This is a genomic window from Xenorhabdus cabanillasii (assembly GCF_003386665.1).
Lineage (GTDB): Bacteria > Pseudomonadota > Gammaproteobacteria > Enterobacterales > Enterobacteriaceae > Xenorhabdus > Xenorhabdus cabanillasii.
Window position 1 is genome coordinate 748,984 of sequence record NZ_QTUB01000001.1, and the last position, 230,686, is coordinate 979,669.

General features: G+C 41.8%; 192 protein-coding genes, 3 tRNA genes, 3 rRNA genes, 17 pseudogenes and 1 other annotated feature (2 of these 216 running past the window's edge). Of the genes and pseudogenes, 129 read left to right on the top strand and 86 right to left on the bottom strand.

The genetic code is table 11. The features are described from left to right. Positions 1-1,838: the 5' portion of a bifunctional aspartate kinase/homoserine dehydrogenase I gene (gene thrA / locus BDD26_RS03810; RefSeq protein ID WP_115825591.1), read on the bottom strand. It extends 622 nt beyond the left edge of the window; 1,838 of the gene's 2,460 nt are visible here — the first part of the coding sequence; its start codon is at positions 1,836-1,838; the stop codon falls past the left edge of the window. A gap of 36 nt (positions 1,839-1,874) precedes the next feature. Further along, positions 1,875-1,991: a sequence feature (Thr leader region), on the bottom strand. Between the two features lie 701 nt (positions 1,992-2,692). On the opposite strand from thrA, the gene arcA reads away from it, so the two are divergent. Continuing rightward, positions 2,693-3,409 (top strand): two-component system response regulator ArcA, encoded by a 717-nt coding sequence (arcA, locus tag BDD26_RS03815; RefSeq protein WP_038269680.1) that lies wholly within the window; start codon positions 2,693-2,695, stop codon positions 3,407-3,409. Between the two features lie 174 nt (positions 3,410-3,583). Here the strand turns inward: arcA and creA are convergent, their stop codons facing one another. After that, on the bottom strand, positions 3,584-4,060 hold the full coding sequence (creA, locus tag BDD26_RS03820; RefSeq protein ID WP_038269678.1) for a protein CreA: 477 nt from the start codon (positions 4,058-4,060) through the stop codon (positions 3,584-3,586). 727 nt (positions 4,061-4,787) lie between these two features. Here creA and robA point away from each other — a divergent pair. After that, the gene (gene robA / locus BDD26_RS03825) at positions 4,788-5,669 is read left to right on the top strand and encodes an MDR efflux pump AcrAB transcriptional activator RobA (protein WP_038269676.1); all 882 of its coding nucleotides are present in this window, start codon (positions 4,788-4,790) and stop codon (positions 5,667-5,669) included. On the opposite strand, the gene gpmB is transcribed toward robA, so the two are convergent. Continuing rightward, complete coding sequence (gene gpmB, locus BDD26_RS03830; protein ID WP_115825592.1) at positions 5,666-6,313, bottom strand: 2,3-diphosphoglycerate-dependent phosphoglycerate mutase GpmB; 648 nt, start codon at positions 6,311-6,313, stop codon at positions 5,666-5,668. The genes robA and gpmB overlap by 4 nt on opposite strands. Before the next feature lie 55 nt (positions 6,314-6,368). On the opposite strand from gpmB, the gene yjjX reads away from it, so the two are divergent. After that, complete coding sequence (gene yjjX, locus BDD26_RS03835) at positions 6,369-6,902, top strand: inosine/xanthosine triphosphatase (protein ID WP_038184016.1); 534 nt, start codon at positions 6,369-6,371, stop codon at positions 6,900-6,902. A gap of 116 nt (positions 6,903-7,018) precedes the next feature. Here yjjX and trpR read toward each other — a convergent pair whose 3' ends face one another. Next, positions 7,019-7,339, bottom strand: coding sequence for a trp operon repressor (gene trpR, locus BDD26_RS03840; RefSeq protein WP_038269670.1), 321 nt, complete (start codon positions 7,337-7,339; stop codon positions 7,019-7,021). Between the two features lie 56 nt (positions 7,340-7,395). Then, on the bottom strand, positions 7,396-9,312 hold the full coding sequence (gene sltY / locus BDD26_RS03845; protein WP_115827486.1) for a murein transglycosylase: 1,917 nt from the start codon (positions 9,310-9,312) through the stop codon (positions 7,396-7,398). A 223-nt stretch (positions 9,313-9,535) separates the two neighbouring features. On the opposite strand from sltY, the gene ettA reads away from it, so the two are divergent. Continuing rightward, entirely contained in the window at positions 9,536-11,203 is a 1,668-nt protein-coding gene (ettA, locus tag BDD26_RS03850; RefSeq protein WP_038269668.1) for an energy-dependent translational throttle protein EttA, read from the top strand. A 69-nt stretch (positions 11,204-11,272) separates the two neighbouring features. Here the strand turns inward: ettA and BDD26_RS03855 are convergent, their stop codons facing one another. Both BDD26_RS03855 and nadR read right to left on the bottom strand, forming a co-directional pair. Next, positions 11,273-12,001 (bottom strand): ATP-binding cassette domain-containing protein, encoded by a 729-nt coding sequence (locus BDD26_RS03855; RefSeq protein ID WP_038269667.1) that lies wholly within the window; start codon positions 11,999-12,001, stop codon positions 11,273-11,275. Between the two features lie 751 nt (positions 12,002-12,752). Beyond that, positions 12,753-13,979: a multifunctional transcriptional regulator/nicotinamide-nucleotide adenylyltransferase/ribosylnicotinamide kinase NadR gene (gene nadR, locus BDD26_RS03860; protein ID WP_038269665.1), complete on the bottom strand. Its 1,227-nt coding sequence runs from the start codon at positions 13,977-13,979 to the stop codon at positions 12,753-12,755. A gap of 429 nt (positions 13,980-14,408) precedes the next feature. On the opposite strand from nadR, the pseudogene BDD26_RS03865 reads away from it, so the two are divergent. The 15 genes and pseudogenes from BDD26_RS03865 to BDD26_RS03920 all read left to right on the top strand — a co-directional run bounded on the left by BDD26_RS03865 (position 14,409) and on the right by BDD26_RS03920 (position 28,275). After that, positions 14,409-15,550: pseudogene (locus BDD26_RS03865) on the top strand (ISAs1 family transposase). 615 nt (positions 15,551-16,165) lie between these two features. Then, entirely contained in the window at positions 16,166-17,149 is a 984-nt protein-coding gene (locus tag BDD26_RS03870; protein WP_115825593.1) for an IS30 family transposase, read from the top strand. Positions 17,150-17,361: 212 nt separating this feature from the next. Further along, positions 17,362-17,709, top strand: coding sequence for a hypothetical protein (locus BDD26_RS19930; RefSeq protein WP_244922642.1), 348 nt, complete (start codon positions 17,362-17,364; stop codon positions 17,707-17,709). 7 nt (positions 17,710-17,716) lie between these two features. After that, the gene (locus tag BDD26_RS19935; protein ID WP_244922793.1) at positions 17,717-17,785 is read left to right on the top strand and encodes a ShlB/FhaC/HecB family protein; all 69 of its coding nucleotides are present in this window, start codon (positions 17,717-17,719) and stop codon (positions 17,783-17,785) included. 90 nt (positions 17,786-17,875) lie between these two features. Continuing rightward, positions 17,876-19,050 (top strand): annotated as a pseudogene (locus BDD26_RS03875) (ShlB/FhaC/HecB family hemolysin secretion/activation protein). Between the two features lie 55 nt (positions 19,051-19,105). Continuing rightward, positions 19,106-20,248, top strand: coding sequence for a filamentous hemagglutinin N-terminal domain-containing protein (locus BDD26_RS03880; RefSeq protein ID WP_115825594.1), 1,143 nt, complete (start codon positions 19,106-19,108; stop codon positions 20,246-20,248). Continuing rightward, positions 20,227-20,721, top strand: a complete 495-nt coding sequence (locus BDD26_RS03885) for a hypothetical protein (protein WP_115825595.1) — start codon at positions 20,227-20,229, stop codon at positions 20,719-20,721. Before BDD26_RS03880 ends, BDD26_RS03885 begins: the two co-directional genes overlap by 22 nt. Then, positions 20,675-21,283 (top strand): hypothetical protein, encoded by a 609-nt coding sequence (locus tag BDD26_RS03890; RefSeq protein WP_115825596.1) that lies wholly within the window; start codon positions 20,675-20,677, stop codon positions 21,281-21,283. Before BDD26_RS03885 ends, BDD26_RS03890 begins: the two co-directional genes overlap by 47 nt. 197 nt (positions 21,284-21,480) lie before the next feature. Continuing rightward, positions 21,481-23,946, top strand: a complete 2,466-nt coding sequence (locus BDD26_RS20740; protein ID WP_115825597.1) for a DUF637 domain-containing protein — start codon at positions 21,481-21,483, stop codon at positions 23,944-23,946. A 114-nt stretch (positions 23,947-24,060) separates the two neighbouring features. Beyond that, the gene (locus tag BDD26_RS03905) at positions 24,061-24,333 is read left to right on the top strand and encodes a colicin immunity domain-containing protein (protein ID WP_115825598.1); all 273 of its coding nucleotides are present in this window, start codon (positions 24,061-24,063) and stop codon (positions 24,331-24,333) included. A 188-nt stretch (positions 24,334-24,521) separates the two neighbouring features. Further along, positions 24,522-25,016 (top strand): hypothetical protein, encoded by a 495-nt coding sequence (locus BDD26_RS03910; RefSeq protein WP_115825599.1) that lies wholly within the window; start codon positions 24,522-24,524, stop codon positions 25,014-25,016. A gap of 364 nt (positions 25,017-25,380) precedes the next feature. After that, a complete protein-coding gene (locus BDD26_RS20745) occupies positions 25,381-25,512 on the top strand; it encodes a hypothetical protein (RefSeq protein ID WP_422645841.1) in 132 nt (43 codons plus the stop codon). Continuing rightward, positions 25,509-26,066, top strand: coding sequence for an IS256 family transposase (locus BDD26_RS20750; protein WP_425330419.1), 558 nt, complete (start codon positions 25,509-25,511; stop codon positions 26,064-26,066). The genes BDD26_RS20745 and BDD26_RS20750 overlap by 4 nt, the downstream gene beginning before the upstream one ends. Continuing rightward, complete coding sequence (locus BDD26_RS20755; protein ID WP_425330420.1) at positions 26,026-26,364, top strand: transposase; 339 nt, start codon at positions 26,026-26,028, stop codon at positions 26,362-26,364. The genes BDD26_RS20750 and BDD26_RS20755 overlap by 41 nt, the downstream gene beginning before the upstream one ends. Before the next feature lie 777 nt (positions 26,365-27,141). Then, positions 27,142-28,275, top strand: coding sequence for a PfkB family carbohydrate kinase (locus BDD26_RS03920; protein ID WP_115825600.1), 1,134 nt, complete (start codon positions 27,142-27,144; stop codon positions 28,273-28,275). Between the two features lie 206 nt (positions 28,276-28,481). Here BDD26_RS03920 and BDD26_RS03925 read toward each other — a convergent pair whose 3' ends face one another. Continuing rightward, positions 28,482-29,219: a class I SAM-dependent DNA methyltransferase gene (locus BDD26_RS03925; RefSeq protein WP_115825601.1), complete on the bottom strand. Its 738-nt coding sequence runs from the start codon at positions 29,217-29,219 to the stop codon at positions 28,482-28,484. A 576-nt stretch (positions 29,220-29,795) separates the two neighbouring features. On the opposite strand from BDD26_RS03925, the gene BDD26_RS20460 reads away from it, so the two are divergent. Both BDD26_RS20460 and BDD26_RS03935 read left to right on the top strand, forming a co-directional pair. Further along, positions 29,796-29,927, top strand: coding sequence for a hypothetical protein (locus tag BDD26_RS20460; protein WP_280524509.1), 132 nt, complete (start codon positions 29,796-29,798; stop codon positions 29,925-29,927). 10 nt (positions 29,928-29,937) lie between these two features. Next, a complete protein-coding gene (locus tag BDD26_RS03935) occupies positions 29,938-31,272 on the top strand; it encodes a reverse transcriptase domain-containing protein (RefSeq protein ID WP_115827487.1) in 1,335 nt (444 codons plus the stop codon). A gap of 88 nt (positions 31,273-31,360) precedes the next feature. Here the strand turns inward: BDD26_RS03935 and BDD26_RS03940 are convergent, their stop codons facing one another. Next, positions 31,361-32,329, bottom strand: a complete 969-nt coding sequence (locus BDD26_RS03940) for an IS110 family RNA-guided transposase (RefSeq protein ID WP_115825602.1) — start codon at positions 32,327-32,329, stop codon at positions 31,361-31,363. Positions 32,330-32,515: 186 nt separating this feature from the next. On the opposite strand from BDD26_RS03940, the gene BDD26_RS03945 reads away from it, so the two are divergent. Together BDD26_RS03945 and BDD26_RS03950 are read left to right on the top strand one after the other, a co-directional pair. Further along, positions 32,516-33,010 (top strand): DUF6453 family protein, encoded by a 495-nt coding sequence (locus tag BDD26_RS03945; protein ID WP_099119460.1) that lies wholly within the window; start codon positions 32,516-32,518, stop codon positions 33,008-33,010. A gap of 87 nt (positions 33,011-33,097) precedes the next feature. Next, positions 33,098-34,236 (top strand): annotated as a pseudogene (locus BDD26_RS03950) (ISAs1 family transposase). A 63-nt stretch (positions 34,237-34,299) separates the two neighbouring features. Here the strand turns inward: BDD26_RS03950 and radA are convergent. Then, positions 34,300-35,688 (bottom strand): DNA repair protein RadA, encoded by a 1,389-nt coding sequence (gene radA, locus BDD26_RS03955; protein WP_115825603.1) that lies wholly within the window; start codon positions 35,686-35,688, stop codon positions 34,300-34,302. 45 nt (positions 35,689-35,733) lie between these two features. Beyond that, the gene (serB, locus tag BDD26_RS03960; protein ID WP_115825604.1) at positions 35,734-36,711 is read right to left on the bottom strand and encodes a phosphoserine phosphatase; all 978 of its coding nucleotides are present in this window, start codon (positions 36,709-36,711) and stop codon (positions 35,734-35,736) included. A 117-nt stretch (positions 36,712-36,828) separates the two neighbouring features. Between serB and BDD26_RS03965 the strand changes: the two genes are divergently transcribed. Then, positions 36,829-37,485, top strand: coding sequence for a YtjB family periplasmic protein (locus BDD26_RS03965; protein WP_038267998.1), 657 nt, complete (start codon positions 36,829-36,831; stop codon positions 37,483-37,485). Between the two features lie 642 nt (positions 37,486-38,127). Here BDD26_RS03965 and BDD26_RS03975 read toward each other — a convergent pair. From BDD26_RS03975 to metC, 5 genes and pseudogenes are all read right to left on the bottom strand, one after another. Beyond that, positions 38,128-38,481 (bottom strand): putative signal transducing protein, encoded by a 354-nt coding sequence (locus BDD26_RS03975; protein ID WP_244922643.1) that lies wholly within the window; start codon positions 38,479-38,481, stop codon positions 38,128-38,130. A gap of 296 nt (positions 38,482-38,777) precedes the next feature. Then, positions 38,778-39,623 carry a 2,5-didehydrogluconate reductase DkgA gene (dkgA, locus tag BDD26_RS03980; protein WP_038268004.1) on the bottom strand — a complete coding sequence of 282 codons (846 nt, stop codon included), beginning with the start codon at positions 39,621-39,623 and terminating at the stop codon, positions 38,778-38,780. A gap of 25 nt (positions 39,624-39,648) precedes the next feature. Continuing rightward, positions 39,649-39,819 (bottom strand): annotated as a pseudogene (locus BDD26_RS19945) (NADH-dependent alcohol dehydrogenase); the annotation flags it as partial. Positions 39,820-40,020: 201 nt separating this feature from the next. Then, positions 40,021-40,692, bottom strand: coding sequence for a DedA family protein (locus BDD26_RS03985; protein WP_115825606.1), 672 nt, complete (start codon positions 40,690-40,692; stop codon positions 40,021-40,023). Between the two features lie 233 nt (positions 40,693-40,925). Then, positions 40,926-42,122 (bottom strand): cystathionine beta-lyase, encoded by a 1,197-nt coding sequence (gene metC / locus BDD26_RS03990; protein WP_115825607.1) that lies wholly within the window; start codon positions 42,120-42,122, stop codon positions 40,926-40,928. A 407-nt stretch (positions 42,123-42,529) separates the two neighbouring features. Between metC and exbB the strand changes: the two genes are divergently transcribed. The 4 genes from exbB (at position 42,530) to BDD26_RS04010 (ending at position 46,348) form a co-directional block, all read left to right on the top strand. Then, positions 42,530-43,567 carry a tonB-system energizer ExbB gene (gene exbB, locus BDD26_RS03995; RefSeq protein WP_038268012.1) on the top strand — a complete coding sequence of 346 codons (1,038 nt, stop codon included), beginning with the start codon at positions 42,530-42,532 and terminating at the stop codon, positions 43,565-43,567. A 6-nt stretch (positions 43,568-43,573) separates the two neighbouring features. Then, complete coding sequence (gene exbD, locus BDD26_RS04000) at positions 43,574-43,999, top strand: TonB system transport protein ExbD (RefSeq protein ID WP_038268016.1); 426 nt, start codon at positions 43,574-43,576, stop codon at positions 43,997-43,999. A gap of 267 nt (positions 44,000-44,266) precedes the next feature. After that, a complete protein-coding gene (locus tag BDD26_RS04005) occupies positions 44,267-44,899 on the top strand; it encodes a hypothetical protein (RefSeq protein WP_425330435.1) in 633 nt (210 codons plus the stop codon). 855 nt (positions 44,900-45,754) lie between these two features. Further along, positions 45,755-46,348 carry a gp53-like domain-containing protein gene (locus BDD26_RS04010; protein ID WP_115825609.1) on the top strand — a complete coding sequence of 198 codons (594 nt, stop codon included), beginning with the start codon at positions 45,755-45,757 and terminating at the stop codon, positions 46,346-46,348. A 128-nt stretch (positions 46,349-46,476) separates the two neighbouring features. Here BDD26_RS04010 and BDD26_RS04015 read toward each other — a convergent pair whose 3' ends face one another. The 6 genes from BDD26_RS04015 to BDD26_RS04040 all read right to left on the bottom strand — a co-directional run bounded on the left by BDD26_RS04015 (position 46,477) and on the right by BDD26_RS04040 (position 50,624). Then, the gene (locus BDD26_RS04015; RefSeq protein WP_038268022.1) at positions 46,477-46,863 is read right to left on the bottom strand and encodes a cytidine deaminase family protein; all 387 of its coding nucleotides are present in this window, start codon (positions 46,861-46,863) and stop codon (positions 46,477-46,479) included. 33 nt (positions 46,864-46,896) lie between these two features. After that, complete coding sequence (locus BDD26_RS04020; protein ID WP_115825610.1) at positions 46,897-47,157, bottom strand: HPr family phosphocarrier protein; 261 nt, start codon at positions 47,155-47,157, stop codon at positions 46,897-46,899. 20 nt (positions 47,158-47,177) lie between these two features. Beyond that, the gene (locus tag BDD26_RS04025; protein WP_115825611.1) at positions 47,178-48,617 is read right to left on the bottom strand and encodes a glycoside hydrolase family 1 protein; all 1,440 of its coding nucleotides are present in this window, start codon (positions 48,615-48,617) and stop codon (positions 47,178-47,180) included. Then, entirely contained in the window at positions 48,604-48,966 is a 363-nt protein-coding gene (locus BDD26_RS04030) for a PTS lactose/cellobiose transporter subunit IIA (protein WP_038268031.1), read from the bottom strand. Before BDD26_RS04030 ends, BDD26_RS04025 begins: the two co-directional genes overlap by 14 nt. Before the next feature lie 35 nt (positions 48,967-49,001). Beyond that, positions 49,002-50,225: a PTS transporter subunit EIIC gene (locus BDD26_RS04035; protein ID WP_211305450.1), complete on the bottom strand. Its 1,224-nt coding sequence runs from the start codon at positions 50,223-50,225 to the stop codon at positions 49,002-49,004. A gap of 84 nt (positions 50,226-50,309) precedes the next feature. Beyond that, complete coding sequence (locus BDD26_RS04040; RefSeq protein ID WP_038268037.1) at positions 50,310-50,624, bottom strand: PTS sugar transporter subunit IIB; 315 nt, start codon at positions 50,622-50,624, stop codon at positions 50,310-50,312. Positions 50,625-50,806: 182 nt separating this feature from the next. On the opposite strand from BDD26_RS04040, the gene BDD26_RS04045 reads away from it, so the two are divergent. Beyond that, entirely contained in the window at positions 50,807-52,729 is a 1,923-nt protein-coding gene (locus tag BDD26_RS04045) for a BglG family transcription antiterminator (protein WP_115825613.1), read from the top strand. A gap of 88 nt (positions 52,730-52,817) precedes the next feature. Here the strand turns inward: BDD26_RS04045 and BDD26_RS04050 are convergent, their stop codons facing one another. After that, complete coding sequence (locus tag BDD26_RS04050; protein WP_038268042.1) at positions 52,818-53,456, bottom strand: TetR/AcrR family transcriptional regulator; 639 nt, start codon at positions 53,454-53,456, stop codon at positions 52,818-52,820. Positions 53,457-54,004: 548 nt separating this feature from the next. Here BDD26_RS04050 and BDD26_RS04055 point away from each other — a divergent pair. After that, the gene (locus BDD26_RS04055; protein ID WP_038268044.1) at positions 54,005-55,156 is read left to right on the top strand and encodes a porin; all 1,152 of its coding nucleotides are present in this window, start codon (positions 54,005-54,007) and stop codon (positions 55,154-55,156) included. Between the two features lie 128 nt (positions 55,157-55,284). Here BDD26_RS04055 and rdgC read toward each other — a convergent pair whose 3' ends face one another. Further along, positions 55,285-56,196, bottom strand: a complete 912-nt coding sequence (gene rdgC / locus BDD26_RS04060; RefSeq protein WP_115825614.1) for a recombination-associated protein RdgC — start codon at positions 56,194-56,196, stop codon at positions 55,285-55,287. A gap of 278 nt (positions 56,197-56,474) precedes the next feature. On the opposite strand from rdgC, the gene mak reads away from it, so the two are divergent. From mak to BDD26_RS19955, 9 genes and pseudogenes are all read left to right on the top strand, one after another. Further along, complete coding sequence (gene mak / locus BDD26_RS04065) at positions 56,475-57,383, top strand: fructokinase (RefSeq protein ID WP_115825615.1); 909 nt, start codon at positions 56,475-56,477, stop codon at positions 57,381-57,383. A gap of 289 nt (positions 57,384-57,672) precedes the next feature. Then, on the top strand, positions 57,673-59,628 hold the full coding sequence (locus BDD26_RS04070; RefSeq protein ID WP_115825616.1) for a bifunctional 2',3'-cyclic-nucleotide 2'-phosphodiesterase/3'-nucleotidase: 1,956 nt from the start codon (positions 57,673-57,675) through the stop codon (positions 59,626-59,628). Between the two features lie 38 nt (positions 59,629-59,666). After that, positions 59,667-59,801 (top strand): annotated as a pseudogene (locus BDD26_RS04075) (type II toxin-antitoxin system ParD family antitoxin); the annotation flags it as partial. A gap of 41 nt (positions 59,802-59,842) precedes the next feature. Next, the gene (locus BDD26_RS04080; RefSeq protein WP_211305451.1) at positions 59,843-60,037 is read left to right on the top strand and encodes a peptide ABC transporter substrate-binding protein; all 195 of its coding nucleotides are present in this window, start codon (positions 59,843-59,845) and stop codon (positions 60,035-60,037) included. A gap of 125 nt (positions 60,038-60,162) precedes the next feature. Beyond that, positions 60,163-61,798: pseudogene (locus BDD26_RS04085) on the top strand (ABC transporter substrate-binding protein). Positions 61,799-61,878: 80 nt separating this feature from the next. Beyond that, on the top strand, positions 61,879-63,489 hold the full coding sequence (locus BDD26_RS04090) for an ABC transporter substrate-binding protein (RefSeq protein WP_244922644.1): 1,611 nt from the start codon (positions 61,879-61,881) through the stop codon (positions 63,487-63,489). A gap of 278 nt (positions 63,490-63,767) precedes the next feature. Further along, entirely contained in the window at positions 63,768-65,390 is a 1,623-nt protein-coding gene (locus BDD26_RS04095; RefSeq protein WP_115825618.1) for an ABC transporter substrate-binding protein, read from the top strand. Between the two features lie 153 nt (positions 65,391-65,543). After that, positions 65,544-65,618, top strand: a complete 75-nt coding sequence (locus BDD26_RS19950; protein ID WP_244922794.1) for a hypothetical protein — start codon at positions 65,544-65,546, stop codon at positions 65,616-65,618. After that, positions 65,584-65,750, top strand: a pseudogene (locus BDD26_RS19955) (SDR family oxidoreductase); the annotation flags it as partial. The gene BDD26_RS19950 and the pseudogene BDD26_RS19955, both read left to right, overlap by 35 nt. A 104-nt stretch (positions 65,751-65,854) precedes the next feature. Here BDD26_RS19955 and BDD26_RS04105 read toward each other — a convergent pair. From BDD26_RS04105 to BDD26_RS04130, 6 genes are all read right to left on the bottom strand, one after another. Continuing rightward, complete coding sequence (locus BDD26_RS04105) at positions 65,855-66,202, bottom strand: type I addiction module toxin, SymE family (protein ID WP_038268055.1); 348 nt, start codon at positions 66,200-66,202, stop codon at positions 65,855-65,857. Between the two features lie 239 nt (positions 66,203-66,441). Further along, positions 66,442-67,020: a TerD family protein gene (locus tag BDD26_RS04110; RefSeq protein WP_038268057.1), complete on the bottom strand. Its 579-nt coding sequence runs from the start codon at positions 67,018-67,020 to the stop codon at positions 66,442-66,444. Between the two features lie 97 nt (positions 67,021-67,117). Then, positions 67,118-68,176 (bottom strand): TerC/Alx family metal homeostasis membrane protein, encoded by a 1,059-nt coding sequence (locus BDD26_RS04115; protein WP_038268059.1) that lies wholly within the window; start codon positions 68,174-68,176, stop codon positions 67,118-67,120. A 27-nt stretch (positions 68,177-68,203) separates the two neighbouring features. Beyond that, a complete protein-coding gene (locus tag BDD26_RS04120) occupies positions 68,204-68,659 on the bottom strand; it encodes a tellurite resistance TerB family protein (protein ID WP_038268061.1) in 456 nt (151 codons plus the stop codon). A 61-nt stretch (positions 68,660-68,720) separates the two neighbouring features. Further along, the gene (locus BDD26_RS04125; protein WP_115825619.1) at positions 68,721-69,869 is read right to left on the bottom strand and encodes a TerD family protein; all 1,149 of its coding nucleotides are present in this window, start codon (positions 69,867-69,869) and stop codon (positions 68,721-68,723) included. Beyond that, the gene (locus BDD26_RS04130; protein WP_115825620.1) at positions 69,869-70,456 is read right to left on the bottom strand and encodes a TerD family protein; all 588 of its coding nucleotides are present in this window, start codon (positions 70,454-70,456) and stop codon (positions 69,869-69,871) included. Before BDD26_RS04130 ends, BDD26_RS04125 begins: the two co-directional genes overlap by 1 nt. A 489-nt stretch (positions 70,457-70,945) precedes the next feature. On the opposite strand from BDD26_RS04130, the gene BDD26_RS04135 reads away from it, so the two are divergent. The 4 genes from BDD26_RS04135 to BDD26_RS04150 all read left to right on the top strand — a co-directional run bounded on the left by BDD26_RS04135 (position 70,946) and on the right by BDD26_RS04150 (position 74,790). Continuing rightward, a complete protein-coding gene (locus BDD26_RS04135; RefSeq protein WP_115825621.1) occupies positions 70,946-72,115 on the top strand; it encodes a phosphoribosyltransferase domain-containing protein in 1,170 nt (389 codons plus the stop codon). A gap of 36 nt (positions 72,116-72,151) precedes the next feature. Next, positions 72,152-73,231, top strand: a complete 1,080-nt coding sequence (locus tag BDD26_RS04140; protein WP_115825622.1) for a cysteine protease StiP family protein — start codon at positions 72,152-72,154, stop codon at positions 73,229-73,231. Between the two features lie 14 nt (positions 73,232-73,245). Further along, positions 73,246-74,196, top strand: coding sequence for an HpcH/HpaI aldolase/citrate lyase family protein (locus BDD26_RS04145; RefSeq protein ID WP_115825623.1), 951 nt, complete (start codon positions 73,246-73,248; stop codon positions 74,194-74,196). 90 nt (positions 74,197-74,286) lie between these two features. After that, positions 74,287-74,790, top strand: a complete 504-nt coding sequence (locus BDD26_RS04150; RefSeq protein ID WP_038268072.1) for a hypothetical protein — start codon at positions 74,287-74,289, stop codon at positions 74,788-74,790. Between the two features lie 46 nt (positions 74,791-74,836). Here BDD26_RS04150 and BDD26_RS04155 read toward each other — a convergent pair whose 3' ends face one another. Beyond that, positions 74,837-75,331 (bottom strand): TIGR00645 family protein, encoded by a 495-nt coding sequence (locus BDD26_RS04155; RefSeq protein WP_038268074.1) that lies wholly within the window; start codon positions 75,329-75,331, stop codon positions 74,837-74,839. A 381-nt stretch (positions 75,332-75,712) separates the two neighbouring features. Here BDD26_RS04155 and BDD26_RS04160 point away from each other — a divergent pair, with 381 nt between their 5' ends. Next, on the top strand, positions 75,713-78,880 hold the full coding sequence (locus BDD26_RS04160; protein WP_115827488.1) for an autotransporter domain-containing protein: 3,168 nt from the start codon (positions 75,713-75,715) through the stop codon (positions 78,878-78,880). Here BDD26_RS04160 and BDD26_RS04165 read toward each other — a convergent pair. Beyond that, positions 78,838-79,188 (bottom strand): antirestriction protein, encoded by a 351-nt coding sequence (locus BDD26_RS04165; RefSeq protein WP_244922645.1) that lies wholly within the window; start codon positions 79,186-79,188, stop codon positions 78,838-78,840. The genes BDD26_RS04160 and BDD26_RS04165 overlap by 43 nt on opposite strands. Before the next feature lie 381 nt (positions 79,189-79,569). On the opposite strand from BDD26_RS04165, the pseudogene BDD26_RS04170 reads away from it, so the two are divergent. The 9 genes and pseudogenes from BDD26_RS04170 to BDD26_RS19965 form a co-directional block, all read left to right on the top strand. Then, positions 79,570-79,845: pseudogene (locus BDD26_RS04170) on the top strand (helix-turn-helix domain-containing protein); the annotation flags it as partial. 92 nt (positions 79,846-79,937) lie between these two features. Further along, positions 79,938-80,777: pseudogene (locus tag BDD26_RS04175) on the top strand (DMT family transporter); the annotation flags it as partial. 154 nt (positions 80,778-80,931) lie between these two features. After that, entirely contained in the window at positions 80,932-81,120 is a 189-nt protein-coding gene (locus BDD26_RS04180) for a hypothetical protein (RefSeq protein WP_115825625.1), read from the top strand. Positions 81,121-81,399: 279 nt separating this feature from the next. Continuing rightward, a complete protein-coding gene (locus tag BDD26_RS20465) occupies positions 81,400-81,531 on the top strand; it encodes a hypothetical protein (RefSeq protein ID WP_280524510.1) in 132 nt (43 codons plus the stop codon). 90 nt (positions 81,532-81,621) lie between these two features. Then, the gene (locus BDD26_RS04185) at positions 81,622-82,311 is read left to right on the top strand and encodes a hypothetical protein (protein WP_244922646.1); all 690 of its coding nucleotides are present in this window, start codon (positions 81,622-81,624) and stop codon (positions 82,309-82,311) included. Between the two features lie 58 nt (positions 82,312-82,369). After that, positions 82,370-82,843: a helix-turn-helix domain-containing protein gene (locus BDD26_RS04190; RefSeq protein ID WP_051502334.1), complete on the top strand. Its 474-nt coding sequence runs from the start codon at positions 82,370-82,372 to the stop codon at positions 82,841-82,843. After that, positions 82,837-83,373 (top strand): IS630 family transposase, encoded by a 537-nt coding sequence (locus BDD26_RS04195; RefSeq protein ID WP_084766466.1) that lies wholly within the window; start codon positions 82,837-82,839, stop codon positions 83,371-83,373. The genes BDD26_RS04190 and BDD26_RS04195 overlap by 7 nt, the downstream gene beginning before the upstream one ends. Before the next feature lie 392 nt (positions 83,374-83,765). Beyond that, complete coding sequence (locus BDD26_RS19960; RefSeq protein WP_244922618.1) at positions 83,766-84,137, top strand: fatty acid desaturase family protein; 372 nt, start codon at positions 83,766-83,768, stop codon at positions 84,135-84,137. Between the two features lie 36 nt (positions 84,138-84,173). Continuing rightward, entirely contained in the window at positions 84,174-84,713 is a 540-nt protein-coding gene (locus BDD26_RS19965; protein WP_244922617.1) for a fatty acid desaturase, read from the top strand. Between the two features lie 62 nt (positions 84,714-84,775). Here the strand turns inward: BDD26_RS19965 and BDD26_RS04210 are convergent, their stop codons facing one another. Both BDD26_RS04210 and BDD26_RS04215 read right to left on the bottom strand, forming a co-directional pair. Beyond that, positions 84,776-85,312 (bottom strand): IS630 family transposase, encoded by a 537-nt coding sequence (locus BDD26_RS04210; RefSeq protein WP_084766466.1) that lies wholly within the window; start codon positions 85,310-85,312, stop codon positions 84,776-84,778. Then, complete coding sequence (locus BDD26_RS04215) at positions 85,306-85,779, bottom strand: helix-turn-helix domain-containing protein (protein ID WP_051502334.1); 474 nt, start codon at positions 85,777-85,779, stop codon at positions 85,306-85,308. The genes BDD26_RS04210 and BDD26_RS04215 overlap by 7 nt, the downstream gene beginning before the upstream one ends. Positions 85,780-86,355: 576 nt before the next feature. Between BDD26_RS04215 and BDD26_RS19970 the strand changes: the two genes are divergently transcribed. Next, the gene (locus BDD26_RS19970; protein ID WP_425330436.1) at positions 86,356-86,664 is read left to right on the top strand and encodes a 2OG-Fe(II)-dependent halogenase WelO5 family protein; all 309 of its coding nucleotides are present in this window, start codon (positions 86,356-86,358) and stop codon (positions 86,662-86,664) included. 317 nt (positions 86,665-86,981) lie between these two features. Here the strand turns inward: BDD26_RS19970 and BDD26_RS04225 are convergent, their stop codons facing one another. After that, positions 86,982-87,227, bottom strand: a complete 246-nt coding sequence (locus BDD26_RS04225) for a hypothetical protein (RefSeq protein WP_115825626.1) — start codon at positions 87,225-87,227, stop codon at positions 86,982-86,984. A gap of 338 nt (positions 87,228-87,565) precedes the next feature. On the opposite strand from BDD26_RS04225, the gene BDD26_RS04230 reads away from it, so the two are divergent. The 4 genes and pseudogenes from BDD26_RS04230 to BDD26_RS04245 form a co-directional block, all read left to right on the top strand. Then, on the top strand, positions 87,566-88,060 hold the full coding sequence (locus tag BDD26_RS04230) for a hypothetical protein (RefSeq protein WP_115827489.1): 495 nt from the start codon (positions 87,566-87,568) through the stop codon (positions 88,058-88,060). A gap of 60 nt (positions 88,061-88,120) precedes the next feature. Beyond that, positions 88,121-93,955 carry an RHS repeat-associated core domain-containing protein gene (locus BDD26_RS04235; RefSeq protein ID WP_244922648.1) on the top strand — a complete coding sequence of 1,945 codons (5,835 nt, stop codon included), beginning with the start codon at positions 88,121-88,123 and terminating at the stop codon, positions 93,953-93,955. After that, on the top strand, positions 93,952-94,812 hold the full coding sequence (locus BDD26_RS04240) for a leucine-rich repeat domain-containing protein (RefSeq protein ID WP_115825627.1): 861 nt from the start codon (positions 93,952-93,954) through the stop codon (positions 94,810-94,812). The genes BDD26_RS04235 and BDD26_RS04240 overlap by 4 nt, the downstream gene beginning before the upstream one ends. Before the next feature lie 131 nt (positions 94,813-94,943). Next, a pseudogene (locus BDD26_RS04245) lies at positions 94,944-95,093 on the top strand (IS3 family transposase); the annotation flags it as partial. Between the two features lie 107 nt (positions 95,094-95,200). On the opposite strand, the gene BDD26_RS04250 reads toward BDD26_RS04245, so the two are convergent. Together BDD26_RS04250 and sbcD are read right to left on the bottom strand one after the other, a co-directional pair. Continuing rightward, positions 95,201-98,926: an AAA family ATPase gene (locus BDD26_RS04250; RefSeq protein WP_115825628.1), complete on the bottom strand. Its 3,726-nt coding sequence runs from the start codon at positions 98,924-98,926 to the stop codon at positions 95,201-95,203. Positions 98,927-98,940: 14 nt separating this feature from the next. Then, positions 98,941-100,212, bottom strand: a complete 1,272-nt coding sequence (gene sbcD / locus BDD26_RS04255) for an exonuclease subunit SbcD (protein WP_115825629.1) — start codon at positions 100,210-100,212, stop codon at positions 98,941-98,943. A gap of 314 nt (positions 100,213-100,526) precedes the next feature. On the opposite strand from sbcD, the gene phoB reads away from it, so the two are divergent. The 5 genes from phoB to BDD26_RS04290 all read left to right on the top strand — a co-directional run bounded on the left by phoB (position 100,527) and on the right by BDD26_RS04290 (position 106,746). Continuing rightward, the gene (gene phoB, locus BDD26_RS04260; RefSeq protein WP_115825630.1) at positions 100,527-101,216 is read left to right on the top strand and encodes a phosphate regulon transcriptional regulator PhoB; all 690 of its coding nucleotides are present in this window, start codon (positions 100,527-100,529) and stop codon (positions 101,214-101,216) included. A gap of 179 nt (positions 101,217-101,395) precedes the next feature. Further along, the gene (phoR, locus tag BDD26_RS04265; RefSeq protein WP_115825631.1) at positions 101,396-102,709 is read left to right on the top strand and encodes a phosphate regulon sensor histidine kinase PhoR; all 1,314 of its coding nucleotides are present in this window, start codon (positions 101,396-101,398) and stop codon (positions 102,707-102,709) included. 380 nt (positions 102,710-103,089) lie between these two features. Further along, a complete protein-coding gene (gene brnQ, locus BDD26_RS04275) occupies positions 103,090-104,424 on the top strand; it encodes a branched-chain amino acid transport system II carrier protein (RefSeq protein WP_038265171.1) in 1,335 nt (444 codons plus the stop codon). A gap of 565 nt (positions 104,425-104,989) precedes the next feature. Then, positions 104,990-106,330: a branched-chain amino acid transport system II carrier protein gene (gene brnQ / locus BDD26_RS04285; RefSeq protein WP_099119452.1), complete on the top strand. Its 1,341-nt coding sequence runs from the start codon at positions 104,990-104,992 to the stop codon at positions 106,328-106,330. Between the two features lie 215 nt (positions 106,331-106,545). Next, on the top strand, positions 106,546-106,746 hold the full coding sequence (locus tag BDD26_RS04290) for a type II toxin-antitoxin system Phd/YefM family antitoxin (protein WP_244922649.1): 201 nt from the start codon (positions 106,546-106,548) through the stop codon (positions 106,744-106,746). 365 nt (positions 106,747-107,111) lie between these two features. Here BDD26_RS04290 and ggt read toward each other — a convergent pair whose 3' ends face one another. The 3 genes from ggt to BDD26_RS04315 all read right to left on the bottom strand — a co-directional run bounded on the left by ggt (position 107,112) and on the right by BDD26_RS04315 (position 110,529). Further along, positions 107,112-108,875, bottom strand: coding sequence for a gamma-glutamyltransferase (ggt, locus tag BDD26_RS04300; protein ID WP_115825633.1), 1,764 nt, complete (start codon positions 108,873-108,875; stop codon positions 107,112-107,114). Between the two features lie 259 nt (positions 108,876-109,134). Next, a complete protein-coding gene (locus tag BDD26_RS04305) occupies positions 109,135-109,737 on the bottom strand; it encodes a peroxiredoxin C (RefSeq protein WP_038262893.1) in 603 nt (200 codons plus the stop codon). Between the two features lie 204 nt (positions 109,738-109,941). Continuing rightward, complete coding sequence (locus tag BDD26_RS04315; protein ID WP_038262896.1) at positions 109,942-110,529, bottom strand: acyl carrier protein phosphodiesterase; 588 nt, start codon at positions 110,527-110,529, stop codon at positions 109,942-109,944. 106 nt (positions 110,530-110,635) lie between these two features. Here BDD26_RS04315 and queA point away from each other — a divergent pair, with 106 nt between their 5' ends. From queA to BDD26_RS04380, 13 genes are all read left to right on the top strand, one after another. Further along, positions 110,636-111,745: a tRNA preQ1(34) S-adenosylmethionine ribosyltransferase-isomerase QueA gene (queA, locus tag BDD26_RS04320; protein WP_115825635.1), complete on the top strand. Its 1,110-nt coding sequence runs from the start codon at positions 110,636-110,638 to the stop codon at positions 111,743-111,745. Between the two features lie 90 nt (positions 111,746-111,835). Further along, the gene (gene tgt / locus BDD26_RS04325; RefSeq protein ID WP_038262904.1) at positions 111,836-112,960 is read left to right on the top strand and encodes a tRNA guanosine(34) transglycosylase Tgt; all 1,125 of its coding nucleotides are present in this window, start codon (positions 111,836-111,838) and stop codon (positions 112,958-112,960) included. A 208-nt stretch (positions 112,961-113,168) separates the two neighbouring features. Beyond that, entirely contained in the window at positions 113,169-113,504 is a 336-nt protein-coding gene (yajC, locus tag BDD26_RS04330) for a preprotein translocase subunit YajC (protein ID WP_038262906.1), read from the top strand. A gap of 28 nt (positions 113,505-113,532) precedes the next feature. Then, a complete protein-coding gene (gene secD / locus BDD26_RS04335; RefSeq protein ID WP_072022004.1) occupies positions 113,533-115,380 on the top strand; it encodes a protein translocase subunit SecD in 1,848 nt (615 codons plus the stop codon). A gap of 10 nt (positions 115,381-115,390) precedes the next feature. Beyond that, on the top strand, positions 115,391-116,359 hold the full coding sequence (gene secF, locus BDD26_RS04340) for a protein translocase subunit SecF (protein WP_038262908.1): 969 nt from the start codon (positions 115,391-115,393) through the stop codon (positions 116,357-116,359). A gap of 141 nt (positions 116,360-116,500) precedes the next feature. After that, a complete protein-coding gene (gene nrdR, locus BDD26_RS04345) occupies positions 116,501-116,950 on the top strand; it encodes a transcriptional regulator NrdR (RefSeq protein ID WP_038262912.1) in 450 nt (149 codons plus the stop codon). An 11-nt stretch (positions 116,951-116,961) separates the two neighbouring features. Then, entirely contained in the window at positions 116,962-118,083 is a 1,122-nt protein-coding gene (gene ribD / locus BDD26_RS04350) for a bifunctional diaminohydroxyphosphoribosylaminopyrimidine deaminase/5-amino-6-(5-phosphoribosylamino)uracil reductase RibD (RefSeq protein ID WP_115825636.1), read from the top strand. A 98-nt stretch (positions 118,084-118,181) separates the two neighbouring features. Next, complete coding sequence (gene ribH / locus BDD26_RS04355; RefSeq protein ID WP_115825637.1) at positions 118,182-118,652, top strand: 6,7-dimethyl-8-ribityllumazine synthase; 471 nt, start codon at positions 118,182-118,184, stop codon at positions 118,650-118,652. Positions 118,653-118,681: 29 nt separating this feature from the next. Further along, the gene (nusB, locus tag BDD26_RS04360; protein ID WP_047678391.1) at positions 118,682-119,098 is read left to right on the top strand and encodes a transcription antitermination factor NusB; all 417 of its coding nucleotides are present in this window, start codon (positions 118,682-118,684) and stop codon (positions 119,096-119,098) included. A gap of 100 nt (positions 119,099-119,198) precedes the next feature. Continuing rightward, entirely contained in the window at positions 119,199-120,245 is a 1,047-nt protein-coding gene (gene thiL / locus BDD26_RS04365) for a thiamine-phosphate kinase (protein WP_038262925.1), read from the top strand. Further along, on the top strand, positions 120,238-120,729 hold the full coding sequence (gene pgpA / locus BDD26_RS04370; RefSeq protein ID WP_038262927.1) for a phosphatidylglycerophosphatase A: 492 nt from the start codon (positions 120,238-120,240) through the stop codon (positions 120,727-120,729). Before thiL ends, pgpA begins: the two co-directional genes overlap by 8 nt. A gap of 454 nt (positions 120,730-121,183) precedes the next feature. Next, entirely contained in the window at positions 121,184-123,991 is a 2,808-nt protein-coding gene (locus BDD26_RS04375) for an aldehyde dehydrogenase family protein (RefSeq protein WP_115825638.1), read from the top strand. Further along, positions 123,930-125,150: an MFS transporter gene (locus tag BDD26_RS04380; protein WP_342353457.1), complete on the top strand. Its 1,221-nt coding sequence runs from the start codon at positions 123,930-123,932 to the stop codon at positions 125,148-125,150. The genes BDD26_RS04375 and BDD26_RS04380 overlap by 62 nt, the downstream gene beginning before the upstream one ends. A 71-nt stretch (positions 125,151-125,221) precedes the next feature. Here BDD26_RS04380 and pcp read toward each other — a convergent pair whose 3' ends face one another. The 6 genes and pseudogenes from pcp to rfaH all read right to left on the bottom strand — a co-directional run bounded on the left by pcp (position 125,222) and on the right by rfaH (position 129,365). Beyond that, positions 125,222-125,869, bottom strand: coding sequence for a pyroglutamyl-peptidase I (pcp, locus tag BDD26_RS04385; protein ID WP_115825640.1), 648 nt, complete (start codon positions 125,867-125,869; stop codon positions 125,222-125,224). 64 nt (positions 125,870-125,933) lie between these two features. Next, entirely contained in the window at positions 125,934-126,953 is a 1,020-nt protein-coding gene (locus BDD26_RS04390; protein ID WP_211305506.1) for a DUF979 domain-containing protein, read from the bottom strand. Next, entirely contained in the window at positions 126,950-127,693 is a 744-nt protein-coding gene (locus tag BDD26_RS04395) for a DUF969 domain-containing protein (protein ID WP_038265816.1), read from the bottom strand. The genes BDD26_RS04390 and BDD26_RS04395 overlap by 4 nt, the downstream gene beginning before the upstream one ends. Positions 127,694-127,889: 196 nt before the next feature. Beyond that, positions 127,890-128,198, bottom strand: a pseudogene (locus tag BDD26_RS04400) (helix-turn-helix transcriptional regulator); the annotation flags it as partial. A gap of 29 nt (positions 128,199-128,227) precedes the next feature. Further along, on the bottom strand, positions 128,228-128,695 hold the full coding sequence (locus tag BDD26_RS04405; protein WP_115825642.1) for an IS1 family transposase: 468 nt from the start codon (positions 128,693-128,695) through the stop codon (positions 128,228-128,230). A gap of 181 nt (positions 128,696-128,876) precedes the next feature. Further along, complete coding sequence (gene rfaH, locus BDD26_RS04410; protein WP_038262939.1) at positions 128,877-129,365, bottom strand: transcription/translation regulatory transformer protein RfaH; 489 nt, start codon at positions 129,363-129,365, stop codon at positions 128,877-128,879. A gap of 567 nt (positions 129,366-129,932) precedes the next feature. Here rfaH and ubiD point away from each other — a divergent pair. Together ubiD and fre are read left to right on the top strand one after the other, a co-directional pair. Beyond that, positions 129,933-131,405: a 4-hydroxy-3-polyprenylbenzoate decarboxylase gene (gene ubiD / locus BDD26_RS04415; protein ID WP_115827490.1), complete on the top strand. Its 1,473-nt coding sequence runs from the start codon at positions 129,933-129,935 to the stop codon at positions 131,403-131,405. A gap of 10 nt (positions 131,406-131,415) precedes the next feature. Further along, the gene (gene fre / locus BDD26_RS04420) at positions 131,416-132,117 is read left to right on the top strand and encodes an NAD(P)H-flavin reductase (RefSeq protein ID WP_115825643.1); all 702 of its coding nucleotides are present in this window, start codon (positions 131,416-131,418) and stop codon (positions 132,115-132,117) included. 258 nt (positions 132,118-132,375) lie between these two features. Here fre and fadA read toward each other — a convergent pair whose 3' ends face one another. Both fadA and fadB read right to left on the bottom strand, forming a co-directional pair. Beyond that, entirely contained in the window at positions 132,376-133,539 is a 1,164-nt protein-coding gene (fadA, locus tag BDD26_RS04425; protein WP_115825644.1) for an acetyl-CoA C-acyltransferase FadA, read from the bottom strand. Positions 133,540-133,550: 11 nt separating this feature from the next. Then, positions 133,551-135,737 carry a fatty acid oxidation complex subunit alpha FadB gene (gene fadB / locus BDD26_RS04430; RefSeq protein ID WP_115825645.1) on the bottom strand — a complete coding sequence of 729 codons (2,187 nt, stop codon included), beginning with the start codon at positions 135,735-135,737 and terminating at the stop codon, positions 133,551-133,553. A gap of 271 nt (positions 135,738-136,008) precedes the next feature. On the opposite strand from fadB, the gene pepQ reads away from it, so the two are divergent. The 14 genes from pepQ (at position 136,009) to BDD26_RS04500 (ending at position 152,728) form a co-directional block, all read left to right on the top strand. Further along, a complete protein-coding gene (gene pepQ / locus BDD26_RS04435) occupies positions 136,009-137,343 on the top strand; it encodes a Xaa-Pro dipeptidase (RefSeq protein WP_038262947.1) in 1,335 nt (444 codons plus the stop codon). Then, a complete protein-coding gene (locus BDD26_RS04440; protein WP_038262949.1) occupies positions 137,343-137,954 on the top strand; it encodes an IMPACT family protein in 612 nt (203 codons plus the stop codon). Before pepQ ends, BDD26_RS04440 begins: the two co-directional genes overlap by 1 nt. Positions 137,955-137,991: 37 nt before the next feature. After that, a complete protein-coding gene (trkH, locus tag BDD26_RS04445; RefSeq protein ID WP_115825646.1) occupies positions 137,992-139,443 on the top strand; it encodes a Trk system potassium transporter TrkH in 1,452 nt (483 codons plus the stop codon). Positions 139,444-139,478: 35 nt separating this feature from the next. Continuing rightward, on the top strand, positions 139,479-140,006 hold the full coding sequence (gene hemG / locus BDD26_RS04450; RefSeq protein ID WP_115825647.1) for a menaquinone-dependent protoporphyrinogen IX dehydrogenase: 528 nt from the start codon (positions 139,479-139,481) through the stop codon (positions 140,004-140,006). A gap of 412 nt (positions 140,007-140,418) precedes the next feature. Continuing rightward, a 16S ribosomal RNA gene (locus BDD26_RS04455) occupies positions 140,419-141,963 on the top strand. Positions 141,964-142,031: 68 nt separating this feature from the next. Continuing rightward, positions 142,032-142,108 (top strand) — tRNA-Ile (locus BDD26_RS04460). 131 nt (positions 142,109-142,239) lie between these two features. Then, positions 142,240-142,315 (top strand) — tRNA-Ala (locus BDD26_RS04465). A gap of 174 nt (positions 142,316-142,489) precedes the next feature. After that, positions 142,490-145,499: ribosomal RNA gene (locus tag BDD26_RS04470) — 23S ribosomal RNA — on the top strand. A gap of 96 nt (positions 145,500-145,595) precedes the next feature. Beyond that, positions 145,596-145,711 (top strand): 5S ribosomal RNA (gene rrf / locus BDD26_RS04475). Together the 16S, 23S and 5S rRNA genes with 2 tRNA genes alongside form the textbook arrangement of a ribosomal RNA operon. A 190-nt stretch (positions 145,712-145,901) precedes the next feature. After that, positions 145,902-146,831 (top strand): homoserine O-acetyltransferase MetA, encoded by a 930-nt coding sequence (gene metA, locus BDD26_RS04480; RefSeq protein ID WP_115825648.1) that lies wholly within the window; start codon positions 145,902-145,904, stop codon positions 146,829-146,831. A 303-nt stretch (positions 146,832-147,134) separates the two neighbouring features. Beyond that, positions 147,135-148,733, top strand: coding sequence for a malate synthase A (aceB, locus tag BDD26_RS04485; RefSeq protein ID WP_038260239.1), 1,599 nt, complete (start codon positions 147,135-147,137; stop codon positions 148,731-148,733). Positions 148,734-148,799: 66 nt separating this feature from the next. Next, entirely contained in the window at positions 148,800-150,107 is a 1,308-nt protein-coding gene (aceA, locus tag BDD26_RS04490; protein ID WP_115825649.1) for an isocitrate lyase, read from the top strand. 78 nt (positions 150,108-150,185) lie between these two features. Then, complete coding sequence (gene aceK / locus BDD26_RS04495; RefSeq protein WP_038260241.1) at positions 150,186-151,922, top strand: bifunctional isocitrate dehydrogenase kinase/phosphatase; 1,737 nt, start codon at positions 150,186-150,188, stop codon at positions 151,920-151,922. Between the two features lie 245 nt (positions 151,923-152,167). Next, entirely contained in the window at positions 152,168-152,728 is a 561-nt protein-coding gene (locus tag BDD26_RS04500; protein ID WP_115825650.1) for a hypothetical protein, read from the top strand. A gap of 139 nt (positions 152,729-152,867) precedes the next feature. On the opposite strand, the gene BDD26_RS04505 is transcribed toward BDD26_RS04500, so the two are convergent. The 4 genes and pseudogenes from BDD26_RS04505 to lysC all read right to left on the bottom strand — a co-directional run bounded on the left by BDD26_RS04505 (position 152,868) and on the right by lysC (position 156,130). Continuing rightward, complete coding sequence (locus tag BDD26_RS04505) at positions 152,868-153,509, bottom strand: bifunctional 4-hydroxy-2-oxoglutarate aldolase/2-dehydro-3-deoxy-phosphogluconate aldolase (RefSeq protein WP_115825651.1); 642 nt, start codon at positions 153,507-153,509, stop codon at positions 152,868-152,870. Between the two features lie 79 nt (positions 153,510-153,588). Beyond that, positions 153,589-153,690: pseudogene (locus tag BDD26_RS20760) on the bottom strand (hypothetical protein); the annotation flags it as partial. A gap of 16 nt (positions 153,691-153,706) precedes the next feature. Then, positions 153,707-154,537 carry a glyoxylate bypass operon transcriptional repressor IclR gene (gene iclR / locus BDD26_RS04515; RefSeq protein ID WP_038260246.1) on the bottom strand — a complete coding sequence of 277 codons (831 nt, stop codon included), beginning with the start codon at positions 154,535-154,537 and terminating at the stop codon, positions 153,707-153,709. 219 nt (positions 154,538-154,756) lie between these two features. Beyond that, complete coding sequence (lysC, locus tag BDD26_RS04520; protein WP_115825653.1) at positions 154,757-156,130, bottom strand: lysine-sensitive aspartokinase 3; 1,374 nt, start codon at positions 156,128-156,130, stop codon at positions 154,757-154,759. Between the two features lie 314 nt (positions 156,131-156,444). Between lysC and pgi the strand changes: the two genes are divergently transcribed. The 3 genes from pgi to ubiA all read left to right on the top strand — a co-directional run bounded on the left by pgi (position 156,445) and on the right by ubiA (position 159,672). After that, positions 156,445-158,091, top strand: coding sequence for a glucose-6-phosphate isomerase (pgi, locus tag BDD26_RS04525; protein WP_038260249.1), 1,647 nt, complete (start codon positions 156,445-156,447; stop codon positions 158,089-158,091). A gap of 182 nt (positions 158,092-158,273) precedes the next feature. After that, complete coding sequence (gene ubiC / locus BDD26_RS04530) at positions 158,274-158,801, top strand: chorismate lyase (protein WP_038260250.1); 528 nt, start codon at positions 158,274-158,276, stop codon at positions 158,799-158,801. A 13-nt stretch (positions 158,802-158,814) separates the two neighbouring features. After that, the gene (gene ubiA, locus BDD26_RS04535; protein ID WP_170140368.1) at positions 158,815-159,672 is read left to right on the top strand and encodes a 4-hydroxybenzoate octaprenyltransferase; all 858 of its coding nucleotides are present in this window, start codon (positions 158,815-158,817) and stop codon (positions 159,670-159,672) included. An 85-nt stretch (positions 159,673-159,757) separates the two neighbouring features. Here ubiA and plsB read toward each other — a convergent pair whose 3' ends face one another. Continuing rightward, positions 159,758-162,226 (bottom strand): glycerol-3-phosphate 1-O-acyltransferase PlsB, encoded by a 2,469-nt coding sequence (gene plsB, locus BDD26_RS04540; RefSeq protein WP_115825655.1) that lies wholly within the window; start codon positions 162,224-162,226, stop codon positions 159,758-159,760. Positions 162,227-162,363: 137 nt separating this feature from the next. Between plsB and BDD26_RS04545 the strand changes: the two genes are divergently transcribed. After that, on the top strand, positions 162,364-162,735 hold the full coding sequence (locus tag BDD26_RS04545) for a diacylglycerol kinase (protein WP_038260254.1): 372 nt from the start codon (positions 162,364-162,366) through the stop codon (positions 162,733-162,735). A 118-nt stretch (positions 162,736-162,853) separates the two neighbouring features. After that, complete coding sequence (gene lexA, locus BDD26_RS04550) at positions 162,854-163,471, top strand: transcriptional repressor LexA (RefSeq protein ID WP_038260255.1); 618 nt, start codon at positions 162,854-162,856, stop codon at positions 163,469-163,471. A 137-nt stretch (positions 163,472-163,608) separates the two neighbouring features. Here lexA and zur read toward each other — a convergent pair whose 3' ends face one another. The 3 genes from zur to BDD26_RS04565 form a co-directional block, all read right to left on the bottom strand. Further along, on the bottom strand, positions 163,609-164,073 hold the full coding sequence (gene zur, locus BDD26_RS04555) for a zinc uptake transcriptional repressor Zur (protein WP_038260259.1): 465 nt from the start codon (positions 164,071-164,073) through the stop codon (positions 163,609-163,611). 241 nt (positions 164,074-164,314) lie between these two features. Beyond that, on the bottom strand, positions 164,315-164,728 hold the full coding sequence (locus BDD26_RS04560; RefSeq protein WP_038260256.1) for a DUF2628 domain-containing protein: 414 nt from the start codon (positions 164,726-164,728) through the stop codon (positions 164,315-164,317). Positions 164,729-164,819: 91 nt separating this feature from the next. Further along, positions 164,820-165,005 (bottom strand): hypothetical protein, encoded by a 186-nt coding sequence (locus tag BDD26_RS04565; RefSeq protein ID WP_115825656.1) that lies wholly within the window; start codon positions 165,003-165,005, stop codon positions 164,820-164,822. A gap of 87 nt (positions 165,006-165,092) precedes the next feature. On the opposite strand from BDD26_RS04565, the gene dusA reads away from it, so the two are divergent. Continuing rightward, positions 165,093-166,130 carry a tRNA dihydrouridine(20/20a) synthase DusA gene (dusA, locus tag BDD26_RS04570; protein ID WP_072021984.1) on the top strand — a complete coding sequence of 346 codons (1,038 nt, stop codon included), beginning with the start codon at positions 165,093-165,095 and terminating at the stop codon, positions 166,128-166,130. Between the two features lie 29 nt (positions 166,131-166,159). On the opposite strand, the gene BDD26_RS04575 is transcribed toward dusA, so the two are convergent. Beyond that, on the bottom strand, positions 166,160-167,143 hold the full coding sequence (locus tag BDD26_RS04575) for a quinone oxidoreductase (RefSeq protein ID WP_115825657.1): 984 nt from the start codon (positions 167,141-167,143) through the stop codon (positions 166,160-166,162). Positions 167,144-167,410: 267 nt separating this feature from the next. Between BDD26_RS04575 and BDD26_RS04580 the strand changes: the two genes are divergently transcribed. The 7 genes and pseudogenes from BDD26_RS04580 to BDD26_RS04605 form a co-directional block, all read left to right on the top strand. Then, a complete protein-coding gene (locus BDD26_RS04580; RefSeq protein WP_115827491.1) occupies positions 167,411-168,628 on the top strand; it encodes a tyrosine-type recombinase/integrase in 1,218 nt (405 codons plus the stop codon). 27 nt (positions 168,629-168,655) lie between these two features. Continuing rightward, positions 168,656-168,859 (top strand): annotated as a pseudogene (locus BDD26_RS20765) (helix-turn-helix transcriptional regulator); the annotation flags it as partial. A 6-nt stretch (positions 168,860-168,865) separates the two neighbouring features. Then, a pseudogene (locus BDD26_RS04585) lies at positions 168,866-170,083 on the top strand (DNA primase family protein); the annotation flags it as partial. A 437-nt stretch (positions 170,084-170,520) separates the two neighbouring features. Further along, the gene (locus BDD26_RS04590) at positions 170,521-171,486 is read left to right on the top strand and encodes a hypothetical protein (protein WP_115825658.1); all 966 of its coding nucleotides are present in this window, start codon (positions 170,521-170,523) and stop codon (positions 171,484-171,486) included. Continuing rightward, positions 171,483-171,878 carry a DUF1240 domain-containing protein gene (locus BDD26_RS04595; protein WP_115825659.1) on the top strand — a complete coding sequence of 132 codons (396 nt, stop codon included), beginning with the start codon at positions 171,483-171,485 and terminating at the stop codon, positions 171,876-171,878. Before BDD26_RS04590 ends, BDD26_RS04595 begins: the two co-directional genes overlap by 4 nt. Before the next feature lie 227 nt (positions 171,879-172,105). Continuing rightward, positions 172,106-173,194, top strand: a pseudogene (locus BDD26_RS04600) (phage major capsid protein); the annotation flags it as partial. Positions 173,195-173,236: 42 nt separating this feature from the next. Next, positions 173,237-173,542: pseudogene (locus BDD26_RS04605) on the top strand (transposase); the annotation flags it as partial. A gap of 9 nt (positions 173,543-173,551) precedes the next feature. Here the strand turns inward: BDD26_RS04605 and BDD26_RS04610 are convergent. Both BDD26_RS04610 and BDD26_RS04615 read right to left on the bottom strand, forming a co-directional pair. After that, positions 173,552-173,839, bottom strand: coding sequence for an antirestriction protein (locus tag BDD26_RS04610; RefSeq protein WP_244922650.1), 288 nt, complete (start codon positions 173,837-173,839; stop codon positions 173,552-173,554). A 60-nt stretch (positions 173,840-173,899) separates the two neighbouring features. Continuing rightward, positions 173,900-174,331: an antirestriction protein gene (locus BDD26_RS04615; protein WP_115825660.1), complete on the bottom strand. Its 432-nt coding sequence runs from the start codon at positions 174,329-174,331 to the stop codon at positions 173,900-173,902. Between the two features lie 721 nt (positions 174,332-175,052). On the opposite strand from BDD26_RS04615, the gene BDD26_RS04620 reads away from it, so the two are divergent. The 8 genes from BDD26_RS04620 to BDD26_RS04655 all read left to right on the top strand — a co-directional run bounded on the left by BDD26_RS04620 (position 175,053) and on the right by BDD26_RS04655 (position 185,236). After that, on the top strand, positions 175,053-177,278 hold the full coding sequence (locus tag BDD26_RS04620) for a cytochrome P450 (protein WP_115825661.1): 2,226 nt from the start codon (positions 175,053-175,055) through the stop codon (positions 177,276-177,278). After that, positions 177,275-178,072 carry a class I SAM-dependent methyltransferase gene (locus BDD26_RS04625; RefSeq protein ID WP_115825662.1) on the top strand — a complete coding sequence of 266 codons (798 nt, stop codon included), beginning with the start codon at positions 177,275-177,277 and terminating at the stop codon, positions 178,070-178,072. Before BDD26_RS04620 ends, BDD26_RS04625 begins: the two co-directional genes overlap by 4 nt. Positions 178,073-178,144: 72 nt before the next feature. Next, a complete protein-coding gene (gene idi, locus BDD26_RS04630) occupies positions 178,145-178,690 on the top strand; it encodes an isopentenyl-diphosphate Delta-isomerase (RefSeq protein WP_115825663.1) in 546 nt (181 codons plus the stop codon). Between the two features lie 401 nt (positions 178,691-179,091). After that, a complete protein-coding gene (dnaB, locus tag BDD26_RS04635) occupies positions 179,092-180,501 on the top strand; it encodes a replicative DNA helicase (protein ID WP_038264114.1) in 1,410 nt (469 codons plus the stop codon). A 62-nt stretch (positions 180,502-180,563) separates the two neighbouring features. Next, positions 180,564-181,643, top strand: coding sequence for an alanine racemase (alr, locus tag BDD26_RS04640; protein ID WP_115825664.1), 1,080 nt, complete (start codon positions 180,564-180,566; stop codon positions 181,641-181,643). Between the two features lie 96 nt (positions 181,644-181,739). Further along, the gene (locus tag BDD26_RS04645; protein ID WP_115825665.1) at positions 181,740-182,936 is read left to right on the top strand and encodes an amino acid aminotransferase; all 1,197 of its coding nucleotides are present in this window, start codon (positions 181,740-181,742) and stop codon (positions 182,934-182,936) included. Positions 182,937-183,356: 420 nt separating this feature from the next. Then, on the top strand, positions 183,357-184,067 hold the full coding sequence (locus BDD26_RS04650) for an RNA ligase family protein (protein WP_115825666.1): 711 nt from the start codon (positions 183,357-183,359) through the stop codon (positions 184,065-184,067). After that, positions 184,064-185,236: an AAA family ATPase gene (locus BDD26_RS04655; RefSeq protein WP_115825667.1), complete on the top strand. Its 1,173-nt coding sequence runs from the start codon at positions 184,064-184,066 to the stop codon at positions 185,234-185,236. Before BDD26_RS04650 ends, BDD26_RS04655 begins: the two co-directional genes overlap by 4 nt. Positions 185,237-185,279: 43 nt before the next feature. Here the strand turns inward: BDD26_RS04655 and BDD26_RS04660 are convergent, their stop codons facing one another. From BDD26_RS04660 to uvrA, 3 genes are all read right to left on the bottom strand, one after another. After that, entirely contained in the window at positions 185,280-185,843 is a 564-nt protein-coding gene (locus BDD26_RS04660; RefSeq protein ID WP_038264123.1) for a disulfide bond formation protein B, read from the bottom strand. Positions 185,844-185,855: 12 nt separating this feature from the next. Then, positions 185,856-186,014 carry a DUF5993 family protein gene (locus tag BDD26_RS19460; RefSeq protein WP_170140369.1) on the bottom strand — a complete coding sequence of 53 codons (159 nt, stop codon included), beginning with the start codon at positions 186,012-186,014 and terminating at the stop codon, positions 185,856-185,858. 260 nt (positions 186,015-186,274) lie between these two features. Beyond that, positions 186,275-189,106 carry an excinuclease ABC subunit UvrA gene (gene uvrA, locus BDD26_RS04665; protein ID WP_038264126.1) on the bottom strand — a complete coding sequence of 944 codons (2,832 nt, stop codon included), beginning with the start codon at positions 189,104-189,106 and terminating at the stop codon, positions 186,275-186,277. A 323-nt stretch (positions 189,107-189,429) separates the two neighbouring features. On the opposite strand from uvrA, the gene BDD26_RS04675 reads away from it, so the two are divergent. The 4 genes from BDD26_RS04675 (at position 189,430) to BDD26_RS04690 (ending at position 193,333) form a co-directional block, all read left to right on the top strand. After that, complete coding sequence (locus tag BDD26_RS04675) at positions 189,430-189,948, top strand: single-stranded DNA-binding protein (protein WP_115825668.1); 519 nt, start codon at positions 189,430-189,432, stop codon at positions 189,946-189,948. A 434-nt stretch (positions 189,949-190,382) separates the two neighbouring features. Beyond that, positions 190,383-190,631, top strand: coding sequence for a hypothetical protein (locus BDD26_RS04680; RefSeq protein WP_115825669.1), 249 nt, complete (start codon positions 190,383-190,385; stop codon positions 190,629-190,631). A gap of 115 nt (positions 190,632-190,746) precedes the next feature. Continuing rightward, positions 190,747-191,223: an MFS transporter gene (locus tag BDD26_RS04685; RefSeq protein WP_147298997.1), complete on the top strand. Its 477-nt coding sequence runs from the start codon at positions 190,747-190,749 to the stop codon at positions 191,221-191,223. Positions 191,224-191,620: 397 nt separating this feature from the next. Then, a complete protein-coding gene (locus BDD26_RS04690) occupies positions 191,621-193,333 on the top strand; it encodes an ABC-F family ATP-binding cassette domain-containing protein (RefSeq protein WP_115825671.1) in 1,713 nt (570 codons plus the stop codon). Positions 193,334-193,446: 113 nt separating this feature from the next. Here the strand turns inward: BDD26_RS04690 and BDD26_RS04695 are convergent, their stop codons facing one another. Further along, entirely contained in the window at positions 193,447-195,192 is a 1,746-nt protein-coding gene (locus BDD26_RS04695) for a beta-ketoacyl synthase (RefSeq protein ID WP_115825672.1), read from the bottom strand. A 226-nt stretch (positions 195,193-195,418) separates the two neighbouring features. Between BDD26_RS04695 and BDD26_RS04700 the strand changes: the two genes are divergently transcribed. Next, the gene (locus BDD26_RS04700; protein ID WP_115825673.1) at positions 195,419-196,396 is read left to right on the top strand and encodes a GlxA family transcriptional regulator; all 978 of its coding nucleotides are present in this window, start codon (positions 195,419-195,421) and stop codon (positions 196,394-196,396) included. A gap of 32 nt (positions 196,397-196,428) precedes the next feature. Here BDD26_RS04700 and BDD26_RS04705 read toward each other — a convergent pair whose 3' ends face one another. The 8 genes from BDD26_RS04705 to BDD26_RS04735 all read right to left on the bottom strand — a co-directional run bounded on the left by BDD26_RS04705 (position 196,429) and on the right by BDD26_RS04735 (position 204,656). Next, positions 196,429-197,697, bottom strand: a complete 1,269-nt coding sequence (locus BDD26_RS04705) for a DUF1479 domain-containing protein (protein ID WP_115825674.1) — start codon at positions 197,695-197,697, stop codon at positions 196,429-196,431. A gap of 139 nt (positions 197,698-197,836) precedes the next feature. After that, complete coding sequence (locus BDD26_RS19465; protein ID WP_170140370.1) at positions 197,837-197,983, bottom strand: hypothetical protein; 147 nt, start codon at positions 197,981-197,983, stop codon at positions 197,837-197,839. A 223-nt stretch (positions 197,984-198,206) separates the two neighbouring features. Then, positions 198,207-199,502 (bottom strand): MFS transporter family glucose-6-phosphate receptor UhpC, encoded by a 1,296-nt coding sequence (gene uhpC, locus BDD26_RS04710; RefSeq protein WP_115825675.1) that lies wholly within the window; start codon positions 199,500-199,502, stop codon positions 198,207-198,209. Between the two features lie 199 nt (positions 199,503-199,701). Then, on the bottom strand, positions 199,702-201,279 hold the full coding sequence (locus tag BDD26_RS04715; RefSeq protein ID WP_115825676.1) for an MASE1 domain-containing sensor histidine kinase: 1,578 nt from the start codon (positions 201,277-201,279) through the stop codon (positions 199,702-199,704). Between the two features lie 3 nt (positions 201,280-201,282). After that, entirely contained in the window at positions 201,283-201,912 is a 630-nt protein-coding gene (locus BDD26_RS04720) for a response regulator transcription factor (protein ID WP_038261912.1), read from the bottom strand. A gap of 608 nt (positions 201,913-202,520) precedes the next feature. Further along, positions 202,521-203,315, bottom strand: coding sequence for an adenosylmethionine decarboxylase (gene speD, locus BDD26_RS04725; protein ID WP_038261915.1), 795 nt, complete (start codon positions 203,313-203,315; stop codon positions 202,521-202,523). Positions 203,316-203,341: 26 nt separating this feature from the next. Further along, a complete protein-coding gene (gene speE / locus BDD26_RS04730; RefSeq protein WP_115825677.1) occupies positions 203,342-204,205 on the bottom strand; it encodes a polyamine aminopropyltransferase in 864 nt (287 codons plus the stop codon). 103 nt (positions 204,206-204,308) lie between these two features. Continuing rightward, the gene (locus BDD26_RS04735) at positions 204,309-204,656 is read right to left on the bottom strand and encodes a YacC family pilotin-like protein (RefSeq protein WP_038261920.1); all 348 of its coding nucleotides are present in this window, start codon (positions 204,654-204,656) and stop codon (positions 204,309-204,311) included. Between the two features lie 273 nt (positions 204,657-204,929). Between BDD26_RS04735 and hpt the strand changes: the two genes are divergently transcribed. Further along, positions 204,930-205,466: a hypoxanthine phosphoribosyltransferase gene (hpt, locus tag BDD26_RS04740; protein ID WP_038261922.1), complete on the top strand. Its 537-nt coding sequence runs from the start codon at positions 204,930-204,932 to the stop codon at positions 205,464-205,466. 80 nt (positions 205,467-205,546) lie between these two features. Here hpt and can read toward each other — a convergent pair whose 3' ends face one another. Beyond that, positions 205,547-206,200, bottom strand: a complete 654-nt coding sequence (can, locus tag BDD26_RS04745) for a carbonate dehydratase (protein ID WP_038261924.1) — start codon at positions 206,198-206,200, stop codon at positions 205,547-205,549. Positions 206,201-206,381: 181 nt separating this feature from the next. Between can and BDD26_RS04750 the strand changes: the two genes are divergently transcribed. Together BDD26_RS04750 and BDD26_RS04755 are read left to right on the top strand one after the other, a co-directional pair. Beyond that, positions 206,382-207,308, top strand: coding sequence for an ABC transporter ATP-binding protein (locus BDD26_RS04750; RefSeq protein WP_038261925.1), 927 nt, complete (start codon positions 206,382-206,384; stop codon positions 207,306-207,308). Beyond that, on the top strand, positions 207,305-208,075 hold the full coding sequence (locus tag BDD26_RS04755; RefSeq protein ID WP_115825678.1) for an ABC transporter permease: 771 nt from the start codon (positions 207,305-207,307) through the stop codon (positions 208,073-208,075). The genes BDD26_RS04750 and BDD26_RS04755 overlap by 4 nt, the downstream gene beginning before the upstream one ends. Positions 208,076-208,701: 626 nt before the next feature. Here the strand turns inward: BDD26_RS04755 and BDD26_RS20615 are convergent. The 4 genes and pseudogenes from BDD26_RS20615 to gloB all read right to left on the bottom strand — a co-directional run bounded on the left by BDD26_RS20615 (position 208,702) and on the right by gloB (position 212,211). After that, positions 208,702-209,238 (bottom strand): annotated as a pseudogene (locus BDD26_RS20615) (IS630 family transposase). Beyond that, positions 209,232-209,705, bottom strand: a complete 474-nt coding sequence (locus BDD26_RS04765; RefSeq protein WP_115825679.1) for a helix-turn-helix domain-containing protein — start codon at positions 209,703-209,705, stop codon at positions 209,232-209,234. Before BDD26_RS04765 ends, BDD26_RS20615 begins: the two are co-directional and overlap by 7 nt. A 346-nt stretch (positions 209,706-210,051) precedes the next feature. Beyond that, entirely contained in the window at positions 210,052-211,383 is a 1,332-nt protein-coding gene (mltD, locus tag BDD26_RS04770) for a murein transglycosylase D (protein WP_115825680.1), read from the bottom strand. 72 nt (positions 211,384-211,455) lie between these two features. Continuing rightward, entirely contained in the window at positions 211,456-212,211 is a 756-nt protein-coding gene (gene gloB, locus BDD26_RS04775) for a hydroxyacylglutathione hydrolase (RefSeq protein WP_038261932.1), read from the bottom strand. Between the two features lie 48 nt (positions 212,212-212,259). Between gloB and BDD26_RS04780 the strand changes: the two genes are divergently transcribed. Then, a complete protein-coding gene (locus tag BDD26_RS04780) occupies positions 212,260-212,976 on the top strand; it encodes a class I SAM-dependent methyltransferase (RefSeq protein ID WP_115825681.1) in 717 nt (238 codons plus the stop codon). 11 nt (positions 212,977-212,987) lie between these two features. Here BDD26_RS04780 and rnhA read toward each other — a convergent pair whose 3' ends face one another. After that, the gene (rnhA, locus tag BDD26_RS04785) at positions 212,988-213,458 is read right to left on the bottom strand and encodes a ribonuclease HI (protein ID WP_038261936.1); all 471 of its coding nucleotides are present in this window, start codon (positions 213,456-213,458) and stop codon (positions 212,988-212,990) included. A 64-nt stretch (positions 213,459-213,522) separates the two neighbouring features. Between rnhA and dnaQ the strand changes: the two genes are divergently transcribed. Continuing rightward, complete coding sequence (gene dnaQ / locus BDD26_RS04790) at positions 213,523-214,272, top strand: DNA polymerase III subunit epsilon (protein WP_038261939.1); 750 nt, start codon at positions 213,523-213,525, stop codon at positions 214,270-214,272. 138 nt (positions 214,273-214,410) lie between these two features. After that, a tRNA-Asp gene (locus BDD26_RS04795) sits at positions 214,411-214,487 on the top strand. Positions 214,488-214,544: 57 nt separating this feature from the next. On the opposite strand, the gene BDD26_RS04800 is transcribed toward BDD26_RS04795, so the two are convergent. Continuing rightward, positions 214,545-215,090: a GNAT family N-acetyltransferase gene (locus BDD26_RS04800; RefSeq protein WP_115825682.1), complete on the bottom strand. Its 546-nt coding sequence runs from the start codon at positions 215,088-215,090 to the stop codon at positions 214,545-214,547. A gap of 89 nt (positions 215,091-215,179) precedes the next feature. Here BDD26_RS04800 and BDD26_RS04805 point away from each other — a divergent pair, with 89 nt between their 5' ends. From BDD26_RS04805 to fbaA, 5 genes are all read left to right on the top strand, one after another. Continuing rightward, a complete protein-coding gene (locus BDD26_RS04805) occupies positions 215,180-215,710 on the top strand; it encodes an O-acetyl-ADP-ribose deacetylase (protein ID WP_115827493.1) in 531 nt (176 codons plus the stop codon). 373 nt (positions 215,711-216,083) lie between these two features. Beyond that, positions 216,084-218,078 (top strand): transketolase, encoded by a 1,995-nt coding sequence (gene tkt / locus BDD26_RS04810; RefSeq protein WP_115825683.1) that lies wholly within the window; start codon positions 216,084-216,086, stop codon positions 218,076-218,078. Positions 218,079-218,404: 326 nt separating this feature from the next. Beyond that, positions 218,405-219,424 carry an erythrose-4-phosphate dehydrogenase gene (epd, locus tag BDD26_RS04815; RefSeq protein ID WP_038261944.1) on the top strand — a complete coding sequence of 340 codons (1,020 nt, stop codon included), beginning with the start codon at positions 218,405-218,407 and terminating at the stop codon, positions 219,422-219,424. Between the two features lie 51 nt (positions 219,425-219,475). Next, positions 219,476-220,642, top strand: coding sequence for a phosphoglycerate kinase (pgk, locus tag BDD26_RS04820; RefSeq protein ID WP_038261949.1), 1,167 nt, complete (start codon positions 219,476-219,478; stop codon positions 220,640-220,642). Between the two features lie 57 nt (positions 220,643-220,699). Next, positions 220,700-221,776, top strand: coding sequence for a class II fructose-bisphosphate aldolase (gene fbaA / locus BDD26_RS04825; RefSeq protein ID WP_038261953.1), 1,077 nt, complete (start codon positions 220,700-220,702; stop codon positions 221,774-221,776). A 104-nt stretch (positions 221,777-221,880) separates the two neighbouring features. Here the strand turns inward: fbaA and dtpB are convergent, their stop codons facing one another. The 8 genes from dtpB to BDD26_RS04865 form a co-directional block, all read right to left on the bottom strand. Beyond that, positions 221,881-223,347 carry a dipeptide/tripeptide permease DtpB gene (gene dtpB, locus BDD26_RS04830; RefSeq protein WP_038261956.1) on the bottom strand — a complete coding sequence of 489 codons (1,467 nt, stop codon included), beginning with the start codon at positions 223,345-223,347 and terminating at the stop codon, positions 221,881-221,883. 662 nt (positions 223,348-224,009) lie between these two features. Then, positions 224,010-224,528, bottom strand: a complete 519-nt coding sequence (gene hpaC / locus BDD26_RS04835) for a 4-hydroxyphenylacetate 3-monooxygenase, reductase component (protein WP_038261958.1) — start codon at positions 224,526-224,528, stop codon at positions 224,010-224,012. Positions 224,529-224,549: 21 nt separating this feature from the next. Then, the gene (gene hpaB, locus BDD26_RS04840) at positions 224,550-226,112 is read right to left on the bottom strand and encodes a 4-hydroxyphenylacetate 3-monooxygenase, oxygenase component (protein WP_038261961.1); all 1,563 of its coding nucleotides are present in this window, start codon (positions 226,110-226,112) and stop codon (positions 224,550-224,552) included. A 277-nt stretch (positions 226,113-226,389) separates the two neighbouring features. Next, entirely contained in the window at positions 226,390-227,280 is an 891-nt protein-coding gene (gene hpaA / locus BDD26_RS04845; protein WP_370700170.1) for a 4-hydroxyphenylacetate catabolism regulatory protein HpaA, read from the bottom strand. 42 nt (positions 227,281-227,322) lie between these two features. After that, a complete protein-coding gene (gene hpaX / locus BDD26_RS04850; RefSeq protein ID WP_115825684.1) occupies positions 227,323-228,705 on the bottom strand; it encodes a 4-hydroxyphenylacetate permease in 1,383 nt (460 codons plus the stop codon). A 242-nt stretch (positions 228,706-228,947) separates the two neighbouring features. Beyond that, positions 228,948-229,754, bottom strand: coding sequence for a 4-hydroxy-2-oxoheptanedioate aldolase (hpaI, locus tag BDD26_RS04855; RefSeq protein ID WP_115825685.1), 807 nt, complete (start codon positions 229,752-229,754; stop codon positions 228,948-228,950). 17 nt (positions 229,755-229,771) lie between these two features. Continuing rightward, the gene (gene hpaH / locus BDD26_RS04860) at positions 229,772-230,575 is read right to left on the bottom strand and encodes a 2-oxo-hept-4-ene-1,7-dioate hydratase (protein WP_115825686.1); all 804 of its coding nucleotides are present in this window, start codon (positions 230,573-230,575) and stop codon (positions 229,772-229,774) included. A 21-nt stretch (positions 230,576-230,596) separates the two neighbouring features. Then, on the bottom strand, positions 230,597-230,686 hold the 3' portion of the coding sequence (locus BDD26_RS04865; RefSeq protein WP_115825687.1) for an NAD-dependent succinate-semialdehyde dehydrogenase. 1,383 nt of this gene lie beyond the right edge of the window; 90 of the gene's 1,473 nt are visible here — the last part of the coding sequence; the start codon falls outside the window, past its right edge; it ends in the stop codon at positions 230,597-230,599.

The window sequence follows — 230,686 nt, forward strand, 5'->3', positions numbered from 1 at the left end:
AATCCTGCGCCTACGTTGGTGTCATACAGGAACTTGCGTTTCGACTTTTCCGCAGCCTGACGGATTTCTCGGTAATAGGCCATTGAAAGTGTATTGGCTTTTTTATTCGGTGTGACAACGTTGAAGCCATCGCTCAGGAAGCTGGCATATTGTTCGGCAATGGATTGATTTGATGTACAGTCCACAATCACCGGGTTCAGGAGATGATACTCTTTTTCAAGCCGGATCAACCGGCTCAGGCTGAAAGGCTCACTGGCTTCTGACAGAGTCTGTTGCCAGTTATCTAAACTGATTCCCTGCATATCTGTCAGCATAGCCCGCGAGTTGGCAATACCGCATACGCGTAGATCAATATGTTTTTGTTTCAGCCATGATTGCTGGCGGCGGATTTGCTCAATTAACGCGCTGCCCACACCACCCACACCGACAACAAACACTTCAACCACTTGAGCGGTATTAAACAGCATTTGGTGACAGAGACGAACCGCCGTTGTCGCAGCATCATTGTCAATGACTGCGGAGATGGAGCGTTCCGATGAACCCTGAGCAAGAGCGATGATGTTAATATTGGCACGGGTCAATGCTGAGAAGAAACGGGCAGAGATGCCGCGTTGTGTACGCATTCCATCACCAACCACAGAAATGATGGCGAGGTTATCTATCACATCAATGGGATCAAACACACCATCTTTTAATTCCAGATAAAATTCTTCTGTCAGTGCTTTTTGTGCTCTGTTCAACTCTTTTTGTGGTACGCAGAAACTGATGCTGTATTCCGATGAAGACTGTGTAATCAGTACAACAGAAATGCCTGAGCGGGACATAACGGCAAATACTCTTGCTGCCATGCCGACCATACCTTTCATGCCGGGGCCTGAAACGTTGATCATTGCCATATGATTCAGGTTAGTAATGCCCTTGATAAGCATACTTTCGTCTTTTTGCCCTTCACCAATGAACGTTCCAGCTGCATCAGGGTTGGCGGTATTTTTAATCAGGCAAGGGATTTGGAATTGAGCGATAGGCGCAATAGTGCGGGGATGAAGGACTTTAGCACCAAAATAGGAAAGTTCCATTGCTTCCTGATAGGACAGGCTTTTCAATAGACGGGCATCAGAGACAGACCGCGGGTCACAGGTATAAACACCATCTACGTCAGTCCAGATTTCACAGCAATCCGCACGTAAGCATGCTGCCAGCACTGCGGCCGAATAATCGGAACCATTACGCCCAAGAACAACCAGTTCACCATTATCATTACCCGCAGTGAAGCCTGCCATCAGGATAATATGGTCAGCAGGAATGTTCAGTGCTGCAATACGTTTGGTGGATTCGTGGATATCAACAGTGGACTCGAGATAGTGTCCGTGAGCAAGAAGGTTTTTAACCGGATCGATAACAAATACTTTATGTCCACGAGCTTGTAGTACGGCAGACATAATAGCAATGGATAATTTTTCACCACAGCAAATCAGGGCTGCATTAATGCTGTCCGGGCACTGTTTTAACAGAGAAATACCATGCAGGATTTGCTTTAGATTAGCAAGCTCACGCTCCATAACACCTTTCAGATGTCCATAATAGAAATTTGGCTGATGTTCTTTTAATCCCGACAACAAATCAGTAAAGATTTGGGTGGTATCGCTCATATTAGAAACAATGTCTTGTCCTGCAACCGTTTTGGCTATCATTGCTACCAAATGGTTTGTAATTTTAGCGGGTGCAGAAAGAACTAGGGCGACTTGCCCAAGGGATAGTTCACTTTCAGCGATATCGGCCACACTCAGTACGCGTTGGTAGTTTGCGACTGAAGTGCCCCCAAATTTTAGTACTCGCATTGGTATTTCTCTCCTGACTTTCTGTTAAAAAAGCGTCAAAAAAAAGCCCGTATCTTGTGGGATACGGGCTTTTTACTATTTTATTTGTACGCGTCAGCCCGCACCGTAACTCGTGGTTCCGGTGGTAATCGTAGTGATTGTTTTAGCCGTAACTGTGTTTGCAGTAATTGTATTTTTCGGGCTGATGTAGCGCATGGTTTCCTGTCTGTCTTTTTATTCTGTTCGCCCCCTATTGGTTAAAGGAAACTGTGGTTGAAGTCAAATAATTTTTAAAATCATCGTGGAAAAAGGCATCATTTTCTGTGTTGTAATCGTTCAAAATATGATTCGAAAATTGAGCCATTATCTGGTTTGAAATATTTTTATTAGCATTTAATTTTATGAAAAACATATTTTGTAATTATTTAATCTTTATGATAAAACACGCTAATTTTAACATTTAAGTGTTGGGTTGATCTCTCTAAGCATTAGAGGCAATATAGCAAATTGTTAACATAAATTTTCCAATGCAATAACAAATTGGTTAATTTTAAATTAACAATTACAAATAATGTTGACGTGCTACAATTGATTTTGATATGTATCAACAAAAGTTGGTTTTTTTAGAGGGCAAATGCATTACTAGCTGTTATATTGCTGTTAATAGACTAATATAGCCCCTGCTGAGATGGGTTTTTCGGGTATGTACCCTCAGAGAGAAGCAACAAATGCTTTTAGCGTAAAACATATCAACAACATTTTTTAGACATGAGCTGCGTTTTCTGTGATCTAGAGCGAGAATAGGGTTTTTTCTTTTAATAATAGCAGCTTATGTCATACAGGTTCTGTTTTTTTAGCGATTTTAGGTAGCAACCATGCAAACCCCGCACATTTTGATTGTTGAAGACGAAATTGTCACACGCAATACCTTAAAGAGTATTTTTGAAGCTGAAGGGTATATTGTTTATGAAGCCAATGATGGCTTAGAAATGCACAATATTTTGTCAGATAACGATATCAACTTAGTGATTATGGATATCAATCTGCCAGGCAAAAATGGGCTGCTTCTTGCCCGTGAATTACGTGAGCAGGCAAATGTTGCCCTGATGTTCTTAACTGGGCGTGATAATGAGGTGGATAAGATACTTGGGCTTGAAATTGGTGCTGATGACTACATCACCAAACCTTTCAATCCGCGGGAGTTAACTATTCGTGCGCGGAACCTGCTTTCCCGTACTATGAATCTGAGCCATTCAGGTGAAGAACGCCGTCAAGTTGAAAGTTATAAGTTCAATGGCTGGGAATTGGATATCAATAGTCGCTCACTGGTCAATCCAATGGGAGATCACTATAAGCTGCCACGCAGTGAGTTTCGTGCGATGCTCCACTTCTGTGAGAATCCGGGAAAAATTCAGACTCGTGCAGATCTGTTGAAAAAAATGACCGGGCGTGAACTGAAGCCACATGATCGTACTGTGGATGTCACTATTCGTCGAATTCGTAAACACTTCGAATCGACACCGGATACCCCAGAAATTATTGCCACCATTCATGGTGAAGGCTATCGTTTCTGTGGCGATCTGGAAGACTAATCAATTTGTTCCTGCTGGTTATTGTTTTTTGATTTATTATATTTTTAATTTATTGTATTTGTAAAAATCTTTATCTTAAAAATACAATATCAATAAAAAAGCCCTGAATACTTAAGGGAGTTCAGGGCTTTTTAATAACTATTCTTTTTTTAGGCTGCGGTTTTGTCGGTTGTTCTACTCTTTCCACGGCATAATTGGTACGGCACTGATAGCATTTTTAGGTGAACCATCGATGACTTTGTCGGAATAGGTTAAGTAGATCAAAGTATTACGTTTTTGATCGTAAAAACGGACAACCTGAAGTTTTTTAAATACCAAAGATGTTCTTTTCTGGAAAACGATTTGCCCTTTTTTCGGTGAATTAAGGATCTTATCTGCCAGTTCGATTGGCCCGACCTGCTGACAGGAGATCGCGGCATCAGAAGTATCTTCTGCTAATCCTAAACCGCCTTTAATTCCACCTGTTTTAGCTCTGCTTAAATAGCAAGTTACATTTTTAACATCGGGATCATCAAAGGCCTCTATCACTATTTTGTTATCTGGCCCAAAAAGTTTGAACACCGTATCAACAGATCCGATCTCTTCGGCGTGCAGGATCACCGGAGAACAGAGTAGGGCAACAGCAAACACTATTTTCTTAATTGTTACCATATTTAGTCCACTTTAATTAAATAAACACGGTGAAAATATCTATCATTGACATATAATGCGAATCAATGGTTTTTGTAAAGGCATTTTCAAAGTTAATGTATCTATGAAGAAAAACATGGCATTATAGCTAAATATACATTTAAAACGAGTAAAGAGCGGGTTTTAAATCTGCTTTTACGGATGCTCATACTTTCTCAAAGATATACAAAACATGCATTCTTTATAGAAAACTTCATGGTGTATAACTGTTGGTTATCATCCATCAATATAAATTGATAGAGGCAAATTGTTTAATAATTTTTCCAACCATTATTGGTAATGGAACCTAAAGGTAAGCTTGACAAATGATCAGATTTGCCATTAGCTTATTCCAAGATTTGTCTTGTTTTATTTGGTGTTAGGTTTTATCTGTTGTGATTGTGTCACAATATCCTGTTTTTACTATGTCAGAAAGAATGTTTGTCAATTTAGGAATTGCAATGAAAGTAGCTGCTGTGGGTAGTCACAATAGGTGTTGCTGTCATGACAGAGCAAAGGACTGTGTTGTGAAAGCTACAGTATGCCTGGTGAATTAAAAAAATTAGGTAGTTTAAGCCATCTTAGAGTTTTGGAATGATAGATGCTAATTATCAATCTATATAATATTTTCATTCTGAAAATTTATTAAACATTTAGTTATCTTAAGATTGTATGGTTTTCTTTTTGTCTTGATGAATTAGGGAGATGTATGGATCAAACCAACATCATTCGGGATCTGCTGCATTGGTTGGATAATAATCTGGATCGTCCACTATCCCTCGATAATGTTGCAGCAAAAGCAGGTTATTCCAAGTGGCACTTACAGCGCATGTTTAAAGATGTTACGGGACAGGCTATTGGTTCCTACATTCGTGCCAGGCGGTTGTCCAAGGCTGCCGTTGCATTGCGTGTAACCGGTCGCCCCATTCTGGACATCGCTCTGCAATATCGTTTTGATTCTCAACAAACTTTTACCAGAGCTTTCAAAAAGCAGTTCAACCGGACACCAGCCTCTTATCGCCGAAGTGAAGAGTGGTGTGCTACCGGGATTTGTCCTCCGATTATGTTGAATAACAAACCGTTACCTGAACATAAGTTTGTGACGTTGGAAGATAAGTTACTTATCGGTACTGAACATACCTGCTCCTATACACTGGAACAATGGTCGAAAGCCTGTACAGAGATGCGCAATAACTTTTGGGTTTTCTATCTGCAACATGCTGAAATTTTACCTCCTAAATTGTATGGATTGTATCATTCCACTATCAGTACAGATCATGAAGATGAGCAGACCGTTTTTTATACCACTGCAATAGAGCCGGAATATGCGACTTTTGACACCAAAGATAGTCAGCCGGTTGTTTTGCCTGGAGGGGAGTACATTTCATTCAGTTATTTTGGTAAAGAAGATCATCTCGATGAGTTTCTCTTCAATATCTATACTGTTTGTTTACCCCAACTGAATATCACTCGCAGGAAGGGATACGATGTCGAGCGATACTATCTTACTAATCTTGAAAGGAAGAAGCTGGAGGATGAGTCTCAAAGCCATGTTGTGGAGTTTGAGTACCTCATCCCAATTCAGCGTTAGCCTTGTAGTTCATCTAATGCGGGCATATTCAGATGTGTGATATCGCCCGCAGTTTCAACAATCCAACCAGAAGCCAGCCATGGGCTATCCTGATAATCCACCCTTGAGATAGAGCAGTTTCTCAGCCGCAGCCGACGTTCAGAATTGGCTGGTAATCCCAAAATAGAGAAAATCAGACTGACTAACGCCATGCCATGACTCACCAGCAAAGGGCGACTTCCAGTTGGCAGGTCAAGGCAGCTTTCCAGTGCTGCACGCATACGACTGCATACCTCGTTCATTGATTCACCTTCTGGTATCCGTCCGTTTGGTGTTCCATCAACAAGACTTTTGCGCCAGGACTCTTCTTCCTGTGTCAGGGAACTCAGTTCACGGTTTTCCAGAATGCCCATGTTTATTTCCCGCAAGCGCGGCTCTAATATCACCTCACAACCACAGGCTTTTGCAATAATTTCTGCGGTTTCGCGTGTTCGACCAAGGTCACTAGTGATAACATGTGTAATGTTCTCTGACTGTATTCTTTGTGCTACCAAGAGTGCCTGACGCCGCCCAATTTCAGTCAATGGGCTGTCAGATTGCCCTTGAATACGACGAGCCACGTTCCATTCTGTTTCGCCATGACGGACAAGATATACCTGTAACATAGTTATTTTCCGTTATACTGCATCATGAAATAGTTCAAAGGATTACTTATTTATTATGTATCATGTTATTGCTGCAACAACTAACCCTGCGAAAATAAAAGCGATTAGCCTTGCATTTGATGATGTTTTTGGACCGGGAACATACCGTATAGAAGATGTCAATGTAGACAGTAGTGTCCCTCAACAGCCAATTGGTAATACCGAAACTCGTACTGGCGCTCGTCATCGGGTTATGGCAGCTCGTCAGGTTCGGCCGGAAGCCGATTTCTGGGTCGGTGTTGAAGCCGGAATCGAAGATGACATGACTTTTGCCTGGATGGTTATCGAGTATAAGCAAATCCGGGGTGAATCGCGTTCTGCCAGTCTGATGCTGCCTGAAAAGGTACTGGAAGGCATTCGTGAGGGACGTGAGCTTGGTCACGAAATGGCTTATCTGACCGGTGTTGATAACATCAAACAGAAAGGTGGGGCAATTGGCTTTTTTACCAATGGCATCCTGACTCGCACTAGTGTTTACCATCAGGCACTGATATTGGCTCTCGTTCCTATCCATCATGAAATTTATAAAGAATTGAACAATCAACCTTAATGGCGTAATGACAATAGCATAACTGCGGGAGGCCATAATGATATGGCCTCTGTTATTGATTATTTAACCGCCATTGCCAAAACAGATATCGTCAGAACAGCTATTATCATAACTGTTTACTTCAGTAACTGCGTTTCCAACCACTCTTTGACGTGGGCTGGTGCTGATTTCAAGCTATTTGAGCCACGAGTGATTGTTGCAATCCCAACACTAAGTTCGTTTTTGAGTTCGCGTTGACTCATTTGCCCACGCATTAATTCTTGAATAATCCGAACTCTGGTTGATAACGCCGTACGTTCATCGGGTGTCAATAATAACTGTAAAATTTGATGTTGCAAATTTTGTTTAAATGCCGTTTGTAATAACTCGACAAAAGCAAGCCAGTCATCGCCATCTTCCGGGGAAAGTGCCGGGTCAATCAAATGATTTTGTGTCATAATCTATAGCCATACTATTTAACTAGTACAAAATCATATCACAATTAGATCTGAAATTAGTAACGTCTTTGCCATTCAGCATCAGTCAACACATTAGATAATTTCCCCATAAAATTATGATAGAACACATCATAAGCCAGCACATTTTTGACATAAGAGCGTGTTTCAGAAAAAGGAATACTTTCAATAAAAGCGATAGCGTCAATGTTTCCCGCACTACTGGTTAACCAACGTTCGACATTTCTGGGGCCTGCATTATAAGCAGCACTGGCGAGAATACGGTTATTACCAAAACTCTGATATATCGATTCCAGATATGCGGTTCCAATTTTGATATTTATGGTCGGGTTCATTAATTGGCTGCTGCTGACATAGCCATCAATTTTTTGGCTCTTTGCCGTATGTTCTGCCGTGTTGGGCATCAGTTGCATTAATCCGCTCGCTCCTTTTGAAGAGCGGGCTTGTGGATACCATGCGCTTTCCTGTCGCGCAATAGCCATTGCATAACTTTGTGAAATACTTTTATCTGAAGTGAAGTGAGCAAATTCATTTTGCCACGCTAAAGGAAAACGTTCTTCAAGATGATCCCACATCTTGCCGGCGATAGTCGCCTGAACACTCAGCGCAGGCCAATTCTGCTCAAAAGCATAACGAGCCAGTTGTTCTTGTTTGGCGCTGTCTCGTGAAGAAACTAAATTAATCCATTCTGAGCGGGCCAGATCATCCATATGCCAATACATCAATTCACGGATCCGCTTAATCTGCGGTAACTCCGCAATGGAAGCATCAGGTCTTTCTGACTTATTGATCATCAAAGGATAGGACAGATGTAATTTCTGCGCTGCTACCATGGGGTAGAAACCACGATGTTCCATCAAATTACGTAATATGGCATCTCCTTCCTTTTTTTTACCCGTATTCAACAGGACAATCGCACGCCAATATTGCCATTCATCTTTTTGCAGGACATTTTTAGGTAACAAGCTTAACCATTCCGCCAGCCCTTTTTCATCAGCATCCTGTAGCGCCAAACGAATACGGCGTTCAATCAGGGCGCTGGAGTGTGAGCCTTGTATTGCATTATCCCGCCATTTTGCTTGCTCTGGAGTAATATCACTCATTAATTGCCATGCCACTATGTCTTTTAATCTCTGTCTTTCCTGGTCATTCATTTTTTGTGCCCGTGCAATGGAGGAGAGACTGAGTCTGGCTTGCTCAGCATTTTTACGGGCAAAATGGGAAAAGGCATTGATGATCATAGAACGGGTGAAGTCAGTCGGCCTTATTGTTCTGGCAAGGTGTTCAACAGATGCAGGATCACTTTGCAATTTCAGTAAATGAGTTCTCAAGCTGCGATAATTTAAGGGCAGGCGCTTGATAAGATAACTAGCGAGGGTTGTATTATTCTCCTCTACTGCTAACTCGATACGCTGCAATATTAAATTTACGGATAAGTGCCCGGAGCGTTCCCAGACATTGAACAAATTATCGCAATCATCGGGCAATGAGTTGCCACGTAACCAAATTTCCTTAGCGCCTTTCCAGGCAGCTTGCTGCTTTCCTACTGCCCATTTAGCAAAGTAATAATTACAACGTGCTGCCATGGTATTGGGTGCATTAGGACTGAATGCCAGAATGCCATACCAATCTCCGTCACTTGCCAGAGAGTTGATGTATAGGGATGACAGGGAATGAGTGGGTGGCAGGGTCGGGTAAGTAGTCATGAAGTGACGAACTTGCCGGGGAGAAGCAATTTTCAGGTTACGAACTAATTGGCGATACTCCAGATAAGGATACAGAGGGTAATCCTTTAATGTTGGCATCAACCGATCAACTTCTGCTATATTTTTCGCATCCCACGCGAGTTTTATTGCCTGATAGCGCTCCCGTTGAGCGTCCAGAGAGTCTGCATGCGCCATTCCGACAACAGAAGCCAGACTAACAGTCATTATAAAATGCTGCCATTTACTTATAGTCACATACTCCTCCAGAAGATTGACCGGTAGTGAACGAAATATAAATTGTTTTAATTATAATAATATTGATGTGATTTATCACAACGATGAACGTAATTGAACATAATGCTAAACAGGTAGCAACACGATCAGCTAAATTTAGGGTAAAATACCCCATCCAAGCCCCACAAGCGTAAATCAATATTAAATATTTCCTTAATTATCAAAAAGGTACATTACTTTGGCTCAATATGTTTATAGTATGCACCGGGTTGGAAAAATTGTTCCCCCGAAAAGGCATATTCTGAAAAATATTTCCTTGAGTTTTTTCCCTGGAGCAAAAATCGGTGTTCTTGGCCTGAATGGTGCCGGTAAATCGACCTTACTGCGTATCATGGCAGGGATCGATAAAGATATTGAGGGGGAAGCGCGTCCACAACCGGGTATCAAAATTGGCTATTTGCCGCAGGAGCCTAAACTCAATCCTGAACATACCGTTCGTGAAGCGGTGGAAGAAGCCGTCAGCGAAGTTAAAAATGCACTGACACGCCTTGATGAAGTTTACGCCGCGTATGCTGATCCAGATGCGGATTTTGACAAACTGGCTAAAGAACAAGGTGAACTGGAAGCGATTATCCAGTCTCATGACGGTCATAATCTGGATAACCAACTTGAACGAGCGGCTGACGCCCTGCGTTTGCCAGCATGGGATGCTAAAATTGAGCACCTGTCCGGGGGGGAACGTCGCCGTGTTGCGATTTGCCGCCTGTTGCTGGAAAAACCGGACATGCTGTTGCTTGATGAACCGACTAACCACCTTGATGCTGAATCTGTAGCATGGCTGGAGCGCTTCCTGCACGATTATGAAGGTACTGTCGTTGCTATTACCCACGACCGTTACTTCCTCGATAACGTTGCCGGCTGGATCCTGGAGCTTGACCGTGGCGAAGGTATTCCATGGGAAGGTAATTATTCTTCGTGGCTGGAGCAGAAAGATGCTCGTCTGGCACAAGAAGCCGCAACCGAAGCTGCTCGTCGTAAATCCATTGAGAAAGAGCTGGAATGGGTTCGTCAGAATCCGAAAGGACGTCAGGCCAAAGGTAAGGCTCGTCTGGCTCGCTTTGAAGAACTCAATAACGTTGAGTACCAGAAACGTAACGAAACCAGTGAATTGTTCATTCCGCCTGGGCCAAGGATGGGGGACAAGGTACTGGAAGTGAGTAATCTGACTAAATCTTATGGTGATCGGGTTCTGATTGATAACCTGAATTTCTCTCTGCCAAAAGGTGCTATTGTCGGGATTATCGGCCCGAACGGTGCGGGTAAATCAACTCTGTTCCGTATGTTGTCTGGTCAGGAACAACCGGATTCCGGCTCAATCACTTTGGGTGAGACCGTGAAACTGGCTTCCGTTGATCAGTTCCGCGATAACATGGATGACAAGAAGACAGTATGGGAAGAAGTGTCCGGCGGGCAGGATATTATGCGCATCGGTAGCTTTGAGATCCCAAGCCGTGCCTATGTAGGCCGCTTTAACTTTAAAGGCGTGGATCAAGGCAAGCGTGTTGGTGAATTGTCCGGTGGTGAACGTGGCCGTCTGCATCTGGCGAAACTTCTGCAAGTGGGCGGTAATATGTTGTTGCTGGACGAACCAACCAATGACCTGGATATCGAAACTCTGCGCGCACTGGAAAATGCTCTGTTGGAATTCCCGGGTTGTGCAATGGTTATTTCCCATGACCGTTGGTTCCTTGACCGTATTGCAACACACATCATTGATTATCAAGATGAAGGTAAAGTGAGTTTCTTTGAAGGAAACTTCAGCGAATACGAAGATTATAAGAAGCGGACACTGGGCGCTGAAGCGTTGGAGCCTCATCGCATTAAGTATAAGAAAATCAGTAAATAAGATTTATTCAGTTAAGATAAGAAACGGCCTGATATCAGGCCGTTTTCGTTCTTTTAAGAAAACATACGGTTATGACACCATAACCCTTTGCTCCTGGAAGGATTCATAAGTCTTAATGACTTTACCTCTTTCTAGAGTAATCATACTATCAGCGTACTGAATCAGGCGTTTATCTTGAGAGGCGATCACTACTGTGCCTTTCTGCTCATGTGCGATAAATTTAAAGATATCAACAAACATCTTTAATTCCTGATGGCTTAAGTGACGAGTCGGTTCATCTGCAAATAGATATTCAGGTCTTCTTACGAGTGCTTTTGCCATAGCAGCCCGCTGTCTTTCATTTTCAGAAAGCTCTCCTGGATAGTAACGGCCCTTGTCACTTAATTTCACAATATCTAACGATTTCTGTGCAATTCTTACTGCTTGTTCTTGAGAAAGAGATAACCCGTAAGAGTTGGATAATAACAAATTATCTAACAGCGTAAGCTCACTGGATAAATTAAAACCCTGAAAAATAAATCCACTATTTTTCGAATGAAACTGATCTAACTCGGAATCACTCATTAGTTTTAGCTTGTTATTATTAATTAATACATCTCCTTGATCTGGTTGTAACATACCCGAAGCAATCGATAGCAATATGCTGTTGGTTGATGTCTTCGGCCCTGTTATCAAAGTAATTTCACCTGGTATAATAGAAAATGTGATGTCTGAAATCATTTCATAATTAACTGTATTATCAGTTAGACCATATGAAATATTGATAACTTCAATCGATTTAAATTGATTTAAGTTCATATTCTCAACACAATTAGGTTAAAAAGTTAAAGCTTTTTCCTTAAATATGTTATCTAAATTTATTGGCGGCTTATTAATATCAATAAGACATTGTACAAATTTAAATAGTTCACGCATGAAATATCTCGACAATACTAAACTTATGTCAATTATTATTTACAATTATTATATAATAAATGAGATATTTCTTAGTCTTAGAATCAAATGTTAAAGATATCCGCTATTACTGAGAAGAAGATAACATAAATAAAAAGGTATAAATTATTCTGTTTTTATTCCAATTTTATAATAAGGAAAAAAGTCATTTTACTCATGTCAAAAGGCTAATATTTTTTACATCACCTCCATCCTTAATAAAAATCACACGGAAATTATGTGGTTTTTGTTGATAATAAACGAATTTTATATAGATAAATCAATAGGTCCGTTAATTAAATGACTTATTTCTCGACAATTCAAGCCTAAACAGTAAAACCTAAGCATCAAAAAATATTATTATCACAATTTATTTTGTTACTTATGAAAAAATAACACAATGAAATATTTAATTATAGAGTGTTTTAGAATAAAACATGAAATAACAAAAATTACTATAGAAAATAAATCATCTTAATTAATCATTATATAGTAAACCATTCAGGCTATTAGTATATATGTCCTAAACTTTCAAGTTGCCGCCTGTTATCTGCGCTTATTTAACTGCTTTATCTGCCATTGCGGCTACTTGAAATCTATTGATATAAAAAATGAGTTATGCCATTAACATTTCCTGAACAAGTTCAACACAGCGAAGAAAACGTTGATCATAATCAGGTGAATTAATACATACATAATCAATGTTATTTTTCTTCAACAAGCTTTTAAGCAATTGCTGAAACTCTTTACGCTCTTGTTCATTGCCCAGACTTCTCAGTCCATCCGCCACCCAGGGAGTGTTATTTTCTAAGAGAATGACCAGATCAAATCGATATTCATCAATCATTGCCTGAACAAAGGGATGTTCTTTCCCTTCGTAACGTTTGCAAAATGCCTGTGTTGTTACAAAGTCAGTATCAATAAAGGCGACTTTGTTGGCATATTTTATTGAAAAATCAATATATTGAGCGTGACCTAAAGCTATTTTATCGTAATCGGAGTATTGCAGAGCCATCTCATCTCCCCCTAAATGGGAAAATACATACTCACGCCCATACTCCCACGCACTCGTTGTGTTAAACATATTCGCCAGTTTGTTTACCAACGTAGATTTCCCACTTGATTCACCACCAAGGATAGCAACAGTACGCACAAAAAACGGCTTCACTTCTGTCGGAATATATTCCCAATAGTGGAAAGGAGCCTGTCGTATCTGACTTCCACTGATATTCATGAATGAGCGTTGTGGGTCGATAAGGATAGTTTCAATTCCAAAATGCGCTTTATAGCATGGGACATCCTGTGCTTCACTGGAATAGATATAGTCAGGACTGATACCTTTTGTGGCCATGAATCGTTTCGTACTTTGGCCCCAGGCTTCCCAACCGTGTGGATAGGGTTCCATACCTTGTTCATCAAAAGCATGGATGTGGATATTTTTTTGATATTTAAACGTTTGCAGCAGCCATCTCAGGCGGTCACTGACAGTAGGCTGTTGAGACATTGAGCTATTGATAAACAGTTCCCGATCCCGTAATTCGTCATAGCAGAGAATAACGTGCAATTCATCGACTTGGCTGGATGCTCGTTGGATCAAATAAATATGCCCAGTATGTAACGGGTAAAATTTACCAAACACGACACCGATAGTTTTCTTTTCCATAGGGTACGCCAATCCTAAATGTTGATGAAGAGATGCTAATTTCTGTGCACTTGGACTTTTTATCTTGCCGTTAATAAGTTGGCTTAAGTAGCCTTTTGTCATACCGCATACATCAGCGACTTGCTGTAGTGTGTGATTCGCTTCTTTGATTGCCTCTTTTAAATAGTCAAACTGTCCCATACATCCCCCTTTGTTTAGTATACTAAACAACATAACATGCTTATTGTGAAAGGTAAAAACAAAATTAGTGGGTTATTAGAAGCAAATCCTGCAATGTTATACATTGATAGAAGTTAAAATTTAATAGTTACAATTATTGACAGAATAAAATTAGTAATAATTAAATTTTTAGCTAAATCCCGGAATTAAGCAAATAGACGGTTATTAAATAAAAATTATATCGCCTGTTTTCTCATATGAGTGAGAGCAGGCGATAACATAGAAAGTGGTACTTCAAATAATTAAAGTATATTAAATATAAATTGCCTTGCCGTTTGCTAATCAAGGCATCAACCAGGGTGAGATCACGAACGTTATTTAATCAAGATTAATCCATTTGACCCATGAATTAAGTTGTGATCTTATACTCCTTTTTTCGGGAACCCTCTAATGGAACTTGATGCCTTTTCTCAGTATTTCGGTGATATTAACGATCCTCGCCAGTCTGCCAAAATCAGCTATCCCCTGTTTGATGTCCTTTTTTTGACAATGTGTGCCGTCCTGACGGGGGCTGAAGGTTGGGAAGATATCGAAGACTTCGGCAATATGCGCTGCAACTGGCTTCAGGAAAAGGGATTTTTTCAAACCGGCTTACCCGTACATGACACAATAGCACGTATCATTTCCCGCCTTGATCCTGCCCAGTTTCAACGCTGCTTTATTCGCTGGACTCAGGCGGTCAGTGAACACACCGACGGTGAAATCATCGCGATTGATGGCAAAGCCTTACGGAGTACCGGGAATTGGCATCAGCGATTATCGCCTATCTATATGGTGAGCGCATTTGCTACGGCCAATGGCGTTGTCATGGGGCAGTTAAAAACCGAAAAAAAATCGAATGAAATCACAGCAATTCCTAAATTAATTGATTTGCTGGACATCAATAGCTGTTTGGTCACCCTTGATGCGATGGGATGCCAGACCCAAATTGCCCAAAAAATTATCGCCCAAGGCGGGGATTACCTGCTGGCCGTAAAAGATAATCAGGCAACATTACACCGCGAGCTTAAACAAGCGCTGTCAACCCACGTCACTGCCGTCAGTCAGTCAGTCAGAAAATGTCATTATAGAACAATGACATGGTCGAATTAAATTACGTGAATATCATGTCTTACCGGCAGGGAAGCTTGCCTTGCAATTGCCGGAATGGAAAGACTTAAAAAGTATTGGCGTGGCAATACGATATCGCCTTGATAAAACGAGAAAAAAAGAATCACTGGATTATCATTATTACATCAGCTCAGCGGAACTTGACCCCGATCGTTTTAAGGCGGCAGTGCGTGGTCATTGGGGGGATTGAAAACCGCGTTCATTGGGTGCTCGATGTTTCCATGAATGAAGATGCGTGCGCCATTCGTCGCGGTAACGGTGCCGAGATATTAGCGGGTATGCGACACCTCTCACTGAATATGTTGCGTGCAGAAACCAGCATAAAAGCCAGTATCCGACGAAAAACGAATATGGCTAATATGAGCAGTGAGTATTTGGACAAGGTATTAATTGCAGGTTTTCAGGTGTTGGTCAAGAAATAAACATTCATGCTCTTGCCCTGATATCCACTACATTGTGAAGCGATATCTAACTGCCAAATAACAAAGACATTTTATCAAGGTGCCCGCCTGTTTGAAGAGTAGTTCAGTTATGATGCCAATATAAGCATGATGCCTTTTTCATTGGCATTTAATGCGAATAAAAAAGAGTGATGATTGCAAGCATGACGATTTTCGAATTCAAGCGGCTACACCTATGAGTCGGATTGGTTAATTTAGCATGCAGCAAACAGTCCTTTTATAAAAGCAAGGGGCTATTGTTGAGGTTTTTTTTAAATTGCTGCTAAATGTAGTGACCTACAATTATTTATCATCCATACGTTGACTATCCGAAGATAGTCCTTATAGTGCTTTATTTTCCTAATTCAGGAAAGAAGAAATAAAGTAATGATTCACATAATTAATTAAAACCATGATCATGATAAAGTTCCTGTATAACAAGAATAACAATTTTTCCCTGAAAACAACCTTGCAGAAGGTTATATATCTATACGGTTATTATTAATAAAATACTTGGATTCGCATAATAAGTGCAATTTCTGAGAAAGGCGGTCAGTTGCTATAGTAGGCATCTTTCTCGCCAAAGGAAAATGCGCTATGACCTATACACAACTGACCGAAACAGAAAGATATCAGATTTCTAGCCTGAAAGAAGCGGGTTTTTCACAACGGGCGATTTCAAAGTCACTCAATCGAAGCCCCTCAACGATTAGCCGGGAATTGAGACGAAATCGGGAAGCAAAGAAATATTCTCCTGAACAGGCTCAGTTTAAGGCCGTAGCACGCCGGCATTTTGCTATAAAAGCAGTCAAAGTGAATCCAGAGATAGAAATGTGGATCAAACAGTTAATTTGGCAAGATTTAAGTCCCGAACAGATTGTGGGTTATCTTAAACGGGAAGCCAAAATATCTTTACATCATGAGACGATTTATCGATTGATTTATAAAGATAAAAAGAATGGTGGTGATTTATGGCAACATCTCAGAATGGCGAAAAAACCGTATCGTAAACGCTATGGAAATTATGAGCGCAGAGGCAAAATTAAAAATAGAGTCAGCATTGATAAACGCCCAAAATTTGTTGATAAAAAGCAGCGTATTGGTGATTGGGAAGGCGATACTATCGTTGGCCAAGATCATAAAAGTGCATTATTGACACTCGTTGAACGAAAATCATTATTTACTATTATTATTAAACTTGAAGATAAAACAGCAGAAGGGGTCGCCAAAGCGGCAACAAGACACTTATCACTGATAAAACATAAAGTTAAAACAATTACCTTTGACAATGGCCTCGAATTTGCCGAACACGAGCGGATCAGTAAAAATTTAGAGGCAAGAATTTATTTTGCTCACCCGCATTCCCCTTGGGAAAGAGGGATAAATGAGAACATAAATGGATTAATTAGAGATTACTTCCCAAAAGGAACCGATTTTAATAAGGTATCAGAGCGGGAGATTAACCTTGTGGCAAACCGATTAAATAATCGTCCTCGTAAAACACGAGATTACAAAACACCGAATGAGTTATTTAAAGGAGTCCCCACTCAATTACTTCGCTCATTACGGTGTTGCGCTTAATATGTGAATCCAAGATATCAATATATTATGGTTCCATTATTATCTCTTTTAGAAATGAAATTTTATTACCAATTGAAAAAATTTGTGATTTAATCATCAAAAAACACATTAACTTGACATATTTTATAAATATTTCCATTATCCCAGATTGACCCTCCTATTTTTCTGTATTACGCTCGATTAAACTTTAATAAATAAAACTTATTCATAAAATGAAAAATAAGAAAATCATTTATTTACTCTTATATGTTGTATCTTTAATATTTTCAGATAATTTATCTGCATCTTCCACTCTTTCTTCAAATATCAGCCCGCTGGATCAAGAAGTTCTTAACCAAAAGCAAAAAAACATATTGGAAGAAGCGCAGAAACAAGAAGATATGGGCGCAGAAATTGTGATCCCTCAATCTATAGCCCCCACAGCAACTTCCGACGATGAATTATCCTGTCAGATAATTAATCATATTGATATTGAAAACGCTGAAAAGATACCAAAATCCAAACAGGAATCATTAACCCTACCTTATATTGATAAATGTTTAACAATTAATAATTTTTAATTCTTTAGTGAAAGAGATTTCAAATTATTATCTAAAGCAGGGTTATATTACTTCTGTTGCATTTATCAAACCATAAAGTTTGTCTCAAGGTCATCTCACTATCAGTGTTGTTGAGGGAAAGATAAACAGTATCACGATTGATGATGAATATTTATTAGCATTAAAATTGGCTTTTCCCAATATGACAGGAAAAGTCCTTAATCTTCGGGATATTGAGCAAGGTTTTGATCAATTAAATCGCTTGTCTTCGTACCAGGTGAATATTGATATTCATCCCGCAAAAAAAGCGGGATATTTTGATGTTGTTTTAAAACGGCTCTCGTCTAAAAAACCCATACATGCCAGTATAGGTCTGGGTAATAGTGGGCAGAAAAGTTATGGCAAAAATCAACTAAGCACGACAGTAGAAGTCGATAATCCCTTACGTATAGCCGATTTATGGACCATTTCTGTTAACAGGAACAGTGATTTTCGCAATAGTTATAAAACCTGGTATGTAACGTCTGGATTAAGTATACCTTACGGTTATTGGTTATTCAGTTATCAATATTCATGGCATAAATCCTTTCAGGATATTCTGTTCGATGATAAAAAATTGCGTTATGAGGGGAAAGGACAATCGCACAATTTAAAAGCAGTCAGAACATTATACCGTGATGGAAAACAAAAACTGGCTTTAAACATGAATTTCACCCGACGTAACACAGAAAATGGAATTGGTGATGTTAAGTTTTCTATTAATAGCCCGACATTAAGCACTCTTAACGTCGGCCTGAATTACAGTTCAACACTACTGGGAGGATATTTTACGCTTAATCCCGCCATAACAAAAGGTTTAAATATTTTAGGTGCAACTAAAGATAACCATATTCGTGATGCCCCTAAAAGTCAATTTTACAAAGTCAGTATGAGTGCTAATTATTTCAAACCGTTAACCCGTAATATCTATTATTTAACGTCTGTTTATGGACAATATAGCCCAAAAAACCTTTATGCTAGTGAGAAACTTTCATTAGGCGGTCAGTATTCCATCAGGGGATTTAAAGAGCAAATATCATCGGCAATCGTGGCGGGTATTGGCGAAATGAACTGGACTGGAAAGTGGCAACACTGCCTGTATTGGGTGAACTTTCTTTAAAAGGATCATTAGATACGGGCTGGATAAAAAATGAGGAAAACCGATTTTTAGGAGGAGGAAATATAACGGGAACATCACTTGGCATATTTTTGAACAATGATATTAGTAACCATTCATTAATTGTCGGAAAGCCATTAAATTACCCTAAAGATCTCAAACCAGATGATTGGGTTGTTTACTGGTCCACTTCTCTCAATTTTTAAATAAAGGTTGTTTTTATCTTAAAAATTGAGATTATCAGATGAAGGAAATAAAAATATGAATACATCTAATAATCCCGGCCAGTTTGTAAGAAAAACATCTTATTTATTAGTTTATTTGATAGGTATACACCCAATAAACTCAGCTCTTGCTAATACGTTAATCCCTGATAACCCCCAAATACAAATCAAAGAAGTGAACCATGTTCCTGTGATTAACATAGCATCTCCTAATGAGGCTGGTATCTCTCATAACACTTATAAAGATTTTAATATTGATAAACAAGGTGCCGTATTAAACAATTCAATAAAAGACGTAACCTCTCAACTCGCGGGTCAATTAGATAAAAACGCCAATTTTAGTGATAAATCTGCAAAAGTGATTATTAATGAAGTCATTACAGGTAATAAATCCGAACTTCAAGGAATGCTGGAAGTTGCAGGAGATAAAGCCAGTGTCATGATTGCTAATCCTAACGGAATTACTTGTGATGGGTGTGGTTTTATTAATGTGGATAATGCAGTGATTACTACAGGCCGTCCTGCTTTTGATGAAAAAGGAGCGCTAGAATCCTTAAGTGTAACACCAGGCCCAATTGTAAGTTTAGAAGATGGCCTAATCTCTATTGGCGAAAAAGGTTTAAATGGCCAGGAAGCAAATTCTGTTGATATTGTAAGCAGGAGATTAGAATTAAATGGAAAAATCAGGGCAAATAATCTTGCAATAATACAAGGACTTAATAGAATTAACTATAAAGAGGGGACTATCACTGCTGATACCAATACCAGAAATAAGGCTGTTTATATTTATAAACCTAATGGCGCTATTTATGCAGATCCATATCTTGCAATAGACACTAAGGATCTTGGTGGAATGTATGCGGGTAAAATTCGCATATTATCAACAGAAAGAGGTGCTAATATTATTGCAAGAAACTTAGAAAGCACAAAAGAGGATATTACAATAAATGGGACTTTATTTGTAGGTCTAAATGGGAATATCAAAGCCAAAACTGATCTTAATGTAACAGCAGAAAAAACCATTGCCGGCGGGCCTGAAAAAAATATAGAAGCTGGAAATAATATTGTGTTAGCAAGTAATCAGTCTATAGATTCAGCCAGCATAATAAAAGCCGGTAATGATATACGAATATTGTCGCCTAAGTTTTATAATACATTATGGGGGATAGCAGTGGGTTAATTCAAGCCGGACATAATGTATGGATTCAAAAAAATGTTCAAGGCGATAAAAGTGACTTAGTGACAAATATAAGTGGCAATATTAAAACAATTAATGGTGATTTAATAATCAGAACTAAAAACTTTAATAATGTCATTAATGGTGATGGAATTCATAAATATTTTAAACAACGCAGACCTGAAAATGATGAAAATCTAGTACAAGGAAATATTGAATCAGGTAAGAGCTTATATATTTATAGTGATGAACTTATTAATGATACGTCTAAAATAAAAGCCAAAAGTGATTTAATTCTTACCGGGCAAAAATTAGATCAGCCTTGGGATGAAAAATATAAAATTAAATTTGGCTCTATTACAGCAGAAAATAATCTGGTTGCTGATTTTAAAGATTCAATTAATATAGGAAGCAATAATTTAAAAGCTAATGAAAAAGTGGTCTGTCAGTGGCGAAAATGTTTTACTACAGGCTAATCATATTAATCTCTTTAATAAGGTAGAAGCGAAAAATGATCTTACCCTTGCTGCAAACGAATCTATTAACCTTCCCAGTAAATTAGATTTAAAGACAAAAAATAGCATTTCAATAATAGCCAAAGGTATTGACTTATATGGCAGAAAATTATCCAGTAATAACATTTCGATAATATCTCCTAATGATATCAATTTATACTGGAGTAAGTTTTCTGGTCATAACTTAAATTTGATTAGTAAAGAAGGAAATATTAGAACATATACTAATACTCAAGGGGATTCGGCTTCCAGGATTAATGAATTGTACGCCACTGATGATTTGACCATTTCTGCTGGAAAGAATATTTATATTGAAAATACAAAATTTGCCAAAGGTCAAAATGTATCGTTTATTGCAAATAAAAATATTACCGTAGAAACCAATGATAATATATTCAAAAATAACCCATTACAACACAATGTCAGAGATCTATTGCTGGAAAGTGGAGGTCAATTAGATACTTACAATTCGGTTTCCATGACCAGTGGTAATGATATCATTTTAAAACGGTGTAAGATTTAATTGTGAGTTTGGTTTTAGTCAGGAGACAGGATTAAGTTGTAATACAACCCCGTTAGCCTCTAATCACAGTATTAATTTACAGGCTGGACGAGACATTAAAATAGGTTATCGTAAAATTCGCAGAACAATACAGAAAATATATTGAGTGGGGTAAGTATGCAGAATTAGCGACCAGAATTAAATCTGGTGACTTAATAATGAATGCCGGGCGTAATCTTGAATTAGAAGCTGTCATAGCTTTGCCTAAAGGTAATGCTGCTTTATTTGCGGGAAACACACTGTTATTGCCGGCGTATTTTTTTACAGTTCACGATAAAAAAAACACTGTCCATGCCCGCAATAGAGTCTATATTGAAGGTGATAAAAATATTACATTAACATCTAATGGTGAAATTATCACTCAGGCTTCAATTTTATCAGCAAAAGGAGGTCATCTTACAATAAATGCCTTGGGAAATGTCAAATTAGATTCAGCACCCCATGTAGAAATCTCGAAAAATGGTGCCTTTGAGTTCGAAAGAAGATTACATTCTGGAAGTGAGTTATCGGCTAAAGGACTATTAACAATAATCTCTAATGGAAGCCTTTTATTTAGGGCCACGAAATTAATGGTTAATGGATTGGGGAACAGTTGGGAGCCTGCATCTAAAATAGATTCAAGATTAAAAGACGCAATGCGTATAGGCACTATGGATATTGCCGCAAAGGGGGGCTATCTGTATGCAGAAGCTCCAGAAGAATCTGCTTATTATCAGGTAACAAACACAGGGAGGAATTTTTGGGGCAGAAAAAAAGAATATAAAGATACTCACCGTCACACAACAAGCAAAATTACTGAATTTACCTCTACAGGTGATATAAACATATTAAGCCGGGATGACAGTACTTATGAAGCCAGTAAAATAAATGCGGGAAGAAATGCTAAATTAACCAGTACTCACGGTTCTGTTAACTTTAAGGCAATAAAAAACTCAGAATTTCATCAAGAAACCAGTTTATCGAAAGGGTTCTTTATCAAGCAATCCGATAAAGGTTATACCGCTGATACGTGGGTACTTCCCCGAATTTATACCGGAGGAACACTGACTATAGATTCAGCTAAAGGAGTTAATGCTGATATCAAGGTCGCGAATACTCAAGATTTACAAAATGCTATCGATATATTAGGCAATATGCCGGGCACTGCCTGGATTAAAGATCTGAACAAGCGCGATGATGTTCAGTGGAATATTGTTAAAGATGCTTATGACGACTGGGATTACAGTAGTCAGCGTCTAAGCCCGCTGGGGGCCTCTTTAATTGCGATAGTTGTTACTGCGGTTACCGCCGGAAAAGGCGCTCCGTTCGCCGCAAAAATAGCGGGCGGGAGTGCCGTTGCTCAAGGGGCTATAACTGCCGGAATGTCAGCTTTAGCTTCTCAAGCAGCGGTTTCAGTCGTTAATAATCAAGGGAATTTGTCCAGCACCCTTAAAGAATTGGGAAAAAGCGATACGGTTAAATCTATAATTACTTCAATGGCAATTGGGGGAGCCTTAGCCGGATTTGATAAGTTCATGGGTTGGAGTAAACCGGATGCCAGTGGTGCTACCGGTACTGGAATAGACCCGTCAAAAGCAGACTTACCTTTATTAAGTAATCATGACTGGGTTAAAGTTGCCCAGAGGGTTACTGGTCAATCAGTTATAAAATCCAGTTTAAATACTGCAATTAGTGGGGGCAGTTTTAAAGACAATTTCACTACAGCGTTACTTTCTACTGTTGCGAATCAAGTTCATGCAGAGGGTGCAAATTACCTGGGCGGGTATGCAAATGTTTTAAATGATCTGGGAATATCAATTGGTCATGCCGGAATATCTGCTCTTGCCGCTGAAATTGGAGGAGGAGACCCTAAAGCAGCCGCTGCTGGAGCGTTGGCTGCTTCTCTCGCATATGCGACTTTAGATGATATATTTGAAGATCCAGTTGCTCAGGAAGCAGGCGGTAAAATCATTGGAGGTTTAGCGGGAGCTTTTATATCAGGAACTTCTGAAGGTACTAACAGTGGAGCCGATGCGGGAGAAATAACGATTATATATAATCATTTATATCATGCTTTACCGGAGGAACAAAAAGAAAAATATAGAAAAATTCAAGCAGAAAATTTGAAAAAAGCCTGTACTGAAAATCCCAAAATTTGTAAATATACTCAAACTTCTCTGTCAATAATAGCAGATAATATATGGGGAATTTCAACCATTAAAGGGTATGCCGAAGCTGAAAAAACCGGTGATTATTTAATAGCAACAGCCGAACTTATCCCATTGATTAAATATGGTAAAACGGCTTTTAAAACTGCTAAAGAGGTTTCTGATGCTCTTATAAATGCTATTAATTTAGGAAAACAGGCAGCGAAAAAAGGTGATTTTGAAACAGCTTCAAAAATATTTAAGCACGTTGATAAAGAAATAAAGCATATCAATAGTACAGGCTCTCTTCCTGATATAAAGATACCTCTTAATGCAAAGCTAGACTCATTGGTAAATTTTTCTGATAAACAGCTCCAGAAAAAATTTAAACATGGTGGAGATTTTGGAATAAAAGTGACTAAGCCAAATACAGAAGCTCTTCGCCAGTTTGAAAAAGCAATTAGAGATCATGTAAAAAGATTCAAGAGTTCTCTTTAATAATAATACAAACAATGCTGTTGTCGTTGATAAATTTGGCAATTTTGTAACTGGTTTTAAGCTTAAACCAGGAACACCACAATATGAAAATTATATGAAAAATGGGGCATTACAATGAGTTTATTACTTTTAGAGTTTTCTAAATCGTTTGTTAAAGGAAAAACATGTGCGCAGGTTTTTGCAGATGCATATATAGAGCTTTGGCGTATAGAAAGGGATAATAATAACATTCTCAATTACAATGATAAGTTAAGTGAGTGTTTATCAAGTATATTTTGTCTTGCCGATATGTATAATCCAGAACAGGATGACAGGCTGAGTTATGAATTAAATGATGAGCAATTACGTGAAAAGGTTTCTGAACTAATAAAACAGTTAGATAGTTAGATAGTAAAAAGCCACCTGTTATACAGGTGGTTTTGACACAGCCTCTTATATAGGGCTAACGCATGAACATTTTTCATCCATATGATGGTGAATTAATCCGGTAAGCTGACTTATTATTTATTTTTATTGCAATTCCATGTCGCTAGTAAAGGTATATCAATTTGAGAGATTAATGGAAAGGTTTACAAATGAGTCAATCTTATTTCTATTGTGAAACGTGGTCGCTAGGCTACCAAAAAGCGCATAACTTATTGAGTGAAGAGGAGGCTTATCAAAGGCACCTGAAAGGTAAACCATATACTGTTCTTGTTGGCTCGAACAGCAGACCTTCATGTGTTATATCGATAATCAAAACCAAAGATTTCGTGAGTGTTGAGTTTTTAGATGATAATTTAAAAGAATATCTATCTTATCAGTTTCACGTATTAGAAAATGAAAAGCTGTTTCTGGCTATGGTGGTATATCGAGAGTTTGCAGAAAAAGAAGGAGAGGGAGAAGGACTCTTAAACGTCAGTAAAGGCACTTGTTTTTTTTATAAAAAAGATGGCACATATACAATCAGGGAAGAAACCTTTAAACCTCATACTGTTATAGAAAAAGAGGGCTTTTCTGATTTAAAAGAGAATTATGATACCTTTCCAGAATTTGGTTGTTATGAATCATTAATACAAAAGGAAAGATAGTCAACCCAATAGAAGCCCCCTCATTAAGTAATACCGCTCGCTTAAACGCGAGCGGCTTTTTTGTCGGGATAATGGTGTGTATTATCACGAAAAAGATCGGTCAATAACTTGAAAAACAGCGATGGATATTGCCACAAAAGGCGGCTATCTGTATGCAGACGTATTTGTCAGGCCCTTCACCATAAAAGCCTATGTGGGAGTATTAGAAATTCTGTGTCATTCCAGTAAAATACCTCAAAAAGGAATGACAAATGACTCAACCTTTCGATTTTGATAAAGCGCTAAAGGCACTTCAGGAAGGTCACGCTCTGACAGGTAAAGATAACTCCTGAACCCACTGATTAAACAACTCACCGAAGCGGCTTTGGCCGCTGAACTTGATTCCCATCTGGCTCAGGATATTGAAGTCAACCGAAAGAACGGCTCGACTAAAAAACAGATTAAAGCCTCGACCGGGGGTTTCGAACTGGCGACACCACGGGATCACAACGGGTGAAGAAGCATCAGACGACATTCTCGAATGAGATTGAACAAAAAATTATCCGCCTGTTTGCTTTGGGGATGAGCTATGCCGAACTCAGTCGAGAAATCGAAGATCTGTATGCCTTCAGTGTCTCCAGTGCCACAATCAGTGCCACCACTGACAAGGTCATTCCCGAACTTAAACAGTGGCAACAGCGTCCGCTGGAAGCCCTTTATCCCTTTATCTGGCTGGATGCGCTCCACTACAAGATCCGTGAAGAAGGCCGCTATGTGAGCAAGGCTGTCTATACCGTATTGGCCCTCAATCTTGAGGGGAAAAAGAAGTTCTCGGGTTATACTTATCTGAAAGCGAAAGCGCTAACTTCTGGCTGTCTGTACTGTCAGACTTGCAAAACCGGGGGGCTAAAAGACATCCTGATCGCCTGCGTCGATGGACTAACGGGGTTCCCTGAAGCGATAAACAGCATCTACCCACAAACAGAAGTACAGTTGTGCATCATTCACCAAATCCGCAACTCCCTCAAATATGTCGCCTCAAAACATCACCAGTCCTTCATGGCCGATTAAAACCCGTCTATCGGCGGTCTCAAAAGACGCGGCAGAAACGGCGCCTGATGAACTGGAAGCCAGATGGGGTCAACAATATTCCGTTGTCATCCAAATTTGGCGTCGTAAGTGGAATAACTTATCCGGTTACTTCCGTTATCCGGCAAGTATCCGTCAGGTTATCTATACGACTAACACCATCGAATCAGTGTACCGACAGTTCCGCAAACTGACAAAAACCAAAGGCGCGTTCCTGAATAAAAAGTGTTTGGTGCTATCAGAGGTTAGAAATCGCCCAGGTATCAGGGAAAATTTGTGAAAGCGAAGTCATTTCAGAGATAGAGCGTAACCCGGTTGAAATGTTGCATCTTAGCGTAGATGCCGGTTGTGACTCAGTTATCATTGAAAACTCTACACGAGCAGTTGTAAATCTTCAGAAAGATTTCGTGCCGATATACAGGCTGCGGCAGTTATTAATGGCAATATCAAAAAGCTAAGTATTACCAGCGACTACTGCAAACGCAGGATATTGGTTTCTACAAACTTCCTCTTCAATGGGAGAGAATGAAATAGGTTCGTTGCTTCTGGAGATGTCAAGTGACCTTGCAGTTTATTTCACTGGTAGAAGTAATATATTAACCAATTAAAAGTACTCATAGTAACGACATGACCAAACAAATTTAACAGTATAATAAAAAGTATTATTTAATATAAAAAAGTTTACACCGTAATAAAATTGTGAAGTTATATATTACATTAGTTAAAATGTGTTAAATATCACATTTTAATGTAATTAGAAATCCCCTATTTCATTTGAGATATGAAATTAAAACAGAAGAAAAGACAAATGTTAAAAATAACACAATCATAATATAACAATTTGTTTTTAATGATAAAAAATCAGAATAAAATATGGTTACTACGCTAAGTTTTTTAAAATCCCGTTAATTCGTTATTTTTCAGAACAAAATTTAAGAGTAAAATCACATTTTTAATGATAAATAATATATCATCAAGTTTACGATCTCTTTCTCACTACAGGCATAATGTATAAAAATACGCTTTACTATCATTAATCAATGGAATAAAAACAACTATGTTTAAAAACAATAAAGGGCATAATATGAGAAAAATGGATAATCTGGAGTTTAGAATATTACAACTTCTCAGAAAAAATCCTTTTCTCGCCCAACAAGAAATCGCTGATATTATTGGAGTCAGCCGTTCAAGTGTCGCAGGTCATATCCTGAATCTACAAAAAAAGGGGCATATAAGAGGTAAGGGTTACATTTTTTCCAGTGGAAATTATGCTGTAACGGTGGGTGCTTCCAACATGGATATTACCAGCTTCGCTTCGACTGAATTATTAAAGAAAGATTCCAACCCAGGGAAAACAAAATATACGTTAGGTGGTGTTGCCCGAAATGTTGCGCATAACATTGCCGCATTAAAGCATGATAGTTATTTAATTTCTGTTTTTGGTGATGATTCATATGGAAAAAGACTGTTTAGAGAAACCAAGTTAGCAGGTGTGGATCTTAGCCATTCTCATAAACTAAATGATGAAAGAACTTCGATTTATCATTCAATAGTTGATAGCAATGGTGAACCACACACATCCGTTAGTGATATGGATATTTTGAAAAAACTCACTCCTGAGCTACTAAATAAATCTAAACCTCTCATTGAGCGGGCAGGAATACTGATTATCGACTGTAATTTGACAGAAGAGGCTCTGGAATGGTTATTTAAAAACTCAGGTAATGTGCCAATATTTGTTAATCCGGTTTCTTCATATAAGGCGGGTATTGTACGTAACTGGTTATCATATATTCATACTATTAGACCCAATCGGCTGGAAGCAGAAAAAATCAGTGGCATTAAAATTAACTCAATAAATGAGGCTAAATTGGTAACATCATGGTTTCATGAACAAGGGGTTCAACGAGTAATTTTAAGTATGGGAGCAGACGGTGTGTACTACAGTGAACTAGATTATGTATCAGGCCACTCTCCGGCATTTCCTGTTAATATTGTCAATAACACGGGTTCCGGTGATGCAATGATGGCGGGATTAGTTCATTGTGCGTTAGCAGGTATGGATTTTCAGGAAAGTGTCTATTTCGCACAACGCTGTGCCGCTCTTGTACTGTCTACTGAATTGACTTATTCATTAACCCTGTCGCCCTTCGATGTTGAAAGGTTGCTGGTATTGGATTCATATAGTTAATAACCATTGTGAAATAACATGACTCATTCCACCGACATAATAAAAATAAAAAAGTTTTAGAATATTTGGCTAAAGCCGGGTTTCAACCCGGCAGTTTTTTCAGTTCTTCCCATATAAAAAATTATTCACGAATCGAATCGGAAAAATAGGAAGAGCTTATGTTCGATGAAATATAATCACAAATGCGGAGATAATGGACAGCGAACCTAAAACTGACAAATAAGTCCGGTATGAATACAATTTTGCAAATAAACATCCCAAAAACCTTGAGGATAACTTTCTAAGTCGCTTTTTAAGACAGTTGGTTTTTGCCAGCTAAAACTCTTGAATCCTGCTTTATTAATTGCATCTTCGTAGCTTTCACGGCTCCAGCGATAAAATGTGAAAGGACTTGGTGGCGTTGTCAGAAATTCTGCCTGATAACAGAAACCATTTTGCCAAGGTTCTTCGCTTAAGATTTTGAAACCATAATTATCACAGTTTCCATTTTCTAATCGATAATCAGGGGATGCCATGTAAGCTACGAGTTTACCAGAAGGTTTGAGGTGATTGGCCGCTGCTTGAAACATGGCTTCAAGTTCCTTGGTTGATTCTGAATAGTGGAATAAAAAAGCGGCAATGATGATATCAAATTTTTCATATAATTGCATTTCACATACGTTTTGTACGCAGAACTCAATATCATCACCATACAATTTAGATTTTGCTTTGGCGAGTTCAATCATTTTCTCAGAGATATCAACGCCGACCACTTTTGACGCTCCCCGGCGGTGTAATTCCCGCCCAAAATAACCATATCCGCAAGCTAAATCTAGGACTGATTTTCCCTGTATATCACCGACCATGTTGAGTATATCTCGAAGCTCAGACTGTCGTTGAGCGACAGTATTGGAGAACTTTTCATAATATTCACCAATAAAATCATAGTTTGCTTGCTCTTCCATTATTATCACTCCTGATAAAAAGACATGTTCTCATAAAAAATATCTAATGAGGGTACTATATAAAAAGATAAAATATCGCGAAATAATTAGATATAATTATTTTTATAACGTGAGTAACTTTCCACGATAAATCGTGTTTGAATTCAGTTAAAAATAACTAAATGTTGCCATATGCTGGTAATCATCACTTCCAAACAGTGATTTCGATTTAATCCGAATACTCGGCTAATGGAATGGTCAGTGCGCTGGGCAAAGCTGCCCTGTTTCTTGCGGGTGAAAGTCCAGTCGTAGAAGGTAAACCAGACCACTACGTAGCGAGTCTTGCATTTCCGGCGGTAACAAAGGATATGAAGCGTAGACAGCGAAACATTCGAGCCGAAACCAATAGGTGAACGTGATAGCGCCGAAATTCATTAAGTCGTGTGTGCCGATAGTTTTGTCCAGCTAGCAGGCAACAGCTTCTGAATGGTCATACTGGTGAATTTCCCAGCCAGAAGCACACACCGGAGCCGCAGGCGTCGGCGAGCTTGTAGAGAACAGTGTGGAACCCAGGAGATCCTGATACTTCTCAAGGAAATGAGTATTTCGGGCACAAGTGCCAAAACACAAGGCCTGAGAAATGGGTATCAGGAAGTCGGAGCCAGTCATAGTAGTGATGAAACGAGTAATGATCGCGGAGCGAAGGGCTGGCAGACAGATCGAACGTGAGAGGGCAACAATGACCGTACACAGCAACGACGGAGTATCATGGTTAACAAAACTTGAGCGTATAAGCAAGAAATCAGCAGATAACAAGCAGCGGGTGTTCAACAACTTAGGACATTTGCTGAATGTTGACATGCTGAAAGAGCAATTCTTGCGGCTTGACGGGAGTAAAGCTGTGGGTATTGATCGCATGACTAAGGCCACTTACGGTGAACACCTTGATGATAATATTAACAATCTTATCATGCGGATACGCAGAGGAACGTATCACCCGAAAGCAGCCAGAATCACGGAGATCCCGAAGGAGGATGGCAGTAAACGACCACGGGCTATTTCGTGCATAGAGGATAAACTGGTGCAAGTTGCGGTCAGTGATATTCTCAACCGAATTTATGAGCCGCTGTTTATGCCCTGCTCATACGGCTTTCGACCGGGATTAAACGGTCATGCGGCGTTGAAGGCTCTGCAACAGCAAACATACTGTAACTGGAATGGCGCGGTTGTGGAAATCGACATCCGAAAGTACTTCAACACAATACCCCATATTGAGCTGATGAGTTTACTGCGGAAGAAGATATCAGATCGCCGTTTTCTCAGACTGATTGAGCTCTTAATAACGGCCCCTGTTATCGAGGGCAAACAGGTATCCGAGAACGCGTGCGGATGCCCCCAAGGGTCAATCCTATCGCCGGTACTTGCCAATATCTACCTGCACCATGTGATAGACGAATGGTTTGATGAAATCAGCCGTTCACACATTCGCGGTCGGGCGGAGATGGTGAGATATGCGGATGATATGGTGTTTACCTTTGAGTTCAGGAGTGAGGCAGAACGCTTCTACAAGGTATTACCTAAACGACTGAGTAAATACGGACTGGAGTTGCACGATGACAAATCGCAGCTAATTCCTGCGGGACACATCGCAGCACTGAGAGCCAATCAGTCGGGCAGACGCCTGCCAACGTTTAACTTTCTGGGGTTTACCTGCTATTGGGGAAAATCGCGAAAAGGTTTATGGCGACTGAAATTAACCAGTCGCAAAGACCGTTTCGCGGCCAAATTGAAGGGACTCAGGGACTTTCTCTGGAAGAACCTGAATACACCTGACAAAAGGCTTGTCCTGACTATCGTCATCAGAGTAATCAGAGGCTGGATAAATTATCACGGTATATCTGATAACCAGAGACGAGTCGGGCAGTTTATCTACCAAAGTGCGCGAATACTCTACAGAGGGTTCAACCGTAAAGGTGGGCGTCGCCGACTGACGTGGAAAAAGCTGAATCTGATCCTGAAGATGCTGGGTTATCCATTTCGTTGGAAAACGCATTCAATGTTCATTTCTTGCTGAATATGTGTGGGGACACGGATCTGTCGGGAGCCGGATGCGGTAGTTCCGCACGTCCGGTTCTGAGGAGCAACTGTCTTGAACGCAATTTTTATGGAGTTATCTGATGATACGAATTATTCCATTCTTCATCTTTTCTAATCATCGCATTTAAGATGGTCAGCGGTTTGCGCATACAAGCCACAAGCGCCACTTTTTTGGGCTTACCCGCCGCCAACAGGCGGTTGTAAAACGTCTTGATCACCGGGTTAAAACGGGTTGCCACGAGTGTAGCCATATACAGCGCTGGCCGAACTCCAGCGTGCCCGCCAAAGATGGTTCGTCGACCCCGCAGGGTTCCCGAGTCACGGTTAACGGGGGCAACGCCAACGAGTGCACTGATTTCCCGACGCGAGAGCTTGCCAAGTTCAGGGACCTCTGCCAGCAGGGTTGTTGCTGTCATTGCACCAACGTCCTTGATGGCGCTGAGCCTGTCAGCCAGTGCCTTAAAATAAGTCTGGATGTGTTTATTCATATTCTCATCGATCCGCTCCAGCTCAACTTCCAGTGCGCTAATGATAATGTTGATGCTCTTTCTGCTCTGAGGATGCGCCGGATGCAGGCGATTACGCTCAGCAACAAGCATCGTAATCAACTGCCGCCTACGCACCACCATGGCAGAAATAACCTGACGTTCCGCATCCGGCAGCGCTCGAATAAACCGTTCACGTTCGGGATGACGGTTTATCACTTCCGCCATCTGAGCCAGGACTTTGGCGTCAATGCGGTCAGTCTTTGCCAGATATCCCATGGCCCGGGCAAAATCTCGCGCTTGCCTGGGATTAATAACAACGACATCAAACCTTTCGGCCTGAAGCGAGCAGGCAACCGCAGACTCCAGTCCACCGGTTGCTTCCATCAACACCAGGGACACGGTGTGCTGCTTCAGTACGGACACAATGGTATCAAAGCCGTTAATATCATTACTGGCTGTGAACGACTCTACACTCCTGTTGACTGCGATATCCAGTGAGGCTTTGGAAACATCAATGCCCACACAAAGTGGATTTGGCTGACTCATGATTACCCATCTTTGCAAATACGTTATGGATGACGGACAACTGTTCGGGTTTCAGATGAGTGGCTCAGTGTATGCGTCAATAGCTCCTCAACGGGCTTAAAAACCCTCAGGGGCTGGCGAGTTGCGTACACTGTGCCAAATCATTTTTATGATAGTCGAATTTCAAGATACAAGGGGTCTGCTTGGGTGACCGGGCAGATCTACTCACCCAAGAAAAATCAATTAATAAAAAATAATTTTGGCTTAGATTTTGAAGCCGCAAATCAGTTTTTAACAGTGTCTGATGAAAAAGAGATTGGCTATTGCATTTTAAGAGAAAAAATAAAAATGAATGCAGGCCAGTCATGGAGTGTACCATTAGGATTACCAAATCCTGAAAATCATGTGGTATTTGTCCGAAGTGATAATCCGAATTGCGCTGTTTCTACTGATAGAATATACAATAAAATTACGGTATCTCACGATTGTAATTTATATGTGGTTGTTTTTTCTTCTGGATTTTCTCCACAGAGGGATGATGGTGGATTACATATTTGGAATGAACGGGGAGAATTAACTTATTCCAGTAAATATATTCCTTTTTTCCAAGGTGAGAATATTACTTTCGATAACCATACTGATGTGATTACTACAAAATTACAATTCCCAATGATTAGAGCAACAGACTTATATCCAGGGTGAGATCACGAACGTTATTTAATCAAAAGTAATCCATTTGACCCATGAATTAAGTTGTGATCTTATACTCCTTTTTTCGGGAGCCCTCTAATGGAACTTGATGCCTTTTCTCAGTATTTCGGTGATATTAACGATCCTCGCCAGTCTGCCAAAATCAGCTATCCCCTGTTTGATGTCCTTTTTTTGACAATGTGTGCCGTCCTGACGGGGGCTGAAGGTTGGGAAGATATCGAAGACTTCGGCAATATGCGCTGCAAATGGCTTCAGGAAAAGGGATTTTTCAAACCGGCTTACCCGTACATGACACAATAGCACGTATCATTTCCCGCCTTGATCCTGCCCAGTTTCAACGCTGCTTTATTCGCTGGACTCAGGCGGTCAGTGAACGCACCGACGGTGAAATCATCGCGATTGATGGCAAAGCCTTACGGAGTATCGGGAATTGGCATCAGCGATTATCGCCTATCTATATGGTGAGCGCATTTGCTACGGCCAATGGGGTTGTCATGGGGCAGCTAAAAACCGAAAAAAATCGAATGAAATCAAAGAAATTCCTAAATTAATTGATTTGCTGGACATCAATAGCTGTTTGGTCACCCTTGATGCGATGGGATGCCAGACCCAAATTGCCCAAAAAATTATCGCCCAAGGCGGGGATTACCTGCTGGCCGTAAAAGATAATCAGGCAACATTACACCGCGAGCTTAAACAAGCGCTGTCAACCCACGTCACTGCCGTCAGTCAGTCAGCCAGAAAATGTCAGTATAGAACAAGGACATGGTCGAATTGAATTACGTGAATATCATGTCTTACCGGCAGGGAAGCTTGCCTTGCAATTGCCGGAATGGAAAGGCTTAAAAAGTATTGGCGTGGCAATACGATATCGCCTTGATAAAACGAGAAAAAAAGAATCACTGGATTATCATTATTACATCAGCTCAGCGGAACTTGACCCCGATCGTTTTAAGGCGGCAGTGCGTGGTCATTGGGGGATTGAAAACCGCGTTCACTGGGTGCTCAATGTTTCCATGAATGAAGATACGTGCGCCATTCGTCGCGGTAACGGTGCCGAGATATTAGCCGGTATGCGACCCCTCTCACTGAATATGTTGCGTGCAGAAACCCGCATAAAAGCCAGTATCCGACGAAAAACGAATATGGCTAATATGAGCAGTGAGTATTTGGATAAGGTCTTAATTGCAGGTTTTCAGGTGTTGGGCAAGAAATAAACATTCATGCTCTTGCCCTGAGGCATCAACCACGATACATCATCAACGATGTATCATTCATGATTAGTCATCCAATTCATCAAGAACAGATAAAGCATCTGTCAGTTTTTTGACCCCGAAGACTTTCATTCCCGGTAATGCTTTTTTCGGCATATTAGCATAAGGGACAATTGCCCGTTTAAAACCGTGTTTGGCGGCTTCTGAAATACGCTCCTGGCCACTGGGAACAGGGCGAATTTCCCCGGCCAGCCCAACTTCACCGAATACCACTAAATCACGGGGCAAAGGGCGATCACGAAAGCTGGAAACCAAAGAGAGCAGTAATGCAAGGTCAGCACTGGTTTCGGTGACTTTTACCCCGCCGACCACATTAACGAAGACATCCTGATCTGCCATTTGCAAACCACCATGCTTGTGTAATATCGCCAACAGAATTGCCAGACGGTTTTGCTCAAGCCCCACGGCTACCCGACGAGGATTCGACATCATGGAGTGATCAACCAAAGCCTGAATTTCCACCAGTAAAGGACGAGTGCCTTCCCAGACAATCATAACGGAGCTGCCTGAGGTGATCTCATCACCACGACTCAAGAAGATGGCGGAGGGATTATTCACTTCCCGCAATCCCTGTTCGGTCATAGCGAATACCCCCAATTCATTGACTGCACCGAAACGGTTTTTATGACTACGGAGAGTACGGAAACGAGAATCGGCTTCACCATCCAGCATCACCGAACAGTCTATACAGTGCTCCAATACTTTCGGGCCAGCCAGAGAACCATCTTTTGTCACATGGCCAACCATGATGATCGCAACACCGTGGGTTTTAGCAAATCGGGTTAGGTAAGCCGCCGTTTCTCTGACTTGTGCCACACTGCCGGGTGAAGATTGAATATCTGCTATATGCATAACCTGAATGGAGTCAATAACCATCAGTTTAGGTTGTTCCTGCTCGGCAATCAGACAAATCTGTTCAATGCTTGTTTCCGACAACATGTTCAGTTTATCCGTCGGCAATCCTAGCCGATGTGCTCTCATTGCCACTTGCTGTAACGATTCTTCACCCGTTACATATAAGGTTTTCATCTGCTCAGATAGTTGACACATGGTTTGCAGTAACAGGGTACTTTTGCCTGCGCCTGGGTTACCACCTATCAAAATGGCACTGCCGGGCACGACTCCACCGCCGAGTACACGGTCAAACTCTTTAAACCCAGAGGAAAAACGAGGCAGCTCTTCCAAACTGATTTCGGAAAGTTTTTGTACTTTACTGACTCCGGCATCTCCTGCATAACCGCTGAAACGATCATTGCGAGAAGAAGATGAAGTTGCGGCCAAACGCACTTCTGTAATGGTATTCCATGCCTGGCATGCAGTGCATTGCCCCTGCCAGCGGGGATAATCCGCACCACACTCGTTACAGACGAACGCCCGTTTTGCTGCTTTTGCCACTGTATACTCCCTGATATGACTGCTCTGGGCAGCTAAAAAATGACTCTAACGCTCTTCGTGTTTTAAGCCGCCGCTCAAAATACACAAAACACCCATCAAATCCGCATGGCGAATACCCACTTTAGCGTGTGTATATACTTTCGGTTTCGCATGATAGGCAATTCCCAGTCCTGCCTTGCGGATCATTTTCAAATCGTTGGCACCATCCCCGATTGCCACAGTTTGGCTGAGTGGAATATCCAACTCTTTTGCCAGCCGTAACAACGTGGTCGCTTTATATTTTGCGTCAACAATTGGCCCTTTGATTTTGCCTGTCAATTTGCCATTTTTTATTTCGAGCTGATTGGCAACTGCGGCAAAAAGGCGTAATTGCTGGCGAAGATTATCGGCAAAGAAGGTAAAACCCCCGGATGCAATAGCGACATGCCAGTCCAGAGATTGTAGTTTGCGGACAAGGCTGGTCAAACCCGGCATGAGAGGGAGTGTATCCATGACTTGCTGTAATATAGCGGCATCAGCACCAGCCAGTTGGGCAACCCGCTGGTGTAAGCTTTCTGAGAAATCTAATTCTCCCTGCATTGCCCGTTCTGTAATCTCAGCGACTTTGTCACCAACACCAGCCAGTCGTGCGATTTCATCAATACATTCAATCTGAATGGCGGTTGAGTCCATATCCATGACTAACAACCCTGGCGAACGCAAGCGTGGGATTTGTCCCAATGGAACAACATCCAGATGACATTCATCTGCTAATCGTTTTATGCGTGGAGAAAGGCTTCCTGCGATGCGAACAACTTGATAGTCATCAATGCGCCATGAGGAAACGACAACGATGGCGGCTCCCAGACGATGCTGAAAATCACTGATGCGTTGTTTATCCAGATTGCGACCATATAGTAACCAGCCACTGTCTCCGGCTCGGTAATCCAGTGGCATAACTTCATCCCCACTGAGGGATAACGGCAATCCCGGCCATTTATGGATTTCATCGGGTAAGTAACGATAGGCCAGATTGTTAGACATGAATATCGGCTCCTGTAATTCCATGTAATTTTGGCAGGTAAAAAATGCTTTTCAAACTATCCTATCATTACTGCATCTGGCAACATGGAATGTTACGAGTTTGGGGGTAGGATAATTATGAGTAAAGCAAAACTGAAATTTCGACTGCACAAGACGGCAATTATTTTAATATGTATAGCACTGCTGGTATTGCTGATGCAGGGTGTTTCCTATTTTAGCCGTTCACAGCAACAAGCTCATATGGATCAGTTTGAAAATTTAGCTAAGACGCTGGCAAAACAGGTTGCATTCAGTCTGTCTGATTATATGGATAACGGCAGCAAAGATCTTAATAATAAGAAGATCATGGACAATCTGAACTATTTGACTAACAAAAGCCGCATTCTGGATGCCAGTGTTTATCTGGAAAATGGAACACAGGTCGCACGAAGTGGTGAACTTGTCTCTGTTCGTGAGCGGTTATCTTTGGATGGTAAAAAAGCAGGCAGCTATTTTAACCAACAAATTGTTGTTCCCATACCGGGTAAAAATAAACCCAAAGGTTTTCTCCGTTTGACGTTGGATACCCACAGATTAGCAACAGAAGCCAAGCAAGTAGATAACACGACTAATTTGCTCAGGGTCATGCTGCTGTTAGCGTTGGCGATTGGGTTTATTCTTGCTCATAGCTTACTACAGCTTGCTCCCAGCCGCTGGCAGCAATCACCTTATTTGCTGACCGCTAATACCAAATCATCGGACGGCGAAGACAGAGTAGACAATTCCACCCGCTAGCCGGGTTGAATACCAAAACAGAAAATAATTCGGGGTGAAGGGAATGGGGCCATCTGAGCAAAATGACTCAGGATGGCACTGTTTTTAGTGATCATCGTAAAAATCCTTATCATCGTAATACAGCTTAAAGCAGATGGAATAGATCAGACAATGTAATAGTGCTGCTGCGATGGAGCCATAAAAAATGATGGAATGATGCGGAAGCTCCGAATGAACAAGAGGAGGATGCCCAAAACGGAAAACATACATATGAAAAGAGATAGCTAATATCGTTAGTATAATTCCGAAAACATTGTAATGGACATAGCTTGATAATAGGAACCGTTTTACTATAAAGAAAAAAGGAATCAACATTAATAGAGAAATTATTATGTAAGTCATTATCATTTATCCTGATATTATTTGGAATTTCACTATGAAAATATTTATGACGATTATCACTATAAATAACATTTTCGCTGATCAGTTTATTTTTGCTGTTATTTAAAGTAATAAAGCAAGAGTAGACCGTGATTTGTATATAGATAGTAAACATGGTTATTATTTATATTTCTTGTAAGTTTGATTAGTTTTTTAATTATTGGTGTAGCAGCGGATTATACAGGGATGTTTTATATTTAACTCAGTTTTGATAACTGGTAATTAAATTTTTAATGGTAATGCAATACCAATTATCAGAAATAATAATATAACCAAAAACGAGTTTGCTAATACAGAAAATGGACGTTTTGATAGTGTTGAAACAGGAATTTCAAGGTCAGGCTTTTTTTCATCTAATAAATATTCGTTATCGTCAATCTTGGAAAGTATTTCTTCAGCACGTTTCCGGTCAGAACGATGTACCAGTAGTTTTACCCCGCCAAGCGCATGGGAATACATATAATTATTCCATACTACGCCTTCATCGATTATTCTTGCACGGATACCCTCAGATAACATTCTGCCAAGGATAATATTAGCCTCTATAGGTGACATAAAATTAGCTAAGAATTGCATATGTCCTCTTTGCGGAGATATGTTCCACATAAGCACCTCTCAATATCATATGGTTTATCACTTAGATAACTTATCAATAAATCTACTGAGTATAGTTAAAGTATAATTTAATATCGGATACAAACACTAACTTATACAAATAGATTTAAAACCGTAGTTTAAGAAACGAAAACCTATTACAAAAAGTCATTAATAAAAAACTTTTCATTTAAACTGCCTGAACTCTGTAGGGAGTAGAATTCAGGCATGATTTTTCAGTTTATTGTGATAGATTATCATTAAGTTTTATATGAATTCTATCCTAAATTGAGCACAGTCAGATTATAAGAATCGGGATTGGGGCCGAGACGTTTACCTATATCCAACCCTGCCATGGTAGCCAGATCTTCTTTCTCTAATTTGAAATCAAAAACGGCAAAATTTTCTTTAATACGGTGAGGTGTTACTGATTTGGGAATAACAATCATGCCAGAATCAAGATGCCAGCGAATAACAATTTGAGCCGGTGTTTTTTCGTATTTAGCAGCCAGTCTTTCAACAATTGGGTGATCAAAAACGCCTTTTCCACCGCGAGACAATGGGCTCCAGGATTCAGTTGTAATATGGTGGGTAGCATTCCATGAATGAAGTTGTCGCTGTTGCATCAGTGGATGCAGTTCGATTTGATTGATTACAGGTGCGACACCTGTTTCTGATATTAATTTCTGTAAATGTTCAATGTGAAAATTACATACACCAATACTGCGCACCAGTCCCGATTCTTTCAACCCAATGAATTGTTTCCATATTTCAACATACTTATCTTGCAGGGGCACGGGCCAGTGAATTAGGTAGAGATCGACGTAATCCAGTTTTAGCCGATCCAGGCTTTCTTGCAATGCAATTTGTGCATCCTGATGGCGATCATTCCACAGTTTGGTTGTGATAAAAATCTCTTCGCGTGGAATATTGCTTTCTTGTAATGCTTTCCCTACGCCTTTTTCATTGTGATAAATTGCCGCAGTGTCAATAGAACGATAGCCTACTTCCAATGCGGTGTGGATAGCGTTAACAACCTGCTCATTACTCGCTTGCCAAACCCCAAGCCCTAATTGTGGCATGAGGTTTCCATCTGCGAGTTTAATTATTGTCTGCTGACCCATTTTTACCTCCTTCAGATTTGGCATATCAGATGGACGCTTCGTAAATTCGCTTACTGGCAGCAAGCGTAATATCCTGGTGTTCACCTAACACAATCAAACCTTGCTGTTTTAGTTTTCTGAGCATACTCGGTATTGGACTGCCATCAAGCTGAAATATCCGAATACGTTCAGCATATTGCAGGAGTTTTTTACGTTTGGCATCCTATTTTTCTTGCAGTAACAGAGTCCACTCTATTCAAGGTTACTTAATTTTTCTGTCAAAACTTGGTCAGAATTCAAATCATTGACAATCATGATACCTGTCGGAGCGGACTCTAATTGTTTAACTTTTAGGATTGATGAGTTAATAACCAGAGAAAGCAAAGAGTTTTGCAATAGCGGTGAATAACCAATATATTCATTTACGTTTTCTTGATGACGCTTGTTTGTGACGCCAATACATCAATAAAGATGCGATAAGACCGCTGATCAACAAAATGACAGGCAAGATCATCAAAATATTCATGACCAAATCCTGATGCGCTTTGATGAAGGGGATTTGATTCAAGATATAGCCAAAACTCACGATTATGATGACCCATAAGAAGCCACTTAACCAATTAAAAAATTGAAAGCGTTTATTATTCAGTCCAGAAATACCTGCAAAAGTTGGCAGGAGAGTACGGACAAAGGCGAGAAAACGCCCGATGAGCAACGCCGCCAGGCCATGTTTGGCAAATAAGGTATTGGCACGTTGGCGATACTGTAGAGGAAGTTGAGCCAACCAGTTCTTGACGATCCGGGTATGACCTAACCAACGTCCTTGCAAATAACCTAACCAACATCCGAGACTTGCTGCAATAGTCAGTAAAATGATGGTTGGAAAGAACCCCATAACACCTTTAGCTATTAACGCACCAGCAAGGACCAGAAGAGTATCACCGGGCAAAAATGCGGCGGGTAACAAACCGTTTTCTAACACCAGCGTGACAAAGATGACACCATAAATAATCCAGATGACATCGGGATTGGCGAGTTGGGTAAAATCATGCTGCCAAAGTGCATGCACGATCCCGCTTAACGTTTCCATTATTTATCCTGTAATTTTTACACGATACTTTTACACAACAGTTTTTGAACAATAGCTTTTGAACAACAACAAAAAGTATCAAATAAGCACATGTGTCCCAGTGTACCGCAAAATTGCCGCAGGCGAGTTGATTTGAAGAGAATCAATGGAAGATAAGGAAAGAAAACAGTGGCCATCTGTAGTGGGAAGATAGCCATTCAGGGGCACGATCATTATGTATTTAGTTATTTATGTTAACGCACAGCAATGCGGGTAAAAGCGGCATCCAAGTCAGCAATCAGATCCTGGGGATTTTCGAGTCCGATATGTACACGGATTAATGTTCTTGTTTTTTTAGGGAAATGATAGTTGCGTAAAGTCGCGAGTGATTCAGGTGATATGCCCAAAATTAACGATTCAAATCCTCCCCAGGAAAACGCCATTTTAAAATGTTGTAAATTATCAAGATAATCAGAAAGCTGAGTGGGAGTCAGGTTAATATTCAGGAGGAAAGAGAACAACCCGCTGGAGCCGGTGAAGTCACGTTGAAAGTAGTGATGTCCGGGACAAGAAGGTAGAGCGGGGTGATAAACCTCAGCGACTTCAGGCCGTTGGGATAGCCATTTAGCAATTTCAAGACTGCTTTCTTCATGTTGTTTTAAGCGGACAGCCAGCGTATGTAATCCACGGGTTGCGGAATAAACTGTATCGGGGTCGGCAATTTGTCCCATCAGATAAGAATTTTCCCGCAATTGATCCCAACAGCGCTTATTGGCGACAGCCGTGCCCAACATGCCATCCGAATGGCCGATGATATATTTTGTGGCGGATTGAATAGAAATATCGACGCCAAAATCCAGTGCCTTGAAGAGAATACCGGCAGCCCATGTATTATCGAGCATAATGACAATTTCAGGATTAATCTGCCGGGCAGCCTGCACGATAGCAGGGACATCCTGAACCTCCATCGTGAGGGAACCGGGGGATTCCAGAAAGATGACCTTTGTATTTGGTTGAATAAGTGTGGCAATCTCTTTTCCGATCATTGGGTCAAAGTAATTTGTGGAAATATTCAGCTTCTTGAGAACATGATTGCAAAACTCTTGTGTAGGCTCATAGGCTGTCCCTGCTACTAAAATATGATCACCTGTCTCTACAAATGACAGAATGCTGTTGGTAATAGCGGCTGTACCGGATGGATACAGGGCACACCCCACGCCACCTTCCAGCTCTGCCATTGCTTCCTGAAAAGCAAAATGCGTTAATGTGCCACGACGCCCATAGAATAGTTCACCGTTAGCACGGTGTTTTATGGCATATCTCAGATCTTCAACCGTTTTGAAAATGACGGATGAAGTTCGTTGGATAATAGGGTTGACAGCATTAAGCGTGAATTTATGCTTTCTTCCGACATCAACCAGTCTGGTCTCCAGTTTCTTTTCTTCTGCCATATAATTTTCCCCTCAATTAACGTTGATTACTCAAATAATCATTGCAAGTTAAAAGATTTGTCACGTTTTTTACAAAGGGATTCTTGCAACTTGACGAAAATTCAAGGTGATCGGTGATAGTGAAAAGGAGGGTGATAGTGAAAAGGAGGGTGGTAGTGAAATCGCGCCTTTTCATTACCACTTTTTTATTAAATAGTAATGATAATTACTATCAAATCGCTCAATGTCTGATATCATTTGGAATGGACTTTTCCCTCACGTGATGAAAAGCATGAAATAGGGTTAAACGGAACCTTATCAGTTGGAAAAGCGAGCTCTGGCTCAGGATATATTAGGATTAGCAAGATGAGTAAACGCGATTCATTGCTAAGTAACAGAATCTATAAAAAAGAGAGTAAGGCTAACTGATGCGTAATTTGACAGCTTCTATTCTATTGGCACTCGGGTTAACAGGTTCAGCGTGGGCTAATACCGCACCAGCTAATACCGTACCAGCTCATACCGTACCAACAACAGCGGCTGCTGCGCCAGAAAATCAGGCTGCCCCTCAGCCGGCAACATCGGTATCTTCTGCGGCTGCGCAAGCAGAGGCGGCGAAAGCAGATACACCGCAAGGCGAAGCTCAGAAAACGGATGCGTCAGCGACGGCTGAACAGCAAACAGTAACTACCGAGGTAACTGAAATAACAGAAACAGACGCAGCGGAATCAACGGTTGTGGAAGGTTCTGAAAACTTATCCAGTGGTTTTGCAACAGATCTGTCCGTTTGGGGGATGTATCAGAATGCGGATGTCGTGGTAAAAAGCGTCATGGTAGGTTTGGTGATTGCTTCTGTTATTACATGGGCACTTTTCTTCTCCAAAGGAAGCGAATTATTCATGGCTCGTCGCCGTTTACGCAGAGAGCAACTGGCATTGGCAGACACTGCTAATCTGGATGCAGCCGTGAAAATTGCCGCTGATTTCGGTAAGAATAGTATCAGCCGCCTGTTATTGAACGAAGCACAGTCTGAACGCAACTTATCTGCTGAAAGCATTGATAAAGATGGAACCAAAGAGCGTACCTCATTCCGCATGGAGCGTGCTGTTGCGGCAATCAGCCGTCATATGGGGCGTGGAAACGGTTATCTGGCGACTATCGGCGCGATTTCACCGTTTGTCGGCCTGTTTGGTACTGTCTGGGGGATCATGAACAGCTTCATTGGTATCGCACATTCACAAACTACTAACCTGGCGGTTGTTGCTCCGGGTATTGCAGAAGCACTCTTGGCGACAGCCTTGGGTCTGGTCGCTGCAATTCCGGCGGTAGTTATCTATAACGTTTTTGCCCGTGTGATTTCATCATACCGTGGGCAAGTGGGCGATATGGCAGCACAGGCAATTCTGTTGCTTGGCCGTGATCTTGATTTGGCTGACAGAGAAACTGAGAAAGCAGAAGCAAGGTAATCAATTATGGCAATACGTCTTAATGAGAATTTGGACGATAACGGTGAATTACACGAGATTAACGTCACACCATTTATTGATGTGATGTTGGTACTGTTGATCATCTTCATGGTGGCAGCACCACTGGCGACCGTCGATATCAAAGTCGATTTACCTGCATCATCAGCCAAACCACAACCGCGACCAGAGAAACCGGTCTTTCTGACGGTGAAAGCTGATCAGCAGCTATATGTCGGTGATCAGTTGGTTGACCATAGTACGCTCTCTTCGGTACTGGATCAAACAACCCAATCTAATAAAGAAACCACGATTTTCTTCCAGGCGGATAAAACCGTAGATTATGAAACGTTAATGAGCGTGATGGATTCTCTGCGCAAGGCTGGCTACCTGAAAGTGGGTCTGGTTGGCATGGAAGCGGTAGAGGCCAAATAATCTGATCAGTGGTTAATCCAATCTGAATAATAAAAACTGCCCGAATAGTTAACCAGAATAGTTAAATCGGGTAGTTTTAATCAAAATTGAGTCATGGCGTTCATTTATTGATAATGTTAAATGTTTAAATAATACCCAATGACTTTATCATGCATTTCAATGAATTTTAGACTCGCGCAGTGGTTAGCGGTGTCTGTGTTATTTCTGACCAAGTCTGTATATACTATGCTTATAAACTGTCCAATATGAGGGAACATTATGGAAAATATGTCATTAGCACAGGCTCACAAGAAAATGCCAAGACTAATCTCTGATGCGGATTTCAACAAAAAATTAAAAATGCCTTCTAAAAATATTGCTCATACAAAACAGTTCATTGAAGAAGGCGTGGCTGATTATGTTTTGCCGGGGTTTGCCGTTCAGCATGGCTATCGTCTGGTTAAGCCTCTAAAAAAAGACCAATACCGCCTTATCGCCACGGGTGATGAGCCTGAAACAGTTTACCTCGTTGAGTTAAGATTCCGTAAAGACATTGTTTTTAACAAAACAACCTGTACTCAAATAAAAGTCTGGCGTAGCACCTCCATTGAGCATAAAGGTGCTGTTAATGATCTGCCGAGAACATTCTTTTTCAATCTATTAGAGCAGCATAACATTGTGGTTACTGACGAGGAACAAACCGGAGACGGCAGGCGTTTTTGGGAAACCATGCTCTCATGGGCATTTGGTACAGGGTTCCATGTTTATGCCTCTGATGGTCCACAAATGGACAGTCCGCTAACCGCAATTGCAAATATGAGAGAGTTTCACGAAGAATGGGGTGATTTTTATTGGGGGGAAGATCCCGACGTTCACACTCACCGTTTAGTTGTTATTAGCAAGGCGCTGTTATCACAGTAACTTTTGTGTTTAGAAAGTTGTTTCACGAGGCCTTCACTGCTCAAAATGTACCAGCTTAGACAACGTCATCTGACAGTTTAGAACGATAATTACGGCTATAACCAACCGCGAACAAGGAAAATGCGCTTCATTTCGTCATCGTCGGGTAGTTTATATTCACCATCCACGTGGAAACTCGTGATATCCAGATTAAACAAAGACTCACATTCAGACATTCTTTGAGTATCTAATCGGTATGTTGTAAACATGCATCTTCATAGTCAAGTATTTCACTGTTTGACAGACTAGATAAATATTCATCTATGATCTTGAAAGAAATATTTGGTGCAATATCAATAGAGAAATACGTTGATGTAAATGAAGAGGACGTCACTGCACCAAATTCTTGTACTTTTCTAATAACATCATTCAGATTGCTCTTATCGTATTAATCCAGCTTCGTCCTTTATTCAAAGTATGGATTTTAAAACCACGCTCCTTACCCTGTTAAAAACTGCCAGAATAGTTAACCAGAATAATTAAACCGGTCAGTTTTAATCAAAATCGCTCTTTCTGCCTTATCAATTAATAGGTGCGTTATATTTATTAAGAGGAAGTGATTATCATATCGTTTGATATTGGTTTTATATTTTTATTCTTACACCTGTCAGGATTAATTGTAATTGTTTTGTCCGAATTTTTAATAGGATGATTTTTTATTTAGCACGTGTTTTTTATCATGATATTATTAGCGTCTCTCGTTAAATTACAGAGAGATAATAGTATAACTGTAGTTGCTCCATTTTTATTTCTTGTGTTGATATTTTAATACGAAATCTATTTAGGTCAGTATTCTTATTTATCCAAGGAGAAGATATGAGTAACCAGAATGATTTTAAAGCATTTGCTATTGGCGGAAATGCGAACGTTGTTTCTCAGGAAGATTATCAAAATAATTCTAATCTGGATATTGGGCTACCTCCCAATAAACTTGAAATTGATTTGTTAAACAAAATATTACGTCAAACGTCAACAATGTCTTCCGTTATGGCTAATTTTATGTCTACCCAATGTGAGCAGAATGTCTTAGATGACGGAGATGTTTCTGGTCTGTCTCAGAAATTTTCTGATTCGTTGAAGTGTCATGAGGAAAAGCAATTTCCTAATCAGTTAATGCAAAATGGTTATCAGGAATTCCCTAATGGACTAATGATTCAATGGGGTATGCATAAATTTGAGTTTTTTGTTGAAAACACAGTAGAATTACCAAAACCTTTTAAAAACTCTATTTTTAATATTCAGTTTATAGATACAGGTTCTTGGATAATTCCTATGGCTGGATATACCAATGGTACTTTAAACAGTTTTAGAGCCTGGATCGCTGGTAAGTTTTTTGATTATATGGGCAATGAGGATGTATTAAAGCCTGATATGGGTGTTGTTGGTCAATATGTTGTCATTGGATGTTAATGTATATTTCAGATGATATGTTTTATATTGTTATAATATTAATAATATAATTTATTCATTGATAATAAAAACTGTCCGAATGGAATAATCGGGCAGTTTTTCTATCAAATACCAGCTAATAATAAAACCTACGCGTTTTTCCAATCAAATGGCAGTAGCTCACCAAGTGATAAAATCTGCTCTTTGGTAACTTTCACTTCGGCATGGATATTTTCCTTATTTATCTGGCTGATAAATTCCCGACAACGCCCACATGGAGGAATAATGTTTCCATATTGGTTGACTGCGATAATTTTAACTATCCGGGTTTCTCTATGTTTTATCATATCGGCAATGGCACCATGTTCTGCACAAAAACCCATTGAACAGGCGGTGTCAATATTAATACCGGTATAAATATGCCCTGATCCACTCTGAATAACCGCAGCTACATGACCATATTTAATATATTTATTTAATTGTGTCGGAGAAATAAGCTGATGGGCAGTATTTTCCATTTCATCAAAAGAAAACATGATAAATATTCCTGACGAGATAACATATAGAGCTTACTCTTTAATATTACGAATAAGCTCCACAACCGATTGTGCCATTTCCTCTTCATTTTCTCCTTCAACCCGAATAGTGACTTCCATGCCACTTTTTATTCCCATCGACATAATTTTGAACATGCTTTTTAAATTAGCACTTTTATCTCCGCTGATAATTTCTATTGTGCCATTATAAGTTTTGGCTAAATTACAAAGTTGGGCAGAAGGCCGGGTATGTAGCCCCGAAGGAGCTGTGACTACTACGGAATATTCGATCATAAATTTACCTAAAAAGAAAATCAGGATTCAGTTAATGAACCACCACGTGTCTGGATAACTTTCTGATACCAATAAAACGAATCCTTCTTATAACGGCTGAGGTCTTTTAAATCGTCGTCAGTGCGATTGACATAAACAAAACCATACCGTTTCTTGTAACCATTGCTGGTGGAAAGAAGGTCAATAAAACTCCACGGATTATAGGAGAGAACTACAACACCCGAATCTATCGCCCGTTTAATGGCCTGAAGGTGTTTTTCCAGATAATCAATGCGGTAACTGTCATGAATGGTGCCGTCAGATTCCAGTACATCATCGGCACCGAAGCCATTCTCAGTGATCATCAACGGCTTCTGATAACGGGTATATAAATCGCGTAATAGATATTCAAGCCCAAGCGGGTCAATCGCCCAATCCCAGTCTGTGGTATCAAGTTGTGGGTTTTTATGGATCTGATAGTAATCGGGTTGGATCTCATAGCCGTCAATTTGTCCTTTGACACCTGTTGGATTAAAACCATCCATTCGTCTCTGAGCATTTGCCGGCGCTGCGGCAGCGGTATGGCTGCAATAATAATTGAGTGCCAGAAAATCAGAATAGCCCTCTCTGATTAATTCCATATCGCCGTCTTCAATATTGGGAGCCAGCCCATGATTTTTCAGGTAAGTTAACGCGGATTGATTATATTGCCCTTTCAGATAGATATCGGTGAAATAGTAATTGCGTAGATCATTGGCATTTTGGGCAGCCAGATTATCTTCCGGTTTACTGGTCAGTGGATAAATAGCGGAATACCCTAATGCGGCACCAACCTGACCACCAGGCACCCATTGATGAACCAACTTACAGGCAATCGCATGAGCCAGATTCATATGGTGATTGATCTGATACTTAATCTGCTCATTGTGGAGATATTGCTCAGGGATAAAGCACTTTTTCGTCCAGAATTGCACGATAATGCTTTGTTCATTGATCGTCAGCCAATATTTAACTTTCCCGCCATATTCTCTGATGACAAATTCAGCATAACAGGCAAAATCATTCACACTTTGTCTGTCGATCCAACCATGATATTTTTCCACCAATGCCATAGGCATATCATAATGATAAAGTGTCGGGATTGGCGTAATACCGTTTTCCAATAGTTCATCGATAAGATTGTGGTAAAACTGCACGCCTTTGTCATTAGGCTTGCCGATCCCGTCAGGGAAAATGCGTGACCATGCGATGGAGAAACGATAGGCTTTCAACCCCAGTTCTTTCATTAATGCAATATCTTCTTTATAGCGGTGATAATGATCACTGGTAATATGAGTATCAGCTAATCCGGGTTTATTATTGAGAATATCTTGCTGTGATAATTTTTTGCCATATTCTTCCGCTGCTCCTTCAACCTGATAGGCACTGGTTGCAGCTCCCCAAAGAAAGTTTTCAGGAAACAGAGTATTATTTTTCGTCATGCTGTTTTTCCTCTTTATTATTACTCGTAGTGTGAAGATGTTTATATAAACTAATAATTTCTTCTCTCAGAATTAACTCACTGCGTATTGTCATTAATGTATCCTGAGCATGAATAAACAGTAGGCTTAAATTAAAGTTATCTCCCTGAGTTTCTTTCTGAATAACTTCAGTCTGTGTCTGATGGGCAGACAACACCATTTTGCGTGCTTTTTCCATATATAAGCGGGCATTGTCAAAATCACCGTCACGGGCATATTTCATGGCCTTTTCACTTTTTTCTCTGGCATTACCTGCATCGAGAATTATTTCCATGGAAATAGGAATTAAGATATTTTCCTCACTGTTCATTGCTATTTTCCTTGTAATGGAGTTGGATATATAACTTATGCTGCATTGGTGCTCTCTTCCTCAATCCGTTTTTTCTCATACACCTTAAAGAAGGGATACCAGGTAATCAGGAACACGGCCATTAGTACGATGTAACAGATGATAGCCCGCCAGTCTTCCGTAATCATGACACTGGAGAACGGGGCAGGTATTTGACCGACCTGAATCATTTTAGCGGGAATATTCAGCCAGTCTGAACGCATGAATACCCAGACGATAATGGGACTGGTGATTGCGTTAATCCACATGGGGAGCATTAACAGTGGGTTGAGGACAATCGGTGTACCAAACACCAGCGGTTCGTTGATATTGAAGAAAGAAGGCCCTATGCAGATATAGCCCGTGGCTTTAAGCTCTCTGGATTTAGAAAACAGCATTAAAAGATTTAATGCGAGAGTGGCGCCGGTTCCTCCCATGGTAATCAAAGCTGCTGTATACATGGTTTCATAGGTCACAATATTGGTAGGGGACTGCCCTGCTGCCACCAGAGTCATATTGGTACTGATACCAAGCATAAAGATAGGCATTTGCAGGCCGGTAAATGTCCAGACTGAAATTCCCATCGACATTGCAATAGCAGGGATTAATGCCATGAGTATAAATCCCGGCAATGTTTGCCCGAATGCAGCAATAGGCGAAAAGAGAGAAAGTAGCCGGGAGAAGACATCAACTTCAAAGGTGAATACCAACAATGTCCCTGCCCCGATGGAAATCAGAATCGGGATAATGGCATGTATCCAGCCGACAACAAAATCAGGCAGGGAACTTTCTTTCAGCAAACCGATTTTGGTATAGAGATGAAACAGATAGGAAACAAATAAGCCGGTGACAATACCCAATAAAATGCCTGCGGGGCCGAATCGTTCAAAACTGACAATCATATTGCCGTCAGCGAACTCCGGTTTAATGAACATCATATAGACACAAATAGAAGTCAGCCCGGCAATTAGGGTATAGCGAAAATGATGAAGTTTTTCCATCATCTGATTAGCTATCATAAACGCGGTAATTAAACCGAGCATGCCAAAAGAGTATTCGGCAATCCGGCCAAGATTGGGTAAAAAAGGAAGGTAAGCACGAAATACATTATAAAAAAATATAAGTGATCCCGCTAAGATAAAAGGAATATTTTTCTGCATGGAGCCAGAAATAGCGGCTACCCACGGTCGCTTAGTAAAATTTTGCATCGCGGGTGCAAATGAGTCAGATAACCACGACATAAATGCTTTCATTTCGCATCTCTCTTTATTATTGTCTTTGTCTATTCTGAGTAAGTGAAATCCCTGGTATTGTAAAGAATAAAATTAACGATTTAATGTACTTATAGCTAATTCCAGTAATGCTTCTCCGTCTAATTTTCCATAAATATTTTGTGGTACGACAAGCACAGGAATATTGTAAATATCAGCATGTTTTTGGAACTCATCTTTTTGCGAAGCATAGTGAGGTCCAAGAAACAGGATATCGATAACTGAAAAGTATTCTGCTACCTCGCTTTCACTTCTGGCTTCAACAGTAGCTGATACCCCTTTTTGTCTGGCGGCATTTCTGGTTTTTGTTGCTAACATGCCACTGGAAATACCTGCTCCACAACACAACATAATAAAAATATTTTTCATATAAATTCCTCATTATTTTGCTGCTAATTGATTTTTGTTTTTTGATATATAAACTACTATCTTGAATTTTGATTTTATATTCAATTATGTGTTTTCACTTTAAGAGGGAAAAATTATATTTTTCTAAATTGATTATCTCAGTAAGTTTAAGTTGTTATTTGTTAATTTAACAGGGGGTTATAATGCTAAGGCCTAAGCAGAAAGAATTATTGGACTATTTACTGAATAAAAATACCCCGACGTTGGCAATAAAATTATCTCAGGTCTTAAACGTCTCCACTAGAACGATAAAAAATTATGTAGCGGAAATTAATGAATCCTATGGCGAGAAAATTATTCTTTCTGGTCGAAACGGGTATTCTTTATCACATGATACAAATATAAAATTACACCAACAACCCAGTAATCAGCCGAAAACCTATCAGGAAAGGGCTTGTTTTTTGATTAAGTCCATCCTGTTATTTAAGCAAAGTAATAATATTTATGATCTCAGTGCTGATTTGTATATCAGTGACTCAACGTTAAAATCATTGATATATAAAATGAATAGTTCATTTGAACAATTTAATGTCAGGTTTTTATGCAGGAATAACCATATTGAAATTTTGGGGGAAGAACAAAAGTTAAGGGAGTTAGTTTACTATACCATCATTGAAAAAACAGATTATCGTTTCAGTGAGTTAAAAACATTGGAAACAATATTTGGTACTCAACAGGTAGAAATGGTATCCAATCTTATTAAGAAAATATTTTATAAATGGGGCTATTCTTTTTATGATCTCTCTTATGACAATCTTGTCTTACATTTTCTGATACTGATAAATCGGTTAAAGCATGACAAGTATTTAGATACTCAGCTAACTTTTGTCGGGAATAATAAATTACACGCTATAACTGATGAGTTATGTGATAATCTGCAACATAAATTTGATGTTTCAATATCAGAGAATGAAAGGAACGCCTGTTATACTTTGTTGAAAATCAATATCAATTCTAATCATACTAAAAGTAGTGAATCAATTGATTTGGTGGATGCGGGTTTATACCAGTTTACCAAACAAATTACTGAATCTGTACAGGAACACTATCTGGTTGATTTTGGCACAGATGATTTTATCTCATTATTTTCTCAGCATATATCAGGGCTGAGAACACGGCTGGAATATAATATTTATACTAAAAACCCTATGTTGGAGGTAATAAAAAAGGAGTGTCGTATAATTTTTGATATCGCTGTTTTTATCTCTTTACAATTAAATGAATCTTTAGGTAAGAAACTGAATGAAGATGAGATCTCTTTTATTGCCCTGCATGTTGGTGCTGAATTTGAACGGCAAAAAAGTCATGATAATAAAGTACGGGCAGTGCTTTTATGCCCCGGCTACCGGGGAATTGAAAATAAAATCTATCATCAATTATTGTGTGATTTTGGTAATGAAATAAGTGTGATTAAGAGGATTTCGCAGCCTTCTGAATTGGAGACTCTGGAATTCGAATTATTGATTACAACAATAAATCTTCCTGCCAGCCATAATTATGAAACAGTGTATATTTCTCCTTTTCAATTACGGAATAAGCGTACTCAGTTGATTAGCAAAATTGATATTGCTAATGCAAACCGGAAGAAGAGAACGCTACAACGTAATTTTGATCTATTTTTTGAACAAGGTCTGTTTTGGTTTGAACCCGGCTTTCAGCACAGAGATGCACTTCTTGATGATCTTTGCCAGACAATGTTTGCCAAAGGTTATGTTGAGTCTGATTTTGTCAGATATGTTCATCAGCGTGAAAGTGCTTCCTCAACGGCTTTTGGCATTCTGGCATTACCTCATTCAGTAAAGATGGATGCGATAAAAACGGGTGTTGCTGTTGTTATCAGTCCAAAAGGGATACGTTGGGGGAAATATGAACGTGTGCATGTTATTTTTTTAATAGCAATAAACAAGATAGACAAGGTATGTTTTGCAGAGTGTTATGATGCGTTATTAGATGTTTTTAGCCATGATAAGATTATTAATCAGCTGCATAAAATAACTTGTTTTGAAAGCTTTCGGGAAATGTTGATCAGAGCGAATAAATCTCAATTTATGGATGATAATGCTTAAAATTTGGTTGTCTATTATAAAATAGAAATAAGGCGCTGAGTGGTTATCATGAACTCAACGCCTTATTTATTGCTGTGAGAAAAAATTCTTATTTCTCAGGTAATCCAGACTTAAGTAAATTTATTATTGCTGTAATGCGATGGGAAATATCAGTTTCTGGTAAAGGTGGCGTTTGCCCTAGCACCATTTGTCTGAGCGGCTCTGCAATCACCATAGAGATAGCTAATTCACTGAATATTTTATAATTAAATTCTTTTAATAATCCTTGTTTATATTGCTGTTCTAGCCAATTTGCTAAAATAATTTTGTTTTTTTCAAGACCGCCTTGTTGATATTTTTCTAAGAAGGCATCCCGGTGAGGAAAATCAGACTGTAATAATTTAAATAATCCGACTGCATCTTTAGATAAGGATTTTTCAGCGATTCCCATTAAATAATTTCCCAATGAAATTATCACTTGTTGGTAGTTATTGGCATTCTTAGTCAGGGGAAGGACTGCGTTATCTGTCCAGTTTAATATAACTTGCTCAATCAAATCTTCTCTATTTTTAACGAAACGATAGAGTGTCTTTTTGGCGATCTTGGCTTGTTGGGCAATAACATCCATGGTGGTTGCGCTATAGCCCTGATTTAACAGCAGAGAAAGAGTAATATCATGGATTTTCTCACGTATTTCTTGTTCGGGAATTGACGGGCGACCTCGTGGGCGTGGATGATTTTCTGCCATTTTAGCACCTTATAAGTTGTCGATATTTAATGTACCGCATTGGCTTTATTCCATTAAAAGGAAGAAATGTTTACTTGCAATAAATGGAAATTTATCAATTTCCACCAAATACAGAACTTACAGTCACTTGTCAATATTTACAATAAGTAATTATCACATTATCTATGGTAATTAGCAGTGAAAGATGCTGCTCAGAACACTTCGGTTATTTTTTATCAACTCTCTTATTATTTATAACTTACTGTTTTTAATAACTAATAATCATAATTGATGTTATTCAATTATTGAAAATATGCTTACTATGTGATCTGTCTCACAGGATAGCACTTTTGGTTAAATTTTGTTAGCAAAACGTTAATTTGAACCTTAGTATCGCTATTATTGATCACAAAATTAACTATAAAGTAACAAGGATTGCGGAATGTTAATCCGCCTGACTATTTCTTAGGAAATTTTTTGAATTAATGGTTTCTTAGAAAATGTATTTCCTGGCGGTGGAAAAAGGTAGGTGACAAAAGGTAATAACAACACTAGTGAGGACCATAATAATGATAAAACACAACGTAATAGCAATGACGATTCCGGTTTTCCTTATCGCTGGGGCTGCAAATGCGGCCGAAGTTTATAATAAGGATGGTAATAAGATTGATTTATATGGAAAGGCTGAAGTTCAACATTACTTTGCTAAATCAAAAAGCAAAGAAGCGGGTGATAACTCCAGCGGCCGTATCGGTGTGAGAGGGACAACCCAACTTACAGACACAATTTCAGGATTCGGGCGCTGGGAATTCAATCTGGGTGCCAACAGAACCGAAGTTGAAAGCAGCAAATTTGCAAGAACACGTCTGGCTTATGTCGGCTTTAAACTGGGTAATTATGGCACCCTGGATTATGGTCGTAACTTCGGCGTGGTATATGATGCCAACACGTTTACAGATATGCTTCCCGTGTTTGGTGGCGATAGCATGGCTGCAACTGATAATTTCATGATGGGGCGTTCGACAGGGTTATTAACTTATCGTAACACTGACTTTTTTGGCCTGGTGAACGGGTTGAATTTCGCCCTGCAATATCAGGCCAAAAATGATGGTGATACTAAAAATGCCCGTGATGATGTTTCGCGGCAGAATGGTGATGGTTTTGGCCTTTCCAGCTCTTACGATTTTGGCAATGGTGTGACTGTTGCCGCTTCTTATGGCAATTCTAATCGTACTCAGGCACAAAAACAGGGTACGGAATCAGCTAAGACACTGGCGAAAGGGAACAAAGCTGAAGCATGGTTGGTATCAGCTAAGTACGATAGAAATAATGTCTATCTGGCAGCTATATACGGTGAGGCTCGTAATTTGACCCGATTCGGCAGCGCTGTAGATAATCATGCGATGTTTGCGAATAAAACGGAAAACATTGAGTTAACTGCCCAATATCTATTTGATTTTGGCTTGCGTCCGTCTATTGGTTATGTCTATTCCAGAGGTAAAGACTTAGGTAACGATTTGGGCGAGAACAATTTATTGAGAACCAAAGGGTCTGAAGATCTGGTAAAGTATATCTCTATCGGAGCATCTTATAATTTCAATAAAAATATGGGTACTTATGCTGAATACAAAATCAACTTGCTGAAAAATAATGACTTTACTAAAACAACTAAGATTAAAACAGATAATGTAATGGGTGTTGGCTTGGTATATCGCTTCTAATTTGTATGAAGTATCAGTTTATGTGAATTAAAACAGCCTCAATGGGAATACTATTGAGGCTGTATCTTTTCTGTATTAAGCCACAGCGTTGTTAGTTGCTTTTTGAAATCGATTGGGTGGATAAAAAATTATCTTTCTGCCTCACCACCTAATGCATCAATGGTATTTTTTATCAGCGCACTTAATTCACCAGTCATCAGCGTGAAATCAGCATCGAATCGTTGAGCAACATCTTCACGATCAATATCATCATTTTGCTCACGCAATGTTTCACTGAATTTAATACGTTTGTAAGAACCATCATCTGACAGCATGAATTGGATACGCTCTTCCCAGTCCAGTGCCAGTTTGGTGACGTATTTCCCGGACTCAATGTGTGCCGCGATTTCGTCAGACACTAGCTCTTGTTTCTTGCAGCGAATAACTCCGCCTTCCTCCAGAATGGCTTTTAATTCAGCTTCATCCATCAGAGCATAACCGGCAGGTAAATTACCTGAACGTACCCACTCAGTTAATGTCAGCTCAATGGGATCTTTGAAAGTCAGGGGAACAACAGGCAATGAGCCAAGTGTTTTTCTTAATAAAGCCAGATTATCTTCGGCACGTTTGGCACTGGCTGAATCAACAATAATCAGATTGTGAACGGTATCTATCCAGATATAAGTCTGGCTGAAGCGGCTAAATGCTCTTGGTAATAAAGTGTGGATCACTTCATCTTTCAGTGAATCTTTCTCGGTTTTTTTCAGTTTCCGCTGCTGTTCTCCTTCCAGACGGGCGATTTTGGTTTGTAGTTCCTGTTTAATGACCGGAGAAGGCAGCATTTTTTCTTCCTTGCGTGCACAAATCAGGATCTGATTACCGGCAGCATGAGTTAATGCTTCACCATGTGCGCCTATTGGTGGAACCCAACCCGTTTTCATCATGTCCTGACTGCCGCATGGGGTGAATGCCAATGGGCTTAATTGTTTTTCCAGTTCATCCGCAGAAAGTGAAATTTCCCGGTTTAAACGGTAAATCATTAAATTTTTGAACCATAACATGCGGTTACCCCATATTTGTGCATTGTGACAAATGTCATATGAAACGTTATTTGAAAAGCATAGCTGCGCATGATAACGAATCATGCGGCGAAGCCCTAGAACTTCATCTATTTCCTGTCTGGAATTTCATTCATTATCTAAAACGCCCATTTCCTAAAACAAAGTGACGTTATAGTTCTTGATTGTTAATGCTGCTCAGGCAATGATCTTACGACAACACGATTCAGTTAGTCTGAAAAAATTCAGCTAACAGTAGACCACAGAGAAAAAGGTAAGCTATGCGTATAGGTATTGATCTTGGCGGAACCAAGATTGAAGTGATCGCATTGGGTGATCAGGGTGAAGAACTGTTTCGGAAACGGGTGGATACGCCCCGCAATGATTATCAACAAACACTGGCCGCCATTGCCGGTTTGATAGCGGATGCGGAACAGGCAACCGGACAGAAAGGCACAATAGGAATTGGCATTCCGGGAGCGATTTCACCTTTTACCGGAAAAGTGAAAAATGCCAATTCGGTCTGGCTGAATGGTCAGGTTTTGGATAAAGACATTTCTGCTTTTCTGGGGCGTGAAGTACGGGTTGCCAATGACGCAAACTGTCTGGCTGTCTCGGAAGCGACTGATGGTGCAGCAGCAGGTATGCCAATGGTGTTTGCCGTTATTATCGGGACTGGTTGTGGTTCAGGTCTGGCATTTGATGGCAAGGTACATGCAGGTGGTAATGGTCTGGCTGGAGAGTGGGGACATAACCCATTACCGTGGATGGATGACGAAGATCGGGCATATCAGGAAGAGGTCCGTTGTTTCTGCGGTAAACCAGGCTGTACCGAAATGTTCGTATCGGGAACCGGTTTTATGAAAGATTATTTCCGTTTGAGTGGCGTGCACAAAAAAGGCCATGAAATTATGGAGGCTGTAGCTCAGGGAGATAAAATTGCGGAACTGGCCATCCAGCGTTACGAAAGGCGTCTGGCACGGGCATTAGCACAGGTCGTTAACTTACTTGATCCTGATGTTATTGTGCTGGGTGGCGGTATGAGTAATGTTGATCGCCTTTATCAGACCTTGCCGGGCTTAGTGAGTAAGTGGGTCTTTGGTGGCGAGTGTACAACGCCGATTAGAAAAGCACTGCATGGTGATTCCAGTGGAGTGCGTGGTGCGGCGTGGTTGTGGCCTAATAAATAACGATCCTCTCCATTTTTGCCCTTCATTTTTCGAATAAAAATGAAGGGCATATCTATCTGACAGATGAACAAATATAATATATAAGCTTCTCATTTCTTAATCTTTAGCCATCTATACCCGGCGTCTTTCAAGATGCAGTTTTGTTGGATACGCTTCGCTGCATCTTGAAATCCATAGGATTTTCTTTGAGAAGATAAAAATTTTATCTTAGCCTGATTTAAGTTAATTTTCTGATTACAGAGATAAGACACAAACCATTCTGGAAACTCTATCTATAGAAGGGGATAACATGTTGAAGCATGGCTTGAAAATTTCGACGTTGGCGATGTTGGTGGCATTTAATATCAGTGCGGCAACCGTTGATTTACGGATTATGGAAACATCAGATGTTCACAGCAACCTGATTGATTTCGATTACTTTAAGGATAAACCGACTGAGCAGTTTGGTCTGGTTCGTACTGCGAGTTTAATTAAAGCAGCCAAAGCTGAAGCGACTAACGTAATTCTGGTTGATAATGGTGACCTGATCCAGGGAAGCCCGATGGCAGATTACATAGTGGCAAAAGGACTCAAACAAGGTGAAGTCCATCCGGCCCACCAACTGATGAACACAATGGGTTATACCGTGGGTAACTTCGGTAATCATGAATTTAACTTTGGTCTGAGTTATCTGAAACAGGTGATAGCAGGAGCTAAGTTCCCTTACATTAACGCCAACATTATGGATGCCAAAACCGGCAAAAACTACTTCACACCTTATATTATCGTTGATACTCCCGTTAAAGATCGTGCAGGTAAAGAGCACACAATTAAGATCGGTTATATCGGTTTTGTTCCACCGCAGATCAGTATTTGGGATAAGGTCAATCTGGATGGCAAAGTCGTTGTCAACGATATCACTGAGACAGCAAAAAAATTTGTACCTGAAATGAAGAAAGCGGGGGCTGATCTGATTATCGCTATTCCGCATTCCGGTTTCTCTCAAGAGCCTTATAAAGCGATGGCAGAAAACTCTGTTTATTATTTGAGTGAAGTTCCCGGTATTAATGCCATCATGTTTGGCCATGCGCACGGGGTTTTCCCAAGTAAGGAGTATAACGGTATTAAAGGTGTTGATGTTACTAATGGCACCGTCAATGGCATTCCTGCTGTGATGCCGGGCCAATGGGGAGACCATTTGGGGGTTGTTGATATGATTATCAACAATGGCAGCGGTGAATGGAAAGTGGAATCTGCTAAAGCTGAAGCGCGTCCTATCTATGATAAAACGCATAAGAAAGCATTGGCTGAACGTGATAACAAACTGGCAGCGATTATTGCAGAAGCCGATCAGGGAACCCGTGATTTCGTCGGCAAGTTCATTGGTAAAGCCTCTGCCAATATGTACAGTTATCTTGCTCTGATCCAGAGTGATCCAACGGTTCAGATCGTTAATGATGCCCAGGTTGATTACACCAGGCGTTTTATTCAGGGTGATCCTGATTTGGCAGATCTGCCAGTTCTGGGGGCTGCTGCACCGTTCAAAGTGGGTGGACGTAAAAATGCACCGGCTGATTTTGTGGAAGTAGAGAAAGGTGATCTGACATTCCGTAATGCGGCTGATTTGTATCTCTACCCGAACACGTTGGTTGTGGTGAAAGCGAGTGGAGCTGATGTTGTGGAGTGGCTGGAATGTTCAGCCGGCATGTATAACCAGATAGATCCTGACTCTGCCAGACCACAAGAGTTATTGAACTGGAAGGGGTTCCGAACTTATAACTTCGATACCATCAGTGGTGTCAATTATAAGATGGATCTGACTCAGCCAGCGAAATACGACACAGATTGCCAATTGATCAACAAAAGTGCGAACCGTATTAAGGACGTGACTTATCAGGGTAAACCTATCGATCCAAAAGCGACATTCCTGATCGCTACCAATAACTATCGTGGTTACGGTGGTAAATTTGCAGGAACAGGAGAAGGCCATATTGCATTCGCTTCACCGGATGAAAACCGCTCCATTCTGGTTGCCTACATTTCCAGAATGACCAAAGAGCAAGGTGTGGTATCAACACAGGCGGAAAATAACTGGTCATTTCTGCCAATCAAGACAGACAAGAAACTGGATGTCCGCTTTGAAACCTCTCCATCAGAAAAGGCCGCGGAGTTTATCAAAGAACACGCTCAATATCCGGTGAAATACCTGAAAAATGATGAGGTTGGGTTTGCAGTTTATCAAATTGATCTGACTGATAAAAAATAAACCTTAACTATATTGATGCCTGCTTGACGGAGCATGATATGAGAAAGATTGCCTCCGTCAGTATGGGCAAACAACTTGACGGTTTTGTGCAACGAATGATTGAGAGTGGTCGTTACGGTTCAGCCAGCGAAGTTATACGTTCGGCACTGCGTTTGCTGGAGCAACAGGAAACACCAACAATATAACAAAGTATAGTAATCCAGAATTTGATAAATTGGTATTAAAAGCGGATGAGACTGGTGATAAGGATCTTTATCAACAAGCAATTGATATTCTTACCCACGATTCACCAGCCATCCCAGTTTATGATTATGTCCGTATTAAATTAATTAAACCTTATGTTGGTAGTGTCTATATCAGCCCATTAGAGCGTATTTTGACAAAAGATCTTTATATTATTAGACACTGATTTTTTAATAATAATAGCTTTTTTTGACAGGCTATTATTAAATAAAAGATTTAATTAAAAACAGTAATTATGAAGAAAATAAAAATGTGAAAAATTAAATAACTATCATGATGGAGTAACTAAACATGCAGAAAGTAATATACGGGATAATAAAAAATAAAACATCTAAAGTATTAATCTGCTCGATAGGGATTATATTTGGCAGTGTCAGTTTGGCTCAGGCCGCTATTGTTCCTCCCGGTACAGAGTTGGCAGATAAACAGGAAATTGTGCGCAATAATGGTTCATTTCCGGCTTCTCTGGATGTGCATAAAGTAGAAAGTAATACTGAATTAGATATTATCCATGATTTTTTTGATGGTTTGGTTTACACCGATAGAAAAGGTAATATCGAACCGAGATTAGCAGAGCGTTGGGAAACGGCTGATAACCAGACATGGATTTTTCATTTAAGAAAAGGGATTAAATGGTCTGATGGTTCCCCCATTACTGCCCATGACGTGGTATTCAGTTGGCGGCGTTTGCTTGACCCCACTATGGGTTCCCCTTATAGCAGCTATCTTGCAACTGCTCATGTGATCAATGCAAACGATGTATTACTTGGCAAGAAAAAAGCAGAAGAGCTTGGCGTAAAAGCGCTGGATGATTTTACATTGGAAGTGAAATTGGATAAGCCTGTTGCTTATTTATTACAGATGCTAACCCATCCGATTCTGGTTCCTGTCAGCGAAAAAACAGTCAAAAAATATGGTGATAAATGGATACAACCAGAAACTTTTGTTGGCAGTGGGGCTTTTAAACTTTCAGAGTGGCGAGTAAATGAAAAAGTCGTTGGTGTCAGAAATCCTCAATATTGGGATGATAAAAATACAGTCATTAATAAAGTGACTTATCTTGCAATCGTATCAGAAAAAGCAGATCTGAACCGTTATCTTGCTGGGGAAATAGATATCACTAAAACGATTGAATTAGACTCCTTTGCATCATTGAAAAAAGAATTTAGTGATCAAATGCATATTATTCCTATGCTATCCACTTATTATTATGTTTTTAATACTAAGAAACCACCATTTAATGATATCAGAGTCAGGCAGGCATTAAGTTTAGCTATTGATAGAGATATTATTGCAGATAAAGTTTTAGGGCAGGGGCAATTGCCTGCGTATGATATTATTCCTCCTAATATTGGTGGATTAAGTTTAACTCCACCTGAATACGCTTCCTGGACACAAGAGCAACGGATTAAAAAAGCCAGAGAGTTATTAAATGAGGCTGGTTTTAATAAAAATAATCCACTGAAATTTAACCTGCTTTATAATACAAGAGAAACCCATAAAAAGATAGCTATTGCAGTGACTTCAATGTGGAAAAAAAAATCTTGGTGTTCATGCTGCTTTGCAAAATCAAGAATGGAAAGTTATGCTGGACAATATGCATCAAAACAAATTTGATGTAGTCAGATATGCATGGGTAGCAGATTATAATAGTCCGATGTCTTTCCTGGATACGTTCCTGACAGGAAGTAGTCAAAATATCCCTCTCTATGAAAATAGTGATTTCGACCAGCTGGTAATTAAAGCTGGTGAAACTAATGATGTTATGTATTATCAAAAATCGATAGATATTTTAACCAATGATACCCCTGCTATCCCAGTCTACTATTATGTCAGTAATAAGTTGGTAAAACCTTATGTCGGTGGATTTTATGTTACCCCAATGGATTATATTTCAACGAAAGATCTTTATATAATAAAACATTAGAAAAAATTCAGTGCCTGTAAAAACAGGCCCTAATTATATGAATAATCATGTTTAAGGATGATTATTATAGGATTAAAGTAATGAAAAAGAAAAAATTTAAAATACTCTCTTTTGTTATTATAGTAATAGTCGCAAATATCTCATTATCTTATGCTGCTGTTATTCCTGAGGGGACAAAATTGGCGGTTAAACAGGAAATTGTACGTAATAATTTATCAGAACCTGCTTCATTGGATACGCATAAAGTTTCCAGTAATGTGGAATTTGATATTATTCATGATTTTTTTGATGGTTTGGTTTACACCGACAGACAAGGTAATATCGAACCGAGATTAGCTGAAAGCTGGGAAACTGTTGATAATAAAACATGGGTTTTCCATTTAAGAAAAGGAATTAAATGGTCTGATGGTACACCGATTACCGCCTATGATTTTGTATTCAGTTGGCGGCGTTTAGTAGATCCTGACACGATTGCTCCGTATGGTAGTTATCTTGAAAATATAGGGATCATCAATGCAAATGCTGTGCTTACAGGCAAGAAGAAAGGTGAAGAGCTTGGAGTAAAAGCATTAGATGATATGACATTAGAAATACGTCTGGATAAACCAATGGGAGATCTTTTACAGGCACTGGCTCACCCTGTTATGGTTCCCCTTAATGAAAAAGTGATTAATAAATATGGTGATAAATGGACAAGGCCGGGAAATTTTGTAGGCAATGGGCCATTTAAATTGTCTGAATGGATGGTGAATGAAAAATTGGTCGGTGTCAGAAATCCTCATTACTGGGATGATAAGAATACCGTGATTGATAAAGTGAGTTATCTGGTTATCGGGTCTGAGAAAGCGGCTTTAGGGCGTTATTTGGCAGGAGAGGTTGACTTTACCAATACAATTCCATTGGAATCTTTTGAATCATTAAAGGAGACAATGGGGGATCAAGTCCATATCTCACCTCAGACAGGTGTTTATTTTTACGAACTTAACAATAAAAAAACGCCTTTTGATAATATTAAAGTCAGACAGGCATTAAATTTAGCTGTAGACAGAGATGTTATTGCATATAAGGTATTAAGGCAGGGACAAAAACCGGCTTATACGATTGTTCCACCAAATGCGGGTGGTTTCGAATTTACTGGTCCTGATTATGCTTCATGGACTCAGGAACAGCGTATTAAAAAAGCTAAAGAGTTATTGAATGAAGCAGGTTTTAATAAGAATAACCCCCTGAAATTTAATCTGCTTTACAATACCCATGAATCGCACAAAAAAATTGCTATTGCTGTCAGTTCAATGTGGAAAAAGAGTCTTGGTGTTGAGGCTGTTTTGCAGAATCAGGAGTGGAAAGTCATGCTGGACAATATGCATCAGGGTAAATTCGAAGTTATCAGAAGAGCATGGATTGCTGATTATAATAGCCCGATGAATTTTTTGAATATGTTTATGTCAGGGCAGGTTAAAAATACATCCTTATATGAAAATGGTGAATATGATGTATTGATTAAAAAAGCCAGTGAGACTAACGATAAGTCATATCAGCAAAAAGGATTAGATCTTATTACCAAAGATTCTCCCGTTATTCCCGTTTATTATTATGTCAGTGCGAAAATGGTAAAGCCTTATGTGGGCGGTTTTTATGTTAACCCGTTGGGATATGTATCTACTAAAGACCTTTATGTTATTGAGCATTAAAGAATAAAAAATTAGCCTTGATAGGATTCGAGCTGCATCTGATGAAGTTGCAGCTTTTTTGTTGTTCTGTGGCATATAAATGTCAAATAATTATCTGATTGATTTAATTTTAAAATAGATTGGTTTTGGTTTGTATACCTTAAGTTAATTAGTTTTTTTAAATTGTTATTTCGCAAAATTATTTATTAAATACTAAAAGTAGATGTAGGCTTATTAAGCATAGATAAATATTTCTAATTAATACTAAAAATTATATCACAGCAATAGAGGAAAATGACATGTTAAATAAAATTATCAATAGAAGAATTAGATTATTAATTTATTCTATGAGTACGGCTCTGAGTGGTATTACACTATCTTATGCCGCAGTTATTCCGCCTGGCACACAATTGAGTGAAAAACAGGAAATTGTTCGTAATAATGGCGCAGAGCCAGTATCACTTGATATAGATAAAGTTGAAGATAACGTTTCAATTAATATTATCCATGATTTTTTTGAAGGATTAGTTGGTACTGATAAAGATGGTAATATTGAACCCAAATTGGCTGAAAGTTGGGAAACAAAAGATAATCAAAAGTGGATCTTCCACTTAAGAAAAGGGATTAAATGGTCTGATGGGACACCGATCACTGCACATGATGTTGTCTTTAGCTGGCGGCGTTTAATTGATCCTGCAACGGTTTCTCCTTATGGCAGTTATTTTGCTGATGCCTCTGTTGTAAATGCTAAAGAGATATTAAAAGGGCAGAAAAAAGTTGAAGAGCTAGGTGTAAAAGCATTGGATGATGCTACTGTCGAGGTGAAGTTAGAGAAGCCTGTTGGCTATTTTTTGCAAGTATTAGCCTTTCCCATTTTGTCTCCTGTTAATGAGAAGGTGGTGACAAAGTATGGTGATAAGTGGGTACAGCCAGAGCATTTTGTCTCCAGTGGGCCATTCAAATTATCTGAATGGGTTGTGAATGAAAAAATTGTCGGTGTCAGAAATTCTGATTATTGGGATAATAAGGATACGGTAATTAATAAAGTAACGTATCTGCCAATTTCATCAAATAAAGCGGAGTTAAACCGCTATTTAGCGGGGGAAATAGATATAACATTTACAATTCCGCTAGAAGACTTTGCATCATTAAAGAAAAAAATAGGTGATCAGATCTATATCTCACCGATTCTTAGTACGTACTATTATCAGTTTAATAATAAAAAGCCTCCATTCAATGATGTCAGAGTCAGACAAGCACTGAATTTAGCTTTAAATAGGGATATTATTGCTAATAGAATTGTAGCTCAAGGTCAACTGCCCGCTTACACCGTACTTCCACCGGGAATAGGAGGGTTTAAATTTAAACAGCCTGAGTATGCAAAGTGGACACAATCTCAGCGTAATAAAAAAGCGCGACAATTATTAAATGAAGCAGGCTTTAATAAGAATAATCCCCTGAAATTTAATCTGATCTATAATACCTCAGAAATACATAAGAAAATTGCTATTGCTGCGGCATCTATGTGGAAAAAGAATCTTGGGGTTATCACCAAATTGCAGGCTCAGGAGTGGAAGGTGATGCTGGATAATGAACATGAGGGTAGGTTTGATGTTGTCAGGGGAGGATGGATTGGAGATTATAATAATCCGATGTCTTTCTTAGATATTTTCTGCACCAATCAAAGTAATAATGTTTCATTTTATTCTAATAAAGAATTTGATCATTGGGTGGAAAAAGCAGGTGAAACCAATAGTCAGGGATACTTCCAACAAGCTATCGATATTTTTGTAAAAGATGCTCCCATTGCTCCAGTCTATTACGGTGTGACAGCAGTATTAGTAAAACCTTATATCGGAGGGTATTATTCCAATATAAACGGGTTTACACCAACAAAAGATCTTTTTGTTATTAAACATTAATAAGATTTATCTATAATGATTCCCTGGTTGTATCACAGTAGCCGTTAATTAAAGGAATCACATCAGAAAAATAAAAAGGAAGATCGCATTATACAGCAAGCCACAATTATTACGGGCGGTTCCCGTGGCATCGGTAAAGCGACAGCGTTTTGTCTGGCAAAGAGAGGGCACCATATTTGTATTGGTTATCGTACTCGTGAAGACAGAAATGCATGCAGATGGCGGTGAGCCGGATAGGGTGATTCCCTACCGATGAGAGGAGGGCAGCCAGAAGAAATTGCAGAAGCTATTGCGTGGCTATTGTCTGATGAAGCATCGTATGTAACAGGTAATTTCATGGACCTGGCGGGAGGAAAGTAGATTTTTTCGGCTGCTTAAAATTAAATAGTCAACCGGAAAAGAATGGATAATCTTTCCGGTTGATATCTCCAAGAGATTTTTGACAAAAGATAGCGAGTTGTTGCTCAGGCTAACAGTTCTGCTAACCTGGGCTTAAGAATAATTTTTCCAGATGTTATTTCAATATTAATTGGCTGCTCTATCAATTGACTGTCAGTTAGCCAATCACCTGCAATATAGAACTCACCGTTTTCACGAATATTGTCTATTCCCTGTTCTGGCTTGTTTTCAATTTCATTGATCAGGCTGGTAAGATCAGTCTGAGGAGCAAGTAGAGAGATGATTATCCCATCTGAATATTGATAGATATGGAATAATGAATCAGCAATGAATCCAGCCTCGTTGAGGGCGCTGCCATGCAGAATTAATTCAGGGATATCATTATTATGGCGAAATAAAACATGAAGACTCATTTGACGTTCCTTGTGTTATTTGGATATGTGGAGATACTTTAGCAGTACTTTATGTTCTGAGAAAATCATGTTGTGAGAAAACGTTAACCCCATTCGATAAGTTAAAACCCTGCCAACATTATCAGGCAGGGTTTTTAATTACGGGGTGATTTAATCACGATATAGTAATTAATTCACGATATTAATGGTCTTATATTGAAGATCGTTGCCTGAAAGACCTTAGATTGACCGGGCTAGGATCAGGCGGCGTTAATGCCATACTGAGCACAAACAGAAGCCAGACCACCAGCATAACCCTGACCAACCGCACGGAATTTCCATTCGCCATTGTGGCGATACAGTTCACCGAACAACATAGCTGTTTCAGTAGAAGCATCTTCAGTCAGATCATAGCGAGCAACTTCAGCTTGCGTATCATCATTAACCAGACGAATGAAAGCCCCTGAAACTTGGCCGAAGCTCTGACGGCGTGTTTGTGCATCATGGATAGTAACAACAAAGACGATCTTGTCTACGTCAGCAGGGATCTGATCCAGTTTGATTCTCAGTGATTCATCATCACCATCCCCTTCACCGGTACGGTTGTCGCCAGTGTGCATAACAGAGCCATCAGAAGATTTCAGATTGTTGTAGAAAATGAAATCGGTATCACTGCGTACTTTGCCGTTTGCTGCCAGCAGGAATGCAGAAGCATCAAGGTCAAAATCCTGTCCGTCAGTTGCGCGGGCATCCCAACCGAGACCGATCAGAACATTTTTCATCGTTGGAGCTTCTTTGCTCAGAGAAACGTTACCGCCTTTAGAAAGAGATACACCCATTATTATTTCCTCACTTATTAAATAGTTATTTATTCCCGTCGTCTTTCAAGTTGCAGCTTGGGTGGCTGCACCTTGAAATCCATAGGATATACAGGATTTAGCTTGCTTTTTCTTTCTGGGGAAACAGAAGGCTGGCAATAATACCAGCAGCCAGAACCCCAAGAACCACAAACAGGCTGGTTGTTGCCGAAATGGAATAACCGTGGTGGAACATATGTTCAGATGCGTTAAGCCCTAATTTAATAGCAATAAAGAACAGTAGGACAATCACGGCTTTTTCCAAGTGCACCAGATACTTTTTCAACGCTTCCAGTACAAAGTAGAGTGTACGCAGGCCTAAGATAGCAAACATCATGGCGCTGTAAACGATTAAAGGCTCGCGGCTGACCGCGATAATCGCAGGTACAGAGTCAAAAGCAAACATGACATCGGACAGTTCAACAACTGCCAGGCACAGTAACAGTGGGGTGGCATAAAATGCTGCTTTGCCAGCACGTCCTGTTTTTTCTCGATCTATTTTTTTTCGATCAATAGCCACATCCGCGTTTTCCGGTTTGGCCAGTTCCGCATTGACTTCTTTCTGGCTGAGTATGAAAGCATGACCACGCAGTTTCGGCCAGATTGGGAAGAAGCGCTTCACCAAACGGTAGGCAAGATGTTGTGAGTAGTCTTCGATTTCATCATCATTATCACCACTTTTCAGCATCATCACTGCCGTCCAGCCGACCACAACCGCAAAGACCATTTCAACCCAGGGCCCCAGCATCAGCAGGCTTGTCCCGATGGCTACAAAAATACCACGGAAGACAATGGCCCCGATAATGCCCCAGTATAGAACGCGGTGGCGATAACGATCCGGGATCGCAAACCAAGAGAAAATTGCCATAATGACAAACAGGTTATCGACAGAAAGTACTTTTTCCAGCGCATAGCCGGTAATGAACAGACTTGCTACTTCAGCACCGTGATGGACAAACAGGAAGCCCGCGAAAACAAAAGCAATGGCGATCCAGAAAACAGACCAGAGTGCGGCACTGCGCAATGAAATTGGCTTGTCATGACGATGCATAAAGAGGTCGATAAAGAGCGCACCAACCGACAGAAAGATAAATACAGCAACGGTTTCCATCGGAAAACCAATGTGCGTGGATACCATGAAGTAAGCCTCTTAAATTAACTGCGATTACAGTTCAAAATCTGCTGGAGCAAAGCCTAAGGATGTGCATATTTCCCTGGCAGCATTTTTTTCATCGTTATCAAAGTCACCATCACTTTTGGCAACAGCAATACCGACACGTAAAGCAAGTTGTGCCGCTTCCGGCTGCTGTTTCAACGCCATAATGTATTTCATGGCTTCACCTTTGCCGATATCAGCATCAAATTCATAGCTACTGACCAGCTTATTGAAGAATTCGATAATCTCAGTGGTATCGAATACTTTTAGTTCGGGAGAGTTTTTGATAAATCCCACCATTTTTTGTTTCTCTTCAGAGCTGACACCATTGCTTGCCATCGCAACGTGTGCGCATACCGCTACAGTGCCTTCCATGAATTTTCTGTTTTTGAAACGGCCAACTTGATTGGCCAATTCTTCGCGACCAGCATTGAGAGCTGACTTAATTTTGTTTAAAAAGGACATAAATCCCTCCAATTATGTAATAACCGATTTATATAACAGCACCTATATCACAGCAGAAGTCTCATTTACTGCCAGATGTCCAGCGAAAACCCCATCCGAAGGCTCTGTCCATTTCTTTGTGCCCGCTGAAGTACTGGTTGATGCGTTCTACTTTGATAGCACCATTTTCATTAACAAGACGGGCAACGGCACACATATTTTTGCGGTTGTGACCTTCCGTCAGACATGTTTCGATCGGAGGTTGCCCATTGACATAAATTGTGACAATACCGTCAGTACTGTTCCAGTTAGGTACACCTTCGTAGATAAAAGCGTAGATCAGAACTTCACTGATGTTTTTCCATTCAAGACCATTGATGTGGAGCCATTCACCATCTTTGACATTACCCGTACGATCATCCCCTTGTAGCTGTACGTAGGGATCATGATGGTAAGAGCCAAAGCTCTCTCCTAATGCTTGTATAACCCCACGTGTACCATCACGAAGCCGGACGAATGCACCGAGATCCAGATCCACGCCTTTGTTGGCGTTAAAGATGTTCTGGAACATTCCCCGATTAGCCGGAGCAGTGCTCTGATTCCAGTTCAGATTGATACGTATCTCACCGTAGTTATCACTTTTATCCAGGCTGATAGCAGGTTTTTCTTTGGTAAGAGAAACCTTGCTCAGGTTAACGCTATTAGGAGCAGGCGCTGGTGTTGATGTTGGTGCCTCATCAATAATATCGACACCAAAATGCTCAGCTAAGGGCTTGAGACCGCCATTAAATCCTTGGGCAATAAAACGGAATTTCCACTCGCCGTTGCGGCGATAAAGTTCACCCAGAATCAAGGCAGCTTCTGAACGCCCCTGAACCTCAACCTGCCCCTGTAAGATCACGCTTCCGTTCAGTTCTACCTGAATAGAGAGATTGTGCAGGCTGGAGATGGTTTGATTGCCGTCGCAAGTCGCAGTAAATGCCACTTTCTGAACCTCTTGCCGCAGAGCCGGCAGGTTAACAGAAAACGCAGTATTGGTATTGCCGCCGGACAGACGAATGGTGTTATCGTCATTACTCGGCTGACCGTAAAATACCATGTCCGGATCTCCCTGAACTTTCCCGTTAGCATAAAGACGGAAAGCGGAGACATCGACTGATGATCCGGAAAGTACCCTTATAGTCAGTGCCTGCTTGGAGACGGAGACATTTCCTCCCGGAGTCAGGTTCATTAGCGCACCACCGTTTCAACGACTTGTGGATACATATTTTCAATGGTGCGCCCACGGCAGGCAACACCGTGTGCGGTGAAATCCCACTGACCACTGTTACGGCACAGAGAAGAGATAATAATGCCGGTATGAGCGCCTTGTTCGTTTAACTGATAGCGCGCCAGCTCTTTACCGTTTTGATCAACAACACGGCAGAAAGCGTTTTCAACATCATTAAAGGTTTGGCCTCGAAAGCTATTAACGGTAAAGGCAAGATATTCAACATCGGCAGGCAGCTTGATCAAATCAACGCTGATGACTTCATCATCTCCGTCACCTTCACCAGTCAGGTTGTCGCCGCTGTGTTTTACAGAACCACATTCTGAATTCAGTTGACCAAACCAGACAACATCAATGGTATTACCGGATTTATCAAGCAGGATGCAGCTTGCATCCAGATCAATTTCATTACTGTCCCCGCTGAATAAGCGTGACAAGAAACCTTTTTTTGGGGCTACAGGATCCCATCCCAGACCAAAATCAATTTTAGCCAGTGAAGTACTCTGTTTGCTGAGAGAGACTGACTGATTTTTACTTAATGAAACCATTAATAACACCTCTTATTTATCGGTGAATTGTTTTTATCGTGAATTGTTTTTTATCGTAAATCGTTATTGATGAATTGCGATAATTTCACTTATGGAAAAAATCATAATATGACCAGATTTATGGCCAAAATCCTGTCATATTATGATCCCCACAAATTGCATATTTCCATTAAATGCATGATAGAGAACAAGCTGGCTTCGCTTTTTATGATTTCTTGTCCATGATAAAAAGTCAAACAAAATTTGCTCATAAAAAATCATATTATGATTGACATAAGCTGAATCTCGGTTCTAGACTGCGATGCATATTTCACCGAATTTAGACTGGAAAACGAATGTATCCATTGTGACTAACGGCAATTTAGCAATAGGCATTTTTTGAGTAACAAGATTTAGTTTATGAAAGGGAAATTTGTTTTATGAAAGAATCACGATTGTCACTGCACTACTTCCTGAAATGGCTGAAATTTTTTTAAAAGGCTTTTCTGTATGACAGTATGTAATCATCTTCAGCGTTACCCATCTCAGGTTGATAACAGCCAGTTTTATAAGAAACAGTTAAATAGTGGAACATTGACTGTAATGGCTGAACGTGGTGTAGCGTCTTTGGAAACATTGTTTGATATTGCTGAACGCCGTAATCCTAAAAGAGCATTCTTATTTGTCAGCAAAGTATTGGGCCGCCATATTCCCGTTAGTCCATCTATTATGCGGGCTGTTTATCGGCAGTTGTCAGAACAGTTTCCGGTTAATTTGCCTGGTCCTGTGCTCTATATCGGTATGGCAGAAACGGCGGTCGGATTGGCCGCCGGCGTTTTTCAGGAGACACGGCAAAAAGTAGCCTCTCCGGTGTTTCTGACATCAACACGCCATCCGGTAGAAGGTGATTTGTTGTGTGAATTTAAAGAGGATCATAGCCATGCAACAGATCATCTGATTTACTGGCCGAAAGAAAATCATCTGCGTCAACGGGTAAGCAGTGCCCGTACCCTTGTTCTGATCGATGATGAAGCGACTACCGGTAATACCTTTCTTAATCTGTTCGAGGCATTGCGTCATGCCGGGCTGGATCAAATTGAGCATATCATCACAGTGACACTGACGGATTGGAGTGGTCAAAGCATCATAAGACGCTGTCCGCTTCCTGTCTCTACTGTTTCTTTGATTGAAGGAAATTGGCAGTGGGAGGCAGATAGTTTTGCTGCTGTTCCTGTCATGCCCGAAGTCAATGTCACCGCGCGGGGAAAGGTCGATATTATCGGTACTCAAAACTGGGGGCGTCTGGGATTGGATGATAGTCAGTATGATCTTGGTTCTGATATTCAGGCAACAGCCGGTGAGGAGGTGTTGGTACTCGGTTCCAGTGAGTTTGTCTGGCAACCATTTTTGCTGGCGGAACGGCTTGAACAGGAAGGTGCATCTGTGAAATTTGGCTCGACAACCCGTTCTCCTATCTCCTGCGGGCATGCAATTCAGTCTGTTATGGCATTTACAGATAATTACGGATTAGAGATACCAAATTTCCTTTATAACGTCGCACACCAACAGTTCGATCGTATACTGCTTTGTCTTGAAACACCGAAAACTTCGGTTGATCCGGCCTTAATTGCGCAATTATCTCTTGTTGCTCCTTCTGTAGAAATTGTGACTTATGATTAAGCCAGTTTTTAATCCAAATATCGGAACTATAAATAAATGAATGGTTTTTCTCCTTTTTCTGGCTCTTATGCTGCCGATGATATCCAGTTTTTGCTAGAACCCATTCAGATTGAAATGACACCGGTTGAGGTTAAAGAGCAGTTAATTCAATCTGGTACTCGCCATTATTCCGATATGTTGAGTCAGGAACCAGAGCCAACCTCTTATCATCTGGATCTGTTCGATAAAGCGTTGCAACTGGGAGCAGCCAGACTGGCGACGGAAGTTGTAATGCTTGCCAGGTCTCTGATATTACGTTTTGGTGATACACCGATTGTGCTGGCGAGTTTGGTCAGAGCGGGAGTACCTTTAGGCGTCATGTTGCATCAGGCTTTGCGGAAGATGGGAAAACGCTCTTACCACTACGGGATTAGTGTCATACGGGATCGTGGCATTGACAACGTCGCACTGTCATTTATAGAACAGCAGCATGGCACGGAAGGGCTGGTGTTTGTGGATGGCTGGACAGGCAAGGGCGCAATCATGGCAGAATTATCCCGCTCGCTGGTGGGGCGACCTGGCTATTCGGGGATTCCCCGTTTGGTGGTGCTGGCTGATCCTTGTGGATGTTCATGGCTGGCAGCCAGTGATGATGATTGGTTAATTCCTTTCGGCATCCTGGGAGCTCCTGTATCAGGGCTGATATCGCGTTCAATTTGGCGTGAAGAAGGATTGCACGGCTGTGTGAAATGTGGTCATCTGAGTGAGTTTGAATGCAGCAGGTTGTTAGTTGATATTGTTGCGGAATACCGTGATCGCTTAGATTTGACGACCGGACCAACAGCGGATTGGCAACCGCAGGAAAACACGGCTTTGCTGCAATTGAGTAAGACCGTAATTTCAACTCTTGCTGACATATATAAGATCGACAGTATTAACCGTATCAAACCCGGAATTGCAGAAGCAACCCGCGCGGTCTTGCGGCGTGTACCGGAACAGGTACTTGTCCGATCACTGGATGATCCTGATATCGCTTTGCTGGTTTATTTAGCGCAGCAGAAAAACGTCGCTATTACAGAAGTGGGCGATCTGATAGGCCAATATCGCGCGGTAACGATTATTAAAAAAGTAGCATGAAAAAAGGTAGTCTGATGAAATCGATCCCTTCTGCAAATCAGCTTGGTGCAACGTTGTATATGCCAGCGACCCGCCGGAATATTACTGAAATTGTACTGCACAATAAAGTGGCAGGGCTGCGCTCTCTGGTGATCTGTCTGGAGGATTCAGTGACTGAACAGGATATCCCCCATGCTATCGAAAATCTCGTGTTTGTATTACAGGCACTGGCAGAGGCAAAGAACTCTGTTGCCGATATTAAACATCATCCTCTGATTTTTATCCGTCCACGTAATGAATCAATGGGACGATATCTGGTTGATACTGTTAATCTTAGCGCTGTCGCTGGTTTGGTTTTGCCTAAATTTACGCAGGCGTCATTATCTGAGTGGTGGGAGATCGTCGCCGCAACCCATCTTGGGATCATGCCGACATTGGAAACTGAAGATGTTTTTGATGTGCAACAAATGAACCAGCTCGCCGATAAGCTTAAATCTCACCCTTGCTATGAGCGTATTATTGCTTTACGTATTGGTGGTAACGATCTGATGAACCTGATTTCTATGCGGCGCTCGCGTAACCTTACTTTATATGATGGCCCGATGGGATATGTGATCAAAATGCTGGTAGCTGTTTTTGGCTCGCGGGGTTTTTATTTGACTGCACCAGTTTGTGAGCATATTGATAATCTGGAGTTACTTGAGAAAGAGCTGGCACTGGACATAGCTCATGGCCTTGTTGGGAAAACGGCCATTCATCCGGGGCAAATAGAACATATTCATCGGGCTTTGATGGTGAACACCCGTGATTACGATGATGCCTTACAGATCCTCAATTCAAATCAGGCGGTATTCAAATTCCAGGGAGCAATGTGTGAACCTGCTACGCACTGGCGTTGGGCGGTGAATATTCTGGAGCGAGCGAAATATAACGGCATCTGTTCGGGAGCTGGTGGAGAAAACAATGGGGCTTTTAACCTGTTTTAATATTGATTTACCAGAATGAAAAGCTATGCTGGATGCTGTGTTTATAGTTGATATTAGGAATTAGTATTCCTGACCCGGTAATTGAAAACGATGTTACTTAGCCCCAAACAACTTAGAAATTTCAAATTAACTTTGCTGCTTTCGCATGAAAAACCTGTCAGTAAGGTGAAGGTGATCGAGGCACTCAGTTGTTCTGAACCGACACTGACTCGCACCTTAAGAGAATTGAGGGATCACTATTGTGCTGACATCCGGTTTAGCAAAATGGGAAACACTTATCAATTAGTTGATAAGGGGATGTTAACCAGAAAAGAGGTACGCAGAATTGAAGAACTGCTTGCTCAGCATAACAACTTTAAATCTAAGGAAGCTACCAGTCATGTCTACCTTGATAAGGAGAAAAAAAGATCGATTTCTTTGTCGTTGAGGATGTCTGTCATCAGAAAAATAGATGGGCTGTCCAATAGGCTCGGTGCGACCAGAAGTGAAACGGTTGAAATGGTTGTAGACAGGTTTATTGAGGAATTACAGAAAGAAACAGCCCGTAGCAATTCATCACGAAAAAAAGTGGTTTCCCGTAATGCCAGCAAATGATATCAGGCTGGCATCAGGGGAGAGACATGCTGGATAGAGTTCCTTACTAATGATGGTGGCGTGTAAGTTTATCCAGATATCCCATCACAAATGCTGATATAACAAAAGTAAGGTGGATAATGACATACCACATCAATTTATTGTCTGGAACATTGCGGGCATCCATAAAGACACGCAGTAAATGAATTGATGAGATGGCAACAATAGAAGCCGCAACCTTATTTTTGAGTGAAGTCGCATCCATTTTTCCCAACCAGTTCAACTTTTCCTTATTTTCCTCAATATCCAGTGTGGAAACAAAGTTTTCGTAGCCGGAAAACATGACCATTACCAACAACCCACCAACCAGTGCCATGTCAATCAGAGAAAGTAAGGTCAGGATAAGTTCTGATTCAGTAACCGAAAAGATATGTGGCAGGATGTGTATGATTTCCTGAAAGAATTTTATAGCAAGAGCAAACAGGGCCAGTGATAAACCAAAATAAACTGGTGCAAGTAGCCAGCGAGAGGCATACATAGCGTTTTCTATAAATCGTTCCATGGTGTTTTGAATATGTTGCAAAAGGAGCAGTATTATAGATCAAGATTGTGTGAGCTATGAAATACATCTCATTGTTTGCTCCTCCTTTATTGGGAGTTATCTCTGCCAGTAGCGGGAGATCTCCTTCCTCATTTAGAAGAAAAAACTTCCCCACCATAAATGTTATTCGTTGGTACACCCTATTAAATAAAGTTACATAAATGAATATTAATTGTTAATTAATTGTGCAATTCTGCGTGTGTCATTATTGATTCATGTGGGATTTATTGGAAGAGAAAAATATCGCAGCGTTATTTGCGTCAATCCCTTTGAATTCGTTACAGAGTTTTTTGGCGGTATGGCAATGATATTTTGGCAAATCAACAATGGACAGTGATTGAAATGAATAAGCAAAAGACAGGTCTATTTAAGAACACCCCATCCGAAATTAATCTATTCAAAACGAAACCATGTGCACTTTGCTATGCCGTTGCTTGCTGTCTTGCGGCTGGCAGTGTCGGAGCATATGCGGAAAATTATATTGAAACTGGTAAGTTGGGTGATCCTGCCAGCTGGCACTCTGGTGAATTCCTTGCTGAGTGGGGGCTTGGTGCGATTCACGCAGATGAAGCATATGCAAAAGGCTATACCGGTAAAGGGATAAAACTGGGAATATTTGATCAGGCTGTTTACGCTGAGCATCCGGAGTTTATAGGAAAAGATAAGGTGATTAACCTTCACACTTTCGGAATACGTGAGTATACCGATCCCTATATTGCGGTGAAGAAAGGTGATCCCTTCTCTTATGATGGTACACCAAGCCGGCAACGGGGGGGCAAATTGGGGAATCACGGTACTCATGTTGCTGGCATTGCTGCCGGTAGCCGTGATGGCGGAAAAATGCATGGTGTGGCCTATAATGCACAGATCATTAGTGCTGAAAATGGCGATCCCGGCCCTGAGGATGGCATTATTTTAGGTAACGACGGCAGTGTATATCAGGCTGGCTGGGATGCACTGATAGCAAGTGGAGCCCGTATTATCAATAACAGTTGGGGCATTGGTATTGATAGAAAGCTTGAAGAGGCGGGGAGAGATCCCAAAGGGCCACATTTCCATCTGGAACATGCCAATAAACAGTTTGATCAAATCAAACCAATATTAGGAACAAAACCGGGTGGCGCGTATCAGGGCGCAATTGATGCCGGGCGTAGTGGCATTGTGACCATTTTTGCTGCGGGTAACAGCGGCAACTATAATGAGCCGGATGCCATAGCGGGTCTGGCCTGGTTTGTACCGGATATTGCGCCAAACTGGTTGACGGTTGCCAGTGTGCAGAAGGATGCTAATAGCAGCAATAAAATTCCCTATAGTATCAGTGGATTTTCGTCCCGCTGTGGTTATACCGCCAGTTTGTGTGTCAGTGCACCCGGTAGTTATATATATAGCTCAGTGATAAATGGAACAAGTGTAGATACGCTAAAAACCGATTACGAAAAATTCAGTGGTACTTCGATGGCAGCCCCTCATGCTGCTGGTGGTATTGCTATTCTGATGGAGCGTTTCCCGTACATGAGCGGTGCCCAGGTTTCTTCCGTGCTCCGCACTACTGCTACTGATATGGGCAAGCCAGGCATTGATGAGATTTACGGTTGGGGAATGATTAATCTCGGTAAAGCGATAAATGGTCCTGGCATGTTTTATACGGCAGAGGATATTCCAGCTACTTTTCGTATTCCTGATCCAGAAGGTGTTGTCTATGGGGATGGACAGTTTGTCGCTGATATTCCCGGTGTTGGTGCTGTTCTCGACAAAGGCAAACCGACCGAACGTGTTTGTGAAGGCAGACAGTGTGAACTTGATATCTGGAGTAATGATATCAGTGGTCACGGTGGGTTAACCAAACAGGGTAATGGTGCGTTATTCCTCACTGGTAAGAATACTTATTCTGGCCCGACATTAGTTAAACAAGGGTTATTGGGGATCAGCGATTCACTGGCTTCTTCAGTCCTGGTAAAAGACAACGGTGTATTCGGTGGTTATGGCACTATTGGTTCCCTTACGGTTCAGCATGGAGGAACGGTCAGTCCGGGCTATTCTATTGGTAAACTCGATGTTTCCCGTGAAGTTACCTTTGAACCTGGCTCTCGTTATGCTGTTGAAATCACATCTGATGGACACAATGACAGCATCCATGCAGGGGATAAGGTACAAATCAACGGTGGCAAGGTAGAAATCGCTCTCCTGAACAGTAATAACCTTCTTTCCCGCGATAATCTTGCTGACGATAAAGCGCATGGCCTGACAGGGCAACAGTATAATATTCTCAGTACAGAAAAGGATATTAATGGGCGTTTTGATAACGTTGGTTCGCACTATCTCTTTTTGAACACTGACTTGTCATATCAGCCCAGTAAAGTGACGCTTAATATAGCACGTAATAATACCGCTTTTGCCGATGTAGCATTGACGCAGAATGAACGCTCTGTGGCTGGTGCTGTTGATTCCCTCGGTACTGGTAATCCGGTTTACGAGAGTATTTTACCTTCTACTTCTGCCGATCAGGTTCGCCATGCTTTCAAACAGCTTGATGGACAGATCCATGCGGACATAACTTCTGCATTGGTTAATGAAAGCCGTTACTTGCGTGATACCCTGAATGCCCGATTGAGGCAGGCTGAAGGCCGTTCGTTATCATCCGGTATTTATGCGGAGAATAATAACGCAGAGAGTAATCACGGAGAGAATAAGGGCGCCTGGGTTCGTTTGCTTGGGGCATGGAACCATAGCTCCGGTACGCTTAATGCTACTGGCTATCAGTCCTCCACTTACGGAGTACTACTCGGAACTGACGGGTCGATAGGTAATTATAGCCATTTTGGTATCGCCACTGGTTATACCCGTACCTCTCTTGACGGTGGTTACCGTACCAGTGCCGACAGTAATAATTATCACATTGCTCTTTATGGTGATCGTCGCTTTGGTGATCTGAAGCTGCGTACCGGAGGTGGATACACCTGGCATCGTATTGATACTGACCGTCCTGTCAATTATGGCTATCAGTACGATCGCGGAGAAGCGGAATATGGTGGCCGTACGGCACAGTTATTTGTTGAAGCTGCGTACAATCTGCCTATAGCTCTGGTAAATCTGGAACCGTTTATGAATCTTTCTTATGTCGGTTTCCGTAATAATGGTATTAACGAAAATGGTGGCCCCGCAACGCTTCAGGCCGATAAACAACATACAGAAGCAACGCTTTCCACACTTGGATTACGTGCTAACCATGATTGGCAGACCAAGTGGGGGGCTACTGTTGCCTTGCATGGTGAGTTAGGTTGGCAACACCAGTATGGTGAGCGTCAGCGCGCGGTGAGTTCAGCGTTTCGTGGAAGTAACAAAACTTTCGTGACCCACAGTGCTCCGGTTGCGCGTGATGGCCTTGTCTTGAAGGCTAATGCTGAAATGACAGCAGGCAAGAATGTGTCATTTACGCTTGGTTATAGTGGATTGTTATCCTCCGCTCATCAGGACAATAGTGTTAATGCCGGTTTTGTCTGGCGGTTCTGATGATGGGTATATAACCAATATCCAGAACAATCATCAATGTTGCACCGTAAAATTCGTCTTTGTGAAGTGAAAAACCCGTCAAACCTAAAGCGGTACGGATACACTGAGCCTGGGGATGTTGCAGCGCCACAGAACCACTCAGTGTGCCCGTCCTGCTTCATCAGGGCAGCCAGATAACCCAATACGGTCAGGGTCACCATCAGCCCGCACGTATCAGCGGAGACCTCGCCTTTAAAGTCAGCCGTATCGACATTGACAACATACGAATCCGATCGTGTCGGCACGACATAGGTGATGTTGTCAGACACTTTCCGGTACTTCCATCGATCGCACTGGTAATCGCCACAAAGCACGGTGGCAGCTTTAATGAACGTGTGCTCCAGCAGCATCAGTTCCAGCAGACGGGTTTGCGGAAAAATGTCGGCAAAAGGGGATAATTCAGACGCGGGCACAGTGTGCACCGTTGCCAATGTTGTCGTTAGATCCGCAAGGGGAGAAACACATGCCCTTCAAAAAGGTAGGGACAATCATATTTTTACAATATCCTAACAGTCCGAAATATTATAAATTGTCAGACATCATAAAAAGGTTTCGTTATACAGCCCATTAAATCGTCTTATACTAAAAGTAGACACTTGGTGTCTAAAAATCAATATAGGAGACATTTTATTGAGACTTATAAAAGTGGTACAGAAGGCGAAATGGGAAAAATGGCCGTGACTATTTTCTCCGCAGCAGCTCTGGCAGAAAGCCAGAGAATACTGGAACGAACAAATGAAGGTCGGCAAGAGGTCAAATTGAAAAGTGTCAGGTTTGGGCGTAAACACACAATGAATAGAAAATTGATTATCGCTATGCGTGACCAGGGGATTGGTGCAACAGAAATAACAGAAATGACCAAACATATGCAAATAACCCGTTCAACGGTCTACAAAGTTATTGATGAAACAAAAGAAAATTTATAACGTGAGTTTTCGTTTCACTTAGCTTCAATTCCCTGATAGTCCATTTTTTACGAGAATAATTTGTACTTATTCTAATAAACAGGAAAATTTATATGAACACAAAAATACTTTTGAGTAACTATGGAGCAACTTTTATTTTTGTTTTATTATGGAGTAGTGGCGCTATATTTTCTCGTTGGGGACTAAATCATAGTTCTTCATTTGCTATTTTAACTGTACGTTTTTCTATTGCTTTTTTATTTTTATTGTTACTCTGTGTATCAAAAAAACGTTATTTTCCTGCACCGGGAAGCACCAAAAAAGTAGCTGGAGTAGGTTTATTAATTATCGGTGGATATTCTATTTTTTATTTTCTCGCATTAGAACATGGGATTACTCCCGGAGTTTTAGCAACAATAATGGGGATACAACCAATTATCACACTTTGGTTTATGGAAAGACATTTCTCTATCCGCCGTTTTATAGGGTTATGAGTCTCTTTGATTGGATTAATACTTGTTGTATTTCAAGGAATCATAAATGCCAAATTCTCTCTGTCGGGAACTTTTTTTGCTTTATCTGCACTAGCTTGTATGAGCATAGGTGCTATATTTCAGAAGCGAATACAACAACCGCCATCTGAAGTTTTACCATTACAATATGGTGTTAGTTTGTTTATGTGTTTATTGTTTGTTCCTTTCAAACCTTTTCATATTGAACCTACGATAGGATTCATTATTCCTGTATTATGGCTTGGTTTAGTTATTTCAGTCGCAGCCCAATTATTACTTTATCGATTAATTATGGCTGGTAATTTAGTCAATGTGACTAGTTTGTTTTATCTTGTTCCAGGTGTGACTGCAATAATGGATTATTTATTTTTGGGTAATAAATTATCTAATTTAAGTATTATTGGTATGATTGCAATAATATTTGGCCTGCTGATCATTTTTCATGTAAAAGAAAAAAACATTTATAATTATTTATTATGTCACTTGGATTCGTCTAATAAGTGCAATTTCTCAGAAAGGCGGCCAGTTGCTATAGCAGGCATGTTTGGGGGTATAAACGCATCGGATCCGATGTGCCGGGTCTGACAGAAAATGCATGCGCGTTTCCATTGCACCGTGGGATCGAATGCCACGGTTTGGCAAATATGTGACACAAAATCCTGCTCTGTTCGCCTGTTTTGAACTGTCGGTGGAGGATTTTTCCGGTGGCGGCTTCCAGATTCGCTATCAGGTGTTTTTTGAGCGATTTTTCTCATCTGCCGCCGTTCATCTTGGGGGGGAATGAGTGGTATAATAAGTATAACTCAATCCTTCTTTTTGTGATGTGATGTGATGTGATGTGATGTGATGTTTTGGGAACAAAAATTTCGCAAAATTAGGACTGAATTTCTTTGACACTCCTGCCATTTTGGCAAGCCATTTAGTCATAACATTATAAAAATTACTTTTTCAAAATTTAAAATTTTATTAAAAAATGATTATTAATAGGGATTGTCAATATTTTTATTTAAATTATATTTTTTTAAATTTAATAAATAATAATATATAAGGTTATAATTATAATATGAAAGATATACATTGTTCAGAATTACCTAAATCTCCGGTAAGTTCATTTGCTGAGTGGGATCCACTTGAAGAGGTCATCGTAGGTATTGTTAATGGTGCCAGATTTCCTTCATGGCATATGGCATTATAACCTGTTTTACCTGCTAATCAAGTCGTTAATTTCCAGAGAAATTCTGGGCGTTCTTTCCCTCAGGAACTTATAGAATTAGCCTCTAAAGAATTGGAAGAATTCGTCCATATACTTGAAAGCGAAGGAGTCAAAGTTCGCCGTCCTGATATACAAGATCAGTCAGCGGTTTTTGGGGCTCCGGGATGGAGCAGCACTGGTTTATATTGTGCTATGCCCAGAGATGTACTTTTGGTAATTGGTGATAATATAATTGAATGCCCATTGGCGTGGAGATCTCGCTATTTTGAAACTTCTGCTTATAAAACGTTATTAAAAGAATATTTTAAATCTGGTGCTAAGTGGAGTGCTGCACCTAAACCACAATTAACGGATGAGCTATATAATTTAAATTGGGAGAAAGAGAGTAATATGCAAGGGAAAGTTTCTCTTGCTATTACTGAATTTGAACCAATTTTTGATGCTGCATATTTCTATCGTTGTGGTAGAGATATTATTGCTCAAAAAAGCCATGTAACAAATAGTTTCGGTATTGAATGGCTAAGGCGGCATATTGGAAATGAATATAGAATACATGTATTTGAATTTGACGATCCAAATCCAATGCATATCGACGCAACATTTGTACCTATGGCACCAGGAAAGTTACTAGTAAACCCCAAAAAATTATCAAAAATTCCTGATTTATTCAAAGGATGGGATGTTTTTCATGCGCCAAATCCAATTATACCTGATGATCATCCTCTGTATATGACTAGCAAATGGATTAAGTTAATCAGATAAATTATCTGCATTACTGTTACAATCGATAACACGATAACCTGATTCTCTGCCTGTTCTTATGAAATCGAAGATAATACTTTCTGAGCCTGAACGAATCACATTGCAACAACTTGCTTTGAATCATCCACATCGGGACATTCGTACGCGAGGAACGGGTTTGCTCATGCTTGCCAGAGGGATCAAGCCGTCCCAGATCACCGCTGAAATCGGATGCAGTCTCCGGGTTATCTATAATTGGGTTCACATGTGGCACAATTCAGGGATAGCGGGATTATTAGGTGGTCATGCCGGAGGCCGGTATCTCGCCATGACGCCTGACATGATTGCCACTGCGGTCGAAGCGGCCAGCGCAGAGTCCCTGACACTCGCCCGGATAGCTCAGTGCGTTGAGGCAAAGCATGGTGCCCTGCCTTGTACGCTTGAAACGCTGGCAAATACCCTGAAAAAGCAGGGGCTCACCTATAAACGAACCCGACTGTCGCTTAAAAAAAGCGTAACGAAACGGAGTTTGCTAAAAAATCCGCCTTGCTGAATAAAATTAAGGCTGGAGCACAGTTAGGCCATTACCGTCTGCTCTATTTCGATGAGGCGGGTTTTGCCGCGTCTCCTCCGGTGCAATATGGATGGAGTCCACGGGGTAAGCCCCATAAAACTGAGCCTCGAGAGCATGACAGACGGTCAGTTCTGGGGGCGTTAAATTACACGGATAACACGCTGTTTTACCAGACAACGTCAGGCAGTATCACGCGCGATGACGTGATTGATTTTTTAGAGCAGGTCGCCAAACAAGGGGACAACCGCCTGACATTTTTAGTGTTGGATAATGCGCGTATCCATCACGGGATCGAAGAACAAATCAGAAATGGCTGGTTACGAGAACACAACATGTTTTTATTCTATCTTCCCGCTTACAGCCCAGAGCTGAATTTGATTGAGATCGTCTGGAAACAGGCCAAATACCATTGGCGACGTTTTATCACTTGGACTCAGAATACAATGGAGCATGAATTAAATACTTTATTGAAAGGTTATGGCGACCAATTTGCAATTAACTTTTCTTGAGTACTTAATATGAATATTCTTATGTTAGATGAGAATAGAGTCATTGTCGAAAAACAAGATGACTCAATGATAGCAGCAATGAAGCGTTGGGGATTTACACCAATTCCATGTAATTTTAGGTATTTTAATAGTTTTGGTGGCTCTTTCCACTGTGCAACTCTAGATGTAAGGCGTTGAGGCAGTCTGCAATCATATTTTTAAGTATTAGAGTTTAACCAGTTTGATTTTAAAATAGAGAGTTTGATTTATAAACTTTAGTAGATCACTCCTGCTTTATCTCAATCATGATAAGTTGCGAAAATGATCTACTCATTTCTAATGAACAGTATATTTATTTAGTCTGAAAAATAAAATATACTTTTAATGTATCATATTAATGAAAAAGGATAAGTATGAAAATTTGGAAATCCTCGAAAAAAGATGCCATATTATTTCTATTAAGCATATTAAACATTGTAATAAATGTAACATTGGCATTTAATTGGGGTGAATTATCTATTTACAGCTGGATAATTAATGTTATTGTGGTGTCATTAATCACCACTTACAATATTATTGTTATTTCTCATTTCTTTACTCATAATCCGTGGTTTGTATCATCTTTAATGAATGATTTTGTTTCCATTTTGAATTATATTAATATAGGCCAATCTATTCAAGGCTATCATTTAACACACGTCAGGAATCATCATAAATATCACAATGATAATGGGAGTCCTATAAAAGATTTATCATCAACTTTTTTAAATGGTAAAGAAAATTAACATAACTCACTATGGAAATATTCCATTATTGGTGGGATGGGAACTTTACTAAACATAATTCCAAATATATTATGGTCTTTATTTTCATGGAGAGGTAAGTTAAGTAAGTATGATAGTCATTTTGAAAATTTAATTTCAAAAGATAAAGTTAATAGCAGAAAAGAAATTAACCAATTGCGTTTAGATAGACTTTCAATATTTGTTGGTCTGCTTTTTTTCTTTAGTGTATCTTGGGAATGGGCATTGCTTTGCTATTTACCTTCTATTTTGCTTTCTTTTATTCTGGTAAATATACAAAATTATTATGAACATTATGGAGCCAATCCAGAAAACAAATTCACTAACTCTGTTAGTTATTATGGAAGATTATATAATTTACTGGCATTTAATGATGGATATCATCAGGAACACCATATATCGGGCGGTACTCATTGGAGTCAATTACCTAAATTACGAGAGAGATACTATGATAAATTTAAAGAACAAGATAGAATAATTAGCCCAGTGTCAGCAATTTTAGTTTTTTTACATATAAAAAGAAGATTATTGCATAAAAATGATAAGAACAAGGGATAAATATAATGTAAGAAAAATTTTCTTTAACAGGACATAAATTGAAAAAATCAGAATTTAAGTACTCAAGAAAAGTTAATTGCAAATTGGTCGCCATAACCTTTCAATAAAGTATTTAATTCATGCTCCATTGTATTCTGAGTCCAAGTGATAAAACGTCGCCAATGGTATTTGGCCTGTTTCCAGACGATCTCAATCAAATTCAGCTCTGGGCTGTAAGCGGGAAGATAGAATAAAAACATGTTGTGTTCTCGTAACCAGCCATTTCTGATTTGTTCTTCGATCCCGTGATGGATACGCGCATTATCCAACACTAAAAATGTCAGGCGGTTGTCCCCTTGTTTGGCGACCTGCTCTAAAAAATCAATCACGTCATCGCGCGTGATACTGCCTGACGTTGTCTGGTAAAACAGCGTGTTATCCGTGTAATTTAACGCCCCCAGAACTGACCGTCTGTCATGCTCTCGAGGCTCAGTTTTATGGGGCTTACCCCGTGGACTCCATCCATATTGCACCGGAGGAGACGCGGCAAAACCCGCCTCATCGAAATAGAGCAGACGGTAATGGCCTAACTGTGCTCCAGCCTTAATTTTATTCAGCAAGGCGGATTTTTTAGCAAACTCCGTTTCGTTACGCTTTTTTTAAGCGACAGTCGGGTTCGTTTATAGGTGAGCCCCTGCTTTTTCAGGGTATTTGCCAGCGTTTCAAGCGTACAAGGCAGGGCACCATGCTTTGCCTCAACGCACTGAGCTATCCGGGCGAGTGTCAGGGACTCTGCGCTGGCCGCTTCGACCGCAGTGGCAATCATGTCAGGCGTCATGGCGAGATACCGGCCTCCGGCATGACCACCTAATAATCCCGCTATCCCTGAATTGTGCCACATGTGAACCCAATTATAGATAACCCGGAGACTGCATCCGATTTCAGCGGTGATCTGGGACGGCTTGATCCCTCTGGCAAGCATGAGCAAACCCGTTCCTCGCGTACGAATGTCCCGATGTGGATGATTCAAAGCAAGTTGTTGCAATGTGATTCGTTCAGGCTCAGAAAGTATTATCTTCGATTTCATAAGAACAGGCAGAGAATCAGGTTATCGTGTTATCGATTGTAACAGTAATGCAGATAATTTATCTGATTAACTTATCATACATGAAACGGAAAATTGTATAGATATAAATGCGGTAGAATCTCTTTTAGAAGGTAATCTTGCAGCGTGTCGTATTCGTAATTTTTTATCAAAAGAAAAACGACAAAAAATCATTGATAATTTTTGGAATTCCTCTGCTAGAAAACCTCGTTTTGGAGAAGGTATTGATGGAGTAGAGGGGTATTTTATTGGAGCATCTCATATAGAAAAAACAACTCTTGAATATTTAGAGCAAGTTGAATATTTCCGTGCTGAAATAAATGAATTATTTCGAGATACAATTAACCCAATTGATTTTTTTGTTGAAAAATAATCTATTCTCAATCAGAAAAGTTATTACATATCCGACCAGCAACTCATCTCGGAATTGCAGCTGGTAATTCTAAAGCCGTTTACTGGAATAATTCTGGAGAATTTCTCCTATTACCCCATGATGATTTAGCTCAACTTAGTGATCCTATGAAAAAATACTTTTAAATTCAATATGTTAATCAAGTGATGGCAGTCAATTTTTATGCGGAAGTTCCGCAAGGTGGAGGTCAACTGAAAGTGTGGAATATAGATCCAGATCCCACTTCTCGTTCAGCGCTTGGATTATCTCATAGCGGCTTCCCATATCCAGAAGATGTTCTTAAAGAACATGAAAGTATGATTATTGATATCGCTCCTGGAGATTTAATTTTATTGAATGGAAATTTGACTCATGCTGTTTTAACGGGTAATGCTAACCAATTACAGGAGAAACGACTGCTTATTACATGCTTTATGGGAATTAACAAAGAGAATGAACTTATTTGGTGGACATAAATTTTGGATGTTTATTCTTAATTGAAAATCATTTCCTGTAAACTTGGCCAGCAACGTTTTTGGTAGAGTAAGATGATTGAACAATAATAACGGTTCTGTCGCGTAACCATTCACCAGTCATGACTGGTGAATGCAGTTCTGGCAGTCTTGCGGGTACGGGACGCATTAGGTGATCTGCTTGAATAAAAATATGCAACACTCATTTATCATGCAGTATGGTAAGAGTAGTGGTTTTCCCCAGCCCGTATTATTTTTACTGAAACAGCACTAAGGCATAATAGTCATTTGTAAAACTCTATAACCAGTATCGATTTTTTCTATTTTTGCTGTTTAGTTGATGTCGAGAGACGATTTCCAGCAGGATCATAGTCATATTTATTTGCACTTACCTGATCTGTTGTATCTGAAATGAGACGCCCAAGGCTGTCATAGGTATATGTGATAGTACTCTGTATTTCAGTCATATTGGCTTGAAGAGATGGAGCAATCATAAAATTTATCAAGGCAAGTGTCATAGTCATTGCTATGGTTATAATAGATGATTTTTTACTGTTTTTTAACATGTTATGTATCCTCCACAAAGAGTATTTTATTTTAAATAATAGAATCAACATATATTTTCAAAAATACATCAATTAAAATTTTAAAAATAATTCTTTAACTAAACATTCCACACCTTTTTAAATGAAATGGAGCAATAATAAAACTCATCATAACAGCATTATCTTGATTATAATTTAATGATACTTGCCTGATTTTCATATCCTTTAAATATTATTAAATGTCAGTAAATTTACATATTTTGAAAAACATATTGATTTACATTTTAGAATCAAAATTCAATTCTTTAATGGAATATCTTTTATCTATTTTTAAAAAATATTTTGGGGAGGATACCGATATGTTTCAAAAATTATATCAAATTCCCTTTTGTTTAGGGATGCTCTTATTGACGAGTCTGGGGAATAGCGCTTTCGCGGAAACTCCTTCAGGTTCTATGCCACCTACGATCAGAATGCTGAATATACCGCCTGTAACACCGCAAGAAGCGGCTGAATACCTTAACAAACGCGTTGTTCCGCCTTCTTCTTTACCTTCACAGACCAAAACACGGGAATATTCCAGTGCGCAGAAATACGTCGGAAAAGAAGCCAGGATAAGGCTCAATATTGAGACGGTACTGGGGCATGAGCCGCCAGTAGGAACAATTACAAAGTATGGTTTCAAACGCGCTGATTTTGCGTATAAGTCCTCTTCTTCAAAAGGTTCAGACAATACCGTTGATCATATGTTTGGCACAACGGTGATTACTCCAAAATCTCAATCCCCCTCTGGACAGATCCAGCCAGTAGAAGTGCCTGAAATCAGCTCAGTTCGGGAAGCTTTAACTAAATAAATTTCACTCTGAATTTATTTTATTCTGCATTTGGCGGTTTTTTAACAAGGATTGCTTATCATGAATAAATCTCTTAAATTCCTGTCCCAAATTTCATTGTCTTTATTCGTTTTTCTCGTCTCTTTTGCAAGTCTTGCTTCGACAAAAAACCAATTTCAAGTCACATCAAATCTCACTAATGCCTTAGCTTGTACGACTCCACCCGCCGATCCGGAAATCAAAGATCTGGCGCGTGCACTTAATTATGATATCGGGCTGATTTATGAATATGTCTATTACGGCATTGATTATTCGAACACATTCGGCCTGATGAAAGGTCCGCTAGGCACGTTCCTTGACCGACGCGGCAATAACATGGATCAAAATGTTTTGTTTGTCACATTGTTGCGCCAATCCTGTATCAAGGCTGATTATCGCTATGGTGTCACAGCGATGATCCCTGCTGAAATGGTAGCCAATCTGATTGGTGTCGAGAATAATGCCACCCTGATTGCTCGTGAGCTTGGTAATGGTGGTATTCCTGCGTGTGTTAAGGTGGAAGGTAATAACCAGTGTGTTAAAACTGGCGGACAGGCAAAAACGGTTAACCTTCAGCATGTTTGGACGGAAGTCACACACGGCGGTAAAACCTATCAACTGGATCCTTCCTTTAAATCCTATCAACATTTTTCACCCATCAATGCGGCAGCAGTAATGGGCTTTGACAAAACGGAATTTTTAACTACCGCAACAAAAGGCGCTTCTTCCGTTTCTGGTGTACCTGCCAATATTAATTCGATCAGAAATCTGAACAGAGACAATATCCGGGCAAAACTTAATGCCTACGCAGAAATGCTGACCAATGAGATCCGTAAAACATATACCTCCAGATCCATGGCAGAAATTTTTGGCGGACGCAAGATCACAAATACAAATTATCTTGTGTCTTTTACTGCTACTGGCACGCTTTGTACCGAAATAGAAAATTGTACCCCTATACCGAATGCGCTTAAAAGCGCTTTTACGGTAAAAATTTCTGATACGCTATCCTCTCCTGCCTCTATCAATATGACGTTTTATGCTGATCAGATATCGGGCAAGCGTCTGACTTTAAACTATAATAACGCCAATCAGCCTGTTCTGACATTGGATGGCACTGTTATTGCGACAGGACGGGCAACAAAAACAGAGACGCAGCTCATCACTACTGCACTATCAACCCCCTATGTCAATTATAATAACCATACGGGACAAAATGTTGTCAAAACCGGCGGCACTTATTCCATTATCCTGGCAGCGGGTGATATTGGTCGTGATACGCTTACCCATCATCAAAATGATGCCATTAAAGCACGAGTTGCGGGAAAAGCCGATACATCTGAAGCGGTATTGGGGGCCGGCCTTGCTGCTGTCGGGTATGCCTATCTGAGCCAGTCTAGCGATTCAATGCTGCTTACTGCCAATCTTGATAATGTTAACACAAAGAGTAAATTTGCCGTCGGTGTTGCCGGCTATAATGGGAGTACCTATGTAGACTTTCCCATCTATCTTACAGGCATTACCGGTAAAACACTCTCTGTTTCTCCCGATAATCTTACAAGCACTGCCTTCAACAATGCCATTTTTGCAAGTTCCCTTGAATCCAGCAGTGTCAAACAGATCCAGGAAGTGGAGGCTGTTTCAACCACGCGTATGTTTGACTATTCCAATGCAAGCGGCATCGGCTTTCTTGAAGCCACACCACAAAACTGGTCTGCGGTCAAACGCTTCCTGATTAACTGGAATGCATCAGACCTTGCTAGTATGGAAGCCAGCCTGGCGGGAACAGGGACAAAGAATTACAAAGTTTTTGTACCGCAAAACGGTTCACGTGCAGTCAATGCCTGGAATGGAAACGGATATTATCTGCTGACAAATGACAAAACACGACTGACACTCACGGCTAGAATTAGTGGTGGGTTTAAAGGTGGTTTTGCTTCTGAAAAAAGATCCTGGCTAGGCGATAAATGGAATATGCTCAAGGCAAGCACTCAATCCGCTTACCAGTCTTTCAAGAGTGTTGATCCTATCGACCTCCGTAGCGGCTATTTTCTTTACGACCATGAGGATATCAGCACAGGCTCTGCCGCCTATCCTTTCGGGCTGACTCTCACCCGCAGCTATAGCTCTGGCCAAAGAAACACAAAAACAGCACTTGGCTATGGATGGCGTCATAATTTTATGCTGAGCGCCAAACGTGACAGCGACCCTTATGAAGCTTTCGGTCAGTATAACCCCTTAGCTGCTGTGACATCCATCGTTGCTACACGGGTTATTCAGGATCTGGGAACCGACCCAACGCTTACCAATACAGCGATCTCCTCAATTATTGGTAGCTGGTTGATGGATCAATTAGTCGATAACGCCATTACCATTCAATCCAATGAGGGAACCCAAAAATTTATTAAAATTCCAACCGCTTCCGGAGGTGTGACCTTTGTTCCCCCGCCCGGTGATGGCTCAATCCTGACCCTTGGAGAGCGAAATGCCGTTACCATCACGGACAAAACCGGCATCATCACGCGCTTTGATAAAGAGGGTGATATTCTGTCCTGGGAGGATAAAAACAGAAATACAGTGACCTTTACTTATTCAGGTACTGGTGAAAATAAAAACTTAAAAACCGTTTCCAATGGCATGGGGCGAAAGCTGGAGTTTTCCTATAATGGTAATAACCAGTTAACATCGGTTTCAGACGGTTCCCGTTCAGTAAGCTATGGTTATGACAGAAAAGATAACTTGCTAAGCTTTAAAAACACGCTTAACGCCACCTATCGCTATGGTTATGAAGGCTTAGGCCTAATCACGACCCTGTATAATCCCGCCTTCCCTGAAACAACAACGGTCAGAAACACCTATGACCATGCAGGACGTATTCAGACTCAGGCCGACCCTTTTGGCAATGTCTGGCATTACCTCTTTGCTAATGAGAGCCGCGTACAAGAAACCGACCCTCTGGGTAACAGCCGTGTTTTCTACTATGACAGAAATGGCAACCTGATAACTCAACTTGATCAAACAGCTACTGCAACACGCTATGTCTATAACGGCACAGGGCTTCTCACACAAGTTATTGGTCCTCGCGGTTTATCAGAAAGTTTCACTTATGATGATAAAGCCAATATTTTAACGAGAACCGTTTCTCCGTCTCCACAACGTATCGATTCTTTAGCCGGAAAGCCGATAACGGAAAGATGGACTTATTCCTCCCTGTCCCTGCCACTCACTCATACTGACTTTTTAAAAGGAATAACAAAATATGACTATGACGGACAAGGCAATCTTATCAGGACAACGCAGTCAAAGGTTGTTAAACCTGGGGTGGCAAACACACATGAGCCTGTAACACTCATAACCTATAATGCCCGGGGCTTACCTTTAACGATCACCGATCCTGAAGGGCGCGTGATACAGAATACCTATGATCCACGAACATTTGATCTTGTATCAACGACATTAGATCCCGGAACAGGACGTTTAAATCTGACAACAACCTATGCTTATGATGTGGCTGGCAATAAGATCGCGCAAAAAGATCCTAAAGGCTATATGACAAGCTATCTTTATGATGCTGAGCGGCGCCTGACGCAAGTGACAGCGCCGGATGGGAAAAGCATTACGCAATATGTTTATGATGCCAATGGCAATCGGAGTGAGATAAAAATTGCAACAGGTGATACACAGTCGCCCTTTCTTGTCACAAAGACGAAATATAACGCGGCCAATAACCCGCTTGTCGTGACAGAGCCGGATGGCAAAGCAACGACGACAACTTATGATGTCTTAAATCGTGTTGATACCGTTACTTCATCATCAGGACGGCGCACCCGAACAACCTATGATGCAGCCTCCCGTCCCGTCAAGATTATTGATGAAATTGCCAATGAGCATGATGCCTCAATCACGAAAAATCTTGGGGCTGTTGTACGGGAAACGCGTAGCTATCATCCGGGAGGTCTTCCGGCAACGCTTACCGATGCTAACAACAATACAATCTCCTACAGATATGACGTGTTTGAGCGCCTGAATGAGATCCATTACCCTGATGGCTCTCTCGATATATATGTATACAACTCTATGGGGCAAGTAGGGATTTTCCAGCGCCGCGATGGAAGTCAATTCTGGTATGAATATGATAATCTTGATAGGCTGATAAGAAAAAAACAAAAAAATCCGGATAATCAGAATATTACCAGTTATGAATATGACTATAGCGGGCGTCTTCTCTCCCTGACCCCCAGTGCCAATCCGGAGTTTGCCGTTTCCTATACTTACGATGCGGCTGGGCGGCCCACCTCCGAAACAACGGCGTTATTTGGTACGACGCAATTCGCTCTCGATAATAATGGCAACCGCGTTTCCATGACCTTGCCTTCCCGTGCCGGTGGACTTAATGTGACGCGGATTTATGATACGCTGAACCGCCTAACTGGGGTTTATCAAGGCGCAGAAACAGCCGCATCGCCCATCGTTCACTATACTTATGATCCTGCTGGCAGGCGTACCCGTGCTGTTTATGGCAATCTTCAATCTCCCCTTGCTGAAACAACGCTGAAATATAATCAGGCCAGTCTGCCAACAACCCTAACCTATCAGTGGAGCGACTCGCAGCTAAATGTCGGTTATCAGTACAATGCTGATCGCCAAAAAACGCAAGTGAGCCTTTCGGATAAAAGTTTTGCACCAGTAGTATCACCTGATTCACATCAAACCTATAAAAGCAACAATCTTAATCAGTATACAACGATCAATGACTCGGTTCTTGAATATGATAAGCGCGGTAATCTCATCAAAAATGGGGAGTGGTCTTACTTATATGATGCGGAAAACAAGCTCGTTAGTGCTGAAAAAGCCGGTATGAAGCTTGAATTTGGTTATGATGCATTAAACCGACGTATTACCAAAAAGGTGACTAAAGATAATGTCACAACCACTTATTCCTATCTCAGTGTCGGTGATCAAGAAATGGCGGTATTTAGTGGTGATGCTAGCGACATCTATATCTATGGCGCCGGTCTTGATGAAGTGGTTGCTGATATTACAACGCGTGGCCATAATTTCTATTTTCAGGACGCATTAGGCTCGACCATTGCCCTCACAAATGCGAAAGGTGAGGTAATAGAAAAACACAGCTATACTGCCTATGGGTTAGAGAGTGATTCCGGTAATGCGGCTTTCCGCTTTGCCGGTCGGCGTATTGACCCTGAAACAGGCCTGTCATACAACCGGGCACGCTATTATTCTCCCGTTCTGGGGCGCTTTTTGCAGACTGACCCCGCTGGAACAGAGGGTGGTCTGAATCTCTACGCCTATACCGGCAACGACCCCGTTAACCTTGTTGACCCGACAGGACAGTGGGCAGAAGCTAGCATATCAACCGCCAATGCGATTATACCCGGCGCATACAACATGGATATTGCGCAAAGGTACTATAGCGCCGGGAATTATGGGATGGCTGGGTTTTATGCAGCAGCAGCATTAGGCGATGCCGCATTGATGGGGGCATCAACAAAGTTGATGCTTGGAATGAAAACGGCTGGTGAACTTGCGATACAGAGTGGGAAAGCCATAATAGACTCACCAACCGTTCAACGTGGAATGCAGGGTATCTACGAGTTTATTGGTGTCTCTGGCAAAAAATATGTCGGTCAGTCATCAAATATTCCAATACGCCTTGAACAGCATCTGCGTTCTGGTAAGCTGCCGGCTGGCACTCCAGTCACAACAACGCCTGTTCCAGGAGGAAAACTGCAAAGGGAGATTGCGGAACAAAAAAGAATAAATGAGCTTGGAGGGATAAAACTTCCAGACGGTACTCAGAATCTAGAAAATAAAGTCAATCCAATCGGTCCAAAAAGGGAGCATCTTTTAAAATGACAACATCCGAAGTTACCTATGAAGAAGGGCGATATGGTGTTTTGGCCGTTGTGCGCTCGGAATGGAATAAAAGAATAGAAGAGGAGATCTTAAGAAAAAGCTGCACCGAAATCGAGTTCAATCATGCCAAGGGCTGGAAACTAGGAGGGGATGAACTCCCCTCACTTGAGGCATTTCCTGATCTTTTAGGCATATCGATCCTTGGTTTTAATATAAAGTCCATTGATTCAATTCATTTATTAAAAAAATTACGCTATCTCGGAATTAGCACTTATTGTAATACACCGATACGGTTTGAAAATTTTCCTGACCTGGAAGGGTGCAGTTTTGATTGGCGTAAAAAATCGGATTCGCTATTTGAATGCAGAAGCCTGAAAGGCCTTGGTCTTGGTAAATATCCTTATAATGATCTGAAACCATTTCAGTTTCTAACGAAACTCGAAAGGCTGACGCTGATGACTTCAAGGATTAAATCCTTGGGAGGAATAGATCACCTTAAAAACATTACATACTTAAGTCTAGCAAACTTAAGGGGGTTGACATCTCTTGATGGTATGGAACATTTATCAAAACTGGAAAATCTAGATATTGATACGTGCAGAAAGATTACCCATATTAATCAACTGGAAAAGCTTGAAAATCTGAAAGAGGTTTTTATAAACAACTGCAATGAGATTGAATCCCTCAAGCCCTTAAGGCACCTAAAAAAGCTTGAAAAGGTTGCCTTTGTTGAATCCACCAATATTGTTGATGGTGACTTATCGCCATTGCTGGGTCGTAACCCCCCTTTGGCTACAATAGCATTTATGGAGCGCAAGCATTATTCCCATAATCGGGAAGATTTTAAATGTAACTGATTGGCTTACGATTCTGCCCGCTTATTGAAGTGAACCCCAAAAGTTGGACATCTGACAATTAGGGGCTTTGTATTTCAATGAGTAGAAAAAAGTACACATTAGAATTTAAACGTCGTGTTGTTCTTCACTAGGAAAATTTCTTTGGATTACTCAAGACTGAATGTTGGCACAACGAGGGATATAACGCGATAACCTTGTTAAAAAATGCATTAGAAGAATATATCCATTACTACAACAATGAGCGAATCAAACTCAAGTTGAACGGCCTGAGCCTAGTATAATATCGGGTTCAGACCATATCAACCACCATAAAGTGTCCAATATAAGGGGGTCACTTCATTTGGGCGGGTTTTACGTCAGGCAAATATTCCCTTACGATCTAGTTATATCAACTCCTGTTATGGTAATGAATGCTGAATTCCGGCGATAACTTACTGACCCCTAATCCATTCATTTTTTCTACTTTGATCTGCACAGGGATCCGCTCTTTCATCGCTTCAACATGGCTGATAACACCGATAGTTTTTCCTGTTGCATTTAGGTGATCGAGTGCATTCAGAGCGATATCAAGGGTTTCTGAGTCCAGAGTACCAAATCCTTCATCAAGGAACAGGGATTCTATCTGAGTTTTGTTGCTGACCAGATCAGACAGAGCCAATGCCAGCGCCAGACTGACGAGGAAACTTTCACCACCTGAGAGGGTTTTGGTATCTCGAATTGCATCAGCTTGCCAGGTATCGACGATTTGTAACTCTAATCCACCATCATCTTTGCTTTGCCGTTTGCGCTGTAGATAGTAGCGACCGTGTAATTTTTCTAACCGAATATTTGCCAGATAGACTAAATGATCCAATGTTAGCCCTTGAGCAAAACGCCGGAATTTGGCGCCATCAGCGGAGCCGAGTAAGTTATTGAGATAACTCCAGTCATCGTAGTTTTGTTGTGAAAGGGCAATTTGTGCCAGTAGTTCCTGTTGCTGATGCCGACGACCAGCATCGCTGTTGAGCAGGTTTTTTACTGCGCCTTGTAGCTGATTATTTTGTTTCAGTTCATCGGCGATATTAGCCAAGAGTTCGGTTACTTGTGGCGGTTCGTATTGTTCCAGCAGTAACGGTGATTTTTCTCTATGCCGTTGTAATATAACTTCTGATTCATGATATCGTGTTTTAGCTTGCAGGCTCTGTTTGGTCAGTTGTTCTTGTAATTGTTGCAGAGCTTCTCGCTGTTCAGGCACTAGCAAAGCTTGCTCAAAAGCAGCTTGATGAGAAAAACCTTGTTGTTGTAACCCTTGCCGGAAAGCGTTGGATGCTGATGTACACTCGGTTTCGGCAGTGTGACAGCTTCGTTCAATTTCACTGGCTGCGCCCGTTAATTGATTCATTTTGTCCTGTAACTGCTGCAAAGCTGTCGTCGCTTGTTTATAGGCGGTATCCAATTCATTCGTCTTTTGCTGTAATTCCTGACGAACGACACTGATGGATTGCCCGCCAAATAATTGATAACGCTCTTGTTGTGTTTGTTGCAATAACAGTTTTTGTTGTTGTTGCTGTTCACTCAGTGCTCGCAGTTTATCGGTCAGCTTATCTTTTTGCTTTTCCAGTTCATTGAGTTTACTTTGCAGGGCTGCTTGTTCCCGCTGTAATTGTTGCCACTTTTCTCGCGAAGCGTGATAGTTTTTTAATTCGTTATCACGTAGCTGTAGCCAGTTCTCAGCCTCCTGCGGTTCCGGTAGTGCAAATGGCGTATCCTGTAATCCGAAGGTTAGCTGTTCTGTTGTGGCTGTGTATTCTGTTTCTATCTGGCGTAGCTCTGCTGTATTTTCAGTTAATTGTTTCTGATAAGTATCCTGTTTGACCCTTTCCAGCGCGATTTCTTGCTCGTACGATTTGTACTGTTCTCGATGATTAGATAGTGATTTTTCCGCAGCCTGATACTGTTTTTCAGCCTGTAATAGTGCTTCGTACTGTTTCTGGTGTTGTAGGTAAGCCGCTTTCCGTTGACTAATAAAGTGACCTACAGACTCTGTTTCTGCTGATAATTCATCTACTGTAAATTCAGGGGATTGTAGTTGTCGGCAATGGTACTGACATTGTTTAATCATCTCTGCTAGTTGAGATGTGAGGTGTGTAATGGATTGCTGTAATTGCTCACTGCGTTCTTGCTGAAGCTGCTGTTTTTGCTGTAAAGCAGAACGCTCCCCTTGTAGCTGTTCTATTTTTTGGCTCAGAATTTTCAAGCGCTCTTCTGATTTTGACAGGGCGATATTTTGGTATTCAGTGATCAACGGGTGATGCGTTGCCCCACAAAGCGGGCAGGCTTCGCCTTCCTTCAATTGGTTGCGTTCTTGTTCCAGGCTGATGATCCGCTGTTCCAGACGAATACGTGCAGCTAAATCCTGATGGTGTTGTTGCGTTTCTGTTAATTGCAGTTCAAGAGCGGTTATCTGAATTGGTAAAGATTCCAGTAATGCCTGAGTTTGTACGAGTTGTGCCTGATTATCTGAAATCGTTGCCTGTAATTGATGGATCTGGGGCTGCAAAATCTCCAGTTGATTTTGTGAACTGAGTTGTGATTGGTAATCTGATAACTGTTTTTGTAACTGTTCCAATGGATGAATTGCCTGCAAGCTACTCAGTTCTTTTTCGGCAAGGATAAGTTCATCCTGTAATGGCTGGTTTTGTGCAGCTTGTTGTACCAGAGTCGTATTTAAGGCATTCAGGTGCTCATTTGTACAGGTTAGTTCAGTGGTAATTTGCTGGTTTTTTTGTCTGAGCCTGGTTATCTGGATTTGTTTTTCTTTCTGGCGAGAAAAGAGCTGTTTCCATTCAGGCAGTTTACTCTCCAGCTTACGGAAATAAGGGTGTTCTTCGTAGTATGTTTCCAGCGTTTTTTGTTCTTTATTCAGTGTAATGTACTGAGTCTTAGTCACTTGATATTGAGACAATATTTCTGTCAGTTCACGATTATATGCAGTAACTTCTTTCTCTTGAGAGAGTAACTCTTTCGATTGAATTTCAATCTTATGATCGAGTGGCACAATGTGCTCAGAAATCAGTTTTTCCTGCCGCATATGATACTGTATATGTTCTTTTTGGGCATTTTCCAGCTCAACCTGCTTTTGCTGGGCTGGTTGTAATAAAGAACATTGTTGTTCAATCTCATGTATTATTTTTCTGTGTTGTTCATCAAGCCGTTGCTTTTCATTAAATGCTCGATTTTGTGCATCCCACAATGGACGAAGTTTTTCGGCAGGTTCACTGGCAGCCAGTTGTTGTAATTGGGGTTGAGCATCTTGAATAGCTTGATCAGCCTGCTGAAAAAGTAATTTGTTGTTAGTTAATGCTTGCTCTAATTCATTTTGTCGTACGAGCCAATGTTCGGTTGTCTGTAAGTCTTTAAGCTGCTGGTTGAGCTGAGTTTCTGCTGCGATAAGCTGTTGTTGCTGATTTTGGTATTCTTCGATCTGTGCCGGAGTTAATAACTCAATTGAAGAGGCCTTTGCTTGTTGGATATTTAATTCAGATAGGGCTTCTTTGTGGCGTTGATAAATTTCCTGCGACAGGATGCCGTAAATTTCTGTACCCGTCAGTTCTTCCAGTAAATCGGCACGGTCTTTATCATCTGCATTTAAGAATGCGGCAAAATCACCTTGTGACAGGAGGATAGATTTAGTAAAGCGTTTGAAATCAAGACCCGTTATTTCAGCGATTTTCTCTTTTTTATCCGGTATCTTGTCAGCCAAAATCTTGCCTGTTTTTTTGTCTGCTAATTCTCCTTTCGGGGGCTGGAGTTTGCCGTCAGCTTGATTGCGGGCACGACGCTGGCTCCAGAAGGCACGATAAGCAACCCCTTTAACTTCGAACTCAACTTCTGACAGACATTCGGCTGTATGGCGGGTCATTAATTCATTCTGATTGGCTGAAATGGTGCTGAGCCGTGGGGTTTCGTGATATAAGGCGAGGCAGATGGCATCCAATAGGGTAGTTTTTCCTGCACCTGTCGGGCCGGTAATAGCAAATAATCCGTTGCTGGCAAAAGGCTCTGCTGTGAAATCAATTTTCCATTCACCCTGTAAGGAATTAATATTTTTTAGCCGTAAGCTAAGAATTTTCATGCTATTGCATCCTACTATTGTTTCTGAGCCATTGTTTCTGAGCTATTGTTTTTGAACTGTTGTTCCTGGGTATGTTGCTGAGCAATATCGTCCAGTGTTTGTCTGAACAGGGTAGTCAGGCGTTGTTTCTGCGGTTGATCGTCAATTTCAGCCAATGCCAGTCGTCTTTCGAAAACTTCGTATACACTCAATTCGGTAAGTGTCTCTTTGTTTTTTTCCGACAATAATATTTGTCGTGTGGTTTTACTACGCCGTAGCAGGATGATTTCGACAGGCAGATCGACAACTATAGACTGAATGCGTTTCTGAATGTCATGCAGGTAATCTTGAGTTGCAACTTCAATATCCAGCCAGACAGGACGTTCTCCCTGATAATCACTGAAAGTTTGTAATTGTTCCTCGATTTGCTGCAAATTCCCCCGAATTAATTGCATGGGTTGATAAGCGGGAATGGGTAACAGAGTGACACCATTGAACCTGTCCTCCTTAAATTCAACTAAACAGACGCTTTTCTCTTGCCCGACTTCATCGAAACTTAAGGGGATTGGTGAGCCGCTGTAACGAATATGCTCAGCATGATTGATAAGTTGTGGGCGATGAATATGCCCCAGAGCAATATAGTCAGCAGGAGGAAAGGCCTGAGCGGGGAAGGCATCCAGTGTGCCAATATAAATATCCCGGACAGAATCCGTGGTAGAAGCTCCGACAGTGGTCAGGTGCCCGGTTGCGATAATCGGCAGAGGGTGACCAAGTTGTTCCCGTAATATACAAGATTGCTGATAGAGCTGATGGTAGTGTTCTGTAATGGCATCTTGTAGTGCCTGCTGTTTCTGTATGGCTGATTGCCCCGCTTGACTTATCATGATATCCCGTGGGCGCAGATAAGGAATGGCACAGAGAATGGCACCGGGTTGACCATTTTTGTTATTCAGTAACTTAATTTGTTGCTGGATGTCAGTTTCTGCACAAGCAATAACGGTGGTGTTCAGGTAAGAAAATAAGGACTTTGATTCATTGAGTGTGGCGACGGAATCATGATTTCCGCCAAGAATAACGAGCTGACAGCCAGTGGATTGTAAGTCCACGACAAACCTGTTGTATAATTCACGGGCGTAGCTGGGTGGAGAGCCCGTATCAAAAACGTCTCCGGCAATAATCAGGGCATCAACCTGATATTCATTTATTTGCTCAATAAGCCACTGTAAGAAGTGTTGATGTTCTGCGGCACGATTTTTGGTAAAGAAATATTGCCCAAGATGCCAGTCTGACGTATGAATGATTCGCATGTTTTTTACTCTGTTTTTCTTATCTTGCTTTTGTTGTTTTGCTTTTGTGCTGTCTCAGCTTCCCGCTTATCTGTCCGGCTATTAATTATAATGAGTGCTCAAGGGATGTCGTGTGTAATTACGATTTCATTCGCAGATTTTCGAGCAGCTTCGCAACCACAATGAAATATGGCAGCTATGTGATAAATTCCCTGCAATGTTGATTACAGTTTTATGATGAAGACAGAAGATGTTTCATAAAACTGTAATAAAGTTGACTCACAATGAATTATTGTGAGTTTTGCTGACTTCAATAAATATTGGCAGGATTAACCATGGTTAGACGTATTTTGGTTGTTGAAGATGAAACCCCAATTCGTGAAATGGTGTGTTTTGTGCTGGAGCAGAACGGGTATGAACCTGTTGAAGCAGAAGATTATGATACAGCTATCGGGCGTCTGTCGGAGCCTTACCCTGATTTAGTATTATTAGACTGGATGCTGCCTGGTGGCTCAGGAATACAAGTTATTAAACAGATGAAGCGCAGCAGTAATACCAAAGATATTCCTGTCGTAATGGTAACTGCGCGGGGGGAAGAAGAAGATCGGGTTCGTGGGCTTGATGTTGGTGCAGACGATTACATTACTAAGCCATTTTCTCCGAAGGAATTGATTGCTCGTGTTAAAGCCGTGCTGCGTCGTGTGTCTCCCATGGCAGCGGAAGATATTATCAATATGGATGGGTTAATGTTGGATTCCGTATCCCATCGAGTTTCCAGTCAGGGGCAGGATGTGGATATGGGGCCAACAGAGTTCAAACTTCTCCACTTTTTTATGGCGCATCCTGAACGTGTTTATAGCCGTGAACAGTTACTCAACTATATATGGGGAGCTAATGTTTACGTGGAAGATCGTACTGTTGATGTGCATATCCGTCGATTACGTAAGGCGCTTGAAATCGGTGGACACGATAAAATGGTACAGACTGTTCGTGGTACTGGTTATCGTTTCTCCACCCGTTATTAATCTGTCTGGTTTTTATCGCCTGGATTTTTGTGGATAGATTTTGTGTGAATTGATTTTATGTGGATAGATTTGTTGAACATCACTTAGTGAATAAAACCAGATGAACAAAATCAGGTAAACAAAGCTGAGTAAACCAAATAATTATGATAAGCATTTAATTTCATGCCGGAGAGAGTCACGTGCTGGAGCGGTTATCCTGGAAGCAGTTAGTACTGGGTCTGTTTATTTTTTGTCTGCCTGCGATTATTTTATCTTTCTTTATTGGTCGCCTGGCGTGGTTGCTGGTAGTTGCATTATTGCTGGCTCTGGTATGGCATGGTTACAACTTGCTGAAATTGTCTGACTGGCTCTGGCTGGATCGCAGTATGTTACCTCCTTCAGGTCGTGGAGGGTGGGAACCCATATTTTACGGCATTTATCAGTTGCAGCAACGTAACCGTAAGCGTCGTCGGGAATTGGCATTACTGATAAAACGGTTCCGTAGTGGGGCGGAATCTTTACCGGATGCGCTGGTGATGATGACAGTGGAAGGTAATATTTTCTGGTGTAATCGCTTAGCTCAACATTTATTAGGATTCCGCTGGCCTGAGGATAATGGGCAACCTATTTTTAATTTGCTTCGCTATCCTGATTTCAGTCGCTATATGACTGCGGGCGATTTTACTTATCCTCTTTCCATCGAATTAAATAATAGTCATCTGGTGGAATTTCAGTTAATGCCATATGCAGAAGGGCTACTATTGATGATCGCCCGTGATATTACACAAAAGCGGCGATTAGAAAATTTCCGCCGCGATTTTTTTGCCAATGCCAGTCATGAGTTAAGAACACCATTAACGGTATTGCAAGGTTATCTGGAAATGATGCAGGATCAGGAACTGGGTAGAGAAGCAAACCAGAAAGCGATCAGGACAATGCAGGAACAGATCCGAAGAATGGATGGTCTGGTTACACAACTATTGCATCTCTCCAGAATTGAAATCGGATCGCAGATGGATATGCATGATGTTGTTGATGTGCCTGCTATGTTGGCTTTATTGCAGCAGGAAGTGCTGACACTGGCAGATAAACGGTATGATATTGCGTTTGATATCGATGAAAAACTACGGGTTTTCGGGAATGAAGAACAACTGAGAAGTGCAATGTCGAACCTCGTTTACAATGCTATTAACCACACAGTAGAAGGTACTCGTATTGTAGTTAGTTGGTCTAGATCCTCTCAGGGAGCATTGTTCAAAGTTGAAGATAATGGTCAAGGGATCAGCCAAGAGCATTTACCGCGCCTGACTGAGCGTTTTTATCGGGTTAATCGTGCTCGTTCACGACAAACAGGTGGAAGTGGGTTGGGGTTGGCGATCGTGAAACATGCTTTGCATCATTACAATACACATCTCGATATTTCAAGCACTGTAGGGAAAGGCTCTACATTTAGTTTCTTGTTGCCTCAGCCGCTTGTTGTCTCCGGTATAGGTAAACTGATTAAAAAATCATAAGGTTAATGTAATTTAATGGTAATAATACGGGCAAAAAAATGATTTATTAATCAATGTGAATAAAAAAAGTGCAAATCATATAGTGTGTATTCAATGATAGATGATAATAATCACTAGTTTTAAAAGTTAGTTTGAGATATTACTCTGCTTTTTGGTTTGTTGCTTGCCTTTTGGCGCTATAAAAGTTTTACTTGGGGGCAGTTGTTGGCGATTCGAGCTGTTCTTACCACTACCATTCTGTGTCTTGCGAGTATCAGGGAATATGATACTTATCACTGACTGTTAAATCAGGATCCTGTTTCGCCAGTGAAAATTCAAGTATTTGCAATAGTTACTATTGCATATGCAATTCTTTCAGTAACAATAAGTTAACAATCATTATGACATACCGTTTATCATCTAAGGATATTTGGGCATTAGGCTTTATGACTTTTGCTCTGTTCGTTGGTGCGGGAAATATCATTTTTCCACCTATGGTTGGCTTGCAGGCGGGTGAGCATGTTTGGGTCGCTGCTGCTGGCTTTTTGCTTACTGCTGTAGGTCTACCTGTCATTACCGTTATTGCTTTGGCGAAAGTAGGGGGCGGGATTGAAGCACTGAGTTCCCCTATCGGTAAAACGGCGGGTTTAATACTGGCAACTGTCTGTTATCTGGCTGTTGGCCCGCTATTTGCCACACCGAGAACTGCAACCGTTTCTTTTGAAGTGGGTATCGCTCCGTTAGTAGGCTCCGGAGAACTTCCGCTTTTCATTTACAGCATAATCTATTTTTTACTGGTGGTTCTGGTTTCACTTTATCCGGGTAAATTACTGGATAGCGTCGGACATGTGTTGGCACCAATCAAAATACTGGCATTGGTAATTCTGGGAGTTGCAGCTGTGTTATGGCCAGCGGGCCATTCTATTCCTGCTATTGAGACTTATCAGGAAATCCCGTTTTCAAATGGTTTTGTGAATGGGTATTTAACCATGGACACCCTTGGCGCAATGGTATTCGGCATTGTTATTGTTAATGCTGCGCGCTCCAGAGGGGTGGAATCTTCTTCATTGTTGACCCGTTATACCATGTGGGCTGGTTTGATTGCAGGGCTTTGTCTGGCTCTGGTTTACCTTTCTTTGTTCAAATTGGGAGAAGGCAGCGGCATATTAGTACCAAAAGCTGACAATGGTGCGACTATCCTGCATGCTTATGTTCAGAGTGTTTTTGGTAACTATGGAAGCTTCTTCCTTGCGGTATTGATCTTCATAGCCTGTATGGTAACCGCAATAGGCTTGACCTGCGCTTGTGCTGAGTTTTTCAGCCGTTATCTGCCACTCTCTTATCGCACACTGGTTCTGAGCCTGGGATTGTTCTCCATGTTGGTTTCCAATTTGGGTCTGAGTCATTTGATTACATTTTCAATTCCGGTGCTCACAGCCATTTACCCTCCTTGTATTGCACTGATATTGTTGAGTTTTACGATCCGTTGGTGGAATAACTTCACCCGTATTCTGGCTCCTGCTATGCTGGTCAGCCTGATGTTTGGGGTTTTGGATGCCATTAAATCATCTGAGTATTTATCACACTTATTGCCTAAATGGGCAACGCATCTGCCGTTGGCAAATCAAGGGCTGGCATGGTTAATACCGACTCTGTTGTCAGTGGTGGTATTTGCTATTTATGATCGCATTGCGGGAGAAGGCAAACTTCCAAAACATGAAATCCAGCAGGGATAATGCTGATTACTATTCATTAATTCTTCTGTAAAAAAAACAATTCGGGCGGCATAAATCAATGCCGCTCTGATGCCTGTTGGCCCTGTCTTTCCTATAAAATAATAACAATATCTATCAATAAATATAAAACTAAATTCCACTAGATTATACCTAATAAATTTGTTTCTGATTAATTTAATAATTATTAGAAGATGCTTGGCTAGTAAATTCAGGGTTATTGATGAAAATGCAAATCATATATTATGCATTCAATTATAGATAATAATAATCACTATTTTTGAAAATTAATTTAGGATATTATTCTGCTTTTTGGTTTGCCACTTGTCTTTTGGCGATATAAAAGCTTTACTTATGGTCAGTTATTGGCGATTCTAGTTGTTACTATCATTTTGTATCTTACGGGTATCATTGAATATAAAACGCTCCCCGAATTTAAAGTAAGAATTTAGTCTCACCAATGAAAATTTCAGTATTTGCGATAGTTATTCTATTTACATGGGTAACCAAATGTATAGCATTTACTATTTCATATTTAATATTTAACAATAATTTATTATCAATCACTATGGCATATCGTTTATCATCTAAAGATATTTTGGCATTAGGTTTTATGACCTTTGCCCTGTTTGTTGGAGCGGGAAATATTATTTTTCCGCCTATGGTTGGTTTGCAGGCGGGTGAGTATGTTTGGATTGCTGCTGCTGGTTTCTTGATTACAGCTGTAGGCCTACCAGTCATTACTGTTATTGCTCTGGCGAAAGCAGGGGGCGGAATTGAAACGCTGAGTTCTCCTATCGGTAAAACAGCGGGTTTAGTACTGGCGACTATCTGTTATCTGGCTGTTGGACCGCTGTTTGCAACACCAAGAACTGCAACTGTTTCTTTTGAAGTAGGTATTGCGCCGCTGGCAGGAGACGGTAAGCTTCCACTTTTTATTTATAGTGTCATCTATTTCCTACTGGTGATCCTCATTGCACTTTATCCGGGGAGATTACTGGATAATATCGGACGTGTACTGGCACCTGCCAAAATGTTGGCGTTGGCTATTCTGGGTGTTGCGACATTATTGTGGCCTGCTGGTAGTCCTATTCCTGCTTCTAATACTTACCAGGAAATCCCATTCTCAAATGGTTTTGTAAATGGGTATTTAACTATGGATACACTGGGGGCAATGGTATTCGGTATTGTTATCGTTAATGCTGCACGCTCCAGAGGAGTGGAGTCTTCTGTATTGTTGACCCGTTACGCCATGTATGCGGGTTTGATTGCAGGGTTTTGTCTGACCCTGGTTTACCTCTCTTTGTTCAAATTGGGGGAGGTGAGTGGAACGTTAATACCGACAGCTCAAAACGGTGCGGCGATCCTGCATGTTTATGTCCAGAATACTTTTGGTAATTATGGGAGCTTCTTACTGGCGGTATTGATTTTCCTTGCCTGTATAGGAACAGCAGTCGGTTTAACCTGCGCGTGTGCTGAGTTTTTCAGCCGTTATCTGCCGCTCTCTTATCGTACTCTGGTTCTGAGCCTGGGATTGTTCTCTATGCTGGTTTCCAATTTGGGGTTGAGCCATCTGATTGCGTTTTCAATTCCGGTGCTTACGGCAATTTATCCGCCTTGTATTACACTGATATTATTGAGTTTTACCAACCGTTGGTGGAATAACTTCACCCGTATTCTGGCTCCAGCTATGCTGGTTAGTCTGGTATTTGGGATCCTGGATGCGGTTAAAGCGTCTGAGTATTTGGTTCACTTATTCCCAACGTGGGCGCAATATTTGCCGTTGGCAGAGCAAGGGCTGGCATGGTTAATGCCGACTTTGTTGTCTGTCATGGTGTTTGCTATCTACGATCGCATCATAGGTTCAACAAAAATCCCAAAGCATGAAGTTCAGCAGGAGCAGCTTTGATTGCCGTATCTATCATTATCTGAATTGTGTGAAAAAAATCTAAAATAAAACGGACAAAACAATAAAAAGGGTGAGCATTCAAACTGCTCATTCTTACTTTTTTACTTGGATTTGTTCTAGCTTTGACAGCCGATAAGTCCATAAATTGGTCTAACCTAATTGACTAGACTAATAAAACAAATATGCACAAAATGTGTACATAATGAGATGATGTTATGGAAAAAGTTAACTTCTACGATGCGAAAACCAACCTGTCCAGAATTGTTCAGAAAGTTGCTCGTACTGGAGAACCAGTGGTGATCGCCAAGAATGGTCATGCACTGGTTAAAGTCGTCGCATACAGAGAAGAGAAGCCTAAGCGCAAATTAGTTTTCTCAAAGGCAAAGGTAGTGTTCCCGCCAATTTTGACGATATGAACAGCGCAGAACTTGTTGATATGCTCGAAGGAAAATATTTTTAGTGGAAGTGCTGTTAGATACCAACATCTTGTTGTTTATGGCATATGAACCGGAAAAAACTGAAAACTGATGTTGTTCATCTTCTGGAAGATACGGGCAAAACCCTTTGTTTTAGTGCGGCGTCTATATGGGAGGTGGTCATTAAAAGCAATCTGAACAAGCCTGATTTTTCCTTAGATCCCGAACAGATAGCCAAAATGAGTACGGATAATTTGGCTATTTAAATGGGTCGCAATCTGATTGAAGTTCATTCGTTATTTCAGGGGCGTTTATTGCCCCTAAAATAAGTTATTGTTTAATTGTTCTTATTTAGTTGCTAATAATTAGTAGCCAATAGCGGCGCCAGCAGGTCGTCGTACATCATTGGCACCATAGATATATCCTTCACGAACTTTGCCTGAGACGGCGGAGTCGTTGCCTGATGAATCGACTGGAGAAACGCCGGCAGCACCTGGTAAACCTATCATGATTAATTCAGTTGCGCCCCATGGAGTCTGCTCTACCATCTTGTACCCCATTTTTTCCAGTAAATTTAAGGTGTCTTTCGAAAGGCCACGCTGTTCATAATAGACTTCATCTGGCAGCCATTGATGATGAATGCGCGGGTTGTTAACGGCTTCTTGTGGAGGCATACCAAATTCGATGATATTCAAAGCAGCCTGTAAGGTGATAGAGATAATCCTTGAACCACCCGGAGAGCCTAAGACCAGAAAAATTTTATTATCTTTGGTCACGAGTGTCGGGCTCATGGATGATAGTGGGCGCTTACCGGGGGCAATGGAATTGGTCGCTCCTTGAACCAATCCATACATATTCTTTTCCCCAACCTTAGTGGTGAAGTCATCCATTTCATCGTTCAGAAAAAAGCCAGTACCCGGGGCGATGACAACAGCACCAAAGCGCCCATTAATGGTATAGGTTGTTGATACTGCGTTACCATTTTTATCTACGACAGAATAGTGGGTTGTTTCTGGTTTTTCGTGTGGTCCAATACCCGGCTGAACCTGTTTTGACGGAGTTGCTTTGTTTGGCTGGATCTCTTTTCTGATAGATTCTGCATAGCTTTTACTTAATAGACGATCGAGCGGGTTTTTGATAAACGCAGGATCACCAAGGTAAGTATTTCTGTCTATGTAGGCGTGACGCATAGCTTCCGTTAATGTATGGATATAGGCGGCAGAGTTGAATCCCATGGATTTGAGATCATAACCTTCAACAATGTTCAGTATTTCGCACAGTGTGACGCCACCGGAGCTAGGAGGAGGAGAAGAGATGAATTTATATCCGCGGTAGCTACAGGTGACTGGTGTAGTTTCGGTGATAGTGTAATTGGCAAAATCAGTCGCTGTAATGATCCCTCCTGATTTCTTTGAGGTTTCCTCAATGACTTGTGGAATTTTACCGTGATAAAAGGCATCTGGCCCTTGTTTAGCAATCATCTCCAGCGTGTTGGCCAAATCAGTCTGAACCAGTTTGTCTCCTGGCTGGAAAGGTGTTCCATCTTTGCGCAGAAAGATGCGGGCAGCTTCTGGATCTTGAGTAAAGCGTTTGACAGTGGTGTCCATAATATCCGTATCACCTCGGGTCAGGATATAACCTTCGCGTGCCAGCTTGATTGCTGGTGCCATGACTTGCTCTCGGGTTAACGTACCGTATTTTTGCAGTGCGGTATCCAGCCCCATAACTGTGCCAGGCACACCGATGGCTTTATAACCATATAAGCTGGCACCTTTGAGAACATTACCCTCTTTATCCAGATACATATCGGCACTGGCAGCCGCTGGTGCTGTCTCACGGAAATTAATGAATGTATCTCTGCCATCTGCCAGATGGATGGTCATAAAACCCCCTCCACCGATATTTCCGCAGCAGGGATTGACCACAGCTTCTGCATAGCCCACGGCAACCGCAGCATCAATAGCATTACCCCCCATCTTGAGGATATCAATACCAACTTGTGATGCCAGATGTTGTGCGCTGACTACCATGCCTTGTTTGGCTTCAACAGCAAGTTCGGTAGCAGCATAAAGAGTAGAGGATACGAATAACGAGACAGCGATGAGCGAGATTTTCCATGTCTTGGACATTTTTTGCTCCTTATCTTCGGGTTGTTGGGTAAAAACCTCGAAAGATCATAAGGTTTTTGTTAAATATTTGTGATGTTACCTTATAGAAAGCTCAGGATTTTGGAAAGGTGAATTTTGGGGCGCCTGTCAATAATTCGAAAAATTTAAATAATGAAAACTAACTATAGAAAAGCACATAGAAAAACCAGCCGATAATACGGCTGGTTTGAAAGATGCATTAACAATATGATGCTGTTAAGGGATTAAATACTGACGAAAATTACAGTTTGTCAGCATTTTTGGTCAGGTATTTAGCTACGCCTTCTGGGGAAGCGCCCATACCTTCTTGACCTTTAGCCCACTGTGCAGGACAGACTTCACCGTGCTCTTCATGGAATTGCAGTGCATCAACCATACGCAGCATTTCGTCAATGTTACGGCCCAGTGGCAGATCGTTAACAACCTGATGACGAACAACACCATTTTTATCGATCAGGAAAGAACCACGTAAAGCAACACCAGCTTCTGGGTGCTCAATACCGTATGCTTTCATGATGTCACGTTTGATATCAGCAACCATTGGGTATTTGACTTCGCCGATACCGCCTTCATTGATTGGGGTCTTGCGCCATGCGTTGTGAACGAATTCAGAGTCGAAAGAAACACCGATAACTTCAAAACCGCGTTTTTGGAATTCTTCATAACGATGATCGAAAGCAATCAGCTCTGAAGGACAAACGAAAGTGAAGTCCATTGGCCAGAAGAAGATAACGGCTGGACGACCATTCAGATGTTTTTTCAGGTTGAAGTTATTAACGATCTCACCGTTACCGAGAACCGCAGCAGCTGTAAAGTCAGGGGCTTGGCGGGTTACTAAAACCATAATTGACTCCTGTGATTTTAAAAGATTCTACCCTTAGGTATTTGTGGAAACGGGTTACAGCATAAGGAATTAGGCTATAGCAATAAAGGATAAAATACCAATTGATATAATAGGTTTTACCTATTAATAATCTATTTTCAATTCCTTTTCGCCTACAATAAGATAAAGCACTTTGGTAAAAGTGCAAGGTTTTGGAGAAGTTTCCTATTCCAGTAAGCATTTGTCTGCTGCCAATACCATCATTTCAGGGTAAAACTGCCAAAATAGTGCTTCAAAATCAGAGTAATGATTTTCAATATCTTGGTACGATCCTGCCAGTGCTGATAATTTCGGTCGTCTCCTTGCCATACTTTGCAGGACATTAGCAATACATGTCAGATCAGCGTAACGGATCAACAAATTTTGTGACCAGAGATATTGGTTCAATTCCTGAAATTTTTCAGGAGTGGAACCGAGGTGGGGCTTTATTTGGTGGTGGGCAAGGTGAACAAATTCCGGCAAAGAGTAATTCTTTTCAAGTTTATTCCAGTGTCGGGATAGAAAATGATCCCAGGTGATATCAAGGGTTATAGGTGCCACACGCCGATATTCACTACGGAATAACGTCCGGGCTTCGATGACCAAAGGATGATTATCTGTCAGGCTGTCTATTCTGCGGTGCAGACGAATACCCGATACAATATCGGTGCTGAATAAGCCTTCTGGGGAGCCGCGGACAAAATCTGCCATTAAATTACCCAGTAAAGGGCTTTCGGATAATGCTGCCAAATGCAGGTGTGCGAGAAAATTCATGGGGAAGAGTATAGCGTAAATGGTCAAACTAATATGCTTCTTTCTTGCACCATTGTCTGTGCAGCACTAGACTAGTCCGCCTGTTTTTTTGAATGATACAGATAAAATGCGTGTCGCTGATTTTACATTTGAACTGCCAGAAGAGCTGATTGCTCACTATCCCCAATCACAGCGCAGTGGCTGCCGCTTGCTCTCCCTTAACGGGGAAACAGGTGAGCTGACACACGGCATTTTTACTGATGTGCTGGATAAACTGGAAGCGGGAGATTTGCTGGTTTTCAATAATACCCGAGTTATTCCTGCCCGCTTGTTTGGTCGTAAGGCGACAGGTGGCAAACTGGAAGTTTTAGTAGAAAGGATGCTGGATAATAAGCGAGTACTCGCTCACGTTCGTGCATCTAAAGCACCAAAAGAAGGCACAGAGTTGATCCTTGGCGAGGATAAATCGCTTGGTGACAATACCTTTGGTGCAAATAACGGCATCAAAGCAACTATGTTGGCACGCCACGATGCTTTATTTGAAATTCGTTTTGATGACGAGCGAGATGTATTGACCATTTTAGATGAAATCGGTCATATGCCGTTACCGCCTTACATTGCTCGCCCTGATGAAGAGGCAGATCGGGAATTATATCAGACGGTATACAATGAGCGTCCGGGAGCGGTTGCTGCACCAACCGCTGGGTTGCACTTTGATGAGCCACTTTTGGCTGCTTTGCGTGAAAAAGGCGTAGAAATGGCTTTTGTCACCCTGCATGTGGGGGCAGGAACTTTTCAGCCTGTGCGTGTAGAGACAATCGAAGATCATGTTATGCACGCTGAATATGCAGAAGTACCGCAGAACGTTGTTGATGCTGTACTGGCGTGCAAAGCGCGTGGTAATAAAGTGGTGGCAGTGGGAACAACGTCAGTCCGGTCGTTGGAAAGTGCAGCCCGTGCTTGTCAGGATGATCTTATTGCTCCATTTTTCGATGATACCCAAATCTTTATCTACCCAGGATTTGAATATCAGGTTGTTGATGCACTGATTACTAATTTCCATTTGCCGGAATCTACATTAATCATGTTGGTTTCTGCATTTGCGGGTTATAAAAATACCATGGGTGCTTACAAAGCAGCGGTAGCTGAGAAATATCGTTTCTTTAGTTATGGTGATGCGATGTTTATTAATCGTAATTCTCTGGCTGCAAAAGAACTATGGCTTCAAAAGAAGTAGCAAAAGAAAAAGTTTCGTCACTCCAGCTCCGCTGGTTTGAACAATTTTTAAACATCACATCGGACTGTTTTTCTGATGTCTGGAGGTTAAGTGAAATTTGAGTTACAAAAGACGGACGGGCGTGCCCGCCGTGGTCGCCTGATTTTTGATCGGGGTGTAGTGGAAACACCAGCGTTTATGCCTGTGGGAACTTATGGCACAGTCAAAGGCATGACACCGGAAGAGGTTAAAGAGACAGGAGCTCAAATCCTGTTAGGAAATACCTTTCATTTATGGTTACGTCCTGGCCAGGAAATCATGAAACTGCACGGCGATCTGCATGATTTTATGCAGTGGCAAGGCCCGATCCTGACTGATTCTGGTGGTTTTCAGGTCTTCAGTCTTGGGGCAATGCGTAAAATCAAGGAAGAGGGCGTTCATTTCCGCAATCCTATCAATGGAACGCCTGTTTTCCTCAGCCCGGAAAAATCAATGGAAATCCAATATGATCTGGGTTCCGATATCGTCATGATTTTTGATGAATGTACACCATACCCTGCGGATTGGGATTATGCCAAACGCTCTATGGAAATGTCATTGCGCTGGGCAGCACGCAGCCGTCAGCGTTTTGATGAGCTGGGCAATAAAAATGCGCTGTTTGGTATCATTCAGGGCAGTGTTTATGAAGACTTGCGTGATGTCTCTGTCAAAGGGTTGGTGGAAATTGGTTTTGACGGTTACGCAGTGGGTGGTCTGGCTGTGGGTGAGCCAAAAGAAGACATGCATCGCATTTTAGAACATGTTTGCCCGCAAATTCCACAAGATAAGCCACGCTATTTGATGGGAGTTGGTAAACCAGAAGATTTGGTTGAAGGTGTTCGTCGCGGTATCGATATGTTTGACTGCGTTATGCCAACTCGTAATGCCCGAAATGGTCATCTTTTTGTGACAGAAGGTGTGATCAAGATCCGTAATGCGAAACATAAAGAAGATACATCTCCATTAGATGAGCATTGTGATTGCTATACTTGCCGAAATTATAGCCGTGCGTATCTGCATCATCTTGATCGCTGTAACGAAATTCTTGGTGCAAGGCTGAATACAATACATAATTTAAGGTATTATCAGCGCTTGATGGCCGGGATCCGTAAAGCCATTGAAGAGGGCAAACTGGAACAGTTTGTCGAAGAGTTTTATCAGCGGATCGGTAAACCCGTTCCACCGTTAAATGTATAATTTGGCGTGACTAACCAGCCTCAATGTGTGTAGCATATTGGGCTGGTTTTTGATCAAGCCATTATCGATTTTCGATGGCAAATTTTTCGAGAACTATTTTTTCGCAATCCATTTTTCGGAAACCACTTTTTGAAACTTGTTTTTGAAAACTATTTTTTAAAATACATGCTTCGCAAATGATGTTTTCGATAACAATGAGGGATATTTGATGAGTTTTTTTATTTCTGAAGCTGCGGCAGCTGCTGCGCCAGCGCAAGCTCAGGGAAACCCATATTCTCTGATTATCATGCTGGTTGTTTTCGGTTTGATTTTCTATTTCATGATTCTGCGTCCGCAACAAAAACGCACCAAAGAACATAAAAAACTGATGGATTCCATCTCCAAAGGAGATGAAGTACTGACTTCTGGTGGTTTGGTTGGTCGTGTCTCTAAAGTGTCTGAAACTGGCTACATCGTAATTGCCCTGAATGACACCACAGAAATAACTGTCAAACGTGATTTCGTCGCTGCCATTTTGCCGAAAGGTACAATGAAGGCTATTTAATTTTCCGATTTTCCCGAAGGGAACTGCCGTGTTGAACCGTTATCCTTTGTGGAAGTATCTGATGCTGATCGCTGCGATCCTCATCGGTCTGCTTTATGCACTTCCCAACCTTTATGGTGAGGATCCGGCCGTGCAAATCACTGGCGCGCGAGGTATCGCCGCCAGTGAAAAAACGCTGGACCAAGTCCGTAATGTTTTAGATAAAGAACAGATCAAGAGCAAATCCATTGCACTGGAAAATGGGGCAATTCTTGCTCGTTTCAATAGCCAGGATATTCAGCTCCGTGCTCGTGAAGCTTTAGTTTCTGCATTGGGTGAACAGTATGTTGTGGCATTAAATCTCGCGCCTGCGACCCCAATCTGGCTAAACAAAATTGGCGCTGAGCCGATGAAGTTGGGCTTAGACCTGCGCGGAGGGGTTCACTTCCTGATGGAAGTGGATATGGACACTGCCATGAGTAAACTTCAGGAGCAGAATATTGATAGTCTGCGTTCTGAACTGCGCGACCAAGGCATTGCTTATTCCACTATCCGTAAGGCTGAGAATTACGGTGTGGAAATTCGTTTCCGTGATAATGATGCCCGCTCTAAAGCAGAAAGCTATCTTGCACCCCGCCACCGCGACCTGGTGTTTTCGACAGGCGCTAACAGTACCCTGAAAGCGGTTATGAGTGATGAACGTTTGCGTGAAGCTCGTTCCTATGCTGTACAGCAGAACATCACTATCCTGCGTAACCGTGTTAACCAACTGGGGGTTGCTGAACCTTTGGTACAACGTCAAGGTGCTGACCGTATTGTCGTTGAACTACCGGGGATTCAGGATACTGCCCGTGCGAAGGAAATCCTTGGGGCAACTGCAACGCTGGAATTCCGTTTGGTAAATACCAACGTTGACCAAAGTGCTGTTGCATCAGGCCGTATTCCGGGTGATTCAGAACTGAAATATACCCGTGATGGTAGCCCTGCTGTGTTGTACAAGCGTGTTATCCTGACCGGTGATCATATTACCGATTCAACATCGGGTACTGATGAGAACGGGTATCCTCAGGTTAATATCTCACTGGACAGTGCCGGTGGTACTGCGATGTCTAACTTCACCAAAGATAACCTACAGAAGCCTATGGCAACGCTGTTTGTGGAGTATAAAGACAGCGGTAAGAAAGATGCTAACGGCCGGGCAATTCTGGCTAAGCACGAAGAAGTTATCAACATCGCAACTATTCAGTCCCGTTTGGGTAATAGTTTCCGTATCACCGGGATCAATAACCCGAATGAAGCGCGCCAATTGGCATTATTGCTGCGTGCAGGTGCTCTGATTGCCCCAATCCAGATTGTGGAAGAGCGCACAATTGGGCCAACTCTTGGTATGCAGAATATTGAACAAGGTCTTGAAGCCTGTTTGTGGGGATTGATTTCTTCTGTACTGTTCATGGTGATTTACTATCGTAAATTTGGCCTGATAGCGAGTAGTGCGTTGCTGGCAAACTTGGTCTTGATCGTCGGTATTATGTCCTTGTTACCGGGAGCAACACTGACGATGCCGGGTATTGCAGGTATTGTATTGACTCTGGCTGTTGCGGTGGATGCGAACGTTTTGATAAACGAACGTATCAAAGAAGAACTGCGTAACGGGCGTAGCGTACAACAGGCTATCCATGAAGGTTATAAAGGTGCATTTTCCAGTATTATTGATGCTAACCTGACGACGCTGATTACCGCTGTTATCTTGTATGCAGTGGGAACAGGCTCTATCAAAGGCTTTGCGATCACAACCAGCATCGGTGTAGCGACGTCAATGTTCACTGCCATTGTAGGAACACGCGCAATCGTGAACCTGTTGTATGGTGGTAAGCGTATCAATAAGCTGTCAATTTAAGGAGCACGTTGTGGCACAGGATTACTCTGTTGAACAATTAAACTATGGGCGTAAAGTCATCGACTTTATGCGCTGGGACAACGTTGCCTTTACTGTTTCGTTTCTGCTGTTGGTTGCTTCTATCGTAATGATAGCAACTCGCGGGTTTAACTGGGGGATTGATTTTACCGGAGGTACGGTAATTGAGATTAACCTGAGTAAACCAGCTGATCTGGATAAGATGCGTGAAAGCCTGACGAAAAATGGTTTTGCAGATCCACTGTTGCAAAACTTTGGCAGTAGTCGTGACGTAATGGTTCGTATGCCGCCAGTGACAGGTAATGCAGGTCAGGAACTGGGCAATAAAATTATCTCGGTCATCAATGCAGAAATCGATAAAGACGCGGTTGTTAAGCGAGTTGAATTTGTTGGCCCAAGTGTGGGAAGCGAGTTAGCGCAAACAGGAGCAATGGCGCTATTGGTGGCACTGATCTGTATCCTGATTTATGTCGGATTCCGTTTCGAATGGCGTCTGGCGTTGGGAGCTGTTATCGCGCTTGCTCATGACGTTATTATCACATTAGGTATATTGTCGTTATTCCACATTGAAATTGAACTGACCATTGTGGCATCGTTGATGTCCGTTATCGGTTATTCATTGAACGATAGTATTGTTGTTTCGGATCGTATTCGTGAGAACTTCCGTAAGATACGCCGTGGTACATCGTATGAAATCGTAAATGTCTCTCTGACTCAAACCCTGAGCCGTACGATTATGACTTCAGCGACAACGTTGCTGGTGGTGGTGATGCTTTATATATTCGGTGGTGAAATGCTGAAAGGCTTCTCACTGGTAATGTTGATCGGAGTTTCCATCGGTACAGCATCTTCTATCTATGTTGCATCTGCGCTGGCGCTGAAACTCGGTATGAAGCGTGAGCATATTATTGTGCAGAAAGTGGAGAAGGAAGGGGCGGATCAGCCTTCCATTCTTCCTTAATCATTTTTTCTGTAATGGCATAGTTTTTAATAACATAGTTTGTCTTGTTCAAACACCCTGTGAGTACTTACTGACAGGGTGTTTTTCATTATCACTTCAAGGTAAACTGTCGGTCTGTTCGGTTAACTGTCAGGAAACAATATGCATTGCCCATTTTGCGCAGCCGTTGATACTAAAGTTATTGATTCCCGTCTGGTAGGGGATGGCTCACAAGTGCGCCGCCGCCGTCAGTGTCTCGAATGTCATGAACGATTCACCACGTTTGAAATTGCAGAACTGGTGATGCCAAGAGTCATAAAAAGTGATGATATGCGGGAGCCTTTCGACGAAGAAAAATTGCGTCGTGGCATGCAGAAGGCACTGGAAAAGCGCCCTGTCAGCTCTGATGATGTGGAAATGGCGATTAGCCACATTAAGTCACAGGTCCGGGCTACGGGAGAGCGGGAAATTCCGTCTAAAATGATCGGCAATTTCGTGATGGATGCGCTGAAAAAACTCGATAAAGTGGCTTATATCCGTTTCGCATCTGTTTACCGTAGTTTTGAAGACATTCGGGAATTTGGTGAAGAGATCGCCAGACTACAAGATTAAAGGCCATCACTATGACTCTTGATGAAACATATATGTCCCGGGCGCTGGAACTGGCGTATCAGGGGCGTTTTACGACATCCCCGAACCCGAACGTGGGTTGTGTCATCGTCAAAGATGATCAAATAATAGGGGAAGGTTTTCATTTACGTGCGGGTGAACCTCACGCAGAAGTTTATGCTCTTCGCATGGCTGGTAACAGAGCAAAAGGTGCAACGGCCTATGTTACTCTTGAGCCATGTAGCCACCACGGTAAAACTCCTCCTTGTGCTGATGCTTTGATTGCCGCAGGTATAAGCCGTGTTGTGGTGGCAATGCAGGATCCTAATCCACAAGTTGCAGGACGTGGTCTGTATAAATTGCAGCAGGCAGGTATTGCGGTTGAACATGGTTTAATGATGGAACAGGCCGAGATACTGAATAAAGGATTTCTCAAGTGCATGCGCACTGGGTTTCCTTATCTGCAATTAAAACTGGGAGCCTCATTGGATGGGCGTACTGCCTTGGCATCGGGTGAAAGTAAATGGATCACTTCACCGGAAGCACGGCAGGATGTACAGAAATTGCGGGCACAGTGCAGTGCTATCCTGAGTTCCAGCGCAACGGTGTTAGCAGATGACCCTTCACTGACGGTTCGCTGGAATGAGCTGGATGCAGAAACCCAGTCTGTTTATCCTCAAGAACTCTTGCGTCAACCGGTTCGTATTATTGTGGACAGCCAAAATCGTGTGACGCCACAACATCAAGTTGTTCAGCAACCAGGGCAATGTTGGTTAGTGCACACTGACTCGACAGATTCTGATAAAGATGGACAGTACTGGCCTGAAAATATCGAGAGAATTTTATTACCGGCACACGGCGCTGGTGTTGATTTGGTTCTGCTGATGATGCAGCTTGGCAAACATCAGATAAATTCGGTCTGGGCTGAATGTGGGCCAATGCTGGCAGGTGCTTTGCTATCTTTGGGCTTGGTGGATGAGCTGATCCTCTATATCGCTCCAAAAGTATTGGGAAACAGCGCTCGTGGGCTGTTTGCTATTCCTGAGCTGCAAAAATTATCGGATGCGCCAGAATTTACGCTGCTGGATGTACAACAGGTTGGGCCTGATGTGCGTCTTCGTTTACGACCGTGCTAAGCGCTCTGATTTAACTTTGAACATAAATCAAGACGCAGAGAAAAAGAATGTGATAAGATCCGCGCCCTTGCGGATATTAATAAGATATAAGGAAGGCTATGAACATAATCAAAGGTGTTGTTGCAGCTCCTGAAGCCCGCATTGCAATTGCAATTGCCCGCTTTAACAACTTCATTAATGACAGCCTGCTGGAAGGAGCCGTGGATGCGCTGGAACGCATCGGTCAGGTTTCTTCAGACAATATCACCGTAGTATGGGTTCCCGGAGCTTATGAGTTGCCGTTGACAGTTAAGGTACTGGCTGAATCCGAAAAGTATAATGCGGTTATTGCCTTGGGTACTGTTATCCGTGGCGGTACGGCTCACTTCGAATATGTTGCCGGTGAGTGTAGTTCTGGCTTGTCCAGTGTGGCAATGTCCAGCAACATTCCTGTCACGTTTGGTGTTCTGACAACCGAAAATATTGAACAGGCGATTGAACGCGCGGGTACTAAAGCGGGCAATAAAGGAGCTGAAGCTGCCTTGACCGCATTGGAAATGATTAATGTAATTAAAGCCATCAAGGCTTAAGTGTTTTAGTTTTAATTAAGGGGAATTTTGTGAAACCTGCTGCTCGTCGTCGTGCTCGTGAGTGTGCTGTTCAGGCAATTTATTCATGGCAATTATCCAAAAACAGCATCGCTGATGTTGAATTGCAGTTTCTGTCAGAGCAGGATGTAACCGGTGTTGATGTCACCTATTTCCGTGAATTGTTGTCCGGGGTTGCGGTCAATGCTGCAAAATTGGATGCTTTGATGGCTCCTTATCTTTCCCGCCAGCTTGAAGAGTTAGGTCAGGTGGAAAAAGCCATCTTGCGCGTTGCGATGTTTGAACTAAGCTTTCGTGATGATGTTCCCTATAAAGTGGCTATTAATGAAGGTATCGAATTGGCAAAAACGTTTGGTGCCGAAGATAGTCATAAATTCGTGAATGGGGTATTGGACAAAGCTGGCCCGGTAGCACGTAAAAAAAAGTGATTGCTTGCCAATAGCCCCTATTATAACTCGATGATTTTAAACATAAGGCCGGTTTCCCGGCCTTATGTACACATCGTCAGTCACTTTTTGGAATTCTATTATGGCATGTGGTGAATTTGACCTCATTGCACGTTATTTCAATCGCCATGTTATCCGCCGACGTGATGTGAATCTAGGGATTGGTGATGATTGTGCGCTGATGACCGTTGCAGAAAAGCAAGAGCTGGCAGTGACAACAGATACGTTGGTTTCTGGTATTCATTTTCTTCCTGATATTGCACCAGAAGATCTGGCGTATAAGGCTCTGGCTGTCAATATCAGTGATCTGGCTGCGGTAGGAGCAGATCCTGCGTGGGCATCGTTGGCTCTGACTTTGCCGGCTATCAATGAGGATTGGTTAAAGCGGTTTAGTGATAGTCTGTTTGAACAACTGAACTATTACGGAATGCAGTTAATTGGTGGAGATACAACCAAAGGCCCGATGAGCCTGACTCTGACTGTACATGGACTGGTTCCGGCTGGCAGAGCACTACGTCGTACCGGTGCCAAAAATGGTGATTGGATTTATGTGACCGGAACTTTGGGTGATAGTGCAGCAGGGCTTGCCTTATTGCAGGATCGTCTGACAATCGAAGAAACAGCTATCCAAAACTGGCTTCTCAAGCGCCATCTCCGTCCACAGCCTCGGATCTTGCAGGGGCAGGCATTGCGTGGTTTGGCCTCTTCTGCCATTGATTTATCAGATGGCTTAATTTCCGATTTGAATCATATTCTGACTGCCAGTCAGTGTGGTGCGCGTATTAACCTGGATGCACTGCCTTATTCTGAGGCGATGCAGAAATATGTTCCGCCAGAGCAGGCACTAAGTTTGGCATTAAGTGGTGGAGAGGATTACGAGTTGTGCTTTACTGTACCTGAACTGAATCGTGGCGCATTGAATATGGCTTTGGCACATACAGGAGCCAGTTTCTGCTGTATCGGGCAAATCAGACCAGAATCAGAAGGTATCCGCTATTTTAACAATAATGAAGAAATTGAACTGGATCTGAAAGGATTCGACCATTTTAAAACTGAGAAAAAGCCGGTAGAAGATTGCCAGACATCAGAGCGTGAAGAGAATGACCAAACGGAGGGGACTCATGGATGATGCAAAACGTCGTTTGAGGATGAGCAATCCGTGGCACTTGCTGGCTACCGGATTCGGCAGTGGTTTATCGCCGATTATTCCGGGCACCATGGGTTCAGTCGCTGCTGTCCCATTTTGGTTATTGTTGGCACAGTTACCCCAATGGGGGATCTGGCTGGCTATTTTGTCAGGTACAATTATTGGTTGTGTTATCTGCCAGAAAGCGGCGGATGCTATACAGGTTGAAGATCCGGGGTGTGTGGTCTGGGATGAATTCATCGGAATGTGGATCACATTAATGGCTATCCCCGTCCTCAACTGGCAATGGGTTTTAGTGGCTTTTGTGGTATTTCGTATTTTCGATATGTGGAAACCGTGGCCGATTCGCTGGTTTGACCGTTACGTCAAAGGTGGGGTTGGTATTATGCTGGATGATATTATCGCCGCGATTTTTGCCGTGATTGTTATCTGGTTGTTGAATCTCTATCAACTATTACCTTTCTGAACCTTCCGTTTTTAGTGTAGTAATAACTGACTGATTAGCCACTGTATACAGTGGCTAATTTACTTCTAACTTTTGTCTTATTCTTTAGTTGAAAGATTTCAGAAATTATCAATTCTATTAAATATAATTTATTGTTATTTTATTTTTTTAACATTATATTTTAAATTATTTTATGCCCTTGATTTTTATATGAATCAGGATATCAAAAAATAAATAATCAAAAATATAAATCGTCTTATAAAATAACAAAAATGAAAGACAATAATCACCAGTTGACTTCAAAAACCATAGGCGTATTATTTTTTTTAGTTAAATCAAAACTACAATAAGCCTATTAAATTTTATTATATTCATTTTCATCGAAAATGATTTTGAGGTGAAATAATCAGATTTTTAATCTGGTTTATATCCGTTGCAAAAAATATATAATCATTCGTATAGGAGTTGATTATTTATGAAATGGTATTTTACGGAAGCATCAGAAATACATGATACAATTCCCTACGGAAAGGAAATTAATATTGGTGCTGGATTTGGTCCAACAGGAATTCCTCATATAGGAACGCTTTGTGAAATAATTCGTACCAATTTAGTAAAAAAAGAACTCAACAAATTGGGTAGAAAAGTTAATTTTTATCTTATTTCAGACGATTTGGATCCGTTCAGAAAAATACCAACTAATGTACCTAATCCAGAAAGGTTAAAAAGTTATTTAGGTCTGCCCGTAAATAAAGTTCCAGACCCATTCGGCTTATACTCTTCATTCTCAGAGATGGCGGAAACACGATTATTGGAACTTGTCAAAGAGTATGATATAGATTGTAATATAATAAAAAACTCTCTGGCTTATAGCAATGGAGACTATAACGATACAATTAAATTTTTTCTAAGAAATTTTTCAATTATCAATCAGATATGCAAAGAATCTACAGGTTATTTAAGGCAAAGAACATATAACATCATAATGCCTATTTCTGAAAAAACAGGCAAAATACTTGAGCATATTGTTATAACAAATGTAAATCCAGATGATGGAGAGATAACCTATTATATACCTTCAGAAGAAATAGTAAATAAACCTGGGTATGAATATGGTGTGGAACTTCGAGAGCTTTATCAGGATGAAATATTAGATCAAGAGCAAACAATTTCAATACTAAATGGGAAATCTAAACTCCAATGGAAAGCTGACTGGAGCATGCGTTTGCTACATAGGAATATTCATTTTGAAATGCATGGAGAAGATCTGACAGATTCAGCGGCTGTTGCTCGTCAGATTTTCGGTGCATTACATAAACCTACTCCACGTTTTTACAAATATGGACTTTTTCTGGACTCTTCTGGGGAAAAAATATCTAAATCAAAAGGTAATGGCTTCTCTCTGAGTGATGCTAGAAATCTCCTTACACAAGATGCTATTCAAATTCACTTATCAAAAAATCCTAAAAAAGCCACTAGATTTTATATAGAACAGTTTCCTGGATTGAATGATCAAGTAAATATTTTGAACAAAAATAAAAAACGTTTATCTTTTTTAAAGATATCCAGAATATTAAAATCATCAAAACCAACCAGCCTTGCATCAGCGAGAAAATTTCTTGATTTATATAAAAGAGAAGGAGAATTTATATCAGAAAATGAACTAACAATTAGTTATAATTATTATTTGAAAATTAATAAAAATAATAACAAAGGGTTAACAACAGGCAAAGAGGAGCAGTATTTTTCTGTTATCGCAGAATCGATAAAAACAGGAAAATACTTTTGTAAGGAAGATATATTAAAACTTATATTTGATACCTACGAAAATCTTTTCCCAGAAAAGGATAACCCAAAAATATGGAATTTACTTTATAGGGGGTTATTTGGTGATATCTGCGGTCCAAGAATAAAGACCTGGATAGAGGTGAATGATACAAAAGAAATAATTGAATGTTTTGATCATCCACAAAAAATAAAAAAAGAAAGTGGAAACATAAAAATAGAACCATCCATTATAAGAAATCTGTATCAGGATGAAAAATCACATATGACAAAATTATTCGGTAAAATTAATTTTCATCAAATTAGAGAAAAATGTAATGCTTTATCTCATGAGTTGAAAAAACAGACAAGCTCCCTGATTGACGCTTTTTCTGAATACCAATGTAAAATCGTCACTGAGGATGAAATTTATCGCTCAGTAGATCTTTTAGAGAATATTGAAAAAAACGAAAAATTTTTTCAAAAGAAAGTCTACGGTATTACATCATTTCTTCCTCTGAACCAACCAATTTACGCTTCTGTGTGTTTTGGTTTTATACCTTCTCTTATGGCTGAAAATGTTTGTATTCGCCCACCTACAGCGATGCATCCCCATTATAAAAAATTTGAAAAGGTTATTGATCTATCAAAAATATCTGAATCATTTTCAGTTTCCTATGAAGATAAAGAGTTATTTTTAAGTAAAAGAGTAAAAGTAACTGATGCTGTTATTTTTACCGGTACACCAGAAAACGCAATTAAAGTTCGCAAACATTTTAGAAAAAACACATTGTTTATCTTAAATGGGGCAGGACATAATCCCCTTGTTGTATCAAAGGATGCGGATATAGATTTAGCTATCGAAAGTGCCAGGCGAGTTGTGCTCTATAATCAAGGGCAAGATTGTGCCGGCCCCAATTCTATATTGGTACACAATGATATATATGATGTGTTTAAGGATAAATTAATTTCGAGTTTGAAAGAAATTGAAGATAAAGTAGGTCCTTATTCTGATTATGAGAATATAGTAGGTCCTAACAGTGATATCGATCACAGTATAAAGATTGCATCAATATTTAAAATGAACAGAAGTTATTGTACTTATGGAGGAGAAATAAATCCTATAAATGGTATGATAAAACCGACTGTATTTGAAAAACCGCTGGTTTTAGGTGGTAATTACAAAGAGTTTTTTGCTCCTGTTTTCTTTTTGCAAAGATATCAGTTAGATCAGCAATTAATAGATTATTTTTCTCATCCAAGTTACTCTGCTAATGCTATGTACATTTCTTTATTTGGTACAAGCGATTATATTAATCATGAATTAAATAAAAAGTTACACTTACCGGATAGCATTCTCCACAATACTGATTTACATTTAGAGGAGCATGGTTATCTTCCATATGGTGGACAGGGACCTGCTGCATCATGCCTTTGGTATGATGGTAATAGAATTAATGGAAATACATTGCCACAAAGGGATATATATCAGTATCTGGTTGAACCGCACAACAGGTAAAAAAATAAAAATGACTGCCAGCATTAATAAATCATATATGGTATCCATTATATTGGGAGCGTCTCTCGTGGGATTAGCGATGGGATATACATTACCGATGGTCAGTTTAAAGCTGGCAGGACAAAATCACACTTCAACGACATTAGGTATAGTGTCAGCATTACCCGCGGTAGGAATGCTGATTTCTTCCATGATTATTCCAACATTGACTCGTTTATTTAATTTAAATAATTTATTGAGTTTTAGTTTATTGTTACTTGCCGTCTCTACTTTATTTTCCACTTACTTAAACCAAGTATATTACCTTGCCATTCCTCGGTTTTTGATGGGCTTTGCTTGTGGTGTCATTGTGGTTGTTGGAGAATCCTGGATTAGCGATAATGTCAGTGATAACTATAAAGGAACATTAATGGGGTTATACACTTCAGTATTTACCGGGTGTCAATTACTGGGGCCATTATTGATTTCTATCGTTGGTATTATCTCGCTTATTCCTGCAACATTACTGAGCTTATTCTCTCTTGTTTGCATTGTACTTATATTAATAAATCCTTCAGCATCCTTATCACAACGGGCAGAAACAAATCAAGAAGTAAGATATCCTGCCTTGCCATTAATTATGTCTGCACCCTGTCTTATGATGGGTGTTTTTTGTTTTTCCTTTTTTGATGCAGCGACATTATCCATGTTTCCACTATATGGTTTGTCATTGGGAATTCACGAAAAAATTACCATTACCCTGATAACAGTAATTTTTTTGGGTGACGCAATTTTTCAAGTTCCTATAGGGTGGCTTGCAGATAAAACTAATCATCAAAGGATGCATATTATTTGTGGAGTGGTTTTTATTTTTAGCTTATTAGCATTACCACTTACTGTAAGCTCCTTATTTTTATGGGTTGATGTCATCATTATGGGAGCATTTGGTGGCGGGATTTATACCTTATCATTGGTGAGAGCCGGGAAAAAATATTCAGGTCAGACACTAATTACTATAAATTCCCTATTTGGCATTATTTGGAGCATTGGCAGTCTTATGGGGCCTTTAATGACGGGTATTTCGATGGATATATTTAACGAAAAAGGGTTTATTATTGTCCTTGTTTTGGTCGGATTAATGTTTATATTTTCACACTTGATCCCTAAAAAGCCTGTATAGCTTATGAGTCTCAAGATGCAGCCAATAAAAGCTGCAACTTGAAATAGAGAGTATACAACGTAGTGGCAAACTTAATGAGTTGTACCACCTGTCACAACAATATCCGATTTATTTTTCCAGGCTATCTCAATAGCTGTTTTCAATGCGATAGTCATTGTTTCCAGAGACATACTTGGCATTTTAATATGCTCTGCTGCTTGTTGCGGTAAATAAGGAACATGGATAAATCCTCCACGAACAGTTGGGTATTTGTGTGACAGATAATGTAATAAGCCATACATCACATGGTTACAGACAAAAGTACCGGCTGTTTGAGAGACATAAGCTGGAATACCTGCTGTCTTCAGTTCATTGACTATTGCTTTGATAGGGAGGCTGGAGAAATAAGCCGCAGGGCCTCCGGCAATAACGGGGGTATCAATTGGCTGTTTACCTGCATTATCAGCAATTCTGGCATCGTTAATATTGATTGCGACCCGCTCTATGCTGATATTTGTCCTGCCTCCTGCCAGCCCGACAGAAATTACCACTTCTGGCTGATAATTATCAATAGCGGCATAAAATTGTTCCAGTGAAGTATCAAAAATACAGGAGAGTTGCTGAATTTCAATATTTACATCGGCAATTTGGTTACCTTGTAGTGGTTTTATTGCTTCCCATGAAGGATTGATGGTTTCGCTCCCAAAAGGCTCAAAACCAGTGATTAAAATTGTTTTCATAGTTGTTTCCTGTCGTTATTTTATAAATATGTTTTTATAACTAATGTATTTATAACTAATTGTTTTATATAAACATCAGAAAATAGAGTAAAAACACGTTGGTAATCAGCAAAATACATCCCGTAGGAATTTGCGCCTTAATAACGGCATTTCGATCTGGCAGCTCCAATAGCGCGGCAGGGACGAGATTAAAATTTGCTGCCATTGGTGTCATCAACGTACCACAATAGCCGGAAAACATCCCGATTGCTGCCATCACTGCCGGATTGCCTCCATGTTGCAAGATCAGAATAGGAATACCAATTCCCGCTGTCACAATGGGAAAAGCAGCAAAAGCATTTCCCATGATCATGGTCAGTAATGCCATGCAAAATACATACGTGATTGCAGCGATAAATCGGTTATCGACAGCCAGATAACTCTCCGTCAGATGGGAAATAATTGTGCCCACGCCTGCGGCAGTAAACAGTAATCCGAGAGTTGCCAGAATTTGCGGTAAAATGAACACACAGCCGATAGAGCCCAACAATCGGCGAGTTTCTTGCATAGGCTGCATGATTTTTTCGTGGGTGATATATATGGTGATGACCAATGCGATCAGACAGCCGAGGCTAATAGAAAACAGTGTAACCAGCGTTGTATGATTACCTTCGCCAAAAATGGCTCGTTCTAATTCTGGGACATGATTAAACAGCAAAACGCCAATCATAGTGATAACGGGAATAAGCACAGCGGGTAAAAATAAGCGATTGCCGAGACGAGCTGCACTTTCCTGCCGCTGTTTTGGTGTAGGTTGGTGGTAGTTACCTAAACGTACTCCACCAAACCCTGCCAGCAGAGCCATTACCACCATCAGAATTCCCACTCCGATATGGACAATTCTTGTTGCATGAGTTTCGTTGCTGATCCAGATCTCTATCAGACGGTAGCTCCAGTCTCCCAATAGAAAAATAAAGCCATAAAGTCCCCAAAACAGGCCGGTAGTCAAGCGACGGGGATTGGCTTTATCGCGCCAGGACATTACAGTAACGATAAGTAAAATAACCCCTGCTAAGTAGTAGAGATACTGTAATTGAAACATTATCTTGCCTCCTTACTGGCCTGCTTTATCGGGTTTAAAGGCGTCTGGTTCAGGGAAGCAATTTCTTTGGCAAGCCGATTATCAAGGCGATAGAGCCTAACTGAATGAATTAAAAAAGCACAAATAGCGGTCGGAATGCCCCACATGGCGATATGCAGAGGTTCAGTCTGGATGCCAGCGGAGTTCAGCATAAAATTGTGCATAAATATAATGGCACCGAATGCGACAAAAATATCTTCACCGAAAAATAATCCGGTATTATCTGTTGCAGCGGACATAGCACGGATCCGGTAACGGATATGGTCAGGCAAATCACCATATTGATTCTCGGCAGCCCCTTCTGCCATAGGTGCCAACAGTGGACGAACCATTTGTGGATGCCCGCCCAGACTGGTTAATCCCAGAGCAGCAGAGGTTTCACGTACAAATAAATAGATTATCAATAAACGTCCTGCTGTGGCGCTTTTGATATGGGCAATTGTACGTTGGGCTTGTTCTTTTAACCCATGCCTTTCCAGCAGACCGATGATGACTAAGGGCAGTAAAATAGTCAGCGATAGATTGAGTGTATTAAGAAACCCGGAACCGAGTTTTTCCAGAATATCGAGGATTGGCATACCGGCGGCTAACCCAGTAACCAGCCCTGCAATTGTTACAATCAAAACAGGATTGAGCCTCAGAATAAAACCGACCATGATGACTACGATCCCGATTAAGGGCCAAAAATTGATTGTGTACTGCATCTTTTACTTCCCCTTTGGATAAATGAAGTGTTGTTCTATTGTTGGTTTAAATTGCATGGATTGTTGTATTATTGTTTTAAATTGTTGAACAACAAATAGGTCGCGATCAAATAATGATCAATGCAAATTTGCATCAGATCGCGAAAATGGGATGCAGATCACTTGTTGGTTTGTGGGTATTGCCAATATCTGAAATTCAAATGAAAATACGGCTTTCGGGTTGTAAAAATCTTTCAGGTACATAGAGATCGAAATTATTCAGTCGACAGTATTCTTCCAATTGTTGAGCGGAGCTAACACCAACTTTTCTATATATTTGTGCTGTATAGTTTTCAACAGTACGATAGGAGATATTTAATATTCTACCAATTTGTTTACTGGTATATTTATGCAAAGAGAGAAAAATGGCATCCCATTCTCGTTGAGTAAATAAATTAGTAGGTGGCTGAAACATGATAGAAGCAGGGAGTTTCCCATGATATAAGCGGGTTAATGAATAATCTTGGGTTATGTATTAAATAGTCAGATCTCTTATTAAAAATAGTTCTCACGCTCAATGAAAGTACCAATCACTTTATCGTGCATTTCCTCTGATTTAGAATACTCTATCGTTTTTCGATTCAGTCTTTTTATCCGGGTTCGATGGGTTAAATTGTTTCTTTCTAAACGTTGGGTGAATGTCTTCCCGGTCAGGTGTTCTTCTTCCGGGAGGCTGTCATACACCGCATAATCATCCGTACAATAAAACCGAATATGAAAGGGCGATAAAAGGGTAAGCAGATTGTCTAATGTTTTCCGGCTGCGCTCCCCAAAAACATGCGCCACTATTTCGATAATCTGTTCTTTAACGCCGGGTTTACAGGCTTGATAGGTGTATTCCAACTGAAAGACCTTACAGCAGGCATAACAGCGATAACGGGGATGGCCGCCATTTCCTTTTCCATGCCCTTTGACCTGTTCTGATGTGTGACAATAACGACAATAAACGTCAACTTTAGCCATACTCCACCCTTAAAAAGTCAGAGCATATCACAATCACTAACTATTCAATACATGACCCACTATATAACCTTTAATAGTTATTGGTTATTTTTTGCTATGATTTTAATGAGAAAAACCGCCACAAATATCCCTTACTCAAAAATGGAGGTATTTATGACGGTCTGACAAGAATTCAATTGAATCAGACTTTAACGAACTGTTTATTATCCAACACCTTGGAGACTTCTTTATTGAGTATATTCAACAGAAGAATAGAACGGGTTTCTCCATCCGGTTCATTATAAATGGCCTGAATACCTTCAAAAATACCTTCAGTTATCAGTACAGTATCACCAGAAACAGGAGTTTCTGGTGCGGTAAATTCCTGTTCGGTTGCGCTCATCAATTCATCGATTAACGGTTGTGGAACAATAGCTGGATATGTACTAAAGCGGATAAAATGATTGACTCCACGTGTTGAATTGACGGTAGTGGTATGAATAACCTCCGGATCAAAATTCACAAAGAGGTAGTTCGGAAAGAGGGGTTCGGTTACGGTTGTCCTTTTGCCCCGAACGATTTTTTCAATTTTGGCTGTGGGTGTCAGGCAAATAACATCTTGTCGCTCCAGGTTTTCTATCGCCCGGGAGATTTGCCCGCGTTTACAGTAAAGAAGATACCAATTTCCCATAATATTCCGACTCCATTACACAATGTACTTAGCATAACAAAACCGATATACCAGGATCATCTATAAAGTGAAGCGTAACAAAACTGATATACAAGGATCACCTATAAAGTGAAAACGCGTTTAGCAAAAAAAACATGGTCTTATAGCCAGTAGGTATTTCTTGTCAGTAAAAGTTCATGTTTTATAGCATTTAACTGCACATTGACCACTTTTATGTATGCTTATTAATTTATTTTGTTTTTATAGATGAAATCAACAAAGGATTTACCATTCAAATCAATTGAATTATATCAATAGGTATATCGAAAAGATCCATGCTAAAAGAATAGCACTATTTTCAGTGACAGAAATGGAAGGTTTAAAATCTTTTAGCATAATGAACAGTTTTCTGAACAATTTGACAGACAGGTATGGGGTCTGGGTAATGTTTCATTATATCTCAGCAACCTAATCCACAAGATTACAATAAACTCATTGATTTTTAGAAAGTTATGAGTTTACCTTGTAACCTTTATGGGAAGGCTTATAATGTTTCTCCCTCCTTGCAAACTGGCACAATTGAACAATATGAAATACCGCGATCTGAGAGAGTTTCTTTCCCTGCTGGAGCAATCTGGTGAATTAAAACGAATTCGTATGGAAGTTGATCCTTATCTGGAAATGACAGAAATCGCGGATCGTACTCTTCGTGCCGGTGGCCCTGCTTTGTTGTTTGAAAACCCAAAGGGATATTCAATGCCAGTTTTATGTAATCTGTTCGGTACTCCTAAGCGGGTTGCGATGGGAATGGGGCAGGATGATGTTAAGGCGTTGCACGATGTTGGCAAATTATTGGCTTTCCTTAAAGAGCCTGAGCCACCGAAAGGTTTTCGTGACCTGGTAGGTAAGCTGCCAAAATTCAAACAAATTTTGAATATGTCAACTAAGCGTCTTAGTTCTGCGCCTTGTCAGGAACAGGTTTGGGAGGGGGATGAAGTTGATTTGACCCGTATTCCTGTGATGCACTGCTGGCCCGAAGATGTTGCGCCTCTGATAACATGGGGGTTGACTGTAACCAAAGGGCCAAATAAAGAGCGTCAGAATCTGGGTATCTATCGTCAGCAGGTTTTGGGGAAAAATAAACTTATCATGCGGTGGTTATCACACCGTGGTGGTGCGCTTGATTTTCAGGAATGGTGTCAGGCACACCCAGGTGAGCGATTCCCTGTTGCTGTTGCACTGGGAGCTGATCCTGCCACAATCTTGGCGGCTGTCACTCCTATCCCTGATACGTTGTCTGAATATGCTTTTGCCGGGCTGTTACGTGGGCATAAAACAGAAGTGGTGAAATGTTTATCCAATGATTTGGAAGTGCCTGCGAGTGCTGAAATTATCCTTGAAGGGTATATCGAGCCGGGCGAAATGGCTCCAGAAGGGCCGTATGGTGACCACACTGGTTATTATAATGAAGTAGATATGTTTCCGGTATGGACCATTACACACGTTACTCAGCGCCGTGATGCCATCTATCACTCCACTTATACAGGACGTCCACCGGATGAGCCTGCTGTATTGGGAGTGGCATTGAATGAAGTGCTGGTCCCAATTCTGCAAAAGCAATTTCCTGAAATTGTCGATTTTTATCTACCGCCGGAAGGATGTTCTTATCGGCTTGCTGTCGTTACGATTAAAAAACAATATGCAGGGCATGCCAAGCGAGTCATGATGGGGGTCTGGTCATATCTGCGACAATTTATGTACACAAAATTTGTTATTGTCTGCGATGATGATATTAATGCGCGAGATTGGAATGATGTCATCTGGGCAATAACGACGCGAATGGATCCGCAACGGGATACTGTCTTAATAGAAAATACACCAATCGACTATCTCGATTTTGCATCACCGGTTTCTGGGCTTGGCTCAAAAATGGGATTGGATGCAACAAATAAATGGCCGGGAGAAACACAAAGGGAGTGGGGACGTTCGATAGTCATGAGTGATGAAATCCGGGCGCGTGTCGATGAGATTTGGGATCAATTAGATATTTTGAAGCGATAAGAGGGAACGCATGACAACACTAAGCTGTAAAGTAACATCGGTTGACTCCATTACAGATACAGTTTATCGGGTTCGTTTATTACCTGATTCGCCTTTTTCTTTTCGTGCAGGACAATACCTTATGGTGGTTATGGATGAGCGAGATAAACGTCCTTTCTCCATGGCATCACCGCCATCAGAAAAACAGACGATTGAATTGCATATAGGTGCTTCTGAATTAAATCTGTATGCAATGGCGGTGATGGACAGGATCCTGGATCAGAAAGTTATTGATATTGATATTCCACACGGGCAAGCATGGTTTCGTGAAGATAGTAAAAACCCGATGCTATTGGTTGCAGGAGGAACAGGGTTTTCTTATACCCGTTCTATCTTACTGGCCGCATTGGAAAAAGATCCTAACCACGAGATTGCAATTTACTGGGGTGGCCGCGAATTGCAGCATCTCTACGATTTAGGAGAATTGCAGGCACTGAGTGAATGTTATCCTAATTTAACTGTTGTTCCTGTAGTTGAACAGATTGATGAGAATTGGCATGGAAGAACGGGGACTGTATTAAGTGCCGTTCTGGAAGATTTTGGCAGTTTGGCTCCGTATGATATCTATATAGCAGGCCGTTTTGAGATGGCTAAAATTGCCCGTGAACGGTTTTGTAGTGAACGTGATGCTTGCATCGATCGCATGTATGGTGATGCATTCGAGTTTATCTGAGCCAGTCGTTATACTTCTCACTTTTCAGGTGTCTTGGTACGAGTATTCACCCCAGTTACATAGTTAGCTATGCCTCTGGGGAATCATCTATTACTCCCCTGATACAATTTGAACTCTATCAAATATAAGAGATAAAAAAAACCCGCCCCTGACAGGCGGGAAACTACGGCAACAACTTATTAGAGTGATGCAATAGATAAGACAGACAAGGGGAAAATACTCACAAATAATCGTCAGATAACTCCAATAACTCAACAACTAGACTCTTTCAACAATCGTGGCAATGCCTTGACCCAACCCTATGCACATTGTTGCCAACCCGAATTGGACATCTTTACGCTCCATTAAGTTCAGCAAGGTTGTCGTGATACGAGCGCCAGAGCAACCCAATGGGTGACCGAGAGCAATAGCACCACCATTCAGGTTGATTCTGTCGTCCATACTATCCAGCAATTTCAGACCTTTTATACAAGCCAGAGATTGAGCTGCAAATGCTTCGTTTAACTCAATCATGCCAATATCTGAAAGATTCAAGCCTGCTTTTTTCAATGCCATTTGTGTCGCAGGTACAGGACCATAACCCATGATAGAAGGATCACAGCCGACGACTGCCATTGAACGGATACGGGCACGGGGTGTTAACCCTAATTCACGAGCTTTACTTTCACTCATGATTAACATCGCAGATGCACCATCTGAAAGCGCGGAAGAGTTGCCTGCGGTCACACTGCCTGTGACGGGATCAAAGACGGGACGCAGGGCAGCCAAGTCTTTCAGGTTAGTATCGGGGCGGATCACTTCATCAAAATCGATGAGTTTCAGATTACCATCAGCGTCATGCCCTTGGATTGATGCGATTTCGCCAGCAAAGGCTTTTGACTCTGTTGCTTGTGCAGCGCGCTGGTGTGAACGCATGGCGAATTCATCCTGCATTTCGCGGCTGATACCGTGCATTTTCGCCAGCATTTCAGCGGTCAAACCCATCACCCCAGCCGCTTTTGCTACATTACGACTTAACTTAGGATGGAAATCGACACCATGAGTCATCGGTACATGTCCCATATGTTCAACACCACCAATCAATGCAATGTTGGCATCACCCGTCATGATCATGTGGGCACCATCGTGTAACGATTGCATTGAAGAGCCGCACAGACGGTTTACTGTAACAGCAGGAACTGAGTGAGGGATCCCGGCCAGTAAGGCCGAGTTACGGGCAATATTGAAGCCTTGTTCCAGTGTTTGTTGTACACAGCCCCAAGAAATATCGTCGATATGTTCAGGTTGTACTGACGGATTGCGTTTGAGTATCGATTTCATCAAATGTGCAGAGAGATCTTCGGCACGGATCTGACGGAATACTCCACCTTTTGAGCGCCCCATAGGGGTACGGATACCATCAATAATGACTACGTTTTCCATGTTTTCAGACCTCACGCTGTTTCACCGGGATTAACAGCAAGTTTTGCTGCGGCAGGGTAGTAACTTTCATTGCTCTCAGCTTTCGCTTTCAGGCCGGCTGGAACTTGATAAAGTGCGCCTAAATGGGCATAACTTTCAGCCAATTTCACATAAGCTGCGGTTCCCATTGCATCCAAATAGCGGAAAACACCACCGTGGAATGGAGGGAAGCCTAAACCATAAACTAGTGCCATATCTGCTTCCGCAGGGCTGGCAATAACACCTTCTTCCAGACAGCGAACAACTTCGTTAATCATTGGGATCATGGTACGGGCAATGATCTCTTCGCCAGAGAAAGTCTGTTTAGGTTGACTAACATCTGCCAATAATTGATCTGTGGTTTCGTCTTGCTCTTTTTTCGGTTTGCCTTTTTTATCTTGGGTGTATTTATAAAAACCAATACCATTTTTCTGGCCATAACGTTGGTTTTCAAACAATACATCAATGGCATCCCGGTAATCTCGGCTCATACGATCAGGGAAACCTTGTGCCATAACACTCTGGGCATGGTGAGCAGTATCGATACCAACAACATCAATGAGATAAGCAGGGCCCATTGGCCAGCCAAATTCTTTTTCCATGATTTTGTCGATTTGACGGAAATCACCGCCGTCGCGCAATAACATGCCGAAGCCAGCCAGATAAGGGAATAGGACACGGTTTACGAAAAATCCCGGGCAGTCATTGACAACGATTGGCGTTTTACCCATCTTGCTGGCGTAAGCGACAACAGTAGAAATTGTTTTGTCTGATGTTTTTTCCCCACGAATGATCTCAACCAATGGCATGCGGTGAACCGGGTTGAAGAAGTGCATACCACAGAAGTTTTCTGGCCGTTTCAGGGACTTTGCCAGTTCAGTGATTGGAATTGTAGAGGTGTTAGATGCCAGAATGCAGTCATCATTAATATGGGATTCTGTTTCTGCCAGAACTGCGGCTTTAATTTTCGGATTTTCAATGACGGCTTCAACAACAACTTGTGACTGTTCAATGCCAGCATAATTCAGGGTTGGTTGAATGGATGACAGCATCTTAGCCATCTTCATCGCATCCAGGCGTCCGCGTTCAAATTGCTTATTCAACAGCTTAGCTGCTTCATTAATACCTAAATCCAGCGCTTTCTGATTAATATCTTTCATCAGCACTGGAACACCCTTACGTGCTGATTGATAAGCGATACCGCCCCCCATAATGCCAGCACCGAGAACGGCTGCGTGCTGAGGAGTGGATACTTCCTTCAGATGTTTTTTTGCCAGACCTTTTACATATTGGTCATTCAGGAAAATGCCGACCAAAGCGCGAGCAACGGAAGTGTGTGCTAATGCAACAAAACTTTCGCTTTCCAGTTTCAATGCTTCATCACGACCCAATGTGGCAGCTTTCTCAATGGTTTTCACGGCAGTAATTGGAGCAGGGTAATGAGGGCCTGCAACTTTCATTACCATACCTTTTGCCACGGTGAAGCTCATAGTGCGCTCAACTTCGTTGAGTTTCAGTGGTGACAGCTTAGGCTGGCGGGCAGCTTTCCAGTCCAAGTCACCTTTGATGGCTTGTTCCAAAATAGAAACAGCAGCCTCAGCAAGTTTTTCAGCAGGGACAACCGCGTCCACTAAACCGTTTTTCAGTGCTTCTTCTGCACTGATATCTTTGCCTGCGGTAATAATCTCAAGGGCATTATCAGTACCAATTAGGCGTGGCATACGGACGGAGCCACCGAAGCCCGGCATAATGCCCAGTTTAGTTTCTGGCAAACCAATTCGAAGATCTGGTGACGCAATACGGAAATCAGTGGCAAGTACCAGCTCACAACCACCGCCAAGCGCATACCCATTAATTGCAGAGACTGTAGGAACAGGTAGATCTTCAATTCGGTTGAAAATATTGTTAGCGAGATTCAGTAGTTCACGAAGTTTTTCTGCTGGTGCGCTGAATAAGGATAAAAATTCGGTGATATCTGCACCAACAATAAAGGCCTGTTTTTCAGAACGTATTAACAGCCCTTTTAATTCAGATTGTTGCTCAAGGGTAGCAACGGCTTTATCTAGTGATGCAACAGTTTTTGTATCTAATTTATTAATTGCAGCTGGTGCATTGAAGATCAGTTCTGCAATGCCATCTTTCAGCCAGTTTACTTGAATAGTTTCACTTAGGTAGAGCATATCATTCTCCTCAATGAGTGCATACCATCTGGTATGACCAGATGCAGTTGATTGTGATTAGTGTGTTAAGTGAATGCAAATCAATGATTAATTTTTTGTAGAGCGGATCACAGGTAAGATTTATGATGGGTAGTGATATTTTTTATTATTGCATTGAAAAATATAAATATTATCAGTTAATTCCTATGAAATAGATTTTCTGCTATGGCACTAAAAAAAAGGAATTGTGATAAAATTTAAATTCCGGCCAGATAACCTAAAGGCTAATAAAATGGAAAAGTTGGCATCTCTGTACCAAGAACATATTAAAATATTGCAAAAACGTGCCAGAGAAATATTGGCACGCAGTCAGCTAGACGCCCTGCTTATTCACTCTGGTGAGTTATTACGCGTGTTTCTTGATGATAGCCATTATCCTTTCAAGGCAAATGCGCATTTCAAAGCATGGGTTCCTGTAACCAATGTACCGAATTGCTGGTTATGGATCGATGGTATTAATAAACCCAAGCTATGGTTTTACTCACCGGTGGATTATTGGCACAGTGTGGAACCGTTGCCCCATGGTTATTGGACTGAAGAAGTCGAAATGATTCATTTGGCTAAGGCTGATGATATCAAAACTGCACTGAATGGGTTACCAAAACAACATACGGCATATATCGGTGAGCAAGTCGAACGTGCAAAATCTCTGGGGCTCCTCAATCAAAATATCAACCCTAAAGTAGTTTTGGATTATTTAAGCTACCATCGTTCATATAAAACTGATTATGAACTGGCTTGTATGCGTGAAGCGCAAAAAACGGCTGTTAATGGTCATATGGCCGCACATGATGCATTTTTATCGGGTGTCAGTGAATTCGAAATCAATATGTTCTATTTAATAGCAACAGGCCACCGTGATACTGATGTTCCTTATAATAATATTATTGCCTTGAATGAAAACGCGGCAGTTTTGCATTACACAAAGTTACAACAGACCGTACCTTCTGAAATTCGCAGTTTTTTAATTGATGCCGGGGCGGAATATAATGGCTACGCTGCGGATATCACCCGAACTTATGCAGCAAAATCCAACAGCGAATTCGCCGCTCTGGTTAAAGGACTGAATGATGAGCAACAGGCGATCATAGCCACGATCAAAGCTGGTGGTCGATACACCGATTACCATATCAATATGCATCATCGTATAGCTAAGCTACTGAAAAAACACGATATCATTACTGGAATTAGTGAAGGTGTCATGGTTGAAAAAGGGCTAACAACGCCATTTTTCCCACATGGACTTGGTCATCAACTTGGCTTACAGGTGCATGATTCTGCTGGGTTTATGCAGGATGATAGCGGAACCCATCTGGCTGCGCCGGAAATGTATTCTTACCTGCGTTGTACTCGTATTTTAGAGCCGGGAATGGTTTTGACCATTGAGCCGGGTCTTTATTTCATTGAAACTCTATTAACGCCTTGGCGTGAAAGTGAATACAGCAAACATTTCGATTGGAAAAAAATCGATATGCTTAAGCCTTATGGCGGTATTCGCATTGAGGATAATATCGTTATTCACGATGGAAGAATTGAAAACATGACCAGAGATTTGCAGTTGTCGTAATGAAGCCTTATTTAATTCCTGCGGCTTCAGTCAGTTTTACTGAAGAAATAAAGAAAAGTCGTTTTATTACCCTGTTGGAACATACCAGCGGGGTAGATGAGGCAAAAGCATTTATCCAGGGTATCAAGGAACAATACCCTGATGCCCGGCATCACTGTTGGGCTTTTGTCGCAGGTGCGCCTGATGACTCTCAACAATTGGGGTTTTCAGATGATGGAGAGCCTACCGGAACTGCGGGTAAACCGATGATTGCACAGTTAATCGGGAGTGGCTTAGGAGAGATCACCGCAGTATCAGTTCGTTATTTTGGTGGTATTAAGCTTGGTACAGGTGGGTTGGTGAAAGCTTATGGCAGTGGCGTTCAGCAGGCACTTAAGCTATTGGAAAAAAAGTATAAAGTGCCGCAAAAACTGTATCAGTTACAGTGTGAATATGCACAAATTTCTATGGTAGAACAATTGTTACAGCAATTTTCAGGGCAAGTGCTCGCTAGTGAGTACACTGAAAATGTTACATTGCAAATATCATTACCTGCTACTCTTGCAGAAGAAATAAGTAATAGATTACGCGACTTAAGTCGCGGTACGCTTTTTTTAACGTCAAAAAAATAACTGTTTTGTCATACAGGATTTCGAAGGAACCTGCTGAATGCATTTTCGCACCATAACTCGTATTGTCGGGCTACTTGTTATTATTTTCTCTGTCACAATGATTATTCCGGGGTTGGTGGCATTGATTTACCGAGATGGTGCAGGCAGAGCTTTTAGTCAGACATTCATCTTTGCGCTCTTCATTGGTTTAATACTATGGATACCCAATCGGGAACAAAAACATGAATTGAAACCTAAAGAGGGTTTCCTGATTGTTGTTCTGTTCTGGACAGTATTGGGCAGTGTTGGAGCATTACCCTTTATTTTTTCTGAAAAACCTAACCTTTCGGTTACAGATGCTTTTTTTGAATCCTTTTCTGGCCTGACAACAACAGGGGCGACGACGCTTGTTGGTCTTGATTCTCTTCCTAAGGCAATTCTCTTTTATCGGCAAATGCTGCAATGGTTGGGGGGAATGGGAATTATTGTATTGGCTGTTGCGATCCTGCCTTTGTTGGGCGTTGGTGGAATGCAGCTTTATCGGGCTGAAATGCCGGGGCCGTTAAAAGATAATAAAATGCGTCCTCGTATTGCGGAAACAGCTAAAACCCTTTGGCTGATTTATGTCTTATTGACCATTGCCTGTGCGATTGCGCTATGGGCAGCGGGAATGTCGGTTTTTGATGCGATTTCTCATAGCTTTTCTACCATCGCAATCGGTGGATTTTCAACACACGATGCCAGCGTGGGATTTTTCAATAGCCCGACAATTAATACTATTATTGCGATCTTTCTGCTGATTTCCGGTTGTAACTTCGGCCTGCATTTTGCTGTGCTTTCCGGGCGAAGTTTGACAGTCTACTGGCGTGACCCTGAATTTCGCATGTTTATCAGTATCCAGTTAGCATTAGTCGTACTGTGTACACTGGTTTTATGGCAGCATTCTGTTTATGAATCCAAATTAAATGCACTTAATCATGCTTTCTTCCAGGTTGTTTCAATGGCAACGACGGCTGGGTTTACAACAGACAGTTTTGCCAGGTGGCCTCTGTTTCTGCCGTTTTTACTATTATGCTCTGCATTTATTGGTGGATGTGCCGGATCAACTGGTGGTGGTTTGAAAGTCATCCGTATTTTGCTCCTATTTCTACAAGGCTCCCGCGAACTGAAACGTCTGGTGCATCCGAACGCGGTATATACTATTAAATTGGGACGTCGGGCATTGCCGGAAAAAATTATTGAAGCAGTCTGGGGGTTTTTCTCCGCTTACGCATTGGTTTTCATCATTAGTATGTTGCTACTGATAGCAACGGGTGTTGATGAATTCTCTGCCTTTTCGGCTATTGCCGCAACATTGAATAACCTGGGGCCAGGATTGGGAACTGTAGCGGATAACTTCACTACGATGAATCCGACAGCCAAGTGGATATTGGTAGTAACGATGTTGTTTGGACGTTTGGAAGTTTTCACTTTATTAGTCCTATTTACACCAACTTTCTGGCGCGACTAATTATGAGATGATTCGTTATTTAAAAGGACGTATCTATGAACTACTTACTGCTCTATTCCACACAGGATGGACAGACTAAGAAAATTATTACTCATATCGCGGAAAATATTCGTCGTGCCGGTATAGGATGTGATTTGAGGGATCTTGCTACAGTTAAGCACATGAATTTGGCTCCTTACCATAAAGTGATGGTAGGAGCCTCAATACGTTATGGTCACTTTAATTCTGCGTTGTATAAGTTTGTCACGAGCCATCAAAAGCAATTGAATCAAATGCCGACAGCATTCTTTAGTGTCAATTTAACCGCGAGAAAACCAGAAAAAAGTACACCGGAAACGAATGCCTATTTACGCAAGTTCTTGACAAAAAGCCCGTGGAAGCCAGATTTGTGTGATGTTTTTGCAGGAGCTTTGCTTTATCCCCGTTATCGTTGGTTTGATCGCATCATGATTCAATTCATTATGCGCATGACGGGAGGAGAAACGGATACAACCAAAGAGGTTGAATACACCGATTGGGCTAAAGTAGATCATTTCTCAGAGATGTTTTTACAGTTAGCGTAATCAAAAAGCGCCTTAAAAGCGATCTATTCGCTGATTATTGCGTCGTTTTGAGGAAAAAAAACGCGAACAGAAAAAAAATGCAAAAAAACTATTGTCAGCGCCGGAAAACGCCCTATAATGCGCATCCGTTGTCACGACAAACACACAAACCAGTCGGGATGACAAGAGTTGAAAGCCGCGAAAATAAAGGCTTGACACGCTGAGAGGAAAGCGTAAAATACGCCGCCTCGCAACCCGGAACGGAAGTTCGGTTGCCTATGCTCTTTAACAAATTAATCAGACAATCTGTGTGGGCACTCGCAGGACACGATCAACGCCGCAAGGCGAAAAAGATTCAAGTCTTGAAGAGTGACTGAAACAGTTAATTCATTGCGATACTGAACAGTGAAATTCTTTGAGCATCAAACACTTTTAATTGAAGAGTTTGATCATGGCTCAGATTGAACGCTGGCGGCAGGCCTAACACATGCAAGTCGGGCGGTAACAGGAAAGGGCTTTTGCACTTTTGCTGACGAGCGGCGGACGGGTGAGTAATGTCTGGGGATCTGCCCGGTAGAGGGGGATAACCACTGGAAACGGTGGCTAATACCGCATAACCTCTCTGGAGCAAAGTGGGGGACCTTCGGGCCTCACGCTATCGGATGAACCCAGATGGGATTAGCTAGTAGGTGGGGTAAGGGCTCACCTAGGCGACGATCCCTAGCTGGTCTGAGAGGATGACCAGCCACACTGGGACTGAGACACGGCCCAGACTCCTACGGGAGGCAGCAGTGGGGAATATTGCACAATGGGCGCAAGCCTGATGCAGCCATGCCGCGTGTATGAAGAAGGCCTTCGGGTTGTAAAGTACTTTCAGCGGGGAGGAAGGCGTGAGTCTGAACAGGGCTCACGATTGACGTTACCCGCAGAAGAAGCACCGGCTAACTCCGTGCCAGCAGCCGCGGTAATACGGAGGGTGCAAGCGTTAATCGGAATTACTGGGCGTAAAGCGCACGCAGGCGGCCAATTAAGTTAGATGTGAAATCCCCGGGCTTAACCCGGGAACGGCATCTAAGACTGGTTGGCTGGAGTCTCGTAGAGGGGGGTAGAATTCCACGTGTAGCGGTGAAATGCGTAGAGATGTGGAGGAATACCGGTGGCGAAGGCGGCCCCCTGGACGAAGACTGACGCTCAGGTGCGAAAGCGTGGGGAGCAAACAGGATTAGATACCCTGGTAGTCCACGCCGTAAACGATGTCGATTTGGAGGTTGTGCCCTTGAGGTGTGGCTTCCGGAGCTAACGCGTTAAATCGACCGCCTGGGGAGTACGGTCGCAAGATTAAAACTCAAATGAATTGACGGGGGCCCGCACAAGCGGTGGAGCATGTGGTTTAATTCGATGCAACGCGAAGAACCTTACCTACTCTTGACATCCACGGAATTTGGCAGAGATGCTGAAGTGCCTTCGGGAACCGTGAGACAGGTGCTGCATGGCTGTCGTCAGCTCGTGTTGTGAAATGTTGGGTTAAGTCCCGCAACGAGCGCAACCCTTATCCTTTGTTGCCAGCACGTGATGGTGGGAACTCAAGGGAGACTGCCGGTGATAAACCGGAGGAAGGTGGGGATGACGTCAAGTCATCATGGCCCAGACGAGTAGGGCTACACACGTGCTACAATGGCGGATACAAAGAGAAGCGACCTCGCGAGAGCAAGCGGAACTCATAAAGTCTGTCGTAGTCCGGATTGGAGTCTGCAACTCGACTCCATGAAGTCGGAATCGCTAGTAATCGTAGATCAGCATGCTACGGTGAATACGTTCCCGGGCCTTGTACACACCGCCCGTCACACCATGGGAGTGGGTGGCAAAAGAAGTCGGTAGCTTAACCTGCGGGAGGGCGCTGACCACTTTGTGACTCATGACTGGGGTGAAGTCGTAACAAGGTAACCGTAGGGGAACCTGCGGTTGGATCACCTCCTTAACCGAATGATGGTAGCTTGTGAGTGTTCACACAGATTGTCTGATGAAAGAAAGAGACGGTATCGGCACAGGCTTGTAGCTCAGGTGGTTAGAGCGCACCCCTGATAAGGGTGAGGTCGGTGGTTCAAGTCCACTCAGGCCTACCAATTCTGCTTGTCCTTGGATCTTCAGGCGCTGCGTGACTCATGTGCTTACGCACACGGCGTGACTCGCGTTGAAAGCTTCGGTGGTTAAGCGAATTGAGCAGGATGCTGATACATGATAATACATGATATCTGGGGCTATAGCTCAGCTGGGAGAGCGCCTGCCTTGCACGCAGGAGGTCAGCGGTTCGATCCCGCTTAGCTCCACCATTTATCTGCTCTTAACCTGATTTCAGAATATATTGAGAATCATCAGTGTATTGTGAAATATTTGCTCTTTAACAATCTGGAACAAGCTGAAAATTTGAAACCATCAATAGGGTCCTTGACGATATTGATGCGTCTCTCAACATACTCCAATTCGAAGACACCTTCGGGTTGTGAGGTTAAGCGACTAAGCGTACACGGTGGATGCCTAGGCAGTCAGAGGCGATGAAGGACGTGCTAATCTGCGAAAAGCGCCGGTGAGCTGATATGAAGCCCTATCAGCCGGCGATATCCGAATGGGGAAACCCAGTGCAATCCGTTGCACTATCATTCACTGAATCCATAGGTGAATGAGGCGAACCGGGGGAACTGAAACATCTCAGTACCCCGAGGAAAAGAAATCAACCGAGATTCCCCCAGTAGCGGCGAGCGAACGGGGAGCAGCCCAGAGCCATCAACAATATCAGCGCCAGGAGAACGGTCTGGAAAGGCCGGCAGTAAAGGGTGACAGCCCCGTATCCGAAGGCGCCGGTATTGCGAGCTCGAAGAGTAGGGCGGGACACGTGGTATCCTGTCTGAAGATGGGGGGACCATCCTCCAAGGCTAAATACTCCTGACTGACCGATAGTGAACCAGTACCGTGAGGGAAAGGCGAAAAGAACCCCGGCGAGGGGAGTGAAAGAGAACCTGAAACCGTGTACGTACAAGCAGTGGGAGCCCCACCACTAAGCCAGTGGTGAACTCCGCAACGCATCTTTTGTTTGATGCCGGTTGGCGAAGCGACGCGCCGCCCAACCGACAAAATCAGGCAGAGGGGGCTTAGTGGTGGGGTGACTGCGTACCTTTTGTATAATGGGTCAGCGACTTATATTCTGTAGCAAGGTTAACCGCATAGGGGAGCCGCAGGGAAACCGAGTCTTAACTGGGCGCGAAGTTGCAGGGTATAGACCCGAAACCCGGTGAGCTAGCCATGGGCAGGTTGAAGGTTGGGTAACACTAACTGGAGGACCGAACCGACTAATGTTGAAAAATTAGCGGATGACTTGTGGCTGGGGGTGAAAGGCCAATCAAACCGGGAGATAGCTGGTTCTCCCCGAAAGCTATTTAGGTAGCGCCTCGTGAATTCATCTCCGGGGGTAGAGCACTGTTTCGGCTAGGGGGTCATCCCGACTTACCAACCCGATGCAAACTGCGAATACCGGAGAATGTTATCACGGGAGACACACGGCGGGTGCTAACGTCCGTCGTGGAGAGGGAAACAACCCAGACCGCCAGCTAAGGTCCCCAAGTCATGGTTAAGTGGGAAACGAAGTGGGAAGGCTCAGACAGCCAGGATGTTGGCTTAGAAGCAGCCATCATTTAAAGAAAGCGTAATAGCTCACTGGTCGAGTCGGCCTGCGCGGAAGATGTAACGGGGCTAAACCATGCACCGAAGCTGCGGCAGCGATATAAATATATTGTTGGGTAGGGGAGCGTTCTGTAAGCCGGTGAAGGTGGGTCGTGAGGCCTGCTGGAGGTATCAGAAGTGCGAATGCTGACATAAGTAACGATAAAGCGGGTGAAAAACCCGCTCGCCGGAAGACCAAGGGTTCCTGTCCAACGTTAATCGGGGCAGGGTGAGTCGACCCCTAAGGCGAGGCCGAAAGGCGTAGTCGATGGGAAACAGGTTAATAGTCCTGTACTCGGTGTTACTGCGAAGGGGGGACGGAGAAGGCTAGGCCGGCCGGGCGACGGTTTGTCCCGGTTGAAGCGTGTAGGTGGGGTGACCTGGCAAATCCGGTCATCCATAACACTGAGGCGTGATAACGAGCCACTACGGTGGTGAAGTGGTTGATGCCCTGCTTCCAGGAAAAGCCTCTAAGCATCAGGTAACATTGAATCGTACCCCAAACCGACACAGGTGGTCAGGTAGAGAATACTCAGGCGCTTGAGAGAACTCGGGTGAAGGAACTAGGCAAAATGGTGCCGTAACTTCGGGAGAAGGCACGCTGGCATTAAGTGAAGGGCCGTGCGCCCGGAGCTGAAGCCAGTCGCAGAGACCAGCTGGCTGCAACTGTTTAATAAAAACACAGCACTGTGCCAACACGAAAGTGGACGTATACGGTGTGACGCCTGCCCGGTGCTGGAAGGTTAATTGATGGGGTTAGCGGCAACGCGACGCTCCTGATCGAAGCCCCAGTAAACGGCGGCCGTAACTATAACGGTCCTAAGGTAGCGAAATTCCTTGTCGGGTAAGTTCCGACCTGCACGAATGGCGTAATGATGGCCAGGCTGTCTCCACCCGAGACTCAGTGAAATTGAACTCGCTGTGAAGATGCAGTGTACCCGCGGCAAGACGGAAAGACCCCGTGAACCTTTACTATAGCTTGACACTGAACATGGAGCCTTGATGTGTAGGATAGGTGGGAGGCTTTGAAGTGTGGACGCCAGTCTGCATGGAGCCATCCTTGAAATACCACCCTTGAATGTTTGATGTTCTAACGTGGACCCGTTATCCGGGTTGCGGACAGTGTCTGGTGGGTAGTTTGACTGGGGCGGTCTCCTCCCAAAGCGTAACGGAGGAGCACGAAGGTTGGCTAATCACGGTCGGACATCGTGAGGTTAGTGCAAAGGCATAAGCCAGCTTGACTGCGAGCGTGACGGCGCGAGCAGGTACGAAAGTAGGTCTTAGTGATCCGGTGGTTCTGTATGGAAGGGCCATCGCTCAACGGATAAAAGGTACTCCGGGGATAACAGGCTGATACCGCCCAAGAGTTCATATCGACGGCGGTGTTTGGCACCTCGATGTCGGCTCATCACATCCTGGGGCTGAAGTAGGTCCCAAGGGTACGGCTGTTCGCCGTTTAAAGTGGTACGCGAGCTGGGTTTAGAACGTCGTGAGACAGTTCGGTCCCTATCTGCCGTGGGCGCTGGAAGATTGAAAGGGGCTGCTCCTAGTACGAGAGGACCGGAGTGGACGCACCACTGGTGTTCGGGTTGTCATGCCAATGGCATTGCCCGGTAGCTACGTGCGGCAGAGATAACCGCTGAAAGCATCTAAGCGGGAAACTTGCCTTAAGATGAGTCTTCCCTTGTCCCAGAGAGGACACATAAGGAACGTTCGAGACGAGGACGTGGATAGGCCGGGTGTGTAAGCGTAGCGATACGTTGAGCTAACCGGTACTAATGCTCCGAGAGGCTTAACCTGACAACACCGAAGGTGTTTTGGGGCCAAGAGACGAAAACAGTTTCAGAGAAAGACACATAGCGTCATCAGCTTGTTCGGGATTGAATACGGGATTTGTCTGGCGGCAATAGCGCGGTGGTCCCACCTGACCCCATGCCGAACTCAGCAGTGAAACGCCGGCGCGCCGATGGTAGTGTGGGGTCTCCCCATGTGAGAGTAGGGCACTGCCAGACATTGATTTAGTCAGAGAAGCCATCCGTTACCGGATGGCTTTTTTGCGTTTGATTTTTTTATTGCTTTTTCTTATTTCATAGAATGAAATAATTTCAATTTGCGTACAAGAACTCGACATTATCCCCACCTTTAGGTTAGATTTGGCTATCTAGAAGGCTAAATATATGTGGAATAGTTGAGGTTCATACAATGCCAATTCGTGTACCAGATGAACTACCAGCAGTTAATTTTCTTCGCAATGAAAATATCTTTGTTATGACATCAACAAGGGCGAATGTTCAGGATATTCGCCCCTTAAAGGTATTGTTGTTAAATCTTATGCCAAAGAAGATAGAAACGGAGAATCAGTTTATCAGGCTATTGTCCAATTCACCGTTACAGATTGATATTCAGTTGCTGCGAATAAACAGTCATCAATGTAAAAATACTCCAGCGGAACATTTGGATAATTTTTATTGTGATTTTGAATCCATAAAAGACCAAAATTTTGATGGTTTGATCGTAACAGGTGCTCCTTTGGGATTAGTAAAATTTGAAGATATTACATATTGGCAAGAAATTGAAAAAATTATCAATTGGGCCAAATGGCATGTTACTTCAACACTTTTTGTTTGTTGGGCTGTTCAGGCCGCGTTAAATATTCTTTATAACCTCCCTAAATATACACGAACAACTAAACTATCAGGTGTTTATTCTCATACAATCTCAGATCCTTTTGCGCTATTGACCAGAGGGTTTGATGAATCATTTTGGGCTCCTCATTCACGTTTTGCTGATTTTCCGGAGTCAGTTATTCGTGAGCATACAGATCTAGATATTTTGGCTAGCTCAGAGGAGGCTGGTGTTTATTTGTTTGCCAGTAAAGATAAAAGGTTAGTATTTGTAACAGGGCATCCAGAATATGATGTTGGAACATTAGCAGCAGAATATCAGCGTGATCAAATTGCTGGGTTAGCGCCTGCATTACCAGCCAATTATTTTCCGAATAATGATCCAGAAAATAAGCCTGTTGCAACGTGGCGTAGTCACGGTCATTTATTATTTTCAAATTGGCTTAATTACTGTGTATACCAGATCACGCCATATGATCTGTCTTATATGAATCCTTCCTTAGATTGAACCAGTTTAAAATTGTGAAAAATGAGAACTGACTGAAGCGAGTCATTTCTCATTTTTTTAATTTTCTGTTTTTCTGTCAGCAGATCTCCATTTTTTTCATTTCTTATATATAACAAAAGCTTAACAATATCGTGTGGATTATTTTGGAATTCAATTCCCTGTTTTGTTTTGATTATATTTTATATAAATTTATGATTTTAATGTTTTTTTATAATTATATTAAAATAATGGAAATGGTTTTTGATTTATTTTTTATATTGATTACTCTTATTTGAGTGAACATTTTAAAGTGAGGAACCGGGGATGGCACAGCAAGTGTTAGAAACTAAATTAACTTTTATTAAACCTTTCTCTGAAGCTGAAAAACAGGTATTAACAACTGAATCTGTTCAATTTTTGCAGGGTTTGGTTGTCAAATTTTCTGACAGACGTAGGAAATTATTAGAAGATCGTGTGAATTGGCAGAAGAGAATAGATGATGGCTCTCTTCCAGATTTTATTTCGGAAACTATTTCCATTAGAAATGGAGATTGGAAGATTCAGGGTATTCCTGACGATCTTAAAGATCGTCGAGTGGAGATCACAGGTCCTGTAGAACGAAAAATGGTCATTAATGCATTGAATGCCAATGTTAAGGTGTTTATGGCAGATTTTGAAGATTCTCTGGCACCAACATGGGATAAGGTCATTGATGGGCAAATTAACTTACGCGATGCGGTTAACGGGACAATCTCATATGCTAATGAACAGGGTAAACGTTATGAACTGAAATCTGATCCCGCAGTTTTAATTGCTCGTGTCCGGGGATTACATCTGCCAGAAAAACACGTCATTTATAAGAATGAGCCAATCTCTGGCGGATTATTTGATTTCGCACTTTATTTTTACTTGAATTATAAGCAGTTGCTGGCAAAAGGGAGCGGTCCTTATTTCTATTTGCCTAAAATTCAGAGCTACCATGAAGCGCAGTGGTGGAGTGATGTTTTCAGTTTTACGGAAGAGCATTTCAATCTGCCAAAAGGGACGATAAAAGCTACAGTCTTAATTGAGACACTGCCAGCCGTTTTCCAAATGGACGAAATTCTCTATCACTTACGTTACCACATTGTTGGCCTGAACTGTGGACGTTGGGATTATATTTTCAGTTATATCAAAACATTAAAGAATCATGCTGATCGAGTTTTACCTGATCGTCAGTCTGTCACTATGACACAGCCTTTCCTGAGTGCCTATTCCCGTTTATTAATTAAAACTTGTCATAAGCGCGGTGCATTCGCTATGGGGGGAATGTCGGCATTTATACCGAGTAAAGATCCTGTGCAGAATCAGCGGGTATTAGACAAAGTCAGGGCTGATAAAGAACTGGAGGCTAATAATGGCCATGATGGTACATGGATCGCACATCCCGGCCTCGCTGATGTTGCTATGGATGTATTCAATTCAAAGCTAGGTGATCGACCAAATCAGCTGATGGTTTTCCGTGAAGAAGATGAAACGATCACTGCCGAACAACTGCTTGCACCGAGCTTGGGAGAGAGAACAGAAGAAGGAATGCGGGCGAATATTCGGGTTGCCGTCCAGTACATAGAGGCATGGGTTTCAGGTAACGGTTGTGTACCGATATACGGTTTGATGGAAGATGCAGCTACTGCGGAAATTTCTCGTACCTCTATTTGGCAATGGATCCACCATGAAAAGTCACTTGCCAACGGTAAAAAGGTAACAAAAGAATTGTTCAGCCAGATGCTGAAGGAAGAATTGGTAGTTATTAAACAAGAAGTGGGGGAGGAGCGTTTTAACCAAGGGAGATTTATGGAGGCTTCAGACCTGATGGAACGGATCACCACACAAGATGATTTAGTCGATTTTCTGACCCTGCCGGGTTATCAATTACTCGATTAATGTAAAAAAACAATATCCGATTAATAAATTAATATCTAATTAATTAAGAACAGGAAATAAAACATCATGACCGTTTCTCGAGCACAACAAGTCACTCAATTAGAACAAGAATGGAAAAAACCACGCTGGAAAGGTATTAACCGTCCATATAAAGCTGAAGATGTCATTAAATTGCGTGGCTCAGTCAACCCTGAACATACTTTGGCGCAAATGGGCGCGAACAAGTTATGGGAACTGCTGCATGGAAAATCAAAAAAAGGTTATGTAAACGCACTTGGAGCACTGACAGGTGGTCAGGCGCTTCAACAGGCTAAAGCTGGCATTGAGGCGGTTTATCTTTCTGGCTGGCAGGTTGCTGCTGATGCTAATACCGCCGCCAGTATGTATCCTGATCAATCACTCTATCCGGTTGATTCTGTGCCGAATGTTATTAAGCGAATCAATAACAGCTTTCGCCGTGCCGATCAGATCCAATGGGCAAATGAAATTGCCCCTGAGAGCATGGAATATATTGATTATTTTCTGCCGATTGTGGCGGATGCAGAAGCTGGATTTGGTGGTGTCCTGAATGCGTTCGAACTAATGAAATCAATGATTGAAGCTGGCGCTGCCGCAGTTCATTTCGAAGATCAGTTGGCTGCTGTGAAGAAATGCGGGCATATGGGCGGCAAGGTATTGGTGCCGACTCAAGAAGCCATCCAGAAATTAGTAGCTGCTCGTTTAGCGGCAGATGTATTAGGCGTTCCAACTCTTCTTATTGCCCGTACTGATGCCGATGCTGCTGACTTACTGACATCTGACTGTGATCCTTATGACAGTGAATTCATCACTGGTGAACGGACTTGCGAAGGCTTCTTCTGCACCCGTGCCGGTATTGATCAGGCTATCAGTCGTGGGTTGGCCTATGCACCGTACGCAGATGTTGTTTGGTGTGAAACTTCTACCCCGGATATTGAGGCTGCCCGTCGTTTTGCAGAAGCGATTCATGCAGAATATCCAGAGAAATTACTGGCATATAACTGCTCTCCATCTTTTAACTGGAAAAAGAATCTGGACGATAAAACTATTGCCAGCTTCCAGGAACAACTTTCTGAGATGGGATATAAATTTCAGTTTATCACTTTGGCTGGTATTCATAGCATGTGGTTCAATATGTTTGATTTGGCATATGACTATGCTCGCGGCGAAGGAATGAAACACTATGTTGAGAAAGTTCAAGAGCGGGAGTTTGCAGCACTTGATCGAGGCTATACTTTCTCTTCGCATCAACAGGAAGTGGGCACAGGGTATTTTGATAAAGTAACCACGATTATTCAGGGAGGAGCATCTTCTGTTACCGCTCTGACTGGATCAACAGAAGAGCAGCAATTTTAAGTTTACATATCTATTGATATCACTTTTGGGGGATTCCGTAAGGAATTCCCCTTTACGCGTCGGATTAAGGTGGTAAATATGGAAACAGATTTCGCACACTTAGTTGCACAAACTATTTTGCAGGGATTTGATGCGCAATATGGCCGATTTCTGGAAGTAACTTCTGGCGCCCAACAGCGTTTTGAACAGGCAGATTGGCATGCAGTACAGCAGGCAATGAAGAAACGCATCAACCTGTATGACCACCATGTTGGTTTAGTAGTTGAACAATTGAAATGTATCAGTGGTTCATTGCAATTGCAGTATGACGAAGAGTACATCGCTAGAGTTAAAGCTGTTTATACCCGTTTACTGCCGGATTATCCCCGTTTTGAGATTGCAGAAAGTTTTTTTAACTCAGTTTATTGCCGCTTGTTTCAACATCGCAATTTGCAGCAAGAAAATTTATTTATCTTCTCTTCTCAACCAATGTGTCGCTTTCGTCATATTTCACGACCATTGTCACGGGATTTTTCTCCTGATGGCAACTTAGAATCTATGTTGCGAGCAATCTTAAATGACTTACCGTTGCGTTTGAAATGGGAGAATTTAGAGCGGGATATTGGTTACATCACGCAATACTTATTGAATACATTTTCCCGACATGACTTATTGCAGGCAACATTTCAGATTACTAACGAACTATTTTATCGTAATAAGGCTGCCTGGCTGGTAGGAAAAATCAGACTGGGTACAATGGCTTATCCATTTTTATTACCTATTCACCATGATGAATCAGGCAGAATTTTTATTGATACTTGTTTGACTCATCACGATGATGCCAGCATTGTTTTTGGTTTTGCCCGCTCTTATTTTATGGTTTATGCCCCTTTGCCGGCAGCAATGGTGGAGTGGTTGCGTGAAATCTTACCAACCAAATCAACGGCTGAACTCTATATGGCTATTGGTTGCCAAAAACACGGTAAAACAGAATATTACCGTGAATATCTGACGTTTATTAACTCATCTCAAGAGCAATTTACCATTGCTCCGGGAGTGAAAGGTATGGTTATGCTGGTCTTCACTTCTCCTTCCTTTGACCGTGTATTTAAGGTCATAAAGGACAAATTTGCTCCACAGAAAGAGGTAACTCAGGAGCGGGTTCAGGAGTGTTATCGGCTGGTAAAAGAGCATGATCGCGTCGGAAGAATGGCAGATACACAGGAGTTTGAAAATTTTGTCATTGATAAACGCCATATCAGCCCGGAATTAATGGAGGAACTGCAAAAAGAGATCCCCGCGAAACTCGAAGATCTGGGTGACAAAATCTTAATAAAACACCTTTATATGGAACGGAAAATGATCCCACTGAACATATACATGGAACAAGTAGATGAAACCCATATGAAAGATGTCGTAGAAGAATATGGAAATGCGATTAAGCAGTTGGCAGCAGCGAATATTTTTCCGGGTGACATGTTATTTAAGAACTTTGGTGTTACACGTCATGGACGGGTAATTTTCTACGATTATGACGAAATCTGCTATATGACTGAAGTGAATTTTCGCGATATACCTCCGTCACGTTATCCAGAAGATGAACTTGCCAGCGAACCGTGGTACAGCGTTGCTCCCAACGATGTTTTTCCTGAGGAGTTCCGATACTTTTTATGTAGTGACAAGCGTATTCGTAAGTATTTTGAAGAAAGCCACAGTGACCTGTTTAAAGCAGATTACTGGCGGGCATTGCAGGAGCGTATTAAAAGAGGGCATGTAGAGGATGTTTTTGCTTATCGTAGTAGACAGCGATTCAGTCTTCGTACTGAAATAAACTAAATAATAAATATAATCAGTGGTATTATAATTTCCACAGTTAAAGATAATGTATCGTTGTATGATGAAAAATAGCAACTAAATAATACTGTTTTAAAATGACTAGCTATTCTTTTATCGATTTTAAATGGTATGATTCTATTTAGGAAGATTGGTTTTATTTTTATAGATATATAATTTAATAATTATAATTTTTACCATTAATAGCATCATGTCATTTATTTATAAAAATATTTAAGGAGGAAATAATGGCTCAGATTATTTTATATGGTGATATTTTACATATTAAGAATAATTATGCTAAGGGTAGTTATCTTGATGTTAATGGACAGTCGACTTCAGTGGAGGAAAAATATAATGTTGTTACTTCTGTTTTATCAAATCGTGATACTGGTTCGGGTTCATGGCAGATTTTATCAGCAGAAGGTAAAAGTTTAGGGACGGAAGTTTACAGTTGTGATACGGTGTTTTTATTGAATTTTTATAGAAATAATGGAGGATATCTGAGAGTTAGTGGAAATGCACCGTCACCAGAACTCTATAATGTTTATACTGCGGATAAACCTGTACATGCCCTTGATACTGCAACATGGCATATTTTTTCAGAAGCAAACGATAAACATGATGGTAAAGTCCGTGAAGGTAATATTATTCGTCTGTTGAATGATTTTAACCATACGCATGGCGGTTTTCTCGATGTCTGTTGGCTGGCAAATCAACCTGGTGCTGTATATAAAGTTTATACATCTCTGCTATCAAATAGAGGTAATGGTACGGGGACATGGACATTATCTAAAGCCATTTGTTAAATTGAATCATTTTTATTATCTGAATTATCTTCTCATAAAATTAATTGATTCAAGGAAATATTAGATAAAAAATGATAAATTTTTTCAATGCGGAAATTTTTTAATCTTAAATTTCCGCATTAAGTTTTAGATAAAAAGATTATGCTTCAGCTCCCGCAATTGCACTCCGCGCTAATTCCGTAATATGAGCATAATCACCTTTTTTCAACGCATCATCTGGTACTAACCATGAACCGCCTATGCACAGGACACTATTCAGTGCCAGATAATCGCGGTAATTATCTGGAGAAATTCCCCCCGTCGGGCAGAAGCGTACCTGTGGGAATGGGCCAGCAATAGCTTTCAGGGCTTTTACACCACCATTTGCTTCTGCTGGAAAGAATTTGAAGCAGTTTAAACCATAGCTCATACCTAGCATTAATTCAGAGACTGTGGAGATCCCCGGGATAAGAGGAATTGAACCAGTAGCCGTTGCTTTTAACAACTCACCAGTCAATCCCGGACTAATGGCAAACTGAGCACCGGCTTCAGTGACGGTTACCAGTTGTTCTGGATTAATGACCGTTCCAGCACCGATAATCGCTTCAGGAACTTCCCTGGCGATAAGGCGAATAGCTTCTAGTGCGCATTCAGTTCTCAAGGTGACTTCCAGCACGCGTATTCCGCCGGCAACCATCGCTTTTGCTAATGGTACAGCATGTTCAATTTCATTGATTACAATGACAGGGACGACAGGGCCATTGGTCAGGATGCTTTCTGCTTTTGTTTTCCAGTTATTCATTAGCATTTTCTCTCGTCAAATCAGACATGAGGGATTTAAACTCCCTGATTATAAAAATGTCATTGAACCATGGCTCTTGATTCAAGGCATCATGTAATGACGCATAAGGATGGACAGAAGAGCCTGGTGAATACAATTCCATGGATCTCATCTGGTTGGAATTAGCTGTACCGTAAAAAGTGAAATTGACCGGAATTTCACTTAATTCCTCCATACTCCCGACTAACCTCTTTTGCCGCCCGCATAACAAGGGCACCAAGTTCAGTTACCCGATCATCAGAGATGCGCGATATTGGGCCGGAGATAGAAATAGCGGCAAAAGCCCCGTGATGCTCATCATAAATGCAGGCAGCGATACAGCGTAATCCGAGGGCGTGTTCTTCATCATCGAGTGAAAAACCCTGCTTACGGATTTGTTCAAGATTTTCTTTCAACGCGGCTGCGGTGGTATGAGTATGTTGTGTATAGGCGTGTAATCCTTTTTTATGCAGTAATTGTAGGCACTTTTGTTCGGACAGCGTGGAAAGGAGCGCTTTACCTGCGCCGGAAGCGTGCATCGGCAACTGGCCGCCAATTGGGGCGGACATCCGCATCAGTGCATTACATTGCACCTGATCAACAATCACTGCTTCATACTCATCAATATTGAAAATAGCAAGATTGACGGTTTCACCGGAATCTTCCATTAGCTGGCGTAGAATCGGGTGAACCAATACCATCAGATTGCGGCTTTGCAGAAAGCTGCTACCGACAACAAAAGCATGTGATGCAATTACCCACAATCCCAGATCGCCAATCTGACGGACAAAACCATGCTGCTGTAATGTGGTTAAAAGGCGGTGAGTGGTGGAATTGGGAAGGCCAGCCTGAATAGCAAGGTCAGTCAATGCGACTCCACTTTGTGAATCAGAAATATATTCCAAAAGGGATAGGCCTCGGCTTAAGGACTGAACCTGACCGCTTGCAGCGGCACTACCGGCTGTCATTTTAGTTTTCTTGGTACGTTTGCTGGCAATGGCGGAGCTCATAAGATTCCCTCTAAATTATCCTCTACTTACAGCATGACTGTGGTAGAAAAAATGGAATTTGTTTTCGTTTTCTTATTATGAATGATAAAGAGGGAAAAAACACATCCGATGAGTAGAGGAAAAAATTGCTTTTAGTTAGAGGCAGTATGAGAGTTGAAGGTGTAATCTCATCCCATAATGGGATGAGATTATGTTACATCATGATCAGCCTTATGAACTTTAATCTTCAAACAGATTACGATGAAGTGTCTGCACGATCTGTTCTGCATCTTTGCCGGGCACGAGCAGACAAACATTATGGCTACTTGCTCCATAGCTGATCATGCGGATATTAAAAGATTCCAGAGGGCCAAAAATCTCTTTTCCTAATCCTTTGGCCTGTGAAAGTTTATTGCCGATAATTGCCACCAGTGCCAAATTTTCTTCAACTTCCACACGACACAATGTTGAAAGTTCAGTCAGCAGGGCATTGGTCAGCAAACTGCCGTTCGTGCTGGTGGAGCCCGTGGTATCCAGTGTCAAAGCAACACTCACTTCTGAAGTGGTAATCAAATCCACCGAAATATTATGACGTGAGAGCAGGGTAAAAACTTCTGCCAGAAAGCCTCTTGCATGCAACATTTTCAGGCTATGCAGGGTTAATAAAGTTTGTTTACGCCGCAATGCCAATGCCCGAAAACGAGGTGGATTTTCTGTTCTGTCGCAAACCAATGTACCGTCGGCTCGCGGTTCTTTACTCGAACCAACAAAAACAGGAATACCACTGCGGACGGCTGGCAGTAGGGTAGCTGGATGGAGAATTTTGGCACCGAATGTTGCCATCTCAGCCGCTTCATCAAAAGCAATCTTATCAATACGTTTGGCGGTTGGGGCAACTCTGGGATCGGTTGTGTAGATCCCCGGAACATCCGTCCAGATATCGACACGCCGCAAGCCCAGTGCTTCGCCAAGCAGGGCGGCGGTATAATCACTGCCGCCACGTCCTAAAGTTGTTGTGCGGCCTTTTTCCTCTCTGCCGATAAAACCCTGTGTAATGACAATCGTGTTATTCAGGCGAGGCTGGAGATGTTCTGTCACTAATATATTGAGCTGATTTGTGTCAGGCTCTGCTTGCCCAAATTGGTCATTGGTACGCATTATCCGGCGGATATCAAACCATTCGGCATCCGTGTTGCGCTGACGTAACAATTCGGTAAACAGCAGTGTAGACATGACTTCCCCATGACTGACTAACTCGTCAGTCAACGCCTTAGATGTTGCCAGTGAGGCAGTTTCTGACAACGTTGCGATATTATCCAGTAAATGCTCAATCTCTTCTTTAAGCACAGCCGTTTCATTTAACCGCTTGATAATTGCATATTGAATATCACGGATCTGCTTCAGGCACTTCTCCCGTTTATCGTTATCGCAACCAGATGCTAATGTGACCAATAGGTTAGTGACACCAGCGGAAGCTGATAAAACGACTACGCGAACATCTCTGTTTGCCAAAATAATATCAGCACAGTTATTCATGGCATCAAAGTCCGCCACACTAGTACCACCGAATTTTGCAACAACATACTGCGAATAGGGAGAAGATACTGCACTCATGGATGATAGCCTTCTGTTTTAGGAATAGAGAGTTAGTTTAGAAATAGAGGGTTAGAAATATCGGGTTAGCTTTGTTGAGTCAATGCTTGAGAATTAAGCATCAATATCTTTCATGATCAGAATGAAATTATCGTTTTTGCCTATATATCTAATGGATGCCGAATTTGAAGGATATAAGCAATTAGAGCTGGAAATAATAACTTATTTTGACCAATATCAGTCAGTAAAAGGAAAAAGAGATCCATCACAGCATTAACTTGTTACAATTCTATGCATTCCTATTGTTTATCTACAGTTGATAGAGAGCATCATTCATGAAAAACATCAACCCTAGCCAGACCGAAGCCTGGAAAGTATTGCAACAGCATTTTGAACAGATGAAGAATGTCCACTTACGAGATCTGTTTGAACAGGATAAGGCGCGTTTTGCGACATTCTCTGCAACGTTTGACGATCAGATTCTGGTTGATTACTCCAAAAACCGTATTACTGCGGAAACATTGGAAAAATTACAGTCATTGGCGAAAGAAACGGATTTATCCGGTGCTATCCATAGTATGTTTTCCGGTGAAAAGATTAACCGTACTGAAGATCGTGCTGTGCTGCACATTGCTCTGCGTAACCGCAGTAATTCTCCAATTCACGTAGATGGGGAAGATGTTATGCCGCAGGTGAATGCGGTACTGGAAAAAATGAAATCGTTCAGTGAGCGTATCACCGGTGGAGAGTGGAAAGGCTATACCGGCAAAGCTATTACTGATGTGGTAAACATTGGTATTGGTGGCTCCGATCTTGGCCCATATATGGTGACTGAGGCGCTGAAAGCCTATAAAAATCACCTCAATATGCACTTTGTTTCCAATGTGGATGGAACCCATATTGCGGAGACATTGAAATCTCTGGATCCAGAAACCACACTATTCCTGATTGCGTCCAAGACCTTTACCACACAGGAAACGATGACTAATGCTCATTCTGCCCGTCATTGGTTCCTGCAAAGTGCAGGTGATGAAGCATATGTGGCTAAACATTTTGCCGCGCTTTCAACTAATGAGAAGGAAGTCAGCAAATTCGGCATTGATCCACAAAACATGTTTGAATTCTGGGATTGGGTCGGTGGCCGTTATTCCCTCTGGTCTGCAATAGGCTTATCCATTGCTCTTTCCATTGGTTATGATAACTTCGAGCAGTTGCTGAGTGGTGCTCACGCTATGGATAAACACTTTGAGCAAACCGCACCTGAACAAAACATTCCTGTTCTGTTAGCGCTGATTGGCATCTGGTATAACAATTTCTTTGGTGCAGAAACTGAAGCGATTCTGCCTTATGATCAATATATGCACCGTTTTGCTGCATACTTCCAGCAGGGAAATATGGAATCAAACGGTAAGTATATTGATCGCAATGGCAATCCGGTAAGTTATCAGACCGGGCCCATTATCTGGGGTGAGCCGGGTACAAATGGTCAGCATGCCTTCTACCAGCTTATCCATCAGGGAACGAAACTTATTCCATGTGATTTTATAGCACCCGCAATTAGCCATAATCCGGTTGCTGATCATCACAGTAAACTGCTATCTAACTTCTTCGCACAAACTGAAGCGCTGGCCTTTGGTAAAACTCAGGTGCAGGTGGAAGCTGAATTTACTGCCGCCGGGAAGAATGCACAGGATGTGGCAAATGTTGTGCCGTTTAAAGTGTTTGAAGGTAACCGCCCAACCAATTCAATTCTGTTGCGCGAAATTACACCATTCAGTCTGGGCGCATTAATTGCCATGTATGAACATAAGATCTTTGTTCAGGGGGCAATTCTGAATATATTCTCATTCGATCAATGGGGAGTAGAACTGGGCAAACAATTGGCGAACCGTATTCTGCCTGAATTGCAGGGGACAGAAGTTGTGAATAGCCATGACAGTTCTACAAATGGCCTTATTAACTGCTTTAAAGCGTGGCGTTAATCTGATTTTCTATTTTATTTAATTTATGTCCCTCCAGTAACACCATTTATTGGAGGGATATTCTTTGTAATTTCCATAATTTGTTATCAACTTTTTATTTTATTGGCCTGCAACATGCTATCCTCACATTCCATTCGTTGTGCTGTCGGAGAAATTGATGTTCTCCGCAATTGGAAAATGACATGGCAGATGACACAATATTAACTTCTACACCTATTCGCTGGTTTTCGGCTGGTGAAGTCAATACTCCGGAAAATATTTTAGACTGGCTGATGGAAGTCGGTTCAATGACACATCGTTTTGAACAACATTGCCATCATGTAACAGTTGCACCATTTCGGGAATGTTTCATTACAGCAGCAGATATTGGCGATGAAAGTGAGCACTTACCTATAAGTGAAAAATATTGGTTACGTGAAATTGTCCTATATGGGGATAGTATTCCGTGGCTATTGGGGCGTACAGTAATCCCTGAGGAAACGTTAACAGGGCCAGACAAAAAGCTGGTGGATGTAGGAACCGTTCCACTTGGGCGCTACCTGTTTAGTGGCAATAATCTGACACGGGATTATATTCAAATAGGCCAACAAGGACAGCGTTGGGCGCGGCGCTCTTTGCTGCGGTTATCAGAGAAGCCTCTACTACTTACAGAAGTTTTTTTGCCGGAATCACCTGTATATAAAATAAATAATATGAAAAGGGAGAAATAGATTGGAGGTCAGTATGACGCAAAATAAATGGCGCGCCTATTGCCGTTTAATGCGTATCGATAAACCCATTGGTGCATTATTGTTATTATGGCCAACCTATTGGGCATTATGGATAGCAGCAAAAGGTATGCCGAACTTACATATCTTGCTGGTTTTCACTCTGGGTGTCTTTTTCATGCGGGCGGCAGGATGTTGTATTAATGATTTCGCTGATAGGAAATTTGACGGGCATGTTGAACGGACAAAATTTCGTCCGCTCCCCAGTGGTGATATCAGCGAAAAAGAATGCAAAATTTTGTTTGCTACACTTGTGTTGATCTCTTTTGCACTTGTATTGACACTGAATAAAATGACGATTGCTTTATCCTTTGTCGCGTTGGGGTTGGCATGGTTTTATCCTTTCGTTAAGCGGATCAGCAACTTGCCACAAGTCGTGTTGGGTGCGGCATATGGCTGGTCAATTCCTATGGCTTTCTCAGCAGTAAGTGAGTCCTTACCGTTACAGTGTTGGTTGTTATTTTTGGCGAACATAATCTGGTCTGTAATCTATGATACTCAGTATGCCATGGTGGATCGGGAAGATGACCTGAAAATCGGTGTGAAATCAACAGCAGTGCTGTTTGGGCGCTTTGATAAGTTAATCATTGGTACTTTGCAATTTGTTATGCTGGCAATGCTCGTATCGGTTGGTTGTATAGTGAATTTAGGGGGAATGTATTACTGGACAGTATTATTGGCAGGAGCGCTCTTCATCTATCAACAAAAACTGATTTCTGATCGTCAGCGGGAATCTTGTTTTCAGGCATTCATGAACAATAATTACGTTGGTTTTATTTTGTTCCTCGGTATTCTTTTCAGCTATGTTTTTTAAGAGAACGGGCGGTAGCACCGCCCGTTAATCTTCTCTTTTTCAGCACAATCAGATTAAGAACAATTCTTTTCAGAATATCAATGTGTTATTCCTGATTTTCATCTGCTGGTTTTTGGTCATTATGCTCAGGAGGCATGCTGACACTCTCAATGGTCAGACGGATCTCTGGAGACATTAACTTACTCAATACCTGATAAAGTGCATGGGCACTTATGGTGACCAGGTTACCGCTATCGTGGATATAACCTTCTTCACGCAATGTATTCACTGAGCAAGCGAAAACCGCTTTATCAAAGAATTCCGGCGCGTTGATTCCATGTAGCACTGATAAACGTTGTGCCAGCATCCGGCTCTCTTTCTCCAATGTACCCCGGCTGATCTCGGGAGTTGCATTCAATAGAGAAAGCGTGATGGCATAGCGTTGTAATGTTTCCCGGATACCTGCTGCCAGCAATTGTAATGGACGAATACGCGCAGGATTGAGTACCAGTATTTCCTGCTCTTTATTACAAATCAGGTATTGACGTGCCAATTCATCAATCAATGTATTAACCACATCAGGCAACTCTTTCTTGCTATAACGCATGAAAAGTTCTTGCTTAAGCAGAGGATAAATCAGTTGTACCTGCCTAAGCAGCTCACTGCGGCTGATACGGCGGTGATGCATCACAATGCTGGAAATCAAAGACGGCAGGATCAACAGATGTTGGATATTGTTGCGATAATAGGTCATCAATACCGCATTTTCGCGAGGCAGGATAATAATATCCCCAAGACTATCTTTTTCGACCTCAAATTTATTCATTCGTAAAGCATGATCCAACAGTTCTTCTGCTGTTTTGTTCGGTACTGTGACATCATTCGCGTAGGAAGCATTGCGCAACAATTGCATATAGCAGTCTAATTGCTCAATCAACTGTTCGCGAGTAAGTGCCCGCTGACGTGATGACAATAAAGCCGTGCTACATAAATTAATTGCGTTTGCGGCTGCGGCGTTGTTGATGTTAACCATAATATTGTCAGCCAGCTTACTGACCGTTGGAGTCAGCCATGCCGGGCGCTGTGCTTCTATTGGGTCGATAGAATCACGCCATTCAGGAACATGTTGGTTCAGATATTGTACTATTGGGATTGGTTCACCAAAGTTCACATAGCCTTGTCCCAGATTACGCAGTTTACGTAACCCACGAACCATCTGGAAAAACCCTTCTTTTTCTTTGGTTGCGCCCCGTAGCTCTTTGGCATAAGTCGCAACTTCCATCACATGTTCGTAACCGATATAGATTGGCACAATGGTGATAGGGCGTGATTCTCCGCGCAGCATTGCCTGTAATGTCATCGAAAGTGTACCAGTTTTCGGATCGAGCAGGCGGCCTGTCCGGGAACGTCCTCCTTCAACAAAATATTCAACAGAATAACCACGGGAAAACAGCTCTCCCAGATATTCGCGGAAAATTGTCGAATAGAGTTTGTTACCTTTAAAAGTGCGGCGGATGAAGAATGCACCAAGGCGGCGGAATATCGGCCCTGCTGGCCAGAAATTCAGGTTAATACCGGCTGCAATATGTGGTGGAACCAGCCCCTGGTGATAAAGCACGTAAGAAAGCAGCAGGTAATCCATATGGCTGCGATGGCATGGAACATAGACCAGTTCATGACTATCTTGTGCCAATTGGCGGATCCGTTCGGCATTATGGACATTGATACCCTGATAGAGGCGGTTCCACGTCCAGCTCAAAACACGGTCTGTTATGCGTACAGTTTCATAGGAGAAATCCGCTGCAATCTCTTCCAGCATATTGATAGCGTTTTGTTTTGCTTTCTCTGGCGAGATTTTCTTGCTACGGGCTTCATCGGCAATGGCTTTTTCAATGGCCTTGGATGCCAGTAATTTTCTGAACAGATCCTGTCGGGCAGGTAAACGTGGTCCGACTGCGGCCAGACGTTGACGGGAATAGTGGATCCGTGCAACACGGGCAAGTTTATTGGCAATAATCGTATCCGTACCATGATCATCGGCTATACTGCGCAATGAAACAGGCGTGGAGAAACGAACAAAACTATCCCGCCCGAGCCACAGGATTGCAAAAAACTTCTGGATCCCATTGAGAAGGCGCAACTGTGGTGCTGTATTTGTTTCTTGCCCTTCACGTCCCGGGGAACGTCCAAACATCACGGAAACGGGCACCATCTGAATATCCAGATTAGGGTTATTGCGATGTAAGTCCAGATAAGAATGAAAAATCTTTACGGACTCATGCTTGGGCGCATAACAGCGGAACACTCGTGGGCCGTCATCAATAAAAACACAACTTGGGAGCTGTGTATCATCAATATCCAAAGGATTTAAAGGATCTGGTAGATCTTGAGCCAGACATTGTTGACGCAAGGTCAATAAGTCGGCTTTTGAATGATACGGGAGCACATACAAAATAGGCCGGGTCGTATCAAGACTCAACTCTTGAATGGGAGCCGTTGGAATAAGTTTACTTTTTACTAAAATTTTTATCGGAAAATTCAATAACTTGTAATATATTTTACGCCAAGCTGACATAACTGCTTTAAGCCTCTTATTAGCAATGCGTCGCAAGCATACCAGAAACAGATTTTGAGATCTGTGGAAATAAGATAATAATAAGATATAAAAGTTATATGATCTTAAAACTATTATGATTATTGAAGAAAGTTTTTATGGCGAATCAATCAACAGGCTTGAGCCGTATTATTAAAGCGGCGAGGTATTCAGCAAAAGGTATTAAAGCCGCGTGGCAGAATGAGGCTGCATTTCGGCAAGAGGTAATTTTAGCTATCTTAGCGGTTATTGTGGCATTTTCCTTTGATTTTGGCATGCTTGAGAGACTTTTTCTCATTAGCTCTGTCATATTGGTGGTTATTGTTGAAGTGCTAAACAGTGCAATTGAGGCTGTGGTTGATCGAATCGGCAGTGAATATCACGCATTGTCGGGGCGAGCAAAAGATATGGGCTCTGCTGCCGTATTTTTAGCTGTTATTTTGGCACTGTTCATCTGGGTAACAATCATTGGGTCGTATTTTATACGCTAAGGTGATTTATTTTTCGTCAAAATTCGTTATTTAGCGGCTTTTACATTCTGACAGGTTCCCAATTCAATTTTAGCTGTATATACTCACAGTCAGACTGTATAAACAAACAGGGGGCGAAATGAAAGCATTAACTGCCAGGCAGCAACAGGTTTATGATTTGGTGCGTGACCATATTTCGCAAACGGGTATGCCACCGACACGTGCTGAAATTGCAGCACGCCTTGGTTTTCGTTCACCTAACGCAGCAGAAGAGCATTTAAAGGCACTGGCGCGTAAAGGGGTGATAGAAATTGTCGCTGGTGCTTCCAGAGGAATCCGTTTGCTGCTTGAAGAGGAGGATGAAGGTACGGGATTACCACTAATCGGTCGTGTTGCTGCTGGTGAACCACTATTGGCTCAGGAACACATCGAAAGTCATTACAAAGTGGATCCGGAATTATTTAAACCAAATGCTGATTTTCTATTGCGTGTTCGCGGTATGTCAATGAAAGATATCGGTATTATGGATGGTGATTTGCTTGCTGTGCATAAAACGCAGGATGTTCATAACGGGCAGGTTATCGTCGCACGGATTGAAGATGAAGTCACAGTAAAACGCTTCAAACAAACAGGAAACAGAATTGAACTGATTGCTGAGAATCCTGAATTTGAGCCTATCGTTGTGGATTTACGCAAACAGAATTTTACCATTGAAGGATTGGCAGTTGGCGTTATTCGTAACGGGGATTGGTTCTGATTGTAAAAGCGGATAATTACAGTTTGCCATTTTGGGCGGTCATTTTTCATTGTTCCCGCGAATCAAAAGATTATCTGGGAACTTGGAAATTAATAAACTTTTCAGTGATGACCGCCTAATAAAACGAATTTTAAAACTTATTCCGTACAGGAATTCATTTCATGGCAGGAAGAGCACAAGCCGTGAACTTCTATCACACTGTGTCGCAGATTAAATCCTGCATCTTGCGCTAACTTTTGTATAGCTGATTCAATATCTTTAGCATCCTGTTCGGTAACAGAACCACAATTATCACAAAGAAACATAGCTGATGTATGACAAGGTTCTTCAAAGTGATGACAAATCACATAACTATTCGTAGATTCTATTTTGTGGACAAAGCCCTGTTCCAGTAAAAACTCCAACCCACGATAGACTGTCGGCGGTTTTGCCTGTGGCTCAGCTTCACGGAGCAGATCCAGCAAATCATAGGCACTTATTGCACCTGGTTGTGCTGAAATTAAACGCAGAATTTCAAGGCGTTGGGGTGTTAAACGAACCCCTCGTGACAGGCAGATTGCCTCAGCCCGTGTCAGTAACTTTTTTTGATTGATAGTTTTCATTACATCCTTCACACCCAGCATATGCCAATGGTTGTAATGTTATCATGTTTTTCAATTCGTAGCTTCGTAGCTGAAATCTGCTTAATGGTCATGACTCTGCCATTCTCCTTGATTACCAATTAATAAATTATTTTCTCTAAATAACATGTCAAAATTGTTGGGTATTTTCTTACTCCCCTGCGACGCGAGGAGTAAGATATCCTCATCATTATTATCTTTTAGAATAGAATGTTAATTTGGATCATTTTTCATCGAAGAATATACCCTTAAAAGGGTTCCAGCTATCATCACCTTTTATTTCTTTCAGATAGTAGGCATAGTTGGCTGAAAGTCCATATAGGAAAGCAAATGCTACTCCTATAGCATTATAAAAATTATCTGATAATTCAAGGCTGAATATTGAATCTATAATTCCTAAAATAAAAATTATTGCAAAAATAAATCCAAGTAACGTTAATCCTTTTTTCCATAATCCGAGAATAATGAAATAAATAAAGTTAAAGAATACTGCAAAAAAATTCATATTTATCTTGATCTGTTTAAGAAAAGGTAAATTTCTTAATGCTTCTCGGTTCTTTTTAGATGCTGGTGAACCATTATTTTCAAAGAATTCGAAACGTTCTTGCCATTTTTCAGAATATTTAGATTTATCCATTGTTTTTCCTTAATTATATTTAATTCAATATCATCTATCTACACCGCTGCTTGCGGCGGGGATATTTATTTATGTATATGGAATCATACTCTTAAATTAATGGTAAAAATAGAAAAGCCAGCAATAACAACACAAAATCAACCATTGAGTTTATATATAAGCCGCTTAACTGAGACTTTTTACGTCTAATTTCAACATCAATATCAGAAATAATACCTAATGTTGTTGTATCAATACCATCTGCGCGGAGGCGTTTTTCTATGCTATAGTAGGCCATAATTGAAGTCCTCCTATCCGGGTCCCCAAATTAACGGGGTGCTGTTAGGGGTACTGGTAATTCAAAAATAGCCTAAAACAACCTTAAATGCACGAAAATATACAGAAACTAAAACATAGTGAATTCACTGATATACCAACTAGAAAAGGGGGACTTAAGCCTTCCCGCTTCTCAGTTGCGCCCATGCTAGACTGGACTGACCGCCATTGCCGTTATTTCCATCGCCTGTTAAGTAAAGAAGCGCTGCTTTACACAGAAATGGTCACCACAGGCGCAATTATTCATGGCAAAGGGGACTATCTGGCTTATAACGAGCAAGAGCATCCGCTGGCGTTGCAATTGGGCGGCAGCGAACCCCAGGCATTGGCACACTGTGCTAAGATAGCGCAAGAGCGTGGTTACGATGAAATTAATTTGAATGTCGGTTGCCCGTCTGATCGTGTGCAGAATGGTCGTTTTGGTGCGTGTTTGATGGGAGAGGCTGCGCTGGTAGCCGATTGTGTCAAGGCGATGCAGGATGTTATAGATATTCCTGTCACAGTTAAAACCCGCATCGGTATTGATGAGCAGGATAGCTATGAGTTTTTATGTGATTTCATTGATACAGTCGTGAAAAACAGTGAGTGCGATCATTTTGTGATCCATGCGCGCAAAGCGTGGTTGTCTGGTTTGAGTCCAAAAGAAAACCGTGAAATTCCGCCTTTGGATTATCCAAGGGTCTATCAATTGAAAAAAGATTTTCCACAACTGATGCTTTCTATTAATGGTGGAATTAAATCATTGGAAGAAGCGAAGCAGCATTTACAGCATGTTGATGGTGTGATGATTGGGCGGGAAGCTTACCAAAATCCAGCTATTCTGGCTCATGTGGATCGTGAATTATTTGACCAAACTGCTCCCGTGACAGATACCGTTGAGGTGGTTAAGGCGCTTTATCCTTATATCGAACAAGAATTGTCAAGAGGTACTTATTTAGGGCACATTACCCGCCATATTTTGGGCATTTTTCAGGGTATTCCTGGTGCACGCCAATGGCGTCGTCATTTGAGTGAGAATGCGCATAAACCTGGTGCTGACATTATGACTGTTGAAAAAGCATTGGAAATGGTAACAGAGCGGATGTAATCCGCTCAGGTGCTTGTTCAAAATGGGAATCATGGTATCAACAAACTGGAACCGTGGGTTGCACGGCTTTCCAGTGTCTGGTGTGCTCTTACCGCTTCGCTTAGTGGAAACTTCTGATTTTCTCGGACATCTACATTGATTTTACCGCTGGCAATAAAATCAAACAGGGTTTTGCTGGCTTCAGCCAACTCTTTATGCGTAGTGATATAACCATTAAGAGAAGGTCGGGTAAGAAATAGTGAACCTTTCTGATTGAGAAGTCCGACATTCACTCCTGTTACTGGTCCCGAAGCGTTACCGAAACTGACCATTAATCCTCTGGGAGCTAAGGAATCAAGTGAATCCAGCCACGTAGCCTGACCGACGGAATCATAAACCACATCAACTTTTTTCCCGTCAGTGAGTTCCAAAACGCGTTCCACAATATTTTCACGGTTATAATTGATGGTCTGCCATGCACCCGCAGCTTTGGCAAGGTTAGCTTTTTCGTCTGAACCGACTGTTCCAATCAATTTTGCACCTAATGCGTTTGCCCACTGACAGGCAATCAAACCGACACCACCGGCTGCGGCATGGAACAGGAAAATTTCACCTGCCTGAACCTTGTGTGTCTGATAGAACAGGTAATAGACCGTTAATCCTTTCAAAAGAGAAGCAGCCGCCTGTTCAAATGAAATTGCATCCGGCAGGATAGCCAATTTACTGGCGGGAACATTATGTACTTCACTGTATGCGCCCAAACCGGACTGAGCATACGCCACACGATCTCCAATTTTAATGTATGACACATTTGAACCTACTTTTGTGACAACTCCAGCGGCTTCCGTCCCTAATCCACTGGGAAGGCCTGCTGGTGGGTAGAGGCCACTACGTACATAGGTATCAATATAATTGATTCCGATAGCTTTATTCTCAACCTGTACTTCATCAGGCGCAGGATCAGTAGGTATAAATTCACAATATCGGAGTACTTCTGGGCCGCCAGTGGCGGAAAATTCGATGTGTTTTGCCATGGTAACTCTCTTATTCTTTAAGAAATATTGGGAACAACCTCGCACGTTTGTAATAGAATCGCTGTAAACGGCGATAATATCCCCTAAATCATTGCAGACTATATATATTTACTTCGTGTGTTGAAGTTTGTCTATGATTATTGTTTTTATATAAATATCAAATAATTAATTAATAATTCAACTGTATGTTGTTACAGTGTTTATTGACGTTTTCTCACCGTTGCAGCAGACTATGTATAAACAATTGTATAAATACTTTTAGTGATCATGGCTGCCGAACTAAACAAGCTCAGTGACAAAAAACTTAGAACCCTGCACGGAAAAGAAAGGGGCAATATTGAATTTTTTGCTGATGGTGCTGGATTGAGCGCCAAAGCATCTAAAGCTGGTGGCATTAGTTGGGTCTTTACTTACCGACTTGATGGCAAAAAGTTAAACCGCCTTACTATTGGGCGCTATCCTGATGTGAGTCTCAAACAGGCTCGAGAGGCGAGGGATAAATGTCGTAGTTGGCTAGCATCTGGTAAAGATCCAAAGCTGCAATTTAACTTAGTGATGCAGGAATCATTAAAACCAGTCACTGCAAAAGACGCTATCGAATATTGGATAAAGCACTACGGCAGAGAGAATCGAGTGAATATTGATACCCTCATTCTGCAATTAGAAAAACATATTTATCCTTATATTGGTGAAATGGCACTGTCTGACTGTGAAACAATATATTGGCTGCAATGCTTTGATAGAATGAAAAAGAAAGCTCCGGTGGCTGCTGGTTCTGTATTTCAACTGTGCAAGCAGGCTCTAAAATTTTGCCGAGTAAGAAGATATGCAGTTAGCCATGTATTGGATGATTTAACTATTCAGGATGTTGGAAAAAAACAAAATAAAGGTCAGCGTTATTTAGAAGATAATGAACTTGGTCAATTATGGGGATCCATAAATTCAGGTGGTTACCTACCTTATTATAATAATCTATTGAAAATAATGATTGTATTTGGTTGCCGGACACGTGAGATCAGGTTATCGAAATGTTCAGAGTGGAATTTTAATTCTATGCTATGGACTGTGCCAAAAGAAAATAGCAAGACAGGCGAGAAAATCATTCGTCCAATACCAGAATTTATGAAAGCATTCTTAGAAGATTTTGTTTATCAAAACAATAAAAGTGATTACCTCTTAGGGGAATTTAAAAAACTTGAAGCAGTCGCCCAATATGGCAGAAAAATATGGAAAAAATTAGAGCATGACGAGGAATGGTCTTTGCATGATTTGAGGCGAACGTTTGCAACTAAATTAAATGACATGGGTATAGCACCACATATTGTAGAACAGCTTCTAGGCCACGCTTTGCCGGGTATTATGGCGATATACAACAAAAGCCAATACCTACCAGAGAAGCTGGACGCTTTAAACAAGTGGTGCGAGCGGCTGGATGTATTGGCGGGTAATTATGAGAATGTGGTTATATTAAAAGCAGTTCAATAATGAAAATTGATGAGCTTCATTCTGTGCATGACCATTCAATACAGCACTCCTACACCTGAAGAATGCCGATCTATCCTTTCCGAATATGGTGAACCTTATGATCGTCTTATCCGTGAAAAGGAACGTCAGCACATCACCTCTATTTCCAGAACCTCAGCATGGAAGTTGGAAAATGAAGGCCGCTTCCCTGCCCGTAAACCATTAGGCCGTAATTCCTGTGCTTGGTTGCTTAGTGATCTACAGCGGGCGATGGTCACTATCTTTGATGAACATGAAACACCGTATGACCCAACAGGAATTAAAAATGCCATCGGGGCAATGAAATTACAAATTCCGGTCATTGGAGAACAGAAACGAGAAATCATTGGGTTTAGTAACGGCGTTTATGATTTATCAAAAGGTGAATTTAAACCGCATGATCCTCAGCATTGGTTATTGAACCATAACGGCATTGAATTTACTCAGCCTGCTGTGGGTGAGAGCTTACAGGCTCATGCCCCTAATTTTTATCGTTGGTTATCTCATGCCGCGGGCAATGATAGTGACAAAATGGCTCGCATTAACGCTGCCCTGTTTATGATTCTAGCAAATCGTTATGACTGGCAGCTTTTTATTGAAGTCACCGGCGAAGGCGGCGGCGGTAAAAGTGTGTTTACCTATATTGCGACGTTATTAGCAGGAGAACACAATACGGCCAGCGGTAATATGAGAGCTTTGGACGAAGCGAGAGGCAGTTATCAATTTGTCGGGAAAAGCCTGATTACCTTGCCTGATCAGGTTAAATATGTGGGTGAAGGTGCGGGCATTAAAGCCATTACCGGCGGCGACCTGATTGAAGTTGACGGGAAATATGAGAAGCAATTCTCTACCATCACCAAAGCCGTGGTATTAGCCACCAATAACGAACCCATGAGCTTTACAGAACGCAATGGCGGGATAGCAAGACGGCGGGTGATATTTCCGTTTAATATTCCGGTGAAAGAATCCGAGAAAGATCCCCAATTACCGAAGAAAATCAGTCGAGAACTGCCGGTGATTATCCGGTATTTATTAAACGAATTTGCCGACCAGAACAAGGCTAAGAAACGACTACAGGCACAACGCGATTCCGGCGAAGCATTATCGGTAAAATGCAATTCCGATCCCCTGTATAATTTCTGTGCTTACTTAGTCTCGCTGGGGGAAGAATTAGGCATGAAAATGGGAACCAAGAATATTTACCCCAGGGCACCCAGAATCTATTTGTATCACGCCTATTTGTCCTTTATGGAAGCTTATGGGTTTGAAAGACCGCTGACATTGACTAAATTCGGGGATTCCTTGCCTAAAGTGATGCAGGAATATAAAAAGGACTATCGCAAATTTAAAACTAAAAAGGGTTATTACTACAATGTGAATTTAACGGATGATGCTAACGAATGGCTTCCGGCTGTTCCTGAACACTTGAACAAGTAGTCCCCTTATATAAAGTTTTGCTATTAACTGTGCACCCTATGCACCAATAAGATTAATTTATTGAATTATAATGAAAAAATAAGGTGCACAGTATGAACAGTTGGTGAACACCGTATTCACCATTGAAAATTACATATTATCAATGTATTACATAGAAAGTGCACAGGGTGCATAGTTGAGAGGTTCAAAAAGATTTTCAGGGGGGTATCCTCTGGCAGGTAAATAAAAGCCGAATGAATCTGGGGAAGATAAATTTTGTACATCAATACGTTTTTTTTGTGGCATTACCTGAAATTTAGATTGAGTAATTATCTGATTTTACCTAAGAATGGAAGTTCATCACAAATTTACTGGTGTACTTTTATACATACTGGAATTGATAAGTATTGTTGTTATATTCTGCCTGATTAATATTGGATGTTACGGAGAATTTAAGAATGACACATAAGAAATATAATCCCACTTGGGATGGCTATATGGGCGATGTTTTAAGGGGTAATGTGGGGATTAATCAGCTAAAACCTCAACATGAATTTTTTGATGCCATTGGGTTAGAAAAAGTATTTAGGGATAATACCCAATATCACATCGTTCTTTCACTATCAGAAGCCAAAAGTATTATTGAGGATATCAGTCCCCACTTTCCACAAAATCCAAGTCATGGAGATGCATTTGCAAGAGTCATGGAAGCAGAAAATTCCAGTTACGGAGACTCATTCGCAAGAGGCACAGAAGTAGATAACAAGAAAAAAAATCCTATGTCATATGTATTTCCTATCACCGATCCTATTTCCACCTATGCGGGAAATATTTATGATTCACGTGGATTATATGATGTTATTCGAGAATTTAAGAGCTTGGGAATTAAAGCAATAGAGCATGTAGGAGAAAATGGAAAAAGGTATATTCACATATCAGGGCATGCAGGTCTTAGGCGTATTATCCGAGGTACGCGATATAGTGCCAATCATCCTCAAATGTTAATGATGGGAATAGGTCAGAAAGGCCTTAATTCAAGTATTATTGGTGGAGTTAGGTTTTGTATTATTTTTTCTATTGGATATAGAATTATTGAAGGTATATTTAAAGATGAATATACATTAGCTGATTTTATTGGCAACGTAACAATAGATATGGCTAAGACAGCTCTTATCGCTGCTTCCTCTTGGGCTGTAGGTTCATTATTAACAGCTACTGCGCTTGTAGGAGGGAGTATTGTTGCCGTAGCAGGTATTGTGTTCCTTGTTGGGATAGGTGTAGCTGTAGGATTGGATTATCTTGATAAACAATATCAAATAAGTGATAAAGTTATAAAATATATTAAAAATGAGATTGAAAGAAAGAAAAGGACACCAGAAGCTAACCTGCAACAAATATTTAATGGATTAGGTAATATTAGATGAAGAATAAATACATTAAATTATTAGGTTCTTTGATAATGCTTATTGTAGTTACAAGTATTATGATTCCTGTTAGCGAATACATTATTTCTTTAGTGCTTATGAAAGATTTGATAGTGTTTTCTGGTGCGGTTGTAATGTACGCTTTATCATTTCCACTCATATTTTATTCTATGGCAGGGTCTGCTTTTTTCTTCATATTTAATAGATTGCCAAAACATAATGAATTTATCGTGAAATATTTGAGCAAATTAATGTTTATTTCATTAATTATCGGTTTTCCGATATCTTTTTTTGTGAGTTATCAATTGAAAAATGATGGCTATTTGGTTTGTGAGAAAATTTCATGGATGTCACCTACTACTTATGTTAAAGACATTAAGTTATGTAATTGAAAATTTTTGTAAATATTCCGTTCTCATGTTTCCCCTTGTTTAGACCTCTTATTTAGAGGTCTTTTTTATTATTTTTCATGGTGTTAAATAGTGATTGCTGAACCATGTAGGTACGTTCTGACTTCAATAGCTCCGTAGTCTCTCCTCAAAGCGGTAGTTCTCAGACAGCTACCGCTTTCCCCCGAACCTATATGACAGCGAACCTTTAACCTACATGCAGAGGCACCATGAAGAAATTACTTGAATTACGCCAGCAAAAGGCCACTCTTACCGAACAAATTCGCACCCTGCTCACCAAAGCCGAAAACGAAAAGCGTTCCCTGACCGAAGATGAAGCCAAACAGTTTGACGAACTGCGCAACCAGTCCGACACGCTGAATACGGAAATCGCCCGTTATGAGGCACTGTCTGATGAAGAACGCAGTCAGGCAAAGAATCAGCCTGCCAGTGAAACACTCAGCAATGACGAATTGCGCCACTATATTCTGACCGGCGAAACCCGTACCCTATCTACAGGCGTACCCTCAGAGGGGGGTTATACCGTTATCCCGGAACTGAATAAACAAATCATGCAGCAATTGGCTGATGAGTCGGTCATGCGCCGGATTTGTACCATTAAGACCACCCGCAGCAACGAGTATAAACAACTTGTTTCGGTCGGTGGTGCGGCAGTGGCACACGGGGAAGAAGGTAAGGCACGCGGTGAGACTGGCACGCCGAAGATGGAAGAAGTGAGCATCAAGCTGTTTCCCATCTACGCCTATCCTAAAACCACCCAAGAGATTATTGATTTTAGCGATGTCGATATCTTGGGCTGGCTGACGTCAGAAATTGCCGACACATTCGTTGATACCGAAGAAACCGACCTTGTGAGCGGTGATGGCAGCAAAAAAGCGAAAGGCTTCCTGTCTTATCCCCGTGACACTCAAGCCGACAAAGTACGCACATTTGGCACATTGCAAAAACTGGAAGTCACCGCGCTTTCTGCTGATAGCCTGATTGACCTGAAATTCTTACTTAAAAACAAATACTGTAAAAATGCTGTCTGGGTGATGAATTCCAGCACAGCCGCGCAGGTACAGAAACTGAAAAACGGTAATGGAGATTATATCTGGCGGGAACGTTTACAGGCGGACGATCCCGATATACTGCTGGGCTTGCCTGTTCACTACCTCGAATTTATGCCAGAGGGTGTTATCGGTCTGGGTGACTTCAAACGAGGTTATTTCATTGTTGACCATGAAACCGGCATTCGTACCCGCCCTGACAATATTACTGAACCGGGATTTTATAAGGTACATACCGATAAATATGTTGTGGTCAACGAAAATTGGTCACCGCCTGAGAGTTTTTCCAAAATCTCGCGTCGGGAAATCAGTGCACTCGTTGGCGTTGCCCCCGTTAACCGTGACTCGGGAACCCTGCGGGATCGTCGAACCATCTTTGGCGGGCGCGCTGGAGTTCGGACAGCGCTGTATATGGCTACACTCGTGGCAACCCGTTTTAACCCGGTGATCAAGACGTTTTACAACCGCCTGTTGGCGGCGGGTAAGCCCAAAAAAGTGGCGCTTGTGGCTTGTGTACGCAAACTGTTGACCATCTTAAATGCGATGATTAGAAAAGATGAAGAATGGAAGGATTCGTATCATCAGATAACTCCATAAAAATCGCGTTCAAGACAGTTGCTCCTCATTCTGTGTATCCGGCACCGCGATACGGGCTGATACGATGGCCGTGACCGCCAGCCCGAAAGCATCGGCTGAAAGCGTGACCGTCAGCTGCGTAACCGGCAGGTAAACGGAATACGTTTCCGCCCGTGTCGGCACCATATAAGTCAGCAATTCAGACACCTGTCGGCTTGTCCATTGTTCAGGCTGATAATCGCTACATAACGTCGATGCGGTATTCGCCAGCAGGAATCCCAGAAACAACCGTTCCAGCGGGGTTTTGTCGGGAAACACGACCGACAGCGCAAGACTGTCCAGCATAATCAGTTCATTATTTGGCATCACGTTCTCCGGTTATGCACCCTTTAAGCCCAAAGCAGCCCGGATACACGAAGCCTGAGGATGTTGCAGCGCATATTCACGCAGGGCGCAAAACCGTTCAGCGTACCCGTCCAGCTTCATCAGGGCCGTCAGATACCCCAATACGCTCAGGGTTACCATCAGTCCGAAGGCATCGGCAGAAACCTCACCTTTAAAATCCGTTGTTTCAACCCTGACCCCTGAGGGATCCGGCCGTACCGGTACAATATAGGCGATAGTGTCTGACACTTTCCGGTACTGCCACTGATCACACCGGTCATCATCACACAGCACGGCGGCGGCTTTAATGAACGTATGCTCCAGCAGCGTCAGCTCCAGCGAACCGGTGTGCGGAAAAATTTCAGCAAAGGGGGAGTGTTCAGACGCGGGCACGATGTCCGTGACCGGGGAGGTATTTTGTTGCATGGTATTCTCCTGAATAAAACAACGGAGAACACCAAACCCAATGGGAAACGTGTTCCCCGTTGGGTAACTGGCCGGTTGGCCATAATGGATAAGATTAAGCAACCTTCATCGTCATCAGACTGACGATATCTGCTTCCAAAGGTGCGCAGATGTACCACACGGTAGTGCACTCCCTTGCAGGCTACAGGAGTGTTGCTGTCGCTGCCCGAAGGTGATCCTCACAAGCGACCGGATCATCAATAAGTCCGACTACGCTAATCAACGGACATCATCAGGTCAATGGGTAATTCATTTTTCGGGATAAAAAATCATGTCAGGAATACAGTGAACTTTGGGGTTAGTCGGGAGGCAGACTGTCAATGCTCATTTCACACAGTGACCTGTTCTGGCCATTTGGTCTAACACATTTATGTCCATTGTGTGTTAGAGCTGATACTCGCAACATTTCCACAAGATTCCGTTTGACTTAGCTTTATCGCTTACATTTAGTGGGAAAATAGCTCCTTTCGCTTCGATAGCAATTCACAATGTAGAATGCAAAATCACAGAAATTTCACGAAAGCTTGTAATAAACCATCATTAATTTCACATTATTTATTATTTTTATTCAAGAAATTTACATCTATTACTTGTTGTTTATTTACTAAGCGAGTATTTATAGGCAAGGAGAGATGTAGACAAATTCGAAGAAAAAAGTTGGCTCAATCAAGAAGAGGCAATCATGCCACCAGTATACAGCAAAGACAATCCCGGTATCAGCCATGACAGTCATTTACAGTCAGCTCCCTTGATCATCCCTGAGATTAGGCTTCCTTTCGCCGGGCCTCCACCTCGTTCAGATAGCGAACAATTGCGGACAAATGCTCTCTCTTGGGCACTGCAATACGGTTTGATCGGCCGCCGTGGAGCACATAGGCTGAACACCACTCCGCTGCTCGAACTGGGGATATCGTTGTGCGGACGGGCTTCAACACACCGAGCCGGGATTCTGGTGTGCTGGTATCTCTGGACGCTCATTCTTGATGACCGCATTGATGACGGACCATGGGCGGAAAACGGTGTGTTGGATCGTTTTATCACCGCGGTGCAGGCTGTGACCGAGAACGACCGTGCTGAATCGGCAGGTAAAATCAGCCGATTTGATGACCCTATGCTCGTTGCCTTGGCCAATGATCTGTGGCCGCGGACTCGATACTTGGGTAGTGAGTGTTGGCGGCATCGACTCGTGCGGCATTTGATCCGACATCTGCGTGCGCAGGCGATGCTGGTACGAATGCGGGAAACTAATACTGCGCTCACACTGGCCGAGTATCTGCCGTTACGCCGGGATTCGTTCGGTGCACTGTTCTTCTTTGATCTCATTGATGCGGCTGAAACACTCGATCCCTATCAGCATTCAGCGGACATAGAATGGTGGAACACGCTGCGTGAACACTGTGCTGATATCATTGCCTGGACGAACGATATCCATTCGATTGCCAAAGATGTGGTGTGTGGTGAGCGCTTCAACCTGGTGTCGATACTCGCGGACACAGCTGGCACCGACTGGCCTACCGCGATCGAATCCGCATATCAGATGGTGAATACGACGGTCGCGGAATTCACTGCAGTTGCCGTTCGGCATACAAATCCTCGGCCAGCCGCCGCGACCAACCCGGATCGGTTAAGTCAGGTTGTCCAGGCAGCGAGCAATTGGCACCGGACTGTTTCTCGCTATCACCTGCATGCTGACGATTCTACGGTGCAGGCCAACCGGCAAGTGGATCTGAAACTCACCCCACCGACTCTGAAATCCCGGCAATTCGAAATCGATCCCTACCCCTTGTATGAGCGTTTACGTACCACTATGCCAATCGTCTACGACGAACCCACGGATGTGTGGCTGGTCAGTCGATATGTGGATGTCAAAGCCGCATTGACTCATCCCGGAGTGAGCAACAACAACTACAGCTGGCAGATTGGACCGCTGTTGGGGCATACCATTGTCTCTATGGACGGCTGTGAACACGCCCAGCACCGGGCGTTGCTTAGCCCAGCGTTTCGTAGCAAAACCCTCGAAGTGCTTGAAGCATCCATCACCTCAGTGACCACTGACCTGCTGACACACATGCATGGCCGCCCCCAGGTTGACCTCATTGCCGATTTCGCAGTAGTACTGCCAGTGCGGGTGATGGCTCGCGCGCTGGGTCTCCCGGCTGAAACCTCCGAGGAAGTGGCGCAGCTAAAGAGCTGGTGTGCTATCGGTTTCGATTACCTGAGCAACTATCGACAGGATCCGGCACTGTTGACTGGCGGATTATCCAACCGAGACAGTTTCTACGACTTCATCCAACCACACATCGACGCCCGCCGTGCTGAACCCACAGACGATTTGATCTCACAGCTCTTGACGGCACGGATTGACGGTCAGCCGTTGTCAGAGGCGTTTGTCCGAGCCTACTGTGCGATTCTGATGACAGCAGGTAGCGAGACCAGTTATGCTGCCTTGGCTAATCTCATTGTTAACCTATTGAACGAGTCCGGCGTCAAAGATGCAGTGATGGCTAATCCAGACTTGATGGACAATGCGCTCACCGAAACCCTGAGACGCAACCCTCCTATGCAACTCGTACTCCGGGAGGCGCGGGAATCGCTGAAACTACCATCGGGAACGATTCCTTCTGGCGCGACCCTGGCCTGCCTGATCGGTTCGGCCAACCGTGATCCGGATCGATTCACCGACCCTGACACCTTCAATATGTCTCGCATCAATCAGACGACAACTCATTTTGCCTTCGGCGCGGGGCGTCACTTCTGCTTGGGGGCTCTGCTGGCTCGGATGGAGATCACGATCGGCGCTCGCATGCTGCTACAGACCTACCCAAACATCCGCTGGGCTCCGGGGTTCCAACCTATCGAACGCGGATTCCTCAGCCGCCGTCCTGATCGATTGGAGGTCGTACTATGACCATTACTGACCCCGCCGAAGAACCCGGTTACACCAGCAGCTATCTCGGTGATCAACACGCTGGCCAATTGACACGGCTCCGCACTCTGGAATGTGCCTTTGACCCGTTGAGTCAAGAAGTTTTTGATCAGCTAGATCTTCCGGAAAAGTCTGCCATCCTCGATCTCGGTGCTGGGGCCGGATCACTGGCTGGCTGGCTGACCAAGCGATATCCTGACGCAACTGTCACCGCCACCGACATTGACACCCGATTTCTCACCGATATACCTGGCATACAGGTGATCACCCATAATGTCGCGACTGATGATTTTCCTGCTGCCTCCTTTGACGTGGTACATGCTCGGGCGCTACTGTGTCACCTCACCGAACGCGAAGACATATTGACTCGAGCCGTTACCTGGGTTCGTCCGGGGGGCTGGTTGGTGATCGAAGATATAAGCCTACAACCGAGCTTGAAAACGGCTAGCCCGTTGTTTCGAAAAGTCGCCCAAGCCGGAGTTACTCTCTTGGAGCAGTCCATTGGTTCCGACATGCTCTGGGCTGATACTCTTCCCGGACGGTTATGTGACCGGGGACTTTCCAATATTGGGTGTCGCACCCTCGAAGGCCGGATCGGCGACAACAGCCCAGCTGATACCTTCTGGGCAGCAACCACCTCACAGGCTGAGCAAGCGCTGCTAAAACTCGGGCTACTCACCCAGAACGACCTTGATGCCATGGCCAATCTACGTGCCGCTCCAGAATTCACCGAAGCAGCTTTGACATTAGTCAGTGCCTGGGGACAAGTCTCCTAACTTAGAGAGAACTCTCTTCGTACACCGACAACACTGTTGACGGGCGCGTAATTGTACCGGAAGGAATACAGAATGACCAATGATGTAGTAGTGTTAGTTGACGCACAAGATGTACAGATCGGTGTTTGTGACAAACGCGTCGCTCACTTAGGAGCAGGACAACTCCATCGCGCATTCTCGGTGTATCTGATCGACAGCACCGGGCGCCATCTCCTCCAATGTCGTGCAGCAGGTAAAATGCTTTGGCCAGGTTTCTGGTCAAATGCTTGTTGCAGTCATCCTGCACCTGGTGAGACTATTACGGATGCTGCGTCTCGTCGCCTACGCGAAGAATTAGGAATCTCTGCCTCCTGTCGCTTTCTATATAGTTTTGAGTACTATGCTCGCTTTGGTTCGATCGGTGCAGAACACGAATTATGTCACGTGTTGGTTGCTCAATCTGATGCTGTGGTCTCCCCAGCGACTGAAGAAGTCTGCGAGACCAAGTGGCTGACTCGCGCAGAAATATCAGCCCAACTTTCAGAATCGGAAGCACAATTTACTCCTTGGTTTCGAATGGAGTGGCGTCGCCTTCTATCGGAGCACCCTTCGTTCGACACACCAACATTGCAGGAATAAATGAATCACCCCGGTTTTCCTAGTGCCTCAGCCGTAATTGCTATGTAATCAGAGCCAATATGACCAATGTAAAATCTGTTCGACTGCCTCTCCCATTTTCTCCATCAATTTTGACTACAGCTTACGCAGTTCCATCATATTGAGGGCTATCAGTCCCTCTGGCGTTTTTTTCTCCTGTATCCGCAAGACCGCCAAAACCGCATGAGCTAGAGGGAACTCTAACTCACCTTTGTCCAGAAGCGAGTTAGAGATAATCTGTGAATAATCGGCTAAGTATCAAGATTGGTTTGCTCGTGTTCTGATGAGCAAATCAATTGATTTCATATATAATTACTCAAGGTTGTTTTCATGGCGTATACTGGTGCGCTATTTCGTTCTTGTTTAGTGGATTGATGCGGTACATGGCTGGAAGAAAACCAACTAACAACAGTATGGCTGAACCAAAAGATCGCCAAGTGGAAGGGCTGAAACTTCCACCACACTCTTTGGAAGCAGAGCAATCCGTGTTGGGCGGTTTGATGCTGGATAATGAACGTTGGGATAATGTATCCGAACGTGTCACCAGCAATGATTTTTTCAGTCGTCCACATCGGCGTATTTTTGCTGAAATGCAGCGTTTGCTTGAAACGGGCAAACCTATCGACCTGATTACATTATCAGAATCCTTGGAGCAAAATGGGGAGCTGGATAATGTTGGCGGTTTTGCTTATCTGGCAGAATTGTCAAAAAATACCCCAAGTGCGGCGAATATTAACGCTTATGCGGATATTGTCCGTGAACGTGCTGTTGTTCGCGATATGATCGCCGTTGCTAATGAAATTGCAGATGCGGGGTATGATCCACAAGGGCGCACCAGCGAAGAATTATTAGATCTGGCGGAATCAAGGGTATTCCAGATCGCAGAAAATAGGGCGAATAAAGATGAAGGCCCGAAAGGAATTGAGCAGATCCTGGAAGAAACGGTTGAACGAATTGAACAATTGTATCAACGTCCGCATGACGGTGTGACAGGGGTTTCTACCGGTTATCAAGATTTGGATAAGAAAACTGCCGGCTTGCAAAAATCTGACTTAATTATTGTCGCCGCACGTCCTTCAATGGGTAAAACCACTTTTGCGATGAACTTGTGTGAAAACGCGGCGATGATGCAGGATAAACCTGTTTTGATTTTTAGCCTGGAGATGCCCGGCAATCAGATCATGATGCGTATGTTGGCGTCTCTTTCCCGAGTAGATCAAACACGTATTCGTACTGGTCAGCTTGATGACGAGGACTGGGCGCGTATTTCCAGCACCATGGGGATTTTGCTGGAAAAACGCAATATGTATATTGATGATTCATCCGGTTTAACCCCTACTGAAGTGCGCTCCCGGGCAAGAAGAGTTTTCCGTGAAAATGGTGGGCTTAGCCTGATCATGATCGATTACCTGCAATTAATGCGGGTGCCTTCCCTATCTGACAACCGTACCTTGGAAATTGCTGAAATATCCCGATCACTCAAAGCATTGGCGAAAGAACTCCAGGTACCTGTTGTTGCGTTATCCCAGCTTAACCGTAGTCTGGAGCAGCGAGCTGATAAAAAGCCCGTTAACTCAGACCTGCGTGAATCAGGCTCTATTGAACAGGATGCTGACTTAATCATGTTTATTTATCGTGATGAGGTATATCACGATAATAGTGAACTGAAAGGAGTGGCAGAAATTATCATTGGCAAACAGCGTAATGGTCCTATCGGTACAGTGAGGCTAACGTTTAATGGTCAATGGTCACGGTTTGATAATTATGCAGGGCCAGGCTACAGCGACGAATAAGCAGCAATGAATGACGTATTATTGAAAACCTACTGACCGGAAAAGAATAAAAAGGGGACAAAATGAAAGCGGCAACTGCTGTTATCAACCGCCGCGCTCTGCGACATAATCTGCAACAGGTCAGGGCGAAAGCTCCGAACAGTAAATTGCTTGCAGTTGTGAAAGCAAACGCCTATGGACATGGTTTATTGGAAACTGCGTATACAATGGAAGACGCTGATTGTTTTGGCGTTGCACGAATAGGGGAAGCACTGGCTCTGCGCAGTAATGGAATCATCAAACCAATCCTGCTTCTGGAGGGTTTTTTAGGGGCGTCAGACCTCCCTGTTTTGGTTGTCAACCATATTGAAACCGTGGTGCACAGCATCGAACAACTTGAAGCTCTGGAACAGGCTGATTTATCTCATCCCATTAAGGTGTGGATGAAGTTGGATACGGGGATGCATCGTCTTGGCGTTCGTCTGGATGAAGCAGAAAATTTTTATCAACGCTTGAGTCGTTGCTGTAACGTCGAACAGCCCGTTAATATGATCACCCACTTTAGTCGTGCTGATGAACCACTGGTGGATACAACTGCCCTGCAAATTGAACGTTTTATGTCATTTATTGCGGGCAAAGCTGGTGAAAAATCGGTTTCAGCATCTGGGGGAATTTTGTTGTGGCCACAGGCACATCTGGATTGGGTTCGCCCTGGCATCATGATGTATGGTGTATCGCCGATGGCAGATAAAACTGCGGTTGATTTCAATTTAATGCCAGCGATGACATTGAAATCTAGCTTAATTGCTGTACGCAAACACAACTCGGGTGAATCGGTGGGTTATGGCGGTACTTGGATTAGTGAACGTGATACATATTTAGGCGTTGTGGCAATCGGATATGGTGATGGTTATCCCCGCAGTGCACCATCAGGCACACCCATCTTTGTTAATGGACGTGAAGTTCCTCTTGTTGGCCGGGTTTCCATGGATATGATTACGGTGGATTTGGGGCCTGATTGTCAGGACAAAGTGGGAGATGAAGTTACCCTCTGGGGGGCAGTCCTGCCTGCTGAAAGAATTGCAGAATATACAGGGATTAGTGCTTATGAACTGATCACGAAACTAACCTCACGTGTTGCAATGGAATATCTGGACGAATAATCGGGTTAAGTTATATTGTCTGTTATTGTGTTTTTATTTCACTGTTTGTATACAACAGTTTTTATGCTAACTACGTAGCAGGGGGAGTATAACGTCGTGTTCCAGAATGTTGATGCTTACGCAGGTGATCCTATACTTTCGTTGTTGGAAATGTTTAAAAAAGACACCCGCGTAGAAAAAATTAATCTGAGCGTTGGGCTGTATTACGACGAACAGGGTATAACACCTCAATTGCAGGCTGTTGCAACCGCAGAAGAACAAATGAAAGCTTTGCCACAGTCTGCGTCTCTTTATCTCCCCATGGAAGGTTTGCTTGGTTATCGGCTGGCAATTCAAGAATTGCTGTTCGGTAAAGATCATCCGTTGTTGCAGCAAAATCGTATTGCAACGATTCAAACAGTCGGAGGCTCAGGCGCACTAAAAGTTGGTGCTGACTTTTTGCATCGTTATTTCCCTGATTCTGAAGTGTGGTGTAGTGATCCGACATGGGAAAACCATTATTCAATTTTCTCTGGAGCAGGGCTCAAAGTAAATTATTACCCTTACTTTGATAATAAAACTAAAGGGGTAAGATTTGATGAAATGCTGGCAACTTTCCGGCAATTGCCGGCAAAAAGCATTATTCTGATGCACCCTTGTTGTCATAACCCAACCGGCTCTGATCTCACTAATGAACAATGGGATCAGGTAGTTCAGGTCGCTAAAGAGCGGGCGTTGATCCCATTCCTTGATATTGCTTATCAGGGACTTGCTGATGGGATGGAAGAAGATGCTTACGCGATTCGGGCAATGGCAAATGCAGAATTACCTTGTTTGATCAGCAATTCGTTTTCAAAAATCTTCTCCCTGTATGGTGAGCGTGTTGGTGGATTGTCCGTTATTTGCGATGATGCCGAAACAAGTGAATGTGTTCTGGGGCAATTGAAAGCCAGTGTACGTCGGATTTATTCCAGCCCACCGAATTTTGGTGCTCAGGTTGTAACAAGAGTCTTAGCTGATCCGTTACTAAAAGCGCAATGGCTGAAAGAAGTTGAGCAGATGCGTTTACGCATTCTGGAAATGAGAACTGTATTGGTTAGCGCATTGAAACATGTGCTGCCAGAGAAAAACTTTGATCATTTGCTGAAACAACGCGGTATGTTTAGTTATACCGGCTTTAACTCTGAACAGGTTAATCGCCTGCGTGGAGAATTTGGAGTCTATTTGATTGGTTCTGGCCGGGTTTGCATGGCCGGAGTAAACCATCATAACGTACAGCGTGTTGCAGAAGCATTTGCGGCAGTGAGTCAGTGATTTTTGATTCCCTGAATATTGGGGGAATTGATGAAGATAATCACTACAGCCCTTTGTTCTGGTATTAGGCAAAGGGTTTCTTTTATTCTACAGATATCTCTATTTAAGATAAAAATAAAAGATTTTTATCGGTTATTTCATGATAGTAAATCACTCACTATGTTAATTTATAATCGTTTTCTATATAGTAAGCATTGATATATATCAAGTACTGATATGTGAAATCTCGTTTCTCCCACCTTTATATTAAATAGCAAAAATGCTTAAACTAATATTTTTTAATTTCAAAAGATTAATCAAATAGGAATAAAGAAAATGTAATACCAACTCTTGAACTCTTTCATCAATTATTAAGGTGAATATTAGTTTGTAAAGGTGTAATACGCTTTTATTGGGATAATTTTAAAGAGCTAAAGCATTATGGATATGCAATCAAGAAAGTATGGTAGAACTTTTCATTATCCGTTCTCACTAGGAACAACCAGTGATGATCGTATTAATCATGATTGGTGGCAGAATATACAGGACATTAATCAGCTTATTCACACAGAAAAATTAGATGGTGAAAATAACTGCCTGAATCAATATGGTGTATTTGCCCGTTCTCATGCTGCACCGACACAATCAGCATGGACGCAGCAGATCCGCCAACGTTGGCAATTAATTAAGGGTGATTTGGGAGATATCGAGATTTTTGGTGAGAATTTGTATGCCATTCACTCTATCGAATATCGTCACCTTGAAGAATATTTCTTTGTCTTTGCTGTGCGTATTAAAGATATGTGGCTCAGTTGGGAAGAGGTAAAGTTTTATGCTGCCTTATTTGATTTTCCTACCACGCCAGAAATTGCCATTCCTGAAACACGAGATGAATCAGTGTTCATTAAAAATATTATTCAAACCGCAAAGCAGGAGAGTCGCTTTTCTTCATGGGATACACAAATAAAACAGCTTTGTTCAATGGAAGGCATTGTCAGCCGTGATGCAGGTGAGTATTCAGTTATTGATTTCCCGCATCATGTTTTTAAGTTTGTGCGCAAAAACCATGTTAAAACGGATATTCATTGGAAGCATCATTGGCAACGAGCGCCTCTTTACTTTGAATACCATTCGGTTGGAGAGAGAAAATGAGTTGGATATTCAGTAAAAATAAGTCATGGGATTATTTATCTAAAACGTTTTCTTTCATTGCTGATATGAGGGGAGTTCAGCAAGATCCCATTCACCACGCTGAAGGTGATGTTGCCATTCATACTCAAATGGTACTGGCAGCATTGGAACAGTTACCTGAGTATCAAACACTGGGGAAAGAAGAACAGGAAATACTTTGGACGTCTGCTTTATTGCATGACGTGGAAAAGCGAAGTACTACGCGGATGGATTTAGATGAACGAATCGTTTCTCCCGGTCATGCCCGTAAAGGTGAGTTGACTGTCAGACAGATTTTTTTTCAGCAAATTCCTACACCATTTGCGATACGTGAACAAATTGCTGCTTTGGTGCGTTTTCACGGATTACCACTATGGCTGATGGAAAAACCTGAACCACAGAAAACTCTGTTGGCGGCGTCATTACGTGTTGATACTTATCTATTAGCTTTATTGGCGAGAGTCGATGTCTTAGGGCGCAAATGTTATGATGCACAGGAATTACTGGAACGCATCGAATTGTTCGAACTTTATTGTCGTGAACAAAATTGTTGGAGTAATGCACGAAAATTCTCTTCGCCAGAAGCTCGTTTTTATTATTTTTCTACGGAAAGTAAACAGCCGGATTATCAACCTTATGATGATTATGGTAGTCAGGTGATTTTATTATGTGGATTACCTGGCATGGGAAAAGATCACTTTATCCAGCAGTATTACCCAGATTGGTTTGTCATTAGCTTGGATGCAATGCGCCGTCATTACCAGATAAGCCCAGAAGACAAGAATGCCAATGGCTGGATTGTACAACAGGCAAAACAGCAGGCCAGAGAGAAATTGCGTAACCGACAGGATTTTGTCTGGAATGCTACCAATCTTACCGCTCAAATGCGTCAGCAACTTATTAAGCTATTTGTCAGCTATGACGCTAAAGTTAAGATTGTTTATATCGAACAAGACTATAAACGATGGTGGAAACAAAATAATAATCGCGAATATGTTGTACCGGATAAAGTGATGGATCGAATGCTGTCTAAGCTGGAAGTTCCGACGCCTGAAGAGGCACATGAGGTGTGTTATTTCATCAATAATTCAATGAATTATGAATATAAATTTCCTTCTGAATGGTCTTTCAGGGAAAAGAGAAGGCTGTAGAGTGTATCAGCCTTCTTTTCTCTGCCAAGATAACAAAATGTTATTACTGCAATAGCTGATAAAACGTTGGGTTATCGTCACACTGCCCGCTACCGCATTCCAGCACAGTAGAGACCAGATTAGCGGTGATCAAGATCGCGAACAATCCCATGACAAGTTTACCGAGTATGTGTGGTGAATATTTTGCCGGATCATGATTACCTGCTTTCAGGGGCATGATGGCAGCAATAGCAATAATGGTAAGAATAGATAAGATTGCAGCCCACGTATAGAAGTGCAAACCAAAGAAAGTGGAGCCATACCCTGCATCTCCAGGCAGGATATGTAAAGAAACCTGACGCATAGCAACAAAGCCAGTGACAATACAGCCCAGTAAGGAAAAGCTGTAGTGAGCATTTTTAACACCAAAATAGATATTAAACAGAAAACCAAAGCCAATCATAATGATACCTGCACGTTGCAGCAGACATAGCGGGCAGGGAAGTTCAAAACGTGCCAGTTGATAATAAAATGCCACGATTAGAATGACACAAATACCAAATAAACCAAGTATATTCAATGTAATGGCAGGATTAAGGTTGCGAGATGTTGACATAGTATTATTCATTACGGCCTCCGGTTAGAAAGAAAGATTCAGTGCATCAGTGGCGTGATATTTAAACCAAAATACCGTGATGATTAATAAGGCAAACCAAAGCGTATAAGTCAGTTTTTTCTTGCCAGTAACAACAGTAGCAACCATAACTAACGCAACTAAAAATGGTAAAAACATATACATATTTAATCTCCATTATAAGTTAACAAAATATATAATATCATTATGAAATTAATTTGACTATAATGTGAACACTGTATCTTTAAAGGCTCAGCAATAATCTTAGAACAACAATATCAGACTGATCTAAATAGGATTATTTCGTTGATTATTACAGCCGGAAAGGTGTTTGTTGCATTAAAAAATATTAGAATAATTTAATAAATAAACAAAGCCTCTCCAATTGGAGAGGCTCTTTGCTGATTATGATTGGTGAAATAGTATTAATTTTTATTGAGTATCTGCTTAAGGAAACGTGCTGTATGGGATTTTTCACATTTCGCCACATCTTCTGGCGTTCCTGCTACTAATATTTCTCCGCCACCACTCCCACCTTCTGGGCCAAGATCGACAATCCAGTCCGCAGTCTTGATAACATCCAGATTGTGTTCAATCACTACAATGGTATTTCCCTGATCCCGCAATTGATGTAGAACTGACAACAGTTGTTGGATATCAGCAAAGTGTAATCCAGTTGTTGGTTCATCAAGAATATAGAGTGTTTGACCTGTACCACGTTTAGATAACTCGCGTGCCAGTTTAACCCGTTGTGCTTCTCCACCGGAGAGTGTGGTGGCAGACTGTCCAAGACGAATATAGGAAAGACCAACATCCATTAACGTTTGCAATTTACGGGCAAGGGCAGGTACTGCATCAAAAAAGCTACGAGCTTCTTCAATGGTCATATTCAGTACCTCATTGATATTCTTGCCTTTATATTTAATCTCCAACGTTTCGCGGTTATAGCGCTTTCCTTTACACTGATCACAGGGAACATAAATATCAGGCAGGAAATGCATTTCCACCTTAATTACCCCGTCCCCCTGACAGGCTTCACAGCGTCCGCCCTTAACATTGAAACTAAAACGACCCGGTGTATAACCACGCGTACGGGATTCAGGTACGCCAGCAAACAGTTCTCTTACTGGTGTAAAGACGCCGGTATAAGTGGCGGGATTCGAGCGAGGTGTTCTGCCGATCGGGCTTTGGTCAATATCAATGACCTTGTCAAAATGCTCCAGACCTTGAATATCCACATAAGGGGCAGGATTAATATTAGTTGCGCCATTTAACTGGCGTTGTGCGATTGGGAATAACGTGTCGTTGATTAATGTCGATTTACCGGAGCCTGAAACCCCCGTGATACATGTGAACAAGCCGACAGGTAGTTTTAATGTCACTTTTTTCAGGTTATTGCCCTTCGCGCCAATTAACTTCAACATCTTGTTGGGATCAGCATTGATTCGTTGTCCCGGGATAGCAATCTCACGTTCGCCACTCAGAAATTTCCCTGTGAGAGACGTTTGGCTTGCCATGATGTCATCAATAGTTCCTTCGGCAACAACTTTACCGCCATGAACACCCGCTCCCGGTCCAATATCAATAATATGATCAGCGGCGCGAATAGCATCTTCATCATGTTCAACAACAATAACGGTATTACCTAAATTACGCAGATGCAGTAAGGTTTCCAGCAAACGTTCATTATCACGTTGGTGGAGACCAATGGAAGGCTCATCCAGAACATACATCACGCCAACCAGACCTGCACCAATTTGGCTTGCTAACCGGATACGCTGGGCTTCACCACCGGAAAGGGTTTCTGCTGAACGGGAAAGTGTCAGGTAATTTAAACCAACATTGACCAGAAACTTCAGACGATCACGGATCTCTTTCAGCACTTTTTCAGCAATTTTGGCTCTTTGTCCGCTCAATTTGATGTTTTGGAAAAACTCCATCGCATGACCGATGCTGAAATCAGAAATCTGTGGCAGGGTGGTATTTTCGATAAAAACAAAACGCGCTTCTTTGCGCAAGCGGGTTCCTTCACACGAAATACAGGAACGATTACTAATATATTTGGCTAATTCTTCCCGTACAGCGGAAGATTCTGTTTCTTTATAGCGGCGTTCCATATTATGCAGAACACCTTCGAATGGGTGATTACGGACAGTTGTATCCCCACGATCATTGGTATATTTGAATTCGATAGATTCCTTACCTGAGCCATACAAAATTACTTTTTTAATGGCAGGATTTAATTCATCGAATGGTGTTTCTATATCGAATTTATAATGGTCTGCCAGAGATTTTAGCATCTGGAAGTAATAGAAATTACGGCGATCCCATCCACGAATAGCGCCACCTGCGAGAGAAATACTGCTATTTTGAACCACTCGGTCAGGATCGAAAAATTGCTGGACACCCAAACCATCACAAGTAGAACAGGCGCCTGCCGGATTGTTGAAGGAAAATAAGCGTGGTTCCAACTCGCTCATACTGTAACCACACATTGGACAGGCGAAATTGGCTGAGAAGATCAACTCTTCGGCCTGATTATCATCCATATTGGTAACGACAGCCGTACCGCCGGAAAGCTCTAAAGCGGTTTCGAAAGATTCTGCCAGACGCTGAGCCAGATCCGGGCGTACTTTGAAGCGGTCGATGACAACTTCAATCGTATGTTTTTTCTGCAATTCTAATTTAGGCGGATCGGAAAGGTCACACACTTCACCATCAATACGGGCGCGGATATAACCTTGTGTAGCCAGATTTTCCAACAGCTTGGAATGTTCTCCTTTACGCTCTTTGACTACCGGAGCTAATAACATCAGACGTTGCCCTTCCGGTAATGTGAGAACATTATCTACCATCTGACTAATGGTTTGTGCAGCCAGTGGAATATCATGTTCGGGACAGAGAGGCTCGCCGACACGGGCAAACAGCAGACGGAGATAATCGTGAATTTCTGTGATTGTCCCGACGGTTGAACGCGGATTATGAGAAGTTGATTTCTGTTCAATGGAAATGGCAGGAGACAGGCCTTCAATGTGGTCGACATCCGGTTTTTCCATCAATGATAAAAACTGGCGGGCATATGCAGAGAGAGATTCTACATAACGACGCTGGCCTTCTGCATACAGTGTATCGAAAGCCAGAGAAGACTTACCGGAGCCAGACAACCCCGTAATGACTATCAGTTTGTCACGGGGAATTATCAGGTTGATATTTTTGAGATTATGGGTGCGGGCGCCCCGAACTTCGATGTTATCCATTTACCATTACCCAGATTATTTATCGTGCTCAACTAAAGAACGCATTATTATTGCACAAACTATCCTGAATGGATATACAGTATTAACAGAGATTCATGCTGTAATAATTACAGTGCATATCAAGTGCTTTCAGTTGTTGTATCGCTGATAAGGGTAGCTAAAAAGTAACAACATGAAAGATAAAGGATATAAAGTACGATGCGCTTCGCAAAGTATAATATAAAGGGTTTTTGTTTAAAGTTAGCCCTCGCATGGTAAACTACTTTGTTTATAATTATAGAAGTTCGTTTTTAGCAGAAATCATTTCATCAGGAGTATTCCCAATGGCCAGCAGAGGCGTAAACAAAGTTATTTTAGTGGGTAATTTGGGGCAGGATCCGGAAATTCGCTATATGCCGAATGGCGGTGCAGTTGCCAATATTACTCTGGCAACGTCCGATAGCTGGCGTGATAAGCAAACCGGTGAGATGAGAGAGAAAACTGAGTGGCATCGTGTGGTGATTTTCGGCAAATTGGCAGAAGTCGCAGGTGAATATCTGCGCAAAGGTTCTCAGGTTTATCTCGAAGGGGCTTTGCAGACCCGTAAATGGCAAGATCAGAATGGGCAAGACCGTTACACTACTGAAGTAGTGATTAATCCTATCGGTGGAGTAATGCAGATGTTAGGCAGCCGTGGTGCAGCACAGGATGCACCAGCACAAGGCGGCTGGGGACAACCACAACAGCCACAAGCTTCTCAGCAATTTAGTGGTGGCGGTATGCCATCATCTCGTCCGGCACAATCTCCTGCTCCGCAGAGCAATGAGCCACCAATGGATTTTGATGATGATATTCCGTTCTGATTTGGAACTTAAATATCATTAAAAAACAATATCAAGGCCCCGTTTGTGCGGGGCTTTTTGTTTTTTTAGCTTTATACCAATAAGGAAAAGCCGGTGATAATTCAAATCACAAGGAAGTCCCCATCCAAGAAGAAAGCATTTTTATAATGTTGGAAAAGATAAAAAATCTGTATAAATAATAACCATTTCTTGTCGGGCAATGATATAGCTTCCTTTGATTATTATTGGCTATTCTCCTTTATGGCAATATGTAACTTCAGAATTGCCAATACTTTTAAGAAAAGAAAAAACTAAAGAAAATATTTTATAAGTATATCTGAATATATAGCCAGCAACTGACTCAATCCGTATTGAGAGTAAACCTCTTTTTCAGATGTCTAGTCCTGATATACGTTGACTCTATTTTTCCTGATCTGGCGATAAAGCATGAGATCATGAATAGAGTTCACACCGCCTTTATTCAGTACAGAGCTATGAAAGAAGCAATGGCGAGTATTCAATGGGAAAAGCGGCTATTTCCTAATGCAATCCGGGCAACGATTCACCATAAGACAATACCTGTACTTGGTATCAGGATATATCCTGGCTACAAGAACTATTCACCTCATCTTCCCTACCATGGTATTGCTGTTGTTGAATACAGAAATAATGTCTGGCGAATGAGTAATTGGATATTCGATTAATCAAGCAGGAGCTGATATTAGTAAGACAACCGGGTTCTCATCTATTGTCACAAGCCACTATTTGTTTTTTGGAATTGTGTCAATGGTGTTAGGCCATGCAATTATGATGATAGTTATGTCAGCCGCCTCAATTGCTTCTGTCGGTTATGGATTGGGAAATTCAGAAGCGGGCATATTAATTGGTGCTCATCTTGTAACCATGTTCGCTCCCGGTGTTATCACAGGTATGCTGATATCAAGAATGGGGGCAAATCGTATTATTCTATTGGGCGTTCTCTTTAATCTTGCCGGTTTTCTGGTAGGGCTTACCAATGAAACAGAAATTGTTATTCTCGGAGTCCCGCTGATTTTTGCCGGATTAGGATGGAACCTGATGTTCTTAGGGGGAACTCATATTATCAATAGTATGTCTGATGGTATCAGTAAAGTCCGTGTTCAGGGTGTGAGTGAAACTCTTCTGGCTACTGTGTCAACGATATTCTCACTTGCATCTGGGGGAATTTATGAGGCACTTGGTTGGAAAGGGCTGATTTGGGCTGTAACAATAATGACGTTACTAACTATAACGTTATTTTTATTCGTGTGCTTTTGATATCGAATGCTTTTGATAAATCGGAATGAATTTCCTGCGAAAAATAGATGAGAACCAGAACGCATTTTTCAAATAATTTATCTGATTTATTTGCTTTTTCTGGCAGACTTTCTATATGCTTAGTCTACCGAATAACCAGAAAGTATCGTTACTTTCCCAGATAAAAAAAGGAGGCCCTATATGTCTATGCAGCGTTTATTCGCTCGCTTCTTTGGTATTAGAAGCTCGCTCAAGGGTTTGTGGCATCCGCTGCGATAATCTTAGCTTGAGCGAAAAAATATTTAGTTACTAACATAAAGTAGTAACTTCACAAATTAGAATTCTCTTCACTCAAGCTCGAAGAATTATTGTCAGCATCTGACAACGGTGTTTTGCACCCAAAATTCTTGAGTTATCTATGAGCACTTATTTATCTGCACAATCACTTTCTATTGCTTTCTCTTCGGCTCCTTTGTTTGAGGATATAACATTTACTCTGAACAAAGGCGACAAAATTGGGCTTATCGGTCATAACGGCTGTGGTAAAAGCACCCTGATGAAATTACTCAGCGGTAATTTGGAAGATTACAGCGGTAAGATCACAATTGCGAGTCAGTGTGTTCTGGCGTATGTCGAACAGCATTTACCCTTATCTCTGCATGATGCCACATTAATAGAGGCTATTAGCGAGAAAGTTAAAGTTGACGAAATTTGGCGAGCCGAGCTTCTGTTGTCTGAACTGGGATTCCCTGAACAGGATTGGCAAACACCTATCGGAAATCTTAGTGGTGGGCAACATATGCGACTGTTACTTGGTCGTGCGGTGATCCAGCAACCTGATTTACTTTTATTGGATGAGCCGAGTAACCATCTGGATCTGACTTCTCTGCTATGGTTGGAATCTTTTTTGTCTCAGTGGAAAGGATCGTTTGTATTGGTATCGCATGATCAGATTTTACTGGATAGGGTGACTAATACTACCTGGATTATGCGGGACAAGACCTTATATCACTTCGGCATGGCTTGCTCTCAGGCAAGGCAGGCATTGCTCGAACGCGATCAGACGGATCTGCAACGTCATGCCAGTGAGCAAAAAGAGATAGACCGGCTGGAGCAGAGTGCTGAACGGTTAGCCACATGGGGTAAGGTTTATGACAATCCTGATCTTTCTCGTAAAGCGAAGACGATGCTGGCACGTAAACAGCGTCTGGCTGAGCAGCAAACCAAACTTACTCAAGGCACTCCATGGAAGCTGACTCTTCAGGGGGATGCATTACCGGCTAACCGATTGCTGGATATTGAACATATGGCTGTTATGCCTTTGGGTACTAATGTGGTTCTGTTCAATGTGCTGTCGAAACAGATCAAGAGTGGCGATAGAGTCGCTGTTCTGGGTAACAACGGTTGCGGTAAGTCTACTTTGCTGAAAGTGTTGTATAAAGAATATCTGGAAAAGACATTGCAGAATGTGAATTATCATCCTCTATGTCAGCTCGGTTACTACGATCAATCGCTGGAGCAGATTCAGGATGATGAATCACTGAGTGATGCGTTAATTCGTTTTGCACCAACCAGTGATGATCAGCGTAAACGGGCGCTTATCAGCGCAGGTTTTGAATATCAGAGGCATCAGCAGAAGGTGGCATCACTGAGTGGCGGTGAACGGGCGCGTTTATTGTTCATAGGGTTAACATTAGCGCGTTACCATCTGCTGTTTCTTGATGAACCCACTAACCACCTTGATCTGGAGGGTAAAGAAGAGCTCTTTGATACCCTGAAGGAATATAAAGGTGGGGCTTTGATTGTCAGCCATGATAGAAGTCTTATTGAGCAAAGCTGTAACCGCTTTTGGTTGATCAATAAAGGTGAGTTAACTGAATATCATAATGTTGAAGAAATCTATTCTTTGCTCGGACAGGGGGATAATTTAGAGAAACCAAATCGGCAGCATCTTACTGATTGCAATAAACAAGAATCGGCAATGGTGTGGGATGAAGAGGTTTTACTGCAACGCCTGATAGAGTTGGAAAAGCTGTTGCAGGAGGATTTGAGCAGAAGACCAAAACATCAAAAGCCCGCCTTGCAAGAGGAATGGCGACAGGAGATTGAAATTATAAGCAGACAGCTTTAGTGCATAACCTGTAAGTCGTGTTAACTGTATCTGACCGCCATTGGCTTTGTTTTAATGACGGTCAGATTATTTTAAATAATTTTCGGATTATCGTGATGTATTATATTGGAAATTCACAGAAATTCGTTGAATTCATCTGCATTCGGCAGTTTTATAGTATGTTTGAATCCTGCTAATTTTACTTCTTGGCGTGAAAGTTCGATATCTGCGGGTTGTATCACAGAACTTCCGAAATCGTAAATAATAGATTCCTCACCACGGCAAATAGCTTGATCCTGTTTTTCACTTTTGTCTTTAACTATCTGATTGCATTTATGATAATTGCTAATGGCCGTATTACCATGTTTTTTTGTCAGCATTCGCATTGTTTGCTGTGGAGATAAAATAACGGCGCTCGCATTATTGCCACCAAATCCTTTTGAATTGATGATTGTGGCACGCATATCTTTACCCTGTTCACCAGTAAATTTATCCTGCATTAAGATGTTCAGATTGGAAGAATGTACATCTTCAGCAATATGATCAATTGTTTTAATGCCGGGTATCCATCCATATTGCCAAACGCCTAGCGTGTTGGCTAACTGATCACCGGCAGAGACAGAAAAGGAGTGCCCGACATATGCCTTAATGGCAGTAACATCCCAGTGGTTGAGGCCAAAGACTTTCGCGATTTCATTAATAATATGGCTTTCTGTAACCCTATTTTGTGGTGTCCCTGTACCGTGTGCCTGAATATAGGAATGCTGTAATTTTCCATCCAGAAGGCTATCTGTAAGGGAAGCGGCTTTCATCATCGTGATATAGTTACCGATTCCGGGGGAAGAGATGGATTTTTTATTCGCATCGGCATTCACGAAAACATCAGGCACCGATCCAAGAATATTAGCACCACATTGCAGAGCGAGGTCGTCACTCATAAGCAGCACAAACTGTGATGATTCGGAAAGAGTGAGTCCGACATTAGTTGAAAATGGGCGGCAGGCACGGCGATGGTCGACAGTGTTGGTTCCGTCCAATTTACATAATAGGTGATCTTCTGCGAGAGCTCCCATGGCACGGAATCCTTCAATAATCTCAGGAGTAATAGGTGCTTCGGCACATCCTACTAAACAGACTTTTGCCTTACCTTGCCTTATGTCATTAACGCCTTGTTTAAGATTGTACAGAAAGCTGGCACAGGCACCAATATTGGCAGATGTGCTTCCTATGTTATTGATAACATAACTATTAATAAAATCTGCTGGCATATCCGGTAAGGAGAGTGGCAACATTTTTGAGCTAATACGTAAGCCATTCAGTGGATTACCGATCAATCCTGATAGTGAAAACTGATCTACCTGGCCTAATGCACTGCTGGCGTAGACAGAAACCTGATCAGGCTCTACTAATGCATATATATCTGACCATGAAATCCCGATTGAGTTGAGTAAATCTGAGGCACCATATACGGTGAGACGTAAACCGCGAGGATGGTGATGAGCATTATATAAATTTCCTATTTCAAACCCTTCCGGTAATTGTCCTGCGCTGGACATAGAAAGTGGAATATAAGTTGATTGTAATAGTTGTACTGTGTCTTTGTCAGAATCGGTTATTATTTTATTAACTGGCACTTGCTGTGTATCGAAAAGAGTTATTTTTCTAATTAGTGTGCCATTTTTTGCTTGTTCAATTTGGGTATCAGTTACAGATTCTGTTCCATTAATAATACCCATTCGATGACATAAGTCGCTCCATGTATCTTTCATTATTTTGCCATTAAGGCTATTTGATACGATGCGTTTATATCCGTGAAATCCAGAACTTCTTCCAGCCGTATTGATACCACCTAAACCAACAATTACGGGTAATTTACTCATTATGAACTCCAAAAAGGCTTTTCCTGAAGTTTAGCAATTGGTGTAAATTAATACTCTGATATATTGGTCATTAAAACTGAGAATATTGTCATCTGATCTATTTCTATCGAAACTGAAATATCAAATATTATATACCCGCTGTTTTTCAGGTTACAGCTTTGTTGGCGATATCCTGAAATTCCATAGAATATAGGCAAGAAGCGTATATGATGTCTGGAGACTGAGTATGAATATAGCATTTGTCTTATATGATAAAGCGTTACAAAGTGGGATTACGTTAGCATCGGATATGTTAAACAGCGCCAGCAGCTTAAGAAGCCACATAGAGCAGAGAGAGCAGCCGCTTGTCATGTCTGTTGTAGGGGATATGAAGAAACACCACCAACAGATACCGCAAATTATGCTGCATACTCACCATACATTTTCAGAGTTTATCGATTTTGATTTAGTGTTTTTGCCTCCGATGTGGGGAAATCCATATCCTGTGATGGTTGGCAGGAAAGATATCATTTCATGGCTACGCAGACAAAAAGAAAATAATGCTGTCATTGTTGCAACCGGAACCGGGGTATTCTGGTTAGCGCAAGCGGGCTTACTTGATAAAAATACAGTAACAACCCATTGGGCTTTTTATGACAAATTTGCACGTCAATTCCCAACCGTGAATGTAAATTGTAAGGCAAGTATTACCTATAATGATAATATTTACTGTGTAAAAAGTATTAACTCTCAAACAGAGTTATTGGTTTACCTTATTTCCCTGTTTTTTGGCCTGCCTATCGCTAAAATTATTGAGAAACATTTTATGCATGAAGTGTCCGACTTCCAATCAGAGCCATTTTTTCAAGTGGGAGGTAGTACACAGTTTGATGAAATAGTATCGATAGCCCAAAGTTATATTAAACAGAATATAACATCGCATATCACCATTAAAGACATTGCCAGTTATGTCGGAGTATCGGAAAGTACTTTGGTCCGTAATTTCAGAGCGCAAGTCGGAGTTTCTCCCCATAAATATAGGCTTAATTACCGTTTATTAACAGCAAAGCAGTTGTTGAAAGATAATAACCTGAATTTATTGCATGTCGCACAATTAGTGGGATTTAAGGATCCTCACTATTTTAGTAAGGTGTTTGAACAACATTTTGAGCTGACTCCAATAGCTTACCGTAATCTGGTAAAAGCAAAGGCGTTCCATGCCTGATAATTCCATGTTTGATAATTTAAATCTATGTCTCAATATTCCCGATTTCCTAACCCAAGTCCTCGTAAGCCAATTGCATTTAACTCAGTAACCGTGAAACGGTTTTTCCAATTCTTTTCATAATGTTCCGGAGCAAAGTCTGGTGGAGATGTGCCATGTTCAAGGGCTTCAGTCACTTGACGGGCATAGGCCAGATTTCTGTTACACAATGGCGCGGCGGGAATATACATGACATTTCCCCAGCCCTGTTGATTTTCTACAGGAGCAACCGAGTGGATTAGATCACAGTGCCACCAGACAGAATCGCCAGCCTGTAATGCCGGGATACTGCATAACCCACGAATAAGATGAGGATGCCATTGTTCTGAGATAGGAAGTGCTTTGCCGGGAGCCACACCACACAATTCATCTGCGGGTACATCATTCAGTAGTGGGCGTAGCAGAATATAGGCCATTGCTTCAGGAACGGGCACAACATGCAAAAGCCCCTGATCGATCAACATATCCGACAGCGCAGTCCAGCCTTGAAATGTTCTAAATACAGAACACCTTGCTATGTTATTGAATTCATTTACATCGGGACGATAGGCAGCATCCCAGGGATCGTATTCTGCAAACTGGTTGGTGAAGATTTTTCTGAATACGTTTTGATAGTCTGGCTGTAACCAGCGTTCCAAAGCTCCTGAATCTGTGTGAGCTCCCAGACCCCTGGATGTCGTACCCGGCGGTCTGCGGCGAATACGATCGGGATAAATCATGCTGACGTCAGGCTCGAACCATCTCACTCCATCTGATTCAAATTTCCATAAGTGATTCAGAAAAGACTGTACCAACGCAATTTCTTCGCTTTGTCTGGCTTGCATTTGTGCATGGGACCAGTAAATCGGATAAATTTCCGGCCGGGATGCTTTAAGACTACCGAAATAATTATCTTTTGGTCCCTGATAGAAGCGTTCAAACTCATTGGTATTGAGGTAATCAAGCATGGACTGATCCCATGCGATTGCCTGATCCTGTGGGAAGTTTTGCCTGACGACCAAACAGCCACGGCGCTTAATCTTTTGTATGATTTCCTCTGTTATTCTACCTTCAGCCATATCACGCCAATGTATTTCAGGCCAGGCGCTACCCATGTTTTTTTCATCTTCTTTGGCTACAGTTAATTCTTTTTCTATTTTGTCACATACCTGGGAGAAGAGAGTTTCAACGTCACCGATTTGCTTACGCAGAATTTGTTTCATCTGGCGAATTCTTTTGTGGTAATCATCAGGAAAGCTGGTGGTGGTAAAAGAAGTATCCATAGTAATCTCTGTTTATGTATGGGGTTTTATATTTGGACAAAAATTAATCTACCTCCGATTCATAATATATCAACTATGTTTTAGTCAATTTGTGGCAAAACATTTTGAAATGACAAACAAAAATTGTTTTTAATTAATATTAATGGAGTAATGTTTTGATGTTGGAAGTGGAAATCATCAACGCTTTCTTTTCCAGCCTGGTGTGGATCACGCCATCTTCAGCTCTGTCTTTTGCTCCTTCTGATAAAGAGCAACGGAAGTTACTAATGTTTTGAGTTTTTACCATATCGTAAATAATGAGGTAATAACTGGATTATGAGGCAATTTTTTTATGTTTTTCTTTTTTTATTTATTAATTGATGTTGTTGATTTTTATTTTTCTATGGAAAAGTAATTAGAGGTAAGAGTGATAATATATTTTTAATTGGAAAAATGACGCTATCTCCCTGCTATATGGATAATATTCCAATTCTGTTATGAAAATAGCACCATGTAAGATAATTGAACTTTTAAGGCACTTTATTGTGTTTATCAGCGTCATATATTAGTAGTGGCATTAATAGTAATCCCATCAAAGCGGCTGCAAGTGTAATCAGAGCAAACATTCCAGACCAATCATAATATTCAATAACTTGACTTAATGGCCAACCTGCAATGGCTGCGCTCAGATAGGCATATAAACCAAGATATCCTGTAACTGTACCTGCAGCTCTCTTATGACAATATTCTGTAGCTGCTAATCCAATGAGCATTTGTGGACCGAAAACAAAAAAGCCGATACTGAAAATACATGTTGCCAGTAGAATATCATTCTGTATTGGTGCGAGCCAAAGTGCTACAACAGAAAAAAACAATCCAAGAGAAAACAGTAAGATCATAGGAGCTCGTTGGCTGCGAAAGAGCAGATCTGAACCCCATCCCGAACAGAGTGTTCCGAGTAATCCACCCAATTCAAACAGTGAAAGAATCGTATTTGCACTGAGTAAGTCAGAACCATGTTTTTCTGATAGCCAGAGGTTTCCCCAGTCATGTATTGCCGTTCTAATGAAATAAATTAAAATATAGGAAATGCCGAGCAGCCAGATAGTACGGTTAAACACAATGGTTTCTTTTAAGATTTTTATCATTGGCATTGGCGGTGATAAATGCTCTTGTCTGATTTCCATTGCATCTTGCCGCCAATGTCCGATGCTGGGTAACCCATGCTCTTGTGGAGTACCTCGTAATTGCTGGCATAACCAAATCCCTAACAGAATACTGATGAGTCCAGGCAGCAATAGCGCTATTTTCCAGCTATATGTTGCAGCTAATAGTGTAGACAACAGTGTCAGGAGAACTCCACTTATGTTAATTGAAATGTTCCAACAACCCCACCAAAACCCTCGTTCATTACGGGAATACCAATAAGTTAGTAATCTTGCACACGGAGGCCATCCCCATCCTTGAAAAAAACCATTGAGGGTCCAAATAATTAATATGGCTGGCAATGAAGAACAAAATGTGAAAATAATATTAAGTATTCCAGTCACTAATAAGCCAGCACCCATAAACCAGCGATAGCCTGTATAGTCGTGGAAAATACCGGATACAAATTTCGAGAGGCCATAAGCAAGGTAAAATAGACTGGCTATCCAGCCTATATCATTTTTATCTAGTACCAGATCTACTTGCATTGCTGGCATGACAACATTCAAACTTCTGCGTGTAAGTTGAAATGTAGCATAGCCGATCAACATTGATATGAGTAAATGAACTCGCCAATAGCGGTATTGTTGTGAAATTTGTCCATTGCTATTGGCTTGCATAAAATTTCTCCATGAAAATAAGCCTATGTAAATAGAATAATTATGTGATTCTTTTAATTGCAATCTTATTGCTTACAATAGTCGCCTTTGTTACATCACTGCCTAAGTGCCGAGAAGGTTATTTCCTTGTTGCTGTCTGACAATTTGAAGTTTATTAGGTATTGATGTGAACTTTTGAAATATGAAGAGTCTCATTTGATTACCCGGTATATTTATCTGAATTTATGGGTAAATTAACAACAACATGAGTCCCTTTCTGTGTTTTTAATAGCCAACTCCCACCAAGTATACAAATCCTTTCTTCAATGCCTTTCAATCCAAAACCTCTGTTTTTTTTATCCTCCCTGATGCCGATTCCATTGTCACTAATGCGAAGTTTAATGAAATTTCCTTTTTGCTTTAGTGTAATAATTATTATGCTGGCATCGGCGTGTTTACTGATATTATTCAACAGCTCCTGAATAACTCGATAAAGTGTTAAAAGAATCGTGCTGTTCTTGGGTTCTTGCGGCAACTGGTAGTTGAACTGGCAAATAATGTTTTGTTCCTCGAAAGCAAACTCATTTACAAGATGGCAAATTGCCTGTTCAAATGACATTTCATCCAAAACAGGGGGACGCAATTCGCGAAGAAGCTGACGAGTAGATTGATGGATTTGTTGAGCAAGAGATTTAATCTGGTCAGCTGCTTTTATGGTCAGCGGAGAACTTGCCGTGCGTTTTACTAGCGTGGATTGGATTTGAATAGCTGTAATATTTTGCCCAATCTCATCATGTAGTTCTCTGGCTATGTTTTTACGAGTATCCTCTTCAATATGTACTATTTTCTGCATCAGAATTCGACGTGCAGTTAATTCCTTTTCGAGCTGTGTGCGATACCGGTTAAGATTTTCTGTTAGCCGTTGCTGATGAATAAGGCTACCCGCTAATTGTTGTTGCCGACTGATTGCTATGCCAAGCCCGATTCCCAATAAGGCTTGAGTCGTTAAGAAGACCTCTAATTCTTGCAGTTCACTGAAGGAACCACTGAAATGGTGAGCAGATGTGACAATCAGACTTCCCAATAAGGCAGAAAAAACACCTCCCTGCCAACCATAATGGTAAGCCATAAAAACATTAGGAATAAAGACTAAAATTGACAGAATTCCTTCAATTTTAGGTGATAAGAAAAATTGACCACTTACGCCTAATAAACTAAACAGGAAACACCACATAACTAAAGATGTGCGTAATTGTGGGTAGACAGAGTCATCTGTAATAGATTGCTTTTTTAGATTTTGCTCATATATATAGATATAAATCAGATAAATAAATGGGGATAACAGAACTCCGCCAGTTAGAGAACTGAGAAAAATAAGACTGGATTTACAGGACAACAGGCTACTGAGAAAAAGGGTTTGTAATAAACTGTTAATGATAACAGAAGCTAGCAGGATGGAGAGTTGCTGCCAATAAAGAGAATAACATTTCCATATCTGTTTAATGCTTAAGACTGTTATCAAACTGATAACAGGAGAGAGTAAAATGACTAAGTTTGTAATAAGTTGTTCGTTATTTAAACATATCAGGATGCTGTTCTCACTGATAATCAGAATTGGCAGGTAACGTCGCCATAATAAAATCATAAGTATCAGTCTCAGCCCTTGAGGTAAAAAAAGAGCGGCCTGTTGTCCATTTTTACTCAAATAAAAACTGATTATCCATAGTGAAATCCAGGTAAAAGAATAGAAAATCAATAAAAACAAGGACTGTAAACTAAAGCGGATTTTCCAATTCATCTATTAACCCGTAATAATTTGATGTTGTAATGCATAATGGACAAGATCAATAGTGGTGTCACACTGTAATTTACTTAGGATATTGGCTCGGTGAACATGTACAGTTTTAGGACTCAACATGAGTTGCTCTGCAATACTCCTGGCGTTTACTCCATTAATTAAAAGATTAAATATTTCTCGTTCTCGTGGAGTCAGTACTTGTAGAGCATCTAACTCTTGCGGTTTCTGGTGTAAAGCTTTCATGGCATCGGCACAAAGATAAATTTCTCCTTTATGAACGGTTCGTACTGCTTGTACCAGTTCTTCTGCTCCACAGCATTTTGTCAGATAGCCACGAGCTCCTGAATCAAGAGCGGTTTGCACAAGAGCAGCAGTATCATAAATGCTAAGCATAATAGTACGAAAATTAGGGCGGTTGGGACGCAGTCGTGCAAGGAGTTGCAAGCCATTTTCATGTGGCATAGAAATGTCCATGATAACTATATCAATATTTCTTTTTAGTAGGTCAGGCCATGCTTCTTTACTATTGCTGTATTGCCCTACTATTGTAATGTCATCTTCAAGTGTGAGTAGCTGAGCGAATCCTGATCTAACAACAACATGGTCATCAATAAGTGCAACTTTTATCTTCATTTTTTATGGTGATTTTTAGTATAAATGTATTTTATATATCATAATGTTTATGAAAAAGCTTTAGTGCAACTGAATGAGTTAAATTTGTTATGAAGATAACAAATTGAATAGTTACAAAAGAAAGTTACACATGTAGAATTTATTCTTGTTATAATTCATTATGTTTATTATTTTCTTATCAATAAAAATAAGAAATTTTACTGAGTTTGCTAGATGTTTTATTTATATATTGTTTAATGCTTTTATAATATCTGCAATTAAGCTTTATTGAATAACAAATTGATTAATTTATATTTGAAATGTAATAGTTAGATAATTGTTCTGTGTGATAAATAAAAATTAATATAATTATTGAATTTTTTCAATAGCTTTCTGGATAATAATTAATAATGTTGTTTATCCGCGCTCATCGTAATTGACATGTTAAATCATTTTGTGACAGGTATTCTCGCCAATGAGGCGAATGCAATGCCAATTACTCTATGACTATTTTAGTGAATATACTTTTCATATTTCAGGTTGCAGTTTTATTGATTACGCTACTTTTTATAACATGGCTGGCGGATATTATATCTGACAGCCAATTTTTTGAAACGAAAGAATAATATTTAGACATTCGGTAAATTGCGACCGTAATAAATTTCTTGAATCTCTTTTTTAAGTAAACGAATGATTTCGTTTTTTTCTGTTTCGCGTAATTCTTCGGCTGTGGTATTGAATAAATATTCATTCAGATCAAATTCTTTTAGCATCATTTTGGTATGGAAAAGATTTTCCTGAAAAATATTCACATCCATCATATAGTATTGAGATTGAATTTCTTCGGTCACATAATTTTGAATGGAATTAATCTCGTGATCGATATACAGTTTTACTCCGTTTATATCCCGGGTAAAACCACGAACACGGTAGTCCATCGTTACAATGTCAGATTCCAATTCATGGATCAGATAATTGAGGGCTTTAAGTGGTGAAATGACGCCACAAGTGGAAACTTCAATATCTGCCCTGAATGTACATATTCCGCCATCAGGGTGGCTTTCTGGATAGGTATGTACACAGATATGGCTTTTATCCAAATGGGCGACGACAGAGTCAGGCAGAGGGCCAGGATTTTCCGTATTATCCACAAGTCTGGGATCTATGGGTTCTTCACTAATCAGAATGGTTACACTTGCCCCTTGAGGATCATAATTTTGGCGGGCAATATTAAGAATGTTTGCACCAATGATTGAACAGGTTTCACTGAGAATTTCAGTTAAGCGATTTGCATTATACTGTTCATCAATGTACGCGATATAACTGTCGCGATCGGCGTTCGTTTTTGCATAACAAATATCGTAGATACAAAAACTCAAACTTTTTGTGAGATTGTTAAAGCCGTGCAATTTCAGTTTACGCAATTTATTTCACCTCCCGGTATGGGTGACTATTGGTTTCCAGATAGAGAGTCCAGCAAGTATTGTGGCAGAGCAAAACTACCTGCATGTACCGCTGGGGTGTAGTAACGGCAGGTTATAGCCGCATTGTCGAAACGTTGTTGCAGAGTTTTCAGAGATATTTGGCGCAAAGCAGGATTTTGGGTTGCCCATGCAAATGTCATGATCCCTCCGTAATAAGTAGGGATAGCAGCCTGATAAAAACCGCTGTCAGCAAAACAATGAGTTAATTTTTTATGGCTTGTGATGGCTTCACCCTGTTGCAGAAAGCAAACGCCATTTTGGGCTACAAAAATACCACCGTCATTCAGGCAGCGAGCGCAGCCTTCATAAAATTCAGATGTGAATAAACTTTCTCCGGGCCCTTCTGGATCAGTACAATCAGAGATGATGACATCAAATTTATCAGAGGTTGTATTAACGAAACTGACACCATCGTCAATGACGAGTTTGAAACGGGGATCATCGTAAGCCCCTGCATTATGGTTTGGTAAATATTGGCGGCAGAATTCAACAACTCCTGCATCAATTTCTACCATAGTGATATTATTGAGATAATTATGACGGCAAACTTCACGCAACATTCCGCCATCACCTCCACCGATAATCAAAACCTTTTTTGCCTGACCATGGGCAAATAGTGGAACATGCGCCATCATTTCATGATAAATAAATTCGTCACGCTCCGTCGTTTGTACTACGCCATCAAGAGCCATAATGCGGCCCATCTCTGCATTTTCGAAGATAATCAGATCTTGATGTTCGGTTTTGTTGTGATAGAGCACGTTTTCAACTGTGAAATACTGGCCAAAATTGGCATGTAATGTTTCATACCAAACGTTTTCTTGTGGCATGTATGGTATTCCTCCATTATGGCACTCATGATTATGGGGTGCACATAATAGCTAACTAAAAAGTTAGTTGCACTGTGATCGTTACCTGAGAGTGATTAGAAAGTTATTTGACATAAGCAAGTAGGCTGAGGGAGCGCCGGGCAAGAGAATGACATTTTACCTCATGAGGCAGGTTGATTCCCTTCAGATCGTTATAGCCCAACTGATTTAGTTTCTCCATTAACTGACCATCATAGTTACTAAGATCCCATTTATTACGTTGGGCAAAATAGACGATTGTACGTCTGATTTCTCTTTCCGGGATCTGACTATAACCGCAATCATATTTTAGGTAGATGTAGACTGCGGTGAGATCAGCAAGATCTTCAGCTTCATTTTCAGACAAAGCCCTTGCAGGTTGTGTGAAACCAAATAGAACCAGAATGTAAGTTAATAAGGCAAGTTTTTGCATAATTCCTATAATATTGATTTTTTACTATTTTGCTTAAGTTAACATATTAATATCTTTATTAGCCAAACTTTATTTACCTGAATTTGGAAAATTACCATTTTTAATTACCAGTAAAAATTACCGTATGTTAATGAATAGGGTTTGTTCTTATGTCAGAGAGTGTTATTTTATGCGCTCGATGAGCTTATGGTGTTGATCGGTGTGTAAATAATCACACTCATTATTGATGATTTTTGTGGTTATTTAAAATAAAATCAACTGGTTATATTTATAATGAAACATATTGTAGAAGTAATGATCTCCAAACAGGAGGTTAAGCAACGTATTGCTGAACTGGGGCAACAGATCACAGAGCATTACCGCAACAGCGATCGTGAACTGGTATTGGTTGGCCTGTTAAGAGGATCGTTTATTTTCATGGCGGATTTGTGCCGTGAAATTCAGGTCCCTCACGAAGTGGATTTTATGACAGCGTCCAGTTATGGCAGTGGAATGAACTCTACCCGCGATGTGAAAATCCTGAAAGATCTGGATGAAGATATTCGTAATAAAGATGTGTTGATCGTTGAAGATATTATCGATTCAGGCAATACACTAAATAAAATTCGTGAGATCCTGGCCCTGCGTGAACCAAACTCGCTGGCGATTTGTACGTTGCTGAACAAGCCATCCCGTCGTGAAGTTGATGTGCCAGTTGAATGGATTGGTTACTCAATTGAAGATAAATTCGTGGTTGGCTATGGTATTGACTATGCTCAGCGTTATCGGCATCTGCCTTATATTGGCCATGTTATTCTGCTGGAAGAGTAAATTCTTGCGCTAATGTACAAGGACATTGGTACAGTAAATAAATGGCAGTTTTAACTGCCATTTACTTTTACAGAAATTTGTTACTTTTTATTAGCCAGCTTAGAGATAGCCTGGCGGTAATTTAGTTCCAATTTTTCCCGGCTGTCTGCGGTAATATCCAGATCATGGAGTTCACCATCCTTCAAACCGTATACCCAACCGTGGATCATCACTTTTTGCCCACGTTTCCACGCTGATTGCATAATGGTTGAATGACCAAGGTTATAAACCTGTTCAATAACATTCAGTTCGCATAAACGATTCAGTCGATCATTAGGTGGCAACTCGCCAAGCATTGAGCTGTGTTTGTACCATAAATCACGGATATGAAGCAGCCAGTTATTGATTAAGCCTAATTCAGTGCCGTCTACTGCCGCTTCAATACCACCGCATCCGTAGTGACCACAGATGATAATATGCTCAACCTGTAAAACATCGACAGCATACTGTACAACGGATAAGCAATTTAAATCAGTATGTATAACAAGGTTTGCAACATTCCGGTGAACGAAAAGATCACCCGGTGCGGCATCGATCAGCTTTTCAGCAGGTACACGGCTATCAGAACAGCCTATCCATAGAAAGTGGGGCTTTTGTGCTTTTGATAATTCATTGAAGAAATGCGGGTTTTCTTCATTTACGGATTTAGACCACTGCTTGTTCCTGGCAAACAGCTCTTCAATTTTTCTCATCATGACTAATAGCCTGGCAACATTTTTGAGATAGAATCATATACAACATTAATTGAGAATTTAATATTTAATTGAGTAATGTTTTTGATTTGATCCCTATCATTGAAAAGAAGTATAGGGAAAATAGTGGCATAATCTCTATCTTGCACTCAAAAATAGCAAAGAATAAAGGTGTTTTTGACTTATGGCTTATGCATTGGAATTAACGCAGCTCACGAAGACCTATAAAGGTGGAGTAAAAGCATTGCGTGGGATTGATTTACGTGTAGAAGCTGGCGATTTCTACGCACTTTTGGGGCCAAATGGTGCAGGAAAATCGACCACCATCGGCATCATCAGCTCTTTGGTTAATAAAAGTAGCGGTAAGGTCAACGTATTTGGTTACGATATTGATACGGACCTGGTTAATGCCAAACGCCAGTTGGGTTTAGTGCCGCAGGAATTTAATTTCAATCCGTTTGAAACAGTAATTCAGATTGTATTGAATCAGGCGGGATATTACGGCGTACCACGCGATGTGGCGCAAAGCAGAGCGGAAACCTATCTGTCACAACTGGACCTATGGGGCAAACGCAATGAACGGGCAATCCGTTTATCAGGCGGGATGAAACGCCGTCTGATGATTGCCCGTGCTTTGATACACGAGCCCAATTTATTAATTTTAGATGAACCTACTGCCGGAGTGGATATTGAACTGCGTCGCTCCATGTGGGAGTTTTTGAAGACTTTGAATGCACAGGGAACGACGATCATCCTGACAACTCACTATCTGGAAGAGGCTGAAATGCTGTGCCGTAATATTGGCATTATTCAGAATGGTGAGTTGGTGGAAAATACCAGCATGAAGGATTTACTCAGCCAGCTGGAACTGGAAACGTTCTTATTCGATTTAGCACCGAAGGGAAATATGCCGGTTCTGCAAGGTTATGGCTATCGTTTGATGGACACCACCATATTAGAAGTGGATGTAAAACGCGGACAGGGATTAAATGATATTTTTTCCCAATTGAGTATGCAGGGTATCCAAATTAACAGTATGCGCAACAAAGCGAATCGTTTAGAAGAGCTGTTTGTTGGGTTGACAAATAATAACCAAGGAGTTCGTCAATGATCCAACTATACTGGGTGGCATTGAAAACTATCTGGATTAAAGAAGTGACTCGCTTTGGTCGTATTTGGGTACAGACTTTGCTACCACCCGTGATTACTATGTCTCTCTATTTTGTCATTTTTGGCAATCTGGTGGGTTCCCGTATTGGGGAAATGGGGGGCGTAGCATATATGCAGTTTATTGTCCCCGGCCTGATTATGATGTCTGTGATCACTAACTCATATTCAAACGTCTCCTCTTCCTTCTTTGGTGCTAAGTTTCAGCGTAGTATTGAAGAAGTGCTGGTTGCGCCTGTGCCAACACATGTCATTATTGCCGGGTTTGTTGGCGGTGGAGTGGCTCGTGGTGTATGTGTGGGCATTTTAGTTACACTGGTTTCTTTGCTTTTTGTGCCGTTACAGCTCCACTCATGGGGAATGGTCGTAATAACCTTACTGGCAACATCGATATTATTTTCATTAGCTGGCTTATTGAATGCCATTTTTGCAAAAACCTTTGATGATATCAGCATCATTCCGACTTTTGTTCTGACGCCATTAACCTATTTGGGTGGTGTATTTTATTCCCTGACTTTACTGCCTGAATTTTGGCAGATGGTATCGAAGCTGAATCCAATCGTTTATATGGTCAGTGGATTTCGCTATGGTTTCCTCGGTATTGCTGATGTATCTCTGGTAATGACATTAGGTATGTTGGGTATGTTTATCCTCAGTTTTTACTTACTGGCTTGGTATTTGATCGAGTCGGGCAGAGGGCTGAGAACCTAAGCAGGTTCGTCTGAACATAAAATATGTAGCCCTGCTGTGTTGCACAGCAGGGCTACATCGCATATAGAAGTATCGTTTATCGCTACCCGCCTTGTTTTGCATTATTGGCAGGAATGGTTGCCAAGGAATGTTTGATTAAATCGGATTTTTGCCATTTCTCTTGCTCAAGAATTGATGTGATTTGTTGGAGGATCATCAGGGTTTGTGATTCAACATCGTGACCTTGTGATTCTGTACCCAGTGGGTGGGCCCTGAAATATACAGTAGGTTATGATGTTTCGTTGCATGTACGTAGGAGCCTTTCACTTGCGGTAGGCTGACATAATTTATCCGAGTGACCAAGAAAAACTCCTTAGTAATATTTTAACATTCAATATTTTTATATTATCGATCGTATCAGTGGTAATCACTTGCACAACCTTTGTTAAGTCTAATAACAAATAATACTTTGTATAGTCATATTCATTTAGCTCTAATTTCTTCTGTGACAAAATATCTGCTTTTATACATATATCATTACCTTTTTTATTTGAGATTATTTATATAATCAAGTTGAAATGATATTTCGAATTATTTTCTTAGAATTATATTTTTAAATAGCATTGGAATGTTACTGTTTTAAGTACTCAAGAAAAGTTAATTGCAAATTGGTCGCCATAACCTTTCAATAAAGTATTTAACTCATACTCCATGGTATCCTGAGTCCAAGTGATAAAACGTCGCCAGTGGTATTTGGCCTGTTTCCAGACGATTTCAATCAGATTTAGCTCTGGGCTGTAAGCGGGAAGATAGAGTAAAAGCATGTTGTGTTCTCGTCACCAGCCATTTCTGATTTCTTCCTCGATCCCGTGATGGATACGCGCATTATCCAACACTACAAATGTTAGGCGGTTGTCCCCTTGTTTGGCCACCTGCTCTAAAAAATCAATCACGTCATCTCGCGTGATACTGCCTGACATTGTCTGGTAAAACAGCGTGTTATCCGTGTAATTTAACGCACCCAGAACTGACCGTCTGTCATGCTCTTGAGGCTCAGTTTCATGGGACTTACCCCGTGGACTCCATCCATATTGCACCGGAGGAGACGCGGCAAAACCCGCCTCATCAAAATAGACCAGACGGTAATGTCCTGACCGTGCTCCGGCCTTAATTTTATTCAGCAAGGCGGATTTTTTAGCAAACTCCGTTTCGTTGCGCTTTTTTTAAGCGACAGGCGGGTTCGTTTATAGGTGAGTCCCTGCTTTTTCAGGGTATTCGCCAGCGTTTCAAGCGTACAGGGCAGGGAACCATGCCTGGCTTCGACGCACTGCGCTATCCGGGCTAGCGTCAGGAACTCTGCGCTGGCGGCTTCGACCGCAGTGGCAATCATATCAGGCGTCATGGCGAGATACCGGCCTCCGGCATGACCGCCTAATAATCCCGCTATCCCTGAATTGTGCCACATGTGAACCCAATTATAGATAACCCGGAGACTGCATCCTATTTCAGCGGTGATCTGGGACGGCTTGATCCCTCTGGCAAGCATGAGCAAACCCGTTCCTCGCGTACGAATGTCCCGGTGTGGGTGATTCAAAGCGAGTTGTTGCAATGTTATTCGTTCAGGCTCAGAAAGGATTATCTTCGATTTCATAAGAACAGGCAGAGAGTCGGGTTATCGTGTTATCGATTATAACAGTAATGCAGATAATTTATCTGATTAACTTAGTTAGTAAATATTTTATTGAATTTTTCAATGGAAAATAATTGATTCTCTAAACCGGCAGAAAGTAGCAGGTGTTTGTATATTTCATTGAAGCTATCAGGGAAATTATCTGTATCACTGGCAAATGATGACAAGGTAAGACTCCTTTATTGAACTTGAAATATATTGAGTATATTCGAATTATTATGTGTTTTACACAAGGTTATAAAATCTGGCACAGCAAAAACCCCCTGCCTGAAAAGCAGGAAGTTATATGCTGGTGGGATAAGTTAAATCAGTTAATATAAAGCGTCAGAGCGATACCAGGTTTAATGTCTTTGAGCTTGATGTTTTTATTCCAATTCATCAAATCATCAAGATTCACGCCATGCCGTTTGGCGATGCTGGCGAAGGAATCACCTTTGCGAACCTGATACATAACAGGATCACTAGTATTAACTTTCAAAACCTGTCCAACCCTGAGTCTATGAGCCGTCTTCAAGCCATTTAACCTTTGGAGCTGATGGTGAGATGTCTTAAAACGTTTTGCAATCGCTGATAACGTATCACCAGAACGAACAGTGTAATGATTCTGTTGCTGTAGATGACGAATATTTCTGGCGACAGCCAGACGGATATTTTTCAAAACATTTTCATCTGCCAGCGAGTGTTGAAGCTGGCTGGCATTCTCTTTCGGCAACATAATGTAATGTGGCCCATAGGGCGATGTCATACCTTGTTTATAACCAGGGTTATAGGTTTTGATGGAAGTCAGTGATAACCCAGATAATTCAGCGGCTTGTGACAATGTGATTTGTTGCCCTACTTCAACTTTGGCGAGAGCCTGTTGATTGTTGGGTTTTGGCAATTTAAGGTCAAATTTCTCGTTGTGACGAATGACATTACTGAGCGCCAGTACTTTGGGGACGTATTGCATGGTTTCACGAGGTAATGCTAATGACCAAAAATCTGTCGGTTTTCCCCGCGACTGATTTTCTTTAATTGCACGTACAATCCGGCCTTCGCCACTGTTATAAGCTGCGATAGTTAATAACCAGTCCCCATTAAAGCGCACGTTCAAACGCTCAAGAATATCTAAAGCTGCGGTTGTGGATGCAGCAACATCACGACGAGCATCGTACCATTTATCCTGTGTCAGACCATAATGACGGCCTGTACTGGGGATAATCTGCCACAAACCTGCTGCTTTGGCGTAAGACGTAGCATGGGGATTAAAAGCACTCTCCACTATGGGAAGTAAGACCACTTCCATGGGAATATTTCGTTGATCAATCTGCTCAACGATCCAATATATATATGGCTCTGCTCGTAATGCCACATTTTGGAGATAGCTCTTGTGTCTCAGATAATAGTTTTGTTGTTCACGCACCCTGTTATTGTCAGGAATTTCCATCTTCAACTCATCACGGATATGTCCCCACAAATCTTGTTGGGCTGTCGGACTCCCCTTCCAGTTTGCAGTATCGTCTGGCTCTGCAATACCTTCTGCTTTTTGATTAGTCGAAGACATTTTCTGTGCATGCTGCAGGGAAGGAGACTTTGGTTGGAGCCCCGATTGACACCCGGCAAGCAAGACAGACGCGAACAAGATCGCTTTTGTCTTCATATTTTCTTTTGATGTATGCCTAAAAGGTGAGCGATCATACTGACCTATTACGCAGAAGACAACCCAACAAAATCAAAATCGATCTTTATAAGCCCTTAATTGCTGAAAAACAGAAGAAAGTGGCATTGAATTAGGTTTGATGCCGATATTTTTTTGTAAATCAAGATCGTGACAATTTAGGAAAACGTTAATTTTTCGCTCTGTCTGTAAAGTAGTGGGCACTGTTGCCTGATTGTTTTCGCGTAACTCGATAATTTTTTTATAATAATCGTGAATTGTTTGATTTTCAGGTAATACTGACTGTGCAAATTTCAAATTTGCGGCGGTATATTCATGAGCACAACAAATTAATGTGTCATCGGGTAGCGATGCGATTTTTTCAAGAGAAGAAAACATTTGTTCAGCAGTACCTTCGAATAGTCTGCCACAACCTCCTGAAAACAGGGTATCTCCACAAAACAGGTAAGGTGCCTGATAGAAAGCGATGTGACCAAGTGTATGACCCGGTAATGCTATAATCTGGAAAGAGAAATGATCAATATTAATGACATTATGTTCATGGATAATATGGGTTGCTCCTTTACTGCGGGTCTCTTCTGGACCATACACAGGTAATTCAGGATATTGTTTGCACAAGTCAGCGACACCACCAACATGGTCGTAGTGATGGTGTGTCAGCAGGATAGCAACGGGAATAAGTTGGTTAGCTGCTAAAATTTCCATGACGGGGTGTGATTCAGCAGGATCGATAACAACACAACATTTGTCTTCATCACAAAGTAACCAAATATAGTTATCTGAAAGGGCGGGGAGCCTGATAAGCTTCATTATATGCCTCATTTTAACAATAGCTTTGTAGGTTGGAAGGAAGATGACATGCAATCAGTACATGCAATCAAACAAATAACTCCTCCTGAATCTTGGGCTGAGTTACCTTGGGGAGAATATTACCGTGTCGCTTTGGAACGTCAATTGGAACCGTGGTGGCCAAAAATTTTTGGCTTTCATTTAGTTAAGGTCGGTAATTTAAGTGTAGAAATTGACAGTCGCTCTTGTCTAATCAGCCACCAGGTTAATGTAGGACTGGCGGGGGAAAGTATGGATGTGATTGCTGATCCTCATTATCTTCCTTTCGAAGCGAAATCCGTTGATGCCTGTTTATTGGCTCATATGCTGACTTATAGCGTTGATCCTCATTGGCTGCTTCGGGAAGTGGATCGGATTATGATTGATGATGGCTGGTTGATCATTTCTGGTTTTAATCCAATAAGTTTATTAGGGCTGAGAAAAGTGATTTCACCTGTATGTTGCAGACGATCTTACCGTGCCCAAATGTTTTCCAGATTGCGTCAATTGGACTGGCTTCGTTTGCTCAACTATGAGGTTCTTTACCATGCTAATTTTCATGTCTTACCGTGGAAGAGTGGAAATAGTTTTTATGAGCATACGGCATCAATGTTTGGTTGTCTGAATGTGATTATTGCCCGCAAGCGGACAATACCTTTAACTCTCAATCCTATGCGGGCCAGATTGTTGAAACCTAAATTCAGTAATGCGTTAGGGGTAGTGAAAAATTTTCACCAACGCAATTAATTTTTTGTAGGTTAGTTTTCATTTTCGATATAGCCACCATCATCCTGGGTCGGGGAGTTGGCTGCTGCGCGAGCCAATTCATCACATAATTCATTTTCCCGATGGCCTGTATGCCCTTTAACCCAACGCCAGTCAATATCATGGGGTGAAATGGCTTTATCCAGTCGCTGCCATAAATCAACATTGATCACGGGAGATTTGTCCGCTTTTTTCCAGCCACGTTTTTTCCAGTTGTGGATCCATTGAGTAATACCCTGGCGGACATATTGACTGTCAGTGGTCAGAATCACTTTGCAGGGTTCTTTGAGCGCTTCCAGACCGGTAATGGCGGCCATAAGTTCCATACGGTTGTTGGTCGTGCGGAAGTAGCCTTTACTCAGGTTTTTTTCCTTTTGTTTGTAACGAAGTAAAACACCATATCCACCGGGGCCGGGATTACCGAGGCAAGAACCATCGGTGAAAATTTCTACCTGTTTGCTCATATTTGGTAGACTCTTCCTATATCATCTTCAATCAAAACTCTAAGTCTGACACAAAAAAAACACTATGAGCACTGCAATTACCCGTCAAATCGTCCTCGATACCGAAACAACCGGTATGAATAAACTGGGAATTCACTACGAGGGGCATAACATCATTGAAATCGGAGCGGTGGAAGTCATCAACCGCCGCCTGACAGGCCGTCATTTCCACATTTATATTAAACCTGAACGTTTGGTTGATCCGGAGGCGTTTGAGATTCATGGTATCAGTGATGAGTTTTTGCTGGATAAACCCAAATTTGCTGATATTGCTGACGAATTTATTGAATTTATCCGTGGGGCTGAGCTGATCATCCATAATGCGACGTTCGATATCGGCTTTATGGATTATGAATTCAGTAAGCTTAATCGTGATATTCCGCCAACCGCAGAATTCTGTACGATTACAGATAGTTTGATACTGGCAAGGCAACTTTTCCCCGGTAAACGTAATAACCTTGATGCGTTGTGCGATCGTTACCAGATTGATAACTCGAAGCGTACTCTTCACGGGGCATTACTCGATGCTGAAATTCTGGCTGATGTCTATTTGGCAATGACTGGCGGTCAGACATCGCTGGCTTTTTCGATGGAAGGAGAAGTATCCAACAACGCTCAGGTTGCAGAAATTCAAAAAATAACTCGCCCTCAGGCGGGGCTGAAAGTTATTTATGCTTCTGATGAGGAATTGATTCAGCATGAGTCCCGTTTGGATCTGGTGCAAAAGAAAGGGGGAAGTTGCCTGTGGCGAACAGAACCTGAACAATTACATTGACTGAGATTGTGATAAGTGGGGATTAATTTGCCATTAAGGTGAAAAACTGCGCAAGTGCACTATTTTATTATAAAAAGCGATTGACGGATTGTGCGGAGGCTCGTATTATCCACCCCGTTCTCAACCAGAACGCCATGCGGTGCGGTAGTTCAGTTGGTTAGAATACCGGCCTGTCACGCCGGGGGTCGCGGGTTCGAGTCCCGTCCGCACCGCCAGAATTTATAAGCCCTGAGTTTTTAACTCGGGGCTTTTTTCTTTGATTACCAAAGAGTTCAAATCAACTTATAGAAATAGGTTGTTGCTGAGAATTCACCGGCAGAATTAATAACATAATTTGGGATTTCCCCGACTTCAACAAAGCCAAGTTTTCGATAAAGGGCAGAAGCTGGATCATTGGTTCGTGTATCCAAAACCAGCAAACTACGCTGGTGTTGTTTTGCCAACTGTTCCAGCTCATTCATTAGCATTCTGCCAATCCCACGCTGGCGATAGGCTGTATGTACCATCAGCTTTTCCACATCAGCACGATGCTGTCCATTCTTTTTCCGGCAAAGAGAAAGTTGCACTGAACCTGCAATATGCTCATCTTCCAATGCCACCAACAGTAAACGATGACCAGATGCGAGGTCTTCTTCGACATCCTGCCAATAATGTACTGCTTCATTTGCTTTTAGTGGTGTAATAAAACCGATGGAAGCATCACTTTCGACGCAGTTATGCAGTAAGTTAGTAAGTTCATCACGTTTGGCATTGATAGAATGCAATAGCATGATGTCTGGAACTGATATTGAACTCAGTGTAGGGTTGGGTTTTGTCATTTATTATTAAGTCTGGGATAAGTAATGATTGAATACTATACAAGTAAATTTATTCTGGATATAAGAAAATTATGGGGGGAGATGACGAAATGAACAGCAACAGAATCAACATAACCCAGGGCGATATCACTACAATTGCAGTTCAGGCAATTGTCAATGCAGCCAACAGTTCTTTGCTGGGTGGTGGAGGTGTTGATGGAGCTATTCACCGTGCTGGTGGAAAATCTATCCTGGAAGAGTGTATGCAAATCAGAGCAAGGCAAGGTGATTGTGAGGTTGGTGATGCGGTGATCACCGGAGCCGGGAATTTACCTGCTAATTATGTGATTCACACTGTAGGCCCTCGCTGGAATGGAGGAATGTGTAATGAGCCGGAATTATTGAAAAAGGCTTATCTGAGCTGTTTTGAGATTATTAAACAATACAATATTGCGACTGTCTCTTTTCCTAATATCAGCACAGGTATTTACCGTTTCCCGAAGAAAATGGCGGCAAAAATCGCTTTGGAAACAATTCATTCAAGCCTTTCTGTCAATAAAAATATATTGCAGGTGAATCTTGTTTGTTTTGATGATGAAAATTACGACATTTATCGTTCTTTAACTCAGCCTCTTCTTTGAATCAGGTTGTTATCTGAATCATAAAATGCTTTCAGTCAGAGAAAATTGCCATATCTGCATTAATTATCATTACCTGAGTCAATAGAAAAACAGATGCTTTCGGTCTTGATTAACTTATTGAGTATCGTATCTAATACATTGTTTCTTATTGCGCAAATCACGATATGAAACCATCCTGTATTTGCGCAAACTCATCTCCGATTATGTGTATTCGCTTGAAAATACGTCAAAACAGCGGGGTAAATCAAAGAATTGATGCTGAGCAGAAATTAAGATAGTTTTCGTTTATTGGCATTAATGATTGCGGTTTGTATGCCGCGCTGCGAAAATTAATTCTAGTTCACTAACGCTTTTATCCGACTTGGAGTAAAGAATGACCACTCGTAAAACCCTTGCTAATGCTATCCGCTTCTTGAGCATGGATGCTGTGCAGAAAGCAAAATCAGGGCATCCTGGTGCACCGATGGGAATGGCTGACATTGCTGAAGTGCTGTGGCGCGACTATTTGAACCATAACCCTGTCAATCCTGACTGGGCTGATCGTGACCGCTTCGTATTATCCAATGGTCACGGCTCTATGCTGATTTACAGCTTGCTGCACCTGACTGGTTACGATGTTTCTATCGACGATCTGAAAAATTTCCGTCAACTGCACTCTAAAACCCCTGGTCATCCAGAATATGGTTATACTCCGGGCGTAGAGACGACAACCGGTCCACTGGGACAAGGTATTGCCAACGCAGTTGGTTTTGCGATTGCGGAACGCACATTGGCAGCGCAGTTTAACCGTCCGGGTCACGATATTGTCGATCACTACACTTATGTATTCATGGGTGATGGTTGTATGATGGAAGGGATCTCCCATGAAGTTTGTTCTCTGGCGGGTACACTGAAGCTAGGCAAACTGATCGCTTTCTATGATGACAACGGCATCTCCATCGATGGTGAAGTTGAAGGCTGGTTCACTGATGACACCGCTGCACGTTTTGAATCTTATGGCTGGCATGTTATTCGTGGCGTAGATGGCCATGACTCTGCTGCAATTCAGGCTGCTATCGAAGAAGCTCGTAAGGAAACCGGCAAACCATCTCTGTTAATGTGCAAAACTATTATTGGTTTTGGCTCACCAAACAAAGCAGGTAAAGAAGAATGTCACGGTGCCCCTCTGGGTGACGCTGAAATTGAAGCGACCCGTAAGGCTCTGGGTTGGGAGTATCCTGCTTTTGAAATTCCCCAGGATATTTATGCAAAATGGGATGCAAAAGAAGCCGGTAACGCTAAAGAAAGCGCCTGGGATGTAAAATTTGCCGCTTATGCTGAAGCTTATCCAGAACTAGCCACAGAATTCCGCCGCCGTACCCGTGGTGAATTGCCTGCAAACTGGGAAACTGAATCCAAAGTATTTATTGAAAATCTGCAACAGAATCCCGCTTCTATTGCCAGCCGTAAAGCATCACAAAATGCTCTGGAAGCATTTGGTCAAGTCCTGCCTGAATTCATGGGCGGCTCTGCTGATCTGGCACCCAGTAACCTGACTATGTGGTCTGGCTCCAGGCCTCTGAACGAAGTTCGGGGTGGTAACTACATTCATTACGGTGTACGTGAGTTTGGTATGTCTGCCATCATGAATGGTATTGCTCTGCATGGTGGTTTTGTGCCTTATGGTGCGACATTCCTGATGTTTGTTGAATATGCCCGTAACGCAGTACGCATGGCTGCACTGATGAAGATCCGTAGCATCTTCGTTTATACCCACGACTCTATCGGCTTGGGTGAAGATGGCCCGACTCATCAGCCAGTTGAGCAAATTGCCAGCCTGCGTGTAACACCGAATATGAGCACATGGCGCCCATGTGATCAGGTAGAATCTGCGGTAGCGTGGAAATATGCGATTGAGCGTAAAAATGGCCCAACTTCTCTGATCTTCTCCCGTCAGAATCTGGCACAGCAGGAGCGTACTGCTGAACAACTGACGAATATTGAGAAAGGTGCTTATATCCTGAAAGATTGCGCAGGTCAGCCTGAGTTAATCCTAATTGCGACGGGTTCTGAAGTTGAACTGGCAGTGAAAGCCGCTGAGCAACTGAGTGCAGAAGGCCGTAAAGTTCGTGTAGTTTCCATGCCATCTACTGATGCATTTGACAAACAAGATGCGGCATACCGTGAAGCGGTTCTCCCTGCTGCGGTTTCTGCCCGTGTTGCGATTGAAGCAGGTATTTCTGATTACTGGTTTAAATACGTTGGTATTAATGGTGCTATCGTGGGAATGGGTACATTTGGTGAATCTGCTCCTGCTGATGCGCTGTTCAAAGAATTTGGCTTCACTGTTGAAAATGTTGTTGCCAAAGCAACCGCACTACTGAAATAACAAGCAAACTATACCCTGAACAGGTTTTAGAAAGCAGCTAATAAAAACTGCTTGCTGAAAGATGAAGAAGCGCATTAGCATCAAACTCTGGGCTAATGCGCTCTTTTTTCCATCAAAATTTCTTCATTATGCTATTAATGACCCTTGCCATTACTCTCTTTTTCTCGTAGTCTTTTCTTATAATTAGCTGAACCGTTTCAGTTATCGCAGACAAAATGTCTTGTCTGTCACAATCTGATTAATTTTATGATGAATCATCCGTACAATTTGCAGTTGCTCAGTTATTCTAAGCCGTTGCGTGACCATAGAGAAATTCAGGGAGTAACATGACAATCAGGGTAGCGATTAACGGTTTTGGCAGAATAGGGCGCAGTGTTTTGCGTGCTCTCTACGAAACCGGGCGTCGGGCTGAAATTGCGGTTATCGCCATCAATGAGCTGGCTGATGCAAAAGGCATCGCTCATTTATTGAAATACGATTCCAGTCATGGGCGTTTTGCATGGGATGTACGCCTGAACAATAAAGGATTGCACGTAGGAGATGACAGTATACGGCTGTTTCACCAACCCGATATCTCGGATTTACCGTGGAAAGAACTGGGTATTGATATTGTACTCGATTGTACGGGGAAGTATGGTGAACGAGTGGATGGAGAAGCTCATCTCACTAGTGGGGCCAAAAAGGTTCTGTTTTCCCATCCGGGAGGCAATGATCTGGATGTAACGGTGGTATATGGTGTAAATCATGATTCATTGGTTGCCGAAGATCGTATTGTTTCTAATGCATCTTGTACAACAAATTGTATTATTCCGATCATTAAGGTACTGGATGATGCGTTTAACATTGAATCGGGCACGGTGACAACAATTCACGCATCCATGAATGATCAACCAGTAATTGATGCTTATCACTGTGATTTACGTCGAACCCGTGCGGCCAGCCAGTCGATTATTCCAGTCGATACAAAACTGGCAGCGGGGATCACACGTATCTTTCCCAAATTCAGTGATCGGTTTGAAGCTATTTCTGTACGAGTACCCACCATCAATGTAACAGCGATTGATTTAAGTGTGACAGTCAGTGCTGCCGTTAATGTCAGTGAGGTAAACCAACTACTGCAAGAATCAGCGGTGAGTTCGTTTCGTGGTATAGTGGATTTCACTGATTTGCCGTTGGTCTCAACGGATTTTAACCACGATCCTCACAGTGCTATTGTGGATGGTACACAAACCAGAGTGAGTGGAAATCATCTGATCAAAACGCTTGTGTGGTGTGATAATGAGTGGGGCTTTGCCAATCGTATGCTCGATACAACGCTGGTAATGGCCTCTAAAGGTTTCATGTAATCACAACAGAAGATTGAGTAATTTTATAGAGAATCAATGAGAGGATTCACCATGTCTGTAATTAAGATGACTGATTTAGATCTGGCGGGTAAACGTGTTCTGATCCGTGCTGATCTGAATGTGCCTGTAAAAGATGGCAAAGTTACTTCTGATGCACGTATCCGTGCGTCTTTGCCGACGATTGAGGCTGCGTTGAATCAGGGAGCCAAAGTCATGGTTACTTCTCACCTGGGACGCCCGACTGAGGGAGAATACAACGAAGAGTTCTCACTGCAACCCGTCGTTGATTACCTGAAAGATGCACTTTCTTCTCCTGTTCGTCTGGAAAAAAATTATCTGAATGGCGTTGAAGTAGCGGAAGGCGAATTGGTAGTTCTGGAAAACGTTCGCTTCAACAAAGGTGAGAAAAAAGACGACGAAACGTTATCGAAACAGTATGCAGCGTTGTGTGATGTATATGTAATGGACGCCTTTGGTACAGCACATCGTGCTCAGGCGTCAACTCATGGTGTCGCTAAATTTGCGCCAATTGCCTGTGCTGGCCCATTATTGTCTGGCGAACTGGAAGCTCTGGGCAAAGCACTGCACAGCCCTGCTCGTCCAATGGTGGCGATTGTCGGTGGCTCTAAAGTTTCAACTAAACTGACTGTTCTTGATTCACTGTCCAGAATTGCTGATCAGCTTATCGTTGGTGGTGGAATTGCCAATACCTTTGTTGCCGCAGAAGGCCACAATGTAGGTCGCTCCCTGTATGAAGATGATTTGATCCCTGAAGCGAAAAAATTGCTGGAAAGCTGTGATATTCCTGTACCTACCGATGTTCGTGTTGCGACCGAATTCTCTGAAACTGCCGAAGCTATACTGAAATCCACCAGTGAAATTAAAGACGACGAGCAAATCCTTGATTTGGGCGATGCATCTGCTGAGCGTCTGGCTGAAATCCTGAAAAACGCTAAAACCATTCTGTGGAATGGCCCGGTTGGTGTTTTTGAATTCCCTAATTTCCGTAAAGGAACCGAAATTGTTGCCCGTGCGATTGCAGAGAGCGATGCTTTCTCGATTGCGGGTGGTGGCGATACTTTGGCAGCAATTGATCTGTTTGAAATTGCTGACAAAATCTCTTACATCTCTACCGGTGGTGGTGCTTTCCTTGAGTTTGTTGAAGGCAAAAAACTACCAGCCGTTGTGATGCTGGAAGAACGTGCTAACAGTAAATAAGTTGTGATAACAGGCAGTGAATACTGCCTGTTCAATGTCAATACAGGACCACGTAACATGTCTAAAATTTTTGATTTCGTAAAACCGGGTGTCATCACTGGTGATGATGTTCAAAAAGTCTTTGCCATCGCAAAAGAACATAACTTTGCTCTGCCGGCAGTTAACTGTGTCGGTACTGACTCTATCAATGCAGTGCTGGAAACAGCGGCAAAAGTACGTGCTCCGGTAATTATCCAGTTTTCCAACGGTGGTGCATCATTTGTAGCGGGTAAGGGCTTGAAGCTTGAAGGGCAGCAAGCAGCAATTCTGGGGGCAATTTCTGGTGCTCACCATGTACATCAGATGGCAGAGCATTATGGTGTGCCAGTTATCCTGCATACCGACCACTGCGCGCGTAAATTACTGCCGTGGATTGATGGTCTGTTGGATGCTGGTGAAAAGCACTATGCTCAGACTGGCAAGCCATTGTTCTCTTCCCACATGATTGATCTGTCAGAAGAATCTCTGGAAGAAAATATCGAAATTTGTAGCCAATATCTGGCACGCATGGCGAAAATCGACATGACGCTGGAAATTGAACTGGGTTGTACTGGTGGTGAAGAAGATGGCGTTGACAACAGCCATCTGGACAGCTCTTCCCTGTATACTCAACCAGAAGATGTGGCTTATGCTTATGAGAAACTGAGTGCTATCAGCCCACGTTTTACCATCGCGGCATCTTTCGGTAACGTTCACGGTGTATATAAACCAGGTAACGTTAAACTGACACCAAAAATCCTGCGCAATTCTCAAGACTACGTTTCTGAGAAATTCAACCTGCCACACAACAGCCTGGATTTCGTCTTCCACGGTGGCTCCGGTTCGACCGCAGAAGAGATTCAGGAAGCCGTCAGCTATGGCGTAGTTAAAATGAATATTGATACCGATACTCAGTGGTCTACCTGGGAAGGTATTCTGAACTACTACAAGAAGAATGAAGGCTATCTGCAAGGCCAATTGGGTAACCCGGAAGGTGCAGATAAACCGAATAAGAAATTCTATGATCCACGCGTCTGGTTGCGTGCTGGTCAGGTTTCCATGACTGTTCGTCTGGAGCAGGCTTTCAAAGAGCTGAACGCGGTTGATGTGCTGTAATTTCCATACTGATTGGCATGGATCAACTTAGTGTTTTAGTTCCCGCTCGTTATTTTAATTATCAACGAGCGGGAATTTTGTTTAATTAAACAGAATCAGATTGATTATGCTTTCGCTCTATCATTCATAATGCGGTTCAGCCACGGCACCATGAAAGCCATAATCACGGCAACAATAAGAGTGGCAATGCCTATTTTTCCAAATACACCCATATAAAGTGGCAGAGTTTGCAGGGGGTCGGTCACGCCTTCTGGTGCGGCGGTGAATGTTGCAACATGACTTCCTAATACTGATGCTGCTGCCTGAGATAAGAACCACATGCCCAGAATAAACCCTGTCAGGTAGCTAGGAACAAATGTTGCTACCATTGCCAGCCCCAGTGCACTGATCATCAATTCCCCGACGCTCTGGAACAGGTAAACCAGCACAATAAACCATGGGGAAGTCATGCCTTGTTCATCGGCAAATAAACCCGAAGCGGCAGCTGTCATGAAGCCGAGAGAACATAGGAACATGCCGAAGGTAAACTTTGTTGGCATGGAAAAGTCTTTTCCATTCGCACCCAAGCGGGTGTAAACCACAGCCAGGATAGGACTGACTATAATGATCCAGAATGGGTTTAGTGCCTGTAAACTGATGGGGTTAACATTAAAGCCGAAGATCTGGGGGTGGACGTTGTTGATAGCGAAGAAATTGAGGGAGGTCGGCATCTGGTTATACAGGATGTAGAACACAATCGCCTGAAGCATCAAAATAAATGCCACAAACATCTTATTGCGGCCGATCCTGTCCTGTTTGAATGCCTGCCAGAAGAAAATCATTACAACAACAGCTGAAATCGCCATGAGGGCAATATTGGCAATGTCGATATTGTGCAATAACCATGTACAGACCCCAATCATAGCCACTGTACCAAGCAAAACGAAAAACAGAGTTACATAGTTCAGAGGGGTATGATCTGGTTCAGAGCCGATGTTATCTACCATGCGACGGCAGGCGACATAAACCAGTAAGGCGATAATCAGGCCAATACCACAGATATTATAAGTGACGGCGTAGCCATATTTGTCGGCAATGACAGGGGCAAGAGCAAGAGAAAACAGAGAGCCAAGATTGATAGACATATAGAATAACGTAAATGCACCATCCAGGCGTGGATCCTGGGGCTGGTAACATTTTGCCAGCAGGCTGGCGGGGTTGGCTTTGAAAAGGCCATTACCGACAGCCACGGTTCCCAGAGCATAAAAAATCAGCTCAGGTTCCATGATGGAAAGACCAATCATGAAATAGCCTATTGCCAGTACAATGGCTCCCAGAACGATAGTTCGCTTTGTTCCCAATAAGTGGTCACCAACATAACCGCCGATGGAAATCAGGCCGTAAACCAGTGCAGTAAACGCACCAAAGGTGATAAATGATTGTGCTTCTGAAAAGCCCAGTTGTTTAACGAAGTAAACAGCAAGAATGCTTTGAACGCCGTAGTAGCCAAATCTTTCCCATAATTCCACAAAAAAGATCATGAAAAAGGGTTTCGGTTGATCCCATAAACCGATTGGAACGGTTTTATTCATAGTAACTGCCTCTGTTAGTTGTCATACCGGTGGACAATACATCCAGAGTTCATACTGTTGTTAACATATGGATAACATAATGTATTGCACGGGTTGTGATTTTGTTTATTTATTCAGAGTGATCGGAAGCGCGGGAGGTTAATATACTAGTACAATATCTTCTCAGTGGTTGATCACACTAATGTAAAAATTAATACCAGATTTGGAAAAATATTCACTAAATTAATAGCAAAATTATGCGCGAATGGTTTAAATGTTCTAAAATTAATCAATTTGATGTTTGTTTAATCTTTTCTGTTTGTTTTTTATTGAAAAATAACTAACTTAAAATTGGTAGTAAGAAATGATATCACAAATATCAATATATTAATTTTTTGTTATTTGATTAATATTTTTGTTTATTTTTGCAGGGATAAAACCTACATATGGATCACGTAATTTTATATAATCTTTCATATTTATTAAATAATAAATCAAGTTACCGGTTGATTTTCAATCTTGGAATAAGGTGGGGTATTTTTTAAATCAATGTGGTGGAGGATTAACTGGCGGGATATTATTCCAAAATTAAATTCAAGCTGAACAGCTATAGACTAATGGATTTCAAGTTGTAGCCACTAAAGCTACAACCTGAAATATGACGGGTGTATAAGCTGATATTCTTAAACAGCGGTAGCCAAAGTCTTATTCATAACCTGATGAAAACTACGCTTAAAATAAATTAATCCATGTCCCTCTTCACGAACAATAATCTGTTTTATTCCCACCAGATAAACATTATGAGTACCAATTTCCTGTACTTGTTCAATACTCCCTTCCAGATTGGCGAGTGTTCCTTTCAACATGGGTTGCTCGAGTATCCCTGTTTGCCAGATATCCCACCTAAAGCGCTCTTCCATACTGGCTTCGGTCATACCAGCGAAATGGCGGGCCATTAATTCTTGCTCATGATTCAGGATATTGACACACAGCCGGCCGTTTCCCTGAAATACCGGATTCATGGTGCTGTTGCGATTAATGCACACCATTAGAGTCGGAGGCGTATCTGTCACAGAGCAGACTGCTGTTGCTGTCATACCGCAGCGCCCTGCCGGGCCATCTGTAGTGATGATATTCACCGCAGCGGAAAGGCTTGCCATCGCATCCCTGAAACGCAAGCGATGTTCATTTTTTAAAGACATAATAAGCCTCCTGCTACTGATTTATTTCAGCAGCTTATCTAATAGATTAATATCGTGGTTATTGTGTAAATGGGGTTTTGTCCAGCCATTCACATCATAGTCAGAGAGACAGCGATCCACCAACTCCGTCATTTTCTTCATATTGCCGGAACCATACGCATGGCGCAGACATTGCAGGCGAATTTCATCCTGACTGCCGGCATAATTGATTTCGTACAATTCATGACGTCCACCGAATTCACTACCGATGGCATCCCACATTAATTTCAGAATCTTAATTCGTTCCACATGATCGATACCATTGGAGCCACGTACATATTTTTCCAGGTACTTATTGATTTCAGGATTGTTCATATCCCGCACGCTGGATGGCAAATAAATTAACCCGCTAGTGACATTACTTTCAATGATGTTCTTAATTTTTGTATAAGCCATCGGTGCCATAACGCGGTAAGTTTGTATTGCCTGTGTATCCGGCAGGTAGGCACTACCTTTCCACGGCTTGGCTTCTGCCCACATTGCATCGGTCAGAGACCAGAACAGATTGCGCCATGCCACGACTTCACCGAGATCTGCCTGAACACCACGAAAATCCACCACTCCAGTACATTCGAGACTCTTTTGCAGTAATCCGGTGATAAAGTCCAGTTTTACCGCCAGACGTACACAGGCCTGTATTGGAAACAGATAGGCAAATCCACTCTGGCCAGCCCAATTACGGGCACGATCAAAGTCACGATAAATTAACACGTTTTCCCATGGAATTAACACTTTATCCATTATAAGAATGGCGTCATTTTCATCAAACCGGCTGGAAAGGGGATAATCGAAAGGTGAACCTGTGGCTCCTGCCACTAATTCATAGGAAGCACGGGAAATTAATTTAACGCCTTCAGAATCCATCGGAGCGACGAACATCAAGGCAAAATCAGGGTTATCGCCGATGACTTGTGCTGAACCAAAACCAATAAAATTATAGTGAGTCAATGCTGAGTTAGTTGCGACTACTTTGGCACCACTGACAATAATACCTGCATCGGTCTCTTTTTCTATTTGGATAAAAACATCTTTAACCTGATCAGCAGGTTTGTGACGATCAATCGGGGGATTAACTATCGCATGGTTGAAATAGAGCGCGTTTTCCTGAATGCGTTTATACCATGTACGGGCGTTATCAGCGAACTGTCCGTAAAATTCAGGATAAGCACCTAACGCACAGCAAAATGCCGCTTTATAGTCAGGAGTACGACCCATCCAGCCATAATTCTGGCGTGACCATTCAGCAATAGCATCGCGTTGTTGGCGGATATCATCGGGGCTGGTCGCGAAACGGAAGAACTTATGGGTATAGCCGCCATTGCCAGTATCCGTATCCCAACACAGTACATCATGGGTCTCTGGGGCATGCAGAGCATCATACAGCTGACCGATAGAGATTGCCGCATTGCGAAAAGCGGGATGTGTAGTGACATCCTTAACTCGTTCGCCGTAGATATAAATTTCCCGTCCATCCTGAAGGGAATTCAAGTACTCTTTGCTGGTTAATGGGCGTTTATGGTCGGCTCGCAAATCTTCTGGTCTCATGGCTACCTCATCATTCGAAACCGCCCATTTTGATTTGTTATTCTAATGGGAGGTTAAGTGTTAAATTTATGTTCATTTATAGGGTTGATTGAATCGGTTGAGAGGAAAGACTTGAAGAGACTTTCAGGAGATCTGCGGGTACTTTTCGGTGAAACTGGATAGTTTGTTGCGTAAATGTGATCGACTTTATGTTTTGATAATAATTTTTTGCACAGTTGCCGACGTGATACTCTGTTGCATAAGTACTGTTGCATAAGTACTGCGGATGGGACAATTATTAAGGGGGCTGTATATCCTTTTCTCGCCAAACGCTCGGAGAACATCCCACCAAGCGATTAAAAAACCGGGCAAAATAAGCCGGATCTTTAAAACCGAGTTGATATGCTACTTCAAATACAGGGCTGTCACTGAACAGCAATAACCGTTTAGCTTCCCGTAATTGTCGGTCAAAGATTAATCTTTTTGGTGGCCGGTTGGCAAACCGACGACACATATCTTTCAGACGTGACTCAGTGACGCCCAGTTTTTCGGCGTATTCCGGTACAGTAAGATGTTGACGGTAATGTTGATCAATCAATTGGTTAAAACGCTGAAATAGTTTTAATTCTCCTCTGACGCCACCGGAATGGTGATCATCAAGAGGGATGCTGCGTAACAGGAAGGTAAACAGTGATTGTGCCAAAAAAGCCAATGATTGCTCACGACCGGCAAATTGGTTGGCAGACTCACGCCCGATCAGTGCCCAATAGTGGTTGAATGCCTCTAATTCATCAGGTTTATCCGCGATGGAAAGGCAAATCGCAGGAATATCGATAAACTCCCGATGGCTAGGGTAGAGAGAATTGAGCAGTGGTGTAATCAACTCCTGGCGTACTGTCAGAACATAACCGTCAGTATCTTCTTGTGTGAAGAATGCGTGAGGAACGGAAGGAGGAGTCAGGATAAATAGCGGAGCCTGTACGGAATAGCGAAGATCATCTAATTGTAATTCTATCCGGCCTGTTACCAGATAGTGAAGCTGAAAAAAACCGTCATGGCGGTGCGCCTGCATATCACGACCAAAAAAGGCGGCCATGCGACCAAAAGTCTGATAGTGCACATCATCTGATCCCTGTGTTTCATCATAATCCTTGCTGATATCAATATTAGTAATGGTGGTTTTGCTCATATGAGTGTCTGACATCAGTTTCTTCCCTTATTGAGATTGTCATTAGGAGTATGGTTGGTGGGGCGATGATATTGCCTGTGGTTTTGACTTTTTCATTGGGATCAGCAAGACCATCAATGCTCCGATAATGAGTAACCCTGCTACAAAGTAGAGTCCAGAATCAAAACTACCCGTCTGATCTTTCAGCCATCCGATCAATAATGGACTAACAGCAGAACCTACATTTCCGGTAGCATTAATCACGGCGATCCCGATAGCACGCGCACGCAGGCTGATGGATTGATCGGGGGTTGTCCAGAATACCGCCATGGCAGTAAAGGAGCCGGTTGATGCCATGATGATCCCTAAGAGCTGCACCAGACTGTTGTTTGTCAGTGAAGTCAGGAGCCAACCGCAGGCGGCAAACAGATAGGGAAGTACCGTGTGCATTTTACGTTCTTGCAGGCGATCGGAACGGCGACTCCAATAAATCATGCCTAAAATGGTACAGAATTGCGGAATAGCCGTTAGCAGGCCAATAACTATATGGCTGCTTTCCTGATTGAAACTCTGCATAATTTGTGGCGTCCAGATATTAATGGCGCTCAGGGTATTGGTCAGGCAGAAGTAAGCGAAAGTGTACATCAGGACAATCGGGGTAAGAACTTCACGCCACAGGCTGGTTTTTGTCTGTGAATTCTCAGTCTGAGCCAGAGAAATTCTATCGTTCTCTATCATCTCCTGAAGGCATTTTTTATCCTCGTTTGTCAGCCAGTTGGCTTTTTTCGGTGAATCATCCAGATAAAACCAGACAACAATGCCGAGTAAAACAGAGGGAAATCCTTCCAGAAAAAATAGCCACTGCCAGCCACGCAGATCCCAAATTCCATCCATTTCCAGAATATAACCGGAAGCCAGTGAGCCAAATGCCATAGTGACAGGCATTGCGATCATAAACAGGGCATTAGCTCGGGCGCGATAATAGGCCGGGAACCAATAGGTCAGATAGACCAGAATACCCGGCAGGAAGCCAGCTTCCGCAATACCTACTAGCATACGCAGGATATACAAACTGGTAGGGCCGGTGGCAAACATTGTGGCAGTAGAGGCAATACCCCACAGAACCATAATTGTGGCAATCCAGCGTCTGGCTCCTACAATACTCAGCATGATATTGCCAGGAATGCCGAAAGCCACGTAAGTAACGTAAAACAGTGTAGCAGCCAGTCCGAACATGGTAGATGTAAGGCCAAGATCTTTTCCCATCGTTAAACCGGCAAAGCCGATATTAATACGATCCAGAAAAGAGAATATAAACAGGACAAATAAAAATAGGATCAGGCGGCGAAACAATTTATTGATAACGCTTTGTTGTTGGGCAGTAAGTTGTTTATGTGGGTAAGGCGGATTATCGGATTTTGGTATGGATTCAGGTGAACTGCTCATTGTTGTTACCTTTTTTATTTAGTTATTCTTATAAATAGTTCTTTTGATGAATCGAGCTTTATTATGGATATTTAACTTATTATGAACACTCTGTTTCTATAGAAATAGAAGGAACGACAACTGTGATGGCAGATGCTGCGATTGGCATCTGCCCGGTATATCCTGCATCTTGAAATTTATTGAGTATAGAAAACATTTGGGTATAGCAAACACAATTCTGGCCTGGCAGAAATACCCAGAATTTAATAAATATTGTTTGCAGGTGGTGTGACATTTCCCTGTTTTTTGCCAAAGCGGGCTGCCAGTGAACTGACTGCTTCTGTCAGCAGTATGGTATCGACACCAACAGCAATAAACTGCACTCCAAGCTTCAGATAATGCTCCGCAGCTTCAATATTGGTCATCAGAATTCCCGCTACTTTGCCTGCGGCTGTGATTTGGGTAATAGTCTGTTCAACCGCTGCTTTAACGTCAGGATGTTGAGGATTGCCAGGATACCCCATATCTGCACTGAGATCGGCCGGGCCGATAAATACGCCATCGACACCATCGACTGTCAGGATCTCTGCTAAGTTATTTAAAGCTTCACGAGTCTCCACCTGAACCAAGACACACATTTCTGCATTGGCGCGAGTCAGATAATTGGGAATGTGATTCCAGCGTGAAGCTCTTGCCAGCGCACTGCCTACACCACGAATGCCTTCAGGAGGATAGCGAGTTGCCCGTACTGCTTCGCGTGCTTGCTCAGCATTCTGAATCATTGGCACCAGCAATGTTTGAGTACCGATATCCAGTAATTGTTTGATAATGACGGGATCGTTCCACGGTGGACGGACAATAGGCTGGCTTGGATAAGGAGCTATTGCTTGTAGCTGGCTCAGAATTGAAGGAATATCATTAGGGGCGTGTTCTCCATCAATCAGTAACCAATCAAAACCTGCATTCGCCAGAATTTCGGCGCTGTATGAACTGCAAAGCCCAAGCCATAAACCAATTTGTGGTTGCCCCGATTGCAGGGCTTGTTTAAATCTATTTGTTAGCTGATCCATAAGTACACCTTAAATTCTTAAACAAAGTGACAGCTGACAGAACCCAATACGCCATAATCCACATGAAATGTATCTCCCTTACGGGCAGGGACGGGGCGGGTGAAAGAGCCACTAAGAATGATCTGACCAGCTTCAAGTTGAGTACCATGCGAAGCCAATTTATTAGCCAGCCATGCGACTCCATTGGCAGGATGATCAAGAACCGCCGCAGCGACACCTGATTCCTCGACGATACCATTACGATAGAGTAGGGCGCTGACCCATCGCAAATCCAATTCATCGGGTTTGATGGGACGTCCACCCATAATGACGCCACCATTGGCTGCATTATCAGAAATCGTATCCAGCACTTTGCGCGGACGCTGGGTTTCGGGATCAATGTTGTGACAGCGGGCATCGATCAGTTCTAATGTCGGAATGACGTAATCTGTCGCATTGTAAACATCAAACAACGTACAGTTTGGGCCGGGCAGCGGTTTTGCCAGCACAAATGCCAGTTCAACCTCAATACGCGGCACAATAAAACGTTCGTAAGGAATATCACTGCCTACCTGAAAAAACATATCATCCAGCAGTGCGCCATAGTCCGGTTCATCAATTTGCGAACTGGCCTGCATAGCTTTGGAAGTCAGACCGATTTTATGCCCCTTCAACACCCGACCTTCGGCAATTTTCATACCGACCCATTCACGTTGAATGGCATACGCATCCTCAATGGTTATTTCCGGATAATCCAATGAGATTTGGCGGATCTGCTTACGGTCTTTTTCTGCCTGGTGTAAACGGCGCGCAACCTGTGATACGACTTCTTGTTGTAGCATAGTATGTTGAACTCCTTTGGTTTATAACCCTCCGAAGCAGAGGTATTTCACTTCCAGATAGTCTTCTATACCGTAACGTGAACCTTCACGTCCCAAGCCAGACTGTTTTAT

Bases quoted from the DNA above. Each gene is read 5' to 3' on its own strand.
- arcA (WP_038269680.1), top strand. From the start codon at position 2,693: ATGCAAACCCCGCACATTTTGATTGTTGAAGACGAAATTGTCACACGC.
- creA (WP_038269678.1), bottom strand. From the start codon at position 4,060: ATGGTAACAATTAAGAAAATAGTGTTTGCTGTTGCCCTACTCTGTTCT.
- robA (WP_038269676.1), top strand. From the start codon at position 4,788: ATGGATCAAACCAACATCATTCGGGATCTGCTGCATTGGTTGGATAAT.
- gpmB (WP_115825592.1), bottom strand. From the start codon at position 6,313: ATGTTACAGGTATATCTTGTCCGTCATGGCGAAACAGAATGGAACGTG.
- yjjX (WP_038184016.1), top strand. From the start codon at position 6,369: ATGTATCATGTTATTGCTGCAACAACTAACCCTGCGAAAATAAAAGCG.
- trpR (WP_038269670.1), bottom strand. From the start codon at position 7,339: ATGACACAAAATCATTTGATTGACCCGGCACTTTCCCCGGAAGATGGC.
- BDD26_RS03855 (WP_038269667.1), bottom strand. From the start codon at position 12,001: ATGAACTTAAATCAATTTAAATCGATTGAAGTTATCAATATTTCATAT.
- nadR (WP_038269665.1), bottom strand. From the start codon at position 13,979: ATGGGACAGTTTGACTATTTAAAAGAGGCAATCAAAGAAGCGAATCAC.
- BDD26_RS03870 (WP_115825593.1), top strand. From the start codon at position 16,166: ATGACCTATACACAACTGACCGAAACAGAAAGATATCAGATTTCTAGC.
- BDD26_RS19930 (WP_244922642.1), top strand. From the start codon at position 17,362: ATGAAAAATAAGAAAATCATTTATTTACTCTTATATGTTGTATCTTTA.
- BDD26_RS03880 (WP_115825594.1), top strand. From the start codon at position 19,106: ATGAATACATCTAATAATCCCGGCCAGTTTGTAAGAAAAACATCTTAT.
- BDD26_RS03885 (WP_115825595.1), top strand. From the start codon at position 20,227: ATGGGGGATAGCAGTGGGTTAATTCAAGCCGGACATAATGTATGGATT.
- BDD26_RS03890 (WP_115825596.1), top strand. From the start codon at position 20,675: ATGAAAAAGTGGTCTGTCAGTGGCGAAAATGTTTTACTACAGGCTAAT.
- BDD26_RS20740 (WP_115825597.1), top strand. From the start codon at position 21,481: ATGAATGCCGGGCGTAATCTTGAATTAGAAGCTGTCATAGCTTTGCCT.
- BDD26_RS03905 (WP_115825598.1), top strand. From the start codon at position 24,061: ATGAGTTTATTACTTTTAGAGTTTTCTAAATCGTTTGTTAAAGGAAAA.
- BDD26_RS03910 (WP_115825599.1), top strand. From the start codon at position 24,522: ATGAGTCAATCTTATTTCTATTGTGAAACGTGGTCGCTAGGCTACCAA.
- BDD26_RS20755 (WP_425330420.1), top strand. From the start codon at position 26,026: ATGTCGCCTCAAAACATCACCAGTCCTTCATGGCCGATTAAAACCCGT.
- BDD26_RS03920 (WP_115825600.1), top strand. From the start codon at position 27,142: ATGTTTAAAAACAATAAAGGGCATAATATGAGAAAAATGGATAATCTG.
- BDD26_RS03925 (WP_115825601.1), bottom strand. From the start codon at position 29,219: ATGGAAGAGCAAGCAAACTATGATTTTATTGGTGAATATTATGAAAAG.
- BDD26_RS20460 (WP_280524509.1), top strand. From the start codon at position 29,796: ATGAGTATTTCGGGCACAAGTGCCAAAACACAAGGCCTGAGAAATGGG.
- BDD26_RS03935 (WP_115827487.1), top strand. From the start codon at position 29,938: ATGACCGTACACAGCAACGACGGAGTATCATGGTTAACAAAACTTGAG.
- BDD26_RS03940 (WP_115825602.1), bottom strand. From the start codon at position 32,329: ATGAGTCAGCCAAATCCACTTTGTGTGGGCATTGATGTTTCCAAAGCC.
- serB (WP_115825604.1), bottom strand. From the start codon at position 36,711: ATGTCTAACAATCTGGCCTATCGTTACTTACCCGATGAAATCCATAAA.
- BDD26_RS03965 (WP_038267998.1), top strand. From the start codon at position 36,829: ATGAGTAAAGCAAAACTGAAATTTCGACTGCACAAGACGGCAATTATT.
- BDD26_RS03975 (WP_244922643.1), bottom strand. From the start codon at position 38,481: ATGCAATTCTTAGCTAATTTTATGTCACCTATAGAGGCTAATATTATC.
- dkgA (WP_038268004.1), bottom strand. From the start codon at position 39,623: ATGGGTCAGCAGACAATAATTAAACTCGCAGATGGAAACCTCATGCCA.
- BDD26_RS03985 (WP_115825606.1), bottom strand. From the start codon at position 40,692: ATGGAAACGTTAAGCGGGATCGTGCATGCACTTTGGCAGCATGATTTT.
- metC (WP_115825607.1), bottom strand. From the start codon at position 42,122: ATGGCAGAAGAAAAGAAACTGGAGACCAGACTGGTTGATGTCGGAAGA.
- exbB (WP_038268012.1), top strand. From the start codon at position 42,530: ATGCGTAATTTGACAGCTTCTATTCTATTGGCACTCGGGTTAACAGGT.
- exbD (WP_038268016.1), top strand. From the start codon at position 43,574: ATGGCAATACGTCTTAATGAGAATTTGGACGATAACGGTGAATTACAC.
- BDD26_RS04005 (WP_425330435.1), top strand. From the start codon at position 44,267: ATGTCATTAGCACAGGCTCACAAGAAAATGCCAAGACTAATCTCTGAT.
- BDD26_RS04010 (WP_115825609.1), top strand. From the start codon at position 45,755: ATGAGTAACCAGAATGATTTTAAAGCATTTGCTATTGGCGGAAATGCG.
- BDD26_RS04015 (WP_038268022.1), bottom strand. From the start codon at position 46,863: ATGTTTTCTTTTGATGAAATGGAAAATACTGCCCATCAGCTTATTTCT.
- BDD26_RS04020 (WP_115825610.1), bottom strand. From the start codon at position 47,157: ATGATCGAATATTCCGTAGTAGTCACAGCTCCTTCGGGGCTACATACC.
- BDD26_RS04025 (WP_115825611.1), bottom strand. From the start codon at position 48,617: ATGACGAAAAATAATACTCTGTTTCCTGAAAACTTTCTTTGGGGAGCT.
- BDD26_RS04030 (WP_038268031.1), bottom strand. From the start codon at position 48,966: ATGAACAGTGAGGAAAATATCTTAATTCCTATTTCCATGGAAATAATT.
- BDD26_RS04035 (WP_211305450.1), bottom strand. From the start codon at position 50,225: ATGTCGTGGTTATCTGACTCATTTGCACCCGCGATGCAAAATTTTACT.
- BDD26_RS04040 (WP_038268037.1), bottom strand. From the start codon at position 50,624: ATGAAAAATATTTTTATTATGTTGTGTTGTGGAGCAGGTATTTCCAGT.
- BDD26_RS04045 (WP_115825613.1), top strand. From the start codon at position 50,807: ATGCTAAGGCCTAAGCAGAAAGAATTATTGGACTATTTACTGAATAAA.
- BDD26_RS04050 (WP_038268042.1), bottom strand. From the start codon at position 53,456: ATGGCAGAAAATCATCCACGCCCACGAGGTCGCCCGTCAATTCCCGAA.
- BDD26_RS04055 (WP_038268044.1), top strand. From the start codon at position 54,005: ATGATAAAACACAACGTAATAGCAATGACGATTCCGGTTTTCCTTATC.
- rdgC (WP_115825614.1), bottom strand. From the start codon at position 56,196: ATGTTATGGTTCAAAAATTTAATGATTTACCGTTTAAACCGGGAAATT.
- mak (WP_115825615.1), top strand. From the start codon at position 56,475: ATGCGTATAGGTATTGATCTTGGCGGAACCAAGATTGAAGTGATCGCA.
- BDD26_RS04070 (WP_115825616.1), top strand. From the start codon at position 57,673: ATGTTGAAGCATGGCTTGAAAATTTCGACGTTGGCGATGTTGGTGGCA.
- BDD26_RS04090 (WP_244922644.1), top strand. From the start codon at position 61,879: ATGAAAAAGAAAAAATTTAAAATACTCTCTTTTGTTATTATAGTAATA.
- BDD26_RS04095 (WP_115825618.1), top strand. From the start codon at position 63,768: ATGTTAAATAAAATTATCAATAGAAGAATTAGATTATTAATTTATTCT.
- BDD26_RS04105 (WP_038268055.1), bottom strand. From the start codon at position 66,202: ATGAGTCTTCATGTTTTATTTCGCCATAATAATGATATCCCTGAATTA.
- BDD26_RS04110 (WP_038268057.1), bottom strand. From the start codon at position 67,020: ATGGGTGTATCTCTTTCTAAAGGCGGTAACGTTTCTCTGAGCAAAGAA.
- BDD26_RS04115 (WP_038268059.1), bottom strand. From the start codon at position 68,176: ATGGTATCCACGCACATTGGTTTTCCGATGGAAACCGTTGCTGTATTT.
- BDD26_RS04120 (WP_038268061.1), bottom strand. From the start codon at position 68,659: ATGTCCTTTTTAAACAAAATTAAGTCAGCTCTCAATGCTGGTCGCGAA.
- BDD26_RS04125 (WP_115825619.1), bottom strand. From the start codon at position 69,869: ATGAACCTGACTCCGGGAGGAAATGTCTCCGTCTCCAAGCAGGCACTG.
- BDD26_RS04130 (WP_115825620.1), bottom strand. From the start codon at position 70,456: ATGGTTTCATTAAGTAAAAATCAGTCAGTCTCTCTCAGCAAACAGAGT.
- BDD26_RS04135 (WP_115825621.1), top strand. From the start codon at position 70,946: ATGACAGTATGTAATCATCTTCAGCGTTACCCATCTCAGGTTGATAAC.
- BDD26_RS04140 (WP_115825622.1), top strand. From the start codon at position 72,152: ATGAATGGTTTTTCTCCTTTTTCTGGCTCTTATGCTGCCGATGATATC.
- BDD26_RS04145 (WP_115825623.1), top strand. From the start codon at position 73,246: ATGAAATCGATCCCTTCTGCAAATCAGCTTGGTGCAACGTTGTATATG.
- BDD26_RS04150 (WP_038268072.1), top strand. From the start codon at position 74,287: ATGTTACTTAGCCCCAAACAACTTAGAAATTTCAAATTAACTTTGCTG.
- BDD26_RS04155 (WP_038268074.1), bottom strand. From the start codon at position 75,331: ATGGAACGATTTATAGAAAACGCTATGTATGCCTCTCGCTGGCTACTT.
- BDD26_RS04160 (WP_115827488.1), top strand. From the start codon at position 75,713: ATGAATAAGCAAAAGACAGGTCTATTTAAGAACACCCCATCCGAAATT.
- BDD26_RS04180 (WP_115825625.1), top strand. From the start codon at position 80,932: ATGCGCGTTTCCATTGCACCGTGGGATCGAATGCCACGGTTTGGCAAA.
- BDD26_RS20465 (WP_280524510.1), top strand. From the start codon at position 81,400: ATGAAAGATATACATTGTTCAGAATTACCTAAATCTCCGGTAAGTTCA.
- BDD26_RS04190 (WP_051502334.1), top strand. From the start codon at position 82,370: ATGAAATCGAAGATAATACTTTCTGAGCCTGAACGAATCACATTGCAA.
- BDD26_RS19960 (WP_244922618.1), top strand. From the start codon at position 83,766: ATGAAAATTTGGAAATCCTCGAAAAAAGATGCCATATTATTTCTATTA.
- BDD26_RS19965 (WP_244922617.1), top strand. From the start codon at position 84,174: ATGGGAACTTTACTAAACATAATTCCAAATATATTATGGTCTTTATTT.
- BDD26_RS04215 (WP_051502334.1), bottom strand. From the start codon at position 85,779: ATGAAATCGAAGATAATACTTTCTGAGCCTGAACGAATCACATTGCAA.
- BDD26_RS19970 (WP_425330436.1), top strand. From the start codon at position 86,356: ATGGCAGTCAATTTTTATGCGGAAGTTCCGCAAGGTGGAGGTCAACTG.
- BDD26_RS04225 (WP_115825626.1), bottom strand. From the start codon at position 87,227: ATGTTAAAAAACAGTAAAAAATCATCTATTATAACCATAGCAATGACT.
- BDD26_RS04230 (WP_115827489.1), top strand. From the start codon at position 87,566: ATGTTTCAAAAATTATATCAAATTCCCTTTTGTTTAGGGATGCTCTTA.
- BDD26_RS04235 (WP_244922648.1), top strand. From the start codon at position 88,121: ATGAATAAATCTCTTAAATTCCTGTCCCAAATTTCATTGTCTTTATTC.
- BDD26_RS04240 (WP_115825627.1), top strand. From the start codon at position 93,952: ATGACAACATCCGAAGTTACCTATGAAGAAGGGCGATATGGTGTTTTG.
- BDD26_RS04250 (WP_115825628.1), bottom strand. From the start codon at position 98,926: ATGAAAATTCTTAGCTTACGGCTAAAAAATATTAATTCCTTACAGGGT.
- sbcD (WP_115825629.1), bottom strand. From the start codon at position 100,212: ATGCGAATCATTCATACGTCAGACTGGCATCTTGGGCAATATTTCTTT.
- phoB (WP_115825630.1), top strand. From the start codon at position 100,527: ATGGTTAGACGTATTTTGGTTGTTGAAGATGAAACCCCAATTCGTGAA.
- brnQ (WP_038265171.1), top strand. From the start codon at position 103,090: ATGACATACCGTTTATCATCTAAGGATATTTGGGCATTAGGCTTTATG.
- brnQ (WP_099119452.1), top strand. From the start codon at position 104,990: ATGGCATATCGTTTATCATCTAAAGATATTTTGGCATTAGGTTTTATG.
- BDD26_RS04290 (WP_244922649.1), top strand. From the start codon at position 106,546: ATGGAAAAAGTTAACTTCTACGATGCGAAAACCAACCTGTCCAGAATT.
- ggt (WP_115825633.1), bottom strand. From the start codon at position 108,875: ATGTCCAAGACATGGAAAATCTCGCTCATCGCTGTCTCGTTATTCGTA.
- BDD26_RS04305 (WP_038262893.1), bottom strand. From the start codon at position 109,737: ATGGTTTTAGTAACCCGCCAAGCCCCTGACTTTACAGCTGCTGCGGTT.
- BDD26_RS04315 (WP_038262896.1), bottom strand. From the start codon at position 110,529: ATGAATTTTCTCGCACACCTGCATTTGGCAGCATTATCCGAAAGCCCT.
- queA (WP_115825635.1), top strand. From the start codon at position 110,636: ATGCGTGTCGCTGATTTTACATTTGAACTGCCAGAAGAGCTGATTGCT.
- yajC (WP_038262906.1), top strand. From the start codon at position 113,169: ATGAGTTTTTTTATTTCTGAAGCTGCGGCAGCTGCTGCGCCAGCGCAA.
- nrdR (WP_038262912.1), top strand. From the start codon at position 116,501: ATGCATTGCCCATTTTGCGCAGCCGTTGATACTAAAGTTATTGATTCC.
- ribD (WP_115825636.1), top strand. From the start codon at position 116,962: ATGACTCTTGATGAAACATATATGTCCCGGGCGCTGGAACTGGCGTAT.
- ribH (WP_115825637.1), top strand. From the start codon at position 118,182: ATGAACATAATCAAAGGTGTTGTTGCAGCTCCTGAAGCCCGCATTGCA.
- thiL (WP_038262925.1), top strand. From the start codon at position 119,199: ATGGCATGTGGTGAATTTGACCTCATTGCACGTTATTTCAATCGCCAT.
- pgpA (WP_038262927.1), top strand. From the start codon at position 120,238: ATGGATGATGCAAAACGTCGTTTGAGGATGAGCAATCCGTGGCACTTG.
- BDD26_RS04375 (WP_115825638.1), top strand. From the start codon at position 121,184: ATGAAATGGTATTTTACGGAAGCATCAGAAATACATGATACAATTCCC.
- BDD26_RS04380 (WP_342353457.1), top strand. From the start codon at position 123,930: ATGGAAATACATTGCCACAAAGGGATATATATCAGTATCTGGTTGAAC.
- pcp (WP_115825640.1), bottom strand. From the start codon at position 125,869: ATGAAAACAATTTTAATCACTGGTTTTGAGCCTTTTGGGAGCGAAACC.
- BDD26_RS04395 (WP_038265816.1), bottom strand. From the start codon at position 127,693: ATGCAGTACACAATCAATTTTTGGCCCTTAATCGGGATCGTAGTCATC.
- BDD26_RS04405 (WP_115825642.1), bottom strand. From the start codon at position 128,695: ATGGCTAAAGTTGACGTTTATTGTCGTTATTGTCACACATCAGAACAG.
- rfaH (WP_038262939.1), bottom strand. From the start codon at position 129,365: ATGGGAAATTGGTATCTTCTTTACTGTAAACGCGGGCAAATCTCCCGG.
- ubiD (WP_115827490.1), top strand. From the start codon at position 129,933: ATGAAATACCGCGATCTGAGAGAGTTTCTTTCCCTGCTGGAGCAATCT.
- fre (WP_115825643.1), top strand. From the start codon at position 131,416: ATGACAACACTAAGCTGTAAAGTAACATCGGTTGACTCCATTACAGAT.
- fadA (WP_115825644.1), bottom strand. From the start codon at position 133,539: ATGGAAAACGTAGTCATTATTGATGGTATCCGTACCCCTATGGGGCGC.
- fadB (WP_115825645.1), bottom strand. From the start codon at position 135,737: ATGCTCTACCTAAGTGAAACTATTCAAGTAAACTGGCTGAAAGATGGC.
- pepQ (WP_038262947.1), top strand. From the start codon at position 136,009: ATGGAAAAGTTGGCATCTCTGTACCAAGAACATATTAAAATATTGCAA.
- BDD26_RS04440 (WP_038262949.1), top strand. From the start codon at position 137,343: ATGAAGCCTTATTTAATTCCTGCGGCTTCAGTCAGTTTTACTGAAGAA.
- trkH (WP_115825646.1), top strand. From the start codon at position 137,992: ATGCATTTTCGCACCATAACTCGTATTGTCGGGCTACTTGTTATTATT.
- hemG (WP_115825647.1), top strand. From the start codon at position 139,479: ATGAACTACTTACTGCTCTATTCCACACAGGATGGACAGACTAAGAAA.
- metA (WP_115825648.1), top strand. From the start codon at position 145,902: ATGCCAATTCGTGTACCAGATGAACTACCAGCAGTTAATTTTCTTCGC.
- aceB (WP_038260239.1), top strand. From the start codon at position 147,135: ATGGCACAGCAAGTGTTAGAAACTAAATTAACTTTTATTAAACCTTTC.
- aceA (WP_115825649.1), top strand. From the start codon at position 148,800: ATGACCGTTTCTCGAGCACAACAAGTCACTCAATTAGAACAAGAATGG.
- aceK (WP_038260241.1), top strand. From the start codon at position 150,186: ATGGAAACAGATTTCGCACACTTAGTTGCACAAACTATTTTGCAGGGA.
- BDD26_RS04500 (WP_115825650.1), top strand. From the start codon at position 152,168: ATGGCTCAGATTATTTTATATGGTGATATTTTACATATTAAGAATAAT.
- BDD26_RS04505 (WP_115825651.1), bottom strand. From the start codon at position 153,509: ATGAATAACTGGAAAACAAAAGCAGAAAGCATCCTGACCAATGGCCCT.
- iclR (WP_038260246.1), bottom strand. From the start codon at position 154,537: ATGAGCTCCGCCATTGCCAGCAAACGTACCAAGAAAACTAAAATGACA.
- lysC (WP_115825653.1), bottom strand. From the start codon at position 156,130: ATGAGTGCAGTATCTTCTCCCTATTCGCAGTATGTTGTTGCAAAATTC.
- pgi (WP_038260249.1), top strand. From the start codon at position 156,445: ATGAAAAACATCAACCCTAGCCAGACCGAAGCCTGGAAAGTATTGCAA.
- ubiC (WP_038260250.1), top strand. From the start codon at position 158,274: ATGGCAGATGACACAATATTAACTTCTACACCTATTCGCTGGTTTTCG.
- ubiA (WP_170140368.1), top strand. From the start codon at position 158,815: ATGACGCAAAATAAATGGCGCGCCTATTGCCGTTTAATGCGTATCGAT.
- plsB (WP_115825655.1), bottom strand. From the start codon at position 162,226: ATGTCAGCTTGGCGTAAAATATATTACAAGTTATTGAATTTTCCGATA.
- BDD26_RS04545 (WP_038260254.1), top strand. From the start codon at position 162,364: ATGGCGAATCAATCAACAGGCTTGAGCCGTATTATTAAAGCGGCGAGG.
- lexA (WP_038260255.1), top strand. From the start codon at position 162,854: ATGAAAGCATTAACTGCCAGGCAGCAACAGGTTTATGATTTGGTGCGT.
- zur (WP_038260259.1), bottom strand. From the start codon at position 164,073: ATGAAAACTATCAATCAAAAAAAGTTACTGACACGGGCTGAGGCAATC.
- BDD26_RS04560 (WP_038260256.1), bottom strand. From the start codon at position 164,728: ATGGATAAATCTAAATATTCTGAAAAATGGCAAGAACGTTTCGAATTC.
- BDD26_RS04565 (WP_115825656.1), bottom strand. From the start codon at position 165,005: ATGGCCTACTATAGCATAGAAAAACGCCTCCGCGCAGATGGTATTGAT.
- dusA (WP_072021984.1), top strand. From the start codon at position 165,093: ATGCACGAAAATATACAGAAACTAAAACATAGTGAATTCACTGATATA.
- BDD26_RS04575 (WP_115825657.1), bottom strand. From the start codon at position 167,143: ATGGCAAAACACATCGAATTTTCCGCCACTGGCGGCCCAGAAGTACTC.
- BDD26_RS04580 (WP_115827491.1), top strand. From the start codon at position 167,411: ATGGCTGCCGAACTAAACAAGCTCAGTGACAAAAAACTTAGAACCCTG.
- BDD26_RS04590 (WP_115825658.1), top strand. From the start codon at position 170,521: ATGACACATAAGAAATATAATCCCACTTGGGATGGCTATATGGGCGAT.
- BDD26_RS04595 (WP_115825659.1), top strand. From the start codon at position 171,483: ATGAAGAATAAATACATTAAATTATTAGGTTCTTTGATAATGCTTATT.
- BDD26_RS04615 (WP_115825660.1), bottom strand. From the start codon at position 174,331: ATGCAACAAAATACCTCCCCGGTCACGGACATCGTGCCCGCGTCTGAA.
- BDD26_RS04620 (WP_115825661.1), top strand. From the start codon at position 175,053: ATGCCACCAGTATACAGCAAAGACAATCCCGGTATCAGCCATGACAGT.
- BDD26_RS04625 (WP_115825662.1), top strand. From the start codon at position 177,275: ATGACCATTACTGACCCCGCCGAAGAACCCGGTTACACCAGCAGCTAT.
- idi (WP_115825663.1), top strand. From the start codon at position 178,145: ATGACCAATGATGTAGTAGTGTTAGTTGACGCACAAGATGTACAGATC.
- dnaB (WP_038264114.1), top strand. From the start codon at position 179,092: ATGGCTGGAAGAAAACCAACTAACAACAGTATGGCTGAACCAAAAGAT.
- alr (WP_115825664.1), top strand. From the start codon at position 180,564: ATGAAAGCGGCAACTGCTGTTATCAACCGCCGCGCTCTGCGACATAAT.
- BDD26_RS04650 (WP_115825666.1), top strand. From the start codon at position 183,357: ATGGATATGCAATCAAGAAAGTATGGTAGAACTTTTCATTATCCGTTC.
- BDD26_RS04655 (WP_115825667.1), top strand. From the start codon at position 184,064: ATGAGTTGGATATTCAGTAAAAATAAGTCATGGGATTATTTATCTAAA.
- BDD26_RS04660 (WP_038264123.1), bottom strand. From the start codon at position 185,843: ATGAATAATACTATGTCAACATCTCGCAACCTTAATCCTGCCATTACA.
- BDD26_RS19460 (WP_170140369.1), bottom strand. From the start codon at position 186,014: ATGTATATGTTTTTACCATTTTTAGTTGCGTTAGTTATGGTTGCTACT.
- uvrA (WP_038264126.1), bottom strand. From the start codon at position 189,106: ATGGATAACATCGAAGTTCGGGGCGCCCGCACCCATAATCTCAAAAAT.
- BDD26_RS04675 (WP_115825668.1), top strand. From the start codon at position 189,430: ATGGCCAGCAGAGGCGTAAACAAAGTTATTTTAGTGGGTAATTTGGGG.
- BDD26_RS04680 (WP_115825669.1), top strand. From the start codon at position 190,383: ATGAATAGAGTTCACACCGCCTTTATTCAGTACAGAGCTATGAAAGAA.
- BDD26_RS04685 (WP_147298997.1), top strand. From the start codon at position 190,747: ATGTCAGCCGCCTCAATTGCTTCTGTCGGTTATGGATTGGGAAATTCA.
- BDD26_RS04690 (WP_115825671.1), top strand. From the start codon at position 191,621: ATGAGCACTTATTTATCTGCACAATCACTTTCTATTGCTTTCTCTTCG.
- BDD26_RS04695 (WP_115825672.1), bottom strand. From the start codon at position 195,192: ATGAGTAAATTACCCGTAATTGTTGGTTTAGGTGGTATCAATACGGCT.
- BDD26_RS04700 (WP_115825673.1), top strand. From the start codon at position 195,419: ATGAATATAGCATTTGTCTTATATGATAAAGCGTTACAAAGTGGGATT.
- BDD26_RS04705 (WP_115825674.1), bottom strand. From the start codon at position 197,697: ATGGATACTTCTTTTACCACCACCAGCTTTCCTGATGATTACCACAAA.
- BDD26_RS19465 (WP_170140370.1), bottom strand. From the start codon at position 197,983: ATGGTAAAAACTCAAAACATTAGTAACTTCCGTTGCTCTTTATCAGAA.
- uhpC (WP_115825675.1), bottom strand. From the start codon at position 199,502: ATGCAAGCCAATAGCAATGGACAAATTTCACAACAATACCGCTATTGG.
- BDD26_RS04715 (WP_115825676.1), bottom strand. From the start codon at position 201,279: ATGAATTGGAAAATCCGCTTTAGTTTACAGTCCTTGTTTTTATTGATT.
- BDD26_RS04720 (WP_038261912.1), bottom strand. From the start codon at position 201,912: ATGAAGATAAAAGTTGCACTTATTGATGACCATGTTGTTGTTAGATCA.
- speE (WP_115825677.1), bottom strand. From the start codon at position 204,205: ATGCCACAAGAAAACGTTTGGTATGAAACATTACATGCCAATTTTGGC.
- BDD26_RS04735 (WP_038261920.1), bottom strand. From the start codon at position 204,656: ATGCAAAAACTTGCCTTATTAACTTACATTCTGGTTCTATTTGGTTTC.
- hpt (WP_038261922.1), top strand. From the start codon at position 204,930: ATGAAACATATTGTAGAAGTAATGATCTCCAAACAGGAGGTTAAGCAA.
- can (WP_038261924.1), bottom strand. From the start codon at position 206,200: ATGATGAGAAAAATTGAAGAGCTGTTTGCCAGGAACAAGCAGTGGTCT.
- BDD26_RS04750 (WP_038261925.1), top strand. From the start codon at position 206,382: ATGGCTTATGCATTGGAATTAACGCAGCTCACGAAGACCTATAAAGGT.
- BDD26_RS04755 (WP_115825678.1), top strand. From the start codon at position 207,305: ATGATCCAACTATACTGGGTGGCATTGAAAACTATCTGGATTAAAGAA.
- BDD26_RS04765 (WP_115825679.1), bottom strand. From the start codon at position 209,705: ATGAAATCGAAGATAATCCTTTCTGAGCCTGAACGAATAACATTGCAA.
- mltD (WP_115825680.1), bottom strand. From the start codon at position 211,383: ATGAAGACAAAAGCGATCTTGTTCGCGTCTGTCTTGCTTGCCGGGTGT.
- gloB (WP_038261932.1), bottom strand. From the start codon at position 212,211: ATGAAGCTTATCAGGCTCCCCGCCCTTTCAGATAACTATATTTGGTTA.
- BDD26_RS04780 (WP_115825681.1), top strand. From the start codon at position 212,260: ATGCAATCAGTACATGCAATCAAACAAATAACTCCTCCTGAATCTTGG.
- rnhA (WP_038261936.1), bottom strand. From the start codon at position 213,458: ATGAGCAAACAGGTAGAAATTTTCACCGATGGTTCTTGCCTCGGTAAT.
- dnaQ (WP_038261939.1), top strand. From the start codon at position 213,523: ATGAGCACTGCAATTACCCGTCAAATCGTCCTCGATACCGAAACAACC.
- BDD26_RS04800 (WP_115825682.1), bottom strand. From the start codon at position 215,090: ATGACAAAACCCAACCCTACACTGAGTTCAATATCAGTTCCAGACATC.
- BDD26_RS04805 (WP_115827493.1), top strand. From the start codon at position 215,180: ATGAACAGCAACAGAATCAACATAACCCAGGGCGATATCACTACAATT.
- tkt (WP_115825683.1), top strand. From the start codon at position 216,084: ATGACCACTCGTAAAACCCTTGCTAATGCTATCCGCTTCTTGAGCATG.
- epd (WP_038261944.1), top strand. From the start codon at position 218,405: ATGACAATCAGGGTAGCGATTAACGGTTTTGGCAGAATAGGGCGCAGT.
- pgk (WP_038261949.1), top strand. From the start codon at position 219,476: ATGTCTGTAATTAAGATGACTGATTTAGATCTGGCGGGTAAACGTGTT.
- fbaA (WP_038261953.1), top strand. From the start codon at position 220,700: ATGTCTAAAATTTTTGATTTCGTAAAACCGGGTGTCATCACTGGTGAT.
- dtpB (WP_038261956.1), bottom strand. From the start codon at position 223,347: ATGAATAAAACCGTTCCAATCGGTTTATGGGATCAACCGAAACCCTTT.
- hpaC (WP_038261958.1), bottom strand. From the start codon at position 224,528: ATGTCTTTAAAAAATGAACATCGCTTGCGTTTCAGGGATGCGATGGCA.
- hpaB (WP_038261961.1), bottom strand. From the start codon at position 226,112: ATGAGACCAGAAGATTTGCGAGCCGACCATAAACGCCCATTAACCAGC.
- hpaA (WP_370700170.1), bottom strand. From the start codon at position 227,280: ATGAGCAAAACCACCATTACTAATATTGATATCAGCAAGGATTATGAT.
- hpaX (WP_115825684.1), bottom strand. From the start codon at position 228,705: ATGAGCAGTTCACCTGAATCCATACCAAAATCCGATAATCCGCCTTAC.
- hpaI (WP_115825685.1), bottom strand. From the start codon at position 229,754: ATGGATCAGCTAACAAATAGATTTAAACAAGCCCTGCAATCGGGGCAA.
- hpaH (WP_115825686.1), bottom strand. From the start codon at position 230,575: ATGCTACAACAAGAAGTCGTATCACAGGTTGCGCGCCGTTTACACCAG.